The following is a 223,480-nucleotide window of genomic DNA, read 5'->3' on the forward strand; positions in this document are numbered from 1 at the left end:
TTTGTTGTGGAAAGCCACAACGGAAGGTTCGTTCAGAATGATGCCCTTGCCCTTGACGTAAACCAGCGTGTTTGCTGTCCCAAGGTCAATGGCCATATCCGCCGAAAACAAACCGCCAAAAACTGCCATGTTGCCCCTAAGCCTTATATGCTTTGTTGTGTGGAGAATCCCGATTTCCGGAAAGTTATATGCGCGGGAACCGGCACATGAAAGAGGGGAAGGGAGATCAAGGCCGGTTATTGCCGGTTTTGGCCCCATAGCCGCTTTATAGGAAGCGTTGCGCGATCACACGTTTCAACCGGCGCTCCAATTTTCTAGGGTGCCTAGCTTCCAGTTCCGCGCGCAAAGATGTCGCTTCTTCATAGGAATTGAAATGGCTTCGAACGTTTCTTGGCAGTTCTTCTCGCGCGACGAGTTGGTATGATTTCGGTGTCTGTCGGTTAATCACCAAACCGTCAAAGGCCGCTGAATGGAATTCAGGTTCGGCATGGGTCCCAGTTGCGCCCAAGTGCGATGCGCGCGCCGACACCGGTTGCACCACCCGCAAATCGGGGGCATCGAAAATTGCACCTGAAATGGCCCAATCCCAACCAATGGCGTTTAGGTGTCGCGGCTTTAGCCAGCGGTGCTTCCAACACTGGCTCCACACTGGATGAAAGACCTTGTGCCAGCTTTCGCGATCGACGGCAAAGCCCAGAGAGTTGAAAGAGCGGGTCTCTGTCAGTAGCTCCGGGTGATCCGGGTAGGACATGTACGCGGTGGTTCCGCAGCATCCTGCCAACAAGTTTAGCGCCACCCAATTTGGCTTTCGGTTCTGTTGATACCAGTCAACCATTTGCAAGCTGTCAGGTGCCAGGCAAAGGTCTTCTTCGAGGTGCAGGTTGAGCTCTGATCCCGCTTCAAATGCCCGTTCTTGGACTTGCAGCGGATTCTGGGCAACTCCCAAACACGTTTGGTTCACCCAAAGCGTGAAGGAGCCCTCGGGAAGATGGGCGGCGCAGATTTCTTCAAATTGCGCCGCCGATGGGCTTGGTTCGATCCCGGCAAATAGGTGCCAGCCGTCCGGGTTACACTTTGCAAGATCCTGAACGACTTGGTTGAAAAGCTTCGGTCTTTCGAAGCCAGTGATCGTTATGGATCGTTGCACAGCAGGACCTTAGACGCTGTCCGTGTATTTTACGGTTTTGACATCAGAATCCGGGGCGGTTTTCTGGCGGCGCACGATCAGGCGGTTCAACGCGTTCACATAGGCCTTCGCCGAGGCGACTACAGTGTCGGTATCTGCCGATTGGCCGGTGACGATCTTGCCGTCTTCCTCCATTCGGACGCTGACCGTGGCCTGTGCGTCGGTGCCTTCGGTTACGGCGTGCACCTGATACAGTTGCAGACGCGCCTGATGCGGGAACAAGGCCTTAACGGCGTTGAAGGTCGCATCCACAGGACCGTCACCGGTTGCGGTCACTTGATGATCCACACCGTCAATGGTCAGGGTCAGGTCAGCGGACTGAGGTGCTTCTGTCCCGCAGATCACGCGCAGGAACTTCACTTTCAGATGATCGTTTTGGGCCGCGCTTTCGCTGTCGCGCATCAGGGCAAGAATATCGTCGTCGTGAACCTCTTTCTTGCGGTCGGCCAGATCCTTGAACCGCACGAAGACGTCTTTCAGCTGGTTGTCGCCCAGCTCAAATCCCAGATCTTCCAGTTTGGCACGCAACGCGGCGCGGCCAGAGTGTTTGCCCAAGGGCAGCGAGGTACCAGACAGGCCCACATCCTGCGGGCGCATGATCTCGAAGTTCTCGGCGTTTTTCAGCATGCCATCCTGGTGGATGCCGCTTTCGTGGGCGAAGGCGTTCTTGCCGACGATGGCCTTGTTGTACTGGACAGCAAAGCCAGACACAGCCGCGACACGGCGCGAAATCGACATGATCTTCGTGGTGTCGATCCCGGTTTGATAGGGCATCAGGTCGTTGCGAACCTTCATCGCCATCACGACTTCTTCCAAAGCGGTGTTGCCCGCACGTTCGCCCAAGCCATTGATCGTACACTCAATTTGGCGGGCGCCTGCGTCGACGGCGGCCAGAGCGTTGGCAGTGGCCATGCCGAGGTCGTTGTGGCAGTGGGTCGCAAAGATCACCTCGTCCGCGCCGGGGACGGTCTCGATCAGGCGACGGATCAGGTCGGCGCTTTCGCGCGGTGCGGTGTAGCCCACGGTGTCGGGAATGTTGATCGTCGTGGCACCGGCCTTGATGGCGATCTCGATCACGCGGCAGAGGTAATCGAACTCTGTCCGGGTGGCATCCATCGGCGACCATTGCACGTTCTCGACAAGGTTACGGGCATGGGTGACCGTTTCGTGGATCAGGTCGGCCATCTCGTCCTTGGTCAGGTTCGGAATCTCGCGGTGCAGGGGTGAGGTGCCGATGAAGGTGTGGATGCGCGACTGGCCCGCGTGGCGGACGGCTTCGGCGCAACGATCAATGTCTTTGAAATTCGCGCGCGCCAGCCCGCAAATCCTTGAATTCTTTGACCGTTTCGCAATCTCGCTAACGGCGGCAAAGTCGCCCTCGGACGCGATTGGGAAGCCCGCTTCGATAATGTCGACACCCATGTCGTCCAACATCTCGGCGATCTCAAGCTTCTCGTTATGCGTCATGGTGGCGCCGGGCGACTGTTCGCCGTCGCGCAGTGTTGTGTCGAAAATCAGGACCCGGTCCTGTTTGGATGCATTTGTCATCTGAATATCTCGTTCTTCTTAGCCATGTATTTGGGCGCGATAGGCATATCCTCTGAGCGGACGCGCCGGACCGGCACGCTCAGAGGCGGCTAAGCAGTAGTAGGGCAAGACCGGACAGCGACGCCAAGTGGCGCGCAGCAGCAGGGGCGATATGTCCGGGTCTGATCATGGGGTGGACTATACGCCTTGGGACAGAAATGAAAACCCATATTTTTCAGGGTGTAAAACGGGCCAAATCGGGGATGCAGAACCCCTACAGAAGGCGTGCAGAACCTGTACATACGATTTTGCGCCAGAGGCGTGGTTGACGTGCATGGGCAGGCGGCTAATTCCGGAGAATGGAACGCGCATTAATCATCGGGGAAAGTGGCGGCATCGGCCGCGCGGTTGCAGCAGAGTTACGGGCGAGGGGCGTCGAGGTCACCGGCCTGTCCCGATCCCATAACGGGCTTGAGATGACGCAAGAGGCCAGCATCGCCGCCCATCTGGGCGCGCTGGAGGGGACCTTTGATTTGATCCTTGTCGCCATCGGCGCGCTGGAGGTTCATGAGGCGACCCCAGAGAAATCCATGCGCGAGCTGACGCCCGAGGCGATGGTGGACCAGTTCCTTTTGAATACGGTTGGCCCGGCGATGGTGCTGAAACATGGAGCGCGCCTTCTGCCCAAGGATCGCCCGTCGGTGATTGCCGTTCTGTCGGCGCGGGTGGGGTCGATCGGGGATAACCGGTTGGGCGGTTGGTACAGCTATCGGGTGGCGAAGGCGGCGGTGAACCAAGTGGTGCGCTCTGCCTCGATCGAGCTGGCGCGGACCCACAAGCAGGCCGCCTGCATTGCGCTGCACCCCGGAACGGTGGCCACGGAATTCACCCGGAAATATGTCGGACGCCATCCCGCCGTGCCCCCGGAAGAGGCCGCAAAGAACCTGTTGTCAGTGATCGAAGGCTTGGGGCCCGACCAGACAGGGCAGTTCTTTGACTGGGCGGGCAAGCGGGTCGAGTGGTAAGGCCAACGGTTAGTGGCTCAATGGTAGCTGAGCCGTCATGTTAAAATAGATTTTGTCACAGGAAGCCGGAGTGTCCGCCACTAGCAGCCGGACTTTTGCCTGTCGTTCCGGGTCATGCGTGAAAGAAAGCTCGGCGACGCAGGTCTGGTCGATGTAGGCGCGCCAAAAGGTGCGAGAGGCGTGAACGCAAGGCAGGTAGCCAAGAAGCGGCCCTTGGGCGTTCAGCACAGTGGATAAAAGCGCGGCATCCGGGAAGTCAAAAGTCGCGTTATTGGGCGCGTCCATATCATCGCCCGCACAAACGCTGTCACGCTCAAATATGATCTGCATCTAGGCCACCATTGCCAAACGAAGGAACCGGCTTACTCGGCCGCTGTTTTCAGCTGATCCGCTTCCCATTCGCCAGTTTCTTCCTGACCGGTAGCATAGCGCATGGTGCCTTCGCCCTGACGCTCGCCGCGCTGGAAGTGGCCGACATAGACGTCGCCGTTGGGATAGGTGGCTTCGCCTTTGCCCTGAATCTCTCCGTCGACCCAGCCTCCGACATAGCGAAAGTTGATCGGGGTTACGATTTCGCCCTGACCGTGGCGCTGCCCTTCTAGGAAGTCGCCAGTATAGACGGTGCCGTCGGGATAGGTGGCGGTGCCTTTGCCGTGCCGCTGGCCATCGCTCCACTCGCCATCATAGGAATAGCCGTCGGCATAGCGCATCTTGCCGCGCCCGTTGTACTGGCCTTTGGAATAGCCGCCTTCATAGACCAGCCCGCTTGGGTGGGTTTCCACCCCTTCGCCGTCCTGAATGCCGTTGACCCAAGCGCCTTCGTAGGTCGAGCCATCGGTGTGGGTGATCTTGCCCTGACCATTGGCTAGGTCGTTTTCGAACCAGCCCACATAGACAGAGCCATTGGGGTAGGTCACGATCGCCTGACCTTCCGAGCGGCCCTCGACCCAGTCGCCCTCATAGATATAGCCGTCCTGACTGCGATAGATGCCGCGCCCGTGGCGTTGGCCCATGGCAAATTCGCCCTCGTAGACATCGCCGGTCTCATAGACCTGAATGCCCTCGCCATTTTGCAGGCCCTGTTTCATCTGGCCTTCATAGCGGCCGCCATTGGGTTGGGTCAGCACACCTTCGCCGTCGAACAGGTCATCGACCCATCCGCCAATATAGTTCAGCCCGTCCTGCGTGGTCCAAGAGCCTTGACCATTGCGGCGGTCATACAGGAACTCGCCCTCATAGACGGCACCGTCGGCATAGGTGGCCTTGCCGATCCCTTCTTTCTGGCCCGCGACCCAGCTGCCTTCATAGACAAAGCCCGAGGGGTCCTCGAGCCGACCTTGCCCCTGCTGAAGGGCGTTTTCGAACTGACCTGCGTAGGTCGAGCCATTGGCGTAGATAGCCACGCCATTGCCGGTGATCTTGCCGTTCACCCAGTCGCCTTCGTAGGTGCCGCCATCGGCAAAGGTGATCTTGCCCTGACCATGGGGGCCGCCAGCCTCGAAGTTGCCTTCGTAAACAGAACCGTCGGGGAAACGCGCGATGCCTTGCCCGCGAATCTCTCCCATCACCCAGTCGCCAGTGTATTCGTAGCCATTGGGTTGGCGATAGGTGCCGCGCCCATGTTGGACGCCGTCCTTGAAGCTACCTTCGTAGATGCCCCCGTCGTCATACTGTTTTGTAACGCTCTCTTGGGCCTGCAAAGGAAGGGCAGTGGCCATAAGTGCCGCGGCCAACAGGGATATGGACGTCCGCATCAAGTTCTCCTCGTCGCCCAAAGGCGGGTATTTCCGGTTGCACAGACGTTAAAACGTTGCCTTATCAGTGACAACGCTTTTCCTTGCCGGTCTTTCCCTTCTTGGCGGGTCTGGTATGACGGCGATGAACAAAGAGGAACGAAGTATGCGCGATCGCTTTCGCCTGACGCTTGCACAATTGAACCCCACTGTTGGGGATCTGGCCGGAAATGCCGCAAAAGCGCGTTCTGCGTGGGAGGCCGCGCGCGAGGCCAAGGCCGATATGCTGGCGCTGACTGAGATGTTCATCACCGGCTACAACACACAGGATCTGGTGATGAAACCGGCCTTTGTGTTGGATGCGATGGCCCGGATCGAGGCATTGGCTGCCGATTGTGCCGATGGCCCGGCGATTGCCATTGGTGGTCCATGGATCGAAGGCGCTGACCTCTACAATGCCTATTACATCCTGAAAGACGGCAAGGTCGCGGCCCGCGTGCTGAAACACCACCTTCCGAACGAGACCGTCTTTGACGAGGTCCGCCTGTTTCAACAAGGTCCTGTCACCGGGCCTTACAGCATTGATGGTGTTCGGATCGGCTCCCCCATCTGTGAGGACAGTTGGCATCCGGACGTGGCCGAGACGCTGGAAGAGACCGGGGCAGAGTTCCTGCTGGTGCCCAATGGCTCTCCTTACTATCGCAACAAGATGGACCTGCGGATGAACCACATGGTTTCCCGCGTGGTCGAAACCGGCCTGCCGCTGATCTATCTGAACATGGTCGGCGGGCAGGATGATCAGGTCTTTGACGGGGGCACATTCGTGCTGAACCCTGGTGGGGAACTTGCCGTGCAGATGCCTGTGTTTGATGAGGCGATCACCCATCTTGATCTGGTGCGGACCGAAGACGGCTGGCGTGCTGAAAAGGGCGAACTGGCCCCGCTTCCCAGTGAATGGGAGCAGGATTACCGCTGCATGGTCGAGGCTTTGCGCGACTATCTGGGCAAGTCGGGCTTCAAGAAGGTGCTTCTGGGCCTGTCGGGCGGGATCGACAGTGCGATCGTTGCGGCTATTGCCGCTGATGCCATCGGCCCGGAGAACGTGCGCTGCGTGATGCTGCCGTCGGAATACACCAGCCAGCACTCGCTGGAAGATGCCGAGGCCGTGGCCAAGGCGCTTGGCTGCCACTACGACTATGTGCCGATCGGCCCATCGCGTCAGGCGGTGACCGAGACGCTGGCACCCTTGTTCGGCGACCGCCCGTTTGATGTGACCGAGGAAAACGTACAGTCCCGTCTGCGGGGCCTTCTGCTGATGGCGATGTCCAACAAATTTGGCGAAATGCTGCTGACCACCGGCAACAAGTCCGAGGTCGCGGTGGGCTATGCCACGATTTATGGTGACATGAACGGCGGCTATAACCCGATCAAGGATCTGTACAAAACCCGCGTGTTCGAGACCTGCCGCTGGCGCAACGCCAATCACCGCGATTGGATGATGGGCCCAGAGGGCGAGGTCATTCCAAACCGCGTGATCGACAAGCCGCCGTCGGCCGAGCTGCGCGAGGATCAGAAAGACGAAGACAGCCTGCCACCCTATGAGGTGCTGGACCGGATCCTGGAACTGCTGGTCGACGAAGAGGCCAGCGTCGAGGACGCCGTGCAAGAGGGGTTTGATCGCGAGACAGTGAAACGGGTCGAGCACCTGCTATACATTTCCGAATACAAACGCTTTCAGTCCGCGCCGGGCACCCGCCTGACCAAACGCGCTTTCTGGCTGGATCGCCGTTATCCCATCGTGAACCGTTGGAGGGACGGCTCCGGCACCTGAGAAAGGGGGCCGTATGAGCGAGAACAAGACAAAACCATCGGAAACCCCTGCCGCAGAGCTGATCGCGGCGGTGGAACATCCGATGCGGCGCGCCGATGGGCAGACCCTGCTAGAGATGTTTCAACGGGCAACAGGCTATGCGCCCGTCGTTTGGGCCCCCGCGATCATTGGATTTGGTCGTTATCACTATCGGTACAAAAGTGGACGTGAGGGGGATTTTCTTGCCACGGGTTTTGCAGTTCGCAAACGAAACCTCGTTGTCTATATCATGCCGGGCTATGCCGATTACGGGGCCATCCTTGACCGGCTTGGGAAGTACAAGAAAAGCAAATCCTGCCTTTATATCAACAAGCTGGCGGATATTGATCTGACTGTGCTGGAAGAGTTGATCTTGGCAGGCCTGCGCGACCTGAACAAAATCTGGCCGGTCCAGCCAGCCTGATTATTCGGCCTGGGCAACGGTCACCTTTCGGGCAATAGGCTGGTCGCCACACGTGCGGCCGCGTGGACATGGGCAGGGTCTGCCTTGGCGCGGACCAGCACAGAGATCCCTACGACCGACATGGTGAATAGGTCCGCCAGCCCATCGACGTCAGCATCCGGGCCAAGGTGCTGAGCCTCTTTCGCATTTTCGAGAGCCTTGCGAAACGCGCTGCGCACCCGCTGGAGATAGGCATCGACATATTTGGCGCTGCCTGGGTCAAGTGCGGCGCGCTCGGCGGCGGTATTGGCCATCAGGCAGCCAAGGCCAGCAAACGCGCCCTCGCTTGATTTGGCGTAGCTTTGGAAAGCGGCGCGGATCTCTGCCAGACCGGCACCGGGGGCCTCGATCGGTGCTAGAACGCGGCTGAGGTTGACCGCGCTGTAGCGTTCAAGCGCGGCTTCGAACAGGTCCTGTTTCGACCCGAATTCCGAGTACATGCTTTTGCGATTCACCGCCAACGTATCCACCAATTCGGCGGTGCTGGTCGCGGCATAGCCTTGTCTTCGAAACAGCTCGATTGCGCGATCCAACAATTCTTCGCGTTTGTATCCTTTGGGTCCGGCCATTGGGTCCTCAAAAATAGTGTTTGACTCAGGGTAACCATTCAGTTACCCAATGTAAAGGTAATCGATCAGTTACCATTGAGAATTAGAACCTTGAAGGAGAACAGAGATGACCATGCAGAACATTACCGTTGTCTACAAATGGACGGCCAAACCCGGAAAGCTGGATGCCCTGACCGAGATCTACAAAGGCGTCACCCAAGCCATGAAAGACAATGAACCCGGCGCGACGGCGGTCCACGTGTTCGTGTCCAAAGCCGAGAATTCCCTGTATGTGCGGGACGAATTTGCGGATGCCAATGCGTTGGGGTTCCACCTGAGCCAGACCGCAGCCGCACATTTCCCGGACCTTCTGGAAGTCGCGACGCCCGGGCAGTTCCTGTTCTTCGGGGATGTCCCTGAACCGCTTCAGCAAGCGACGACCCAAATGGGGTTGGCAGCGGAATTCGCGGGTCATGCTGCGGGATATGACCGCTAAGATTACGAAGCTTTTTAACGGAATGCGCTCGTCATTTTGTCGGGCGCATTCGTTTTTAGGTTGGTCAGTCGATCTGCTCGACGATGCAGTCGGGAAGAACCTTCAGATAATCCGTCTTGCGGCACAGGTGGGTCTCGTCGCTCATGACGGCGGCCGCGGCGGCCGCGGCGCCTTTTTGCATCGCTTGGTGCGGGGTGTCACCGTTGGCAAGCGCCATGGACATAGCCCCCACAAAACTGTCGCCTGCACCGATCTTGGATCGAACGGTAACCTTGGGCGGCACAACCAGAAGCGCTTCGTCCTCTGAGACCATCACTGATCCTTCGGCCCCGCGTGCCAGAACAACGATTTCTGCAACACCATCCTGTACCAGTTTTCGGCCCAAATCCACGCTGTCCCGAACTGTTGACAGCGGCGTTCCGGCCAGCATTTCGGTCTCTACCTGATCCATGCGCAGGACATAGAGCGGGGCACGTTCGGCCCGCGCCAGATAATGCAGTGCTGCGCCGGAGGTATCCACCAAAAGGCGGGCGCCACTTTCACTAAGCCGGTCGTTGAGATCAGAGATGAAACTGTCGGGTGCCCCAGGCGGGTTGCTGCCAGAGATGACGGCAAGGGTCCCCGGTTTCACATGCTCGGCTATGGCTTCGATCAGGGGTTGGGTGTCGGCCCAATGCGGCCCGGGCAGCACAAAGCGGTATTGTTCGCCCGTTGATCTGTCCATTACGGCGATGCTTTCGCGGGTTTCCGATGGGGCCTCGAAAACAATGGCCTTGATGCCTTCTTCGGCCAAAAGCGTGCGCACCCAATGACCTGTTTCACCAGCCAGAGCGACAAAGGTGGCAGAGCTTCCCCCAAGAATGTGGATGGAGCGCGAGACATTGATACCACCACCACCGGGCGACATCGCCGGTGCCTCACAACGCAGCTTTGGGCCAGGCCGGACATTGTCGACGGCGGTCGAGATATCCAGCGCAGGGTTCAGCGTGATGGTAAGGATGTCGCTCATCGGGGCGGGTCCTTCTTCGTGTCCGTCATAGACTGGCATTGTCTGTGCCCACGGCCAAGAGGCGATTGTGAATTGGGGCAGGGGGTCAGTTCAACCCGACGTAAAATATCAGCGGTACCGGCAAGACCGCAATCAGGACCGTCAGGACGAAGGGTAGAGGGTGGAACATCCTGCTAAGACCCGCGATCATGGATATGCCGCCACCCCCGCCCAGAACCATGTTGCCGGGAAGGTTGATGATTAGTGCTAGCGCGACATAGCGGTGACGCAACAGGTTGCGCGCCCAAGGCGAAGTGACACCGGCGATCAGCTTTTCATGCAGTTCGGCTTCGGACAGTGCGGCGGCCTCTGCCACTAGGGACGCCGCGCGATGCAGTCCAAGCGCGTTCAGCCCTTTGTGCAACACACCCGGCGGCAACAGGCGCCCAACCAGAAAGGCGAAGGTCAGGCTGGTCGCCGTCGCCAGATAGATCAGCGGGGCCAGAGTGCCGCCGACGACGGTTAAAAGCGTCAGGCCAATCTCTGCCCCCGGCACGAAGGGGATCGCCATCAGGATCATGAAGAGGCCAATGGCCACGACAATGGCGCGGTGCATCAGCTCTTCGGTTTCGGGCAGCAAGGTCATGTCGAACCACGGGACGACGATCTCGATGACCGTGTGCCCGGCGTAGATCAGTGCGACCAATGCGGCTGCGCGCAGCAGCCAACGTGTCAGCTTTGCCAAATTGCGGCCTCTTCCTTGGTGGCTTGTTGTCCAGTGAACGCTGGCATGTATGGCCAAAGGCCTATGGTTAAGGACATTCCCTCCAGAACGCCTGCGCCCTGTTTTTGTGCAGTCTTGGTCGGACCCGACAGGGGTGCCGCAAGAAGTTGAAGGTATGATTTTGTAAGGCGCATGAAGGATTTATACCAACTTCTGCACCTTGTGTCGCTGCCGAACTAAAAAGGCCCGCCGGTTTCGGGCGGGCCTTCGGGGCAAACGCTAGGTTCGCGAATGGATCACAGCAACATCTGATAGCTGGCCGGGACATAGCGGTAGCCGTCACCGTCTGTCTGCGCATACCCGATGCCCGGGAAGGGCATGTGATAGCCGATGAACGGGATGCCGTCAGCTGACATCATATCCAGCATTTTGCGGCGTGTTGCAGCAGCAGCACCCTTGTCCATGTCAAAGCGGACCTCCCAGTCGGGCTTGGCCAGCGACCAGACATAGTGGTTGGCGAAGTCGGCCATGATCATCAGCTGCTTGCCACCGCTTTCCAGACGATAGGCCATGTGGCCCGGCGTATGGCCAAAGGCTTCTTGCGCGGTCACGCCAGAGGCAACGCTGTCGCCGCCTTTCAGGAAGCTCATCTTTTCTGCCAGAGGTTTGACTTTGCCGTCGAACCGCTCATTCGCGGCGCCGGCCCAATGGTCGTATTCGACCTGACCGGTGATGTAGCGCGCGTTGGTGAAGGTTTCGCCCGCATCGCCGGACAGCCCGCCGATATGGTCGCCGTGCATGTGGGTCAGCACAACCGCGTCGACCTGATCGGCGCTATAGCCCGCAGCCGCAATGGCCGCCGTGATGCCGCCCGCGTTCAGGCCGGTGTCGAACAGGATCAGCTCTGATCCGGTGTTGACCAGTGTCGGGGTGAAGTAGAATTGCACCTTGTCGGTAGGAATAAAGTTCTCGGCGCTGACGCTGGCGAATTCCTCGGCGCTGACATTCTGGCCAAAGATGCTTTGTGGCTCGTCCCGGGTGGCGCTTCCGGCCAGCAGGGTGTTGACCTCGAAACCCCCCAGTTTGAAACGGTGGAATTTGGGCATGGTGACCTCTTGCATGGGCGCGGCGGCGCGCGCGGCAGAGGTCAGCGAAAGAAGGGCGGGCGCGGCCAAGGTGCTGGCAAGCGCCTGACGGCGGGTAAAGGTGGTCATAATATGCTCCCTGATTGTAATCCTTGCATGCTACTACGCTGCCAGGGCCCGGTCAGATCACATCCGCGCGACCTTGAACTGGACAAAGCCGCCATCCTGTGAAAAGAGCCGCCCCAACAGGAGACCGCAATGACCGTTACCCGTTTCGCCCCATCCCCCACCGGCTATATCCATGTCGGTAACCTGCGCACCGCGCTGATGAACTATCTGATCGCCCGCAAAGCCGGCGGCACGTTTATCCTGCGTCTGGATGACACCGACCCAGAGCGGTCGAAGCAGGAATACGTGGATGCGATCAAGGAAGACCTTGAATGGCTGGGCCTGACTTGGGACCGGGTCGAAACCCAGTCGTCGCGTCTGGATCGCTATAACGCGGCGGCGGACGAGCTGCGCGAGGCGGGCCGGTTCTATGAGTGTTTTGAGACCCCGACCGAGCTGGACCTGAAGCGTAAGAAACAGCTGAACATGGGCAAGCCCCCGGTCTATGACCGCGCCGCGCTGGACCTGTCGGATGCCGAGAAAGAGGCGCTGCGCGCCGAGCGTGGCAACGGCCACTGGCGCTTCAAGCTGGACCACGAGCGGATTGAATGGACCGACGGTATCCTTGGCGATCTGTCGATTGATGCGGCCTCTGTGTCCGACCCGGTTCTGATCCGTGGTGACGGGCAGTTCCTGTACACGCTGGCGTCCGTCTGTGATGACGTCGACTTTGGCGTGACCCATGTTGTGCGTGGCTCTGACCACGTGACCAACACGGCGACGCAGATCCAGATTATCAACGCCTTGGGTGGTTCGGTGCCGTCGTTCGCCCACCATTCGTTGCTGACCGGCCCTCAGGGCGAGGCCCTGTCAAAGCGTCTTGGCACGCTGGCCCTGCGCGATCTGCGCGACCAAGGGGTCGAGCCGATGGCGCTGTTGTCGCTGATGGCGCGTCTGGGGTCGAACCAGCCGATCGAACTGTGCAGCAGCATTGACGAGCTGGTTGAAGGCTTCGACATCACCACCTTCGGGGCGGCACCGACCAAGTTCGATGCCAATGACCTGTTCCCGCTGACCGCGCGCATTCTGGGCGGCCTGCCGCTGGCCGATGTGGCCGAGGATGTGGCGGCGCTTGGCGTCCCCGCCGACAAGGCAGAGGCGTTCTGGAACGTCGTGCGCGAGAACATCACCGTGAAGGCCGATATGGCCGAATGGTGGACCCTGTTCCAAAACGGCGCGACGCCACTGGTTGCTGACGAAGACGCCGAGTTCATCGCGCAGGCCTTCGACATGCTGCCAGAGCCGCCCTATGCCGACACCGCGTGGAAAGACTGGACCTCTGCTGTGAAAGAGGCCACTGGCCGCAAGGGCAAGGGCCTGTTCATGCCGCTGCGCAAGGCCGTCACCGGTCGCGAGCGTGGTCCGGATATGTCGGATGTGCTGCCTTTGTTGCAGGTCAAGCCGTCGCTTTAACCCTTGATCCACACAGCGCCTGTGCGCAAACGGCGTGGAAAAATTGCACTTTTAGGTCATGATAGGTCCCAACGATCCCGAGGGACCTCATGGCCGACAAGCAAGCGAAATTTCTGACCGGAAACCTGTTCCGGCACGTGTCCGTCATGTCGTTGACGGCCTCGATCGGATTGATCGCGATTTTCGTGGTCGATTTCGTCGACATGATCTTCATCTCGATGCTGGGTAAGGCAGAACTGGCCGCCGCCGTTGGTTATGCCGGGGCGATCCTGTTTTTCACCACGTCTTTCGGGATTGGCGTTGCGATTGCGGCCGGCGCATTGGTGGCAAAAGCCTTGGGAGAGGGCGACCGGCAGATGGCCGGACGGCGGGCCGCGACCTCGTTGATTTACGGGGTTCTGTTTGCGGCCGTGTTTGCCCTGATCGTCTGGCTGAACCTGACACCACTGGCGCGTCTGGTTGGGGCCTCTGGCGAGACGCTGGATCTAGCTGTGCATTACCTTCAGATCATTATCCCAAGCCTGCCCCTGCTGCTGGTTGGCATGGTCGGTGGGGCCATCCTGCGCGCCCACGGGGCCGCGCGGCAGGCGATGATGGCGACGGTGGCCGGGGGTGTAGTGAATGCGGTGCTGGACCCGATCCTGATTTTCGGTCTTGATCTTGAACTTACCGGGGCGGCGATGGCCTCGGTCGCGGCGCGGATCACGATGGCGGTGGTTGCGATCTTGCCGATCCTGCGCGCGAAGGGGTTGGCCAAACCCACGCCAGAACAATTCCGTGTCGACTTTCGTGCTATTGCCGTCATCGCAATACCTGCAATTCTGACCCAGTTGGCAACGCCGGTGGGTCAGGCCTATGTCACGCGCTCGATGGCGGAGTTTGGCGAAGAGGCCGTTGCAGCCATGGCCATCATCGGCCGCCTGACACCCGTGGCGTTCGGAGTGATCTTTGCCCTTTCGGGGGCCATCGGACCGATCATCGGGCAGAACTTTGGGGCCAAGAATTTCAGCCGTGTATCGCAGGCCTATTGGGACGGTTTGATCTTCTGCCTGATCTACGTTCTGGGCATGTCCTTGATCCTGTTTCTTGCGCGGGATCCGATTGCCTTGCTGTTTGATCTGGACGGGGTCGCCAAGTCGCTGGTCTTCCTGTTCTGCGGGCCGCTGGCCTTGGTGTTCTTCTTCAATGGTGCAATTTTTGTCTCGAACGCGGCTTTCAACAACCTGGGCCACCCGTTCTATTCAACGATGGTCAACTGGGGCCGCCATACGCTTGGCACGATCCCATTCGTCATCGCCGGGGCCGCTTGGCTGGGTGCGCCCGGGGTGCTGATCGGTCAGGGCGCCGGGGGCGTCGTGTTTGGCCTTGTGTCGATCTGGATGGGCTGGCGTGTCAGCCGTCAAGGTGCCAGTGAACAGGTCGAGACGAAGGCAGAGCCCTTTGCCCGTCAGGGCCGCCTGATGTCCCTGTCACAGTTCCGCCGATAGGTTGCGCAGGTTCGCGTCGACAAAGTCCGTCTCTGTCGGCGTCAGGGGTTGATGGCGGGGATAGATTGGGTCTGACCGGTCGTTCATGACAGGCGCGTCCCACCCGACCGTTGTTTCAAAGAACCGTTCGGCCCCGGCTTGCCCAAACTCGCGCAGATACCCTTGGATCACGACATCCAGATAGCTAAGCCGGATCGGATGCAGCGCGTCGCTGTCGCGATGAAGATCGGGGATCGAATATAGGTGAACCTCGGCAGCTTCAGGGCCGCTATGGTCCGTCTGGTGCGTCGCCCCAAGCCGGTCATAGGCCCCTTCCCGTTCGTCCAGTGCCGTCCAGTCGGCGCCGGGCACGGCCGCAACCAACCCGTCGATCTGAACACCTTCGGCGGGCTCTACCGTCAGCATGGCCACCTCGCGCAACCGGGTTTGTCGCCACACCCGACGCCAGCCACGCAAGCGGCCGGGAAAGGCGGTGGTGAAGCCGTGTGTCGCGCGGTTTACCAGCGATCCGTAGCCGAAAAAGAAGGGTTCATTCATAATTTAAATGATGCCATCGTGTAAGTCGATTGCAAGGACTTGCCTGAGCCCCGGACATGCTCTAGCTTGCGCGCAGACGTTGGGAGAATCTGTTCTCAGATGCCGAAGGAGCAACCGCCCCGGTAAACTCTCAGGCCCCCGGACCAACGTCGGCACAAACTCTGGAGAGAGGCGCATCAAGCGTCCGCCGAAGGGATAGCGATCTCAGGCGAAAGGGACAGAGGGGGCATCGAAGGCGGGGGTCCGCCAAAACGATGCCGGAAGTGCGCGATGCGCCCGGCGAGACAGGGGGAACGCCAATGGCGGATTTGAAACGAACGGGGCTTTACGACCTACACGTGGAACTGGGTGCCAAGATGGTGCCGTTTGCGGGCTATGAGATGCCCGTTCAGTACCCCCTGGGCGTGATGAAAGAGCATCTGCATTGCCGCGCGCAGGCCGGTTTGTTCGATGTCAGCCACATGGGGCAGGTGATCTTGCGGGCCAAGTCGGGCGACCTGAACGACGCGGTGCTTGCACTGGAAGCTTTGGTGCCCGTTGCCTTGGTTGAGCTGAAAGAAAACCACCAGCGCTATGCGTTCTTCACCAATGACCAGGGTGGTATTCTGGACGACCTGATGGTCGCCAAACGTGAGGACCACCTGTGTCTTGTCGTGAATGCGGCCTGTAAGGACGAAGATATTGCCCATCTGCGGGCGAACCTGTCCGATACCTGTGATATCGACGTGATCGAGGACCGCGCGCTTCTGGCGCTGCAGGGTCCCGCCGCAGAAAAGGTCATGGCGCGCTTCGTCCCCTTGACCCAAGGGATGCGGTTCATGGAGGTTTCAACCTTCGAAAGCCCCTTCGGAGAGCTTTGGATTTCCCGTTCCGGCTATACCGGAGAAGACGGGTTCGAAATTTCGGTCCCGAACAAAACCGTTGTCGATTTCGCCCATTCCCTGATGTCGGAAGAAGAGGTGGAATTCATCGGCCTTGGCGCGCGTGACAGCCTGCGCCTTGAGGCTGGGCTTTGCCTGTATGGCCACGACATCGACACCACGACGTCACCGATCGAGGCCGACCTGCTTTGGGCGATCCAAAAGGCCCGCCGTCCGGGTGGCGCACGTCAGGGCGGCTTCCCCGGCGAAGATCGCATCTTTGGTGATCTCGCCGAAGGCATCGCCCGCAAACGTATCGGTCTGCGCCCCGAAGGCCGCGCGCCGATGCGCGAAGGCACCGTGCTTTACGCCTCGGTCGATGCAGATACGCCGATCGGCACCGTCACATCGGGCGGTTTTGGCCCAACGGTCGAAGGACCGGTGGCTATGGGCTATGTCAGCATTGCGCATGCCAACACAGGCAATACGATTTACGGCGAGGTGCGCGGCAAGCGTCTGCCCGCCACCGTGACGGCAATGCCGTTCCGTCCCTCTACCTACAAACGCTAACGGGAGACCCCAATGAAATTCACCGAAGAACACGAATGGCTGCGTATCGAAGACGATGTCGTCGTCGTCGGCATTACCGAACACGCTTCGACCCAGTTGGGTGACGTTGTTTTCGTAGAACTGCCCGAGGCAGGCTCGACCGTAAGCAAGGATGACGAGATCTGTGTGATCGAGTCCGTCAAAGCTGCGTCCGACATTCTGGCCCCTCTGGACGGCGAGATCGTCGAGGTGAACGAAGCGCTGGAAGATAACCCGAGCCTGGTCAACGACGACCCGCTGGGTGAGGCGTGGTTCTTCAAGATGAAGGTCGAAGACCTGTCGTCCATGGACGATATGATGGACGAAGCCGCCTATAAAGATTTCATCGGCTAAGCCACTGACCTAAAAACGAACTTCTCTCGTGGCGCCGCAATGCGCCACGGGATCTGGCCCTATTGATATGACCGGAGGCACCATGCCCTTCACGCCCACAACCTATCGCCCTTATGACTTTGCGAACCGTCGTCACATCGGGCCCTCGCCCGAAGAAATGGCCGAGATGTTCAAGGTGGTCGGTGTCGACAGCCTTGACCAGCTGATCGACGAAACGGTGCCCAAAAGCATTCGACAGGCCGACCCGCTGGAGTTCGGCAAACCCCTCTCCGAACGCGAGCTGATCTGGCACATGCGGCAGGTGGCCAAGAAGAACGACGTCTTCTCGACCATGATCGGGCAGGGCTATTACGGCACCACCACGCCCCCCGCGATCCAGCGCAATATTCTTGAAAACCCGGCATGGTACACGGCCTATACGCCCTATCAGCCCGAGATTTCGCAGGGCCGGCTTGAGGCGCTTTTGAACTATCAGACGATGGTGTCGGACCTGACCGGACTGCCGGTTGCCAACGCGTCCCTGCTGGACGAAGCGACCGCCGCGGCCGAGGCGATGGCCATGGCGCAGCGGATGTCCAAGTCCAAGTCGATGAGCTTCTTCGTCGATGAAAACTGCCACCCGCAGAACATCGAAGTGATGAAAACCCGCGCGGAACCTCTGGGGATAGAGGTGATTGTCGGCGCGCCTGACGATCTGGATGCCACCGCCGTTTTCGGTGCGATCTTCCAGTACCCGGGTACTTACGGCCACGTCCGCGATTTCACCGCCGAGATGGATGCACTGCATGAAAACAAGGCGCTGGGCATCGTGATTGCTGATCCGATGGCGTTGCTTTTGCTGAAAGAGCCGGGCGCCATGGGTGCCGATATTGCTGTGGGCAACACGCAGCGTTTCGGTGTGCCAATGGGGGCAGGTGGTCCGCACGCGGCCTATATGGCCTGCCGCGACCAACTGAAACGCTCGATGCCCGGACGGATTGTCGGTGTGTCGATCGATTCACACGGGGACAAGGCCTATCGCCTGTCCCTGCAAACGCGCGAGCAGCACATCCGCCGCGAAAAGGCGACCTCGAACGTTTGTACAGCGCAGGCGCTGTTGGCGGTGATGGCGAGCTTCTACGCGGTCTTCCACGGGCCTGAGGGGCTGAAGGCGATTGCGCAGCGGATCCACCGTAAGACAGTGCGTCTGGCGAAGGGTCTGGAAGCGGCAGGCTTCTCTGTACAGCCCGATGTCTACTTTGACACGATCACAGTGGACGTTGGCCCGATGCAGGGCCTGATTATCGAGGCCGCCGCGGCCCGCAAGATCAACGTACGCAAGGTTGGCGACACCAAGATCGGCCTGTCCGTCGATGAAACCACCCGCAGTGCCGTGATCGAAAAAGTCTGGGCTGCCTTTGGGATCACGCGTCAGGACGACCCTGATGATATCGAATACCGCATCCCCGAGGCCAACGCGCGCGAGTCGGACTATCTGACACACCCGATCTTCCACCTGAACCGCGCAGAGACCGAGATGATGCGCTACATGCGCCGTCTGGCCGACCGCGACCTTGCGCTGGATCGGGCGATGATCCCTCTGGGGTCCTGCACCATGAAGCTGAACGCCGCGGTCGAGATGATGCCAATCACATGGCACGAGTTCTCGAACATCCACCCCTATGCACCGGCGGAACAGCTGGCGGGTTACGCGCAAGTGGTTGAAGAGCTGTCGGAAATTCTGTGTCAGGCCACCGGCTATGACGCGATGTCGATGCAGCCGAACTCTGGCGCGCAGGGCGAATATGCGGGCCTTCTGACCATTGCGGCCTACCACAAGGCCAACGGCGACGCGCACCGCAATATCTGCCTGATCCCAGTGTCGGCGCACGGCACCAATCCGGCCTCGGCCCAGATGTGCGGGATGAAGGTTGTTGTGGTGAAATCGGCCGAGAACGGCGACGTGGATGTCGAAGACTTCCGTGCCAAGGCCGAAGCAGCAGGCGACAATCTGGCTGCCTGTATGATCACGTATCCCTCGACCCACGGCGTGTTCGAGGAGACCGTACGCGAGGTCTGCGAGATCACGCACCAGTACGGCGGTCAGGTGTACCTTGACGGTGCCAACCTGAACGCGATGGTCGGTCTGTCGAAACCGGGTGAGATCGGCAGCGACGTCAGCCACCTGAACCTGCACAAGACCTTTGCCATCCCTCATGGTGGTGGTGGCCCCGGCATGGGTCCGATCGGCGTTAAGGCGCATCTGGAACCCTATCTTCCGGGCAACCCTTTGGGTGGCGATATCGCAGGTCCGGTGTCGGCGGCACCCAATGGATCGGCTTCTATCCTGTTGATTTCCTATGCCTATTGCCTTGCCATGGGCGGCGCGGGCCTGACGCAGGCGACCAAGGTCGCGATCCTGAACGCCAACTACATCGCCAAGCGGCTGGAAGGTGCGTATGACGTGCTGTTCAAGGGCGGCAAGGGCCGTGTGGCGCATGAATGTATCCTTGACACGCGCCCCTATGCCGACAGCGCCCACGTCAGCGTTGACGATATCGCCAAGCGCCTCATGGACAGCGGCTTCCACGCCCCAACCATGAGCTGGCCTGTCGCCGGAACCCTGATGATCGAACCGACCGAGTCGGAAACCAAGGCCGAACTGGACCGGTTCATCACCGCCATGCTGTCGATCCGCGACGAGATCGCAGCGATCGAAAAGGGCGACATGGACCCGGTTAACAACCCGCTGAAAAACGCGCCTCATACGGTGAACGACCTCGTGGCCGAATGGGATCGCCCCTATAGCCGCGAACAGGCATGTTTCCCTCCGGGCAGCTTCCGCGTCGACAAATACTGGCCCCCGATCGGCCGCGTCGACAACGTGCACGGCGACCGCAACCTGATCTGCACCTGTCCTCCGCTAGAGGACTATGCCGAGGCGGCAGAATAGCGATACAGAACCCGTACAGACAGCGTACAGAACCTGTGCGCACGGATCTACGGGAAGGCGTTAACGCCTTTACGACAGGCTGGGGCCTCTTTTTCGAACGATAAGAGGCCCCATGCCCCGCACCCAAGTGACCCCAAACAAGATGACCAAGGCTGAGCGCCTGCACTGGTCCTCTGGCACCGATGCCTTGGCGATGATCGAGCATGATCTGCACTCGCGCCTGATGACATTTGGTCAGATCCCCACCGAATGGCACAGTATCTGGCAAGACGAAGACCGCCTCGACGACCGGCGAACACGGGTGACGGCTCGGTTTGACGCAGATGTGGTGAAGTTCTTCAAGGCGCTGGGGCCGGGGTATCAGCACCGGATGAACCGCGTGCTGCGAGCCTATACGCACATGCGGCTGGCCAAGCTGGTCGAGGGGCCTGATACGACCGACTACATCCTAGGTCTCGACCAAGCGAAGCGAGAGGGGCTGCGACCGAAGAGGCGGCACTGGGCGTGTTATCTACCGTTTCACCGAGGAGACAATGCCGGGGCATCGCCTGGTCGGCCCAAGGGTAGGCGCCCTTTGCCAACTCTCGGGGTGGGGGCTGCCTCATCCTTGATTGGTAGGAACTGAAAATAGGTCGTAGCCAGTCAAAGTTTCCAAAAACACCGCCCCGGTTTCTGTCACGAATACACCAGTCCCTTCGTACCCGACAGGGCAGGCGACGAGGTCGGCGGTGTGGTCTAGGTATTGGTTGGTGAAGGCGTTTTCTCCGACAAGCTGGCACTGGTCGGCCGGGGCGCGGTAGCCGCGGATCAGGGGCAGCTCGGTCGGGGCCGGGGCTGTGCAGGCGGCGAGCGGGATGGCAAGGATCATGAAACGCAAAAGGTCATCTCCAATTCAATGGAGATGACCTTAGCATGGTTTTCGTACTGGGGTTTAGCCTTGCAGGCTGCGCACCTCGACATCGCCTTCTTCCCGCGATTTCATCGCTAGGGCAGCTGCGTGGCTGGCTGCGGCAGTCGTGAAGTAGGGGATCTTGTCATAGAGTGCGACCGAGCGGATTTCGCGGCTGTCTTCAACAGCTTGCGCGCCTTCGGTGGTGTTCATGACAAGGTCGATCTCGCCGTTTTTCAAGATGTCAACCACGTTGGGGCGGCCTTCATAGACCTTGTTGACGACCTCACATGCGATGCCGTGGCCTTCAAGGAAGGCGGCCGTGCCGCGGGTGGCGACGATGGCGAAGCCCAGATCGACAAGGATTCGTGCGGTTTCGACCAGTTGCGGGGTCTTGTCGTCATCCTTGATCGAGAAGAACACCTTGCCGCCTTCGGGCAGGACCATGCCTGCGCCAAGCTGTGCTTTCAGGAAGGCGCGGGCGAAGGAGCGGTCCCAGCCCATGACCTCGCCGGTCGAGCGCATTTCCGGGCCAAGGATCGTGTCGACACCGGGGAAGCGGGCGAAGGGCAGGACGGCCTCTTTCACGCTGAACCACGGCATGTTCGGGTCGACCAGTGTCATCGGGTCGGCCATCGGCTGCGGCTCTGTGCTGTCGATTTCCTTGTACGCGGGGCGCTCGGGGAAGTTTGACAGGGGCTCACCCGCCATCAGGCGCGCGGCGATTGATGCGATGGCGCTATCGGTTGCCTTGGCGACGAAGGGCACGGTGCGCGAAGCACGCGGGTTGACCTCGATCAGGTAGATCTCGTCGTTTTTGATGGCGAACTGCACGTTCATCAGGCCGACCACGTGCAGGGCCTTGGCCAGCGCGTGGGTCTGCTCTTTGATACGGTCCAGAACGTCTTGGCCAAGCGAATACGGTGGCAGCGAGCAGGCACTATCGCCCGAGTGGACGCCGGCCTCTTCGATGTGCTGCATGATGCCCGCGACGTGAACGTTTTCACCGTCGCACAGCGCGTCGACATCCAGCTCGACCGCACCGGACAGGTAGCTGTCCAGAAGGACCGGGCTGTCGCCCGAGACCACGACGGCCTCTTTGATATAGCGTTCCAACTGGCCCATATCGCGGACGATTTCCATCGCGCGGCCACCCAGAACATAGGACGGGCGGATCACCAGTGGGAAGCCGATGTCTTTTGCGATCTCAAGGGCTTCGGCGTCGGTGGAGGCGATGCCATTCTTCGGCTGTTTCAGACCCAGTTCATTGACCAGCGCCTGGAAGCGTTCACGGTCTTCGGCAAGGTCGATCGCGTCGGGCGTGGTGCCCAGGATCGGGATGCCGGCGTCTTCCAGCGCATTCGCCAGTTTCAGCGGGGTCTGGCCGCCAAACTGCACGATCACACCGTGCAAGGTGCCGTTTTCCTGTTCAACGCGCAGGATTTCCATGACGTGTTCGAAGGTCAGCGGCTCGAAATACAGACGGTCCGAAGTGTCATAGTCGGTCGACACGGTCTCGGGGTTGCAGTTGATCATGATGGTTTCATAGCCCTGATCGGTCAGGGCGAAACAGGCATGACAGCAGCAATAGTCGAATTCGATGCCTTGCCCGATCCGGTTCGGACCGCCACCAAGGATGACGACTTTCTTCTTGTCGGACGGGCGCGCTTCGCATTCGACCTCGTCCATCGCGGGCGCTTCGTAGGTCGAGTACATATAGGGCGTCTGCGCTTCGAACTCTGCCGCGCAGGTGTCGATGCGTTTGAAGACGGCCTTCACGCCAAGGTTCAGGCGGGCGCGGCGGACGTTGTCTTCGTCGCGGCCGGTCAGCTTGGCAAGGCGGGCGTCGGTGAAGCCCAGCATTTTCAGGTCACGCAGGCCACGCTCTGTCAGGGGCAGGCCGTTTTTCTTGACCTCGGCCTCGGCTTCGATGATCTCGCGGATGCGATCCAGGAACCAAGGGTCGAAAGAGGTCGCGGCTTGGATCTCGTCGTTGGTCAGGCCTTCGCGCATGGCTTGCGCGATGGTGCGCAGGCGGTCAGGGGTCTGGACCGAGATCGCTTTGATGACAGCAGTCTTTTCAGGTGCACCTTCGATTTCGACCTCGTCAAACCCGGTTAGGCCGGATTCCATCGAGGCCAGAGCTTTTTGCATCGACTCGTGGATGGTGCGGCCGATGGACATGGCCTCGCCCACCGACTTCATCGCGGTGGTCAGGTAAGGTTCAGAACCCGGGAATTTCTCAAACGCGAATTTCGGGATCTTGGTGACGACATAGTCGATGGTCGGCTCGAACGAGGCCGGGGTGACTTTGGTGATGTCGTTGTCCAGCTCGTCCAGTGTATAACCAACGGCCAGTTTCGCGGCGATCTTCGCGATCGGGAAACCGGTGGCCTTCGAGGCCAGAGCCGACGAACGCGACACGCGCGGGTTCATTTCGATCACGACCATACGGCCATCTACCGGGTTGATCGCCCACTGGACGTTCGAACCGCCGGTTTCCACGCCGATCTCACGCAGAACGTTGATCGAGTGGTTCCGCATGATCTGGTATTCTTTGTCGGTCAGCGTCAGGGCCGGGGCCACGGTGATCGAGTCACCGGTGTGCACACCCATCGGATCGACGTTTTCGATCGAGCAGACGATGATGGCGTTGTCGGCTTTGTCGCGCACAACCTCCATCTCGTATTCTTTCCAGCCCAGCAGCGATTCATCGACCAGGATCTGACCAACGGGTGAGGCGTCCATGCCCGAACGGCAGATCGCTTCGTAATCGTCGCGGTTATAGGCCACGCCGCCACCAGTGCCGCCAAGGGTAAAAGCAGGGCGGATGATCGCGGGCAGGCCGATCTCGTCCAGGCTTTCCATCGCCAGCGCGACGCCTGCGGAGAGGTCTTTCTTGCCATCTGCATCTTTCGGCGCGGTTACGATTGTCGCGCGCGGGTTTTCGATGCCCAGACGGTCCATCGCGTCGCGGAACAGGGCGCGGTCTTCTGCCATTTCGATCGCGTCACGCTTGGCGCCGATCATCTCGACGCCGAACTTGTCCAGCACGCCCATTTCTTCCAAGCTAAGCGAGGTGTTCAGGCCGGTCTGGCCGCCCATGGTCGGCAGCAGCGCGTCGGGGCGCTCTTTCTCGATGATCTTGGCGACAACTTCTGGGGTGATCGGCTCGATATAGGTGGCATCGGCCAGTTCCGGGTCGGTCATGATCGTCGCCGGGTTCGAGTTCACCAGAATGACGCGGTAGCCTTCTTCTCGAAGGGCCTTGCAAGCCTGGGCGCCGGAGTAGTCAAACTCGCAGGCCTGTCCAATGACGATGGGACCTGCACCGATGATCATGATGGACTTGATATCAGTTCTTTTTGGCATGAGAGACCCCTTAGGCAGCAGCAGTCGAGGCACACCCGAAACAGGTGCACGCAAATTGTTGGGGGTTATAGCTCTGGCGCGGCGATACGCAAGGGGGCGTGGGCCTAAGAAATGAAGATTTTAGGCGTCGCTTTAGCGCGCAGAGGTCGAAGACGACCCCAACATGGGGAAAGTCCACAATAATAGGGCCAGCATCACCAGGGCAGGTCCGATAACGGTAGCCTGTGCCAAGGCGTTCAGCGGTAACAGTGTCTGAAACATCACCATGCTGATGACGGCGCCGATTCCCAGAAAGATTGCCCAGAACCGTCCGGTTGGGGACGGCGGGATGAGGCAGGGTAGCAATAGCAGCGGCAGGGTGAAGTAGTGGCTCCACCCCAGTGGGCCCATCAAGGCCAGAAGCAAGGACAGGGCCAATACTTGTAGGCCAAGCTTTGATTTGGCGGGGGCGGACCAGGACAGTGCGGCGGTCAGGGCGATGCCAAGGATCAACAACATGCGCGGCGTGGTCTGTACCCATGCGGGCGCGTTGAGAACAGGCATCACCTCGTTCGAGGTGTCGGGCATCGGGGTGCTGGTCAGCCAGCGGTGGACCTCATACAACAGCGATTCCAGTGCCCAGTTTGAATGGCCGATCGGTGTCATTGCGCTGATCTTTTGGAATTGCGCCAGCATGTGTTGGTGCAGGTCAACGCCCATCATGGCGATGCTGGCCAATAGCAGGGCAATTCCGGTCAGGGCGGTCACCGCAGCGGCGCGCCAGTTCCGGTCGAGAAGAAAGATCAGACCAAAAAGCGCTGGGACGATTTTGATGGACGCGGCGAGCCCGATTAGAACACCTGCCATAACGGCTCGGTCCCCTCGGTAGGCAAGCAGCCCTGCGACGATCAGAAAGCTGGAGGTGATCTGAAGCTGGTTGAAAAACAGCGCGCTTTGAAACGGTGTCGTCCCGACCATGAAGCCGAATGCGATGATCAGCCAGAGCGCCGCCCAAGGAGCATCTGTTGCGCCCACAAGCTTCAGCGCCATCCAAGGCAGTGCCGCAAGCATCAGGATATGTGCGATCAGGACCGCTGTGCCAAAGCTGTGCATCGACACGATGTCTGTCAGCGGTGCGACCACTCCGACCCAAAGCGGTGGATAGAGATAGGGGAAGGCAAAGCTTTCCGGCATCCCTCGGCTGATCATCAACTGACCCCAACCGCCGGGCATATCCCCCGAGAAGAAGTTTTCAGGAGAGGCATAAACCAGTTCAGGCAGCCCGGCCTGATAGGCAACCCCGGCCATATAGAGGGCATAAAGGTCGCCGCCCTTGCTGTAGCCATCTGAAATCGGATTGTTGTCGACGAAGCCAATCCAGCCAAACACCAGCCAGATCGGCACAAGGATCATCATGATCCGGGTCGGGCTGAGTTTTCTCATCTGCTCGGGCCTTTTCGCCTCTGGAACGTCTTGCACGTTTGTAGGCAGGGAAGGCGGGTCAGGGCAATGGTTGCGTGTGCTGCGTCGGTAACCTAGTTCCTGTGGGACCGCGACCCGCGGATGGAGAATCCCTTGATGGCCGACGCGCCTTTTGTTCTGTTCGATCACGGCCCATTGGGCGATCCGGCGCTGTTTGCTGTGCCCGGTTCGGTGATCCGTGCGGACACCGCGTCAGAGGTGCCCGCGGCCTTTGAGGCCATGCAAGCCGCGCAGGCGCAGGGCAAGTGGCTGGCGGGGATGGCCAGCTATGAACTGGGCTATGTGTTTTCCTCGAAGCTGGAAGAGTTGATGCCAGAGGGTCGCGATGTGCCCCTGCTGGAATTCGGTGTCTTTGAGGCGCCTGAACCGGGCGGGGCGGTTTTTGCCAAGGCCGCTGGGTTGGTGGCGCAGGCAAAGCTGTCAAAGCCTGTCCCTGCATGGGATGCCGCGCGATACGCGCAGGCCTTTGATCCGGTGAAAGAGTATATCGCGGCGGGCGACATCTATCAGGCGAACCTGACTATGCCGATGGAGGCCCGTTTCGAAGGGCCATTGCTGGGCCTTTACGGGGCGCTGGCGCTGGCGCAGCCGGTGCCGCATGGGGTGATGCTGGACTTGGGCGGCAAGCCGATCCTGTCACGCTCGCCCGAACTGTTTTTCGAAGTGGCGAACGGTGTGATCGAGACACGCCCGATGAAGGGGACCTTGCCGCGCGGCGATACGATCGAAGACGACAACCGGGCGCGGAAGTGGTTGGCCAGCGACGAGAAAAATCAGGCCGAGAACCTTATGATCGTGGATCTTCTGCGTAATGATATCAGCCGGGTCGCGAAGGTTGGCTCGGTCAAGGTGCCAGAGCTGTTCAAGGTCGAAACCTTTGCGACGGTACATCAGATGGTCTCGACCGTGCGGGCAGAGCTGCGCGAGGGCGCGACGCTGTTTGATATCTTCGAGGCGCTGTTTCCCTGCGGCTCTATCACCGGGGCGCCAAAAATCCGGGCGATGCAGATTATTCGAGAGTTGGAACCCGACCCGCGTGGTGCCTATTGTGGGGCCATCGGCTGGATTGCGCCCTCTGGCGATATGAATTTCAACGTGGCGATCCGGTCGCTGACGGTAACTGGTCCCGACCGGGTTCGTCTGAATGTGGGGGGCGGCGTGGTTTATGACAGCACCGCCGCGTCAGAGTATGAGGAGGCCCTGTGGAAAGCGCGCTTTACCAACCTCTCCCCGATGGGCTGACGCTGATCGAGACCCTGCGGTATGACCCGGCCCATGGGCCGGTACGGGGGCTTCGGCATTTGCAACGGATGGAGCGGACCGCGTCCCTGCTGGGCCTGTCCTTCGATAAGATGGAGGCTGCGGCCCATTTGGACGGCGTGATCGGCGACGGCCCGATACGGTTGCGGCTGACCTTTGCCCCGGGGCAAGGGGTGCGGCTGGAAACCTTTCCGTTGCCTCAGGCGGCGAAAGAATGGCGCGTGGCGATCTCGCCCGAGACCTTGCAGTCCGACGATCCTTGGTTGCAGATCAAAACCAGCCAGCGCGCGCTTTATGATCGCGCCCGCGCCACTTTGCCCGACGGGGTCGACGAGTGGCTGTTCCTGAACGAACGATCAGAGCTGGCCGAGGGTACGATCACCAATCTGTTCCTAGAACGGGACGGGGTTTTGCTGACCCCGCCACTGGCCAGCGGGTGCCTGCCTGGCGTGCTGCGGGAAGAGTTGCTGGAGACGGGGCGGGCCAAAGAACATGTCCTGACCTCGCGGGACATTCAGGAAGGACCGCTGTTTGTTGGCAACTCTTTGCGCGGCTTAATCCCGGCACGACTGGTTCAGGCCTAATCGCAAGCCTATATCGGATGTCAGCAACCCAAGGCGCCCGATGACAACAGTTGAACAGACAAACCGAATTATGCCCCGCCGTGTCCAACTGTGGGCCGAGTTCTTGGGGCTGTTCATCGTGGCCCCCATTATCATGGCGGTCTTCCTGCCACCCGAACGGATGTTCACCGTACTTGGGCTGGTGATGGTGCTGGGCGTGATCCTGTTGCACCGAACGCCCGGGTTTGAGTGGGGGCAGCTGAAGACCGGTGCGCGCAATATCGACTGGCGCATGACACGAACCCTGACCGCCGCGGTGGTCGCGTTCAGCCTTGTGGTGATGTACCTGACTGCGCCGGGAGATCTGTTCCAGATCCTGCGCTGGCGGCCGGAGCTTTTGGTGATGATCTGGATCTTCTACCCGATCATGTCTGCGCTGCCGCAGGAACTGATCTATCGCCCACTGTTCTTCCGTCGGTACGGAGAGTTGCTGCCGTCGCCGAAACTGGCGCTTGTTCTGAATGCAGCGATCTTCTCTTTCGCGCATCTGATGTACTGGAACTGGATCGTCGCTTTCATGACGTTCTGCGGCGGGTTGGTGTTTGCCTGGTCCTATGAAAAGCAGCGCAACTTCCCTCAGGCGGTGCTTCAGCACGCGATTGCGGGCAATTTGCTGTTCCTGATCGGGATGGGCGTTTATTTCTATTCGGGCAACGTCACGCGGCCTTTCTGACCCGGTCACGCCGCCAAATATCCTTCGCACCCGTATTCGCACCCAAATCGGGCCACTCTGACTTGACTTCCCGAGCGCTTCCATGTGTATCGGCGCAGATGTTTTAACCACCGCGCCCAAGGGGACCACGATGCACGCATATCGCAGCCATACCTGCGCCGAGCTGACAAAAGACAACGTAGGCGAGAAGGTCCGCCTGTCGGGCTGGGTTCACCGTGTCCGTGACCACGGCGGTATCCTGTTTATCGACCTGCGCGACCATTACGGTGTGACCCAGGTTCTGTGTGACCCGGATTCGGCAGCCTTTGCCGATGTCGAGAAGGTCCGCAGCGAATGGTGTATCCGCATCGACGGCGAAGTGAAGGCCCGTGATCCCGAGCTGATCAACCCGAAACTGCCGACCGGCGAGGTCGAGGTTTTCGTGCGCGAGATCGAAGTGCTTGGCGCGTCCGAAGAGCTGCCGCTGATCGTCTTCGGTGATCAGGAGTATCCGGAAGAAACCCGCCTGCGCTATCGCTATCTGGACCTGCGCCGCGAGGTGATGCAGAAGAACATGACGATGCGCTCGGACGTGGTCGCCTCGATCCGTCGTCGCATGTGGGATCAGGGCTTCCGTGAATACCAGACGCCGATCATCACCGCGTCCTCGCCCGAAGGCGCGCGCGACTTCCTAGTGCCGTCGCGTCTGCACCCGGGCAAGTTCTATGCCCTGCCGCAGGCCCCGCAGCAGTTCAAACAGCTGATCATGGCCTCGGGCTTTGACAAGTATTTCCAGGTTGCGCCGTGCTTCCGCGATGAAGACCCGCGCGCTGACCGTTCGCCGACCGACTTCTACCAGCTGGACCTTGAGATGTCCTTTGTTGAACAGCAGGACGTGTTCGACACGATCCAGCCGGTTCTGGAAGGCATCTTTGAAGAGTTCGGCGGGGGTCATAAGGTCGACAAGCACTGGCCGCAGATTTCCTATAAGGACGCGGCGCTGTGGTATGGCACCGACAAGCCCGACCTGCGCAACCCGATCAAGATGCAGGTTGTCTCTGATCACTTCCGCGGCTCTGGCTTTGCGATCTTCGCGAAACTGCTGGAACAGGACGGCACCGAGATCCGCGCGATCCCCGCGCCGGGTGGCGGCAGCCGCAAGTTCTGTGACCGCATGAACTCTTTCGCGCAGAAAGAGGGCCTGCCGGGCATGGGGTACATCTTCTGGCGCAAGCAGTCGCCGGACTCGATCGCGCAAGAGCGTGGCATCACCGTCAAAGAGGTGAACGCGCTGGTCAAATCGGGCGAGATCACACTTGGCAACGAAGCGGCCGGTCCGCTGGCCAAGAACATCGGCCCCGAGCGTACCGAAGCGATCCGCCAGCAGCTGGGTCTGGGTGTCGGCGATGCGGCCTTCTTCCTTGGCGGCAAGCCGAAAGTGTTCGAGGCCGTCGCAGGCCGCGCCCGTACCGTCATTGGTGACGAACTGGGCCTGACCGAACAGAACCGTTTCGCCTTTGCATGGATCGTGGACTTCCCGATCTACGAAAAGGACGAAGAAACCGGCGAGGTCGATTTCGAACACAACCCGTTCTCGATGCCGCAGGGTGGCATGGATGCGCTGAACGGCGATCCGCTGGACGTTCTGGGCTATCAGTACGACTTGGCCTGTAACGGCTACGAGCTGGTTTCCGGCGCGATCCGGAACCACAAGCCCGAGATCATGCTGAAGGCCTTCGAACTGGCCGGTTACGGCGAAGACGAAGTGAAAGAGCGTTTCGGCGCCCTGTACCAAGCCTTCCATTATGGCGCCCCGCCGCACGGTGGCTGTGCTGCCGGGATCGACCGGATCGTGATGTTGCTGGCCGACCAGCAGAACATCCGCGAGGTCATCATGTTCCCGATGAACCAGCGCGCCGAAGATCTGATGATGAACGCGCCGTCGGATCCCACAAACGAGCAACTGCGAGAGCTCAGCCTTCGGGTGGTAGAGCAGCAGGACTAAGATCAAAGCCCCGCCAAGCGCGGGGCTTTTTCTTGTCTGACCTCTCGAAATATATTTTTAAAACTCAGGTTTATTGGCTGGACAGTCCCGACTACGCTAGAAATGCGCGATAGCTTCGGAGGGTCCTGTGAAAATACTTGGTATTGGTTTGATAGTTGTGGCCCTGCTGGCGCCGCTGATCTGGTTGCCTGCGCATGGTCAGGGCAAAGACGTGATTGCCTTGGGCAGCCAGTATCTGGGTCTGGTGTCACTGATCGCGATGGCCTTCGCCCATCTGATTGCCACCCGCTGGCGCGGGGTCGAGGCCGTGTTCGGCCCAATGGACCAGTCCTACCGCGTGCACAAATGGCTGGGGATCGGCGCGATGGTCGCGTTGCTGCTGCACGACACGATCGATGCCGAGATGAAGGGATTGGGGCCTGAAACCTTGTTGGTCGAGGCGGCGGAAACGGCGGGCGAGATCAGCCTTTATGGTTTGCTGATCCTCGTGACCATAACCATCGCGGTCTTCATTCCCTATCACCTGTGGAAATGGACCCATCGCTTTATCGGCATCTTCTTCGTGGCGGGGTTCCTGCATTACCTGTTCATTCTGAAGCCCTTCAAAAACTCTGATCCGCTTGGGCTGTACATGACCGCGATCTGCTTGGTGGGAATTGTCGCCTATGCCTATACCGCCGCCCCGCGCGGCGTGCGGCCAAGCCGGCCCTACCGCATAACCGGCGTGTCGTCCGAAGGTAATGCCGTCGCGGTCCAAATGATGCCCGAGGGCAAACCGGTGCGCTATCGCGCGGGCCAATTCGCCTTCTTCGGCTTTACCGGGTCTGGCATGGCAGAGCCGCACCCGTTCACCATCAGCAAAGCCCCGGATGACACCGGTGCGCTGCGGGTCACCATTGCGCCCTTGGGTGATCTGACCGCGCGCCTGTCCCGTGCTTTGGCAGAGGGGCAACCAGTCACGGTGGAAGGTCCTTATGGGCATTTCGGGCGACCGGGCAAGACGCCTCAGGTCTGGATCGCGGCAGGTGTCGGCATCACGCCATTCACCGCGCTGGCCCAGTCCTTGGCGCCAGATGCCGCCCCCGTCACAATGATCTATGCCTTCCGAAGTGCTGATGAGGCCGCGCACTTGGCCGAATTGGAGGCCATTGCAGCGGACAAACCCAACTTAACGCTGGTTCCATGGGCTAGTGAAGAGAAGGGGCGTCTGGATGGTGAGGGCGTGGCTTCAATCACCGGTAAGGACCTGAGTGGCCATCGTGTGTTGTTCTGCGGTCCGGTCGCGATGCGCCGCGCCTTGGGTCTGGCATTGGCACCCTTTGGCCTGACGGCCCGGAACTATCACTATGAAGCGTTTGAAATTCGGACGGGTCTAGGGCTGCGCAGGTTGGCCATAAAGTTGATCGACCGGATTTAGCGCTTATTCCCCTGTGGCTTTGGTCTGTACCGCTGAACGGTCGGCAAGGTCCCAGTATTCGGCATCCAAAGACCCCGTCGACAAAGAGACGAACAACCCAAGCACCAGAATGGTGACCAGCGCCAGCCGCACTGTCCAATCAGACAGTTGCCACTTGTCCCGGTCTTCCGGGGGCTGGAACGATGGGTCGTGCACTTGGGGGCCTCGATCAATAATCCTAAGGATTAGGGTCACAGGGTTTTTTGTCATGGATCGGGCTGTGATGCGGCGAATAGGGTGATATCGCCATATTTGGCCGGTTTTTCGCTGATTTCTTTGGATGATCGGCGAAAACTAGCGCGTTTGTATGGGAAATGACCCTTATAATAGGTCCCGTCCCATGGCGATGCGCGTTTTCCTGAATTGGTTGCAGGATTGCTACAGCCGGGTTGGCGCGTCGATTCGTGTGTCCAGCAGCCCCTCGAGATGGGCCAGAACCTGCGCCGCCGGAGCTTGGCTGGCAAAATCCTTGGCGGCGCGTTCCAACCGGGGGTCGCTGGCAGATCGCGCAAGGCTGCCCAGAAACCGCGCGACATAATCGCGAGAGGGCGGCTGCCCGGCCTTGGTCAAGGCCCGCACCACATGGCGCAGGTCGTCGCTCAGGCCCACAGGGTCTGGCCGAATGGTCTGGTCATCGCTGTCACAACGGCGCGGGGTCGGGTCGGGTGGCAGTGCCGAAAGGATGCTGCGCTGGAACGCCAACATGGACGAGATCGGTTTGGCCATGAACCCGTCGGCCCCGGCCGCCATGGCGCGAGGCGCGGCATCGTCCTGTCCCGACAGCGCAAGAATGGCGGGGATCCTTGGCGAGGCGGTCCGCAGCCGTCTGATCAGGTCCTCTCCTCGGCCATCCGGCAGGCCAAGGTCGATCAGGATCGCATCGGGGCAATAGACCTTCAGGTGCCTGTCTGCCGAGGCAAGGCAATCGGCCCGTCGCAATCGTGCCCCGGATCGCATTGCCAACAGGCGCACCGCATCAGAGGCATAGCGACTGTCTTCGACCACAAGCAGGGTCAGCCCGACCAGCGGGCGGTTGGAAAGAACGGTGGTGTTCGGAACGGGGTGTAAAGTGTCAGGCATGGGGGCAGCTTTCGGCAGTTGAGGCCCCAGTAGATTGGAGTCTTGCCTAATCTTTCGTAAAAGATGCGCAAAAGCCGCAGGGGCACCCCTTGCCGGGGACGGTCCTGCGCCCCATAACCCCTGATAACTAGGGATAAGAGGAGAAGACGTCATGATCGGTCGCTTGAACCACGTCGCAATCGCCGTGCCGGATCTGGAAGCCGCGTCGGCGCAATATGCCAACACATTGGGTGCAAAGGTCGGCGCACCGCAGGACGAGCCCGATCACGGTGTGACCGTTGTCTTCGTCGAACTGCCGAACACCAAGATCGAGTTCCTGTACCCTCTGGGCGACAACTCTCCGATCGCGGGTTTCCTTGAGAAGAACCCCTCGGGCGGTATTCACCACATCTGCTACGAGGTCGAAGACATTCTGGCCGCGCGCGACAAGCTGAAAGCCGAAGGTGCCCGCGTTCTGGGTACGGGTGAGCCGAAAATCGGTGCCCACGGCAAGCCGGTTCTGTTCCTGCACCCGAAAGACTTCAACGGCACCCTCGTCGAGCTGGAGCAGGTCTGATGGCCATTACCTCTGCCCTCGTACTGCTGGCGGTTTGCTGGTTCATGACGCTGTTCATCGTGCTGCCCTTCATGGCGCGCACGCAGGGGGAAGAGGGCGACGTCGTGCCGGGAACACATGCCAGTGCCCCGGCCGATTTCAAACCGCGCAAAGTCGCGATCCGGGTGACCCTGATCGCCGTGCCGATTTGGGTGGTACTGACGGCGATCATCCTGTCAGGTGTGATCAACCCGCGCGATTTCGACTGGACGGAACGTCTGCCCCGTCCGACGGCTCCGGAATAAAAGCTACGCTTGGCCGCGCGCGGCCAGGCGGTGAAACTGGTGCGTGAAAGTTGCCACGCCTAAGACCGGCACCAGCAGGTTCAAGATTGGCACCGACAGCGGCACCGCCATTAGGCACCCCGCAAACCAGATCCGCAGAGTAAATCTTTTCCGCAGCTCCGAGGCGGCTTGGCGCCCGATGCGGCGCATGGCGACCATCTGGAAATATTCCCGCCCCAGAAGGAACCCGTTCACAGCCCAGAAGACAAACGGGGCAAGCGGGCCTGAAAGCAGGTAAACGATCAGGCCGACAAGGTTCACCAGGATCATCAGGCCGAAAAAGCCGACCGAATCCCGAATGACATCGGCAATCGGCATCGGCTCTACATCCGGCAGATGGGGATAGTGTTTGTCCTCGACCGCCTGCGCTACGCTTTCCAGAAAGAACCCGGTCACGGCAGAGGCGACCGGCACCATCAGAAAGATCGAAGCTACCAGCATCACGCCAATTCCGGCGAAGGTGGCGGCGTCGTCGAGCCATGTGATCTCTCCGATTACGGGCAGGGCGAAATTGTCGGGGGCCAGCCAGCCAGCGAACCAGCCAAACACGGTGGTAATGACAAACAGCGCGGCAATGGTGATGCCGATGCCCAGCCAAAAGACACCCTGAAAGCGGCGCTCGGGCAGTTGCGCCAGCGCTTTGAGGAAATCGTTGAAGATCATTCGCTTACCCAGCTTACCTTATCTTCCATATCAGGGCGGGGGCGTTCCGGCGGAGTGAATTTTTCTGTGCCGATGTGGATCAGGCCAGCAACCTTTTCGCCTTCGTTCAGGCCCAGACCGGTTTGAACGAAAGCCGCATCATGAGACGCCCAGCCAGACAGCCAGTTCGCGCCCCAGCCAGAGGCCAGCGCCGCGTTCAGCAGGGCAAGGCAAACCGCGCCTGCGGAATAGACCTGTTCGATCGCGGGGATTTTCTCGGACACCACGGGGGAAGAGACCACGGCGACGGCCAGATGCGCATTCCCGAACTGCGCTTTGGCCTTTTCGATCTTTTCGGGGTCTTCGCCAAGCTCGGCACCACGTGTGCCCACAAGGTCGGCCAGCCGCAACATGGCCGCGCGCTCTAGCACGATCAGCCGCCAAGGCTCTAGCTTTCCGTGATCCGGGGTGCGCAGGGCGGCGGTCAGGATCGGTTCCAACTCTTCGCGGGTCGGAACCGGGGTCGTCAGCGTTTTGGCCGGGCGCGAGCGGCGGGTCTGCAGAAATTCGAGGGCGGCTTCGTTCGGGTTGGGCATCGGCGTCTCCGTTGTGTCCCATCCCATGTCGGGTTTTGGGCCCGAAGGGTCAAGGGGAGAACGCCGATCGAATGTGACCTAGCCCCGGCCGCGGTAGGTCGGCACGCCCTGATCCGGCAGGAAGACACCGGGGATCGGCTCTCCGGTCTGGTAGAAGACGTCGATAGGGATGCCGCCGCGTGGGTACCAGTAGCCACCGATGCGCAGCCATTTCGGGTCCAGAACCTCGATCAGGCGCTTTGCGATGGTGACGGTGCAATCTTCGTGGAAGGCACCGTGGTTGCGGAACGAGAACAGGAACAGCTTCAGCGACTTGCTTTCGACCAGCCAGTCACCCGGCACATAGTCCAGCACCAGATGCGCAAAGTCGGGCTGCCCGGTCAGCGGGCAAAGCGAGGTGAACTCGGGCGCGGTAAAGCGCACCGCATAGTCGGTTCCAGCCTGCGGGTTGGGGACGCGTTCCAGCACGGCCTCTTCGGGGGATTGCGGGGCCTTGGTCTCGGACCCCAGCATGGTCAGGTTCTGGTAGATGTCATCATTGGCCATTGTGTTGTCCTTTCGTTCATACGCCGCGTTTGTTGCCCCAGATCAGCACGTGTAGCTGAGGCAGGATACGGGGGCGGTACCAGTTGTCGGCAAGAGCGCGGTCAACCAGCCATTCCATCCGGTCGTTGATGCCATCCATGTCGATGGCGGCATCTTCGGCCTCGGGCGGAGGAGGCGTGTGGTTGCCCGGTTGCAGATACAGGGGCAGGGCGGGGTAGCGGTCAGCGACCTCGCGGGCCCAAAGATAGTCGTCCTCGTCGAAGATCACGATCTTCAGGACGGTCGGGGCGTCCTTGGCGGCAGTCAGGCAATCGTCAAACTTTGCCCAGTCCACGACCTCGCCCGAAGACGGCGGTTTTGGGCTTAGAACCAGCGTGTCGAGCTTCGCGAACCATGGCTGCGCGACCGACCCTTGGGTTTCCAGCGCGAAAGTATACCCCTCGTCATGGCCCATTTCGATCAGCGGGCCGAAGTCCTGAATGGCGGGATTGCCGCCAGAGATCGACACGGTCAGCGGTGCCTTGGCCAGTTCCGTGACCTTCGCCCAGACCTCGGCCGTGTCCATCTTCGCCCAGGTGTGGCGGTAAGCGCTGTCGACCGCATGCAGGCTGTCGCACCAGCTGCAACGGTAGTCACAGCCGCCCGCCCGCACAAAGACGGTGGGCGCGCCAATCACGGCGCCTTCGCCCTGAATGGTGGGGCCAAAGATTTCGGCGATGCGCAGGGTCACGGGCGGTACTCGGCCCATGTTTTCGGGGTCTCGCTGACGCGGACGGCAGTGACCTGACCCCAACGGGATTTCGCCCAGTCATAGATGGTCTTGGCCAGCACCTCCGAGGTCACGGCATCATGGCCGAAGACATCGTTCAGGTGACGGTGGTCCAGCTCGTCATCAATGTATCGCTTCAGCGGCGACAGTTCGCGATAGTCCAGAACGAAGCCATTCGCGTCCAGTTCTGTGGCGCTAAGTTCGACCTCGACAATGTAATTGTGCCCATGCAGCCGGGCGCAGGGGTGATCGTCGGGCAGGCCACACAGCTGGTGCGAGGCAGAAAAGTGGAATTCCTTGGTGATGCGGTACATTACTGCGCTCCTTCCACGGCGGATTTCCAGAAATCGGGGTCTTCATAGACCGTCGGGTCTTCGACACCCGCAATATGAAAGGCCTCGCGCCGTTCAACGCAGGTGCCGCAGCGGCCGCAGTGGACCTCGCCGCCCTTGTAGCAGGACCATGTCTGGTCAAACGGTGTGTTGTGGGCGGCTCCTGCCTTTACGATGTCGGACTTCGGAACATGCACGAAAGGCGTGTAGAGGCTGATATCGGCATAGCCGTCCAGCGCTGCCTTTTGCATGGCTTCAAACGCTTCGGTGAAGGCCGGGCGACAGTCCGGGTAAATGAAGTGGTCGCCACCGTGAACGGCGGTCGCCACGGCATCAGCGCCCTTGGCTGCCGCAATCCCGAAGGCAATCGTCAGCATGATGGCATTGCGGTTGGGCACGACAGTGATCTTCATCGTGTCCTCGGCGTAATGCCCATCGGGCACGTCCAGATCATCGGTCAGGGCCGATCCGGTCAGATGCGCCCCGATGCCGGACATGTCGATCAGGTGAAAGGGAACGCCCAGACGGTCTGCGCATAGCCGCGCATAGTCCAGCTCTTTGGAGTGGCGTTGGCCATAGTTGAACGAGACCAGCCCGACCAGTTCGTGCTCGTCTGCGACCTTGTGGGCCAAAGATACGCTGTCCAGTCCGCCGGAGCAGATGACAATGGTTTTCATCAATGTAGTCCTTGTTTTAGCGAACCGGGTAGGCTGCGACCGGTTGCCGGGATCATCCCGAACAGGCGGCGATATAGACCTTGTGATGCCAAAAGGGAAGGGGTGAGCCTTGCGCTGACCCGACGTCGCCGCCAATCTGCCGGATATGAGCGATGACCTGTCCCCCTTTGCCACGCCGGGCCGCACCATAGAGGTGCGGGTAACCCCCAAGGCGTCTCGTAACATGGTCAGTGTGGATGGAGAGCGCCTGAAGGTCAGCGTGACCACCGTGCCGGAAGGGGGCAAAGCCAATGTGGCGGTGGTCAAGCTCTTGTCCAAGGCGCTTGGCGTCCCGAAGTCCCGGCTGGAACTGGTGCGCGGTTCGACCTCTCGCGACAAGCTGTTTCGGGTGTTGGGGCCCTAGCTGAACGTGTCACGATACCCCGTCGCAGGGTCGGACGGGTCTCAGACGTTTTTGGGCACAGCCTTTTCCTTGGCGATCCGATAGGCGCCTTCGGGCAGGTCCAGTGCCATGGCCAGTTCTTTCAACTGTTGCATCGACAGGGTCACGACGTGAACGCGGTCGGTCATCGGGTCCAGCTGTTCGATGGTGATGCACTCTTCAAAAGCGTTGATGGTCACATCTTCCTGAAGATGGGTTTCGCCTTCGTCCACAAGGGTGATGACGGTGGCGTCGAATTCGTGCTCGATGGTAAACATACGCTCAGGCTAGCTTGCGGATTTCGGCTTGTGAACTGGAATATGGATTTTCTGGCTGGTTCCGCGATCCCGCTTTGCTAGAGTGACCCCCAAGGAAACGAGAACAGGCAATTTCATGCGATTTACTATCCCACTTCTGTGCCTTGCGCTTGCTGCGTGCACGGAAACCACCACGACCGGTGGGCAGGTTTCAAAGGCGCCGTCTATCAATTCGACCCAGATGCAGCGGTTCAGCGCGGTTCAATCCCGTGTGGAACCCGTGGCAGAGCGTGAATGCCGCGCCCGTGCCCGGTCTGGCGTGAATTGCGACTTCAAGATCGTGATCCACCCCAACGCGGACCTGCCGCCCAACGCCTATCAGTCGCTGGAAGGGCGTCGGCCGGTGGTCACCTTTACCCAGGCCCTGTTGAACGACCTGCAGAACAGCCACGAGATCGCCTTTGTCATGGGACATGAGGCCGCGCATCATATCGAGAACCACATCGCTAAGACGCAAGTGAATGCAACGGCTGGCTCTATTTTCGGGGCGCTTGTCGGTGCGGCTATTGGTTCTCAGGTCGCGGTGGACGTCGGTCAGCAGCTGGGTGGTTCGGTTGGCGCGCGCGCCTATTCCAAGGATATGGAGCTTGAAGCCGACGCGCTTGGCGCGGTGATCACCCATAAGGCCGGGTATGACCCACGGGCTGGTGCTGCCTATTTCTTCCGGTCTCCTGATCCGGGCGACAGGTTCCTTGGCTCGCACCCACCCAACGCAGAGCGCCGTGCAACCATCAACCGGGTTGCGGCCAGCCTTTAAGGGCCGGTGATCTAAACAACAAAGCCGACCTTCCAGTTCTTGGCAGGTCGGCTTTTTACTTTTATCGGTACTTCCTCTGGGCAGATCCCGCAGAAGGCGCAGGTTACCGCAAGTGTTCGATCAGGGCCTCAAGCACTTCGGTAGGGCGTTCTTCGACCAGAAAATGACCCGCGTCTACGGCATGGCCCACCGCATTGGGGAACCAGACCTTCCAAGCCTCAAGCGGGTCGATATGATGCGCCACGGCGCCTTTGCTGCCCCAAAGCACGAGGCAAGGAATGTCGCTGGTCTGGCCAAGGTTCTCGCGGTCATGGTCCAGATCTGTCGACGCGCCCGCCGAATAATCCCCGCACCATGCCGCAACCACATCCGGGTTACGCGCCGCGCGTTCGTATTCGGCCAGCGCCTCTTTGGCAAAAAGATCAGTTGAGCCAGACAAGCCAAGCAGCGCAGAGTGTAGAAACAGGATCGGGTCCCCGTTGATCAGACGACGTGGCATGTCACCGGGCTGGGCCAGAAAGCTCCAGTGATAGTATTTCTTTGCCAGCCAATCATCCATCACCCGCCACACATCAAGCGTTGGTAGGATGTCCAGGATCGCAACAGAGCGCACCGCATCCGGATGATCCAACACCATGCGATGCGCCACCCGAGAGCCCCGATCATGGGAAACCACCTGAAACTGCGAATGCCCCAGGTGTTCCATCAACAAGATGAAATCTTGCGCCATGGCGCGGAAGGTGAAGTCATCGCTCTTGGCAACAGAGTCGCCATACCCGCGCAGGTCGGGGATGATCACGCGATGTGTTTCGGCAAGCTGCTCTGCAACTGGGTGCCACATGAAATGGGTCTGCGGATACCCGTGCAATAGCAGAAGAGGGTCGCCCTTTCCGCCCACTCTTGCGTGAATGGTTGCCTCGGGAAGGGCGACGTCGATCTCTTCGAAACCTGCGAACATGGGGCTGCGCGGGGCTAGTTCCAGCAGCTGACCAGAACCGCCATATCCGCGGCCTGAACCGTCAGGTCTTCGGGTGCGATCGGGTCGGTCCTGTCGCTGATCCGGGCCGAGACACCATTGGCCTGCAGGAAGCTGGCCATGGGCGAGACAGACGCAGCAAAGCTGACGTCTTCGGGCAATTGCCGCGCGCCGTCCGCGCGAGGCAGCAGCATGCCGATCACTGCACCAGCCGCGTCAAACACCGGCCCCCCAGCATCACCGGGCAGGGCGGAAAGCGCCAGACGGGCACGGTCGGTTTCGCCTTGCAGGCCCTTCACATCCGCCAAGGTGCCATAGGTCAGCGCAGGCAGCGCCAGAAGCCCACCATAGGAATATCCCGCCACGGCAATTTCCGACTGCAGACGCGGCGCGGTTTCACGGAAACCAGCGATCTCGATCGGCGACAGGTCGGTGGTCGGGCGCAGAAGGCTTAGACCAAGCGCCGTGTCCTGCGCGACGATTTCCGCCTCTTGCTCGTCCCCTATGGTGACGCGGGTGCATTGGTCCAAAGCGCTGGTCAGCACCGCGCCTTTGCCATCGACGAAGAAACCGGTGAACGAGGCCTCGGGGCGGCGAATTTCAAGTCCGGCAAACAGGTCGATAGACTGGTCTTCACGACCCGCTGTATCGGGCAGGACAGAGCCTTTGATCGGCGCAAAGCTGGCCTGCATCATCTGGGCCGCACGTTCCATCAGGCGACGATCTTCGGGGCGCCATGTCAGGGTGAAGCCTTTGACCTCGTCATCAGAGGTCTGAACATAGGTGTAGCTTTCGATCTGGTCGTTGCGGCCAGTGATGGTGAAGTTGCGACGATTGCGTTCGCGGGGACCTTCCAGCGGGATGATCTCTAGCGTCTGCATCAGGTCGTACAGGCCGGACATGGTGACCTCGTCCCCGGTCTGGCTGATCAACATGGCGGTCACACCACTGTCGTTCTTGGCCTTATAGCGGCTGAACGGGCTTAGCGGGGTGTCGCCCTCGATCAATCCCATCGGCATGTCCAAGGCGATCCCGGCGGCGATGTCCTGCACGTTGACCATGCCAAGTTTGCCGATGGCCGCGCGATAGTCGCCGATCAGCTTGGTGCGCTGGGCAGTGGTCAGGATACCCGTCGGCTCGGCGTTGATCCGTGCTTGGTATTCCCCCATCGCGCGGCGGGTGCCCGGCCCAAAGGCCGCATCCAGCGCACCGGAATAGACGCCTTCCCATTTCATCGCTTCCTGAATGGCGATCTTCTCTTCGCGGGTCAAAAGCGCCTCGGACCGGCGCGCCTCACGCGGGGTTTCGTCGATCAGGGTGGCGACCGGGGCCTGCGGGGTGGGGGCGGGCTGTGCCACGGGGCGGGATTGTTGGCCTTGGGGCCAGTACTGCTCACCCAATCCGGCATCTTCAGCGATATAGCTGTCCTCTGGGATGCGGCCCTGCGAACGCAACTGATCCAAACGCGCCTCGGCGCCGGGGCGCGTGTAGGGACCAAGCACGATGGCATACCACCCCGTTCCCAATCGGAACCCGGCGATATCGGGCAGGGAAGAGCCATAGACCCGCGCGCGCGCCTGCGCCTCTTGCAGGGTCGGATGCGCCTCTATCTGGACCCAGTTAGAGGTCTGTGCAGCGGAAATCGTGGTGGAAAGGCCCAAAATCAAAGTGGCGAGCGCGAGAAGTTTTTTCATTGTCAGCCCGAATAAGCAGAATAAATCAGATTCTTATTAGATGTATCTATAGTGGGCTGGATTTGCACGTTTCTATTCGGCAAAAGCACCATGTCCGGCGCAGTGCGCCCACAATGCCACAATCTTCATGCGGGGGCTTTCATGGCGAACGGAAAACTCGATCCCAAGGACTGGCCGTCCTTCCGCGATGCCGCGCATAAAATGCTGGATGATGCGCTGGACAAGATGGAAACGGCCGAGACCGCCCGTGTCTGGACCGCCCCTACGCCAGAGCTGATCGACGCGATGAGCCAGCCCCTACCAGAGGCAGGCCAAGAGATTGCGGCGATAGGGGAGCAGCTGACCGATCTCTTGCCGTTCGGGCCGGGCAATACCCACCCGCGGTTCTGGGGGTGGGTGCATGGCAGCGGCACGCCTGCCGGGCTTTTGCCTGCCATCGCCATGGCAGCAATGAACGCCAACTTGGGTGGCCGCGATACCGGCGCGATCCATGTCGAGAAACAGGTTTTGGACTGGTCCAAGGCCATGATGGGCTTTCCGCAGGACGCGAGCGGTCTGCTGGTGTCAGGCACGTCGATGGCGACGGTGATTGCCATGAAGACTGCGCGCGACGCCATGCTGGGGGTCAAGACGCGCAAGACAGGTCTGGGGTCGCATTCATTGGTGGCCTATACCTCGGCCCAGACCCACAGCTGCGTGGCGCGGGCTTTTGATATCATCGGGCTGGGCGCAGACACATTGCGGCTGGTGCCCTGTACTGACGATTACACAATCGACCTTGGCGCCCTGCGCAAGATGATCGCCGATGATCTGGCCGCCGGCCGCTCCCCCTTTGCGCTGATCGGGACCGCTGGTGCCGTGAACGTCGGGGCGATCGATGATCTGGATGCGCTTGCTGACATCGCTCGCGCGCATGACATGTGGTACCACGTCGACGCCGCTATAGGTGGCGCCGCTATGCTAAGTGACGGTCTGCGCCCACGCTTCAAAGGGTTGGAACGCGCGGATTCCGTCGCCTTTGATTTCCACAAGTGGCTGCAGGTTAATTACGACGCTGGTTGCGTTCTGATCCGCGATGCCGATGCCCATTACGCCAGCTTCAACGAACGTCCCGCCTATTTGGCACAATCCGCCCGAGGCTTATCCGGCGGTGACTTCTGGCCCGTCGACTATGGCCCCGAACTGTCCCGCGACTTCCGCGCCTTGAAGGTCTGGGCGCATCTTTCACATTTCGGCACCAAGGCATTGGGCGCGGCGGTCGACGACAACCACCGCCAAGCAAAGCTTCTGGGGCAACTGGTGGATGAAGCGCCGGGACTTCAACTTATGGCCCCTGTCGCCCTAAACATCGTCTGCTTCCGTGCGACGGGGCAGGGCGATCTGGATAAGCTGAACAACGAAATCGTCTGGGAAATGCAGGAAAGCGGCTTTGCCGTACCCTCGACCACGGTCCTGAACGGCCAGACTGCGATCCGCATCAACCTGACCAACCACCGCACCCGCGACCGGGACCTGCGGGCGCTGGTGGTGATGGTGCAGGAACTGGCTGAAAAGCTGACGGCGGCATAGGATTTCCCGCCAAATTTCCTAAGATTTCAGGCCCGTATTTCGGGGGCTTGGGCGGAAGCGACCGCACCGACGCCCCTTCAGCATACTTGAAACCGGTTGACGAGTGCGGCGGTCACGACTGTTTTGGATGATCTCACAACTCTGTCAGATCCGCCAAAAACGATGCAAATCGTCCCTAAAACATGCTTCAATCAAGCAAGGTAAGACCTCTCGACGCGCGCTTAAGAAGTCTTCGCGCGTTGCGAATGCAGTTCCTTAAGCGCAAAGCCGTTCCGATGCCCAAGACATTCAAAATGAGAACGCACATACTGGCCGTGACACTGGCCACTGCGGGTACTGCGCCGCTTGCCGACACGGTCCCGGAGCCACGGTTCCCGCCAGACAGGACAGATCTGCGGTTTTACTTCGCATGTAACGCCTTGGCCGAAACCCGTCTTCCCAGTTTCGGCGAAGCCTCGACCTGCGGAATGATCTTCGAGCGCCTCAAACTGTCCCTTGTGTCCCAGATGTCATTTGAGGATTTCAATCAGCTGCCATTGCGCGAAAGAAACAAGCTCAGCCTTCGGGGATACCGGGCTTTACACCTCTGGATGGACGAGCACCAAAAAGTCGTTGAGCTTCTGAAGGACGAGGTGACCGCCGATCAGATACCGACGGTCGAGTAAAATCAGGGGTCCAAAGTCAATTCACCTGCGTAGCAGGCCCCGCAATTGATTGACCCTTCCGTCCCGCTTGCCTATTCAGTCGCAGACGAAACCAGCAGGTGGAACCATGGCCGCGCCGCAAGACAAACCCCGCTCTTTTCAAGAGATCATCCTGAGGCTTCAAAACTATTGGGCTTCCAAGGGCTGCGCCGTGTTGCAACCCTACGATATGGAGGTGGGCGCAGGGACCTTCCACCCGGCAACCACGTTGCGCGCGCTGGGCTCGAAATCCTGGGCCGCCGCCTATGTGCAGCCCTCGCGTCGCCCGACCGACGGGCGCTATGGCGAGAACCCGAACCGCCTGCAGCACTATTACCAATATCAGGTTCTGATCAAACCCAGCCCGCCCGATCTTCAGGCGCTCTATCTGGGCTCGCTCGAAGCCATCGGCATCGACATGGACCTGCACGATATCCGTTTTGTCGAGGACGACTGGGAAAGCCCAACCCTTGGCGCTTGGGGCCTTGGCTGGGAAGTCTGGTGCGACGGCATGGAAGTGTCGCAGTTCACCTATTTCCAACAGGTCGGTGGCCACGACTGCAAACCCGTTTCGGGCGAGCTGACCTACGGCTTGGAACGTCTGGCAATGTACGTTCTTGGCGTCGATCACGTGATGGACATGCCGTACAATTCTCCGGAAGCGCCGATCCAGCTAAGCTATGGCGATGTGTTCCGCCAGACAGAGGCAGAGTACTCGCGCCATAACTTCGATGCCGCCAGCACCGAGATGCTGTTTCGCCACTTCGAAGATGCGGAAGCCGAGTGCGAAGAGATCCTGTCCCATCCGGCAGAGGACCCCAAGACCGGCAAGACCATCATCATGGCGCACCCTGCCTATGACCAGTGCATCAAAGCCTCGCACCTGTTCAACCTGCTGGACGCGCGCGGCGTGATTTCTGTCACCGAACGCCAGGCCTACATCGGCCGCGTCCGCGCGCTTGCCAAGAAATGCGCCGACGCCTTCGTTCAGACGGAGGCTGGCGGATGGCAGGCCTAACTTGGGGCAAATTCATGGTTGGATCTGTCGTCGTTGCAGCCATCGCCGCTGGTGTCGGGGTCTGGTACACGCAGGAAAGAGCTTTCTATGCGCCGGTAGCGGTTGAAGACGCTAAGGTCGAGATCACCTCGATCACTTCGGGTAAGCCCGAGGTGATCCTGACCGAGAACCTGACCGCCATCGATTCCGAAAGCTCGCCAATCCGCTATCGTGCCTGTTTCACCACGCCGACGTCCTTGGCGCTGTTGACCGAAACCTACGAGGTCTTCGATCGCGCTGTGCCGCTGGTCGCGCCCGACACGTTCGACTGTTTCAACGCCGCCGCTATTGGCGAGGCGCTGGAAAGCGAAGAGGCCATCGCCTTCATGGGTGAAAAACACATCGAATATGGCATTGACCGCATTGTCGCCGTCTACCCAGACGGCCGCGGCTTTGTCTGGAACCAAGTCAATTCCTGCGGCAAGTCGGCATTCTCCGGCAACCCGCTGCCCCTTGGCTGCCCGCTACCGCCGGAGAAAAACTGATGCCCGATCTGCTGATTGAACTGTTTTCCGAGGAAATCCCCGCCCGTATGCAGGCGAAGGCTGCCGAGGATCTGAAGAAACGCGTGACCGACGGTCTGGTCGACGCGGGTCTGACCTATGCCCATGCCGGGGCCTATTCGACCCCGCGCCGTCTGGCGTTGCAGGTCGAAGGTCTGCTGGCCGAAAGCCCGAACACCCGTGAAGAACGCAAAGGCCCCAAGGTTGGCGCGCCTGAAAAGGCGATTGAGGGCTTCCTGCGGTCGACCGGCTTGACCATGGACGATCTGGAAATCCGTGATGACAAGAAGGGCCAGGTCTATTTCGCCGTGATCGAAAAAACCGGTCGCCCCGCGGCCGAGATCGTGGCCCATGTCCTGTCGGACGTGATCCGCAACTTCCCGTGGCCGAAATCCATGCGTTGGGGCTCTGGTTCCTTGCGTTGGGTGCGCCCGCTGCACTCGATCCTGTGCATCCTGTCGGATGAAGAGGGCTCGCAGGTCGTTCCGATGGAAATCGACGGGATTGCTGCCGGCAACACGACCGAGGGGCACCGTTTCATGTCCACGGGCAGCATCGCTGTCACCGGGTTTGACGACTATGCCGCCAAGCTGAAGCGCGCCAATGTCATCTTGGATGCCGAGGAACGCGCCGAGGCGATCTGGCACGACGCCACCAACATGGCTTTTGCGGCCGGTTTGGAAGTGGTCGACGACAAAGGGCTGCTGGCCGAAGTTGCCGGTTTGGTCGAATGGCCCGTCGTCCTGATGGGAGAGATCGCAGAGGACTTTCTTGGTCTACCGCCCGAGGTTCTGCAGACCTCAATGAAAGAACACCAAAAGTTCTTCTCGGTCCGCGACCCGAAGTCGGGCAAGATCGTGCGCTTCATCACCGTGGCGAACCGCGAAACCGCCGATAATGGCGCCACCATTCTGGCGGGGAACCAGAAAGTTCTGTTCGCCCGCCTGTCGGACGCCAAGTTCTTCTGGGAAAACGATCTGCGTGTTGCCAAGTCTGACCTGTCGCGGTGGACTGACAAGCTGTCGAACGTGACTTTCCACAACAAACTGGGCAGCCAGAAAGCACGGATCGAACGGATTGCGGCGCTGGCGGTCAAGCTGGCTTCGGTCGTGGGTGCGGATGCTGATCTGGTCGCAAAAGCCGCCGAAGTGGCCAAAGCAGACCTGTCGTCCGAAATGATCTATGAATTCCCGGAACTGCAGGGCCTGATGGGCCGCTACTATGCTGAGGCTGCGGGCCTGCCGCGCGAAGTTGCGGCAGCGTGCGAAGAGCATTACTCGCCGCTTGGCCCGTCTGACGATGTACCGACCGCCCCAGTCTCTGTTGCGGTGGCGCTGGCGGACAAGCTGGACACGCTGACGGGGTTCTGGGCGATTGATGAAAAGCCGACCGGCTCGAAAGACCCGTTCGCGCTGCGTCGTGCAGCCTTGGGTGTGATCCGTCTGGTCCTGACCAATGATCTGCGCCTGAATCTGGACCACTTCTTTGACGCGCAGCTTCTGCGCCACGAGATCGAAGTGACCGATTCAGAAGAAACAGAGTTGCTGAACGAAATGCTGACAGAAGTGGCCCAGCACGGTGTCTTTGGGTCGGCTGTTCGCGCCATCATCGAACGACTGGACGGCGATGCCCCGGAATGGATCGCGAAGCTGAAAGATCACGAACCGGATGTCGCCGAAAACCTGCTGAGCTTCTTCCACGACCGTCTGAAGGTCTATCTGCGGGATCAAGGCGTGCGCCATGATGTGATCGACGCCTGCCTCGCGATGCCGGGCAGTGACGATCTGACTTTGCTGGTGAAGCGCGCGACCGCCTTGTCGGACTTCCTGAAGACAGACGATGGCGAGAACCTGTTGCAGGGCTTCAAACGCGCGAACAACATCCTAAGCCAGGCCGAAGAAAAAGACGGTGTGTCCTATGAATTCGGCGCGGATCCGAAATTTGCCGAAGACGCCACAGAGAAGGCCCTTTTCGAGGCTCTTGAAACCGCCAAGGGTGCGATCTCTTCGGCCATCGAGGCCGAAGATTTCGCCGCCGCCATGGGCGGCATGGCCGCGTTGCGGGGGCCGATCGATGCGTTTTTCGAGTCTGTGCAGGTGAACACCGACAACGAGATTGTGCGTCGCAATCGTCTGAATATGCTGCATACGATCCGCGAAACCTGTTCTCAGGTGGCAGATTTGTCGCGCGTTGAAGGTTAAAATCACCCTGTTTTGGCGCAGGTTCCCGAATTGCCCGCAGGGCAGGGGGACCTGCCCGAAGTGACGCCTTGTGCAACTGCAGAAACTGGTTATCTTTGACCCCCGGAATAATGGGGGCAATCTATGCTTCGCGAAATGGCCGAGTTTCATGAGATAACGCAAACTGCACCGATCACGGTGGCAGAGCACGGGGGGCGCGCAAAGTGCCTGCAGCGCCTTGTGCGGTTGGATTTGCCGGTTCCGCAGACCGTTGCGATCTCTTTTGACACGGTGCATCAGATTGCGGCCGGACACCGTTTGGATACCGATGCCCTTTTGGCGGTATTTGGCGAGGCGCCCTTGGTGTCTGTGCGGCCAAGCTCGGAAGACCCGGATTGGGGTGGACCCGGTGCGATCCTGAATATCGGGATGAATGACGACCGCCACGCCGAACTGGTCAAGACGCAGGGGCAGGATGTTGCGGATCGACTGTATCGCCGCTTTGTCCAAACCTTTGCCATCCACGTCGCCCGGCTGGACCCGGATATGTTCGACGGCCAAAAGCCATTGGCCGAGGTTCTTGACGCCTACGAAGATGAAACGGACGAGGCTTTTCCGCAGGACCCGGGTTATCAGCTGCACATGGTGCTGCGTTCCATGGCGCGCGCTTGGGAAGGCACGACCGCCCGCCTGCTGCGGCAGGCCAAAGGCGCGCCAGCAGATGCCGGGCTTGGCCTGATCGTGCAGCGCATGGCCTTTGGTATCGGGGCAGAGGAAAGCGGATCGGGCGTGATCCAGTTTGTGGACCCCACCACCGGGCTGCCGCAGATCACCGGCCGATATATGAGCCAGAGCCAAGGCCGCGATGCGCTGGCCGGGGACGGGGGCGTGTTGTACCTGACCCGCGATCCGCGAGGGCCCTCGCTGGAAGAGCAATGCGATACGGCATTCAAGGAACTGATCGAGGCCGGAAAAGTCTGCCGCACCAAGCTGCGGGAAGAGATGCAGATCGAATTCACGATCGAAGCCGGTCACCTGCACATTCTGGACGCGGTCCGCGTTCAACGCTCGTCCCGGGCCAGTGTCCGGATCGCAGTGGAACTGGCGCGTGAGGGCGTGATCTCGAAAGAAGAAGCGCTGCTTCGGATCGAACCGCGCGCTTTGTCCGAGTTGATGCACAGTCAGGTTGATCCGCGCGGCAAGCGCGATCGCTTTGCCCGGGGCATCGCGGCCAGCCCGGGTGCTGCCAGCGGCAAGCTTGTGTTCAGTTCGGCCGCCGCACAGGCCAGTGCTGCCCGCGATGAGGCCTGCGTTCTGGTACGTCAGGAAACCCAGCCCGAAGACATTCGTGGCATGCATGCCGCCAACGCCGTTCTGACGGTTCGTGGCGGGGTTACCAGCCACGCCGCCGTTATCGCACGTGGTCTTGGCCTGCCGTGCGTGGTGGGGGCCTCGGACATCACCCTACGCTCGCGCGATGGCGTTCTGGTCACTGCGGATGGGCGAACCCTGAACGAAGGTGATCTGGTGACCATCGACGGCGGTACCGGCGAAGCGCTGATGGGCGAGGTCGAGATGCTTCCGCCCGCCGTGGATGACTGCTTTTCGGCTTTGCTAAGCTGGGCCGAAGAACTGGGCGGCATGAAAGTGCGCGCCAATGCCGATACGCCGGATGACGCGCGTACAGCCCGCCGGTTTGGTGCCGACGGGATCGGCCTTTGCCGGACCGAGCATATGTTCTTCGAGGGCGACCGCCTGACCGTGATGCGTGAAACCATCTTTGCCGATGAAGAAACCGACCGCCGGGCCGCGCTGGATCAGCTGCTGCCGATGCAGCGCGAGGACTTCGTGCGCCTGTTCCAGATCATGGAAGGCCTGCCGGTCTGTATTCGCCTGTTTGACCCGCCGCTTCACGAATTCATGCCCCGCGACCGCAGCGGCATCCGTGCCATGGCCGAGGCGTTGGACCTGCCGATCTCGCAGGTGACCCGCCGGATCGAGGCGCTATCCGAATTCAACCCTATGCTGGGGATGCGCGGCGTGCGCCTTGGCGTGCTGTTCCCTGAAATCTACGAGATGCAGGCCCGCGCGATTTTTGAAGCCACGATCGAGGCTGGCGAGCGCGGTCGTCTGGTCGAGCCGGAAATCATGATCCCCCTGGTCTCGGCAATGCGCGAGGTCGAGCTGGTCAAGAACAGCGTCGACGCCATCGCCGTGGCGGTTCACAACCAGACCGGGGCAGAGTTCAAATACAAGCTGGGCGTCATGGTGGAAACGCCGCGCGCTGCGCTGCGGGCAGGCGATATTGCCAGCCATGCGGCTTTCCTAAGCTTCGGGACCAACGACCTGACGCAGATGACCTATGGGCTTAGTCGGGATGACGCCGGGCGCTTTATGGGGGCCTATGTCCAGCAGGGCGTTTACCCAGAGGATCCGTTCCACACGCTGGATTTGGATGGAGTTGGCGAACTATTGCTGATTGGTGTTCAGCGCGCTCGAGAGGCGCAAAAAGACGTTGTGATTTCCATCTGCGGAGAGCACGGCGGCAACCCCGAATCAATCGCGTTTTGCCAAGACGCTGGCGTTGATTACGTGTCCTGTTCGCCATTTCGTGTGCCCATAGCGCGTCTTGCGATCGCTCATGCGGTGTTGCGCAAGGCGCATGGCGCCGCCGCCTGAAAATCCGCTTCCGGAAAATAGGGCTTTGAAAAATATAGGAAAAATTTACCTTCCGGGTCCGAAAAGTCCTAAATCTTTAGCAAGCGTCCCGTTTTTTGCATAGCTGCGTTGCATCAGACGACCTACCCGAACCCGTCATAGGGGGCTATGTCGCCTGACGGTTTGCTGAGAATTAAGGCAATTTGGGGGCTAACCAATGATGAAACGCACTCTTAAAGGGGCAGCGATCGCTGCGCTTGCGCTTACTTTGGGGTCGACGACGTCGGCGGATGTGACTGTATCGCAGTCCAACGATCCGGCTGTGTCTGTTTCCTCTCACATGACAGCTCTGCTTGGAGCCGAACGGATGGGGCTTGATAAGGTCAACACCCGTCGCCTGAACAAGCTGGTTTCGCTGCCCAAAGTCGAATTCGACGAAAACCGTGTCACCTATACCCGTGATTGGATTGACGCCCGTCCCAAGGTCAAAGGCGGCGAACAGTGGGCCTGCCTTGCAGAGGCGCTGTATTTCGAAGCCCGCGGTGAAAGCGTCAAAGGCCAGTTCGCCGTGGCAGAGGTTATCCTGAACCGCGTCGATTCCAACCGCTACCCTGACACTGTCTGTGGTGTGGTTAATCAAGGCACGGGTCGCAAGCACCAGTGCCAGTTCAGCTATACCTGTGACGGCATCGCCGAAAACATCGCTGAACCAGCGGCCTACGCCCGCGTTGGCAAAGTCGCCAAGCTGATGATCGACGGGGTAGAGCGTAAACTGACCGGTGGCGCGACTCACTATCACACCAAAGCAGTGAACCCGCGTTGGGCACGCGTCTTCCCGCGCACTGCTACGATTGGTGTCCACCACTTCTACCGCGAGAAGACCCGCACAGCGCAACGCTGATAGCGGCGGTATACTCTGTTGGCTGTTGTAGAATGGCGCAATTTCCCTATGGTGCCCCTCTACTTTGGTTGATGGACGCAAACTATGACTGACGAAATCCGCCTGGCCTTTGCCCATCCCGACGCCCGTGCTCAGGCGTCGACGGACAGCGTGACGCCCCCCGATCGGATTTCCCTGCGTGATTACGAGGTCGAAGTCGAAATCGGCGCCTTTCAGTCGGAACGCGGCGCCACCCAACGTGTGCGGTTCAACATCGTGGTCGAAGTTCGCCCGGCCCCCGAGCCCCTGAACGACGATGTTGACCGGATCCTGTCCTATGACACGATCACGGATGCCATTCACTCTGAACTGTCTTCCGAACGCCTGAACCTTCTGGAAACGCTGTCAGAGCGGATCGCGGATTACATCCTGACCGAACCGCTGGCATTGCGTGTGTTCGTGCGGATCGAAAAGCTTGATCGTGGCCCCGGTGCCCTTGGCGTGGAAATCGTCCGCCAGCGCGAGGCCGAAAAGCCGCGTCTGGTCGATGAAGACCCGCATCACTGGGTTGCCCCCGCCGTAGTCTTTCTGACCAACGAAGGGATTGCCCATCCCGACCTGCCCAAATGGCTGGACCGGCTTGAGGCGCGCGAAGTCCCAGTGATCCTTGCGGTTGGACCGGCTGATCAGCCTGCGCCGCAGGCGGGGCACATGATGGCACAGCGCCGGATCGACCTGCTTGCCATCGAACAGAATGCTTGGGTTCTGGCGGGCCAGGACGACCGCTGTGTGGTGACGCAGACCCGAACCGAACTCGACTGGGCCACGAAACATGGTCAGATGGTCGTCTGGGCCCCGTCCAAGATGGTGCTGGACGCCGTTGATGGCCCCTCGGCCCAACCCCGCGATACGCAAGACTTGATGGAGTGGTTTGCAGGGCAGGTCCATGCCGAGGAATTGGTGGTCATCGGGGCAGAGGCCCCGGCGACATCTGCACTACCAGTGCGCGCGGTCTCGCTTAAGGACGCCGCGCAAACGCTCTGATCTCTTGGCAAATCCCGCCAGATCGCCAATAACAACCGCATGAGCGTCTACTACCGCCCCCTTGTTCAATCCGACCCGTTCCGCCCGGACAACGCCTTGCCCTTGGCTGGCGGTCGTTCGTGGTTCACGCATGTCGAAATTCTGGAACGTGGCCGCCCGTCTGAACGGATAGAGGCCGTAGAGCTGCCCGACGATGCCCACGCCGCCCTGACCGAACCGCGAGAGCCTATCGCCGGGCTGTCCATGGATCGGGCCCGGATCATGGCGGTGATGAATGTCACGCCCGACAGTTTCTCGGACGGTGGTATGCTGTCGGCCCCCGGTGCCGCCAAGGACCGTGCCAACCAGCTGATAGAGGCGGGCGCCGATATTCTGGACATCGGTGGGGAATCCACCCGTCCCGGTGCTGACACCGTTCCTGTCCCGCTTGAAATTACCCGCGTTGTCCCGCTGATCACCACCTTGCGCCTGACGGGCGTGACGGTGCCGATCTCGGTCGATACCCGCAAAAGCCTTGTCGCTCAGCCCGCGCTGGCGGCGGGGGCCAATATCATCAATGACGTGGCCGGGCTGACCTATGACCCGCTGCTTGCAGGGGTGGTCGCGCTGAACAACGCGCCCGTCTGCCTGATGCATGCGCAGGGCGACCCCAAGACGATGCAGGACGCGCCCAGCTATGACAATGTGCTGCTGGACGTCTATGACTTCCTTGCGGACCGGATCCAAGCTGCGGAAACCGCCGGGATCCCACGATCCCGCATCATGATCGACCCCGGCATCGGTTTCGGCAAAACGCTAAAGCATAATCTGACGCTGCTACAGGGTATCAGCCTGTTCCACGGGCTTGGCTGCCCGATCCTTCTGGGCGTGTCGCGCAAACGTATGATCGGCGAGATCGGAAAAGAGCCAGACGCGCTGAAACGCGCTCCCGGCTCGATCGCCATCGCGCTCGAGGCCGCGCGGCAGGGCGTTCAAATCCTTCGAGTACACGACGTAAAAGAGACCCGGCAGGCGCTAAGCCTGTCCGAGGCGGTATGGGGCTAATCACATGACACAGAAACTATTCGGCACCGACGGCGTGCGCGGTCGCGCCAATACCGCCCCGATGACCGCTGAAATGGCCCTGCGCATTGGTGCGGCGGCGGGTCGCTACTTTCGCCGGGACGGCTCTACCGCGCACCGCGTGGTCATTGGCAAGGACACACGCCTGTCGGGCTATATGTTCGAGAACGCGCTGACCGCCGGATTTACCTCTACGGGCATGAACGTGCTGCTGCTTGGCCCCGTGCCAACACCGGCCGTAGGCATGCTGACGACTTCTATGCGCGCCGATGTCGGTGTGATGATTTCAGCCAGCCACAACCCGCACCACGACAATGGGATCAAGTTCTTCGGCCCCGACGGGTTCAAACTGTCCGATGAGGCCCAGACCGAGATCGAGCGCCTGATCTTCGAGGGTGTCGAGCCCGCGAATGCCGTTAACATCGGTCGCGCCACGCGGATCGACGATGGTCGCTTCCGCTATAACGAGCGGGTCAAGGCCACGCTACCGGCTGGCATGAAGCTGGACGGGCTGAAGGTGGTCATCGACTGCGCCAATGGCGCGGCCTATCGCACAGCGCCCGAGGTCCTGTGGGAACTGGGGGCAGAGGTTATCCCTGTCGGCATCTCTCCGAACGGGCTTAACATCAATGACAAATGCGGTTCGACCCAACCGCAGATCGCCTCGGAAACCGTTATCGCGCATGGGGCCGATGTTGGCATCTGCCTCGACGGCGACGCCGACCGCCTGATCATCATTGATGAAAAGGGCCAAGTCGCGGACGGGGACCAGATCATGGCGCTATTCGCCACCCGTTGGGCCGAGCAGGGCTTGCTGAAGAACGATACTTTGGTCGCGACGGTCATGTCCAACCTTGGGTTGGAGCGGTTTCTGCACGCAAAAGGCCTGAAGCTAGAGCGCACCCCCGTAGGCGACCGTTACGTCGTCGAGGCGATGCGCAAGGGCGGCTTCAATCTGGGCGGTGAACAGTCCGGCCATCTTGTCATGACCGACTACGCCACCACCGGCGACGGGTTGCTGGCCGGGTTGCAGTTCCTTGCGGCCCTGGTCGACACGGGCAAACCAGCCAGCGAACTGGCCAACAGCTTTGAAACCGTGCCCCAGCTTCTGAAGAACGTGCGCTATCAGGCGGGGCAGGCCCCCTTGGACAACGCAGAGGTTCAGGCCACCATCGCACAGGCAGAGACGCAACTGTCCGGCAAGGGTCGCCTGCTGATACGCAAATCCGGAACAGAACCCCTGATCCGGGTCATGGCGGAATGCGAAGACGATGTGCTGCTGAACGACGTGGTGGATGGGATCGTCGCCAAGGTCGAATCTGTGGTCTCTTGACCGTAAACCGTCAGTTCTATGCTTAATTTGATACGTTGATTGCAAATCGGTCTAATTGTTTCTGTTTTGCGGCGTAATCTGACACTTTTCCGCCGTAAATTGGACGCATTTCATCCTGTCGGGTACCCTTCCTCCTTTGGGCGGTCCTAGGTCTGCCAGAAAGGGGTGAGCCATGTGTATTAGCATTGAAGCCTTGGTTTTGTTTTTAAGTTTTCTGCCACAAGACCGCATTTTGATCGCGGAAGATCGCGTCATCGTAAACGCCGATATCGGTCGCGTTGTTTATGAGCCCACAGGCGACCTGTGGTGCGCCGAACGCCCGCGTTCCGAAGAAATGCTGGAGGTGGTGTTCGAATAATCCGCTTCGGAATTAAGCCCCGAAGAACAGGCGTTTCAACGCGCCCCACTGGCTAAGTGCGACCCCCGCCAGAATCAGGACCAGCGCGTAAAGCAGGCTGGGCGGAAGGGGCTCGCTTAGGATAAGCGCGCCAAACAGCACGGACCACAAAGGGACCTGATAATTGGTCAGGCTCATGAAAACGGGCCCTGCGGATCTGATCACCAGCACCCGAAGGATATTCGCGCCCGCCGTCGGGACAAGGCCCAGAAAAATAAGCGCGATCAACGACTTGGACGGTGGTATCGTGGGCGGCCCTTCGACGATGAACGCCGCGGGCAGGACGATGACAGCGCCAATCAGGAAGAACACAGTTGCCAGCCCAATAGAGTCCACAGGCGGCAACCGGCGCATCATGACAGAGCTGATCGCATAGCCCGTTGCCGCGCACAGACAGGCGATCCGGCCCGGGGTCTCTAACGACGCACCAGAGCTTTCGAAGGCCTGCGCGCCAATCAGGATCACAACGCCAACAAACCCCGTCAGAAAGCCAAGAGCGCGGCGCAGTGTCATCCGCTCACCGGGAACAAAGAAATGCGCCAGCGGTAGGACAAGCAAAGCCACCGCCGCCATCGACACGCCTGCAAAGCCCGAGGTGACGAATTGCTGCCCCCAGCTTAGCAACATGAAGGGTATGGCAGAGCTCAGCGCACCGATCACCACGACCGAAGGCCAGTCCCGCACCTCTGTCTTGAACAGCTTGAACCCCTGAGCGCCCCAGATCGCGGTCATCAAAAGCGCCGCGAAACTGATCCGCCCGGCGGCCAGCCAAAACGGTGTCATGCCTTCAAGGGCAATTTCGATCACCATAAAGGTGGCCCCCCAGGTGATGCCAAGGGTGGCGACCATCAGCCAGCTTTTTCCGGTGATTTGGGGTTGAGTCATTGGGGCCTCCAGCCCCCGCAAAAGACCCCGGCTTAACACCGGGGTCAATCACGATTTAACCGCGCAACTTGTGGTGCAGGATGATCGGGACAACAAGGTCCTCTTCATCCGCCAAGTGCCGGGCCAGAAACCGTTCAATCTCGGTCGCGGTTTCGTGCAGCGTCCCGGCTTCGTCGCGGGCCTGTGCCTCGTCCAGATGGATCAACTGGATCACGCGGTTGGACTGTCGCGTGAAACGATCCAGCACCTCATCCAAGGTGTCGTGATCGGTTTCCAGCAGGTCCAGCCCGTCCACAAATCGCGCATCCGCGCCTGCCAATTCCGGAAAGAACTTGCGGTCTTCCCAGGTGTGGTGCCCATGTAGGTTGCGTACCAGAAGGTTGCCGAACTCCGACAGCCGCACGGCATAGTCCTCGGGCGCGCGGCCCTTGGTCAGGTACAGCTCTGTCTCTCCGGTTGCGATCTCGCCAAGTTGGCGAAACATGTGGTGGGCGCCCATCCAGTTGCGGATAGAGCGGGCGAAGTTCGGGTGATCCGGCCAGGCATCGCGCGGATAATCCCGAAGCAGAACCTGCATCTCGGGCGGCAGGCCCTGTCTGACATCAATTGTGTGGGTCATGCCCGGCAAATAAGGATGCGTTATAGTGTAACAAGTACGCCTGCGCGCACCATTGCCCTGCGCCGCCGCAGATCAGCCCATCTTGGCGACCAGATCCGCAATCTGCCCCGCCGTATCGCGCAGGGTCGCGTCAGATAGGTCGGACAGGTCCAAACGGGTCTCGGGCGCCGGGTTTCGCCGGCTGGTCCGCGCATAGCGGGGGTCATAGTGGTGCAGCATTAACTCTTGCGACAGTTCTTGCCACTCAGTCTTTTGCGCCAGCTCCACCCAACCCGCGATCCGGTCTTTGGGGTGCAGGTCTGAGAGGCTCTGGATCAGCGCAACAACACCGTCGGTATTGGGCAATGTGTCGGTATAGGTGCGGGTCAGATAGGTCGCGCGAGCCTCGACCGGCGCGGCAACCTCGATCCGAGGGGCCTTCATCATGGCGTGCCAAATCGCGGGGGGCAGGCGGATGTCGCCCACCTTGTTGGATTCCGCTTCGACCACCACGGGACGAACGGGGTCCATCGCCGCCATCTGCGCCGCAAGCGCGCTTTCAAATCCTTTCTGCGCGGGCTGACCCTCTGGCATCGCGCCAAAGATCGACCCGCGATGGTTCGCCAGCCCCTCAAGGTCCAGCACCTGCGTGCCTTGGCGTTTCAACTCGGCCAAGATCGCGGTCTTCGCGGTGCCGGTATCACCCGCCAGAACCACAACCGGAAAAGGGCAGGGCGCGTCATACATTGCCTGCTGCACCAAGCGCCGATAGGCGCGGTACCCGTCCTCGACCACCTCGGCCTGCCAGCCGATCTGCCGCAGGATTACCGCGAACGACCCCGACCGCTGACCACCCCGCCAGCAATAGACCAGCGGGCGATAGCCCTTGGGCTTGTCGGCCAGCAGCGTCTCTAGGTGCCGCGCCGCGTTCCGCGCCACGACCGCCGCGCCTTTCTTGCGCGCCGTGAAGGGGCTGTCCTGCACGTAAATCGTGCCAATCTCGGCCCGTTCTTCATTGCTCATCACTGGCATCGACACTGCGCCGGGCAGGTGATCCTCGGCAAATTCCGCCGGGGAACGGACGTCGATGATCTCATCAAACGGAAGGTCGGGCAGGTCTGCAAGCGGGGGTAATGGGAAGCTCATACCCATCTTGATAGAGGCTTTCCGGGCGCGCGAAAAGCACGCAAATTCAACAGATTCGGACTGCTTTGCCGCCCTGCAGCGACAGGAAGGATTTTCTGCCGTTTCGGTTTGTCCCACCTGTTTGGACGGTTGTTTTTCCCTAAACTGCCGGTTTGGGGAAAATTTCTCCTAATCCCGCGGGGAGGGGTGGATCGTTCTTATCTATCACCCCCTCCTGCCCAAAACCGGGAAAATATCCTATCTCTAGCGGGTAACCCGGAACCCCAGAAAGGTGATCCCATGCCCCGCAAATTTACTCCGAAGGTCGTGACTGCAAATGCCCTGATCGAGGGTGATGTCATCTGGCTGACCGCCAATGACCAGTGGACGCGCTGCATGGACGACGCCGAGTTGATCGAAGACGAAGCCCACGCACAACTGCGCCTGCTGGTCGCTGAAGGTCAGCTGGACAAGGTCGTTGGCCCCTATCTGGCGGACGCCGTGTCAGGCGACGCAGGTCCGGCCCCCACCCACTTCCGGGAAGAGTTCCGCACCCGCGGTCCGTCCAACTATTTCCACGGCAAACAGGCAGAGGCAGTCTGATGTACAAGTACAATGATTTCGACGAAGCCTTCATCCGCGAACGCACCCGCCAATTCCGCGCGCAGGTCGAACGTCGCATCAGCGGCGCCCTGACCGAGGACGAATTCCGCCCGCTGCGCCTGATGAACGGGCTTTACCTGCAGCTGCACGCCTACATGCTGCGCGTCGCCATTCCCTATGGCACGCTGGACAGCACCAAGATGAACCAGTTGGCCTTCATCGCGGACAAGTTCGACAAGGGCTATGGCCACTTCACGACCCGTCAGAACATCCAGTACAACTGGCCGAAACTGACCGATGTGCCGGATATGCTGGACGCGTTGGCCGATGTGGAAATGCACGCCAACCAGACCTCGGGCAACACGATCCGCAACGTGACCTCGGACCATTTCGCCGGGGCCACCCCGGATGAAATCGAAGACCCGCGCCCGGTGGCCGAACTGCTGCGCCAGTGGTCGACCGACCACCCCGAATTCCAGTTCCTTGGCCGCAAGTTCAAGATCGCCGTCGGCGCATCAGAGCACGACCGCGCGGTTCTGAAATCGCACGACGTGGCGGTTCAGATCGTTAAGAACGACGCGGGCGAGGTCGGATACAAGATCTTCGTTGGTGGCGGCCTTGGCCGGACCCCGATCGTGGGTCAGGTTCTGTATGACTTCATCCCGCGCCAAGACCTGCTGCCGCGTGTTGAATCGATCCTCAGCGTCTACAACCTGCTGGGTCGCCGCGACAACAAATACAAAGCCCGGATCAAGATCACCGTTCTGGAAAACGGTCTGGATGAATTCCGCGAGCTGGCCGAGAAGGAATATGCCCGCATCCGCCCGACGTTCCATGGCGCGGATCTGGAATTGCTAGAGGACATCCGCCAGTACTTCCAGCAGCCCGACTATCTGGACGCCTCGACCAACGCGTTTGATGTCGCCTATGACGCCGACCCTGTGTTCCGGTCCTGGGCCGACACCAATCTGGCGCCGCACAAGAACCCCGATTACGCCATCGCCACGATCTCGATCAAGGCGCACGGCCAGACGCCGGGTGACGCGACCTCTGACCAGATGCGCGTGATGGCCGATATCGCGAAAGAGTTCGGCCATGACGAACTTCGCATCAGCCACGAGCAGAACGTCATTCTTCCGCATGTTCACAAGTCGCATCTGCCCGCCGTCTTTGCCCGCCTGCAGCAGGCTGGTCTGGCCACGGCAAACGTTGGCCTGATCTCGGACATCATCGCTTGCCCGGGCATGGACTATTGCGCGCTGGCCACGGCCCGCTCAATCCCTGTTGCCCAACAGATCGCGACCCGTTTCGACGAGCTGAAGCTCGAGCATGAAATCGGTCAGCTGAAGATCAAGATCTCGGGCTGCATCAACGCCTGTGGCCACCACCACGTGGGTCACATCGGTATCCTTGGCCTCGACCGGGCAGGGGTGGAAAACTACCAGATCACCCTTGGCGGTGACGGGTCGGAAACCACCACCATCGGCGAACGCGCAGGCCCCGGCTTTGCCTATGACGAGATCGTCCCGGCAATCGAACGTCTGATCTATGCCTACCTTGATCTGCGTGAGGACGAGGAAGAGACCTTCCTGCAGGCCTACCGCCGTGTTGGATTGAGCCCGTTCAAAGCGGCGCTCTACCCGGAGGCTAAAGAGAAACATGCCGCTTGAGGCCCCTCTTGAACCCGTCGCAGAGCGGGTCGCGCACCTGAACCAACGATACAAGCACCACGCCGCGAAGGACGTGCTTAGCCGCGCGCTGACCGATCCGCAGGTCGGCCGTATCGCGATGGTGTCGTCTTTCGGGGCAGAATCGGTTGTGCTGCTGCACCTGTTGTCGTTGTTCGACAAGACCGCGCCGGTTCTGTTCATCGACACCCAGATGCTCTTTCAGGAAACCTTGGATTATCAGGTCTCGGTCTCTGAGAAGCTGGGCCTGACCAACGTAAAGGTCGTTCGCGCCTCTCAGGCAGAAGTGTCTCAGGGCGACCCTGACGGCACCCTGCACAAGGCGTCGACCGACGCCTGCTGTGATCTGCGCAAGGTCCAGCCGATGGAAAACGCGCTGAAAGACTATGATGCCTGGATCACCGGTCGCAAACGGTTCCAGTCGGGCACCCGCGCCGCGCTTGATTTCTTTGAAAACGAAGGCGATACCCGCATCAAGGTCAACCCGCTGGCCCATTGGACGCCGGACGACGTTCAGGACTACATCATCAACAACCGTCTTCCCCGTCACCCGCTGGTGGCGCAAGGATACCCCTCTATCGGCTGCGCGCCGTGCACCAGCAAGGTCAAACCGGGTGAAGATCCCCGTGCAGGCCGTTGGCGCAACGAGGAAAAAGAGGAATGCGGAATTCACTTCATCAACGGCAAAATGGTCCGCGGACCGCTGCCGAAAGGAGACGCGGCATGAGCGTGATCGTAACCGATACCGGCTTTGAAGCCGACGACTGGATCCATGATTTCGTGACCTTCGATCATCTGGCAGCCAACCGCGATAGCGCGGTTGTGTCGGTCGATCTGGCCTCGGACACCAACCCCGCCGAGCTGCCCCAGCTGGTCGATGGCGTGGACATGGTCCGCATCGACTTCCCGTCCTTCGCCGATGGCCGGGGCTTCACACTGGCCCGCCGCCTGCGCCTGCTTGGTTTTCAGGGCCGCCTGCGCGCCAAGGGCCACGTGATTTCAGAGCAATACACAATGGCCCGCCGCTCTGGTTTCGACGAGGTCGAAATCTCGGACGACTTGGCCCAACGCCAACCGTGGGAGCTGTGGCAAACTCGCGCGAATTGGCAGGAAAACGACTATCAGGCTCGCGTTCGCGGAAACGCCTGATAAAAGAAGGTTCATGACGATGAAAGATTCCAACGCAGCCAAGCCCACTGCGGCGCAACCTGTCCTGCCTGACGCTCAGACCGTCACGGCCGTGAAACACTGGACCGACAGCCTGTTCTCGTTCCGTGTGACGCGCCCGCAGACCCTGCGCTTCCGCTCGGGTGAATTCGTGATGATCGGCCTGATGGGCGATCCCGATCCGAAAACCGGCCGCCAGAAACCGCTTCTGCGCGCCTATTCCATCGCCTCGCCGTCATGGGACGACGAGCTCGAGTTCTACTCGATCAAGGTGCAGGACGGTCCGCTGACCTCGAAACTGCAGCACATCCAGCCCGGCGAACAGATCATCCTGCGGCCCAAGCCCGTTGGCACGCTGGTCCTTGACGCGCTGCTGCCCGGCAAGCGCCTGTGGATGCTGGCCACCGGCACCGGCATCGCGCCCTTCGCCTCGCTGATGCGCGACCCCGAGACCTATGAAAGCTATGATGAGATCATCATGATGCACACCTGCCGTGACGCGGCAGAGCTGGACTATGGCCGCGAGCTGATCGAAGGCCTGCGCGAAGACGAGCTGATGAAGGAATTGCTGGGCGAGGGCGCGCTGGACAAGCTGCGCTATTACCCCACCACCACGCGGGAAGAAACCGCGAACATGGGCCGCATCACCGACAACCTGTCCTCAGGCAAAGTGTTCGAAGACCTCGGCCTGCCCAAGATGGACCCAGAGCACGACCGCGCCATGGTCTGCGGCTCGCTGGCGTTCAACAAGGACATCATGGCGATCCTCGACGGTTTTGGCCTCAAAGAGGGCGCCAACTCGGACCCAGCCCAATACGTGGTCGAAAAAGCCTTCGTCGGCTAATCGACCAATCTCTGGGAGGAGACCCACACCCCCGCCCAGGCGGGGGTGTTTTTGTTTGCACCCAAAACACGAACCACCCGTAGGATGGGTGTTCACACCCATCAATCCACCCAATGATGGGTGAAATCACCCATCCTACACCTCCCCACGGAACGGGCGACCAGACCCAGGCGCTTTTGCGACCTTGCGGCCCTCTTTCTTGACACCAAAACCTCTAGTTGGCGTTGAATCTGCGATAACTTAGGGGTTGAAAAGTAGCCTTCGTAAGGCTTTATCCTATGAAATTCCGCTAATAATTCTGCTGATAGTCCGTTGGGACACCCCGAACTTATTCGCAATTTCGGTTTGGGTGTTTCCACTTTTGTAAAGCTTTGCGATTTGTGACTTTTCCCCGTCAGAGAGCGCGGGCTGTCCCTTATTCTGAAGGCTGTCCTTGCTGTTTTGCCGACGAGAACCCCATTCGAGATTTTCGACTCGATTGTCTTCTGGATCGTCGTTTAAGTGTCTCGCCACGTACTCAAAGTTGGGTCTGTTCCCCTTGAATGTCCTCAATACTAGGTCATGTACAAAGGGCTTTTCTCGCCTCTCCGGATTGTCTCGAAGCTCAACTCTCTGGTACCCGTTATTCTTTTCCGTCCACGGTTTTAAGAAGCCATTCTTCTTTTTCTTGCTGTAGATTCGTCCACCTTTGTCGATTGCATAGTTTTCATATCCAGGAATTCGAAAGAACCCTTCCGGAGCAAAGTTCGCTTGTTGCGGTGTTTCTAATTCTTTCTCCACCACCGCCCGCGTCGCCTTGATCGTGGCCAGCGCCGTGGCAACCAGAACCTCTCCGCCTTCGGCCTGTGCGAAGACGTCGGCGCGGGAATGGGCGACGCTGCGCCCGGACCGCAGCACGGTACCGATGGCGCGCAGTTGAGGCCCCTCGGCGGGGGCAAGGAAGTTGATCTTGAACTCGACGGTCAGCGGCTGGCGGCCGTCCTCCATCATCGTATAGGCGGCAAAGGCGGCGGCATCATCGGCCAGCGTGGCAATCGCGCCCCCGTGGAAAAACCCGTGCTGCTGCGTCACCGCGTCAGAGTTCGGCAGGAAGATTTCGACCGTGCCTTCGTCCACGTTCCCAATTTCTTGCCCAAGGCACGGATCATTCCCTGACCCGCAAAACTCTTGGCGACGGCTGCCTGAATGGTGGTGTCCACGGTGCTCTCCCTTCACGTTTCGGCAAGTGTTGCCCGCTGGCGTTGGGATTTGCAATCGGCGCTGCTAGCGCTGTTTAGTCTTTTGCACCGAATGTCTTCAGCTTCTCATCCAATCCACCCTTGGTGTTGCGGTGCGGATAGGGCACGTCCGGCACGGGGACCCCAAGGTGCTTGCACAGGGGCGCCCAGCCATCACCGAGCTTGTGCACCAGTAGTCTCTCGGGCGGGATGGTTGCCTGCACAGCCGCATAATAATCCTTCAACACCCCAATCGCGTTTTCCTTGGTATGGGCAAGACCCCGCATAACCTTGGGCACAATCAGCGTGTTCAACAAAGAGTCCGGGTCATGGGGCAACTTGTCCGCCGCTGCCCGTAGCGCCTCGTAGCTCGGCCACCAGCTTTCAGGGTCGCGCCAGTTCATGATAACGGGGGCGTCCGGGTAGGCCTTTGACAGTTCCTGCCAGTAGTGCGCCGAGGGCAAATCGGTGCAAGAGGCATAGCCCTCGAACAACTCTTCCCAACTATGATCGGCCCCCTTCACGAAGGCGCGCCAGCGATCCATCTGAACAGGATTGCTCATAACCTCGAACATGTGGTGGCAGGGGCCAAAGCCCAGAATCTCCAGCGCTTCACGCATGGAATCTGTGCCTGTGCGGGCGAAGCCAGCGCCGATGACTTTCAGGGGCATTTCGCGTCTCTCCGGATGGGTTCCGCAAGTATGCACAGGCCCCGCCGAAGCCCAACGGATTTCTTTCTGACGGGTCGCATTTCGTCAGAGAAACCGCGACAGACCCTTAAACTTCGCGATTCCCGGCACGTAAAGACTTCCATGAAGTCTTTAAACTTTGACGATTACGTTAACTTTCCCCAAAGGTCGTATTCGCTGGCCTCGTCCACCTTGGTCGCCAGTTCAATTTGAATTCCAATCCAACAGCGAGGCACAGTTCTCGCAGTGCAATCTAGGGTAAGAAGTCGTCCGCCGATCCAAAAGTGCCTGTCATTCAGCCGCGCTCTTGAGGGTTGCCATTAGGCTGTGGAATTTTTCCCCTTGGATCGCAACATGGCCACGAAGGGCGTTTGCGGCCTCTTCTGAGGCCCCATTTTCAAGCGCGTTCAGGATTGCTTCGTGTTCGGCCATCGACTGTTTCATGCGGCCCCGAAGTCTTAGCTGTTGGCGCCGGAACGGCTTCAGCCGCCGGTGCAACGAGCTGGCCTCTGACGCGAGGAAACTGTTTCCGGATTGCTGATAGATGATTCTGTGGAAACGCTCGTTCTCAATGTAATAGGTGTCCGGATCCAAGGCATTGATGGCGGCCTGACATTTGACGTTCGCATCGTGCAGGTCCTTCAGTGCCTCGTCTGAAATTCGCATTGCCGCAAGCCGCCCGCAAACGGCTTCGACCTCGGCCATCACCTCGAACATCTCCATGAGTTCCACTGGCCCTGGCTGTCTGACAAAGGCGCCTCTGCGTGGGATCAGTTCAACCAGTCCGGAGCGGGCAAGCCTTTGTAAGGCTTCTCTTAAAGGGGTTCTTGAAACACCGAATTTCTCGGCAAGGCGCACCTCGTCCAAGCGCGCGCCATCAGGAAATGTTCCGTCAAAAATGCGCTCTTCGAGCTCTTCGGCAATAATATCTGCGCGTCGTCGTTCCATTCTTTTGTATTAATATTCTCCAATTAAAAATTCAAGAATTCGATTTTTGTATACAAGAATATTGACTTAAAAAAACAAAATATGCCTATTCTAAGGGCGCCCCCGGATGTGCCGGGTTGGATTCGTTGGGAGGAAAAAATGAAATCCATGCTTAAAACAGCAGTTGCCGCTTTGGCTCTTGCCTCTGCAGGTTCTGTCGCTACTGCCACGGAACTGCGTCTTTCGCACCAGTGGTCGAACAAAGATATCCGCCATCAGGTTGCCCAGATTGTGGCCGATGAGGTCGCGGCCGCCGATGTCGATCTGGACATCAAGATCTTTGGTTCGAAATCTCTGTTCAAACCGCGCGAGCAGTATAAGCCGCTGAGCCGCGGTCAGCTGGATATGACTGTTCTGCCGCTGTCCTATGCCGGTGGTCAGCAGCCTGCCTATAACCTGACCCTGATGCCCGGTCTGGTGAAAAACCACGACCACGCGGCACGTCTGTCGAACTCTCCCTTCATGGAGGCGCTTGAGGCCAAGATGGCCGAAGACGACGTGATGGTTCTGGTTCACGGCTATCTGGCCGGTGGTTTTGTCGGCAAGGACAAGTGCATCACCAAGCCGGAAGATGTGAAAGGTCTGCAAACTCGCGCCGCGGGTAAGTCGTTTGAGCAGATGCTTGCAGGTGCAGGCGCCTCGATCGCGTCGATGGCATCGTCCGAGATCTATAACGCCATTCAGACCGGTGTTCTGCAGGCCGCAAATACCTCGTCGTCGTCTTTCGTCAGCTACCGCATCTATGAGCAGGTCAGCTGCTATACCCCTGCGGGCGATGTTGCTTTGTGGTTCATGTATCAGCCGCTGCTGATGAACAAGAGTGCCTTCGAAGGTCTGAACGAAGCGCAGCAGACCGCGCTGCTTGAAGCCTCGGCCAAAGCAGAGGCCTACTATCTGGAAGAGGCCAAGAAGCAAGACGCGGCCTCTGCCAAAGTCTTTGCCGAAGCTGGTGTAGAACTCGCCGAGATGTCCGCCGAGGACTTCGAAGCCTGGCGTACGCTGGCGATGGACACATCCTACAAGGCATTCGTTGAAGAAGTGAAAGACGGGCAGGAACTGCTTGATCTGGCGCTGGCCGTCGAATGATCTCTGCGTGGGCGGTTTACAAAACCGCCCACCACCCCCCTCTGCTCTAACACTACAGGAGGCGCAATTGGCCGGTCATAGCTCTGCCGTTGCTTCCCACACAGGGAACAATCCCTTTCTTCGCGCGGTAGCCGCAATATCGACATTGGCGGGCTGGTGCTCTGCCGGGATGATCGTCGCCGCAGTCGCCATCACTTGCCAGATGATTGTTGTACGCTTTGTCCTGAACGGTTCGACCGTTTGGCAGACAGAGGCCGTTATCTATCTGGTCATCGCAGCCACTCTGGTGGGGCTGCCATATGTTCAGCGCCTTCGCGGGCACGTCAACGTTGACCTGATCCCGCTTTCGCTGCCCGCAAAACCCCGTTTCTTCATGGCGATCCTGACCTCTGTCCTGTCGATCGCCATCGTCGCGGTCATGCTTTTCTACGGATACGAATACTGGCACTTCGCCTGGGATCGCGGCTGGCGTTCCGACACAGTCTGGGGTGTTCGCCTTTGGATTCCCTATCTGGCGCTGCCCATAGGCTTTGGCCTTTTGCTTTTGCAGCTGATCGCTGACCTCGTGGCCGTTTTGATCGGCGTCGATAAACCCTTTGGATTGGAATAACGACGATGGATCCACTCGTTCTTGGTGGGATCGTGGCGATTGCCACCATCCTTGTGCTTTTCTCTGGCGTATCGGTCGCCATCGGCCTGCTGATCGTGTCGGCCGGTTTCCTGATCATCTTTGATGGCCCCCGCTCGCTAGAGCTGATGCCAGAGATCCTGTTCGGCAAGCTCGATAACTTTGCGCTGCTGTCGATCCCGATGTTCATCATCATGGGGGCCTCTATCGCCTCTACCCGCGCCGGGGCCGACCTTTACGAGGCCTTGGAGCGCTGGCTGACCCGCGTTCCCGGTGGTCTGGTTGTGTCAAACCTTGGTGCCTGTGCGCTGTTCGCCGCGATGTCTGGCTCTTCGCCGGCAACCTGTGCGGCCATCGGCAAAATGGGCATCCCAGAGATGCGCAAGCGTGGCTATCCTGATGGCGTGGCCGCAGGGTCAATCGCTGCCGGTGGGACACTTGGCATTCTGATCCCGCCCTCGGTCACGATGATCGTCTATGGCATCGCCACAGAAACCTCTATCGGCCGCCTGTTTCTGGCCGGGGTCATCCCGGGCCTGCTGCTGGTTGGCCTGTTCATGGCGTGGTCGCTGTATTCCACATGGAAATCCGGTGATGCTGCCCGCTTGGGTTCGGGCAGCTACACTTGGGCCGAACGGTTCGAGATCCTGCCGCGCGTTCTGCCGTTCCTCGCCATCATTCTGGGTGTTCTCTATGCCATGTATGGCGGCATTGCCACGCCATCGGAAACCGCTGCTGTCGGTGCCCTGATGTGCCTGCTGATCGCCATGATCATCTACAAGCTGTGGCACCCAAGCGCGATCTGGAACGTGCTTCGCGACAGCACCAAGGAATCGGTGATGATCCTGTTCATCATCGCGGCCGCCGGTGTGTTCTCTTACATGCTGTCGTCGCTGTTCATCACCCAGTCGATTGCCGAATGGATCGGCACGCTGGATGTGAACCGTTGGGTGCTGATGGGGGCGATCAATGTCTTCCTGCTGATTGCCGGCTTCTTCCTGCCGCCGGTTGCAGTGATCCTGATGGCGGCTCCGATCTTGTTGCCGATCATCACGACTGCTGGCTTTGACCCGATCTGGTTTGCAGTCGTGCTGACGATCAACATGGAAATCGGCCTGATCTCACCGCCCGTTGGATTGAACCTTTACGTGATCAACGGCATCGCGCCCGATATCTCGTTGAAGACAATCCTGACCGGTTCGCTGCCCTTCGTGGCCTGCATGGTGCTGGCAATCATCCTGCTGTGCCTGTTCCCGGGGCTTGCTACATGGCTGCCCAACGTGATCATGGGCGTGGCGGTATGACCCTGCTTGCCGATCTTCTCAACACGGTGTTCGAGCGGCGTCATCGCCGCGAGACACCGGCGGCGGCCGAGGACGGCCGCCCGCTGACCGAGCTTGCCAGAGCCTTGGTGGGGTCGGCAGGTGAAACCTCGGGGCTGGCATTGGCGCGGGAAATTCTGACCCGGTTTGCCGCGCTGGACGATGACGCGAAGCTTACCTTCTTTCACGACATCGCCGCCACGATGAATATCGACCCCGAGGCCGTGCGTACCACGCTGGACGAATACGAACGCAATCCGTCCAAAGAGAGCTATCGCGCCTTCACAGTCGCGGCCGAACCCGCCCGGCAAGAGCTGATCCGCCGCTTGAACCGGGTTCCGGGCGCGACAGAGATCTTGGTGAATATGCGGGCCGACCTGCTGAGGCTGGGCCGTAACGAACCGGAACTTCAGGCGCTGGATCTGGATCTTCGCCACCTCTTTGCCAGCTGGTTCAATCGCGGCTTTCTGGTGCTGCGCCCCATCAGCTGGGAAAGCCCCGCGCATATTCTGGAAAAGATAATCGCCTACGAGGCCGTCCACGCCATCGACAGCTGGGACGATCTGCGCCGAAGACTTGAACCCGCAGATCGCCGTTGTTTTGCGTTCTTCCACCCGTCGATGCCGGATGAGCCTTTGATCTTTGTCGAGGTGGCTTTGACAAAGGGCATTCCCGGCTCTGTTCAGACCTTGCTGGCTGAAGACCGGGCAGCAATGCCTGCGGAAGAGGCCGATACAGCCGTGTTCTATTCGATTTCCAACTGTCAGGCCGGGCTGGCCAGCATTTCCTTCGGGAACTCGTTGATCAAACAGGTCGCAGCGGATCTGTCGTCCGAACTGTCGGGGCTAAACACCTTCGTCACCCTGTCACCCATTCCCGGTTTGACCACTTGGTTGCAAAAGGAAGGCATAGATTGGGACGTTGATGCACCCGACGCGATGCGGGCACAGGCAGCCCACTACCTGCTGAACGCCAAATCGCGGGGCGGGCTTCCCTTTGATCCTGTCGCCCGGTTCCACTTGGGCAACGGAGCCATCGTCCATGCGGTTCACGCCGATGCCGACATCTCTGACAAGGGGCGCGCCCAGTCAGGCGGCACGATGGTGAACTATCTCTACGACCTCTCGAAGGTCGCCCAAAACCACGAAAATTTCGCGAATACGCGCCAGATTGTCGCCTCTACCGAGGTCGAAGCATTGGCCAACTCATTCGACAAGACTCCGAAGCAAGAAAGGTAACTCCATGGCAAACCCGCTCTACGATGGTCTGTTCGGTGTTCATACCGGAAAAACTACCCCGTTTATGCACCTCCTCAACGGAGAGGTGATTACCCATCAGGATTTCCTGTCTACGGCTTCGCAGATCGCCAATGTCACGGTTCAGCTTGGGCTGAAGCCCGGGGACCGCGTGGCCGCGCAGGTCGAAAAGTCTCCCGAAGCGCTTGCGCTTTACGCTGCCTGCGCTCAGGCAGGTCTTGTCTTCCTGCCGCTGAACACAGCCTACACAGTCGATGAGCTAAGCTATTTCATCGAAAACAGCGGTGCGTCCCTGATCGTATGTGATGGGAAGAACGAAGAAAAACTTAGCCAGCTTGGCAGTGAACTTGGAGCGCGCGTTGAAACATTGAACGCAGACGGAAGTGGCTCTTTGATGGATCAGGCGCGCGACATGCCTTCCACCTTTGCCACCGTTGACCGGGAGAAGGACGATCTGGCCGCCTTCCTGTACACTTCGGGCACCACGGGACGCTCCAAGGGGGCCATGCTGACCCAGGACAACCTTTTGTCGAATGCCAACACCCTTGTGGACGAGTGGCGCTTTACGGCAGACGATGTCCTGATCCATGCCCTGCCGATCTTCCATACCCACGGTCTGTTTGTGGCGACGAACGTCATTTTGACATCGGGCAGCAGCATGATCTTCATGCCGAAATTCGATGTCGATGCAATCATCGCCCGGATGCCGGAAGCAACCGCCTTGATGGGGGTTCCAACCTTCTACACCCGTCTGCTTGGAGACGCGCGTTTCACGAAGGACCTGACCGCCCACATGCGCCTGTTCGTATCCGGTTCGGCCCCGCTTTTGGCCGAAACCCACGTGCAGTTCGAAGAGCGCACCGGCCATCGCATCCTAGAGCGTTACGGCATGACCGAAACCAACATGAACACGTCGAACCCCTATGAAGGGGAACGCCGTGCGGGCACCGTCGGTTTCCCCCTGCCGGGCGTAGAGCTGAAGATCACGAACCCCGAAACCGGAGAGACCCTTCCAGACGGTGACGTGGGCCAGATTGAAGTGCGTGGTCCGAATGTTTTCAAAGGCTACTGGAAGATGCCTGAAAAAACCGCCGCCGAACTGCGCGAGGATGGGTTCTTCATTACCGGGGATCTGGGGCGCATCGACGAAGACGGCTATGTCCACATCGTTGGTCGCAACAAGGACCTGATCATTTCGGGGGGCTACAACATTTACCCCAAAGAGATCGAGTTGGTGCTGGATGACCAACCCGGCGTTCTGGAAAGCGCCGTGATCGGTGTCCCGCACCCGGACTTTGGCGAGACCGTCTTGGGGGTGGTTGTTCCGGAAAACGGTGCCTCACCGAATCTAAGCGCGATGATGGACGCTGTGTGCAAGTCTCTTGCCCGGTTCAAACACCCGCGCGAACTGGTCGTTCTGGACGAGCTGCCCCGGAACACCATGGGCAAAGTTCAGAAAAACATTCTGCGCGACCAATACCAAGGGATGTTCACCTCTTGAACACCGCTACTGACCGATGGGCGTGTTCTACTTTCATGCCCATCGCCAAATCTTCTGGTAGTTCGGGAGCTTATGAAAATGCTCTTGTGCCTGTTCCTTTCGAAGCAGGGTGAGATACTCAAGGGGCTCTTGAAATCGCCAACGCCATCCGAGCGCCGGGTGAGAAAACTACCTCCCCGCAAATACCTAAATTAGATTTCACAATACGCCCGTGAAATTCTACCAAGGGACCCTCTGGAAATAGCGTGAAACCCCGTATCGGAAAAGCTCTGATCGCTTACTGACGTAGTCGTTAATTTCAAAAGCGGTCGTTGTCGAAGGCCATTCTTCCCGCACAATCCTTGACCCTGCGAACTCAAGCCAAAAAGGCTGCATTGTTATCGCAAGTTACCTACCCGGGATGCGGGAATTCTTCCTTGGCTGAACCTGTCAAATGTGTTTCGGCATGCGCAATGCGCGGTTCACGTAGCCCGTTTAACCCCCAACTGTCGAAAACTGGCCTTTGGGTCTACCGTAGAAAAGCTCTGCCTATCGTTTCTTCGGAAATGCCAAGTTTTGTTCGATACATCTTGGGTATTTGTATAATTTCAGAAGCGGCCGATTGAAGTTCTCCGCATCTTTCCTGCGGGAAGGCGTTTTCGCCTTTCTTTAATCCAGCCTTCCTTCGCTCCCTCTGCCCACGCAAAGATCTATAAGTGTCGTCGCCGAGATTCTAGACAGCACTAGAATCAGACTTGAGAGATTAAATAGCCTTCAATCTAGGGGCGCGTACAAGGTCTCCATTTTTTCAATACAATATCGAGCGATCATGCCAACCACGTCGACAGGCTTACCGAAGTCGGGGTATTGGTGAATCATCAAGCCGGGACCGGTGTTGATTTCAAGAATGACATAGTCATCTACATTCGTCGGATCAGAGTGATCGGGTGCAAAAATGTCCAGTCCGACGATATCTGCGCCCGGGATCAAGGTCGCAGCGCGCTCTGCAATTTTTTTTAACTCTGGAGCTGTACTTTCAGTAATGTTCTCGACATCTCCACCTGCAGCCACGCCGCCCTTAGAGTGAATCTGTATAGCTACGCCAGAGGGCAGTACACTGTCGAGAGAGTAGCCTTTGTCCGACAAGGAGGCGATCACATGGGAATTTAGTACAACCGGATACTTCTCTCGAGTCGAGTTGCATTCCGATCGGAAGGCATTCCTTTCTTCGACCAACCGAGAAATTGTTTTTACGCCATCACCGATCACTACTGGAGGTCGTTTCTTAACTACCGCAATACACTTCGCGTCCAGCACGAAGTATCGGGCTTCAATTCCAGAGATATGCTTTTCTACAATTATTTTTCTTCCCGAGACAGACTTAGCGGCTGACCAGGCTTCATCAAAGGTTTCCTCGCGAACATTTGTGGAAACTCCCCTTGCCTTATTTCCGTTCGAAGGCTTCACAACTGCCGGGCTATTTTCTTTTACCCACTCTAGTGCCTCTTTTTTTTGTTTTCGGGTAAATAACTTTCCCATCGGCACGCGGAGCCCAGCATCTCCGAGAAGTCGCTTAGTTAGTTCTTTGGAGCCGAACACGGGGCGAGCAACATAAGAGGTGAAGCTTGTCTTGAAGCCGCTCAAAAAGCAGAATTTTCCATTGTATTTCACATAAAGTATGGTTCCGTGGCGAGATACTTCGCACCCCAATTTCTCAAATTCTTTTTGAATTAATGTGGTGCCTGTGGACAGGCTGTCTGGATGGTAGCGATTTCTTTGGTCTTCTTTCATTTCGGTTTCTTTGGTTCGAGCAGACAGGGGATATTGCCGTTCTGGCTTATTTGCATTCTCGAGCAATGGGCTGGCATAGCAACCCTATTTCTTAAATAGGATTGTTTGGGTAAGTTGTCAGTGATGGCCAGCATAGCTTCGCGGTAGGCTGCTCTCCGTAGTGATGAATGCCGCGATAGAAAAATTGTTAACGAGCTTGGGGACTTACTGTTCGTTAATCACCGCCTGCGTTGCCTTGATGGTGGCCAGCGCCGTGGCGACCAGAACCTCTCCGCCCGTCGCTTGCGCGAAGACGTCGGCGCGGGAATGGGCCACGCTGCGCCCGGCCCGCAGCACGGTGCCAATGGCGCGCAGTTGCGGCCCTTCGGCGGGGGCAAGGAAGTTGATCTTGAACTCGATGGTCAGCGGCTGGCGGCCGTCCTCCATCATCGTATAGGCGGCAAAGGCGGCGGCATCATCGGCCAGCGTGGCAATCGCGCCCCCGTGGAAAAACCCGTGCTGCTGCGTCACCGCGTCAGAGTTCGGCAGGAAGATTTCGACCGTGCCTTCGTCCACGTTCCCAATTTCTTGCCCAAGGCACGGATCATTCCCTGACCCGCAAAACTCTTGGCGACGGCTGCCTGAATGGTGGTGTCCACGGTGCTCTCCCTTCACGTTTTGGCAAGTGTTGCCTGCCGCCTTCGGGAATCGCAATGCGGGGCGTGGTCCGCCGCGCACCATATCTTTAAACTTCGGGTGTGGGACCCCATCAAAGACTTCCATGAAGTCTTTAAACTTTGGCGATTACGTTAACTTTCCCCAAAGGTCGTATTCGCTGGCCTCGTCGACCTCGACCGTCACCAGATCGCCGGGGGACAGGGTTTCGAACCCTTCATCAATGAACAGGTTCCCATCGATTTCCGGCGCATCCGCCATGGTCCGGCAGGTCGCGGCATCCTCGTCGATCTCGTCCACCAGAACCTGCATGGTCTGGCCGACCTTGGCAGCCAGTTTGGCCTCGGAAATTGCTTGCGCCTTTTCCATGAAGCGGTCCCAACGCTCTTGTTTGACCTCGGCGGGCACGTGGTCGGGCAGGTCGTTCGACCGGGCTCCATCGACATTTTCGTATTGAAAACAACCCACTCGGTCCAATTGCGCTTCGTCCATCCAGTCCAGAAGCGTCTGGAATTCTTCTTCGGTCTCGCCGGGGTAGCCGACAATGAAGGTCGAGCGCAAAGTGATATCCGGGCAGTCCGCGCGCCACGCCGCGATTTCGTCCAGCGTCTTGGCGGCGGCGGCAGGGCGGGCCATGCGTTTCAGCGTATCGGGGTGCGCGTGCTGAAAGGGGATGTCCAGATAGGGCAGGATCAGCCCCTCGGCCATCAGCGGGATCAGCTGGCGCACATGCGGGTAGGGATAGACATAGTGCAACCGCACCCAAGCCCCTAGCGACCCCAAGTCGCGCGCCAGATCGGAGATGTGCGCACGGTGGCCTTTGGTGGTTTCGTGTTTGATATCAACACCATAGGCGCTGGTGTCCTGACTGATGACCAGCAATTCCTTGACGCCGTTTTCCACCAGTTTCTCGGCCTCGCGCACCACGGCGTGGGCTGGGCGGCTGGCCAGACGGCCGCGCATTTCAGGGATGATGCAGAACTTGCACTTGTGGTTGCAGCCCTCGGAAATCTTCAGATAGCTGTAGTGGCGCGGGGTCAGTTTTACCCCGCTCGCAGGCATCAAATCGACAAACGGATCGGGCGAGGGCGGTACCGCCCCATGCACGGCATCCAGCACCTGTTCGTACTGATGCGGCCCTGTTACGGCCAGCACAGACGGGTGAGTGCCGCGAATGTAATCCTCTTCCGCGCCCAGACAGCCGGTCACGATGACCTTGCCGTTTTCGTTCAACGCCTCACCAATCGCCTCAAGGCTTTCGGCCTTGGCGCTGTCCAGAAACCCGCAGGTATTGACGATGACTGCATCAGCGCCGGAATAGTCAGGCGAGATCGAATAGCCCTCGGCCCGCAGGCGGGTCAGGATACGCTCGCTATCGACCAGCGCCTTGGGGCAGCCAAGCGAGACCATGCCGACAGTCGGTTGGCCCTCTCGCGGTTTCTGATCAAAACGCGGGGTCGGGGCGAGGTCGGGGCGAAGATTGGGCGGGTTCGTTGTCATGCGCGGGATATAAGCCATCAAGGGCTGCGGGGGAAGTCGAGTTCTGACTTGTTGTGGATCGAACGGCCCACTACATTTTATGCAGGATTAAGATCATCACGAGGGTCCCATGCGACGCCTGCTTCGTTTCATTTTCACCATATTTATCATTATCTTGCTAGCGATCGGCGCCTTGTTCATGCTGCCAGCAGACAGGATCGCCGGGCTTGCATCGGACCAAATCCGGGCAGCGACAGGGCGTGATGTGACCTTTGATGGGCGGTTCAAGCCCTCGCTTTGGCCGCAAATCGGGCTGTCGACCGATGGTATTCGGATTTCCAATGCCGAGTGGTCAGATAAAGAAACGATGATTTCTGCCAAGGCGCTTTCGGTCGGGCTGGATATGGCCTCGTTGCTGAAGGGCAGCATTCGGGTCAGCAAACTGGAGTTGATCGAGCCGATTATCCTGTTGGAAAAAGCCGCAGACGGTCGGGTGAACTGGGAGTTCAGCGGCAGCGGTGAGGACAAAGCGATTGACGCCCCAAGTGAAAGCGACGGGTCGGATGTTGCGGTTGCGATTGATCAGGCGCTGATCTCTGCGGGCACGGTACGGTTTATCGATCACTCTGCGGGGACCGAAACACTGGTCGCCGGGGTGAATGCAGACCTGACACTTCCCGATTTCGCCGGGCCCGCCAACCTAGGTGTAGAGGCCTTGGTCAATGGCCAGTCTGTACGGGCTGACCTGTCTATTGCTGCGTTCGAAGAGTTCATGACCGGCAGCGTTGCCCCGATGAAGACCTCGGTCCGCGTGGGCAAAGCCAGAATTGATTTTGACGGGCGGGCCGGGATTTCCCCCGTCGCGGCAGAGGGTCAGCTGGATGCCGACCTGTCCGACCTGCGCGCCCTGACCGCAGTTGCAGGACAGCCTGCCCCGTCCTTGCCCGCAGGTGTGGGGCAAACCGTTTTGGCCAAAGGTCAGGTGACCTTGGCACCGCAAGGGTCCCTGCACCTGCGCAATGCGGCGCTGACACTGGACAGCAACAAGATCAACGGCTCGGCCGATCTGACCTTCGGCGACAAACCGTTCCTGAGCGGAGCATTTGAAGCCGGCGCGCTTGATTTCAGCGCGTTCACCGGTGGTTCTGATGGCGGTGGCGGCGAGGGGTGGTCAACCGATCCTATCGACGTCAGCGCTCTTGGGGCTATGGACGCTGATGTGTCGATTGTGGCCAGCAGCGTTGATCTGGGCGACACAAAGCTGGGCCGGACCAATGTTCTGGCAAAACTGACAGATCGTCGGCTGGTGCTGACCCTGCGCGAGGTACGTGCCTATGACGGGACGATCACCGGCGAGGTGGTGATCAACGGTCGTGGGGGCCTGTCGGTAGGGGGCGACCTGAACGTTGCCAGTCTGTCGACCCAAAGCCTTCTGAAGGACCTTGCCGATTACGACCGGCTTCTGGGCACTGGCGATTTCTCTTTCAAGTTCCTCGGTTCGGGCAATTCGATGAAAGCCATCATGAACTCTTTGTCGGGCTCTGGCAGTCTTGCGCTTGGGCAGGGGGAAATCCGTGGGTTTGACCTTGCCGGGATGCTGCGGAACTTTGACACTTCGTTCGTTGGGGCCAACAACCGCACCATTTATGAAAGCATCGGGGCGAGTTTCTCGATCAAGGATGGGGTCCTGCAAAACAGCGATCTCAGCTTCCTTGCGCCACTGTTGAAAGCAGCGGGGCTTGGCCAGATCGGGATCGGGTCGCAGACCCTGAACTATCAGGTCGCGCCTACGGCGTTTGGCGGTTCGGGCGATGGGGACGGAATCAAGGTTCCGCTGAAGATTACCGGCACATGGGCGAACCCCAAGTTCAACATTGATCTGGAAGAACTGGCGCGACAGCGTCTTGATCTGGATGCCAAGAAACAGGCGCTGGAAGACAAGGCGAAAGACGAGCTGAAAAAGCTAGAGGATAAGGCCAAGGCTGATCTGGCTAAGAAACTGGGCCTTCCAGTTCCCCAGCCGGAGACACCTGCAGAGCCGGTTGTCACTAATGAGGCACCTGCCGTTTCGCCTGAGCAGCCTGCCGCAACGACTGAAGAACCTGCGATCACTCCAGAGCAGCCCGCAGTGGTTGAGGAAGAGCCCAAATCGCCTGAGGATTTGCTGAAGGACAAGCTGGAAGATGAGGCCAAGAAGAGCATCCTCAAGTTGCTTGGAAACAGATGAGCGGCGAAACTATCTGGACAGCGCGGCTTGCCCGCGCTATCCGGCATCCATGATGAAACGTACCCATATCGCCCGTTCGCGACGTCGCGCCCTGCGCGCCTGACGTTTCATCGGCGTGTCTGCACGCCAAATACTCATCCAATCGTTGACAGTCTGATGCTCCTGAGTCACCACTCAGGGCTCCAATCAAAGGAATACCGCGATGATCCCTTCGCTTCTGCCGACTTATAACCGTGCGCCCCTGAGCTTTGTCAGCGGGCAGGGCTCTTGGCTAGAGACGACGGACGGGCGACGCTTTCTGGATCTGGCGGCAGGTATTGCTGTGAACTCGCTTGGCCATGCCAACCCCGATCTCATTGCGGCACTAACCGAACAGGCGGGCAAGGTTTGGCACCTTTCGAACCTGTACCAAATTCCTGAGCAGCAGGCTTTGGCCGATGCGTTGGTCGAACTGACCTTCGCTGACACTGCGTTTTTCACCAACTCGGGCACCGAGGCCTGTGAACTGGCCGTGAAAATGGTGCGGAAGTACTGGTATAACAAAGGCCAGCCAGAGCGGGTGAAGATCATCACCTTTGAAGGCTCTTTCCATGGTCGGTCCTCGGCGGGTATCGCCGCAGCGGGCTCTGCCAAGATGGTCGAGGGCTTTGGTCCCCTGCTGCCAGGGTTTATCCATTTGCCGTTTGGCGATCACGAAGCGCTGGAAAAGGCGATCCGTGACCCCGAATTGGCCGCTGTACTGGTCGAACCGGTACAGGGCGAAGGTGGTATTCGGCCGTTGCCCGATGCCTGCCTGAAAGGTCTGCGCGATCTGTGCGATGAAACCGGCGCTTTGATGGTTCTGGACGAGGTGCAATGTGGCGTTGCCCGGACCGGTAAGCTGTTCGCCCATGAATGGGCCGGGGTCACCCCTGACGTTATGATGGTTGCCAAGGGTATTGGCGGGGGCTTCCCTTTGGGCGCCGTTCTGGCCACCGAAGAGGCCGCCAGCGGCATGACCGCAGGCACTCACGGATCGACCTATGGCGGCAACCCACTGGGCTGTGCTGTCGGGTTGAAAGTATTGCAGACAGTTTCAGAGCCGGCGTTTCTGGAAGAGGTCAACCGCAAGGCTGGCTTACTGCGTCAAAAGCTTGAAGGTCTGGTCGACGCGCATCCAGAGGTGTTTGACCACGTGCGGGGCGCGGGGCTGATGCTTGGGCTGAAATGCAAAGTGCCGGCCGCAGATGTGGTTGGTGCCGGTTATGACGCGGAAATGCTGATCGTTCCTGCGGGCGACAACGTCGTTCGCCTTCTGCCTGCCCTCAACATTACCGATGAAGATATCGCCGAGGCCCTTGTCCGGCTGGAAACAGCGGCAAAGGCACTGGAAAATGGCTGACTATAGCTTTCGGCCCCTTGCTCGGTCCGATCGTCCCTTGTTTGACGATTGGCTTGCTCAGCCGCATATCGGCGGCTGGTGGCGCGATGCGCAGACAGAGTGGGCCTTGGTTGAGGAAGACATGGAGACCGGCGCGACTGATCAGCGGATAGTCGAGCATAACGGCGTCCCCTTCGCCTATGTACAGGACTATGACGCGCATCACTGGCCGATGCCGCAATACGCGGATTTGCCGAAGGGCAGCCGGGCGCTTGATACCTTTCTGGGCGCGCCTGCCTTTGTCGGGAAAAGTCATGCCAGCGTGTATCTTAGAGAAAGGTCTGATGATTTGCTCAAGACTTTTCCTGTCGTCGCCGTCGATCCGGATCCGGACAATGTGCGGGCTGTACGCTGCTATGAAAAGGCCGGGTTCGTCCGACGAAAAACTTGTTCTTCAGAAGACGGGGATTTGGTCGTAGTTATGACCCGGATCCATTAGGAATTTATTATGGGCGCTGTTCATACCGCGGACGTCCAAGCCGAAAGACCACAGTGATGAAACACTTCCTTGATATCCATAAGACCGACCCTGCAGAACTTCGGGGCATTATCGAAAGCGCCAAGGCGATCAAAAGTGCTCGCATAGGGCGTTCCAAGGCCGCGCTCGACGACGATCTGCCACTAGACGGCAAGATGGTTGCGTTGATCTTCGAGAAACCGTCTACCCGGACACGCGTATCCTTTGATGTGGGCGTGCGGCAAATGGGCGGCCAGACCTTGGTCTTGTCCGGCAATGACATGCAGCTTGGTCATGGCGAAACCATTGCAGACACAGCCCGGGTGATGTCGCGCTATGTCGATCTGATCATGATCCGGACCTTTGAAGAGGCGACCCTGCTAGAGATGGCAGAATACGCCACCGTACCCGTCATAAACGGTCTGACCAATCGCACGCACCCGTGTCAGATCATGGCTGACATCCTGACCTACGAAGAGCATCGCGGCTCGATCACAGGCAAGAAAGTGGTCTGGTCCGGCGACGGCAACAATGTCTTTGCAAGCTTCGCCCATGCGGCGGGTCAGTTCGGCTTTGATCTGACCTTCACCGGCCCCGAGATTTACGATCCGGAAATGGGCTTTATCGAAGAAGCCCGTGCCAAGGGTGTCTCGGTCGATATCGTTCGCGATCCTGTCAAAGCCGTTCAGGGGGCCGATCTGGTAGTCACCGACACTTGGGTCAGCATGCATGATGCGCAATCCGCCAGAGAGCGCCGCCATAACGCCCTGCGTCCTTATCAGGTGAATGAACAACTGATGTCACATGCCAAGGATGACGCGCTGTTTATGCACTGTCTGCCTGCTCATCGTGATGAAGAGGCGACAAGCGCGGTCATGGATGGCCCAAACTCTGTCATCTTCGACGAAGCCGAAAACCGCCTGCATGCGCAAAAAGCGGTCATGAAGTGGTGTGTGACTTAAGTTCGAACTTTATCCGAACAAAAACGAATAGGCCTGCGGATTTCCGCAGGCCTTTTTCTTGGGTTCCTGCGGATTGCTTCATGTGGCGCCCAAACCAAGCCCAGTAAGACCTGACCCACCATTTGGAATCAGGAGGTACCAAAGGTGAAACGAACTTTGGTGCTTGCGATTGCTATGGTCGTGGCCGCGTTTCCGGCATTGTCGGTGACGTGGGACGTGTCCCTTTGGGGTGAACGCCGAGCCTTTACGGAGCATGTGGAAAAACTGGCCGAGCTTGTTTCAGACAAGACGGATGGCGAGTTCACGTTGAACATCAACTACGGTGGTTTGGCCAAAAACGTCGAGAACTTGGACGGGATTGCCGAAGGCAAGTTCCAGATGGCGCAGTTCTGTGCGGGCTATCACGGGGACAAGACCCCAACGCTTACGGCGTTGGAACTGCCGTTTCTTGGGGTTAGCGGCATTGAACAGGCTCGGTTCGTCTCGACGCAGTTTTACAAGCACCCCGTCGTGCAAGAAGATATGGCCCGATGGAATGCGTTCCTTCTGATGCCGTCGCCCTTGCCCCAGTACAACCTGATCGGCAAGGGAGAGCCGCCCCGCAGTATCGCTGAATTCCGCAGGATGCGCGTTCGGGCAACCGGCAGCGTCGGCGAGGCGATACGCTCCATAGGGGCGATCCCCGTGGCAATGCCCGCCACGCAGGTCCAGCAAGCTTTACAGTTCGGAGAGGTCGACGCCGTGTCCTTTGCGCCGCACGCGCATATGGCTTTCGGTACGCTGGACAAGGCGCGCTGGTGGACGACAAACCTTGACCCCGGGACGCTGGATTGCCCTGTGATCGTCAATCTGGACGCTCTGCACTCGCTCAGCGAAGAGCACTATAACGCGCTGTTCGAAGCGGTGCCCGAGGCGATGGATCACTACATCGAAAACTACAAGGCCAAGACCACGGTGAAGTGGCAGCAAGAGCTGTCAGACCGCGGTATTGATCGGGTTGTGTTCAGCGACCTCGGACGTGAGCGGTTGAAATATATGGCTGCCGAACCCGCAACTGTTAACTGGATTACCCAGATGAACGGGCTGGGCTGGCCCGGCAAAGAATTGCGCGACTTTATAGAGTTTCTGGTCGCGCAGAAAACCTACTGATCTTGAGGCTTGGTGCAGAGCCTTAACAATCGGTAGATCTGGATAGCGTCGTCAGGCTTGGCCTGGCCCACTCAGCGCTTATCCTCACTGGCGGCCTGGGCCCCCCGGGCCGCCAACACAGCGCGCGCACGTTCGGCAGAGCGTAGCAAGCGCAGGGCTGTCATATAGGCCTCTTCCAGGGTGGTCGACGTGCGGCCGATGTCCATTCCCAGTTCTTCGGGAAACTCGTCATCCCCGGTCTTTTTCGAAAGTGCGATTGCGTCGCGGGCCAGTTCTTCGGCCAGGTCGTTGATCAGCGCCATGCTCTGCCTCGTCTCTGTCTTTGGTCTGGTTTGGCGCAATGCGATGCAAATTGCCAGTCGGGATTTGGAATTCCTTACGACTTGCGCGGTTTTGCCCGAAGGGTGGGTTCGGCCTGCGTGGGGTCCTCGGGCCAAGGGTGCTTGGGGTAACGTCCGCGCATGTCCTTGCGCACATCGGCATAGCTGGTTGCCCAGAAACCGGGAAGGTCCAGCGTGGTTTGCACCGGCTTTTGTCCCGGTGACAGCAGTGTAATCCGCAAAGGCTGGCGTTTTGGGCCAACCGTGGGGTGGCTTGTCACGCCGAACAATTCCTGCAGGCGCAGCGTGATCTGCGGATGATCGCCGTCATAGTCGATGGGCACGCGCCGCCCCATGGGGCTTTCGAAATGGGCGGGGGCTTGTTGGTCCAGCATCTGTTGCTGGTTCCAGTCCAGCATGGCGCGAAGCGCGTTCAGGATGTCGAACTTCTTCAGGGCTTCGGCGGTTTTGACGCCGTTCAGGTGGGGTAAAAGCCAGTCATGCAGCGTGTCCATCAGGCTGTCGACGGACATGTCCGGCAGATCGGCGCCTTGTGCGCGCAGCAACTCCACCCGGGCCAGATATCGGCGCGCGGGTTCGCTGATTGGTAGGCCAAGGTCACGGACACCGTCCAACATGGCTTCGGCGATGGCCTCATTCGGAGCGTCTTTCCAGATGCGGTCATCAAGGACGAGGGCACCGAAACATTCCTGTTGGCGCGCGACCACGCGCCGTTCGCGCTTGGACCACTCGCATTGGTTCTTCCAGTGGATCTGATCAGAGAAAAGCCCACGCAATTCGGCTTCGGTCAGATCGGCAGCCAGACGAATCCGCGCCTCTCGCGCGTTGCCATCCAGATCAAGGGCGACAAGCAGGCGCTGGTTCACGAAAGGATCAGCCTCATCGAGAATGGCGCCTTTGCCGCCCGACAGAACCCATCGAGGTGTATCGCCCTTACGGCGCAGGCCGATCCGGTCGGGATAGGCAAGGGCCGCCATTTCTGCCGCGCTTAGGTCTGTCGCGGGACTTGTTTTGGTTTGGGCCGCCAGACGTTTGGCCTCGGATTTTATCCGTTCCAGTGTCGGGCGGTTCGGCTGATATGGCCGGCGGTCCAAAAATCTGCGCAGGTCGGTCAGGGCTTCCAATCGTAGCGACAGATCCACCGGGGCGCCTCGCAGTGGGTCCCGCTCTGCCAGAAGCGCTGCGATGATGGCGGCGTTTGGTCCCGCAACGGCCATCATGTGACCTAGGCGCGGGTGAAGGGGCAGGGCGGCAAGTTGGCGGCCATGATCGGTGATGCGCCCCTCTTTCAGTGCGCCCAGTTGGGTCAAAAGCGCCTGCGCTTCGGCCAAAGAGCCGTCGGGCGGAGGTGTGAGGAACGCCAGATCCGACACCCCTGCGCCCCAAAGCGCCAGTTCCAGCGCAAGACCCGTAAGGTCCGCCGCTTCGATTTCGGCTGGAGGGAAGGGCAGCAGGCCGCCTTCCTCTCCCTTGGTCCAAAGGCGATAGCAGGTCCCTTCGGTCACCCGGCCAGCCCGGCCCCGGCGTTGTTCGGCCTCGGCCTTGGTGACGCGTTCGGTGACAAGGCGGGACATGCCAGAGGATGGGTCGAACCGTGCACGGCGGGCGCGTCCGCCATCGACGACCACGCGGACGTCTTGGATGGTTAATGAGGTTTCGGCGATCGACGTGGCCAGAACGACTTTGCGCCCTGATTTCGCGGGCTCGATGGCGGCGCGTTGCTCTTTGAAAGGCATCGCGCCGTAAAGGGGGCGGATCGCGCAGTCGTCAGGCAGGCGCAGTTGGGCAGCAACCCGTCGGATCTCGCCTTCCCCGGGCAGGAAGACGAGGATGCTGCCCTCGGTTTCTTTCACGGCCTGTTCGACCAGATCGGTCACCGCCTGTTCATAACGACGATCTTTGGGTGCGGGCCGGTCAAGCCAGCGCGTTTCGACCGGGAAGGCGCGGCCTTCTGATGTGATGACAGGCGCATCGTCCAGCATCTTGGCGACAGGCTCTGCGTCCAGCGTCGCGGACATGACCAGCAGGATCAGGTCATCGCGAAGGGCCTCGCGGACCTCCCATGCCAAGGCCAGACCCAGATCAGCGTTCAGCGAGCGTTCGTGGAATTCGTCGAAGATCACGGCGCCGACGCCCGGCAATTCCGGATCGGATTGCAACATGCGGGTCAGGATGCCTTCGGTGACGACTTCGATGCGCGTGTCGCGGCTGACCTTGGCCTCGCCCCGAATGCGATAGCCCACGGTCTGGCCGACCTTTTCGCCCAATGTCTGGGCCATACGTTCGGCGGCGGCCCGGGCGGCAAGGCGACGGGGCTCCAGCATCAGGATGCGGCCGTCGCAAAGCCCGGCCTCAAGCATCGCCAAAGGAACGCGCGTGGTTTTACCGGCACCCGGGGGCGCTTGTAGAACGGCCCGACCCTTGGCGCGCAGGGCGGTCAGAAGGTCGGGCAGGGCGTTGTCTATGGGCAGTTTCATCACCATCCCCGACCTTATGGGCGAAATCGTCGCAAGGGGCTAGTGGGCCATTGGCTCTGGACTTGGGGGCTGCGGCAAGGCATCAAAGCGCCCGACTTACAAGGGGCCGCCAATGGACATCACCGATCTTGCCAAGCGACTGAAAACCGGGGAACGCCGGGCCTTGGCCCGTGCGATTACGCTGGTTGAAAGCGGACGTGAGGATCATCGGCAGAAAGCGACCGAGCTTTTGGATACCTTGGGGCAAGAGAAGCAAGCCCTAAGAATTGGCCTGTCCGGGACCCCCGGCGTGGGCAAGTCGACGTTTATCGAAAGCTTTGGCTGTTTGCTGACCGGCTTGGGCTTGAAGGTGGCGGTTCTAGCTGTGGACCCGTCGTCGGCGCGCTCTGGTGGCTCGATCCTTGGGGACAAGACCCGGATGGAACGCCTGTCGCGCGACCCGAACGCCTTTATCCGCCCGTCTCCCAGCCAGTCGGCGCTTGGCGGCGTGGCGCGTCGGACGCGTGATGCCGTAGCTTTGTGTGAGGCCGCGGGTTTTGACGTCATCCTGATCGAAACCGTGGGTGTCGGCCAATCGGAAACCATGGTTGCTGACATGACCGACCTGTTCATCCTTCTGTTGGCGCCTGCGGGCGGGGATGAATTGCAGGGTGTCAAACGCGGCATCATGGAAATGGCGGATGTGATTCTTGTGAACAAAGCTGATGGCGATCTGAAAGCCACCGCGACGCGCACCTGTGCGGATTATGCCGGGGCCTTGCGCCTATTGCGCAAACGTCCGCAAGACCCCGAAGACTTCCCCAAAGCGATGACCGTGTCTGCTTTGGAAGAAGAGGGGCTTCAGAAAGCATGGGAAGAGATGCAGGCCTTGGCCGATTGGCGTCGTGAGAACGGGCATTTTGATACCCGCCGTGCGGATCAGTCCCGTAAGTGGTTCGAAGAAGAGGTGCGCCTTGGCCTACTGGCACGCCTGGAACGCGATCCTGAGATGCGTGCCCGTTTGGCTGCCTTGGGGGACCGCGTGGCTGACGGTGAAGCTTCGGTGGCAGGAGCGGCAGCAGATATGCTGGCCGCTCTCAAGGGCTAGTTGGATTAGTTTTTCGGGCCGTGGTGGCGTCGTTCCACCTGCACTTGGCCGTCTGCTCCCGCAGTTACGAAAAACAGATCACCATAGTTTAGTGGGGGCTCTCCGGGTGCCGCGATATCTTCCCAGATTCCACGAAGGTTTCCCTTGTTGCCGACCCAAACAATAGTTTTCCCCGCGCTTTCGCTGAACATGATCTCAGCAGCTTTGGTGGGACTGATCCGAGTCACCTCCATTCCCCTCGCTTCAAGAAGCGGCACTGCAGTATCGAGGTTGCGTTGAATGCCGGGCGAATAGACGACATCTATGGCAATGCCATCAAGCGCATCCACCAGTGCAGCGGCACGTTGCTCTCCGATTTTATTTAACAATTCACCATCGCGATCCGCATGGCGCAAAATAATCAAGGTCGTGTCGGCCGGGACTTTTACCTTTGCTGAGTTCGCATCAGCTGGAATTGTCAGGAAAAGCAGCGCAAACACTGCAGTAAGCAGGCGAGTGAACATAAATTGGATCTCCAGAGTGATGAGTCATGCTACCATAGGTGCGGATGGTTATATTCTCAAACCAATGAAATGAATCACTTGACGCCCTGCTTCATTCACCGTAATCACGCCGGACAGAATTTGGGGCGCTGCAATTGCGGCGCCTGATCTATTATCGAGACAAGGAAGAGACCCATGTCGCGCGTTTGCGAACTGACCGGAAAAGGCCCGATGTCTGGCAACAATGTCAGCCACGCCCAGAACAAAACCAAGCGCCGGTTTCTGCCGAACCTGAACGACGTGACCCTGATCTCTGATGCTCTGGGTCGTTCGTTCAAACTGCGTGTGTCCGCTGCGGCACTGCGCACGGTGGATCACCGGGGTGGACTGGACGCATTCCTGGCGAAAGCCAAGGATGCTGAACTGTCTGCAAAAGCTCTGAAAATCAAAAAAGACATCGCGAAGGCACAGGCAGCCGCCTAATCCTTTATGCGATTGAATGAATGCGGCCCCGCCAATTGGTGGGGCCGCTTCTTTTTGTCTCGGTTCACATTCCCGCTTTGACAGATTAAGTGCGGAGTATGACGCGCTTCCGCTCTTATATCGCCTATGTGCTTTCGCTATGCCTTGTGCTGGCTTCAGTTGCATTGGCCACAGCACGCGGGCAGGCCGAGCCTACCACTGCGGCCGTAATCTGTTCGGGCTTCGGTACGCATGTCGTCTATCTGGACGAAGACGGTAACCCGGTTACAGGGCCGACGTTGTGCCCGGATGGGGTCGCAGCCTTTGTCATCGGCGCCTCGGCCAGTGTGGTCGTGGCAGAGCCTTCTACCGCATGGGCAACGCTGACACGGGTCGAGCCTGCGTATGCCGTGCCAAGCCGCCAATTCGGCACACCACCTGCAAGGGGACCTCCGTCGCTGATCTGATCCCACAGCCACTCAGATCAATAACGGAGACCATAATGTTTAATTCCAAAACTCTGCTGACAGCAGGCGCTGTCACCCTGTTCGCTCTTCCAGCCTTTGCCGAAGGCATCATGATCAACGACGCTTACGCGCGTTCGTCTTCCCCCAAAGCAGGTGCCGCCTTTATGGTGATCGAGAACACCGGGCCCGAAGGCGATCGCTTGATTGCGGCAGCCTCGGACGTGGCGATGCGAGTCGAACTGCATACCCATAAGATCGACGCCAATGGTGTTGCCAAGATGATGGAAGTCGAAGAGGGCTTCCCGATTGCGGCTGGCGAGAGCCACGCACTGGCGCGTGGTGGCGACCACGTGATGTTTATGGGGCTGAAAGAGCCGTTCAAAAACGGGGAGGTTCTGACCGTTACCCTGACCTTCGAGAAGGCGGGTGATATGACCATCGAGATCCCCGTCGATTTGGATCGCAAGCCAATGGGCGGTCCTTTGGGTCACAATGCCCAAAGTATGAAGAACTAGGACAACTGCACTTCACGCTTCACCCGGCGGCAGGGAATGCCTTGCCCCCGGGGCTATGTTTTCAGGACTTCGTCGACCCACTGCGGGACGAGTTCCGATGCAGGCCCGAACCTTGCCATGTCGAAGTCCCGAGAGACGTCTGAAGGTTCCAAGTTCATCTCTAATGTTTCGGCCCCGGCTTGTGCTGCATCTTGTGCAAATGTTGCCGCAGGGTAGACCGTGCCAGAGGTGCCGATGGAAACGAATAAGGCTGCTTCGCTTAGCGCGACCCAGATATCCTCCATGTGATAGGGCATCTCGCCGAACCAGACGATGTCAGGTCGTGTGGACGGGGCCCCGCACGAAGGGCAGGGGTCGGTGTGCGACATAACCAGCGGTGCGGTCCAGCGGTGGTCGCAGGCCGCGCATAGGGCGCCTGCCAATTGGCCGTGCATGTGCCAGACGGCCTTTGACCCAGCACGTTCATGCAGGTCGTCCACATTCTGAGTGATGATCAAGGTCTCTCCCGGCATTTCCCGTTCCAGCCGGGCCAAGGCTTCATGTGCTGCGTTTGGGCTGGCTTCGACCGCGTTTTTGCGGCGCGCATTGTAGAACTCGTGAACCAGTCTGGGATTGCGGGCAAAGCCTTCGGGCGTGGCGACCTTTTTCAATTCATACTTCGTCCACAGACCATCCTTGTCGCGAAAGGTCCCAAGCCCGCTTTCCGCAGAGATCCCCGCTCCGGTCAGGATCACGATGCTTGCCATGGCTTTTTCCTTTGGTAACGTCTGTGCGCAGGAGGCCTCTATGAATACGCGTATTCTATTCGTTTGTCTTGGCAATATCTGCCGGTCGCCCATGGCGCATGCGGTGTTTGAGACCAAGGCGCAGGCCGCAGGACTGGATGTCTATGTGGAAAGCGCAGGGACCGGGGGCTGGCATGTCGGTGACCCGCCAGATGGGCGCGCGCAGGCCGAAGCGATGCGGCGTGGCTATGATCTGTCGCTGCTTCGGGCGCAGCAGGCTGTTGTTCGGGACTTTGATCGTTTTGACCTGATTGTGGCTATGGACCGGTCCAACTGGACCGCGCTCGAACGGATGCGACCCTCGACCAGCGAAATACCGGTCGAGCTGTTTCTGTCGTTTGCTGAAGTTACGGAAATGGAAGTGCCGGACCCTTACTATTCAGGCGGGTTCGAACTGGCGCTGGACTTGATAGAGGCCGCCAGTGACGGCCTCATATCGCGTCTTCGGGCGGGTTATCCGCAGAAGCTTTCCGCAGCTTCCCCGAATTCTTTGTAGCGCTGCCAGAAGGATTCGTGGCTAGAGCGGTCCGACTGACGGATATCTTGCGCACGCTGTGGATTCTTGAAGAAGCTGGCGGCCAACTGCTGGTCGCCCTTAGTCAGGGTCAGGTTCGCTGCATCCTGCACGCAACCGCAAACGGCGCGATTGGCAGAGGGGCGGTCCGAGCGCAGGCAGGCCTGCTCGATCGGACCGGCAAAGCTGGCGACAGGCGCAGAAGCTGCGACGGTCAACACCAGTGCAAATCGGGTTGGAAATTTCATGCTATGCCTCGTTTGGTGCCGAATTACTCGATCATTGATGAAGAGTATTCGCCAAACCGGGCAAATTTTCAACGAGAACGTGTCGCCGACCCACCAAGTGGCGGTGGATCGGCGGAAAGTTGATTATTCCAGTTCGACCAACAGGTCCTTGGCGTCGATCTGGGCACCCGGCGTGACGTGGACTGCCTTGACCTTGGCGTCACGCTCGGCATGGATGCCGGTTTCCATCTTCATCGCTTCGATGGTCAGCAGCAGATCGCCTTGTTTGACCTCTTGGCCTGCTTGCGCGGCAACGGTCGCCACGACGCCCGGCATGGGGGCGCCGATGTGGTTGGCGTTGCCAAGCTCTGCCTTCGGACGCACGCTGCTAGAGGCTTTGACCTTGCGGTTCGCAATGCGGACATCGCGGGGCTGGCCGTTGAGTTCGAAGAAGACCTTGGCCTCGCCGTTCTCGTCGGTCTCGCCGATGGCCTGCATGCGGATTTCCAGCGTTTTGCCGGGGTCGATCTCGACGCTGATCTCTTCGCCCGGCTCCATGCCGTAGAAGAAGACCGGGGTCGGCAGGGTACGGACTGGACCATAGGTGCGGTGGCGGCCCATGTAATCAAGGAAGACCTTGGGGTACATCAGGTAACCGTTCAGGTCCTCATCATCGATCGTCAGACCGTCCAGTTGTTTCGACAAGTCGGCGCGGATCTCTTCCAGATCGACCGGTGCCAGATGCTTGCCCGGGCGTTCCGTGTTGGGCTTTTCGCCCTTCAGCGCCTTCTTGATGATCGCTTTCGGGAAACCACCCGGAGGCTGACCAAGGTTGCCGCGCATCATGTCGATCACCGAGTCCGGGAAGGCCACTTCGGTCTTGGGGTTCTCGACGTCGGCGCGGGTCAGGCCTTGGCTGACCATCATCAGTGCCATATCGCCAACCACTTTGGACGAGGGGGTCACCTTCACGATGTCGCCAAACATCTGGTTCACGTCGGCATACATGGCTGCGACCTCGTGCCAGCGCTCTTCAAGACCCAGGCTGCGGGCCTGCGCCTTCAAGTTGGTGAACTGACCCCCGGGCATTTCATGCAGATAGACCTCGGACGCGGGGGCTTGCAAGCCGGACTCGAAGGCGGTGTATTGCTCGCGTACGGCTTCCCAATAGTCCGAGATGCGACGCACCATGGCAGGATCGATACCGGTGTCCCGGTCGGTGTTGGTCAACGCTTCGATGATCGAGCCCATGGTCGGCTGCGAGGTGTTGCCCGAGAAAGCGTCCATGGCCACGTCGGCAATATCCACGCCAGCTTCGGATGCTGCCAGAATGGTCGCACCCGCGATGCCCGAGGTGTCATGCGTGTGGAAGTGGATCGGAATACCGACCTCTTGTTTCAGCGCCTCGATCAGCACACCAGCCGCAGTCGGCTTCAGCAGACCCGCCATGTCTTTCAGGCCAAGGAAATGGGCGCCAGCGGCTTCCAGCTCTTTCGCCATGTTGACGTAGTACTTCAGGTCGTACTTCGCGCGATCAGGGTTCAGGATGTCGCCGGTGTAGCAGATGGTGCCTTCGCACACCTTGCCACTTTCGATGACAGCGTCCATCGCGACGCGCATGTTCTCGACCCAGTTCAGGCTGTCAAAGACGCGGAACACGTCGATCCCGGTCTCGGCCGCCTGTTTGACGAAGGCCTGAACGACGTTGTCGGGATAGTTGGTGTAGCCCACGCCGTTCGAAGCACGCAGCAGCATTTGGGTCAGCAGGTTCGGCATGGCCTTGCGCAGGTCACGCAGGCGCTGCCACGGGCATTCCTGAAGGAAGCGATAGGCGACATCAAAGGTCGCACCGCCCCAGCATTCCATCGAAAAGAGCTGCGGTAGGTTCGCCGCATAGGTCGGCGCCACGCGGATCATGTCGATCGAGCGCATGCGGGTCGCCAGCAGAGATTGGTGGCCATCACGCATGGTGGTGTCGGTCAGCAGCAGTTGCTTCTGCTCGGTCACCCACTTGGCCAGACCTTCTGCGCCATCCTTTTCAAGGATTTGCTTGGTGCCAGACGGCGGGGTCTCGACCAGCAGTTTCGGTGGCTTTGGTGGTTTGGCAGTGGCGGGTTTGGCGCGGCCCTCGGTCTCGGGGTGGCCGTTGACGGTGATATCACCGATGTAGGTCAGGATCTTCGTCGCGCGGTCACGGCGCGGTTTGAAATCGAACAGCTCGGGCGTCTCGTCGATGAACTTGGTGTGGTACTCATAGTTCAGGAACTGCGGGTGTTTCAGCAGGTTCTCGACGAAGGCGATGTTGGTGGCCACGCCACGGATACGGAATTCGCGCAGGGCGCGGTCCATACGGGCAATCGCGGCCTCGGGCGTTGGCGCCCAGGCGGTGACCTTTTCCAGCAGCGAGTCATAATAGCGGGTGATGACCGCGCCCGAATAAGCGGTGCCGCCGTCCAGACGGATGCCCATCCCGGTCGCGCCGCGATAGGCGGTGATGCGGCCATAGTCGGGGATAAAGTTGTTGCGTGGATCTTCGGTGGTGACCCGGCACTGCAGGGCGTGGCCACGCAGCTGAACGTCATACTGGCTGGCGACCCCGGTGGCCTCGGTCAGCGACTTGCCTTCGGCGATCTTGATCTGGGCCTGCACAATGTCGATGCCGGTCACTTCTTCGGTGACGGTGTGTTCTACCTGAACGCGGGGGTTCACCTCGATGAAGTAGAACTCGCCCGAGTCCATATCCATCAGGAACTCAACGGTCCCTGCGCATTCATAGTTCACATGTTCGCAGATCTTCTTGCCCAAGCCGCACAGCATCTCGCGCTGAGCCGACGACAGGTACGGGGCAGGGGCGCGTTCGACGACCTTCTGGTTCCGGCGCTGGACCGAGCAGTCACGTTCCCACAGGTGATAGGTGTTGCCGTGCTTGTCGCCAAGGATCTGAACCTCGACGTGGCGCGCGCGCATGATCATCTTTTCCAGATAACCTTCGCCGTTGCCAAAGGCGGCCTCGGCTTCGCGGCGACCTTCGCGCACTTTCTCTTCCAGCTCGCCTTCGTTCATGATTGGGCGCATGCCGCGACCGCCGCCACCCCACGAGGCTTTCAGCATCAGCGGGTAGCCGATTTCAGCCGCCTGCTTGCGGATCTCGTCCATGTCGTCGCCCAGAACCTCGGTCGCGGGGATGACTGGCACGTCAGCGGCGATGGCGACCTTGCGGGCGCTGGCCTTGTCGCCCAGGGCGCGCATGGTTTCGGCCTTGGGGCCGATGAAGGCGATGCCGTTGGCTTCACAGGCGTCTACAAAGTCGGGGTTCTCGGACAGCAGACCGTAGCCGGGATGGATCGCGTCGGCGCCGCATTCCTTCGCAACGCGGATGATCTCGTCAATCGCCAGATAGGCCTGAACGGGACCCAGCCCCTCGCCAATATGATAGGCCTCGTCCGCCTTGAACCGGTGTAAGCCCAGCTTGTCTTCCTCGGCATAGACCGCGACGGTTCGTTTCCCCAATTCGTTCGCCGCCCGCATGACGCGAATGGCGATCTCCCCTCGGTTGGCGACCAGAATCTTGGCGAAGTCAGGCATGGTAGGCTCCCAGGTATGTCGAGTTGAAAGTGTTATGAAGGATTTATGAACTCAAACAAGGTTTCTGCGGGTGCAAAATGCGGATTTCGGTATAAAAATGTTACCAAAATGAGATGGACCGCTTGGTCGAGAAATTTTCCGCTGACCGATCTGGCTGTTGGGTAATTTTATTTCAAACTTTTTTCAGGCGCTTGTTGGGCACGAGTTCTTATCGCATCGCCGAGGCTATAGATTCGGTTCGAAAAAGTAAGACACATTCTTCCAAGAGGTGTGATTTGGGAAAAACTTGCCGGAAGTGCCTTTGCTGTGGTGGCGGAACAATCTAAGAACATAGCTTCCCATTTTTTCCCGAACCCGCTAGGTTCCCCGCCATGAGCAGTTTTGACGAAAACGATGCATTTGAAGCCGCCGTGCCGCTAAGCCAGCGGGCGATGGCGGCGCGTTCCGCGCCCTATCTGGACGAGTTGAACCCCGCGCAGCGCGAGGCCGTTGAAACTTTGCAAGGGCCGGTTCTGATGCTCGCCGGGGCGGGGACTGGCAAGACCAAGGCGCTGACCGCGCGGATCGCGCATCTGATGAACCAAGGTGTGCGCCCGAACGAAATACTGGCAGTAACTTTCACCAACAAAGCCGCGCGCGAGATGAAGGGCCGTGTCGGCCGCCATCTGGGCGAGGCGGTCGAGGGGATGCCGTGGCTGGGCACCTTCCACGCGATTTGTGTGAAACTACTGCGCCGGCACGGGGAGCTTGTCGGGCTGAAATCGAATTTCACCATTTTGGATACGGACGACCAGATACGTCTTCTCAAGCAGTTGATCGTTGCTGCCAATATAGATGACAAACGCTGGCCTGCGCGGGCCCTAGCCTCGTTGATCGACGGTTGGAAGAACCGGGCTTTGACGCCCGAGAAGGTGCCAAACGCCGATGCTTCGGCCTTCGATCACAAAGGGACCGAACTGTACGCAGCCTATCAGGAGCGGCTGAAGACCCTGAACGCCGTGGATTTCGGTGACCTGCTGCTGCACATGGTCACGATCTTTCAAACTCATGGGGATGTGCTGGAGCAATATCAGCGTTGGTTCCGCTATATTCTTGTCGACGAGTATCAGGATACCAACGTTGCCCAATACCTGTGGCTGAGGCTGCTGGCACAAAAGCATCAGAACATTTGCTGCGTGGGCGATGACGACCAGTCGATCTATGGCTGGCGCGGGGCCGAGGTGGGCAACATCCTGCGGTTCGAGAAAGATTTCCCCGGCGCGAAAGTCGTGCGGCTGGAGCAGAACTATCGCTCGACCCCGCATATTTTGGCGGCAGCTTCCGGCGTCATCGCCGGGAACAAGGGACGGCTTGGCAAGACGTTGTGGACCGACCGGGATGACGGTGAAAAGGTTCGTCTGATCGGCCATTGGGATGGCGAGGAAGAAGCGCGCTGGATCGGTGAAGAAATCGAGGCACTACAGCGTGGCACGCGTGGGTTGCGCTCGCATGAGCTGGACCAACAGGCGATCCTTGTTCGCGCCTCGCACCAGATGCGCGCGTTTGAAGATCGGTTCCTGACCATCGGTCTGCCTTACAAGGTTATCGGCGGACCACGCTTCTATGAGCGGATGGAGATCCGGGACGCGATGGCCTATTTCCGTGTGGCCTGTTCGCCGGACGATGATCTGGCGTTCGAGCGGATCGTAAACACCCCAAAACGCGGGGTGGGGGATAAGGCCCTTCAGAATATCCAGCGGGCGGCGCGCGCCAATGAGACCTCTTTGCTGGAGGCTGCCCGGCTGCTGGTGTCTGCCGGAGAGCTTAAGGGCAAAGCCCGCGGGGCGGTTGGTCAGCTGATCGAAGGGTTCGATCGCTGGCGGGCTGCAGTCCAGAACAATGAAAACCACATCGAACTGGCCGAGATCATCCTAGAGGAATCCGGCTATACCGAGATGTGGCAGAACGACAAAACGCCCGAGGCGCCGGGCCGGCTGGAAAACCTGAAGGAACTGATCAAGGCGCTTGAGAGCTTTGAGAATCTTCAGGGGTTCCTTGAGCACGTTGCGCTGATCATGGACAACGAGGCGGATGATGGTGGCCCCAAGGTCAGCATCATGACCCTGCATGCCGCCAAAGGTCTGGAATTCCCTGTTGTCTTTCTGCCCGGATGGGAAGACGGCCTGTTTCCCAGCCAGCGCAGCATGGATGAAAGCGGGCTGAAGGGGGTCGAGGAAGAGCGCCGTCTTGCCTATGTTGGCATTACGCGGGCGGAAGAGCTGTGTACGATCTCATTTGCGGGCAACCGCCGGATCTTTGGTCAATGGCAATCGGCCCTGCCTTCGCGCTTTATTGATGAACTGCCCGAAGAGAATGTCGACGTTCTGACCGCGCCGGGCCTTTATGGCGGCGGCTACGGCGCCGCGGCGCCCTCAAGCGGAATGCAAGAGCGGATGGATCGGGCGGATGCATATAACTCGCCGGGTTGGAAGCGGATGCAAGCTCGCAGCCAATCGCGACAGACCGCGCAACCGACCGAGACCAAGGGGCTGGTCATCGATGCCACTGCGGTGTCCAGCCACGCCAAGGGTGATCGCGTGTTCCACCAGAAGTTCGGCTATGGCACGGTCATGGGCATTGAAGGTGACAAGCTGGATATCGAATTCGATAAGGCGGGGGCGAAAAAAGTTGTCGCGCGCTTCATTGTCGATGCTGCAAAAGCCGACGAGATCCCTTTCTAGGTCCTACTTCTTTGCACCAGCGACGGGGTTGTCGATCTGATCCAGATCGACAAGGTCCCACGGCATGCCAGCATTCCGGTAAATGCGCTTACCCTTGTTGGGATAGTCCGCGACGTCCTGCGCCAGACGTTCCCCGACAACCAGACAGCGCAGAACCTCTGTCCCGGTGTTCTTCATTGTATGAGCCGGGCCGCCCTTGGGGTAACCGATGAAATCGCCGGGGCCAATCACCACGGTTTGGCCATCTAGAATGACTTCACCCGTGCCTGACAGAACATAGGTGCATTCATCTTCATGATAGTGGCGGTGGTACTCGGTGCTTTCGCAGCCCGGCGGCACTTCGATGATGTGAACGCCAATTCCGGTCAAGCCAACCATGTCGCCAAGTGACTTGTTGATCCGTCTGGCGTTGCTGTTCAGGAAGTGTGTTTTGCTTAGTCCTTCAGCAGCGTCGATTTCTGTACGCTTCAGTACGAATTTCTCGGTCATTTGGGTCTCCGTTCGATGGCTTGAATCGGACGCGAGCTATGCACCTAGGTCAAGGCAAATAAAAACGGCGGTGCCAGGGAGGAGGAGGCACCGCCGTTCTTTTTAACGATGACCAAGGGAGGAGGACGGTCATCGTATACGAACCCGACGTCTTGGCCGGTATTTTGCGGTCGACAGCCAAAGGGAGGAGAAGGCTGCCGACCGGGGTATTAGGCATCATAGGGAGGAGAGATGCCTAAACTGTGGTGAAGCGGTGTCCCGCTTCGGGAAAAGTGGCGACGATACCAAGGGAGGAGGAAGGTATCGCCGCCTAATTCAGAAGACCCAGGGAGGAGGAAGGGCCGTCTGATTCTGTTGTTTACGCTGCTTTTGCAGCCTCAAGCGCCAGCGAGCGGATCATGCTGCGGCTAATTCCTAGATCAGCCAGCTCGCGATTGGTCAGCTCGCTCAGCTCGTTATATGTGTCGCGATACAGCTTGCGCTTCGCGAGGTAATCTTTGGCATGGCCGATAACGGTCGTCAGTGTTCCTACGACCCAGTTCGACGCGCCGAATGTGCTTTGCGCGATTGCCATCTTCTGCCTCTTTCGTTTTTGTTCGCTCTCGTTGATCCTCAATTTAGGGGTTTGCTGCAGGTGCACAATGAATTTCGAGGCAATGCTGCTATGCAGAATTTGCATGGTTTGCAGCTTTTAGTTTAGTCGCTGAAAAATTACGCAAGTGACGCCACGTAAAAACTGAATTTGTGATGCATTTTTAGGCAAATCACGTTTCGGCTTGCAAAATTCTTCGCAAAAACAATCTTTGCCTAAACCGTTGAAGAGGGCGAAATGAGCGTTATCAAAGACCAAATTGCTGCTGTGCTGGGTGAAATTACTGGTCCGGGTGATTCTAATCTGATGGAATCGGGACGTGTGAAAGCTCTCACTATAGAAGGTGACGTTGTTCGGTTCGTGCTAGAGGCGGCGAGCGCAGAAGAGGCGCGTAGTTTGGGCCCGCTGCGCGATCTTGCCCAATCCAAGGTCGAAGCGATCCCCGGTGTTGCGCAGGCGGTCGTCGTTATAACGGCGCATAGCGGTCAGCCGGCCCCAAAGCCTGCACCCTCGCTAAAGATCGGTCAGCATCCAACCAAAGATGGCGGTGGCAAGCCGGCGGGGGTCGACCGTATTCTGGCCGTCGCTTCGGGGAAGGGTGGGGTCGGTAAGTCGACAGTCTCCTCCAATTTGGCGGTGGCGCTTGCGCGGCAGGGGCGTCGGGTCGGCCTGCTTGATGCAGATATATATGGTCCCTCGCAGCCGCGGATGATGGGTGTCAGTAAGCGCCCAGCTTCGCCTGACGGTAAAACCATCATTCCACTTAAGGCGCATGGGGTCACTATGATGTCTATTGGTCTGATGGTGGATCCTGATCAGGCGGTTGTCTGGCGCGGTCCGATGTTGATGGGGGCCCTTCAGCAGATGCTGGGGCAGGTCGAATGGGGCGAGTTGGATGTGCTTATCGTAGACTTGCCGCCGGGCACGGGTGATGTGCAGCTAACCTTGTGTCAGAAGTCCCAAATGACCGGAGCTCTGGTGGTTTCTACGCCTCAGGACGTTGCACTTTTGGATGCGCGCAAGGCTATAGACATGTTCGGCAAGCTAAAGACGCCGGTTCTGGGGTTGATAGAGAACATGTCGTCTTTCTGTTGTCCCCATTGCGGTGGGGAAAGCCATATCTTTGGACACGGCGGTGTGCGGGCCGAGGCAGATCGGATCGGTGTGCCCTTCCTGGGTGAGCTTCCTCTGGCGCTTGAGGTCCGTCAGGCCGGCGATGCGGGTACTCCGATCGCGCTTCAGGATGGACCGGTGGCGGATGCTTATGCGCAACTCGCGCACCGGTTGGTTGCGGGCGGGATGGCCTGACCGCGGGAATTCATGGTCATTGCGGGGGATTTTGCAGCTTTAGCGGTGTAAATCGCTGAGGCTGCAACTGATTTGGGGCTGGTTATCCTGCCAAATTAAATCGCGTCGGCAAAAATTCTACTTATTAGTGGGATTTTCTGGTACTTATTTTCAAACCCGGTCTGGCACTAAATGTAGAGGGTGCGGGCAATTTTTCCGCTACAATTTGGTTGCAGTGGCGTAATTTAGCTGCGGAATAACTGCTTTTTAAGAAGTTTCTTTGCGTTTTGGGGAGTCAGCTCCCGTAAAAAACAGTTGATTTCCATGAAGTACCATGTCATCCATTAGTTACTCGATGAAGACGGGCAAATCAGGGGCAGATTAAGAACCCCGAACAAGGCACCAAGTCAGGTTTCATACAGGCACCCGCCATCATCAAATCAGATCCGGCGCGCAAGCGAGCAGACATCCCCCCAGGTGGCTTGCACAGTTGGACACCCCTTCACGGGACGAGGGCGGCGGATTGGGCAGTGGCAGCAGCTCAATCCGCCGTTTCCGTTTCGGGCGACAGTAACAAGGAGCGTCAGCGTGGCGCGTAGGTTCAGAGGCGAATACACCTTCAAGGTGGACGCGAAGGGCAGGATGTCGATCCCGGCCCTTTTTCGCCGTGTGCTGGAAGCTGGCGACCCGAACTGGACCGAAGGGCTGCGCCCGGAGCTTGTGATCGTCTATGGCGACGACAGCCGGGACTTTCTTGAAGTTTATACGATGACCGCCATCGACGCGCTGGATGACAAGATCGCGCGTCTTCCCCGTTCGCCCCTGAAACGGCGGCTAGAGCGGATGATCAGCGGTCAATCCCACCAGACCGAGGTCGACGGCGATGGCCGTCTGGTGTTGCCGCAAAAGCTGCGCCAGAAGATCGGGCTGGAAAAAGAGGCTTTCTTCATTGCCTCGGGTGATACGTTCCAAATCTGGAAGCCCGAGACATTCGAAGCTGAAGACGCCGCCTTTGCTGAAGAGCTGGGCGAGGATATCCCCGAGGGCACTGATCCGCTGGATGCACTGGACCTGATGCTCGACCAACGCGAGGATTTCTGAGCGATGCCGGCCGCTGCAAACGACAGCCGCCCGCATATCCCGGTCCTGTTGCGGCCCATTCTGAAGGCGATCGCACCGGTAGAGGGCCGCTGGTTGGATGGAACCTTCGGGGCAGGGGGCTATACACGGGCATTACTGGATGCAGGTGCGGAACACGTGATTGGCGTGGATCGCGACCCGATGGTGTTCGAGATGGCGCAAGCCTGGGCTGGCGACTATGGAGACCGACTTTCGATGGTCGAAGGCACCTTTTCGAAGCTGGACACTTATAGTGACGTGCCGCTGGACGGCGTTGTGCTGGACCTTGGGGTCAGCTCGATGCAGCTGGATCAAGCTGAGCGCGGCTTTTCGTTCATGCAGGACGGGCCGCTGGATATGCGGATGAGCCAGTCGGGCATGTCTGCTGCCGATTTCGTCAATGAAAGCAGCGACACCCAGATTGCGGATGTGCTGTACCACTTTGGTGAAGAACGTGCCTCGCGCCGGATTGCCCGCGCGATTGTCGAGGCGCGCAAGACCACGCCGTTCGAGACCACCTTTCAGTTGGTTGAAGTGATCGAAAAATGCCTGCCGCGTCCGAAACCCGGGCAAAGCCACCCGGCGACCCGCAGTTTTCAGGCGATCCGTATTGCCGTGAACAACGAGCTTGGTGAATTGGTCGAAGGCCTTGCCGCCGCCGAACGTGCGTTGAAGCCGGGTGGGCAATTGGCAGTTGTGACCTTTCACTCGATCGAAGACCGTATCGTGAAGCGCTTTTTCCAAGCACGTTCCGGTGGCGGCGGGCGGGCCAACCGCTATGCGCCAGAGGTCGAAGAGGTCGCCGCGCAGTTCAAATTGAAAAGCCGCAAGGCGATTGGTCCCGATGAACAGGAGTTGGAAGAAAACCCCCGTTCCCGGTCCTCGAAATTACGGGTGGGCATCCGCACGGACGCCCCCACAACACCGATTGATTTAAAAACTTTGGGCCTTCCCGCCCTGATGACAAAGGAAACCCGCTGATGCGCAGTCTGTTCTTTGTTTTATCTGCCCTGTCTGTGATGGCTCTGGCCTTTTGGGTCTATCAAGAGAACCACCGCACGCGTGAGGCTTTGGCGCAGACCAAGGATCTTCAGGGCGAAATCGGCCAGATGCGCGAAACGCTTGGTGTTTTGCGGGCCGAATGGGCCTATCTGAACCGCCCTGACCGGCTGCGGGAGCTGGCTGCGATCAACTACGACCGGCTTGGCCTTGTGCCGCTGCGTCCAGAGCAATTCCAGCGCGTCAGCAATGTCTCTTACCCGGCCCCTGATCTGCCACCGATCATGGTGCCGATCGACGTGATGAGCACGCAGGAGGGCGCGCAATGATCCGCACGCCTCTGCGTCCGCTTGCCCGCGTACTGGAGGCGCGGGAAAAAGGGGAGAACCCCGACAAGATCGAGCGCGAAAACCTGCGTGAACGCCACGAACAGATGCGAGACAAATCCCGCATCCGCGCCGAGGGGCGCCTTTTGGTTCTGGGGTTGATCTTCCTCGCGGGTTTCGGCGCGATTGGCGGGCGGATGGCAACCATCTCGTCTGCCGAACCGCAAGAACCAGTGGCCAGCGCTTCGCAGGCGGCGATTATCGCGCAACGGGCGGATATCACTGACCGCAATGGCAATGTGCTGGCGACCAACCTGGCGACCCACGCGCTTTATGCCCAACCGCACCATATGATCGACAAAGCCCGCGTTGCGCGCGAGCTGGTGCAAATCTTCCCCGATCTGGAGGAAGAGGCGTTGACGCGTCGGTTCTCGGATGGGCGTAAGTTCCTGTGGATCAAAAAGAAAATCAGCCCCGAGCAGCAGCAGATGGTCCATGATATCGGTGACCCCGGCTTGCAGTTCGGCCCGCGCGAGATGCGCCTGTATCCCAACGGCGCACTGGCCGCTCATATCCTTGGTGGGGCCAGCTTTGGCCGTGAGGGTGTTCAGTCGGCCGAGGTGATCGGAACGGCGGGCGTGGAAAAGGCGTTTGATGACTATCTGCGCGACGCGGCCAACGGCGGCCAGCCGCTGCGACTGTCCATCGACCTGACCATTCAAGCAGCATTGGAGCGCGTTCTTCACGGTGGCATGGTCATGATGAATGCCAAGGGCGCAACCGCCGTGATGATGGAGGCCAAGACCGGCAAGATCGTCGCCATGGCCTCGCTTCCGGATTTCGACCCAAACGAACGCCCCACGCCGCTGACCGAAGGCGATGCCTCGGACAGTCCGCTGTTCAACCGGGCGGTTCAGGGCGTGTACGAGCTTGGCTCGACGTTTAAGATCTTTACCGCCGCGCAAGCGATGGAGCTTGGGTTGGTCAATGCGAACTCTTTGGTCGATGCCGACGCCCCGATGAAGTGGGGCAAGCACAAGATCAAGGAATTCAAGAACAAGAACTATGGCCCGTACCTGTCTGTGACGGATGTCATGGTTAAGTCCTCGAACGTCGGCACAGCGAACCTTGCGCTTCAGATCGGCAAAGAGCGCCAACGCGCCTTTTTGAAAGAGCTTGGGTTCATGTCTCCGACTTCGGTCGAACTGGTCGAGGCACCCGGGGCCAAGCCGCTGACACCCAAGCATTGGGGCGATATTCACACGATCACCGTTTCCTACGGGCACGGGCTGTCGGCCAGCCCGCTGCATCTGGCCAGCGCCTACGCGACCATCGCCAATGGCGGCATTCTGGTGAAACCCACGCTGCTTGCTGATGCGCAACCAACTCAGGCCAAGCGCGTCCTCAGCCAGGAAAGCGCGGCTGATGCGCGCTCTATGTTGCGGCAGGTCGTGACGCGCGGCACGGCCAGTTTCGGCGACGTGGAAGGTTATGCCGTGGGTGGCAAGACCGGCACCGCCGATAAGCCCAAGGAACGCGGGGGCGGGTACTACGATGACAAGGTAATTGCGACCTTCGCATCGATGTTCCCGGCTCATAGCCCCGAATATGTGCTGATCGTCACGTTGGACGAGCCCGAAGACCGGACCGGCAGCGAACCCCGTCGTACTGCGGGCTGGACCGCCGTGCCCGTCGCAGCAGAGATTATCCGCCGAACCGCCCCCCTGATGGGCTTGCGGCCCGACTTTGAAACTGACACACCGGTGGCATTGATCCGAACTTCGAACTGATGCGAAAGGGGCCTCGATGCGACCGGTGAAATCTCTGGCAGAGCTTGGTCTGACCGCCCAGGGTGGCGCCGAGGCGCAGATCACCGGACTGTCGGTCGACAGCCGCCAAGTAAAACCCGGCCACCTGTTTGCAGCGCTTCCCGGCACCAAAGTTCACGGTGGTGAGTTCATCCAATATGCCCTGCGCATGGATGCAGGCGCCATTCTGACCGATGCCGAAGGCGCAAGGATTGCTGCCGAAGAACTGGCTGGCCACCCCGCAGCTTTGATCGTCGCGGAAGATCCGCGCCAGACGCTGGCCTATACCGCAGCTCTTTGGTTTGGCGCGCAGCCGCAGACCATGGTCGCTGTGACCGGGACCAACGGGAAGACCTCTGTCGCCACGTTTACGCGCCAGATTTGGGAGTTGCTGGACCTTAACGCCTGCAACTTTGGCACCGCCGGGGTTGAAGGGGCGATGACCGCGCCGATGACCCATACGACGCCCGAGCCGATCACCTTGCACAAGCTTCTGGCCGAGATGGCAGAGGCAGGCGTGACACACGCCGCGATGGAGGCCTCGTCCCATGGGTTGGCGCAATGCCGGCTGGACGGGGTGCAACTTACCGCGGCAGGATTTACGAACTTTACGCAAGACCATCTCGATTATCACGAAACCTTTGAAGAGTATTTTGCCGCCAAGGCCGGGCTTTTTGACCGGGTGCTGCCGGAAGATGGGACCGCGGTGATCAATATCGATGACCCGCGCGGTGCAGATATTGAAGCCATCGCCGACGAGCGTGGGCAGGACCTTTTGACCGTTGGCGAGAGCGAGGTCGCGGACCTTCAAATCCTGAACCAGAGGTTCGATGCCACCGGGCAAGAGTTGTTGTTTTCCTTTGAAAGCAAGACCTATCAAACTCGGCTCAACCTGATCGGCGGGTTTCAGGCACAGAACGTTCTGCTGGCAGCAGGTCTGGTGATCGCGGCCGGGGAAGAACCCAATCACGTCTTTGACACGCTGTCTGACCTGACCACCGTGCGTGGGCGGATGCAACTTGCGGCGACGCGCGACAGTGGGGCGGCGGTGTTTGTGGATTATGCCCACACGCCCGATGCGCTGGAGACAGCGCTAAAGGCGCTGCGTCCCCATGTGATGGGTCGACTAGTTGTTGTTTTCGGGGCGGGTGGCGACCGGGATACGGGCAAGCGCCCCCTGATGGGCAAGGCCGCGGCAGAATACGCCGATGTGGCCTTTGTGACCGATGATAATCCGCGCAGCGAGGACCCAGCTTCTATCCGTGCGGCGATCCTTGCGGCTTGCCCGGACGCGACCGAGGTCGGCGACCGGGCCGAGGCGATCTTGCGGGGTGTCGATGCCCTTGGGCCGGGCGACGCGCTGCTGATTGCGGGCAAGGGGCATGAGACAGGGCAGATTGTCGGCGACGACGTCTATCCTTTTGACGATGTAGAACAGGCAAGCGTTGCTGTGGCGGCGTTGGACGGGCGGGTCTCTTGATCGGCAATGTTGACCTGAAGGGCGAATTGGGCCAATCGGTCCGGAACAAATTAGAACGGCGGACAGGATAGATGCTTTTTTGGCTTACGGAATTTTCGGATGGCGGCGACTTTTTCAACCTGTTCCGCTACATCACCTTCCGGGCTGGCGGAGCGTTTTTCACCGCGCTGATCTTTGGGTTTATTTTCGGAAAGCCGCTGATTAACCTGTTGCGTCGTAAGCAGAAAAAGGGCCAGCCCATTCGTGACGACGGCCCCGAGGGGCATTTCGTCAAGGCAGGCACTCCAACCATGGGCGGGCTGCTGATCCTGTCGGCGCTGATCTTTTCCACGCTGCTATGGGCCAAGACGACGAATCCCTATGTGTGGATCGTGCTTTTGGTGACGGTGGCGTTTGGTTTGATCGGGTTTGCGGATGATTATGCCAAGGTTTCCAAGAACAATACCAAGGGTGTTTCCGGTAAGGTGCGGATGGGCTTGGGCCTCGTGGTGGCCGCGGCGGCCGGGTTCGCGGCGACCATCTTCCATCCCGAGGCCCTGTCCAACCAACTGGCCTTGCCGGTTTTCAAGGATACGCTGATCAATCTGGGTCTGCTGTTTGTGCCGTTCGCAATGATCGTGATTGTGGGGTCGGCCAATGCGGTGAACCTGACCGATGGTCTGGACGGGCTGGCGATCATGCCTGTGATGATCGCGGCAGGCACGCTGGGCGTGATTGCCTATGCCGTCGGCCGGGTCGACTTTACCGAGTATCTGGACGTGCACTACGTGCCCGGCACAGGCGAAATTCTTGTTTTCTGTTCGGCACTTATCGGCGGCGGGCTGGGGTTCCTTTGGTACAACGCGCCGCCTGCGGCTGTCTTCATGGGCGACACCGGTTCGCTGGCATTGGGCGGTGCATTGGGGGCCATCGCAGTCTGCACCAAACACGAGATCGTGCTGGCCATTGTTGGCGGTCTGTTCGTGGTTGAAGCTCTGAGCGTGATCATTCAGGTTCTGTACTTCAAACGCACCGGTAAGCGCGTGTTCCTGATGGCGCCGATCCATCACCACTTTGAAAAACGGGGCTGGGCTGAGCCGCAGATCGTGATCCGCTTCTGGATCATTTCCCTGATCCTTGCGCTGATCGGGCTGGCGACGCTGAAGCTGCGTTAAGACCGAAATCGGTCGTATGACCTGCATATGACCGACATATGACCTGCATATGAGTTTTTTGAACGTCGCCCGTGCGGGTGCGAGGGGCCGACCCCTCGCCATCTTCACAGCTTTCGACCGCTAAATCTCCGCCCGGAACCCCGGCGTAGGATTAGGGCCGTCTACCCCGTCGCCGTCGCAAGTGCCTGAGCCAGTTTATCTGTAATCTCGGTAACCTGTTCGTCCTCCATGATGAACGGAGGGGCCAGCAGGACGTGATCGCCATACTTGCCGTCTCTGGTGCCAGCCATGGGATAGCAGACCAGTCCGGCCTCGAATGCCGCGGTTTTGAACCGGGCGGACACCTTCCGATCGGGGTCGAAGGGTGTTTTGGTCTCTCGGTCAGCGACGATCTCAAGCCCCTGAAACATGCCACGTCCGCGAATATCGCCAATGAACGGGTGTTGGCCGAACCGTTCGACAAGTGCGGTATGGAGTTTCTCTCCCATCATCGCTGCGCGGGATACGAGGTTCTGACTGTCCAGCTTTTTGAACACGGCGGCGGCGGCTGCCGCGGCGACCGGGTGGCCCAGATAGGTGTGGCCGTGCTGGAAGAAACCGCTGCCGTTTTCGAGCGCTTCATAGATTTGCCGCGTGCAAAGCATCGCGCCTATGGGCTGGTAACCTGCGCCCAGCCCTTTGGCGATGCACAGGATGTCCGGTGCGATCTCATCGGCTTCACAGGCGAACAGGTGGCCGGTGCGTCCCATGCCGCACATGACCTCATCAAGGATCAGAAGAACGCCGTAGGTGTCGCAGATCTCTCGGATCCGGCGGTAGTATCCTTCGACCGCGGGCACCGCGCCCATTGTGGCGCCGACGACCGGCTCTGCCATGAAGGCCATGACCGTGTCTGGCCCAAGGCGCAGGATTTCATCTTCCAGTTCCTGCGCGGCCCGTTGACCATAGTCATAGGCGCTTTCGCCGTCGTGCCGGTCAACATATTCATAGCAGGGCGCGATGTGGCTGACGTCGATCAGCAGGGGCGCGAACTGGGCGCGCCGCCATGCGTTGCCGCCCGCAGCAAGCGCACCAAGCGTGTTGCCGTGATAACTTTGCCGCCGTGCGATGACATGCCTGCGCTGGGGCTGGCCGATTTCGATATAGTATTGGCGGGCCAGTTTGATGGCGGCCTCTGTCGCCTCGGACCCGCCTGAGACAAGATAGACCCGATCCAGATCACCGGGCGCTTTCGAGATAAGCAGATCAGCCAGCTCTTCCGCGGGTTCTGATGTGAAGAACCCGGTATGGGCAAAGGCAAGGGACTGGACCTGTTTCTGAACGGCCGCGATCACATCCGGATCGCCGTGCCCCAGACAAGAGACAGCCGCCCCGCCTGATCCGTCAAAGTAGGCTTTGCCGGTGTCGTCATAAAGGTAGCAGCCTTCTCCGCGCACAGCGCGCGGCGGCGAGGATTTCATGCTTCGTGGAAAAACATGTGACATTACTGGTCTCCTTTCGGACAGGCGCGCAGTGAATTGGCGGCTGTGCGGAACCATTTCATTTGAGGTCCAGAAGGCCACAGCGGCCTGTCTGGTTTTGGGTAATTCAGGGTGTGACGGGTCAACATGGCCGAGCCTCTATGCGGGCGCGCAACGCGCGGACCGAGGCGGCGCAATCGGCCCAGGGAGTGCCGTGAGAATCCGTCAGGCTGTTTTCAAAACCAACGCGCAGGTCGCCGCCCCGTTTCGCCGCTTCGGCGAGGACCAGATGTTCGGTCGCGCCAAAGGCGCAGACCATCCATGACCCAACGGGGGGCAGGGCTTGAAGAAGTGGGTCGAGGTTTGTGATGTCGGCTGTCTGGTTCGTGTCGTATCGGCCCAGAACCAGAATGACGCTTTCTTGTTCCGACAACACACCGCGGTCCTGCCAGCGCCGCAACATCTGAGCATCAGAGGGGTCATAGACGATGTGTTGGACCGTAATCCCCTGTGCCTTGCAGAATTCGTACATGGCTTGGGCGTTGGTTTCTGAACGGGCGGCCTCTCGCAGCGAGATAGAGACCCAAGCGGGCTTTAGGTCTTTCAGCAGCGCCAGTTGCGTGTCGGTGTCGAAGGTTCCGCCGGCCTCGGTCGTGATCTGGATGGGAAAGCCGGGCAGGACGCGATCCAGTTCGGCGATGGCCTCGGAATAGAGACCCGCATCAAGGCTGTGCTGCCCATCCCGGGTGCGCACATGCAGGTGCAGGGCGTCGGCCCCCGCAGCCGCGCAATCCACGGTCGCGGCGACGATTTCTGGTATCGTGATTGGCAGGGAAGGGTGGTCAGCCTTGCCAAGGCGTGATCCGGTGGGGGAGACCATGATTGTCATGACCGCATCCTTTCCCCGGTGGGGTCGTATAGTGGGCCCAGAGTGACCGTGGCGTCGAACATCTGCCGCGCGATGTCGACTTGAACCTGTTGTCCGTCGCGCAGCCCCTTGGCGTTGCCCAAGGCGACCGGGGCATCGACGCGGAAGCCATATCCGGCAGAGCTGGTTTGGCCGACGATTTTGTCACCTGCATAGATCGGTTCGTGGCCCAATGGCATGGCGGCCTTATTGCTGAAGGTCAGCGAGATGATCTTTGACGGCGTGCCGGCTGCGCGTTGATCTTGCAGGGCGTCAAATCCAATGAAGCCGCCTGATTTGCGCGTCGCGAATTCCAGCCCCGCGTCGATGGGCGTGACATCGCCGTCCAGTTCGTGGCCCATCGCGCAGAAGCCCTTTTCGATCCGCATGGAGGTTTGGGCGTATAGGCCTGCCGGGGTCGCTCCGGCTGCGGTCAGCGCGTCATAGACGGCCTGCGAATCTTCGGATCGCATGGTGATTTCCCACCCGGCTTCGCCCACATAGGACATGCGTGCTGCGCGGATGGGTTTGTCGGCGATCTTGGCGGTGCCGATCTTGAAATAGCCAAGATCGTTCAGCTCTGCGGCGCCGATTTCGGTGGCGATCCGCGCGGCTTGAGGTCCCATAAGGCCCAGAACGGCGCAGGTCTCTGTCGTGTCGTTGATCGAGACATCAAAGCCGTTGGCATGGGCGTGAAGCCACGCGAGGTCGCGCTTGATTGCGGTTGTGCCCACGAACAGCCGGTAATGATCCACGGCGATCCGCTGTGCGGTCAGGTCGCTTTCAAATGTGGCGCGTTCGTTGAGCATGGCGGTGTAGATCACCGACCCTGGCTTCCGGCCTACATGACCAGAGCAGACCTTCAGCAAAAAGGCTTCGGCATCCGGGCCGGTCACGTCGATCTTGCCGAAGGATGAGGCATCAAAGATCGCGGCAAGTGTATGCGCGGCCTTGACCTCTGCCTGTACCGCGTCGTGCCAGTCGGGGCGGCCAAAGCGCAGTTCGGGCTCTGTGCCACCGAAATACAGCGGACGTTCCCACCCATAGAATTGACCGAACTTTGCCCCTGCCTGCGCATAGGTGTCGTGCAGCGGCAGTTTGCGCAGGTTACGCGCTGTGCGCAGTTGCTTGCCGGGGAACGGTATCTCGTAATGCGTACCCAGAATTTCAGGGGCGCGGGCCATCAGGTGCTGAACCGAGTTGAACACCGGGGCAAAGCGTTTGGCGTCAGCCTCGGACAGGTCATAGGCCGTGCGCCCGTGAACGATCTGATGGGCAAGGTTCATCCCGGCACCGCCGCCCGCTGCAACCCCCATTGAGTTCATGCCGCAGCCCAGAAACAAGCCGCGTGTTTCGGCGGTTTCCCCCAACATGAAGGATCCGTCCGGGGTAAAGCTTTCAGGCCCGTTCAGAAGCATCTTCACCTCGGCCGTTTCCAGCGCGGGCAGGCGATGCAGCGCGTTGATCATCATCGGCTCGAAATGATCCCAGTCCTCGGGCAGCAATCCGAAAGCGAAATTTTCGTCCAGAACACCCGGCGCAATCGCTTTGCCCATCGGTTCGAAGCAGCCGACAAGCAGGCCGCCGGAATCGTCGCGGATGTAAAGATAGTTGTCGTGGTCCGACAGGGTGGGCATGTTGCCGGTGATGCCGTCGATTGGCTTTGTCAGCAGGTAAAAATGCTCGCACGGCCAAAGCGGAACTTCGGCACCGGCAAGGGCGCCAACTTCGCGGGACCATAGCCCAGAGCAGATTGCAACGGCGTCACAACGGATGGTGCCCTGCGTGGTCTCGACCCCGCGGACCTTTCCGTTTTCGGTCAGAATGCCTGTAACGCCGGTATCTTCGAAAATCTTGGCGCCGTGGGATTTTGCGCCTTTCACCAAGGCGGCGCAGACATCGGACGGCGAAACGCGCCCGTCTTCTGGCGACCAGACCGCGCCGATCACGTCTTCGCTGTTCATTAGCGGCCAGCGCTCTGCCGCTTCGCCCGGAGAGATGGATGTTGCCCGGATCCCATAGGCGTGGGCGAGGGCCTCTTGTCTGCGGATCAGTGTCAGCCGGTCTTGGTTCGTGGCGATGGACAGCGACCCCTTTTGGATCCAGCCCACCGACTGCCCGGTTTCCTTTTCCAACTGGCTGTAGAGGTCGACAGAATACTGGATCATCCGCGTCAGGTTCCGGGAAGAGCGCAAGGCGCGCACCTGCGCGGCCGAATGCCATGTTGTCCCAGAGGTCAGCTTGTTCCGTTCCAGCAGCACCGTGTCCGCGCCGAACTTGGCAAGGTGGTACAGCGTCGAGCATCCCATGACGCCCCCGCCGATAACGACAACTGATGTGTGATCCGGAAAAGCGTTCACCCCGGCGATTCCCCTATGAATTCCCAAGTGAAACATCTGTTTCAAAGGTTGACAAGATGCAAAACAATTGAAACGCTCTGTTTCAGAACGAATCCGGGGGGAACCGCGTGCCGCAGTCGACAACAATCGAAGAGCGGATCAGTAAAAGTTATGCCGGGCTCAGCGATAAGCTGCAGCTTGCGGCCGACTACGTGGCTGAAAATCCCATCGATGTTGCGACCCGTTCTCTGCGCTCGGTCGCGTCGACAAGCGGCGTTTCTCCGGCGACTTTCTCGCGTTTGGCGCGGGCGCTGGGGTACAGCGATTACGAGCAATTGCGCGAAGACGGCCGTGCCGCGATGGGCCGGAAGATGGAATCTTTTTCCGAGCGCGCACATGCCTTGAGGTCCAGTTCCCAGCCGCCAGAAGGGCGCATCTACCTGCATCGTCAGGCTGCGGCCTGTATCGCGAATATCGAATTTCTGGACCGGGATATCTCTAACGATCAGTTAGAGGCGGCAGTGGATGCCCTTCACAACGCTCGGTCAGTCTTGTTGGTGGGCTCTTTGGGGTCGTCGGGATTTGTCGATTACTTCTCTTACCTGACGCACTGGTTTTCCGGTAATTGGACAGTGGCCGGGCGCAACGGCACGACGCTGGCAGCGACCATGGCGCAGCTGGGGACAGATGACGCGGTGATTGCCCTGTCCAAAGCACCTTATGCGCGGCGGACGATCTCGGCGCTGAAGGCCGCCAAGGAAAAAGGTGTGACGACTGTGGTCATCACCGACAACCATGGTTCACCCGCACTGGAATTTGCCGATCATGCCTTTGTCGTTCCGACAGAGAGCCCACAGTTTTTTTCGTCGTATGCAGCGACGCTCGTTCTTATCGAAACAATAGTCACAATGCTTTTGACCAAATCAGGACCCGAGGCCGAGGACATGATCCGCGCCGCCGAGGACCAGATACGCAGTCTTGGAGAAACCTGGACTGGGTAACCCGCGAACGACCAAACATATAACACGGGAGTAAAACATGTTTGCGAAACTGAAACTGACGGCAGCAGCCGTCGCGCTGACAGTGGCAGGTGGTGCCGCTTATTCTCAGCAGACTTTCATCACGATCGGTACTGGTGGTGTGACCGGTGTGTATTATCCGACGGGCGGCGCGATCTGCCGTCTGGTGAACAAGGACCGTAAAGAGCACGGCGTTCGTTGCTCGGTCGAATCCACCGGTGGTTCGGTTTACAACACCCGCACCATTCGCGAAGGCGAGCTGGACTTCGGCGTGGTTCAATCGGACGTGCAGTCCGCAGCCATCGACGGTGTGCGTGCCTTTGAAAACGACGAGCCCTATGGCGACCTGCGGGCCGTATTCTCAGTCCACCCAGAGCCGATGCATGTGATGGTGCGTGCGGATTCTGGCATCAACTCTGTCATGGATATGAAGGGCAAGCGCGTAAACATCGGTAACCCCGGTTCCGGTACGCGCGTACTGGCTGATGTTCTGATGGGTGCCGCTGGCGTATCCCCGGATGATTTCGCGCTGGCAGCCGAGCTGAAGTCGTCCGAGCAATCCGCAGCGCTGTGCGACGGTAAGCTGGATGCCGCGATCTGGGCAGCCGGTCTGCCGAACGGATCGTCGATGGAAGCAACCTCGACCTGTGACATCAAGATCCTGGATCTGACCTCGTCGGGTATGGACAAAGTGCTTGCTGAAAACCCGGCCTATGCTGCGGCGGGTATTCCGGGTGGCATGTATCCGGGCAACCCGGATGACATCCAGTCCTGGGGTCCGAAAGCCACCTTTGTCACTGACGCGTCGACCTCTGACGACGTTGTCTATGTTCTGGTGAAGGCGATCTTCGAGAACTTCGATGACTTCAAGAAACTGCACCCTGCCTTTGGTCGTCTGACAGAACAGCAGATGATCAAGGATGGTCTGAGCGCGCCTCTGCATCCGGGTGCTGCGAAGTACTATAAAGAACGCGGCTGGATGTAACCGGCCCGGCGCCGACTGAAGCGCCCCTAATATGACAGCGGTTGGCGGCGAAGATCGCCAACCGCCCAACCAACAGAGGGACTTCCATGACAGACGCACGTAATGACACCGGCATAGACCCGGCGCTGGAAGACATCGTTGCTGACGCCGATACAGGCGGACGCGCTCCTGCGGACAAATTTGGCCGTCGTGCCCTGTGGGTGTTGCCTCTTTGCTGGGCGATCTATCAACTTTGGATCGCGTCCCCGTTGCCGTTCATTGTCGGGTTTGTCTGGAACGACACCCAAACACGGTCGATCCACCTTGGGTTTGCCGTGCTTCTGGCCTTTCTGGCTTTCCCGGGGTTGAAGTCCTCTCCCCGTCACAAAATTCCTGCACTGACCTGGGTCGTCGCATTGGTCGCAGCTGCTGCGGCCTCTTACCTTTGGTGGGACTATCGCGGCGTTGCGGACCGGACCGGGTCCCCGAATACGACCGACCTGATCTTTGCCGGGATCGGGATCGTCCTGCTTCTGGAAGCGGCGCGCCGGTCGCTGGGTTTCCCGCTGATGGGCGTGGCCCTGTTCTTCCTTTCTTATGTCTTCTTCGGATCGTGGTCCGGCCTGCCGGAAGTGGTCCAGTGGAAAGGCGCGTCTTTTGAAAAGGCGATGAGCCATATGTGGCTGACCACCGAAGGTGTCTTTGGTGTGGCCCTTGGCGTTTCGTCTGGTTTCGTCTTCCTGTTCGTCCTGTTCGGCGCCTTGCTGAACCAAGCGGGGGCGGGCAACTATTTCCTTCAATTGGCCTTTGCTGCGCTGGGTCATTTGCGGGGCGGACCGGCCAAGGCCGCCGTGATCGCCTCGGCCGCGACGGGGCTGATCTCGGGTTCGTCCATCGCCAATGTTGTGACAACGGGGACCTTCACGATCCCCCTGATGAAGAAGGTGGGTTTCCCTGCCACCAAGGCGGGTGCGGTTGAGGTGTCGTCCTCGATCAACGGGGTGCTGACGCCGCCGGTAATGGGCGCGGTCGCGTTCCTGATGACGGAATATGTGGGCATCTCTTACGTCGAGGTGGTCAAAACCGCGATTGTCCCTGCGGCGATTTCTTATGTCGCGCTGGTCTATATCGTGCACCTCGAAGCGCTGAAGTCCGGCATGACCGGTACCTCGCGCATGCATCCTGTGAAATTCATTCTGGGTGCGATCTTTATCATCGCGATTTCCATCGTCATCGCGGGTGGTTTGCTGTTCCTGACCGGCGTCGTTGTCGACACCATCACCAGCACATTTGGCGGCGCTGCGATGTATGTCATCCTGCTGCTGATGCTGGTGGCCTATGTCGCCGCAGTTCGGTTCGCAGCCAAGGGCCCGGATCTGGAGGCCAGCCTGGATTCGATGCAGCACCTGCCGCCGGTCCGGGAAATCTTCAAGACCGGTATCCACTATATCATGCCGATCCTTCTGCTGATGTATCTGCTGATGATCGAGCGGAAATCCCCCGGTCTTTCGGCCTTCTGGTCGACGATCGCGATGCTGTTCATTCTGCTGACCCAGAACCCGCTCAAGGCGTTCTTCCGCGGCCAAAGCGAGGTCGGCACGAAGATCAAGGAAGGCATCAGCGATATTGCGGAAGGCATGATTGCCGGGGCCCGCAATATGATCGGTCTTGCCGCGGCAATGGGTGTTGCCGGTATCATCGTTGGCGCCGTCACACTGACCGGCATCGGTCAGGTCATGGCAGAGTTCGTCGAGTTCCTGTCAGGTGGCAACCTGCTGGCGATGCTGTTCTTCGTGGCAGTCATCTCGATCATTCTGGGCATGGGCCTGCCGACGACGGCGAACTATATCGTTGTGTCCTCGCTTATGGCGGGCGTGGTTGTTGAGCTGGGCGCGCAGTCCGGGCTGATCGTCCCGCTGGTCGCGGTTCACATGTTCGTCTTCTACTTCGGGATCATGGCGGATGTGACGCCCCCTGTGGGGCTGGCCTCTTTCGCGGCGGCCGCCATTTCCAAAGGTGATCCGCTGAAAACAGGCTTTCAGGCGTTCTTCTATTCGATCCGGACCGCGCTGTTGCCGTTCCTGTTCATCTTCAACACCGATCTGCTGTTGATTGATGTCGGACCGGTTCAGGCGGTGTTCGTGTTCATCTTCGCGCTGATCGCCATGTTGCTGTTTGCGGCGGGAACGATGAACTACTTCATTGTGCCGTCGCGCCTTTATGAAAGTGCGGGTTTGCTGTTGGCGGCCTTTATCTTGTTCCAGCCGGGGTATTTCCTGAACCAGTTGTCGCCAGAGTTCGAAACAAGGCCAGGGACCGATCTGTTCTCTATGGCCGAAGCTGCGCCAGACGATGCCTCGCTTAGGGTGCGCCTTGTTGGTGAAAACCTGAAGGGTGATCTGATCGATGCGCGATACCTGCTTCCGCTTGGGGCCGCGGGAGGGGACGGTGAAAGCCGTCTGCTCGACGGTGCCGGGATCGAGTTCCGGGACGAGGAGGGCAAGATCTTCGTCGATAACCTGAACTTTGGCGGGCCAGCTGAACAGCTTGGCATCGATTGGGATTGGGAGTTGGTCGAGCTGGAGGTTCCTGCGGATCGTCTTCCGAAGGAAATCTTCTACCTGCCGGCGCTGCTGATCGTCGGGCTGGTCTTCTTCCTGCAACGCCGCCGCCAACCAAAGGAGGCCTTGGCATGAGCAAACACATCCTTTGCGCAATTGATTTGACCCATATGGACAACGCGCGTGCGCTTGTGACCGAAGCGGGGCGGATCGCCAACATGGAGCAGGCGCTGCTAAGCGTCGTGACGGTCTTGCCCGACTATGGGTCCTCTTTTGTCGGCTCGTTCTTCAAGGACGGAACCTTGAAAGGGGCCGCCGAAGCGGCGCGGCAGTCGTTGCACGCTTTGGTCGACGAGGTGCTGCCAGATGCGGGTACGGTGCAATGTATCGTCGAGATCGGCTCTGCCTATGAGGAAATTCTGGACGCGGCCAAGAAATGCGACGCGGACATGATCATCGTAGGCGCCCATAAGCCTGATCTGGCGGACCGCATCATTGGCCCAAACGCAGCCCGGATTGTGCGTCATGCCGATGTGTCGGTGCTGGTCTTGCGTATCTGAGTGCAGGTCGGATTGGATTGCCCGAGGGCCGAGTAAGCAAAGGCTCTTGTGCAATTCGCACCTAGGGCCGCAAGGAAGAGGGGCCTCTGTCCTTGCGTTCCCCACAGTCTCCGGTGCATCTTCGCGCCCAACAGGAGACGACTGAATGATACCCGTTCGTGGATTTGAAGGCGCGCGTGTCGCCGTGTTGGGGCTGGGCCGGTCTGGTCTGACGGCGGCCAAGGCCTTGCAGGCTGGCGGCGCCGAGGCTTTGTGCTGGGATGACAATGCCGATGCACGTGCCCGGGCCGAGGCTGAAGGGCTGGAGATTCACGATCTGGGCAAGGCAGGGGCTTTTGATGGGGTGGCGGTTCTGATCACCTCTCCGGGCATTCCGCACCTGTACCCCGAGCCCAATAAGTACATCGCACGCGCATGGGAGGCGGGCGTTCCTGTCGACAATGATATCAGCCTGTTCTTCCGCTCTGCCGCGACCAGCGAATGGGACGAGTTCGATGTGACCCCGAAGGTGATCGCGGTCACCGGGTCGAACGGGAAATCGACGACCTCGGCCCTGATCCACCATGTGCTGACAGAGGTTGGCCGTGACAGCCAGTTGGCCGGCAATATCGGGCGCGGGGTGCTGGATATTGATCCACCCGGCGATGGCGGTGTCGTGGTGCTGGAACTGTCGAGCTATCAAACCGAACTTGCCCGCGCGATGACGCCGGATGTTGCGGTCTTTACCAACCTGTCGCCCGACCATCTGGATCGGCACGGCGGTATGGGCGGCTATTTCGCGGCCAAGCGGCGGTTGTTCGCAGAAGGCGGGCCGGATCGCGCCGTGATCGGTGTGGATGAGGCCGAGGGGCAGTTTCTGTCCAACCAGATGTCTGAAGGCAACGGCGACGATCGGCTGATCCGCGTGTCTTCGGGGCAGAAGCTTGCGGGGCCGGGTTGGAATGTGTTCGCGCGCAAAGGGTTCCTGAGCGAGTACCGCAAGGGCCGGCAAGTGGGCTCTATCGACCTGCGAGAGGTCAAAGGCCTGCCCGGTGCGCACAATCACCAGAACGCCTGTGCAGCCTATGCTGCTGTGCGGACCTTGGGGATTGCCCCGCGCGTCATCGAAAAGGCGTTCCACAGTTTCGGTGGGTTGCCCCACCGCAGCCAGTTGGTGACCGAAAGCGACGGGGTCCGGTTCATCAATGACAGCAAGGCCACCAATGCTGACGCCGCTGCCAAGGCGCTGGCCGCGTTCAAGAACATCCGCTGGATTTGCGGCGGGCTTGAAAAAGAAGGCGGCATCGGTGCGGTGAACGCCCATCTGGGCAACGTCACCAAGGCCTATGTGATCGGGCGCGAGGCGGCCCAGTTCGCATTGCAACTGGGCGACACACCGCTAGAGGTCTGCACGACCATGGCCGAGGCGGTCGCCAAGGCCGCAGAAGAGGCAGAGCAGGGCGATACCGTGCTGCTGGCCCCCGCAGCGGCGAGTTTCGACCAGTATGACAGTTTCGAAAAGCGCGGCGAGGATTTCATCGCCTGTGTTCAGGCGACGCTGGGCTAGGACCTTTAGCGCCCAGAATCTTCTTGGAATTGGCGACGCTGGTGACCTCTCAGCGTCTTAAAAGGCCTGCGCCAAAGGGTGATGGCAAAAGCCCTGACGGAAGCGATGTCAATCGCACAGGCGCCATAGCTAAAAATGATTTCTCTACAGGTAAATATTTGTCTTGCATCGACTCATTCGCGGCCCTAAATGCCCGGTTCAAGACGCCAACGCACGCGCCTCTGGCCTGTGGGGAAAGCCCACACGTGTTTATGTAGCGACGGTAACGTCTCCCTTGGAAGTGAGCGGTCATATATGGCCGGGTCTATTGGAGATGACCATGAATGCTACTGTAACCGGCTTTGTCGGACTCCCTGTAATTTCGTCTGCCGAACGGCTGGAACAGTTTATCCGCATGTCGGATTTCGATCACCCGACTCTGGTGGTCGACAGCAGTGCAATTGTTGGTCAATACCATGCGCTGAAATCCGGTCTGGGCCGGGCCAAGATCCACTATGCGGTGAAGGCGAACCCCGAGCGGGAAATCGTGCGGAAACTTGCGGCCGAGGGCTGCGGGTTTGACGCTGCCTCGCGCGCCGAGATTGAACTGTGCCTGTCGCAGGGTGCCGCGCCCGAGGATATCTCTTTCGGGAACACCATCAAACGTCCGCGAGACATCGCATTTGCGTATCAGGCAGGGATTGCTCTGTTTGCTGCGGATGCCGAGGAAGAGCTGCACAAGCTTGCCGAGCATGCTCCGGGTGCGAAGGTCTATATCCGCGTAGTTGTTGAAAACACCGAGGCCGACTGGCCGCTGTCGCGCAAGTTCGGCTGTGCGCCCGAGAAGGTTCTGTCGCTTCTGGGCATGGTCCGTGATCTGGGTCTGGTCCCGCACGGTCTGTCCTTCCACGTGGGCAGCCAAACGCGCGAGCCAGTCATGTGGACCGGCGTTCTGGATCAGGTGGCTGCTGTCTGGCGCGACGCGCAAGCGGCTGGGTTCGACCTGCAACTGCTGAACATTGGCGGTGGCTTCCCGGCCGATTACGGTCAGGGCGAGGTTCCGCATTCGACCTATGCAGCCGAGGTTATGCGCATGGTCGAAGCGCGCTTCGACAACGTGCCGGTGATCATGGCAGAGCCGGGTCGCGGGCTGGTGGCCGAGGCCGGTATGATTGCCGCTGAAGTACTGTTGGTGTCCAAGAAATCCGACACTGACACCTATCGCTGGGTCTATCTGGATATCGGCAAGTTCTCTGGTCTGGCCGAAACCATGGATGAAGCCATCCGCTATCAGTTCATCACCGACCGTGACCACGAGATGACCGGCCCTTGTGTGCTAGCTGGTCCGTCCTGTGACAGCGCCGACGTTCTGTACGAAAAGCGCCCGGTTCAGCTGCCCGTTGGCCTGTGCGCGGGCGACCGTCTGATCATCCGGGCCTGTGGTGCCTATACCTCGACCTATTCCTCGGTCGGGTTCAATGGCTTCCCGCCGCTGGACGTCGTGGTGATCTAAGCCTTCGGGCGGGGCGCCTTTTACTCAAGATTTTAGCAAAACCTGCATCGGGGTCTGTAATCTGACGGCCCCGAGATTATCTTGGGGTCATGGTTTGGTTTTTGATTGCTCTTGCCGCTGTGGCAGGTCTGTTCGTCTATCGTGTCTGGTCCAAGCGCCAGCGCCGAGCGGCATTGTTGGCGGCCCCATTATCCGCAGAAGAGCGAGAGATCGTGTTTCAGCAGGTCCCCCTGCTAGAGCGCTTGCCGCAAGAGTTTCATTCAAAGCTGGAAGGCAAGATCAACCTGTTCCTTGATCAGGTCGAGTTTTACGGTTGCGACGGGCTGGACCTGACCGAAGAGATGCAGCTGTCGATTGCGGCGCAGGCCTGTCTGATCGTCGTGAACTCTGACCAGTGGTACAAGCACCTGCGGACGATCCTTGTTTATCCCGGCGCGTTCAAATCGAAGCAGACCTATCAGGATGGCTTTGTGGTTTCCGAAAAAGAGACCTATCGCTTGGGCGAAAGCTGGCAGCACGGCCCGATCGTCCTGTCCTGGCCGCACTCTGAGCAGGGTGCGCTGAACGATCTGGATGGGCATAATCTGGTGTTCCACGAGTTTGCCCATCAACTGGACGGCTTGTCTGGCTACACCGATGGCGCGCCGCTGCTGGACCGAGGGCATCGGTTCGAGGAATGGGCCAAGGTGTTTTCGAACCGCTTCAAGGCGCATGTCGAGGATGTGAAACACGGCCATAAAACCTTTCTGGACCCCTATGGGGCCGAAGGTCCGGAAGAGTTCTTTGCCGTGGCGATGGAAGTCTTCTTTGAGAAGCCGCAGAAATTGCAGCGAGAAGAGCCACAGGTCTATGAACAGCTGACCAAGTTGTTGAACCTGAAACCGGCAGAGTGGCCAGCGGATTGATCGGCGCTTTCATGCGCGTGTCTTCGTATAAAGCTGGCCAGATTCAATGCGATTCGCTAGAATTCCTTCCAGACCCGGAAAACCGGGCATTCGAGAGGCAGTAAAGGGCGGTTTCCGATGACGGAAATGGTGTATGGGTCCATCCCGCAGCGGGGTGGCGATCCGGTTCTTCCGCGATGGTGGCGGACAATCGACAAATGGACGATGTCTTGCATCCTGATGCTGTTCGGCATCGGGCTGTTGCTGGGTTTGGCCGCGTCCCCGCCTTTGGCGGCGAAGAACGGGTTTGAGCCGTTCCACTATGTCTCTCGACAGGCGTTTTTTGGCGGTGTTGCCCTGTTTGTCATGCTGGTGACCTCGATGATGTCGCCCACTTTGGTGCGGCGACTTGGGGTGTTGGGCTTTTTGGCGGCCTTCGTCGCCTTGGCGCTATTGCCCGTGCTGGGCACGGATTTCGGCAAGGGTGCGGTGCGCTGGTATTCGCTTGGATTTGCCTCGGTCCAGCCGTCTGAGTTTCTGAAGCCCGGTTTCGTGGTTCTGGCCGCGTGGCTGATGGCGGCGTCTCAAGAGATCAACGGACCGCCCGGCAAGGCGATGTCCTTTGGCGTGGCGATTGCGATTGTCGCGATGTTGGCGTTGCAGCCCGACTTTGGGCAGGCCGCACTGGTTCTGTTCGCTTGGGGTGTGATGTATTTCGTGGCGGGTGCGCCCATGGTCCTGCTGGTGATGATCGCGGGCGCGGTCGTTCTGGTCGGGATGTTTGCCTATGACAACTCGGAACACTTCGCGCGGCGGATTGACGGGTTCCTGTCACCAGAGCTCGATCCACGGACGCAGTTGGGCTATGCTCAGAATGCGATTTCCGAGGGCGGGTTCTTTGGTGTTGGCGTGGGCGAGGGGCAGGTCAAATGGTCGCTGCCTGACGCGCATACGGATTTCATTATCGCCGTCGCAGCAGAGGAATACGGGCTGATGCTCGTCCTGCTGATCATCCTTCTTTACATGACGATCGTGATGCGTTCGCTCTACCGCCTGATGCGCGAGCGCGACCCGTTCATCCGGCTGGCGGGCACCGGACTGGCTTGCATGTTCGGCGTTCAAGCCATGATCAACATGGGTGTTGCAGTACGGCTGTTGCCGGCTAAAGGCATGACCCTGCCGTTTGTCAGCTATGGTGGGTCTTCTTTGATCGCAGGGGGCATTGCAGTCGGCATGCTTTTGGCGTTTACCCGCCGCAGACCGCAAGGCGAGATCGCGGATATCCTGCGCCGCCGGTAAGCGGCGCATTTGGGGGCGAATATGAACGAACAGGCACCATTGTTGGTGATCGCGGCAGGTGGCACCGGGGGGCATATGTTCCCGGCGCAGGCCCTGGCCGAAGAAATGCTGGCGCGCGGCTGGCGGGTCAAGCTGTCGACCGACGCACGCGGCGCGCGCTATGCGGGCGGCTTCCCCGATGAGGTTTCTGTAGAACAGATCGCCTCGGCCACCTTTGCCCGGGGTGGGGTGCTGGCCAAGCTGGCGGTGCCGTTCCGGATTTTGGGGGGCGTTACGTCTGCACTGATGGCGATGCGCAAGGACCGCCCGACCGTGGTGGCAGGCTTTGGCGGGTACCCGTCGATCCCGGCGCTTGGGGCGGCGACGCTTCTGGGGCTGCCGCGCATGATCCATGAACAAAACGGTGTGCTGGGCCGGGTGAACGGCTTGTTCGCCAAACGTGTTTCTACCGTTGCCTGCGGAACCGATCCAACGCCGCTGCCCGAAGGTGTCACCGGCACCTACACCGGGAACCCGGTGCGCGCCGCTGTGTTGGGCCGGGCCGGGGCACCCTATATCCCGCCGGGGGACTATCCGATGAGCCTGCTGGTCATCGGTGGTTCGCAAGGGGCACGCATCCTGTCTCAGGTCGTGCCCGCAGCGATCGTGGGTTTACCTGACGCGCTAAAAGTCAATCTTCGGGTCGCGCATCAGGCGCGGGAAGAGGGCTTGGCCGAGGTCGAGCAAACCTATGCCGAAGCGGGCATCAAGGCCGAGGTCAAAACCTTCTTCAACGACATCCCCGGTCGCCTGTCAGAGGCGCAGCTGGTGATCTCTCGCTCTGGTGCTTCGTCGGTGGCGGATATCAGTGTTGTGGGTCGGCCTTCGATCCTTGTGCCCTTTGCTGCGGCCACCGCTGACCATCAAACGGCCAATGCCCGTGGGCTGGTCGATGCCGAGGCCGCGATCCTGATCCCCGAAAAGGCTCTTGCGCCAGAAGCGCTGACAGAGCAGATAGACATGATCCTGTCGAACCCCGATGCTGCGGTGAAAATGGCCCATAATGCCTTGGCCCATGGTCGCCCCGACGCAACCGAGCGTTTGGCAGCAATCGTCGAAGACCTGGCCGCCAAAGGATAGCAAGATGAACGCAGCCGCCACAAAGCTTCCCACCGATGTGGGGCCGATCCATTTCGTAGGGATCGGCGGGATCGGGATGTCGGGCATTGCAGAGGTGCTGCTGAACCTTGGCTACACCGTTCAGGGGTCTGACCTGAAATCCAGCAAGATTACCGAGCGGCTGGAACGGCTTGGCGCCACCATCTTCATCGGCCAGAAGGCCGAGAACCTTGAGAATGCCGAGGTCGTCGTGATCTCTTCCGCGATCAAACCGGGCAACCCCGAGTTGGACGCCGCGCGTGTCCAAGGCATGCCTGTGGTGCGCCGCGCCGAGATGCTGGCCGAGCTGATGCGCCTGAAGTCGAACGTCGCTGTGGGCGGGACGCATGGCAAGACAACAACCACCACCATGGTTGCGACCCTGCTGGACGCGGGCAAGATTGACCCGACGGTTATCAACGGCGGGATCATCCACGCCTATGGCTCGAACGCGCGAATGGGCGCGGGGGAATGGATGGTTGTCGAGGCTGACGAATCCGACGGGACTTTCAACCGTCTGCCAGCCACGATCGCCATCGTCACCAATATCGACCCCGAGCATATGGAACACTGGGGCACGATCGAGAACCTGCGTCAGGGGTTCTATGACTTCGTGTCGAATATCCCTTTCTACGGTCTGGCCGTGTGCTGCACCGACCACCCCGAGGTCCAGTCGCTGGTGGGCCGTGTCACTGACCGCCGTGTCGTGACCTTTGGCTTCAACGCGCAGGCTGACGTGCGTGCCGTGAACCTGACCTATAAGGCTGGTATCGCGCATTTTGACGTGGCGCTTCAGGCCGAGGATCAGGTGATCGAAGGCTGCACCTTGCCGATGCCCGGCGATCACAACGTGTCCAATGCTTTGGCAGCTGTCGCAGTTGCGCGCCATCTGGGCATGAAGAAAGACGAAATCCGCGAGGCGCTGGCCAATTTCGCAGGCGTGAACCGCCGCTTCACCAAGGTTGGCGAAGTGAATGGCGTGACCATCATCGACGATTATGGCCACCACCCGGTCGAGATTTCTGCCGTTCTGAAGGCCGCTCGTCAAGCGACCGAGGGCCGCGTGATCGCCGTGCACCAGCCGCATCGCTATACGCGCCTTGCGTCGCTGTTCGAAGATTTCTGCACCTGTTTCAACGAGGCCGACGTGGTCGGTATCGCCGAGATTTTCGCCGCTGGGGAAGACCCGATCGAAGGAGCGGGTCGTGACGATCTGGTCAACGGGCTGATTGCCCACGGTCACCGTCATGCGCGCGCCATCGTGTCCGAGGACGATCTGGAACGTCTGGTGCGTGAACAGACCCAACCGGGCGACATGGTTGTTTGCCTTGGAGCGGGGACGATCTCTACCTGGGCGAACAGGCTGCCCGAAAGACTGAAGGACTGACACCATGACTGAGGCCCTGAAACGAAGGATCGGTTTGGGGCTGCTGACGGCTTATGGCGTCGGAGTCATGGTTGGGGCCGGGATTTACGTCCTAGTGGGGGCCGTCGCGGCCGAGGCTGGGATCTATGCCCCGCTTGCTTTCCTGATTGCAGGTCTCATCGCGGCCCCTTCGGCGCTTAGCTATGCTGAACTTTCCACGCGCATCCCCGAAGCAGCGGGCGAGGCCGCCTATGTCGAAAAAGGGTTGAATTCTCATATTTTGTCGGTTCTGGTCGGGCTGGGCATCGTTGTTGCGGGCACTGTCTCTGCCGCCGCTGTCTTGCGGGGTGGGGCAGGGTACCTTTTGGCGGTCGTGGACCTGCCATTTGTTGGCGTTGTCATCGGGCTTGGGCTGATCCTGACAGCCGTTGCGGTTCTGGGCGTGTTGGAAAGCCTTGCCGTGGCCGCCGTTTTCACAGTGATCGAAATCATCGGGCTTGGGCTGGTCTTCTGGGCGGGTACACAGGCAACGCCCACATTCGACTGGGTCGCCCCGACCGCCATGCCGGTCGCCGGGATCGGGATAGCCGCCGTTTTGGCCTTCTTTGCGTTCATCGGGTTCGAAGACATCGTGAACATGGCGGAAGAGGTCCGCGACCCGAACCGAAACCTGCCACGCTCGATCCTGATTGCCTTGGTGGTGACCTCGGTCATCTATGCCTTGATCAGCTATGCCGCCGTGCGTGCCGTCCCTTTGATTGACCTAGCCGAAAGCACGCGCCCCTTGGCGCTGGTGTGGGAGGTGGGAACAGGCCGCAGCGCCGGTTTCCTGTCCCTGATCGCCGTTGCCGCCGCGTTGAACGGCGTGCTGGCGCAGATCGTCATGGCCGCGCGGGTGCTGTATGGGCTGGGGCGGCGAGAGCCGCGCCTTTCCATATTCTTCGAGACACATCCAAGGTTCCGGACCCCGTTGCGCGCGACCGTAATGTTGGGTGTGTTGGTCATTGGGGCAGCCCTGTTGCTGCCGGTGTCTTCCTTGGCGGAATTGACTTCCATCGTTCTGCTGAGCGTGTTCGCCGTTGTGAACCTTGCGCTGATCCGCCTGAAACGTCGCGAACCAGAGGCCCCGTTCCGCGTGCCCGTCGCAGTGCCGTGGTTTGGCCTGTTGGCCGCCCTTGCGGCGCTGGTGGTTGCCCTGTTCGGCGGCGCGGGATGAGCGCGTCACTTCTGATCGGCTGCATCTGGGTCGTTGTCGCCGCGATCACGGCCTTGCTGCCGATGCGCCATCAATATCCGCCGGGAATAACCTTGCTGGTGGCAGCGCCATTTGTCATCGGATTTATCGGTTATGAACACGGCTGGATCTGGGTAGTCCTAGCGCTGTTTGCCTTTGTTTCCATGTTTCGTCGCCCCTGTTTGCGCTGGTCAGGTGGGGGCGGCGCAAGGTGACTGGGGATGCGGAATGACCCTTTCCCTTGTACTTGCCTGTATCTGGCTGGTCGTGGCCAATGTGATCGCCATCCTGCCGACGAAGGATAAGCACTGGACGTCGGCCTATGTGCTGATGTCGCTGGGGGTTCCGCTTTTGGGCTTTGTGGTTTACGAGAACGGACCTGTTTGGGGGATTGGGTTGTTGATCACAGGTGGGTGGATCCTGCGCTGGCCGGTTTATTACCTGTTCCGCTGGATCACGCGAAAACTGGGGCTGAGGAAAGATGCAGGCTGAGATGAACTTGCCAGAGGTGCGCGGGCGGATCACGAAAGACGCCGACCTTTCGGCGCTGACGTGGCTGCGCGTGGGTGGCCCGGCGGATGCCTTGTTCCAGCCCGCAGATGTGCAGGATTTGCAGGACTTTCTGGCCGCACTTGACCCTTCGGTGCCGGTCTTTCCGATGGGGGTTGGCAGCAACCTGATCGTGCGCGATGGCGGTCTGAGGGCCGTGGTGATCCGTATGGGGCGCGGCTTCAACGGGATCGAGATCAATGGCACCCGCGTCACCGCAGGTGCAGCGGCGTTGGATGCGCATGTCGCGCGCAAGGCCGCAGCCGAGGGTGTGGATCTGACCTTTCTGCGTACCATTCCCGGCGCGATTGGCGGGGCGTTGCGGATGAATGCGGGCTGCTATGGCTCTTATGTCGCGGATGTGTTGGTCGAGGTTCAGGCGGTGACCCGCGAGGGTAAGCTGGTGACCCTGACCAAAGACGATCTGAATCCGCGCTATCGTCAGACAGACTTGCCAGAAGGCTGGGTCCTGATCGGTGCGACGTTCGAAGGGCCTGCTGGCGACCCCGACGAACTGGCTGCGCGGATGGAGGACCAGCTTGCCAAGCGGGATGCCACCCAGCCCACCAAGGATCGCAGCGCGGGGTCGACCTTTCGCAACCCCGCCGGGTTCAGCTCGACGGGCCGTGCCGATGATGTGCATGACCTGAAGGCGTGGAAAGTGATTGACGATGCCGGGATGCGGGGCGCACGGATCGGTGGGGCGCAAATGTCCGAGAAGCACTCGAACTTTTTGATCAACGCTGGTGGGGCCACCGCCGCCGATCTTGAAAATTTAGGTGAAGAGGTCCGTAAAAAGGTCTTCCAAAACAGCGGAATAGAGCTACAATGGGAGATCATGCGCGTCGGCGAACCGGCGGCAGAAGAATAAAGAACTCCTAAGGGGAAAACCCCGGGAACGAGGCGAAATTGACAGGCATGTCGAGCAGGGCAGCCGTCAAAGTGGTGGTACGAGAGGGCAGATCACTGTCCCGGCGCGGATATCCCGTGCATGCGGAACGTGTATTTGTGGCCGCTTTGTCAGAGGCTGATTGCGGGGTGACCGCAGCGGGCGCAGTGGGTGCCCATTCGTGTGTTGGGGGTAACCCATGCCACATCTGAACCGCCGCGATCCTGCGCCAAGCCGTCTTTCCTATCGACTTCACCGCCTTTGGTTGACGCCGCTTTTCCGCTTTTTCATGCGGTCCGGTATGCCGGTCATCGTCGTGGCGCTGGCCGCCTGGGCCTATCTTGCCAATGAAGAACGGCGCGATGCGCTGATGCTCTCGCTGTCGGAAATCCGCCAGTCGATCGAGGATCGGCCCGAGTTCATGGTCAAGCTGATGGCCATCGACGGGGCCTCGACCGAGTTGGGGCAGGACATCCGCGAGGTCTTGCCGGTGGACTTCCCTGTCAGCTCTTTCGATCTGGATCTCGACGAGATGCACAGGACGATCTCGGGGCTGGATGCCGTGGCCAAGGCCGATCTGCGCGTGCGTCCGGGCGGCATCCTGCAAATCACCGTGACTGAGCGTGAGCCGGCCATCGTCTGGCGTGTCCATGACCAGCTGGAACTTCTTGATGCGACCGGTCATCGTGTTGCCCCGTTAGAAACGCGCGGCGACCGTCCCGACCTGCCGTTGATCGCAGGCATCGGCGCGGACCGTTACGTGGGTGAGGCGCTAGAGCTTTATGCCGCCGCTGGTCCCCTTCAGCCCCGTATTCGCGGATTGATGCGCGTCGGAGAGCGGCGCTGGACCGTAGTGCTGGATCAGAACCAGATGATCCTGCTGCCGGAAAAAGGTGCCGTAACGGCCCTGCTGCGGGTCGAAGCCCTGCACACTGCCGAAGACATGTTGGCGCGCGATGTGCGTGCCGTGGATATGCGTCAGCCGGGTCGCCCGACGTTGCGCCTGTCCCAACCAGCAGCGCAAGACCTGCTGTACTCAAGAACACCAGATGGGGATACGCAAGGATGACGGACCTGTATCAGTCTCAACGAGCGATGCGTCGGATGCGCAAGGCCGCGATGGATCGGGGTGTCGTTGCGATTCTGGATCTTGGGACGTCTAAGATTTCCTGCCTTGTGCTTCGGTTTAACGGTCCGGCCCAGTTCTCTGAGGCTGATGGAATTGGCTCGATGGCGGGTCAGTCCAGTTTCCGCGTGATCGGGGCAGGGACCACGCAGTCGCGTGGTGTGTGTTTCGGTGAAATCAACGCGATGGGTGAAACCGAACGTGCCATTCGGACCGCAGTTCAGCAGGCTCAGAAGATGGCCGGGGTTCGTGTTGATCATGCGATCGTCTGTTTCTCGGGCGCGCGGCCGCGGTCCTATGGGCTGGACGGTCATGTAGAATTGCAGGGGCAGGTGGTGTCCGAGCAGGACATCGCGCAGGCGCTGGCCAATTGCGATGTGCCGGACATTGGCGAAGGGCGCGAGGTGATCCACGCGCATCCGGTGAATTTTGCGCTGGACCACAGAACCGGCCTGACAGACCCGCGCGACCAGATTGGCAACCGTCTGTCGGTGGATATGCACCTGTTGTCGATTGGCAGCGACGAGGTTCAGAACCTTCTGTACTGCATCAAACGCTGTGACCTTGAGCTCGCCGGGCTGGCCTCGTCTGCCTATGTCTCGGGTCGGGCGGCGCTGGTCGAAGACGAGCAAGAACTTGGCGCGGCCTGTATCGACCTTGGCGGCGGATCGACCGGATTGTCGATCTTTATCAAGAAACACATGATCTATGCCGATGCGGTGCGTATGGGTGGGGACCACGTGACCAGCGATATCTCGAAGGGTCTGGGTGTGCCGATGTCCGTGGCCGAGCGGATCAAGACCTTCCACGGCGGCGTTGTCGCCACCGGGATGGATGATCGCGAAATGATCGAGATCGGCGGCGACACGGGCGACTATGAGCACGACCGCCGCACCGTCAGCCGGGCCGAGTTGATCGGCATCATGCGTCCGCGCGTCGAAGAGATGCTGGAAGAGGTACGCCTGCGATTGGATGCGGCCGGGTTCGAACACCTTCCCAGCCAGAAGATCGTCCTGACAGGGGGCGGCAGCCAGATCCCCGGGCTGGACGGCCTTGCGTCTCGTATTCTTGGACAGCAGGTCCGACTGGGCCGCCCGCTGCGTATTCAGGGCCTGCCGCAGGCGACAACGGGTCCAGCATTCGCTGGCAGTGTCGGCCTTAGCCTTTTCGCGGCCCATCCGCAGGATGAGTGGTGGGACTTTGACATGCCAAACGAAGTTTATGGGGCACGAACCCTGCGTCGCACCATGCGCTGGTTCAAGGACTCTTGGTAACCGCTACATAATGTAGCTTCGGCGAAATGCCGCTGGTTTTGTTCACATTAGTGCCATATTTGGTAGCGTTTTCTGCGTTTTTTGCGTGACCAGACCCTTTCAACGCGGTAAATTGGAAGAAAATCACAAACGCGGCCACTCGAATCCGGCCCGGCAGAGCACACAGGCGGATATTTAAATGACATTGAATCTTTCGATGAATGACCAAACGGAATTAAAACCCCGGATTACGGTTTTTGGCGTAGGCGGGGCCGGCGGTAACGCCGTCAACAACATGATTGAAAAACAGCTGGAAGGGGTCGAGTTCGTAGCTGCTAACACCGACGCCCAGGCGCTGCAGCAGAGCAACGCCGCCGCCCGTATCCAGCTTGGCGAAAAAGTCACCGAAGGTTTGGGCGCAGGCGCGCGACCTTCGGTTGGTGCAGCTGCTGCGGAAGAAACCATCGAAGGCATCGTTGACCATCTGGCGGGCGCACACATGTGCTTCATCACTGCCGGGATGGGCGGCGGCACCGGCACCGGCGCAGCCCCGATCATCGCGCAGGCCGCGCGCGAGTTGGGGGTTCTGACCGTGGGTGTCGTCACCAAGCCGTTCCAGTTCGAAGGCTCTAAGCGTATGCGTCAGGCTGAAGAGGGTGTTGAAGCCCTGCAGAAGGTCGTCGACACGCTGATCATCATTCCGAACCAGAACCTGTTCCGTCTGGCCAATGAAAAGACCACCTTCACCGAGGCGTTTTCGATGGCCGACGACGTGCTCTATCAGGGTGTCAAAGGTGTGACAGACCTGATGGTTCGTCCGGGCCTGATCAACCTCGACTTCGCGGACGTTCGCGCCGTGATGGACGAGATGGGCAAAGCCATGATGGGCACCGGTGAAGCCACCGGGGAAGAGCGCGCCATTCAGGCTGCTGAAAAGGCTATCGCCAACCCGCTGCTGGACGAAATCAGCCTGCGCGGTGCGAAGGGCGTTTTGATCAACATCACCGGCGGTTACGACCTGACCCTGTTCGAACTGGACGAAGCGGCCAACCGCATCCGCGAAGAGGTGGATGGCGAGGCCAACATCATCGTTGGTTCGACGCTGGACACAGAAATGGAAGGCGCGATGCGCGTTTCGGTCGTTGCGACCGGTATCGACGCTGAAGTAGGAGCTGCCGAGCATCACCCGCCGCGCCGTTCGCTGGCAGAACCGCTGCCGCCGAAAGCAGAACCTGAAGTAGCCCCGGTAGCACAGGTCCCTGTGGCCGCTCCGGTTGAGGCAGCGCCTGTCGCCGCCGCACCGGTTGCCGCCGCACCGGTTGCTGCAGCGCCTGTCGAAACTCAGCCGGAACCGTCGCTTTTTGGTGACATGGAAACGGTTGCCGAAGCGCAGGACGACCTGCCGCCGCCCGCCTATCAGCCGCGTGTAGAAACACCAGCGCCGGCACAGGCAGCAGCGCCCCGCGCGCCCGGCACACCGTCGCCCGAAGCTCTGGCGCGGCTCCAGGCCGCCGTGGCCAAGGTGCCGAACAGTAGCCAGGAAGCTCAGGCTGAGCCGGCCCCGCGTCCAGCCACAGAGGCCCCCGCAGACCGGGCACGCTTTGGCATTGGATCGCTGATCAACCGCATGTCGGGCCACCATCACGAAGAGCAGGCGGCACAGCCCGCAGCCTTCCGTCGTCCTCCGCCGATGCAGTCCTTCGAAGAGGAAGAGATGGACGCAGAACAGGAAAAAATTGAAATTCCTGCCTTCCTGCGCCGTCAGGCAAACTAAAATCTTTCAAAGATATAAGTGGAAAAGGGCCGAACCGTCGGCCCTTTTTCTGTTTTGAAGCAATGACTTGTCAGTCAGGTAAACTTCAGTGGCGGGATTTCGCCTACCGATCACGGGCGATGTTTCACTTGGTTACAAACTTTGAGTTGAGCGCGTTAGGTCCTCTGAATACCTATGACCGCGATCGGAGCTGAGTCCGTCTGAAACCATAGGAAGCCATACGTGCAAAAGACGCTTAAAACTGCAGTAGAGTTCACCGGTATCGGTTTGCACTCTGGCAAGAACGTGCGTCTTGTGGTGCGTCCGGCCTCTGCTGAATACGGTGTTTGGTTTCGCCGCACGGATCTGACCGAAGGTGACACGTTGATTCCGGCTCGCTGGAACGCGGTGTCTTCGACGCAGCTTTGCACCAAGATCGAAAATGTGGACGGCGCCAGCGTTTCCACCATTGAACATATCATGGCTGCACTGGCGGGTTGTGGTGTACATAACGCGTTGATCGACATTGATGGTCCAGAGGTTCCGGTTATGGACGGAAGCTCTGCCCAGTTCGTACAGGCCTTTATGACCGCCGGTTTTCAGGAACTCTCTGCGCCCGCCCGCATGATTGAGATTCTTGAGCCTGTGACCTATTCAGAAGGGCTGGCCAGCGCGACGCTGGAGCCTTCGGAAATCTTCGAGATTGATTTCCAGATCGAATTCCCCGACGCCGCGATCGGTCGTCAGGAAAAGTCGCTGAACATGGCCAACGGGTCCTTTGTACGCGAGCTGTGCGACAGCCGCACTTTCTGCCGTAAAGCTGATATCGTCGCGATGCAGGAACAAGGACTGGCCTTGGGTGGTGACATTGCCGACATGGCCAACGCCGTTGTCTTTGACGGGTCTCAAGTGCTAACCCGCGGTGGCCTGCGCCACGCGGATGAGCCCGTGCGCCACAAAATGTTGGACGCGCTAGGCGATCTGGCGCTCGCCGGAGCCCCGATTCAGGGTCGCTATACGGGTGTTCGTGCGGGTCACGGCATCACCAACAAGTTACTGCGCAAGCTTTTCGCGACGCCTTCGGCGTTCCGGATGGTGACCTGCTCGACAGAGGTTGCGGGCCGTCTTCCCGGTGTTGGCGTTAAGCAAGCCGATCTTGCAGACGTTGCCTGAACGCGAAAACCCCCTCAAAGTCATTTTGCACCGGATTTTTCTGTGCTAGGACAACTCTGACCCCTTGGTTCGGGGCGATGTAAAAAAACAGGGTTGAGTGGTTCATGACCAAATTTGGTGGGCGTGCAGTCATCTTCGGAGCAATGGTATCGGTGCTGGCGGTTTCCGCCTGCGGTCAGCGCGAGGCTGAAGTCGATCCACTGGAATCAATGCCGCCGCAGCAAATTTTCACGCAAGCGGAAGAAACGCTGAAAAACCCGCGCGATGCGGATGAGGCTGCGCGACTGTTCGGCGAAGTAGAACGCCTATACCCCTATTCCGAATGGGCCAAGCGGGCGCTGATCATGCAGGCCTACTCTTTCTACATCGACAAGGACTATGAAAACAGCCGCGCAACGGCGCAGCGCTATATCGATTTTTACCCCGCTGACGACGATGCGGCCTACGCAGCCTATCTGGTGGCCCTTAGTTATTACGACCAGATCGAACTTGTTGGCCGGGACCAAGGCCTGACTTTCCAGGCGCTGCAAGCGTTGCGGACCGTCATTGAACGCTATCCAGACAGCGAATACTCGCAGAGTTCCGTTCTGAAATTCGATCTGGCATTCGATCACCTGGCCGCAAAAGAAATGGAAGTGGGGCGCTATTATCTGAAGCGTGGCCACTATACCGCGTCGATCAACCGTTTCCGCGTTGTGGTTGAGGATTTCCAGACCACCACCCAGACGCCCGAAGCGCTGTATCGCCTGATCGAGGGCTATCTGTCGCTTGGCCTGACGGACGAGGCACAGACCGCTGGTGCGATCCTTGGGTACAACTTCCAATCGTCTGATTGGTACGAGGATGGTTATAACCTGCTGCAAGGTCGTGGGCTTGAGCCCGCGCCGCGCGGACGTGGTTGGCTGCAGGACATCTATCGCCAGATGGTCAAAGGCCAGTGGCTGTAAACTGAAGAGGGCGGCGTGCTTCGGTCCCTCGATATCCGAGACATCCTGATCATTGACCGGTTGGAGCTTGCGTTTCAACCGGGTCTGAACGTGCTGACCGGAGAAACCGGGGCCGGTAAGTCGATCTTGTTGGATTCCCTTGGGTTCGTACTTGGGTGGCGTGGTCGGGCCGAATTGGTTCGTGCCGGTGCCGCGCAAGGCGAGGTCACGGCGATTTTCGATCTGCCAGAAGGCCATCCTGCCCATGCCGTGTTGGAAGACGCCGGACTTCCGACCGATGACGAACTGATCCTGCGCCGGGTGAACACGACCGAAGGGCGCAAGACCGCTTGGGTTAATGACCGGCGGGTTTCGGGTGATGTACTTCGGGCGCTTTCGGATACTTTGGTCGAGCTGCACGGTCAGCACGATGACAAGGGGCTGCTCAACCCGCGTGGGCATCGGCAAATGCTGGATGATTTCGCCGGGCTGGGGGCGCAGGTACAGGCCGTTCGCAGCGCATGGCGGGGTGTGGCAGAGGCGCGGGCAGCTCTGGAAACCGCCGAAGCCGCGCTAAACGACATTCGCACCGAAGAGGATTTCCTGCGCCACGCGGTGTCGGAATTGGACGCGCTGAACCCGCAACTCGGGGAAGAGGCCGAACTTGATACGCGCCGCCGCATGATGCAGGCGGCGGACCGCATTCGCGAGGACATCAGCCGCGCCTTCGCCGCACTTGGCTATGACGGGGCAGAGGGCCAGATGGGCAACGCTCTGCGCTGGCTTGAAGACGCAGCCGATCATGCCGAGGGGCAGTTGGACGGGGCGATAGATGCCATCGGGCGCGCGCAGGTCGAATTGGGGGAAGCGCAGCAAGGGGTGGAAACTTTCTTGCAAGCCTTGGCCTTCAACCCGGCCGAGCTTGAAGATGTTGAAGAGCGTCTGTTTGCAATCCGGGGTCTGTGCCGCAAGCACGGGGTTCAGCCCGACGATCTGCCAGAGTTCGCAACCGGCCTACGCACACGGCTTGAGGCGCTGGATGCAGGTGAAGAAGGGCTGGATACCCTGCGCCGCGCTCTGAAGGATGCGAAAGCTCGGTACGATCACGACGCTGCGACCCTTACCGCTAGTCGGGAAGAGGCCGCGCAGGATCTGGATGCGGCCATGGGGGCCGAATTGGCACCGCTGAAAATGGAGCGCGCCGTTTTTCGCACCGTTCTGGCCTCGGCAGAGCCCGGCCCCGAGGGCGTCGAAGGCGTCACCTTCACCGTGGCCACCAACCCCGGTGCACCTGCCGGGCCGCTGAACAAGATCGCCTCGGGCGGCGAGCTTAGCCGCTTTTTGCTGGCGCTCAAGGTCTGCCTGACCGCAGGGGAAAGTGGCCTGACCATGATCTTTGACGAGATCGACCGGGGTGTCGGTGGGGCCACCGCGGACGCGGTTGGTCGCCGTCTGGCCAGTATCGCCGATGGGGGGCAGGTGCTTGTCGTGACCCACTCGCCGCAGGTCGCAGCCCTTGGTGGTCATCACTGGCGCGTCGCGAAACAGATCACCGATGGCACCACGCTGTCGCAGGTCACGGCCTTGGATGCAGACGCGCGCGTGGATGAACTCGCCCGGATGCTGGCGGGTGACACGGTCACCGACGCCGCCCGAGACGCCGCCCGCGCGCTGCTGGCGAGATAGGCTAGAACGCTTCGAACTGCGGCGTGCCCTTTTCGATGTCGTAGTACTGCCCCTTATCCTTGACGAAGATATGTTTGGTCAGCGACAGCCCGCTTGTGTCGTCCAGACTGCCTGCTGCAATCGAAATTTCATCATTGTCGTTCAGCTGCCAGAAAAGGTTTGCCCCGCAAGTGTTGCAGAACCCGCGCTTTGCCTTGCTTGATGAGCGGTACCATTTCAGGGTCTTGTCTGAAAGGAACCGCAGATCGCCCAACTGCGCGACAGTGGTGGCCCAGATGTGCCCGCTCAACCGTCGGCACTGGCTGCAATGACAGGCGGTGACAGCGTTGCGGACCTTTGACACCTCAAATTTCACCGTCCCGCATTCGCAACGTCCAGTCAGCATGAAAACCTCCTTCGAAAGGGGATGATTATGAAAATCAGTTCCCCGGCACCATCTTTCCGGGATTCATGATGTTTTGCGGGTCCAGCGTGCGCTTGATCTGACCCATCACGTCCCAGGCATCCCCGTGTTCCTGTCGCATGAACTTCAGCTTACCAAAGCCGATCCCGTGTTCGCCGGACACCGTGCCCCCCAGTTTCAGGGCGCGTTCTGCCATGCCTTCGGCTTGGGCCTTGGCCTGCTCTTTTTGAACCGGGTCAGAGACATCGACGAACATGTTGACGTGATAGTTGCCATCACCCACGTGCCCGATGATCGAGGCGATGAAATCGGCCTCTTCAAGCGCTTTGTTGGTATCCGCGATGGCCTGCCCCAGCTTGGAAATCGGAACGCAGATATCGGTCGAAAATCCGGTGGTCGACGGCTTATACGCCTGCAGCGCCCAATAGGCGTTGTGGCGCGCAGCCCAAAGTCGGGTGCGATCCTCTTGCCGGGTGGCCCAGTCAAAGCTTTTGGCCTCGAACTCTTCCGCGATCTCGCCGAAGCGTTCGGCGTCTTCCTTGACCGAGGTTTCGCTGCCGTGGAACTCGACCAGCAGGTGCGCGCATTCCGGAAGCGAGGTCTTGGAATAGGCGTTCACAGCGGCGACCCCCGTTCCGTCCAACAGTTCAATCCGCGCCATCGGAATGGCCATCTGGATCGTGGTCATCGCGGTGGCAATCGCCTGATCGATGGTCTCGAAGGCGCAGACCGCGGCAGAGGTCGCCTCGGGTTGGGCTTGGAGGCGCAGGGTCAGTTCGGTCATCAGGCCAAGCGTCCCCTCAGAGCCCACCATCAGCCCGGTCAGATCGTACCCGGTCGAGGATTTTCGCGCCTTGGTCCCGGTGCGGATCACACGGCCGTCGGCCAGCACGACCTCTAGCGCTTTGACGTTGTCGCGCATGGTGCCATAGCGCACGGCGGTGGTCCCAGAGGCCCGCGTGGCGGCCATGCCGCCCAAGGTGGCGTTTGCACCGGGGTCGACCGGAAAGAACAGGCCGGTGGCGCGCAGTTCGTGGTTTAGCTCTTCACGGGTGACGCCGGGCTGAACGATGGCGTTCATGTCCTCGACGTCGATCGCCAAGATTTTGTTCATGCGTGAAAAATCTACGGTCACGCCGCCGCGCAGGGCCAAAGCATGGCCCTCGAGCGAGGTTCCAGCGCCCCATCCGATCACCGGGCAATCATGTTCGGCGCAGATCCGGACTATCTCGGTCACTTCTTCGGTGGTTTCTGGAAATGCGACGCCTTCAGGTGGTGGGGCGGTCACAAATGTCTCACTTTGAGCATGCGCTTCCAGAACGCCCTTGGAGGTGCTGAAACGATCGCCTAGAAAAGAGGAAAGGGCGTCTAACGCCTTGTCATTGGGCATGGTTTTTCTTTCTTGTCCCGTGTTCAGCGCATCCTAGGTCAATCGGGCTGGCCGGGAAAGCCAATCTATACCAAGCCCGGCAAGGCTGACCCTCTTGGCAATCGCCCCGTTACGCAAATTGTACCTAAGACTCCGCGTTGATCTGCGACAAGGGTGGAGGCACGGGTTGACGGTGATCCGCAAAAAGGGGCCGTCGCAGATCCAGTTCTGGTTCATCGCACTGATTATCGGAATCGTTGCCGGGTTTGCCGCACTTGGGTTCCGTCTGGCCATCTCGGCCCTGCAAGAGGCCGTCTATGGTGTGCCGGACCCCCGTATGCTGCACAGTTTTGTCGAAAGCCTACCGTGGCAAATGATCCTTGTGATCCCGATTGTGGGGGGACTAGTCGTGGGGATCATCCTGAATCGGTTCACTCCCGACGGTCGTGTCCGATCCGTGGCCGACGTGATCGAAGGCTCTGCCCTGAACGAGGGTCGTGTCGAGGTGAAGGCCGGTCTGGCCTCGGCGTTGGCGTCTTTGATCACCTTGTCCTCGGGCGGGTCCACGGGCCGGGAAGGGCCGGTGGTGCATCTGGCGGGGGTGGTTTCGACATGGGTGTCGGATCGTATCCACGCAAACGGTGTCACCGGCAGAGACCTTTTGGGCTGCGCGGTGGCAGCGGCGGTATCAGCGTCGTTCAACGCGCCGATTGCCGGCGCCTTGTTCGCGCTAGAGGTCGTGTTGCGCCACTTTGCCGTTCACGCCTTTGCGCCTATTGTGATCGCCAGCGTCGCGGGCACCGTGATCAACCGGCTCAGCTTTGGCGACGTGACAGAGTTCGCCCGCCCCGGACAGGCCGATCTTATCCTATATATCGAACTGCCCGCCTTCCTGCTGTTGGGCCTTGTGTCGGGGTTGGTCGCGGTGCTGCTGATGCGCTCGATCTTTTTGGCAGAAGATTTCGGCAACGCGTTTCAAGAGGCGACAGGTCTGCCCAATTGGCTCCGCCCCGCGATGGCGGGGGCCATGCTGGGCGGGCTGGCCATCTGGTTCCCGCATATCATCGGCGTCGGCTATGAAACCACGCTGGCAGCCCTGAACGGGTCACTGTTGTTCCGGGAATTGGTGATCTTTGCGATCATCAAATGTATCGCCGTGGCCATCACCATGGGTGGGCGCATGGGTGGCGGTGTGTTCTCACCATCGCTGATGGTCGGTGCGTTAACGGGGCTGGCTTTTGGCATCGTGGCAACGGGCATCTTCCCGCAGGCCGCGCCTTCGGTCACGCTGTATGCACTGGCCGGGATGGGGGCAGTGGCTGCCGCCGTGCTGGGGGCGCCGATCTCGACCACCTTGATTGTGTTCGAACTGACGGGCGACTGGCAGACAGGTCTGGCGGTTATGGTGGCCGTGTCGATGTCCACCGCACTGTCCAGTAGGATCGTGGACCGGTCCTTCTTCCTGACGCAGTTGGAGCGGCGCAACAAACACGTCGCGGCGGGTCCGCAGTCCTATCTTCTTTCACTCTATTCGGCGGCGGTCCTGATGCGCGGGATCGACAGCCCCAAGGCGGCCTCTCGCGATGCTTGTGAGGCGATGATCGAGCAGGGGATATTCCTGCATCCGGAAACGACGCTGGAAGATGCCATGCCCATGTTCAACGAATGGGGGCATCGTTTTATTCCGGTCGTGACCAAGGCCGAGCCGGGCAAACCGTCGGAATTATTGGGGGCTTTGCATCACGTGGATGCCCTGACAGCATTCAGCCGCGCCCTCAGTGAGACCGCGGCTGAAGAACATTCGTAACGGGTCAGACCCGTTCGACGGCCAGCTTGTCACTGATGTAAAAGGCCAGATGGCCCTTGATCGCTTCCAGACCCGGCTTCGGGTCTTCGTAGGACCATGCAACATCCTGTAAAGTCTGGCTTTTGGTCTGGATCGAGTAATAGGTCGCCTCACCCTTGTGCGGGCAGTTCGACCGAAGATCAGAGGCGTCAAAGAACGACATCGCGATATCTTCGCGGGGGAAATAGATCACCGGGGCCATCTCGCCCTCGTTCAGTTCGACAGCATTGCGGGTTTCGGCCAATACGGCCCCGCCTGCGCGAACAGTCCAGGTGCCCTCTGCCTTATGAATCTTGATATAGCCTGTCATCGTCATCTCCACTTCCTGTCCGCGCGTATCCATGAAGGCGCTTCATGACAGAGATATGTCAACAAAGCTACCCTAGAGAGGGGCGCAAGCACTCTTCAGCCATGCACAGATGTCTGCGGGCACCGTCTTGGACAGCTTCTTTTCAACGGTCGCGTGGTAGTCGTTGATCCATGCCAGTTCCGCAGGGCTTAACATTTCTGCGACAATCAGCCGCCTGTCGATGGGAACATAGGTCAGTGTTTCAAAGGTCAGCATCTCGCGCGCATCGGCCCCGGGCAGGTCGGCGGCCTTTGTCACCGTGACGAGGTTCTCGATTCGAATGCCGAAAGCCCCTTCGCGATAGTATCCGGGCTCGTTCGACACGATCATGCCCGGGCGCAGGGGTTCGTGGCTGATCCGTGACAGCCTTTGCGGCCCTTCATGGACACTCAGATAGCTGCCCACGCCGTGGCCCGTCCCATGGTCATAGTCCTGACCTGCCTGCCACAAAGGCATCCGCGCCAGTGCGTCCAGATCGCGCCCGGCCAGCCCTTTGGGAAACCGCGCCATCGAGATCGCGATCATGCCGCGCAGAACACGGGTGAAACAGGTTTTCTCTTCCTCGCCAACTTCGCCCACCGCGACGGTGCGGGTGATATCGGTGGTCCCGTCCAGATATTGCCCGCCGCTGTCAATCAACAAGAGTTCCCCAGTTTTGACGGGGCGGTTGGTCTTTTCGTTCACACGGTAATGCACGATGGCGCCGTTGGGACCAGCACCTGCGATGGTTTCGAAGCTGATGTCCTTCAACGCGCCCGTGGCCACGCGGGCCTGTTCCAACCGGGTGGCAACGTCGATTTCGGTCAGGCCACCCTTTGGGGCCTCAGTGTCCAACCAGCACAGGAATTCGCACACGGCAGCGGCGTCTCGCAGATGTGCGGCGCGCGCCCCTGCGATTTCGGCCTCTGTCTTGCAAGCCTTCGGCAGCTGGCAGGGGTCTTTGCCTTCAACCGGGGCAACCGCGCCATTATCCAGCGCCGCTCGGCCACCAAGAAAGGCCCAAAGCTTGATTGGTGCCGATTGCGGATCAAGTCGAACCTGACCTTCCAGCGTCTCAAAAACGTTCAGTAGCGCGTCATAGGGATGAAGGCGCACGCGGTCCGTCAGGGCAGCTTGGACCTCTGGCCCTGCGGGTGCATCGGTGCACAGGTCAACTGTCCCGTCCGCATGAATGACTGCGAAGGCGTGCATGATCGGAATACGCGGGATATCCGCGCCCCGAATATTCAGCAGCCAGCAGATGGAATCCGGCAGGGTCAGAACTGCCGCACTATGGCCCGCGTCACGCAGGTCTTTTGCGACCGCATCGCATTTGTCCGACAGGCTGCGCCCAGCCAGATTTTCAGGATAAACCGTCAGCGGCTCTGCGGGGCGGGCAGGGCGGTCGTCCCAGATCTGTGCGATCAGGTCTTCCCAACCTGTCTCAATCCCCAACGGATCAAACCTTTCGGCCAGCTTTTGCACCTGTTCCACAGTATGGAGCCACGGATCGAAGGCCACGATCGCGCCTTCTGACAGTCGCTCTGCGATCCAGTCGGTCAACTGGACTTCGGGCCAAGGAACCGGCGTGAAGTGATCAAGGTCGACCTCAACCCGCACCTGCGCGCGATAGCGGCCATCCACGAAGACACCCGCCTCGTCCATTGTCACAACCGCAAACCCGGCGGACCCGGTAAAGCCTGTCAGCCATGCCAGCCGCTGATCGCAACTGGCGACATATTCGCCCTGATGCGCATCGGCACGGGGAATGATGACGGCGTCGATTTCTGCTTCGGCCATCGCCGCACGCAAAGCGGCCAGCCGTTTTGGGCCAAACTCGGGGCTCGCAGTCGCGGTGAAACTTTGAAACATGCGAACCCCTTCTTTTGGTTCCGAAATTTACTGAAAATAAAGCCTGACAGGGTGTTACGAGGCTTTCTTGATCCCGATCATCCGCGCTCTGGCTCGTGGGTCGCTGTCGAACAACCCGGCCAGCTGTTCGGTCATCGCACCGGCCAGCTGTTCCACATCCGTGATCGTCACGGCGTGCTGGTAATAGCGAGTCACGTCATGGCCGATGCCGATGGCGATCAGCTCGACCGCTTTGCGTTTCTCGACCAAGGCAATCACGTCGCGCAGGTGCTTTTCCAGATAGTTCGCGGGGTTCACAGACAGGGTAGAGTCATCCACCGGCGCACCGTCCGAAATCACCATAAGGATCTTCCGCGCTTCGGGCCGCATCAGCATCCGGCGGTGCGCCCATTCCAGCGCCTCACCGTCGATGTTTTCTTTCAGCAGGCCCTCTTTCATCATCAGACCAAGGTTCACCCGCGTGCGCCGCATCGGTGCATCGGCAGACTTATAGATGATGTGACGCAGGTCGTTCAGGCGGCCGGGCTGCTGATCGCGTCCCTCTGCCAGCCACTTTTCGCGGGCCTGTCCGCCCTTCCACGCGCGCGTGGTAAAGCCCAGAACCTCAACCTTCACGTCGCACCGTTCCAGCGTACGCGCCAGAACGTCGGCACAGATCGCCGCAATCGAGATCGGTCGCCCGCGCATCGAGCCAGAGTTATCCAGCAACAGCGTGACCACCGTGTCGCGGAACTCTGTGTCTTTCTCGATCTTGAAGGACAGGGGCGTTGTCGGGTTGGCCACGACACGGGCCAGCCGCCCTGCGTCCAGAATGCCCTCTTCCAGATCGAACTCCCACGACCGGTTCTGTTGCGCCTGCAATCGGCGCTGCAGCTTGTTGGCCAAACGCGACACGGCGCCTTTCAGCGGCTCAAGCTGCTGATCCAGATAGGCGCGCAGGCGCTCCAGCTCTGCGGGCTCGGCCAGTTCTTCGGCGCGGATCTCTTCGTCGTTCGAGGTGTCGAAGACGCGATACTCCGGGTCCGCCTCGGAATGTGGGGGCGGGGGAGGCGGTTCCAGCGGTGCATCGCCTTCGGGCAATTCGGCTTCTTCGGACATGTCGTCCTCGGCGAAATCGTCCATGTTCAGCTGCGCTTCGGACATGTCCTGCTGCTGATCCTGATCGCGTTCTGCCTCGGCGTCGGGATCGTCCTGCTGGTCTTCTTCGTCCTCGTCGCCGGTGCTTTCGGGTTCCTGCTCGTCCTGTTCGGGCTGGCTTTCTTCCTCGGCGTCTTCGTCCTGCGCATCGGGGTCTTCGCCCAACTGGTCGCCATAGCCCAGATCGCTGATGACCTTGCGGGTAAACTTGGCGAAGGCCGCCTGATCATCCAGCGCGTCTTCAAGCCCTTCCAGCGTGCCGGCAGCTTGTTCTTCGATAAACCCGCGCCACAGCTCCATCACGTTTTCTGCGGCAGGCGGCAGTTTCCGGCCCGTCGCAAGGTGGCGCATCAGGTAGCCTGCCGCGATGGCCAAGGGCGCGTCGCTGGCCGAGGTGATCTGATCGAAGCCTTTGCGCATCGCGCTTTCCTCGATCGTGGCGTCGATATTGCTGGCGGTGCCGGGCATGACGCGGGCTCCGATCGCGTCACAGCGCGCGGCCTCCATCGCCTCATAGATTTCGCGGGCCATCTGCCCTTCTGGCACATAGCGCGCGTGGGTTTCCGCATCGTGATACTTCAGCCGCATCGCATAGGCGTCTGCCGTACCGCGGGCGCGCAGGACCTCTTCGCGGGTCATCCGGCGGCTGACCTGAGGTAGGCGTACGGTGTCATCGGTCATGCCCGGTGGGTCCACCGAGTAGCTGACCGTGATATCGGGTTCGTCCGCCATGACCTTGGTTGCTTCGGCCAGAGCTTTCTTGAACGGATCGGCTGGATTGTCAGAGGGTTTCATTCGGTCAGCTTGTCCTATGCGGGTCTTCCCCGCAATCTAGACCTAGTCGGGGGTGTTGACCATAGCAGGCAGCGGAATTCACGCCCCTAGCAGCAGTTGTTCGCACGTGGCGATGTGCTGGTCGGCTGCCGTTTGTGCCTGCGCCGACCGAAGCGGGTCCGTCCCGAACATGGCTTGCTGCAAAAGAACCGCCTGCGCCATCTTCGCTTCAACCCGCCAATGCAGTGCCGTGCGCCCATTCAGGCCTTCGTCTTTGGCATCGGGAAGGGTTGCATCAACCAGCAAGCTGAACATGTCGCGGCGGGTTGCGGTTTTCTCAGACAACGGGCCTTCGAACAGTCTTTGGCTTTCTTCCAGTGCCGACAAACGCCCCGCGCAGGTTGCGAAAACCTGTACGCGATCGGTCGCCTTTTCGGGCAGGGCCGCGGCGAGCGTGGGCAGGATCAGACTGGAAATGCCTGCAATCGCAAAAGTTTTTAAACTGCTCATTAATTGTAATATAGCGCGGAAACTGCGCCCTACAAATAAGCAAAATGAAAACTTTTTCAGATGGCGAGTCCTTAAGTGTATCGAAGGCTTTGAAAAAGAAAAGGCGGCCTGAAGGCCGCCTTGTTCAAAACAGGGTCAGATTGACTTAGCCAAGGCTCATGCTGGCAGCGCTTTCGGGAAGCTCTTCGTCAAAGCAGCGCTGGTAGAATTCAGCCACGGTCTGGCGCTCTAGCTCGTCACATTTGTTCAGGAAAGACAGGCGGAACGCATAGCCCACATCGCGGAAGATCGCCGCGTTCTGGGCCCAGGTGATGACGGTCCGCGGCGACATGACGGTCGACAGGTCGCCATTCATGAAGGCGGTCCGGGTCAGATCGGCCACGGTCACCATCTGGCTGACGGTCTTGCGGCCGGGCTCGGTGTTATAGTGCGGCGCCTTCGACAGGACGATCATGGTTTCGGCGTCGTGCGACAGATAGTTCAGCGTCGCGACCAGCGACCAGCGGTCCATCTGCGCTTGGTTGATCTGTTGTGTGCCGTGGTACAGGCCTGTGGTGTCGCCCAGACCAACGGTGTTGGCGGTCGCAAAAAGGCGGAAATACGGGTTCGGCGTGATGACTTCGTTCTGGTCCAGAAGGGTCAGCTTGCCGTCATGCTCCAGAACACGCTGGATCACGAACATAACGTCTGCACGGCCCGCATCATATTCGTCGAAAACGATCGCGGTCGGGTTGCGCAGCGCCCAGGGCAGGATGCCCTCGTGGAATTCGGTGACCTGCTTGCCGTCGCGCAGCTTGATCGCATCCTTACCGATCAGGTCGATCCGGCTGATGTGGCTATCGAGGTTCACGCGCACACAGGGCCAGTTCAGTCGGGCGGCAACCTGTTCGATGTGGGTCGATTTACCCGTGCCGTGGTAACCCTGTACCATGACGCGGCGGTTGTGGCTGAAACCGGCAAGGATCGCCAGCGTCGTGTCAGGGTCGAATTTGTAAGTGCTGTCAACTTCAGGCACGCGGTCAGTGCGCTCTGCAAAGCCTTTCACGGCCATATCCGAGTCAATCCCAAACGCCTCGCGTACCGAGACTTCTTCCGTGGGTTTTACCGCACTATCCATATTACCATCCGCTCCGCTAATCTCTGCGATCCAGGCAAGCGCCTGAACTGTTGTAGTGGAACATATTCCCCAAGGGTGCAAGGGCAACCGGAAGCTGGACTCATAATCAGCGCAAGCGAATGTGAGATGACGGTGATCGGGCGCATCTCTTATCTTCAGAGCATCAAGTAAGAGAGGTGTACAATGAACCGCCGAGACTTTCTGATCACCACCGCAGGGGCTGGACTTTTTTCTGCGACAGGCGGGATAGCCCTGGCCGAAGAGTTCGAGGTCACCCGTACCGATGCAGAATGGCGCGCGATGCTGACCAAGCTGGAATACAAGGTCATGCGGCGTGAAGGGACCGAGCGCGCCTTTACAAGCCCGTTGAATGACGAAAAGCGCGCGGGCAACTTTCTGTGCAAGGGCTGCGACCTGCCGCTGTACCCCTCTAGCACCAAATACGACAGCGGGACCGGTTGGCCGTCCTTCTGGAAACCGCTACCGAATGCGGTTCAAACCAAACCTGACCGCAAACTGCTGGTTACCCGGACAGAGGTCCACTGCCGCCGCTGTGGCAGCCACCTTGGTCATGTGTTCGATGATGGGCCCGCGCCGACGGGCAAGCGGCATTGCATCAATGGGGTCAGCCTAAAGTTCCAACCCGCTGAGGCATAAAAAAGCGGGCCGCGATGGCCCGCCTTGTGTCAGGTTTGGAAGCTGCGGCTGTCCTTGATCTGATCCCAGGCCCAGACAACCTCTTGCAGCCGGTCTTCGTCCGACCGGTTGCCGCCGTTCATGTCGGGGTGCAGGTCCTTGATCAAAGACTTGTACTGCTTGCGGATCTCTTTCTTAGTCCAGTGATCCTTGGCATCCAGAATTTCCAGCGCCTTGCGTTCGGTCGGGGGCAGGCGGCGGGTGCCGGTGATCGACTTGCCCGGGTTGCGGGTCGCGTTGTCGCCCAGAACCTGATGCGCATCGTCAATGCCAAGACGCGCCCAAGCCTGCTGTTCGGCAGTTTTCTTGAACGGCTTGGTCTCGCGCTCCCAGACGCGATCCTTGTCGGCCTGTGCGTTCATTTCCTCTTCAGTGGCACCGTTGAAGAAGTTCCATTTCAAATTGTATTCGCGCACGTGGTCTTTGCAGAACCACAGGTATTCATCCAGATGGTCGGGCGAACGTGGCGCGCGATACTGGCCCGCCTCGGTGCAGCCTTCATGCTCACATTTCCGCTTCGAAGTCTCGAACGCACCGGACATCCCGCGCCGTCCGCGCGGGTTCTTCTTTTTAGAAGCGGATACGGAAATATCGAAACCAAACGGGTCGCTTTTGCTCATCTGTCGTCACCTCTTCGACTCGGACGTGAGAGTTTATCGTTTTGAGCGCCGGAATGAAGGGGGCAACGCAAATTTTTTTGCGGTGCCGGCCACATTTTATCAGTTGTCGCCCGTATCGCTTTCAGTAGAGGCCGACAGGGTCACTGGCCGATCACCCGAGACGATCCGCGGTTCTGGCCGCAGGCCGTGTTGGGACGCCCCAGAGCTGAGTGCGCGCCGGAAAACCAGCACGTTCTGGGTGGTGACAGACTTTCCTGTCAGACCAGAGCGTTCCTCGCAGGGTAGGCTTTCGCTGCGCTGATATTCCCAGCCCTCTGCGGCCTGTTCATTCAGCAGGTCCGTCATCGCCTTGGCAAAACGATCTTCTGTCGTTTTCACGCCTTTGGCCTTCTTGCCCCGGTTCGGGGCGGGAACGATTTTGTACTCAAAGCTTTGCATTTTGCTGCCTCAGGATTTGGAAGACCGCACTTTACCTCAAGGATTGAGGGACGGAAAGAATTGCCCGACGTAAATCTACATTTTTGTCTCAGCTTTGCCGACTTGAGTGAGGTCAAAGACAAAGAACCGTTCGAAACCCAGATTGGCCCTGAACCAAGAATGGAGTCGGACGATGAATATCCTGATCCTGCAAGGGCATCCCGATACCTCGGGCCCGCACTTCTGTCATGCCGTGGCAGAGGCCTATGCCGAGGGCGCGACCGAGGCTGGTCACCAAGTGCGCGAAATTCGGATTGCAGAGACCCCCGTTACCCCGCTGCGGTCCAAGGAAGAATTCGAAAGCGGCGATACCCCCGACTATGTGGACGACGCGCAAAGTGCGATCCAGTGGGCCGACCACATCGTCGTGGTGTTTCCACTGTGGCTGGGTGGCATGCCCGCCGTCGTGAAGGCGTGGTTCGAACAGGTCTTCCGTTATGGTTTTGCCATGGATGTGACCGACAAGGGCTGGGTCCGAAAGCTGAAAGGGAAGTCCGCGCGTCTGGTGGTGACCATGGGGATGCCCGCGATGTTCTACCGATGGTACTTTGGCCAGCACGGCACCAAGGTGCTGCAGCGCTCTGTCATGGGGTTTTCAGGGGTGAAGCCAATCCGGCAGTCCCTGATCGGTCGTGTGGACCCGATGTCAGAGGCCCGCGCCAAAAAGATTTTTGCCGAGATGGCAGAGCTAGGCCGGCAAGGCCTGTAGCCCAAAAAAACAGACAGCGTATGGACGCAATCCAAACGCTGTCTGCACGTGCTCTGTATGGCTGTTTTTACAGGCCTAGCTTCGCCGAGACGATCTCGTTCACAGCTTTCGGGTTGGCCTTGCCGCCAGTGGCTTTCATGACCTGACCCACGAACCAGCCCGCCAGTTTCGGGTTCACCTTGGCCTTTTCGACCTGTGCCGGGTTGTCGGCGATGATCTGGTCGACAGCGGCCTCGATCGCGCCGGTGTCGGTGACCTGTTTCATGCCACGTTTCTCAACGATTTCAGCAGGATCGCCACCTTCGGTGTAAACGATCTCGAACAGCTCTTTCGCGATCTTGCCGCTGATGTCGCCCTTGGTGATCAGCTTGATGATGCCAGCCAGTTGATCAGGATTCACAGGGCTGTCTTCGATACCCTTGTCGTCGTCCTTTTTCAGACGGCCGAAGAGTTCGTTGATCACCCAGTTCGCGGCCAGTTTGCCGTCGTTGCCTTCGGCGACCTTTTCGAAATAATCCGCGTTTTCGACCTCGGCGGTCAACACGCCCGCGTCATATTCGGACAGACCGAAGTCATTGACAAAACGCGCTTTTTTCTCGTCTGGCAGTTCCGGCAAGGTGCTTGCGATGTCGTCGACCCAAGCCTGCTCGATCTCAAGCGGCAGCAGGTCGGGGCAGGGGAAGTAGCGATAGTCATGCGCTTCTTCTTTCGAACGCATGGTACGGGTTTCACCCTTGGCCACGTCGAACAGGCGGGTTTCTTGATCCACCTCGCCACCGTCTTCCAGAATGGCAATCTGACGCTTGGCTTCAAAGTCGATGGCCTGCTGGATGAAGCGCATCGAGTTCATGTTCTTGATCTCGCAGCGGGTGCCAAGGTGCGAGAAGTCCTGCGTTTCCTGATACTTCTCATAGTCGCCCGGACGGCAGACCGACACGTTCACGTCAGCCCGCAGGTTGCCGTTCTGCATGTTGCCATCACAGGTGCCCAGATAGCGCAGGATCTGGCGCAGCTTGCCGACATAGGCAGCGGCCTCTTCCGGGCCACGGATGTCGGGGCGCGATACGATTTCCATCAGGGCGACGCCGGTCCGGTTCAGGTCGACGAAAGACATATGGGGGTCCATATCGTGGATCGATTTACCCGCGTCTTGCTCTAGGTGGATACGCTCGATCCGTACCTTACGCGCCACGCCGGGACCCATATCGACGATCACTTCGCCTTCGCCCACGATCGGGTGGTACAGTTGCGAAATCTGATAGCCCTGCGGCAGGTCAGGATAGAAATAGTTCTTGCGGTCAAAGGCCGAGAACAGGTTGATCTCTGCCTTCAGGCCCAGACCGGTTTTGACGGCCAGTGCGACGCAACCCTCGTTGATGACGGGCAGCATGCCGGGCATGGCGCTGTCCACGAATGCCACGTTCGAGTTCGGCTCTGCCCCGAATTCCGTCGACGCGCCCGAGAACAGCTTTGCCTTCGAGGACACCTGCGCATGGACCTCAAGTCCGATGACCAGTTCCCAGTCGCCGGTGGCGCCTGCGATGGTTTTGGGTTTGGGGGCATCATAAGCGAGATGGTCAAGCATGAGTCTGTCCTGTTACGAGGTCGTTCAGCGTTCTAGGGCAGGGGCGCGCAGGGGGCAAGGCCCCCTGTGCCAACTGTCGCGCCTCCACCGGGCAGGATCCCCCAAATAACGCGGTTTTCTGAATAGATAGGGTGAAACTAGGCAATCTGACAGAGAGTTTGACGTGCAACCCCTTTGGGTGGCGCATAAGCCAGATCCCGCCGTCTGAAAATAAGCGGTATGGACGAAGTCATTTGCCGAATGCAATCTGCGTCAAACTTAATCAGAGGCGTGTTTCATGTTTCGTTATTTTGCTCCAATTGCGCTGGTGATCACCAGCACGCTTAGTGCCTGCGCGTCCAGCGATGCGGATTTAGACGCGGCCACAAGGTCTGAAGTGCCCGCGATGCGCTGGGATCATCTGCCAGACGGGGATGACTGGACAGGGGCCGCTTTCACAGCGCTTGAAACTCATGGGGCGGTGCTGCCGTCCTTGGTCCCAGATGATATCCAAGACTACTGCCCTGCTTATCCGGACAATGACATGGAAGACCGTCGCGCCTTCTGGTCCGGACTGGCCTCTGCGCTTGCCAAACATGAAAGCACTTGGCAGCCCGACGCTGTCGGTGGAGAGGGGCGCTGGCATGGATTGCTGCAAATCTCGCCCGGAACTGCACGCGCCTATGGCTGCGTGGCGCGCTCTGGTCAGGCGTTGCAGGATGGCCCCGCGAACCTGTCCTGCGCCGTGCGTATCTGGGCTTCGACGGTTCCTCGGGACGGGGTGGTTTCCTCGGGGATGCGGGGCGTGGCTGCGGATTGGGGGCCCTTCCATTCGCGCAGAAAACGGCAAGACATCATGGAATGGACCCGCGCGCAGGACTACTGCAACTAAGGTTACACGCTGGTTGGTCAGCACCTTCGGCATCCAAAAGCGCCGAAGCGCGTCGATACTGTCTTGGATGAGCCCAAGCATCACTCTGTTGTAATGCTTGGGTGATGATTTTCCCGCTTAGGCGCCCAGCATTCGCGTCACCATCTCGGCCATATCGCGCGAGACATTCGGACGGTCGCCAATTCGGGTCAATGCGTCGCGGATCATGCCCTGACGGTCCGCGTCATAGCGGCGCCAGCTGTCAAAAGCGGTAGACATGCGGGCAGCGGTCTGCGGGTTGGCTTCGTCCATGCGGATCAGCCAGTCTGCTACGAAAGCGTATCCCGCACCCGAAGCCTGATGGAATCCGGCAGAGTTCATCGCCAGTGCGCCAATAACCGAGCGGAACCGGTTGGGGTTCTTCCAGTCGAAGTCGTCGCGCTGGGTCAGGGCCTCTGCGGTCGAAACGGCCTCTTCCGGCTGGGCATGGCTGATCTGCAGGCCGAACCATTTGTCCATGACCAGACGATCGTGTCCCCATTGGTTGGCGAAACTTTGCACCTCGGACTGGCCGTGACCATTGGCGATCAGGCTGGCTAGCGCGCCAAGTTGTTCAGTCATATTGTCTGCAGCGGCGTACAGGGCAGTTGCGCGCTCTCCGCCGTCAAGGCGGGTCAGATAGGACAACGCGCTTTGGCGCAAACTGCGACGGCCCGCGTCCTTGGCATCGGGCGAGAACGGCCCGTCGATTGCCATTTGATCGTAGAGAGACGCAAGCGGCTCTGACAGATGCGCTGCGATTGCATCGCGCAGGGATCGACAGGCTCGGAAGATCGCGTCCGGGTCAGGGCAGTGACCAAGCGCAAAAATCGACTGGGCCATGTCCTCGCCGCCGGGCAGGGCAAGCGCCAGAGAACGGAAGGCAGGGTCCAGCGTGTCGTCCCGTGCCACGGCCCTTAGCGCGTCCAGATACGACGTCGGCGCCGTTTCTCCGTTCAGGACCATGCGTGAAAGAACCGATTTTGCCAGAGTGCGCCCGGCCTCCCATTTGTTGAACGGGTCGGTGTCATGGGCCAGCAAGAAGGTTCGTTCTGCGTCGTCGCTGTCTTTCTGGATGGTCACTGGGGCCGAGAACCCACGCAGGATCGACGGCACCGGGCGGCTGGACAGGCCCTCGAAGGTAAAGCTTTGCTTGGCCTCGGTCAGTTCCAGAACGGTGGTTGGCTGGACCTCGTCACCATTGGGGTTCAGCAGACCGACCGCCACCGGGATGACCAGCGGGTCCTTGTTGGACTGGCCCGGTGTGGGCTGCGTTTCTTGTTCCAGCGTCAAGGTATAGCGCCCATCGGCATAATCGTCCGTCACGCGGACCTGTGGAGTTCCGGCCTGCGAATACCAGCGTTTGAACTGGGTCAAATCGCGGCCGGTGGCATCTTCGAAGACCTTCAGCCAGTCCTCGATCGTCGAGGCGTCGCCATCATGGCGCTCAAAGTACAGGTCCAAGGCCTTGGCATAGCCTTCGTCCCCCACCAGTTGCTTGAGCATCCCGATCACCTCGGCACCCTTTTCATAAACGGTGGCGGTGTAGAAATTGTTGATCTCGACAAAGCTTTCGGGCCGCACCGGATGGGCCAATGGCCCCGCATCTTCGCGGAACTGGCGCGCACGCAGGGCCAGAACCTCTTCGATCCGGTGGACGGCCTCGCCCCGCATATCACGCGAGAACTGTTGGTCGCGATAGACGGTCAGGCCTTCTTTGAGGCAAAGCTGGAACCAGTCGCGACAGGTGATGCGGTTGCCGGTCCAGTTGTGGAAATACTCATGCGCGATGATCGCTTCGATGCGGGCGAAGTTCGCATCGGTGCTGGTTTCTGGCGAACAAAGGACGGCGGAAGAGTTGAAAATGTTCAGCCCCTTGTTCTCCATCGCGCCCATGTTGAAGTCGTCGACAGCGACAATGTTGAAGATGTCCAGATCGTATTCGCGGCCATAGACCTCTTCGTCCCATGTCATCGAGCGCTTTAGCGCGTCCATGCCATAGGCGCATTTGCCCTCATCCCCGGGGCGGACCCAGATGTTCAGTTCAACATCCTTGCCGGATTTTGTGGTGAACCGGTCGGGGTGGTTAACCAGCTCTCCGGCGACCAGTGCGAAGAGATAAGCAGGTTTGGGCCACGGGTCGTGCCATTCTGCCCATCCGTCGCCGCTGGCGGACGGGTTCCCGTTCGACAGAAGCACCGGCAGGTCGCTTTCAATCCGTACGGTGAACGGTGCCATCACATCGGGGCGGTCAGGGTAGTAGGTGATCTTGCGGAACCCCTCGGCCTCGCACTGGGTGCAATACATGCCGTTCGACATGTACAGGCCTTCGAGGGCGGTGTTGGTCTCGGGCGAGATTTCGACCTCGGCCTCCCAGACAAATGGTGCGTCTGGGGCGGGGCAGGTCAGGCCGTCCTCGGTGACGTCTGGAGTGACCTCTTTCCCGTCAATCTTCGCCGAAAGAAGGTTCAACTGTTCGCCATGCAGGAAAAAGCTGCGATCAGCCGTCTCGGGGTTCGGGCGGAACGCGATCTTTGACACCACCCTAGTTGCGCGGGGGGCAAGGGCGAAGGTCAAGCTGACACTCTCGACCAGATAGGCCGGGGGGGTATAGTCCTTAAGCCAGATCGTTTGCTGTGCGGGGTTTGTCATTCGGCGCTCCTGTGTGTCGGCACAAAGTGAACCTGTTTGACGTGGACGGCAAGCACTCAAGTGGACGGCAAGCACTCAAAAGGACAGCGCACAGATGTTGTGCGGCTCTTGCGCTGGGGCGCAGGCCATGTATCGCTATATTCGGTGAATAAGCGTGTGTTCTTGGGGGAAATCATGTCCAGGCCAATCGTTGGCATTATCGGCAACCACTATCTGCTGAATGATGAATACCCGGCCCATGCTGGTGGTACGATGAACTCTCTGGCCGTGTCAGAGGTTGCGGGCTGCATGCCGCTGCTGATCCCTGCCGACCCACGCTTTGTGACGGTGGGGGAACTGCTGGAAACTTGTGACGGGTTCCTGTTTACGGGCGGTCGCCCCAACGTTCACCCCGAAGAATATGGAGAGGCCGAGACCGCGGCGCATGGCGCGTTTGACCGGGCCCGCGATGCGATCACTCTGCCTTTGATCCGGGCGCTGGTTGACCGTGGTCAGCCGTTTCTTGGCATCTGTCGTGGCTTTCAGGAAGTCAACGTGGCCATGGGCGGAACGCTTTACCCCGAAATCCGCGAATTGCCGGGGCGTATGAACCACCGGATGCCGCCTGATGGAACTCTGGAAGAGAAGTTTGCCCTGCGCCACACGGTGACCGTCTCGGAGGGTGGCCCGTTCCACAACCTGTTTGGGGCAACCAAGGTGATGACGAACACGCTGCACGGGCAGGGGATCAAAACCGCCGGATCACGGGTTGTTATTGATGGCCATGCAGAGGACGGAACGCCCGAGGCAACTTATATCCGTGATGCAAAAGGGTTCAGCCTGTCGGTGCAATGGCACCCGGAATATTGCGCTGCGACCGACCCTGTTTCGCGCCCGCTGTTCGAGGCCTTTGGCGACGCCGTCCGAACCTGGGCGAAGGCTTGATCGCAGAGGCCAAGCCGCGATCGCACAGTCAGGCGCAAGGGGTGGTACGTGGGCCAATACCTTCGCGGTATTCTTGGCTGGTTCTGAAGAAATTCGCACAATTGTGGCGTTCGAAATGCACAGTCAGTTAAATTTATCAATTGAAATAAAGGGATACTGATTCTCGACCCTGTGCGGTTTCAGGGTCTAAATGCGTAGGGAGCAGACCGACTCTGGCGATAAATTGCCTGCGGTATATTGTCATTGCGCCAAGCGGACCCCGAATAGTCCAATTTGCGCAAGAAAAATAAAGCTATGCTGCGGTTGCATAAATTCTGTGCGCAATAAAATTTCCCCAGAAAATAACCGCACGTAATTAACGTCCGTCTCCATTCGGGCTTGCATGTATGAAGCATCTTAACAATGGTACGGCGCATCATGGCACGTGGCCTCCTCCGCTGTGCCATTACAAGCGAAGAGGGATAGAAGAGTGAAAATCGGAGCACCCAAAGAGGTATTCGAGGGCGAAAATCGCGTTGCGATGACGCCTGACTCTGCCCGTCAGCTTCAGAAGCTGGGGTATGACTGTGCAATTGAAAGCGGGGCAGGTGTAGCCGCCGGCTTTACAGATGCTGCCTATAAGGAAGCCGGTGTAGAGGTCATCAAGACCGCCGCCGCGCTTTGGAAACAGGTCGACATCATCGCCAAGGTTCGCCAGCCGAACGCGACCGAATTGAAACGCCTGACGGCCGATAAGACGCTGATCAGCTTCTTCAACCCGGCGGGCAACGAAGAGGGCATGGAAGCGGCCAAGAAATCCGGTGCAAGCGTCATCGCGATGGAAATGGTGCCGCGGATCAGCCGCGCTCAGAAGATGGACGCGCTGTCGTCCATGGCCAACATCGCGGGCTACCGTGCCGTTATCGAGGCGGGCAACAACTTTGGTCGTTTCTTCACCGGTCAGATCACCGCTGCAGGCAAAGTTCCTCCGGCGCGCGTTCTGGTCGTTGGTGCTGGTGTGGCCGGTCTGGCCGCGATCGGGACCTCGACCTCTCTGGGTGCCGTGACCTACGCGTTTGACGTACGCCCCGAAGTGGCCGAGCAGGTTGAATCCATGGGCGCCGAGTTCGTCTATCTGGACTTCGAGGAAGAACAGCAGGATGGCGCGGCCACCGGCGGTTACGCTTCGGTGCAGTCGGAAGAGTTCCGCAACGCGCAGTTGGCGAAGTTCCGCGAGATCGCCCCTGATATCGACATCGTCATCACCACCGCCCTGATCCCCAACCGCCCGGCACCGAAGCTGTGGCTGGAGGACATGGTCGCAGCGATGAAACCGGGTTCGGTCATCGTTGACCTTGCCGCCGAACGTGGTGGCAACGTCGAAGGCACCGTGCCGGACGAGAAGGTCGTGACCGACAACGGTGTGACCATCATCGGCTACACCGACTTCCCGTCGCGCATGGCGACCCAATCGTCGACTTTGTACGCGACCAACATCCGTCACATGATGGCTGACCTGACCCCGGAAAAAGACGGTCAGGTGAACCACGACATGGAAGACGATGTCATTCGTGGCGCGACGGTTACCCATCAGGGTGAAATCACCTTCCCGCCGCCCCCGCCAAAAGTGCAGGCGATTGCCGCGAAGTCTCAGGAGAAGCCCAAAGAGCTGACCCCTGAAGAAAAACGCGCGCAGGAAATTGCGGCCTTCAAGGCACAGACCAAGCAGCAGGTTGGCCTGCTGGCCATTGGTGGTGCGATCATGCTGGCGATGGGCACCGTGGCGCCTGCCAGCTTCATGCAGCACTTCATCGTGTTCGTTCTGGCCGTGTTTGTTGGCTTCCAGGTGATCTGGAACGTCAGCCACTCGCTGCACACACCGCTGATGGCGGTGACCAACGCGATCTCGTCGATCATCATTCTGGGGGCGCTTTTGCAGATTGGCTCTGGCAGCTTCCTCGTGATCCTTCTTGCCGCGATCTCGGTCTTCTTTGCCGGGATCAACATCTTCGGCGGCTTCCTCGTAACACGGCGCATGCTCGCCATGTTCCAGAAATCTTAAGGAGGCCGGGATTATGGAATTGGGCTTCACTACCGCCGTTTACGTTGTTGCGGCTGTTCTGTTCATCCTCTCGCTTGGTGGCCTGTCGGGTCAGGAAAGCGCGAAACGCGCCGTGTGGTACGGCATCGTCGGCATGGCGCTGGCGGTTGTTGCAACCCTGATCGGCCCCGGTGCCGGTCTGTGGTGGCTGTCGGTCATCCTGATCGCAGCGGGCGGCGTCATCGGCTACATGCTGGCATCAAAAGTCGAAATGACCCAGATGCCAGAACTGGTTGCCGGTATGCACGCGCTGGTCGGTCTTGCGGCTGTCTTCGTGGGCTTCAACGCGCATATCGAACTGGGCCGCGTCATCGCGATGAGCCCGGACGGCACGCTGCCTTTGCCGAAAGACCTGGCAGCAGGTCTTGATGGCTTTGCTGCACTTCTGGCCAAGAAGATCCCGGTTGAGGCCAGCATCCTGCGCGTCGAGCTGGTGCTTGGCGTCTGGATCGGTGCGGTAACCTTCACCGGTTCTGTCATCGCCTATGGCAAGCTGTCTGGCAAAGTGACCTCTGCGGCAACCAAGCTGCCGGGTGGCCACCTGCTGAACGCAGCGGCTGCTGCGATCTCGGTTCTGTGCCTGATCTGGTACCTGAACTCTGGCGGCGTCTTCCCGCTGCTGATCCTGACCATTGCCGCGCTGTTCATCGGCTATCACCTGATCATGGGTATCGGTGGCGCGGACATGCCTGTTGTTGTCTCGATGCTGAACTCGTACTCGGGTTGGGCCGCGGCGGCGATTGGCTTCTCGCTTGGCAACGATCTGCTGATCGTGGTCGGTGCGCTGGTCGGTTCTTCGGGTGCGATCCTGTCCTACATCATGTGTAAGGCGATGAACCGCTCGTTCGTCAGCGTTATCCTTGGTGGCTTTGGCGGTACCTCTGGTCCTGCAATGGAAGTCGAGGGTGAGCAGATCGCGATCGAGGCGGACGGCGTTGCACAGGCTCTGGAAGATGCCGACAGCATCATCATCATCCCTGGCTACGGTATGGCCGTTGCTCAGGCACAGCAGAACGTCGCGGAACTGACCCGACGCCTGCGTGCCAAAGGCAAGAACGTGCGCTTTGCGATCCACCCGGTTGCGGGTCGTCTGCCGGGCCACATGAACGTTCTGCTGGCAGAAGCCAAAGTGCCGTACGACATCGTGATGGAAATGGACGAGATCAACGACGACTTCCCGGAAACCGATGTTTCCATCGTCATCGGCTCGAACGACATCGTGAACCCGGCCGCACAAGAGGACCCGAACTCGCCGATCGCCGGCATGCCGGTTCTGGAGTGCTGGAAGTCGAAGCAGGTCTTCGTCTCCAAGCGGGGTCAGGGCACCGGCTATTCGGGCATCGAGAACCCGCTGTTCTACAAAGAGAACACGCGCATGTTCTACGGTGACGCGAAAGCATCGCTGGACAAGCTCCTCACCATGATCGAGTGAGCCAGTCACACATAACACACGAAAGCCCCGCCAAATTGGCGGGGCTTTTTGTTTCATGACCCGATTTAACCGTCTCTTGCAGTGCTGCCGGTCCGGTATGCAAATGTATTCCGCTAACCCAATGTTTTTACGTGGTAATTTTTCAAATCTTTGCTAAAAGGGGCGAATTCAACGAGCGGACCGACCATGGATAAACTGATCGACCACCCAAGCCGTTTCTCGACGCGGAACGAACTGCATGCCCGGCCATTTCCGGTGCAGGATTCCCCAGGGCGGGCGATCTGTCTTGCCTTGAAGCCTGCCGAGGAAACGCCCGAGGATGAACCGCTGAAGGCTCTGATCCGCCTGCTTGACCGCTATGGCGCGGTGCATCCGGTGCCCGACGCAAAACACTACAGCGGTGAGATTGGCCAGCACCGCCTGAAGTGGGAACGGCACACAGAGTTTGTCACCTATACCGTCTTCTTCGACGGGGCCGGTGCCCGGCCGTTTGACCCGGCCGATTTCGAGGTTTTCCCGGATGATTGGGTGGCAGGGCTTTATGCGACCCGGATCACATCGATGCAGATCCACATCGCGCCATATGACCTGTCGGGTGACGAAACGCCGCCAGAGCTTGATGAATGGTTCCAGTCTGAAAGCCTTGCCGTCTCGACCGTGCTGGACCAAAGCGCGCTGATCGCCAGCGATTTCCGGCTGAACGGAATTGGCAATGCCCGGTTTGCGGTTTTCACCAACCCGGATACAGGGGCACAGCGGGTAGGGCGCATCCTTCAGCGGATTTGCGAGATCGAGATCTATACGTCGATGGCAATGCTGGGCCTGTCCAAGGTCCGCCATCTTGCGCCACGCATGGCAGAACTTGAGGAACGGTTGACGGCGCTCGTCGCAGAACTGCCGCTGAAGGAGAACGACCCTGAGCGGTCGTTGGACAAGTTGCTTGTTATTTCCGCCGAGCTAGAGGCGATGCAGGCCGCCGCAGCATTTCGGTTCAGTGGCACGCGTGCCTATGAGGCGATCGTAAACCAGCGTGTCGAGGTCCTGCGCGAGGCGCGTATTGGCGGACGCCAAACCTTCACCGAATTCATGATGCGCCGCTTCGATCCGGCGATGCGCACCGTTGAATCGACCAGCAAGCGCTTGGCGAAAATGACAGCACGGGCAGGGCGCGCCGGTCAGTTGCTTAGCACACAGGTCGATGTGGCCCGGTCCAAGCAGAACCAGAAACTGCTGGAAAGCATGGACCGCCGGGCCGATCTTGCCCTGCGTCTGCAGCAAACCGTCGAAGGGCTGTCGGTCGTCGCGATCAGCTATTACGCAGTCTCGTTGGCGACCTACCTGCTGTATCCACTGGCAGAGGCTTTGGAAATTTCGAAGGGCATGCTGACGGCAGCGGTCACCTTGCCGGTGATCGGTCTGGTCTGGTGGTTGGTGCGACGGATCAAACATTCGATGCATTAGGGTTTCGCGCTTGACCTCTACTCGTGCTGTGCTCAGTTTAAGCCGGTACGAATTAGGACAGGCAATATGGCCCGCACGCTCAGCCCTCGCGAACTTCTTGAGAAACTGGTCTCTTTCCCGACCGTCAGTCGTGACAGCAATTTGCCGCTGGTGGATTGGTTGGAAGAGTACTTGCGGTCTCAGGGGGTCGCACCGGTTCGCATGGACAGTCCGTGCGGCAAGAAAGCAGCGCTTTATGCCCATGTAGGCCCCGAGATCGAAGGCGCGATTGTCCTATCGGGTCACACGGATGTTGTGCCTGTTGATGGTCAGCCTTGGAACACCGACCCGTTTGAAGTGGTCGAGAAAGACGGCAAGCTTTACGGGCGTGGAACCTGTGACATGAAGGGGTATGACGCGCTTGCGATCTGGGCGCTGGTCGAGGCGCATAAGATGGACCTAGAACGCCCTTTGCAATTGGCCCTATCTTATGACGAGGAACTGGGCTGCATCGGTGCCCCGGCTTTAATCGAGCATATGCTTAGCCATGGAATGCCGCGCGGCGCGACGGTTTTGGTGGGCGAGCCCTCGATGATGAAAGTGGTCACCGGCCACAAGGGGATGGGTGGTTTCTCTGTCCATATCCGCGGGCATGAGGTGCATTCCTCGCTGCTGCCCTATGGCGTATCCGCGACGATGGAGGCCGGTCGGCTGATCCAATGGGCGAACGAGCAGAACGAAGCGAACGCGGGCAAAGTGTCCGATCTGGCTGCGCCGTTTGACCCTCCATTCACGACGCTGCACATGGGGGTTGTGAACGGCGGCACCGCAAGCAATATCACCGCACTGGATTGCCGCTTTACCTTTGACTATCGCATCGTGCCCGGAGAGACGACCGCCCAGTGGGCAGACGCTTTCGTGGCAGAGGTCGATAAGATCCATGCACGTATCAGCGCGATCCAACCGGATGCCGGCGTGAATCTGGTGCCCAAGTTCGACATCCCCGCGCTGGTCCCGGAACAGAATGGCGAGGCCGAAGCCATCGCCCGCGCGCTTACGGGCGACAATGCCAACCATGTCGTCAGCTACGCAACCGAGGCGGGGCAGTTTCAAGAGGCCGGTTATTCGGCTGTTGTCTGCGGGCCTGGAAATATTGAACAGGCCCATCAGCCGAACGAGTATATCTCGATTGCGCAATTCGAGGCCGGACAGGCCTATATGCAGGCACTTCTCGCTACGTTACAGCGCCAAGGCTAACTGCTTTTACTGGCCATTTCCCGCCTCGCGCGGTAACTGGTTTTGAAACTTGAAAGACCGGCCATGACTGAAAACTCTGAATTCGCGCACGCATTGTCCTCGACCGAGGAGATCATCGAAGAAGCCCGTCAGGGCCGAATGGTGATCCTTGTCGACCATGAGGACCGCGAGAACGAGGGCGATCTGGTGATCCCCGCCGAGTTTGCAGATGCCGCTGCGATCAACTTCATGGCCACCCATGGGCGCGGGCTGATCTGTCTGCCGATGACCCGCCAACGCTGTGAGGCGCTGAAACTGCCGATGATGGCGGTCAGCAATTCCTCGCGCCATGAAACGCCTTTCACCGTGTCGATCGAAGCACGCGAAGGGGTCGATACTGGCATCTCTGCCGCTGACCGGGCGCTGACCATCTCGGTCGCGATTGACGAGACGATGACCAACGCCGATCTGGCGACGCCGGGCCACATCTTCCCGCTGAAAGCGCGGGACGGGGGCGTTCTGGTGCGCGCAGGCCATACCGAAGCGGCCGTTGACCTGTCGCGTCTGGCGGGCCTGAAACCTGCCGGGGTGATCTGTGAGATCATGAACGAAGACGGCACCATGGCGCGCTTACCGCAGCTGGTCGAATACGCGCAGAAACATGGGCTGAAGATCGGCACGATCTCGGACATGATCGCATATCGAAGCCGCCACGACCATCTGGTGAAAGAAACGCGCACGCAAACCGTCCAGTCCGCCCATGGCGGCGAATGGCAGATGCGCCTCTTCACAGAGGAGACCAGCGGGGTCGAGCATATCGTTCTGACCAAGGGCGATATCACCACGCCCGAGCCGGTTTTGATCCGCACCCATGCCCTGCGCGTGCTGGAAGACATTCTGGGCATCAATACCGAACACACGGGCGAACTTGGAGCGGCGATGGAAATCATCGCGGAAGAGGGGCGCGGCGCCGTCTGCCTGTTCCGCGAACCCCATGCCAAGATCGAGCCGCCCGAGGAAGAGGGCCCCAAGACCATCAAGCACACCGGACTGGGTGCTCAGATCCTGTCGGCCATGGGGCTGCATGATCTGGTTTTGTTGACCAACTCGCCCCAAACGAAATATCTGGGTCTGGATGCGTATGACTTGCGCATCGTCGGCACCCGCCCGATCGCAAAGGATTAACCCATGGCCGGAGCATCCCATTACACCCCGCCACGTCCTGAGTTCGACAAGCCCGTAAAGGTGCTGATCGTCGTGTCGCCCTATTACAAAGATATTGCCGACAACATGGTCGAAGGCGCCATCGCCGAGCTGGAAGCCGCAGGTGCTTGGCATGAGATCGTCGAAGTGCCCGGCGCGCTCGAGATCCCGGCAGCCATTGCAACCGCGCATCGCATGTCGAATTTCGACGGCTACGTGGCGCTTGGCTGCGTGATCCGGGGCGAAACGACTCACTATGACACGGTTTGCAATGACAGCTCCCGTGGCCTGACTTTGCTTGGTCTGCAGGGCGCGTGTCTGGGCAATGGCATCCTGACAGTTGAAAATCAGGAGCAAGCAGAGGTGCGTGCAGACCCTAAAGGGCAAAATAAAGGGGGCGGAGCGGCTGCTGCGGCCTTGCACCTGATCGCACTTTCGCGCAAATGGGGCGCCCAGACCAAAGGCGTTGGCTTCAAGCCCGCCGCGGAAGAGATCAAACTGGCCGGAGAGGCCGAAGGAACGCCCACCGCATGACCCGCGAAGACAAGCGCCAAAAGAAATCTGCCTCCCGGCTTTATGCCGTCCAGGCCCTGTTCCAGATGGAACATTCCGACCAGTCCTTCGAAACCGTTCGCAAGGAATTTGAGAACCATCGTTTTGGTGCGGAATATGACGGTGTGGAAATGGCCGAGGGCAACGTGGACCTGTTCCGTTCGATCCTTGAGAACGCCGTGAACTGGCAGGCAAAGATCGACCAGATGACCGACCGCGCACTGGTGGCCAAATGGCCCATCGACCGGATCGATCCCACCATTCGTGCGCTGTTCCGGGCGGCGGGTGCCGAACTGGTGGCGGCGGACACCCCGCCCAAAGTCGTCATCACTGAATTCGTTGATGTGGCCAAAGCCTTCTTCCCCGAAGGCCGCGAGCCCAAATTCGTGAACGCGGTTCTGGACCACATGGCGCGCGAAGCGCAGCCCGACGCGTTTTAATTCAGAGTCAGATCAGCCCAGACCGGAAGGTGATCCGAAGCGCGGCGCGCCTCGGGTGTTTCGCTGACCCCGGCGTCATACAGGCTAAAGGATCCGCAATGGCCGATCCGGTCCAATCCGGCAATCGGGCGCGAGGCGTGAAAACTGCGGCCGGGTGAATGCAGCGTAAAGCCTGTGCCCAAAGCCTCGAAACCGGCATTGGGGGACCATTCGTTCATGTCACCAGCAATGACAGTCGGCAGATCAGGTAGGGCCTCCAGTTCCTGCCGCAGATAATGCAGCTGTTGCGCACGATGCTTGCGCATCAACCCGAGATGGGTTGCGACGATGCGAATTGTTTGACCTCCAATCTCAACTTCAGCGATGCCGGCCCCCCGAGGCTCGAACCCCGGCAAATGCAGGCGATCAACCTTTTTAACGACTACGTCCGGGCTCGCCAGTACCGCGTTGCCGTGCCAGCCAACCGAGACATCGTTGGCGGCCAAGGGCAGCGGGCGCAGACCCGTACGATCTTCGATATGCTGAACCGGAATCGAAGAGGGGCGTGGCCCAAGCCGCTTGTCGGCCTCTTGCAGCACCACGATGTCGGACTGCAATCCGGCGATGACATTCAGTGTACGATCCGGCTTGCGTCGCAGGTCTAACCCGACGCATTTACGAATGTTGTAGCTGGCGACACGCAGTTTCATGTACCCCATATGGGGATCGTGAATGGCCAGCGTAAGTACCGCACATTGATACGAACTGCCGCAGGCGCTAGCCTTTTCCCATGAAAACCATGTCTCGGTACACAATACTGATCAAAGCCATCCGCCTGTTTCTGGTCGGAGAGCTGATCTTTTCGGGCATAAGTGGGCAATGGTCCGTGGCCTTTGTGTCGATCTGGACATTGCTGATTTCTTATGTCCCGACTGTCATCAGTCGCCGTTTGGGCGTGCAATTGCCCGTGCAATTGCTGGCGCTGATCACCTTGTTCATCTTCGCCACCTTGTTCTTAGGAGAGGTCTGGGACTTCTACGGGCGTTATTGGTGGTGGGATGTGGTTTTGCACGGCGGGTCAGCCATGGCCTTCGGCTTGATGGGCGTGGTCTTTGTCTTGCTGCTTTTCGAGGGCGACCGCTATGCCGCGCCGCCCTTTGCGATGTCCGTTCTGGCGTTCTGCGTGGCGATCAGCATCGGGGCGTCGTGGGAGGTGTTCGAGTTCCTCATGGATCAGATCTTTGGCCTGAACATGCAGAAGTCCGGGCTGATGGACACGATGTGGGACATGATCGTGGATATGATCGGGGCGTTCATCGGGGCGACGATCGGGTTCTTTTACCTCAAGGGACGCGAGCTTGGTGGCTCTGCGGGCATGATCAGAGAGTTTATCCGGCTGAACCGACAATTTTTCAGGCGACACCGCTAAGCTGCGACGGCAAGCCACCTTGGCGAAGCCTTTGACCGAGCTAAGATCGTTGTAGTTCCTGCTGAAAAGGAGACCGCAATGCCCAAGCTTATCCGCCTCTATATCCAACAAGTTCTGATCGGTTTCGGCCTGTCCGCCTTGTTCCTTGGAATGTTGCTGTTGCTAGATATTGGGGGCTTGCAGGGCCTCGTTCTGGGCTCATCTGCGGGGTATCTGGCCGGTGTGATGCTATTCATGGGCAACGGGATCATCTTCGCGGGTGCCCAGTTCGCCTTTAAAATCCTGATGATGGCCGAGCGTAGGGGCGGCCCCAAAGGTGGCAAACGCATTCCGCTGCGCTCTTATGCAACTGCACCGGTGTCTGTTGAGAAGTAAAAGTTGGCGGGCCCGCACGCAGCCGTCGAGGTAACTCATTCCCGAGGACCTGCTTACACAGGTGGGCGCCAGGTAACTGAACCAGGGTCCAGACAGAGCCAGCTCCCTCGGAATTTCTTAAGGCCACCGGAATCTGACCTCGGCACGAGAAGGGCAGCACCCGCCAGCGCCTTAGGTAGGGCGCAATGGCGGATGGTGCAAGGGTTATCGCGTCTCGGGGCTGGGCGCGTCGCCTGAAAGATGCGCTTTCAGGCTGGTCTCGAAGAAGTGCTGCCAGCCGCGGGTGCAGACCTCCAGGCATTCTAGGCTTTGGTTCAGGCCCGCGTGGGTCAGGGTAATGCTGCTGCCGTCTCCGGCGGGTTTGATTGTCCAGCGCAGCGATGTCCCCGTCCATTCGGTGGTGTCAGGGATACCTTCGATAATCATGTTGGCATCAAGACAGGGCCATCGCATCGTGTCCCCTACAGGTTCACCGCGATCAAACGTGGCATGCGAGTTGTTGAACCGCACCGTCGCGATGGGGCCATCCAGCTCGACGCGTTTGGTCCACCAGATATGCATTTCGTCGCAAATTGCGCGTTTGGCCGTTGCCGGACCGGCAGGCACGGTAATGGTCGCGGAATAGTCCACCTATCACTCCTCCGTGCAATTGCGCAGGCCGCCCAGAAACCCATGCCAGCCTTTGTCTAGCGCAAGGACAAGGCCGAAGCCTTCGGCATCTGTGGGCAGGCCGCTGTGGACCAAAGACAGACGGGTGCCGCCCGGGGCGTCGCTTAGGGTCCACTCTACGGTCGACATCACACCGTTGGCCGGACCGACGGTGAAAGACCAGCGCATGTAATCGTGCGGTACCATTTCCTCGACAGTGCCCCAGCACATGCGGTCGCCGTCTTTCTGGCTGCGCAGAGTGTAATCCTGACCCGGGGCCATATCGGCGTCCGCAGGGTGAAACCATTTGTTCAGCAAATCAGCTTTGGTGAGATAATCCCAAGCGTGCTGTTTAGAGACAGGCAGGAAAACGGATTTTCGAATGGTCGTGTCGGTCATTGGAGGTCCTTTTCAATAGCGTCTTTCAATGCGGACAGGCGGTCATCCCAGAACTGGTCAAAATGGCTGAGCCAGTCGAAGACAGGGGCAAATCCATCAGGGTTCAGGTGATTGATCCGCTCGCGCCCCCGGGCCTCGACCCGGATCAGATCGCCTGTTTCAAGGATGGTCAGGTGTTTCTTCACCGCCGCGCGTGTCATGTCGAAATGGGTCGAGACCTCTGCGATGGTCATATCGTCTTGGCTGAGCAGCTTCAGGATCTCGCGCCGGGTTGGGTCGGCGAGGGCTTTGAAGCTGTCTTGAACTTGTGGGGTCATATGGCCACCTTTCGCGATACCAATCAGTATCATTTAAATATGAAACCTTATGGTATTATGTCAACAGGTTTTGCCGCTTGCGTTTTGTTCACGTATTGTTCATGTTTGGGGGATGGATGACCTTCTTCAACCTGGACAACTTCTGGCCCGTGGAGTCTGCCGCCACCTACGCTCGCATGACTTTGTCTGTGTTGAGGAACTGGTGCCGACCTCTGGCCTGCGCGTGGACGTGATGGCGCTTGGCCCGAAGGGGGAGGTCTGGGTGATCGAATGCAAATCCAGTCGTGCTGACTACATGTCCGATAGTAAGTGGCAGGGCTATCTGGAGTGGTGTGATCGGTTCTTCTGGGCCGTGGATTCAGAGTTCCCGGTAGAGCTTTTGCCAGATGACACCGGTCTGATCCTGGCCGACCCCTATGACGCCGAAATCCAGCGCATGGGGCCAGAGGGTAAGCTTGCGCCAGCGCGTCGCAAGGTCATGACGATGAAATTCGCCCGGCATGCGGCAACACGCCTGCAGTCGCTGCGTGACCCGAAGCTAACCGGCCTGATCTGAACCTTCGAACACCCGCCGCGCCAGCAAAACGCGGGACGCAGCCGTGACAAAGCACAGGCTTCCGAAAATCCAGCTGAGCAGGGGGAAGAGGTCTGGCCAGACACATAGCGCGACGAAAAACGCTATGGTTTCCGTGCCTTCCAGAAGACCCCCGGTGAAGTACAGCGATTTGATCCCGCGCGCCTGGGTGACCATCTTGGCCTTTTCAGCAAGGATTGCGTAGCCAAGGAAGCTTGCTCCGTTGGTGTAGAAGCTGGCCAATAGAAAGGCCCCTGCGGCCCCGTTCACGGACGGATCCATCCAAACGAACCCCATCGGAATCGCGCCGTAAAAGATGAAATCGCAGGTGATATCCAGATAGCCGCCAAAGTCGGTCTTCTGCGTGGCACGGGCGACAGCGCCATCTAGCCCATCGGCTATTCGGCTTAGGGCGAGGGGCAGCAAGGCAAGCAAAGGCGCGCCCAACGCGATAATTCCGGCAGCCAGCAATCCAAAGGCCAAGCCGATCAGCGTGACTGTATCAGCGGTGATTCCCCGCCGCGCCGCGATTTGACCCAACCGGTTTAGCGGTGGGTCGATCAGTTTGCGCATGGCAGCGTCTAGCATGGTGGGCTCCTATCGGTCCGCTCATCTTTGCGAAAAGATGGGCGCACGCAAGCGGGCTCACGCAAATGTTTGAAACTGCAAAGAAAGAGATGGTACCACCTCCCCGGCTCGAACGGGGGACCTCCTGATCCACAATCAGGCGCTCTAACCAACTGAGCTAAGGCGGCACTGGGGGGTGATTTACGCCCGCCGCGCGGGGAATGCAAGTCCTTGTCGGGGAAATTTGGTCATCAGTTTATTGCATTTCCAGAAGCCCGAATGACGCCATGGACTTGCGCCAAGCGCCTGAAAACGTTAGCCGGGGTGAAGATCAAAAGGAATGACGTGATGAGCATCAACAAGGAAAGCGAAATCGCCGCCAACCTGCAAATCGGCCCGACCGACATGGGCATGGTGCGAATCTATATCGAAGCCGAGGGTATCGACCTGCCGATGGATTTTGATCCGGAAGAGGCAGAAGAGATTGCCGAGGAAATCCGGGCCGCTGCCAACCGTGCACGGTCGATGAAAAAGTAGGGCCTATTCAGTCGTAACCTGAATTTCCTGCCGCAGGGTTTCGCCGGTTTCATCATAGATGAAAATGCGGTTGTCGTCGGTGACAACTGCGATCCAATCGGTGCTGCGTGTAAAGGCCGTGGCGGTCGTGCCTTGGGGCAGGGTGATCGTATCGGGCAGGGACATCGTTACGGGCCGTTGCAAGCGCATCACAAGCAGGGCGATAATCAGCGCAACGCCCGCAATCATTATGACGGTCAGAACCGTCACCAGAATACGCAAAAACCTGAGGTTCGCCGGTTCCTCGACCTCGATCGGAGCATTGTCCATGTCAGCCATCCGCAGCCTCTCTGTCGTAATCGCGGAAAACCCGCCACCCCGTCTTGATAAGGCTTTGGCGCGGGACGTGCCAGAGGAAGAAGGCCTGTCGCGGTCGCGTTTGGCGAAACTGATTGCCGAAGGCGGTGTTGCGCGGGCAGGGGAGGTGCTGGACAACCCACGGACCAAAGTCGCCGAAGGGGATGTGCTGGAGCTGACCTTTACCGAAGCCCAAGACGTTGAAACACGTCCTGAGGACATTCCGCTGGACGTGGTTTTCGAAGACGACGCCCTGATCGTCATTAACAAACCGGTGGGCATGGTGGTTCACCCCGCGCCGGGGAGCCCGGGCGGCACACTCGTAAACGCATTGCTGCACCATTGCGGCGACAGCTTGTCCGGCATTGGCGGCGAAAAGCGCCCTGGCATCGTGCACCGGATCGACAAGGACACCAGCGGCCTACTGGTCGTGGCCAAAAGCGACAAGGCGCATGTTGGTCTGGCTGCGCAGTTTGAAAAGCACACGGTGGAACGGCACTATAGAGCGGCGGTTTATGGCGCCCCAGACGCGGGTGACCCGCGCCTTCGGGGCCTGCGAGGCGTCAGTTTCGACGGCAGCAATATTCTTAAAATCACCACGCAGCTGGCCCGGCACAAACATGACCGCCAGAAACAGGCTGTTCTGTTTCAGGGTGGGCGCCACGCAGTCACCCGCGCACGGATCGAAGAGGCTTTTGGGACACCCCCGGTTGCCTCGTTGGTCGATTGCTGGCTGGAAACTGGCCGGACCCATCAAATTCGTGTGCACATGGCTTATGCTGGGTTTGGCTTGATCGGGGACCAGACCTATGGCGGGAAGCGAAAAGTTTCAGAAAAGGCGCTTTCGCCGGATGCGCTGAATGCCATCCGAAACTTCCCAAGGCAGGCTTTGCATGCTGCAACTTTGGGCTTTATCCACCCTATAACAAAAGAAAAAATGTCTTTTGAGGCGCCTTTGCCTGACGATATGTCACAGCTTATTTCGACTTTGCGACACTGAAACATTCCGCACATCGGTGTGACGTCATCTTCTCGTGATTGGTGAGAAAGCATAGATGCGTTCATAGTGTTGACAGGTTCGCGACGGAAATCTTGAACAGATACGTTAAGTACCTAGATGCAATTGGTATCGCAAACAGAGGGACCCATATGAGTAACTATGCAAATCTTCCTGCCCCCAGCCCCGAACAGGGTCTGAACCGCTATATGCAGGAGATCCGCAAGTTCCCCCTGCTGGAGCCTGAAGAGGAATACATGCTGGCAAAAGCCTGGGTGGAACGTGAGGATTCGGAAGCGGCGCACAAGATGGTAACATCTCACCTGCGTCTGGCGGCCAAGATCGCCATGGGCTATCGCGGTTATGGATTGCCCCAAGCCGAAGTGATCTCCGAAGCGAACGTGGGCCTGATGCAGGCCGTGAAGCGGTTTGACCCTGAAAAGGGCTTCCGTCTGGCGACCTATGCCATGTGGTGGATCCGCGCCTCGATTCAGGAATATATCCTGCGCTCGTGGTCGCTGGTGAAGCTGGGTACGACCTCGGCTCAGAAAAAACTGTTCTTCAACCTGCGCAAGGCCAAGGCGCGTATCGGCGCGTTGGAAGATGGTGATCTGCGTCCGGAGCACGTTGAAAAGATCGCGAATGATCTGAACGTGTCCGAGCAAGAAGTCATCAATATGAACCGCCGTCTGTCGGGTGGTGATGCCTCGTTGAACGCGACCATCGGGTCGGACGAGGACGGCGCCAGCCAGTGGCAGGATTGGCTTGAAGATGAAGACGCCAACCAGGCCGAGGCCTATGCCGAGAAGGACGAGTTGGAAACCCGTCGTGAATTACTGGCCGACGCTATGGAAGTGCTGAACGACCGCGAGAAGGATATCCTTCTGAAGCGACGTCTGCAGGACCAGCCTCTGACGCTGGAAGAACTGTCGGGTGAATACGGCGTCAGCCGCGAGCGGATTCGCCAGATCGAGGTTCGGGCGTTCGAGAAGCTACAGAAACGCATGCAGAACCTTGCCCGCGAAAAAGGCATGCTTGCAACGGTTTGATCCGATACGATTAATGGAAACGCCCGCCAGACGCGGGCGTTTTTTGTTTTAGGCGACAGGCGGGGGGACAGACACTTGCGACAACGCGACCTGCTACTGACGGTGTCGTTAAGCTTGCTTGCGGTTCTGGTTTTGCCCTTTGTGCTGCGCGCGTTTTTCTTTGGCTATAGTGGATTAAGCCAAGATCTGAGCACAGAGACATACCTGTTTACCGCCGGTGCGCCGTTTTCTAATGGGGCGATATTTATCCATATGGTTTCAGGCGCTTTGCTGACAGTGCTGGCGCCACTTCAGTTGTTGCTCGGGCTGCGTCGCTTATGGCCAAAGGTTCACCGTGTGGCAGGCTATCTGATCTTCGGTCTCGCGATTTTGACTGGCTTCGCGGGCCTTACGTTTATCTTTCTACGAGGAACGATTGGCGGAACGATAATGGACGTTGGCTTCGCCCTCTACGGCGTTTGCCTGCTGGTTTGTGCCTTTCAAACTGTGCGCTATGCTCGGAAAGGTTCATTCGAAATTCATCGCCAATGGGCGCTGCGTACCTTCGTGCTTGCTGTCGGATCGTGGCTCTACCGGGTGCATTACACGGTTTGGTATATTTTGACTGGTGGAGTTTGGAGCCTGCCGGACTTTTCGGGCACCTTTGACAGGGTTCAGGTGTTCGCTTTCTACCTTCCTTACCTTCTTCTTCTTGAGGTGTGGTTCAGGACGCAAAGACGCAGATCTGCGCTTGAATGTTGACGCTAACAGTCGATGCGTTAACCTAAGGGCAACTCAGGAGGATACCGATGACTGATCCGGTCCGTTGGGGCGTTTTGGGCGCTTCGAAATTTGCACTTCAACAGATGGCTCCAGCGATCCACGCCGCGCGCGGGGCAGAGTTTGCAGCGATTGCGACCTCTTCCGCTGACAAGGCAAAGCCGTTTCAGGACTTTTGTCCGGCTTTGCAGGTCTACGAAAGTTACGACGCGTTGTTGTCTGACCCGACCATCGACGCGGTCTACATTCCATTGCCCAACCATCTCCATGTCGAATGGACCAAGCGCGCCGCCGAGGCGGGCAAGCACGTCTTGTGTGAGAAACCGATTGCGATGGCCGCCGACGACATCGACGAGTTGATCGCCCTGCGCGACCGGACAGGTCTGCTGCTGACCGAGGCCTATATGATCGTCCACCACCCCCAATGGCAGCGCGCCCGTCAAATGGTAGCGGACGGTGCGATTGGCAAGTTGCTGCATGTGGATGCGGTGTTCTCTTATGACAACAGCGCCGACACAGCCAACATCCGCAATCACCCCGAAACCGGCGGTGGCGCTTTGCCGGATATCGGCGTCTACACCATCGGCTCGACGCGCTACGTGACCGGGCAAGAACCGAAAGTCGTCAGTGCCAACATCACATGGGAAAATGAGGTTGATGTGATATCTCGTGTCGCGGCCCAGTTTCAGGGCTTCAGCTACACCTGTGTGGTGTCCATGCGTATGTTCCCGCGGCAAGAGATCACGTTCCACGGCGACGGGGGCGTGCTGAAGGTGACCGCGCCTTTCAATCCCAATGTTTATAGTCAGGCAGAATTGCACCTGCACCAGCCCGAACTATCGGAGCGGGTAGAGCGGTTCCCGGGCGTGAACCACTATGTCCTGCAGGTCGAGAACTTCTGTAACACCGTGCGCACCGGGGCCGAATACCCGTGGTCTTTGGAAGATGCCAAGGGGACACAAGCGGTCATTGACCGGGCTTTTGCCTCTGCTCGGCCCTGACCACGGCGCTTGCGCTGCATCAAAGTGTGACAAGGTTCTTTGTGGCACTCTTCCTGCATATTTTGCAGGAGGGCACCATGAAAGTTGTTCAGACACTTGTTGTTGTCGCAAATGAGAAAGAAGCTCGTTTCCTAGTGAACAGCGGGGTTGGTAAGGGGTTGGTTCAGACCGACCATCTGACCGGGGCGGAACAGCCGGGCTATGCTGACACTCCGGGGCGTTCTCAGGCGACAGGCGGCGGCGCGCGGCACGGTTTCGATCGCAGCACCGACGAACGCACCCAACGGCGGGATCATTTTGTCGATGAAATCTTGGACAAAACCAAGGAAATCTGGGCCAAAAACGGATATGATCGTTTGATCCTATCAGCTCCGTCAAAGACATTAGGGGCGTTGCGTGGCAAGCTTGATGGGCCATTGGCAGAAGCGTTGACCGCTGAACTAAGCAAAGATCTTGTTCCGATTCCTTTATCTGAACTTTCAGATCACTTTGCGACAGTCGCTGCGTTTTAATTACAAAAAAGGAATTGGATTATGACCGAGACAGAAGAACAGCCAAACCCGGATTCCCCTGAAGAGATCCTTTCAGAAGATACGCTGGAAGAGGAAGCGAAAAAGCCTTGGATACGTGGGCTGTGGATGTTGATCCTTGCCGCCTTGTTCGCCTTGGCAGAGGCGGTCTTGTTTGTCTGCGCCATTCTTCAGTTCGGTTGGTATGTCTTTGGAAAAGGACCGAACAAAAACATCGCGGATCTTGGCGAAAGAATTGGGCAGTGGCTGCGCGCCACCGCCCGTTATCAAACCGGGGCCACCGAAGATCGTCCATGGCCTTGGTCAGAGGCGGAATAGAGGTTAGTCCTCCATCGCTTCCAATTCATCGATGAGGCCAGAGATCATGCTGAGGCCCTTATCCCAGAATGCGGGATCGCTGGCGTCCAGACCAAAGGGCGCCAGCAGTTCCTTGTGGTGCTTCGATCCACCGGCTTTCAGCATGTCGAAATACTTCTTCTGGAACTCGGGATCACCCTCTTCATACACAGCATACAGCGCGTTCACGAGCCCATCGCCGAAGGCATAGGCATAGACATAGAACGGCGAATGCACGAAGTGCGGGATGTAGGACCAGAAGGTCTCGTACCCTTCCATGAAGGTGAAGACCGGGCCTAAGCTTTCGGCCTGAACCGACATCCACAGGGCGTTGATGTCTTCCGGCGTCAACTCGCCCTCGGCGCGGGCGGCGTGCAGTTTGCATTCAAAGTCATAGAACGCGATCTGGCGGACGACCGTGTTGATCATGTCCTCGACCTTCTGGGCCAGAAGGGCCTTTTTCTGGTCCTTGGTTTCGGCTGCGGCCAGCATCTTGCGGAAGGTCAGCATCTCACCAAAGACAGAGGCGGTTTCAGCCAGTGTCAGCGGAGTCGAAGCCAGCAATTCACCTTGTTCGGCGGCGAGAACCTGATGCACACCGTGGCCCAGCTCATGTGCCAGGGTCATCACGTCGCGCGGTTTGCCGAGGTAGTTCAGCATGACATAGGGGTGCACTGTGGTGACGGTCGGGTGTGCGAAAGCGCCGGGGGCTTTACCCGGTTTCACGCCCGCGTCGATCCAGCCTTTGGTGAAGAAAGGCTCAGCGATATTGGCCATTTCGGGGTCGAAATCGGCATAGGCTTCCATCACCAGTTTCTGGGCGGCGTCCCAGTCGACGGTGCGATCATCGGTTTCGGGCAGGGGGGCGTTGCGGTCCCAGACCTCCATCTGGTCCAGCCCCAGCCACTTGGCCTTCAGCGCATAGTAGCGGTGCGAAAGCTTGGGGTAGGCGTTGACCACCGCGTTGCGCAGGGCCTCGACGACCTCTGGTTCGACGTGGTTGGCCAGATGGCGGCCGGTCTGCGGGGTGGGCATGGATCGCCACTTGTCCTCGACCTGCTTTTCCTTGGCCAGCGTGTTGTGAACACGCGAGAAGAGTTTGACGTTCTCACCAAAAACCCGGGCCAGTTCGCGCGCGCCTTTTTCGCGGGTGGCGCGGTCGCTGTCGGTCAGCAGGTTGAGAGTGGCCTCGATGCCCTGTTTCTCACCGTCGATGGTGAACTCCAGTCCGGCGATGGTTTCGTCGAACAGTTTGTTCCACGCGGCAGAGCCGACAACGGATTGGTCGTGCAGGAACTGTTCCAGCTCGTCTGACAGCTGGTGCGGGCGCATGGCGCGCAGGCGGTCAAAGATGGGCTTATAGCGGTTCAGCTCGGCGTTTTCTGCGAACAGCCCGTCCAGTTGTTCGTCCGGGATGCGGTTGATTTCCAGCGTGTAGAAGACCAGCGGCGTTGTGAAGGTCGTAATCTGGTCCTGACAGTCGGACAGGAATTTGGCCCGCTCACCGTCAGTGGTGTTCTGATAATAACGCAGCCCTGCAAAGGACATGATGCGTCCGCCGACCACGTCGATCTGTTCGTACCGCTGCACACATTCCAGCAGGCCCGCAGCGTCGAGATCGGCCAGTTTGCCCTGATAATCCGCTGCGAAGTCCGCGCAGGCCTTTTCCAGCCATTCCATATCTGACGCCAATTCGGGGGCGTCTTGGTCTGCGTAAAGATCGGTCAGGTCCCAATCTGGCAGGTTGCCAAGCGCGTCGCCTCCGGCGATGGCGGTGTCAAAGACGGGTTTTGGGGCGGAAAATGTCATGCGGACCTCTTGTTCTAGCTTGGGAAACAGATAGGCATCCGCCCCCGTCGGGCGCAAGGGGTCTAGGCCGCGTTTCGGCCCTTGGCGTGGTCTTTAAAGAATTGCGCAGTCCGGTCATAGAACTCCGTACGCAGATCCGATGTTTCCATCATGACCTCATGGCGACACTTGGGAAGCAGGTAAAGATCGCCGTTCCGCCATTTGCGCATCTGGATCGCGATCGCCTGTTTCGAGACGATAGTCTCAGCCTCGCCAACAAAAGTAATCGCCGGCACTTTGGGGGCTGGTTTCGCTGCCAGTACGCTGCATTCCAGCAGCGCCGTCGAGAGCCACCGAAGACTTGGGCCACCAAGGGTCAACTCTGGCCGCGCCGTCGCCTGAGCCGTCATGTATTCCCACATTTGCAGGTCATGGGTCAGGTTATTGTCCTCGAACGGATCGTTCAGCACATAGGTCACGTCGCCGGAAGTGGTTGGCGCGTACATGTGCCCCTTACCGAAGTTCGTCGCCATGGACGAAAAGACTTGGGCGAAAGGCCGTGCAAAGGGTCCGAACTGGATATCCCACATGGGGCCGCTGAAACTGGCCGCCGCAACCGGCAGGCCCTCGTGCAGCGCGCGCAGACCGATGCATCCGCCCATAGAGTGACCCAAAAGATAGTACGGCTTTGGCAGGGCCAAATTGTCCGCCGCACGTAGCACAACCTCGACGTCTTTCTGGTAATCCGTCAGGTGGTCAACATGACCAACCATCGGGTCATCCAAAAGCCGGTCCGCCAGCCCCTGACCGCGCCAGTCAACCGACAGAACGGCAAAGCCGCGCGCGTTAAAATCTTGTGCCGCGCGACCATATTTCTCAACATATTCGGTGCGGCCCGGGAACAGAAAGATGGTGCCTTCTGTTCCTTCAGGCCACACGCCGATCCGCAGCCGCACACCGTCAGGAGCGGTTAACCAATAGCCGGCGCCACCATTGGGGCCTTCGGCAAGCTCGTTATACAGCGGCGCAGAATCCATACTTTAGCTCAGAACGCTGCCCAGCTTCATTGCCATGCCCATGTCACCGTCAACAGACAGTTTTCCACCCATGAACGCAGCGGTTGGGTTCAAGTCACCCTCAAGGATCGACTGGAAGGTCTCGGCATCGGCGGTCAGGGTCACGTCAGTCTCGTCATCAGAGGCGCGAACACCATCTGCATCCACAACGATGGCGCCTTCGCCTTCAATGACAAATTTCGCGCTTCCGTCGAAGCCGCCTTCGATCTTGCCGCTTAGCGCTTCGACCGCTGCCGTAATCACATCGCTCATGTCTTTCCTCCGAAATGTGAAGACAGGAAACTCGCTTTTCCCTGCCAATGAGTTACACTTTGTACTGATATGATCTGTCAACGCCCGTTTCTCAAATATGCCGTTGCGGCACTTCTGTTTCTTTCGCCCTGCCACCTTTCTGCGCAGGAAGAAAAAACGCGTCTTGATGAACTGTTTGAGCAGCTTTTGATTGACGATCTGCCCAATTGGGAAATTGTCCAGGAAGAGATTATGCTGGAATGGTCTCGGTCGGGGTCGCCGACAATGGATTTGCTTCTGAGCCGGGGGCGCGATGCGTTAGAAGCCGGGAATACCGAACTGGCCATTGAGCATCTGACGGCCCTCACCGATCATGCCCCCGATTTTGCAGAGGGTTTTAACGCGCGCGCTATAGCCTATTTCCACGCGGGGCTTTACGGGCCGGCCATCGCCGATATCCGCCAAGTCCTGATACTGAACCCGCGTCATTTTGGGGCGCTGATGGGGCTTGGGACTATCTATGAGCAGTCGGGTTATGAAAAGCTTGCCTATGACGCCTATGTCGCAGCGCGGGCTATACATCCCCACGACCCGGACCTAAAACAAGCCGTGGAACGGCTAGAGCCCTTCGTCACGGGCACGCAGCTTTAATACAGGCATCGGGAATTCACGAACATGGCAACGCCATCCCGCATAACAGCGGTGCTGGGCCCGACTAATACGGGCAAAACGCATTATGCGATCGAGCGGATGCTGGCCTATCGCACCGGCGTGATTGGTCTGCCTCTGCGCCTGCTTGCGCGAGAGGTCTATGACAAGATCGTCGCCATCCGGGGCCCGTCTGTCGTAGCGCTCGTAACCGGGGAAGAGCGGATCATCCCCGACCGCACCCAGTACTGGGTCTGCACGGTCGAGGCGATGCCGACCGATATTGGCGCAGATTTCCTTGCCATCGATGAAATCCAGCTGTGTGCTGACCCCGAGCGCGGTCATGTCTTCACCGACCGCCTGCTGCGGGCCCGCGGGTTGCACGAGACGCTGTTTCTGGGGTCCGACACGATGCGTGGGGCGATTGCCGCACTGGAACCCCAAGCGCAATTCATGCGCCGCGAAAGGTTTTCGGAACTGATCCACGCAGGATCAAAGAAGATCAGCCGTATGCCCGCGCGGTCGGCGATCGTCGGGTTCTCGGTCGATAATGTCTATGCGATTGCCGAGTTGATCCGCCGCCAAAAGGGCGGTTGTGCCGTGGTGATGGGCGCGCTAAGCCCGCGAACCCGCAACGCACAGGTGGCCATGTACCAGAACGGCGAGGTCGACTATCTGGTCGCCACCGACGCCATCGGTATGGGGTTGAACCTTGATATCAAGCACGTCGCGTTCTCGGGCCTTCGCAAATTCGACGGGCGCAAGATGCGACAGCTGGCGCCCAATGAATTGGCCCAGATTGCAGGCCGGGCAGGGCGGCACACCTCGAATGGTTCTTTTGGCGTCACGGGTGAGGCCCCTCCGATTGATGAAGACGTAGCCGATGCGATCATCAATCACCGCTTCACGCCTTTGAAAAAGCTGCAATGGCGTAATGCTGATCTGGAATTCGGCACGGCTGAGCGGCTGATTGCTTCGCTGGAGGCCAGCACTCAGAACGAGTGGCTGACAAAGGGCCGCCCGGCGGATGATCTGAACGCGCTTAAAACTTTGACCAGTCAGCCAGAGGTCCGGGATCGGTTGCGCAGCGCTCCCGATGTACGCCTGCTGTGGGAAGCGTGCCGAATCCCCGATTTCCAAGGAGTCAGTGCGGCGGAACACGCCAGCCTTGTCGGGCGAATCTTTGAATTTTTGCAGGAATACCGGCGGGTTCCTGACGATTGGTTGGCCCGTCAAGTTAAGCGGCTGGACAAGACCCAAGGCGATATCGACGCACTGTCTAAACGGTTGGCGTTTATCCGCACCTGGACATATGTCGCGCAGCGTAAAGGGTGGGTTGATGATGAAAAGCATTGGCGCGAGGCGACTCGCGCTGTAGAAGACCGCCTGTCGGATGCATTGCATAATGCGCTGACCCAAAGATTTGTTGATCGGCGCACATCAGTTTTGCTGCGCCGATTGAAGCAGAAGGAGGGCCTTGTGGCCGAGGTGAACGATAAAGGTGAAGTGACGGTTGAGGGCGAATTCGTCGGCCGTCTGGAAGGGTTCCGCTTTCAGCAGGACGCAAGCGCAACCCCCGAAGAAGCCAAAACGCTGCGTCAGGCAAGCCTTGCTGCGCTGGCGCCAGAGTTCCACCTGCGTGCGGACCGCTTCTATAACGCCCCCGACACAGAATTGGATTTCACCGAACAGGGTGGCCTGATGTGGGGCGAGCACGCCGTTGGCAAATTGATCGCCGGCGACGATGTGCTTAAGCCACAGGTTCAGGCCTTCGTGGATGACGAAGCCGGAACCGATGTGGCCGAAAAGGTTACACGCCGCCTGCAGCACTTCATCGACCGCAAGGTTGCGACCCTTTTCGAACCTCTGCTGAACGTACAGCGCGACGAGACCTTGACCGGTCTGGCCCGTGGCTTTGGCTTCCGCATCGTCGAAGCGCTGGGTGTAATCCCGCGCGATCAGGTTGCTTCTGAAGTGAAAGAGCTGGATCAGGACGCGCGCGGCATGCTCCGCAAGCACGGTATCCGCTTTGGCCAGTTCACCATCTTCATGCCTTTGCTGCTGAAGCCCGCCCCGACGCGTCTGCGTTTGGTGCTTTGGTCGCTGGCGCAGAAGCTGGACGAATTCCCTGAAAGCCCGCCCCCGGGCCTGGTCACCATTCCTACAATCGACGGTGTTTCGCGTCAGGTCTTCACGCTGGCTGGCTACCGCAGCGCGGGCGAGCGTGCGATCCGTATCGACATGCTGGAACGTCTGGCCGATCTGCTGCGCGCCCAAGACAGCCGCGGTGGTTTTGAGGCCAACCCGGACATGTTGTCGATCACCGGTATGACGCTGGAACAGTTCGCCAACCTGATGGAAGGTCTGGGTTATAGGGCCGAGAAGGGCGAACGCGAGAAAGTTAAAGCTGCGCCGACCGAAGCCCCGGCTGAAGAGACTGATGCACCTGCTGAAGAAGCCGCTGCTGAAGAAGCTTCGACCACCGAAGCGTCTGCTGAACCTGCCGAAGACACCGGCCCAGAGATGGAGGTCTTCTATACCTTCACATGGGCGCCGCGTCGTCAGGGCGGGGGACGTCCGCGTCAGGATCGTGGCGATCGCCCGCAGGGCAAAGGCAAGGGCAAGCCCAAGGGCAAAGGTCCGCGCGGTCAGAAGGGCGGCGCAAAATCCTTCCAGGCGCGCCCTCCGAAAAAGGACAAGCCGATCGATCCGGACAACCCCTTTGCCGCGGCTCTGATGGGGCTGAAGGACAAGGGCTGATTTGGCCGAAACGCCAGATTACATCCGGCTGGACAAGTGGCTGTGGCAGGCGCGGTTCTTCAAGACTCGCAGCCTGTCCGCCGAACGTGTGACCAAAGGCAAGGTTCGCCTGAATGGCACCAAGACCCTGAAACCCGGACAACGGGTGCGTGTCACTGATGTCCTGACTTTTCCACAAGGTAATGAAATTCGGGTCGTCCGCGTACTGTCGTTGGGCGACCGTCGCGGCCCGGCTTCCGAGGCGCAACAGCTTTACGTGGACGTTGATCCTGCGAGCGGGGATTGAGTAGAACAGCGTCACCGACATCGTTGGTGCCTTACATTCTGTGATCTTTTTTGGACTGGTGTGTCTTGAATGATCCGCAGGGCTGGTCTAGCTAGTCGGGCATCTTCCGAAATGGGGTTGGAAACATGACCTATATCGTCAACGACAACTGTATCGCCTGCAAATACACCGACTGCGTCGAAGTCTGTCCGGTGGATTGCTTCTATGAAGGCGAGAACATGCTGGTCATCCATCCCGATGAATGCATCGACTGCGGCGTCTGCGAACCAGAGTGTCCCGCGGATGCGATCCGCCCGGATACCGAGCCGGACATGGAAAAATGGGTCGAATTCAATCGCAAGTATTCGGAAATGTGGCCGGTTATCATCACCAAGAAAGACCCGCTTCCCGAAGCTGAAGAGCGTGATGGCGAAAGCGGCAAGCTAGAGAAATACTTCTCTGAAACACCAGGTGAGGGCGGCTGAACCTGATTCGATGTATCGCGGCATAAACCCCGCGATGAACACCGGTTCGAGCCAGATTCTTCCAATAAAAATAAGGGTTACGCTAGGGTTCCGCAGTGCGGCGCTTTGAAAACCTGCATTTTTTTGTTATATTGGCTGAACCAATATGAAAATTACCCTGTCACCGCCTGCGGGATCGCGCCCGAGCGGCGGTTTTTTTTGGCTTTGATGGGACCTACAGCTGAATGTCACGCATTCGGCCCGGTCTTTTCGTCGCCAACAGGGTGGGCTGCAAGGAAGTGCTGAATGAGCAAAAAGAAACTGGAATTCCGCCCGAACGATTACGTCGTTTATCCCGCACATGGTGTGGGCCAGATCGTATCGATCGAAGAGCAGGAAATCGCCGGCATCGAGCTGGAGTTGTTTGTCATCTCATTTGAGAAAGACAAGATGACCCTGCGCGTGCCGACCAACAAGGCAACCGACGTGGGCATGCGCTCTTTGTCGTCGCCGGACGTTGTGGATCAGGCGATGACCACTCTGAAAGGCAAAGCCAAAGTAAAGCGGGCCATGTGGTCGCGCCGTGCTCAGGAATATGAGCAGAAAATCAATTCGGGTGACCTGATCGCCATCGCCGAGGTCGTTCGCGACCTGCACCGTGCCGATGACCAGCGCGAACAGTCTTATTCCGAACGTCAGCTGTACGAAGCAGCCTTGGAACGCCTGACCCGTGAAGTCGCGGCTGTCGGCGGTCTGGACGAAGGTGGCGCTCAGAAGAAGGTGGACGACGTCCTGCTGTCGCGCGCAGCCTGATCCATCTTAGAAGTTTAACTGGTAAAAGCCGCGAGGGGATCCTTCGCGGCTTTTGCTATTCCGCCGGCTTCTTTTGCGGTTCCAACACCAGCGGTTCGTCATCTTGGGATGTTGTCTCGGCGCTGTCGCTAGGCTCGACCTCGTCATCGTCCTGTGGTGGCAACAATGGATGGAATTTGTCATCGTCGGCCGCGACTACGGTTTCCATTTCTTTGTTCAGCTCTTGCGCGCGTTTCAGGTACTCGGGATTGTCGGTCAAAGACACGCCGGGCTTCCAAAGCGCTGCCAATTCTCGAAGGCTGTAGCGGTCGTATTTGTAGAAGGCGACTTCGCGTTCATGGGCTTCGAATTGTGACAGGCCCATGTTCTCTAGAACGTAACGACCTGCGCGAAGGCTGCTGTCGAACATTTCGCGCACGATGTCGTTGGCGCCAGCGCGGTACAATTCGTACACATGCACGCGGTCGGCCGCGCGGGCCACGATATGCAAATCGGGACGTTCCCGGCGTGCCAGTTTAACCAGTCGGATTGCGGCCTCTTTGTCATCCAAAGCGACGACCAGAACGCGGGCATTGGACAGTCCCGCGGCGTGCAGAAGCTCTGGCCGGGTGGGATCGCCGAAGAAACCTTTGAACCCAAAACGCCGGATGGTTTCGATCATTTGCAGGTCGTGGTCCAGAACGGTCGCGCGAATCCCCGACATCTGAAGCATCCGGTTGACCACCTGTCCGAACCGCCCGATCCCGGCGATGATGACCGGACCAGTCTCGTCAATCGGGTCGTCTTCGACGGTGGTTTCGGTGTCCTTAAACCGGCGCGACAGGAAATCGTTGATAATGAAAGCCAGCGGGGTCAGCAGCATCGACAGCGCGATGATCAACAGCAGGCGCTGGCCCAGGGCCACCGTCAGAACATTCGTCTGCAGGGAAAAGCTGATCAGAACAAAGCCGAATTCCCCAGCCTGCGCCAAGGAGAGGGTGAACAACCAGCGACTTCGCCGTTTCAGCCCGAAGACGAAGGTCAGGGCCAACAGGATCAGCCCTTTCACGGCCATAAGCCCCAAGGCCAAGGCGATTAGGGTCACCGGGTCCGCAAACAGCAGTTTGAAATTGATGCCCGCACCCACCGTCATGAAAAAGAGGCCAAGCAGCAGGCCTTTGAAGGGCTCGATACTGCTTTCCAATTCGTGCCGGAATTCCGAGTTCGCAAGAACCACACCGGCAAGGAACGTGCCAAGCGCGGGTGAGACGCCAACGGCGATCATCAGCATCGCGATCCCCGTTACAAGGAACAGGGCGAAGGCGGTGAACATCTCGCGCAGGTGGGTGGCGTGAACCAGTCGGAAGAGCGGGCGGGTCAGGAAATGACCGCCCAGGATGGTGACTGCGACAGCCGCGATTGTTGCGGCGGTGACACCCCAGGCGGGAAGGCCTTCGACCAATGACAGGCCGTGGGCCGCGCCATGCGCCTTGTCATGGACCTGAACGGACCCGTCAGGGCCAAGTCGGGCGGTCTTGGGCAGGGCCAAAAGCGGGATCAGCGCCAGCATCGGGATAACCGCGATATCCTGCGTTAGCAGAACGGCAAAGCTGTTGCGCCCACCTTTTGTGGTCATCAATCCCTTTTCGTTGAGCGTCTGCAACACGATCGCGGTTGATGACAGGGCAAGGATCATTCCAACCGCCAGCGCGGTCTGCCAAACCAGACCAAAGGCCATGGCAGCCCCCATAACGGCTCCCATGGTCAGGACGATTTGCAGGCCACCAAGGCCAAGCAACCGGTGGCGCATCTCCCACAAAGTTTTCGGATCCAGTTCCAGACCAATCAGGAACAGCATCATGACCACGCCGAACTCGGCGAAATGCTGTAAATCCAGCGTTTCAGAACCGACAAACCCAAGGATTGGGCCAATCAGGATGCCTGCTGCGATATACCCAAGCACAGATCCAAGCCGCAGGCGTACGGCCAGCGGAACCGCAATTACGGCGGCTGTAAGGTAAATCATGGCCTGCAGAAGAATTCCGTCCATCAATCCAATTCCGACGCGAAGGGCCAGTGTGACCTTCGCGAAAAGTCACCAAGTTTCCAATTTATGAAACCAGTCTAAGAGGTTTTCTGCAGGCGCACAAATGCCGATGCTACAAAGTGGCAGATCAGCTGTTGGGCATCTTGAGAACGACGTTTTTACCGCGTTTCACATAGGTTAGCGCATTGTCTGTAATCGCTGAAACCTTCCCGCCGTCCAGTCGATCACCGACTTGCAGGCGCAGGATGCGGCCTGACGACAGGCGCACCAAAGCGCGCCGATTTGACCGAGAGCCGAACACGCCGATCAGGTTCACTTGGCGCAGGCGCAGCTCGTTTTCATCCGTGGCGCGGTCAGCAATCGAGGCCGAGGTTGGTATGCCCGGTTTCGACGATGGCGCAGGAGAGGACGCCTGCGGAGTCGTTGCGGCCCGAACTGCGTCGTTGATGCTTGCTGACTGGTTGCGGGGACGGGCTGTCGGCCGGATTGGCGGATTGCTGGCGATGATCACGGTCGGTCGAGGTACAGACAGTGCCGCGGGGCGTTCGATGGGGCGAAAGCCGGGTGATTCCTCTGTCGCGATCACGACCCGAAGCTCGGGGCGCGGCAGTATAGTCTCTGGGCGCGTGGCAGGGCGATACGAGGCCAAATCATCCGTGGTCGCCTCTGGGACGGGCCGGATCGCTGGAGCGTCTTCTGGGGCGCCTTCAATGACTGCAATATCGAAATCTTCGGTCGGCTCGACCGGGGTTTCGGTCGTTTCTTCCGACGGATCTCCAGATGTGGGATCGGCTGTCGCAGTTTCAGTGGAAGAGGACAGCGGCTCTTCTTCCTCCAGACCGGTAAGCTCCTCTGGCGCGGGCTCGACTTGCTCCGAAGCTACAGGATCTAAAGTGGCAAGCTCGGTATCGGCCGCGTCGGTTTCCGCTTCGACCGCGTCTGAAGGTACTGATTCCTCAGCAATTGGGGCCTCGACGGTTTGCTCTGGCTCTGCGGAATCCGAAGCGGTTTCCAGTTGGGGCGCTTCTATCTCAATTGGAGTGGTGGCGGCCTCGGCTACATCTGTCGGTGCTTCCTCAGTCGAGGGCGCTACCTCAGCGCTTTCAACGACTTCTGGCTCGGCGGGTTGTTCTACATCCGCAGGCTCAGTTGGGGCTTCGGCCACTTCTTCGGCTGGCGGAGTGGGGACAGGCGGTGTCGTGTTCAACACGCTTGGCAAAGCGTGGGCCTCTGCGGGTTCGGGCAGGGCCGGGGTGGCGCGCAGCACCGGTGTCTCTATCTGTGGGCCCGCGTCAAAGAGCGTTTCGGAAGGCTCTGATTGGGGGGGCAGGGGAAGCTCTGCAATTTCAGCCTGCGTCGAGGGGACCGGAAGGTCGGGTGCCTCTACGGGTGTCGTCTCTTCCGCTTCGACCGGTTCTGGCGCGGTGACCGCTGGCTCGATCTCGGCAAGTTCGACCGGGGCTTTTGGCCGGTCGCTATAAGACAGATATGCCCAGAATCCGATGGACAGAACCAAAAGCGCGGCACATGCCATCAGAATCTGGCGTAGGTCATGCTTTACGGGTTTGGCGGGCGCATGCTGCTCAGGCGTATCGTCTTCAGCGGCAGCGGGCAGAGCCACGGCCTCTTCTGGCTCTTCGATCTCTGGTGTGTCGAGTTTGTCCGGCAGCGCGGTGGCTGTCACTGGCTCTTCCGACACCGGATCGTTTGCGGGCTCATCGTCTGAACCCTCTTCGTCAACGACTTCAGGCGTATCTGAAGCCGGGGCTACTTCGACCGGGACGACGGCTTCGGGTTCCTCGACGACCTCAGGTTCTCCTTGCTCGGCGTCTGTGGCACCCTCTTCAGACGTCTCCAGCTCCGCTTCATCGGGGTCGGTTGAAGGCTTAAGATCGTCAGGCACCTCAGTGGCCGAGGCTTCAGGCTTTTCCACGGTCTCTGGCTCTTCTTCCACAACCGGATCAACGGGAACGGGGTCTGATTCCAAGGGCTGATCAGTTTCGGCTGCGGGTTCGGGCACGGGGTTGGAAAGCGCGAACTGCGTCGGGCCGTACCAGGGTTCGCGCGGGAACCGGGTCTCGGGCGGGGTCGAGGTAAAGCCAACCGGGTTCAAGTCGAAAGCGGTCGCAAATTCTTCCGCTTCGGTCAGTGTATCTTGCGCGACGGCAGCCACCTGAACTGTGAACTCGTCCTCACGCTCCCAATCGAACAGCAGATCATTCACGTCATAGGGCGTCAGCCCGTCCAGCCGCTCTCGGATATCGCTCTGCAGGTCCTGCCCATCGGGCATGGTCAGGCGGGTGTAAAGAATCTGGTCGTCTGGCAGGACAAGCACCGATTCCCATCCTTCGGGCGCGTCCTTATCTGCGGCGGCGCGAAGCGCCTCCATCTGCTCGGGCAACTGTTCCGGATCAAGTTGGAAGCGGTGCAAAACCTCTTCCTCTGATCCGCTGCGCGCCAGGGCGATCCCATCGGGAGAAAGAAGGATATTGAACCGCGTCTTCATAAGGCCCCATCATATCAGCCACAGCCGCAGGTACGAGAGCCCGACTGCATGTCACAGCAGTTTTTTGCCCATAGCGGTGTGATTTGCCAAGGAATTCCTTGGCAGCTGCGTCAAAGCGTAAGAGCCTTAGGTCAGTGACAGGAGTTTCCGATGACCAAATTGAAGATTTTCGCCTTTCTATTGATGGGCTTGGCCACACCCTTGGCCGCGCAGGAAGGGGCGGCAACGCTAACAGTTCAGGGCCGCGGAGAGATCGCCGCGCCGCCAGACATGGCCACGATCACGGTCGGGGCCGAGGCACGGTCCAAGACAGCAGCGCAGGCTTTGGATGAAATGACCAAGGCCACCAATGATGTGCTGGGTGTTCTGCGCAGCTCGGGAATTGCTCCGCAGGATATGCAGACCAGCGGCTTGTCCTTGGGCGAGGTCTGGGACCATCAGATTCGTAACGAGGACGGCCAGCCGCGTTTGGTGGGGTATAGCGCGTCGAACCGGATCAGCATTCGGGTCAAGGAGATCGACCAGCTAGGGCAGGTCTTGGATGCCGTGGTGCGTGTCGGAGCAACGACATTCCATGGTCTGTCTTTTGGCCTACAAGAGCCAGAGCCGTTGTTTGATCTTGCGCGGGTGGATGCGGTCGCAGATGCGCGCCGGAAAGCAGAGCTGTATGCGCAGGCTGCCGGTGTCCAGCTTGGCCCGATCGTCTCGATCACCGAGCCCGGGTTCTCTGCGCCGGTCGTTGCTCAGATGAGAATGGCAGATGCCGTGATGGAAGCCGTGCCAATCGCTGCCGGAGAGGTCTCAACCGCTGCGCAGGTCACGATTGTCTATTCGCTGGTGCAACCCAACGAATAAGGCCACCCGCGGGGCGGATGGCCTTTGAGTTAGAAGAACCGGAAAGATCAGGCGGTGGCAGCGGCCAGTGCCTGATCCAGATCGGCGATCAGGTCGTTCGCATCTTCGATCCCGATGGACAGGCGCACAACGTTGGGCGAGGCGCCCGCCGCTTCTTGTTGTTCCGGTGTCAACTGACGGTGCGTGGTCGAGGCCGAATGGATGATCAGCGATCGCGCATCTCCAAGGTTGGCCACGTGGCTGAACAGGTTGACGTTATCCACCAGCTTCACACAGGAATCATAGCCGCCTTTCAGCGCTACGGTGAACAGCGCCCCCGCACCTTTCGGGCAGTACTGCGCCATCCGCCCGTGATAGGGGGAAGAGGGCAGTCCGGCGTAGGTCACGTAGTCGACCCGGTCGTCGTTCTCTAGCCACTCGGCAACTTTTACCGCGTTCTCGACGTGGCGCGCCATGCGCAGGCTTAGGGTCTCGATGCCCATCAGCGTGTAATGGGCGCCCTGCGGGTTCATCGTCATGCCAAGGTCCCGAAGGCCCACGGCGATCGAATGGAAGGTAAAGGCCATCGGGCCAAGTGCCTCGTGGAAGGTCAGGCCGTGATAGGCCGGTTCCGGCGCGCTGAGCGACGGGAACTTGTCGCTTGCCGACCAATCGAACTTGCCCGAATCCACAACGCAGCCACCAGTGACCGTACCGTTGCCTGTCAGATACTTGGTGGTCGAATGAACAACCAAGGTCGCCCCATGCTCGATCGGGCGGCAGAGGTAAGGCGACGCCGATGTGTTGTCGACGATCAGCGGAACACCCGCCGCATCCGAGATATCGGCAATGGCCCGCATGTCGGTGATATAGCCGCCCGGGTTGGCGATGGATTCACAGAAGACCGCGCGGGTGTCATCGTCGATCGCCGCTTTCACAGCGTCCAGATCGTCGAAGTCCACGAACTTGGCCGACCAGCCAAAGCGTTTGATGGTCTGGCTGAACTGGGTGACCGTGCCGCCATACAAACGGGTCGAGGCGATGATATTCTTGCCCGGACCCATCAGCGGGAACAGCGCCATAATTTGCGCCGCGTGGCCCGAAGAACAGCAAATGCCGCCTGCGCCACCTTCCAATGCGGTGATCCGGTCGGCCAGTGCCGCAACTGTCGGGTTGGTCAGGCGGGAATAGATAAAGCCCACTTCCTGAAGGTTAAACAAAGCGGCCGCGTGATCGGCGTCACGAAAGACGAAGGCCGTGCTTTGATAGATCGGCGTCTGACGCGCGCCGGTGGCTGGATCGGGCGAGGCGCCCGCGTGAATTTGCAAAGTGTCAAAACCCAATGCCGGTGTATCAGACATATTGTCCTCCCTTGATGTCAGGTGAAACGGTAAGTCAATCCGGCCATTGCGACAATCCATCAGAGAGTCGGGGGGCAAAGAAACTCTGCAACTGTATGATTCTGTTGGCTAGTTTCTCACCCGTTCTGTTCCAATCGATTCCTAACCGAGTCGATAACTGGACTATACGAATGACACAATTTTGCCCTCAATTGTTGCGGGAGGCTTTGAAAATGGCCCAAAATCGAGGGTTGGTCGACGGGATTGAACCCGAAATGGATATAGTTTTGCCACAGTCTGAAAGTAGCTTTTGACCAACGATCCCCGGATTTGTCGGGCGTTTGCCGTATGCCAAGTGTCCGGAAAAGAGGGTTCGATAAATAAAGGTATTAGGGGAAACCCGTGTGAATGAACGGTCGGCCGGGTGGTGGTTCGATCTATTAAGAGTAAGAGTGCAGACCGAAGTTTTACGGTCCAGGCCTAACGCCGAATTAAACGGTTCAGGGTCGGACAAATAAGCAGCGAAAGCTTCGGTGTTGGAGATGCGAGATGGATAGCGTGGAAGCACAGTTAGATCCAATGGATGAACTTCCAGGCAGCGAGGATGCCTTGGCGCCGGGAACGAAACTCCTGGGCGGTGTTTATACTATCGACCGATTTCTAAAAAGCGGCGGCTTCGGCATCACCTATATCGCCCATGACTCTTTGGGCCGTCACGTCGTGATCAAGGAATGTTTCCCGGGTGCTATCTGTGCGCGTCATAATCATTCTGTAGTCGTACGTTCGCGCCACTCGCTTGGGGAACTGGCTAAGGTGGTCAACTGCTTCAAGCTGGAAGTGCGCGCGCTGTCGCGCATTGCCCATAAGAATATCGTTAAGGTGCATGACGTCTTTGACGAGAATGACACTGCCTACATGGCGATGGATCTGATCAGTGGTCCCGACCTTCTGGATGTGATCGACGACAGGGTTGAGGTTCTGACCCCCGAGCGTGTCATGGATATGCTTGAACAGCTGCTCGGCGCTTTGACCCACATTCACGGCATGGGCATGCTGCACCGTGACATCTCGCCGGATAATATTCTGCTGGATGATCAGGGTGATCCGGTGCTGATCGACTTTGGCGCTGCCCGAGAGGAAAGCGCGCGAAAAAGCCGTGCCTTGTCGGGTCTGCAAATCGTCAAGGACGGGTATTCGCCGCAAGAGCTGTATATCAAGGGTGCTGAGAACGCGCCCACCATCGATATCTATGCGCTAGGGGCCACGTTCTATCACGTGATCACTGGCGACGTGCCGCCTGATGGCAACTCGCGCCTTCTGAAGATCGCCGAGGGCCAGGCCGACCCCTACGAATCTTTGATTGGTCGCGCGCCGGGATATCCGGATGAGTTTCTGCGCGCTGTTGATAAAGCGCTGCGCGTACTGCCCCGAGATCGTTTCCAATCTGCCGAAGAGTGGCGCCTTTTCCTTGATGGGAAGATCAGTAACCAAGGTGCAGAAGCAGCGATTTCGACGCTTATGACTTGGCTGGACGAAAACCCGAACACGCGGGTGAAGACCGAACCGCTGCCCAAACGAGAGATTTCAAAGCGGCCCGAGTTTGAGAAACCAAAAAAGATCACGCGCCAAAGCTATGATGAGAGCCTTCTGGTCGATGAAGAGACTGAGAGACGGATCACATCAAAAACGCTTCGCATCATCCGGTCAGTGATCTCCAGACCTCTAGGTTTGGAAGAAACGAGGGAATCGGATTGGCTGGAAGACACCGTGGTAGAGGATGGGCCGCAGGGTCTTTCGGTCGAGTATCGCATTCGCCGGGCTGCGTTCTGGGTGATCGGCCTAAGTCTGGCCGTCGGTGCTTTTCACTGGCCTTTCTAAGAGCCAAGAAGCTTGCGATGACATTTTCAAAGAAGGCCCGGGTTGATCTGGGCCTTTTTCTTTTGGGGTGGGGCGTAAATTATAGAGAAAAGAAATCTGGGCTCGGGGCATCCCGGTAGCGTGCAAAAGAAAACTTGCAGCAGCGCACTGCGCTGAAGCTTCGTTTGTTGCTATCAAGTAGAAATAAAATGGTGGGCGACCCTGGAATCGAACCAGGCGTGGGTCGCCCCGAGGGAGTTACAGTCCCCTGCCACACCTTGCGGCCTGTCGCCCACCGTGAGGCGCTGAAAGGACAAATCCCAATTCTCTAAGCTTCCGAGAAGGCTTACTCTCAGCTACTACGATTACGGTTGGTAGTGTAAGGATGAATCCCCTGTCAACCCTTACAGCGTTCCACTTAGGATTTTGGATTCTTTGAATTCACTGGCCGAAGCTGCGTTCCTTTGCAATGTTGGCGTGACGATCCAACTGAGAGGTTCAAATGCGAAAGCTGACCAAATTGGCCGCACTAATTGTCTGCTCATTTGTGCAGTCACAATTAGTAGGAGCCGCCGAGTTTTTTTACTTAGGTGAAAGCAAAACGCTCTTAGTTATGGGCGAAACTGTGCCAGAAGATGTTGGTGAATTTCGGCACTTCGTTTCGGAAAAGAATGTAGAGACCGTTATTTTGCGTGGCCCCGGAGGGGCATTGCTAGCAGCATTTGCGATAGCCAACGAAATTCAGGCTAAGGGTCTTAGAACAGTTGTCCCTGAGAAGGGTGAGTGCGCAAGTGCTTGTTCCCTAATGTTCATTGCTGGAAAAGACAGGAAACTCGAGGAAGGATCACGGCTCGGTTTTCATCTGCCGTTCTTAGCTTTGGAACCTGAATCTGTGAAGAGCTATTGCCAGACCGTCGCGCCCAAACCAACGGGTAGACGAAATTTCGAATACCTTCTGAATGAACAATCGGACCCTAAGTGCCTGACGGAAACATATCGGATGGGCTTTTTGCATCTTTCGCTTTTCTCGAAGGTAATCCGTGAAAGTGATATTTCAAACGAGGTCATCGACATAATGATAGAGACGCCGCCCGAAAGCATGTCTTGGTTTGATGCGGATGAAGCCAAGGGCCTGAATCTCGTCAACTAGATTTGGGAGGAGCTCTCCTCTTACTCTTCCCCGGAGTACGAACCTCGGGGAGGATGTTGGTGGTCAGACTTTCACCGGGTAGTCCATAGCGTCGAACTTCCAAGCCTCGGTCTGTGCTTCCACATCGGGATCTACAGGCACAACCTTGTGCGATCTCACCAAATTCATGGCGGTCGCCAAGTCTGTAGACGTTGCAGACCCATCCTTGATCTTCTCGACAAGACGACGAACAAGAAGACCGTTCAGTTCTTCGAGTTCAACCGTAGTGGCATTGAGAGTGTCAGTCATGCTCAGGCCTCGTAGGGGCTAACGATCTGATCAAATCGACGTTGAAGATCGACCTTATTGAGTTTGCCTAAAGCGGCCCCAGCCCATAGCTGGCGAACCTGCTTCTGTTCGGCCAAGGTGCCGTTCTCGTAAAGATCGACGAGGAAGGCGACACGATCACTTCCGAGACCGTCGCCAGTTTCAAGAGCCGACAAGACATTCTGACCACCGATATCGACCAAATCGTTATACTGCTCGATGACGTGTTTCTCATTCATCCCGAGTTTCTCAGCGGCGAACGCCATGTTCTCTTCGCTGATATCATCCAGTTCAACTACGTCATTTGTGAAGGACTCTAGGACGCTCTCTGACTGCCCGTCAGTTGCCAAGTCGATCTGGGCGCTAAGTAGCGCGGGGCCTTCTAAAGGGCCTTCTACAGGCACCTCCGCGGCCTCAGCGTTGGGCTGGAAGGATACCTGCAGTGGGACGAAATCATTCTGTTGGGCGCTGGTCGAACCGCCTTGGACCATCCCGAGCGACTGGGCGATTTCGTACTGTATTTCCATTCCGTCGATCATGATCAGATCAGTAGGTCGATATCCCCCAGTCACATGCTGTCGGGAACCATCACGACGAACCACGTTTGGGTTGTTGTTGGCTACACCGTCCTCAATGAACGTGGATGCCGTATTGAAGTGTCCCTTGGCACGAGCCTCAGCGGTAAGGTCACGGGCGGTTGCTCGAAGTTCATTGGTTTCGCTTAGGTTGGATTTTGGGGCGACGACATTGCCGCTTGCGTCGATAGCTTGTGTACTCTTCATGTTTACTTTCTTTGATTTCTAGTTGCCTGAGCCATCGGCTTTAGGAGCCGCTAGTGCACTCAGGGCATCGCTGGCGTTTGCCAGAAGTGTGTGGTTGGAAACCCATTTGGTTCCCATTGCATGTTCGACAGCAGACCGTACCTCAGCACCGATAGCGCGGTTGATACCTGCCCTCGAATTGTGGCTGAGACGGACCTTCTTGGTCACCGTATCGGTGATAGGTCGTGCTGCGTTCTCACTCTCAATTGATGAGATGATGTAAGGACGCTCCCATCCGATGATCTGTTGTTCTGTGGTGGTCTTCGAGAAACCCGAATTGGCCGAGACGAACTTCCCCGTGTGGGTGTTGACGAAGTAGGTCAGTTCCTTGGCTCGGTTGGGTTTGCCGGGGGGCTGTTGGAACCTGAGACCGGCCCAAAGACGCACAGCCATGTATCGGAGCATTGCTGCTCCCAATGGCTTGCCTTGTCTGTGATGGTACCAAGACAACAAGACATACGCCTTGGACTTGGCCGTGTACCCCATCGCCCCTTCGAGCATGAAGAAGGGAACAGCGAACTTGGGGTGCTTCCTGAGTTGGATTAGGGCGGTTCCCCATGATTTCTTGAAGGCGTTCCTTTCAAAGGAAGACAACAAATAGTCATTATCCATCCAATCCCTGATCACGTTTTCCAAGGCCCTAAGTTCAGCCCCAGTAGGACTTGCTAGGGTAGGGTGGCCGTGTCGTCGGTATCGGTCCCGATGGTAGAGACAATAAATTGAGAGGTCGTTTCGGTGTCGATCACACCCCGGACAAGAGCAAGGAAGTTCGCGGTTCCGCTTGGCTCTTTGCTTAATCCGGTTTGTGTCGTCGGTTTTGGACCTCTTAGTTCTCTCAAGGAGACCCTCAGTCATCCACGGCCTTAACGAAGATGGAAGCGATGATAGGACGACCGAGTTGGGAGACACCATGCTGATCACTGCAGATAGTGACACCGACTGACGCTAAGGCTCGACGACCTAGGCAGTTGTCTGGGTAGATGTAATCTTTAGCGGCCCTTCGCCAGAACTGAGAGTCTAGCTTGAGGTCCTCCATGATTTGTTTGGGGTGATAGGGTCCTGCTTGAGCAAAAGCGAAGTAGTCCATGAGTATTGGGACTATGGATGCGTAATTGTTGATGGTATCCATTCTGTTTCTGGTTTGTCGTTTCTGGTTTGCCATAGGCGAAACCTAGGTTTGCGCTGTCGCGCATTTGATTATTGATCATTTTTGAAAATGACTGATGGGTAGGAGCAGGACACATTTGGTTCTTCTCCTATTAAGGGTGTCGACGCTTTTGAGTTGCTTGAAATCGACCCTAGGAACCTTAGGCTGCTAGGGGTATCTGATCTTCTCTCTTAATAAGGGTGTCGACGCTTTTTGCTTTTGGGGTGCTATTTTCATAGCCCCAATCGCTTGGAGGGCGATCCGGCAAATTCATTGTTTGCCCGGCCTCCGTTGCCTTTGCTGTAGCGACTTCGACAATCTTATTGATTTCATCGAAAACCGTCTCAGTACACTTCTCAGTGATGATCCCGAGATCAGGCTGAGGTCTTAGTTTGTAAGGATATTCATTCCCCAAACCATACCATGGGTGAACTTTGCGGTTCTCCTTAATTAGGGTGTCGACGCCTTGCGTTTGGCTAGTACGGAAGCCATTGGAGCGGTGGCCTCTGGGTTCAGGATCATCGACACCTCCGTCCGAAAAGACCTCGCCAGTTGGTGGCTCAGGCGCATCCCCACGTACAACAGCCAAGAGCTGGTTCGCCCAAGGTGACCAAATGCAATAGCGATTAGCCGCTTGCGATATCGTGCAGTACGACAATGGTTGTCGCCTGTGGAACAGATGCTTGTCTTCTGGGTTCGGTAATAGAAGCTGAGGTGTAAGAAGGATATCTCGGACGAGTGGGGAGTGACCGTCTCTCGCTAATCGAATGATGGTTTCGATATATCCAAGCCGTTCGAATGGTGGGAGGGAATAGAGCCGCTCTGCCATACGTAAGGCGAGATCGAATTTCTCAGCTTGTTCCCGAGCCTTGGTCAGACTGTTTGCAGCATTGGCCGGGGTATTGATTCGCTCACGTTTTTTCGAGGCGTTCTTTCGGCACTTGGGTGAGCAATAAGTTTTGTTGCTTCGGTATTTGAACAGGGTGCCGCAGTTGGGGCAGACAGATTGCTTTGGGGCTGTCTTGGGTTTCTCGCGTGAAACCTCATCGACAACAGAGGGACCTGATAGGTCCGTTTTGAAAACGTCCACTACAGTCCGATTAATCAGAAAGCGTAGACAACGAGTTCGGCGTTTCTGCCGTTCGCCAGACCAAGAGATTGGACGCGGCGTTCGACTTGTCGGCTAGATCGCGCTTCCATCTGGACAAGGCGCTTCATTGTGATGTTACCCGTGGCTGGGTCTTTGGTCTTCAAGCTGGCTTCGTAGATTTTCATTCAGGGCCTCCAAAGGGGTGGTGTTGAAACGGAGAATGGAACAAAAAAGGCGACCCCAGATTGAATCTGAGGCCGCTTCAAGTTCCCGCTAACCGGTCTCAGCGACCGTAAGAAGCCCACTGGTGGGGGGCTTGTTGCGAGCGTCGATGGTTTGGGTGGACTACCTCCGTCTCCAAAATGGGAGAGCGCAAAGGCAAGGGCTGGGTTAAATCCAGTCTGATCTCAGGGTAACCAAGGGTCGAACCCGTACAGAAAACTTACACTGTTGATTGTAAGTTATTGAAATTTATAGGGTTGGTGTGATTGTCGAGGATCGTAGTAGGGAAAGTTTGTTCACGTAGTATGTGCCGTATGGCACGTTTATTATTTGACGCAGCGAGGCAATGCGATCTCAAACCGTACTATGTGCTATATGACACTTTTATTATTCGGTTGCGCTAGCTGGGTCGATGTGGAGGTGCAGTGTACTCCGTATGAGCACTATATCCTGACCACTCCCAACCTAGGGCTTCACCGCCAGTTTTAGCCGGGTTCACCTAGGGGGTACGGGGGGAAGGTGGGCGAGTAGTCCTCGTAAGTACACAGACAAATTTTTTGAGTTTTGATCTCCCTTGGGTTGTCAATCCACGGCTGATGGGTATCAGTTGATATCTAAAACGTTTCAAAGTGGCGGAGTTCGAATGCAGAAAACCTATACAACTGACCAACTGTTTATCAAACACGATGACCTTATTGATCTGCGTGGCGATGGGAGGCTAAATCTTGGAATTAACAATGATGTAGCCATGAAACTTCATGCATCTGGATTAGGGCCGAAGAAAGGAACGTCTGATATTGCGGCGGCATTCTTTGGCTGGGTAGCTGTTGGTGCGTTTCTGGTATCAATCTACTTTAGTTTCACGGATAAGTGGTGGTGGTTCATTCCCGGTTTCATCGGGATGCGAGTTGTTTGGAGCGCAGTTAAAAGCGCAACGCCAAGCAATTATTTGGACGCAGCAATGTACGACGCAGACTTTTATGAACGCTGTCGGCAAGCGGGTCTTTGGTTCTATCAGATGGACGAAGATGTTGCGGAAAACTATTCTGTCCGGGGTTGATAGCTTTACCCAAAAGATAGCCGGAAAACGGAGAAGGTGAGCATGAAGTACGTTTCCCCCTCAGTCAAAGAGACGGCATTCAACTGTCCATATTGCGGCGCACTTGCGAAGCAATTCTGGTACTGTCTTTTGGCCCAGCCCATCCGTGAAGATCATCCACTACCGCACATCTATACTCTCAAAGAAAATGAAAACTGGAATGCAGATCAAATTGGCGACCCAGAGGTTAAAAAATCTGTGCAGGAGTGGATCGAAAAAATGGCGGACGGACTTCCATTCTTCGAGAAACTGAATGAAAGCCGCTCTTCGCGAATTTATTTGAATAACGTCAATATTTCTAAGTGCTACAACTGTAGCCAATTGTCTTTGTGGCTGCACGACAGGTTGGTGTTCCCGGAAATGGGAGAAGCGCCTCCGGCAAATCCTGATATGCCCAAGTGTGTCCTTCGGGACTACAACGAGGCGAGTAGAATACTGAACCTGTCTCCGCGTGGCGCAGCAGCATTGATCCGTCTCGCGATTGATAAGCTATGCGGCGAGTTGGCTAATCCGAAAAAACCTATCAATGAGAACATTAAGACACTTGTTGCCAACGGCTTGGATAGCCGAGTTCAAAAGGCATTGGATGCGGTCAGGGTCATTGGAAACAACGCAGTACATCCGGGACAAATCAATCTCGATGATGATAGAACGACAGCAGAGAGCCTATTCAGGTTACTCAATGTGATTGTCGAGAAGATGATCTCAGAGCCCAAGCACATAGACGAAGTGTACGCGATGCTTCCTGAGGGTGCGCTCAACGCTATTGAGAAAAGGGACAAGAAGCCGGAGGACAGTTAGTTCAAGTGCTTGGACAGTTCGAACTGAGATCGACTTAGTTGGGGGGGGTTCGCCCCGACGCTCTCGGTGTAGTTCCTGTTGCTTCGCCGCAAGGGTGCGGTGGTGTTACGAATACTGATCATCGTGTCTTTTCTCCTGTAGCGATGATGGTGGATTACTGGTTGTAGGTACTGGGGAAGGAGACGCTCAGGCTCCCCCCGAGTTCTTGGTAGAGGGCCTCAAAGGTGGACCTTACGATCTCGCTGAGGTCGCCTCGTTTGGCGTAGACAGACATGCCAATGTCGTCGCTGTTGGAATGGCCTACGGCTAGGTTTCGGGCTTCCTTGGCGACACCTGCGTTCACCAGAGCCGAAACCGCAGAACGACGGAATGAGTGCATGTCCCATTGGTTGTTGTCTGGGAGCGTCTTACGTGCGCTCTCAAGAGCCTTACCTAGGTAGTGGACAAGGGTTCGGTCATAGCCGCCACGCTTTAGGCGAGGGAAGAGGATGCCAACATTGTCGGGGCATGAAGGTTCGGTGATCCTTGCGCGTCTTACAGCGGCTCTCAGCAACTCACAGTCGCTATCTCCGCCAACAACAACCAAACGGTTTCCAGCTTCGGTCTTGGCTTCGCGTATCGCCAAGCGGATGTGGTCGTCTCGGTCGTCAATGTCATGAAGGTGCAGTCCTGCGATTTCCCCAAGTCTGCATCCGGTTACCCAAAGCAACCTCACTGTGACGAACATTTCGAACTGGTATTTGAGGCGGGTGTTGCCAGCGATGTATTCGAGAAGTGCTTCCGCTTCATCTCGGGTGACAGGTCTCAGGTTCTTCTGTCGAGGGTCCACCTTCTTCCGTTGCCCGGCCAATCGGCGCATTAGGGAAGAGAAGGGGTTCTTCATGTCCTGATCGACAAGCCCCCAATGCTCCAAGACACGCCAATACGAGGCGAGACAGATTTGGTGGGTGGACAAGCTACGGTGTGACAGGGGCTTGCCTGTCCGTTCTGAGGGAGTGGTCTTTAGGTGGTCGATGTACTGCAACGCCATCGCCCGGTTGATCTTGGTGACCTCAATGTTGCCCGAGAACTCTTCGAACCTCTCAAGGATACGCTGGTACCGATGACGGGTCGCATTCTTGATTCCATCGCTCTCAGACAGCCAGCGCTGGGTTGTCTCTCGGACAGTGGTGCCTACCTGTTGGCTCTTGGACGGTGTTGGGCGTTCTTCGTATTCCTCAAAGAGGCTGGCTTTGATTTCTGAAAGCACCGCAGCGCGGTTCGCCAAGGCTTCCGCTAGGTCGGATGTTCCGAGTGACCGGATGATTTCTTTCTTGCCAACAACAGGTTGGATTTCGGTGGGTACGGAATACCGCAACGAGTAAACGCTTCCGCGCTTAAAGATGCCCTTGGGAAGTGTACGGGTCATCGCTCAATCTCCCTTACATTGGAGAGAGCAACCCCTTGAAACTTAAGAAAATGGTGGGCGACCCTGGAATCGAACCAGGCGTGGGTCGCCCCGAGGGAGTTACAGTCCCCTGCCACACCTTGCGGCCTGTCGCCCACCGTGAGGCGCTGAATATCCAGAGCGGACATTCGCGTCAACCGGAAAATACCTTGCACAAGACATTCTCTCGGGCCATGGTCCGCGCTCAATCATCAAGGGGCCGAAAGCCATGAAAAAACCCACCTGGGTCATCGAAAAAGAGCGCGCGAAAAGAGCGGCCGCTGCGGAAACCGTGTGGTTGTTCGGCTTGCATGCTGTGCGCGATGCGTTGATGAACCCGAACCGGGAAAAGCTGCGGCTTGTGCTGACCAAGAATGCCTCGGATAAGCTGGCCGAGGCTGTAGCTGCATCGGGGATCGAGCCAGAGATTACCGATCCGCGGAAGTTTTCTGTCCCGATCGACAAGGGGTCCGTGCATCAGGGCGCAGCGCTAGAGGTTAAACCGCTGAACTGGGGTAGCCTGCGCGACGTCTGCGAACCGGGGCAGGGTGCACCCCGTCTGGTTTTGCTGGATCGCGTAACCGACCCGCATAACGTTGGGGCCATCCTGCGTTCGGCCGAAGTCTTTGGCGCCAAGGCCGTGATCGCCCCCCATCGCCATTCCGCACCGGAAACCGGGGCGCTGGCCAAAACCGCTTCGGGCGCGCTTGAACGCCAGCCATATTTGCGGATCAAGAACCTTGGCGATGCGATGCTTGAGCTACGCAAGATGGGATACACCATTCTTGGCCTAGCTGGCGAAGCCACCACCGAGATTGAAACCGCCGTAGCCGAGGCCTCTGACCGCCCGCTGGCGCTGGTTCTTGGGGCAGAGGGCCCCGGTTTGCGCGAACGAACCCGGGATTTGTGCGATGATTTGGTCAAAATCCCGTTTGCACAGGATTTTGGGTCACTGAACGTCTCCAACGCGGCGGCAGTCGCCCTATATGCTTCTCAGGCCCCCAAGGACTGAGGAGCTTATGGCTACAAAAATCGCCACCTGCTGTTACTGCGGTACTCGTGCTGCGCTGAAACTTGTTGGACATGTCCAGCACGAGCTGGCCTGCTCTGCCTGTGGTGCGCCGCTGCACGAGATCAAGCAGATGCCGTTGGAGCGGCCGGTAAAGGTGAAGCCGCAACACTCTTATCCGGCGGCATCTGTAGCCCGCTGTAAGAAGTCAGAGAAGAAGCGCCGCAAGAAAAAGTGCAAAAGCTTCTTTGAAAGGGACTTCTTTGACTTTGATACGCTAGAGGATCTTGTGGATGCGGTGGTCGATATCATCGATTAGCCCCGCGTTCACATTAACTTGAGCGTCCATGGTATTTTTCAAAATCGTACCTAGATGGAGAGGGTAGAAGCGGAGCACTGGAACTGCCTGCTTCATTTACTGTCCCTCGTTCCGACACCTCGCCCGGGCTTCTAGTCCGGGCGTTCTTTTTGTGCCATGACGGTCGGCGGAGCGCGCACTCCATAAAGGAATCGATCTTGATGACCACCTATAGTGACGAGTACCTGAAAGGGATTTTGACCCAGACCAAGGTCATTGCCCTTGTTGGCGCGTCTAAGAACGAAGAACGGCCAAGCAATCGTGTCGGTAAGTACCTTAAATCTCAGGGATACAAAGTGATTCCCGTCAATCCGGGGCTGGCGGGCCAGACCCTGTTTGGAGAGACGGTGTATGCCTCATTGGCCGATATTCCCGCCGAGATGAACGTTGATATGATTGACGTGTTCCGCCGGGCCGAGCAGGTCTGTCCGGTGTTGATGGAGGGGATTGCCCACCTGCCCACAGTCAAAACCATCTGGATGCAGTTGAACGTCATCAATCACAACGCCGAGGCCGAGGCGACCAAACGCGGTTTGAATGTCGTAATGGACCGTTGCCCGAAGATCGAGCATTCGCGTCTGATCACGGACGCGGCTGCCTGATCAGTCCTTGCGCGAGGCTTTCTCGGTAATGCCAGAGGTTCCCTCGCGCCGTTCCAACTCTGCCAGAACATCGTCCAGTGACACGTCACGCGTGGCAAGCATCACCAGCAGGTGATACAGTACGTCGGCGGCTTCGCTGGTCAGCTTGTCGCGATCGTTTTTAACGGCCTCGATAATGGCCTCGACCGCTTCTTCTCCGAATTTCTCGGCGCATTTCTCGGGGCCTTTGGCAAACAGCTTGGCGGTCCAGGAGCTTTCCGGGTCCGCGCCCTTGCGGGACGCGATGGTGGCGGCAAGACGGTCTAGGGCGTTCATGACAACCTCATCGGAATGCCGGCGTCGGCCATGTACTGCTTGGCCTCGCCGATTGTGTAATCGCCGAAGTGGAAGATAGAGGCCGCCAGCACGGCGCTGGCCCCGCCTTTGGTGACACCTTCCACAAGGTGATCCAAGTTGCCCACGCCGCCCGAAGCGATCACGGGCACGTCGACGGCATCAGAGATTGCCTTGGTCAGCGGCAGGTTGAAGCCCGCGCGTGTCCCGTCGCGGTCCATGCTGGTCAGCAGGATTTCCCCGGCACCTTTTTCGGTGACGAGTTTCGCGAATTCCACCGCGTCGATGCCCGTGGGTTTGCGCCCGCCATGGGTAAAGATCTCCCACCGGCCGGGTTCAACGGTCTTTGCGTCGATGGCGCAGACGATGCACTGGCTGCCGAACTGGTCGGCGGCCTCGGCGATCACGTCTGGCCGCGCCACAGCGGCAGAGTTGAAGCTGACCTTGTCGGCACCCGCCAGCAGCAGGGCGCGCACGTCTTCCACGGTGCGCACACCGCCGCCGACAGTCAGCGGGATATAGCACTGTTCCGCGGTCCGCTGGACCAGATCGAACATCGTTCCCCGGTTTTCATGGGTCGCGTGAATGTCCAGAAAGCACAGTTCGTCCGCGCCAGCGGCGTCATAGGCCTTGGCGGCCTCGACCGGATCGCCTGCGTCACGCAGGCCCACGAAGTTCACGCCTTTGACCACGCGGCCGTCGGCCACGTCGAGGCAGGGGATGATGCGAGTTTTCAACATGGGTGTCTGTTACCCTTGTTGAGGGGCAGGGGGCAAGGGGACTCTGCCCCCGTCGCAATTCAGCAAGTCCCGCAAGCTATTTTGATAAAAGGAAGATCAGGCCTTCAGCAGGTCCAGCGCCTCTTTCAAATCAATTGCACCATCATACAGCGCCCGGCCAGAGATCGCGCCGTTCAAGGGTGCGCCGCAGGACTTCAGGTTGCGCAGGTCGTCCAGCGAAGACACGCCGCCAGAGGCGATCACAGGGATCGACACGGCGTTGGCAAGGTCTGCCGTCGCCTCAACATTCGGGCCCTGCATCGCGCCATCGCGGTTGATGTCGGTATAGATGATAGCGGCGACGCCTGCGTCCTCGAACGACTTGGCAAGGTCGGTGACCATAACGTCGGTTTCCTCGGCCCAGCCTTTGGTGGCGACTTTGCCGTTGCGGGCGTCGATGCCCACGGCGACATGACCGGGGAAAGCTTTGGCCGCTTCGCGCACCAGATCGGGGTTTTCGACTGCCACGGTGCCAAGGATGACGCGTTGAAGGCCCTTGTCCAGCCAGCGCTCGATCGTGGCCATGTCGCGGATGCCGCCGCCAAGCTGGGCGGGGACCTTGGTGCGTTTCAGGATTTCCTCGACCGGGGCTGCATTAACGGGCTCACCCGCGAAAGCACCGTTCAGATCCACAAGGTGAAGCCATTCGCAGCCTGCGTTCACAAACTCCATCGCTTGGGCGGCGGGGTCTTCGTTGAACACGGTGGTCTGGTCCATGTCGCCCTTGTACAGGCGCACGGCGTTGCCGTCTTTCAGGTCGATGGCGGGATAGAGGATCATTGGGCTCTCCAAACTGGTCTTGGGCGGTGTTTTGCACCTATGGGCGCAGAATGCAACGGGACGTTCCGACCCAACGTCACAGTTGCCAGTTGACCGAAACGTAAGGCAGAGTTTTCGCGACTAGGGAGGAATCTATGAAGAAACTAGCAATCATCGCAGCAATTCTGGCCGCTGGGCCCGCATTTGCCGACCCGGTTCACGGTGTTTGGAAGACCCAAGTGGACGACGGCAACTACGCCCACATCACCATTGGCAACTGTGGCGAAGAAATCTGTGGCGTCATCAGCCGGACTTTCAACTCTGATGGCGAATGGAAAAGCGACAATATCGGCAAGCCGCTTGTCTGGGGCATGAATGCCAACGGCAGCAACTACAAGGGCGGCACCATCTGGCAGCCTTCGACCGGTAAGAAGTATCGTTCGAAAATGGCGCTGAACGGGGACGTTCTGAAAGTGTCGGGTTGCGTTGGTCCGATCTGCAAAAAGCAGACCTGGACCCGCGTAAAGTAAGACGGGCAGAGCGCCCGTCTTTGGAATTAGACGGCGCCGGCGTATTCACCGCGCGCCGTCTTACTTTTTAGGGGTCATGATCGTGGCCACGCCACGTTCCGCAAAATCCTCAACACCGTTTCCGGCGGCACTATGGCGAAACACCGTTGAAGGTGCGCGTAGGGGCCTAGCGCATTGTCGCGAGGGGCCAGAAACCCTGCAGACTTGCCCGAAACACCCTGTATCGCTCAGAATGGGGCATGGCGCTGCAATCAAAGACATTGGCCTTAGCCACTTTGCTGACATTGGTCTGTCACCAAGCCGTCTCTGCCGCGACGGTCTGCATTTATGACAGTACTTTGGGCCGGACGACCTATTCGGTCGACGGCGACAAAGGGGCGTACACATGGGAAGATCACGGGATCGCGCGTACTTGGGCGCTTAACTGCACCACGCAGCCAGATGACACCAGCGTCTGTCACAGATGGGTGGAACATGCGGAGCGTGGCCGCAGCGTGATGATATTTCAAATGCTGCCAGAGGGTGTCCTGATAGAGGCCTCATCCTGGGCGTTGCTGGATCACAGCACCGTCACGCTTACGCCCGGGTTTACCTGCTCGGCCGAAGGCAAATAGCCTTCTGGCGCCCCAAATAGATCAGGGAGCCCAGTTCAGGAAATTTCCAATGATGCGCAGGCCGTTGTCTTGGCTCTTTTCCGGGTGGAACTGAGTGCCAACGATATTGTCGCGACCAACGATGGCCGTGATCTTTCCGGCATAGTCGCAGTGGGCGATCAGATGCGCAGGGTCGGCCACTTTGAAGTGGTAGCTGTGCACGAAATAGGCGTGGTCGCCCGTTTCGATCCCTTCCAGCACAGCATGCGGATTGTCGATCACCAGATCGTTCCAGCCCATGTGCGGCACCTTTAGCGATGCATCAGAGGGCGCGATCTTTTCGACCTGACCGCCGATCCAATCAAAGCCGGGGGTTTCTTCATATTCCAGCCCGCGCGTGGCCAGCATCTGCATGCCGATGCAAATGCCCATGAAAGGTTTACCGCCGGTTATGACAGCGTCCTCGATGGCCTCGAACAGCCCGCGGTGGTCAAACAGCTCTTTCCGGCAAGCGGGGAAGGCGCCGTCTCCCGGCAGCACAACACGATCCGCGCGGCGTACCGCGTCAGGGTCCGAGGTCACGATGACCTCGCCCGCGCCGGTTTCCCGCGCCATGCGTTGAAAGGCCTTCTCGGCCGAGTGCAGGTTGCCGGATTCGTAATCGACGATGGCTGTAACCATGGCGCAGTCTCCTTTGCTGTGCTTCAGGTCGCGCGAATTGTCGGCGGGGTCAACCCCGATCCTATGGTTGTCGCGTCGCTGAGGCGTATGCCGAACCTGCGAAGTGCAGAGAAGTGGTTGCGCCGCCCAGTGGCGACGCAAGCAGCTTAAAGCGCGCCCTTGGTGGACGGGATCGCATCAGCCTTGCGCGGATCGGTTTCAACCGCCTCGCGCAGCGCGCGGGCCACGGCCTTGAATGCGGCTTCGGCGATGTGGTGGCTGTTGAACCCGTGCAACTGGTCCACGTGCAGCGTGATCCCACCGTGGGTCGCAAGCGCCTGAAAGAATTCGCGCACCAGTTCGGTATCAAACGTGCCGATCTTCGGGGTCGGCAGTTCGACATTCCAGATCAGGTAGGGACGGGCAGACAGGTCCAGCGCAGCCCGCACCTGTGCGTCATCCATCGGCAGGTGGCACGCGCCATAGCGGCGGATACCCTTCTTGTCGCCAAGCGCTTTGACCAGCGCCTGACCCAGGGCAATGCCTGTGTCCTCGACCGTGTGGTGATCATCGATGTGGTAATCGCCCTTGGCTCGGATCGTCATGTCGATCAGCGAGTGGCGCGCCAGCTGGTCCAGCATGTGGTCAAAGAACCCCACACCGGTCTGGTTGTCGTAAACACCCTGACCATCAAGATTGATCTCGACGGTGATATCGGTCTCCGCGGTTGCGCGGCTGACGGTTGCTGTGCGCATGGTCTGCTCCTTCACTCGTGCGGGCGGTATAGGAAGAATTCTCCCTAACGCCAAGAGCTTCGGCGCGGATCCTTGAGTAACGTTGCAGAAAGGCTATTGCCCGATCTGAGCAGTGGCCAAGCGTTTGAAGTCGTCAAACAAGGCCAGATCGTCCATCGGACGCGCGTTGAACAGCCCGACGACCACCGCGCCATCAGAAAACCGCAGGGCCACGCTGAAGGCCCCGGGCATGGTTCCGTAGTGGCTGATCTCCCCGTCCGGCCAATGACGCCAACCATCCCCATAGCATGAAGGTTCGGTCGCGGGACAATCCGCGGCGCGTCCGGCTGGCGCATCCCGCAAGAAGGCTGCGTAAGAGGCCGCATCAGAAATCCATCCCCCCGCAGCCCCGATGATCCGTGGGTCTAGGTTGGGATAAACAGGTTCTTCTGATCTTAGGTTCGGGTGTGCCGTGATCGTGGATGGCTCAAGGCTGAAGCCCTGTAGCTCTGGCAGAAGTGACTTTACCGCGGTCTCATAGTCCTGCCCGGTTACGCCTTCGATGACCTGTTCCAACCAGCAATATCCGACGTTGGAATAGGCGTATACGGTCCCGGGCGCGAAATCCAAACCCTGTTCCAGCGCGTCAGCAAGGATCGGCGCGCAATTCGTCAGCGGGCCGCTGTCCTGCGGGCGGGGCTCCAGAAACGGGTGGCCCGAGGCATCGCGGTCAAATCCCGCCCGATGGCGCAGCAACTGACCAATTGTCACCGCCTCGGCCCGTGGATCGGCAATATCCCCGTCAGGGCGGGCTATTGTCATCGCTGACGTTTCATGGGTCAGCTCACCCCGCTGGATCAAAACATGGATCGCGGCTGCAGTCACAGGCTTAGAGAGCGAGGCAAGGCGCAGCCGGTCGTCTGCCAGCATCGGCTCCGTCCGCGCCCAATCCCTATGCCCGAACGCCTGAACCTCTATCGGCGCACCGGGCTGGCCCACTGCCAAAACGGCACCGGGAATGTCGTATGTTTCCAGTAGTTCAGTGACAGTATCGGTCGTTTTCTCGAAGCGCATGTACCACAGCGACAGGCCCCCGGCTGCGATCAAAATCGCGGCGGCAAGGACCAAGCGTGTGTGGCGAGCCTTTGACATCTCGACTCAATTACCCTTCGGGCTTTAGGGGCAAATCGGGGGCGACGGGGCGCGGGCGCCCATCGGCGTCCAGCGCGACAAAGGTGAAGTTGGCCGAGGTCACACGTTCGCTGAACTCGCCAAATCTCTGCCTGCGCCACGCGATCACCTCGATCTTCATCGAGCTGCGCCCGACCTCTAGCAGTTTGCCATAAAGCGTGACCTCATCCCCAACCTTCACCGGCTTGTGGAACTTGATCTCATCGACCGCAATCGTCGCAGAGCGCCCCCGCGCCACCCGTGCGGCGACGTTTCCGGCGGCAAGGTCCATCTGCGCCATCAGCCAACCGCCAAAGATATCGCCTGACGGGTTGGTGTCGGCGGGCATGGCGATCGTGCGGATTACGGGTTCGACCCCTGCGGGCGGTTGTTCGGACATTGTCTTCCCCTGCTTTCAAAACGATCAGTATGACCAAGGGCAAGTTAAGGTCAGGCCAGTCCGGAAGGAAAGGAGTTTTGCAGGGCAGGGCGCTGTCTAGGGGTCGAGATGCCCGTAGTTGTTGTCCTTCATATCGCGAAGGCATAGACAAATTACACAACCAATGGGGGATCAGACCTTGGGCCGAAAAACGCTTCTGAACAAAATGTTACGCCCGATGGGCTTTGGAGTTCATCGATTAGGGTCTTCAGAGAAGACAGGCGAATTCGAAACGGCTTTGGTCGAGTTCAAGACCATGATCATCCCAAAACTCGCGCGGCAATTGGACTATCAGGTTCAGCGCGGCCCCTTTGCCGGACTGCAATTGCCCCCCAAAGGATCGTGGAGTGATTTGGACCTGTTCGCCAAGCTGATCGGGTCCTACGAGCAAGAAGTCTTTGACTTCCTCGAAGCCGAAATTCGGCAAGACCCGGACCTTGTGATCAACATCGGCGCCTCCGAGGGGTTTTATGCGGTGGGATTGAAACGCAGGCTTGCCTCATCCGAAGTCTACACCTTCGACATTGATATACCTTCCAGAGGAAGTCTTCAGGAATGCGCCGCGACAAATTCTGTTTCGGTTCATGTCCTGACCGAATTCGCGTTTTCTGACCCGCTTACCAGCATCGCTGGAATCGCTCGCCGCCCGTTTTTCGTTGTTGATTGCGAAGGTTGTGAAGCCGGGGTCGTCGATATGCCAGCGTCGGTTCGGGACCGGTCAAGTTTTCTGATAGAACTGCATGACCTGTTCCACCCCGGTTTGTCCGAAATGCTAGTCGAGACTCTGAAAGACAGCCACGATCTGCAAATTGCGTCTCAGCAATCCCGACAGGTAGAGGACTTTGCCGAGGTTTCTCAGTTTAGCCCGGTGATCGGAGCAGTATTGTTGAATGAGTTTCGCGCTGGCCAAATGCAATGGCTCTATGCGACCCCCAAGGGCGGTTGACCAATTCTGTCTGGAAGAAATTGGAGCGGGCGATGAGATTCGAACTCACGACATTCACCTTGGCAAGGTGACGCTCTACCCCTGAGCTACGCCCGCGTCCTTGGGTAGGGCGTGATTTAGCGACTGGTCGGGGGCACCGCAAGGGCTAATCCCCAGATTTTGTAAAAATTCTTCTGCGGGGGATCACCCCTCCCAAAGGGCGGTGCCGGGGTGGAATTGCGACCACGCAAACCAAAAGGCCTGATGGCTGCCAAGGTCTGACCCATCAACATCCACAGCCCGAATGCCCCCCGCGTCCAACTTAAGGCGGACGTTTTCAAAAGCGATCTCTTGCCCGTTTTGCAGGGCGATCAGCGCCTTTCCACGGGGGAAGGCGACCGGGGTGCCTGAGGCTGCGATCACTCCGATGATGTCCTCCTGAACCGGCAGGCGCGGGTCAACGTCGCCAATCGGGAAGATGGGTCCATCAGCATCCCGGTTGTTGCGGAAATCAAAGTCGCGCCCCAAGGCAAGGTCCTCGATCAGCACGGTCGTTTCTGGATGTTCCGTTTTCCAAGTGCCCCAGTCGGTTGTGATGACGGTGGCCTGATCCAGCTCGATACCCTTCTTTGCAAGCGGCCCCGTGACGGCCTTGCCGAGGAATGTGTCGAACACCGACCACGACGTGATGTCATACATCACCTTGTTCGACCTGCTCAGCAGACCCGAGGTCCGCAATACGGGCCGCTCCACCCCATCGGGCAGATTGTCCGTGAAATATGCCTGAGCCGCGCCGCATAGCGTGCAATAGGGGATGCCCAGATCGCGCCCGCCAAGCGTGTCATTGACCATCTCGCGGACCTCCATGATCCGACGCGGGTAGGCGCGGTATTCGCCGTTTACCTCGATCCCGAAGACGATATCGCTGTCCTTCAGCCATGTGGCGTCCTTGGCAGAGCTGACTTCGGGGTTGTCCGCCGCAGGGATGCAATTGCAGGGATCATCCGTGGTGCCATAAGGTCGATCGTCGACCATCACACCGCCCCAAGACACCAGACGCCAGTCGATGTCCCCCTCGACGAAGATCCTCTCCCATCCCGGAATGATGTTGGTGAAGATAGTGCGTTTGACCTCTAGGTAGTCAGGCGGGGCAGGGATGTCCCACGCAATCAGGTGGTCAGTGACGATCCCCCAATGCATCGTGCCCTTGTCCGTGATGCCCAGAAGGGCCGATGCAGCCCCGCCCAGTTCGGCGTTTAGCTGCGGATGGGTGGCGAAACGCATCAGGTCACTGATGATCCACGCCAGACGCGGGTCGCCAGACTCGGCCACCTCTGCCAGCGCCAGCGATTGGTCGCGTCCCCATCCTTGGCTGATGCTGTCGACAAAGGCCATTTTCACGGCCGTTTTGACCGTGGGCGATAGTGCGCCCGACGGCACCGGGGGTGGCGACCCGAACTGCTCGGTCACATAGGCGGGAAGCGCTGAGGTTTGTTGTGCACTGCTCGCCTGAACAAAAACTGTCAGTCCAGCCTGCGCCAAAGCTGCTGCGCGGGAAAAAGAGCCAGTGAACCAAGTCATCGCATCACCTTTCGCAGGGATCACCAGACCACCTTGGTTGGCGGCCCGTATCCTGCTTTATGCGGGTTTGATGCGATAACCAGCCAATCACGTTTGCTTCAGACACGGGTGAGCAAACATGCCCGAACAGAAAGACAGGCCCGTTCAAGACGGCGATTGTCCAATTTTTAAAGGAAAGAAATTGGAGCGGGCGATGAGATTCGAACTCACGACATTCACCTTGGCAAGGTGACGCTCTACCCCTGAGCTACGCCCGCGTCCTTGAGTAAGCGGGGATTTACTAACTCCGCCAGAGGGCTGCAAGAGGAAAATGCGCGTCTTCCACGTTTTTCAGTCTCGCACCAAATTCTTTGACCAAAATGGGCGAAAATTGGCTCTGCCTTCTGACGCGACCCGATTCAACCCAACCGCGCCCGGAAATCGTCAATCGTGTGTAAAAGCCCCTCTTGCAGGGACACCTTGGGCGACCAATTCAACAAGCGCTGTGCCTTGCCGATATCCGGTCTTCGGCGGCGCGGGTCATCCAGAGGCAGTGGTTCATGGCAAATCTCTACCCCGTCTTCCAACAGCGTACCCAATAGGGCCGCCAGTTCGGCAACGGTAATCTCGTTGGGGTTGCCAAGGTTGATGACTTCACCGTCGATATTGTCGGCGCTTGCCAGTGCTTTCAACCCCGCGACCATATCGGACACATAGCAAAAGCTGCGGGTCTGAGAGCCGTCGCCAAACAGGGTCAGGGGCGCGCCCGTCAGGGCCTGAACGACAAAGTTCGAAACCACCCGTCCGTCATTCTTTGCCATACCCGGTCCGTAGGTGTTGAAAATCCGCGCGATACGAACTTGCGTCCCATGCACGCGATGAAAGTCCATCAACAGGCTTTCAGCCGCCCGTTTGCCTTCGTCATAACAGGCCCTTGGTCCGATCGTGGATGTATTGCCGCGATAGCTTTCTCTTTGCGGTGTCTCCAGCGGGTCGCCATAGACTTCTGACGTCGAGGCCTGCACCAGCCTTGCGCCCTTGTCAGTTGCGAACTGGGCAAGGTGGTCTGCACCGTAAACAGAGGTGCGCCACGTCGAAATCGGGTCGGCTTGATAATGGGCCGGAGAGGCGGGGCAGGCCAGATTGAACACATGGCTGACGGGTCCGGGCAGATCCAGCGGGGTCGCCACATCGTGATCAATCACCTGAAGCCGGTTCTGTGCGGACAGGCTGGCCCGTGTCCCGGTGTGGAAGTTGTCAATCACTGTCACCCTTGCGCCGTCTTTTAGCAAAGACCGCACGAGATGCGCGCCGACAAACCCTGCGCCGCCGGCGACAACAATTTCACCGTCTTTGAAGTGGGTTACCTGTTCCGGCATCGTTTCCTAACCTCTTCCGCCGCATAGGCCATCTCGCTTTCAAATGTCATTGAGTGGGCCAGTTCACTTCCCTGATGCGCAATCGCTTCAGCCTCGGCGGGGTGCGAGCGGGCCCAGTCGACCTGCTGGTGTAAGTCGCTCAGATCGGCCTTGATCGGCACATAGTGTTCATAGGGTTTCAGCTTGTCGTAATACCATTGGCGGAATCCGGGCTGGCTTTCGACTTTCAGCACGCAGCAGCCGAACAGCAAGCGGTGATACAGGTTGTCCCATGCATTCGAATGACCATCGATATCCAGCGCGTATTTGCGGTCCAGCCAAGTTTCAGCCGCAACCCTGTCGCCCATCAGGCCCTCTGCCTGTAAAATCGGGGTCGCATCAAATCCCGCGACGAACTTCACGTCGATATCGGTTCCGCGGCAGGCATAGGCCAGACGAAGGCGCTGGGCGATGATGCCGTTCTCAGTCATATCGGGGCGCCCGAACGCAAATCCGGTATTGTTCAACCCGCCGCGCCATACGATCTGGTCGTCACGTTCCGACCAAGGGACAGAGTGTTCAGCCACCTGCCGTCGCTGCTCGGCATAGCCGCCAGATTGGAAGAAATATAGGTCCGGAACCAAACCTCTGTCCGGTAGAAAGCTTGAAAAGCCGATATCCGCGCAGCTAGGCAAATTCCCATCCGAGATGTCGCAGACAATGCGCACAGCCTTGGGCCCGGCCTTGGCGAAATAGTACATGTAGGGGCTTGATCTGTTCGACGCCGCTTCGAATGCTTTTCCACCCTCCAAAGCTTCAGCGCGCCAAGAAATGACGATTGCACCCTCACGCCGCTCGATCTGCAAATCCCAAGGTGTGATCGGATCGTCAGTGATTTCAAACCGGACAGAACGGAAAGCAGGATCAATGTCTTTTAGACCATATTTTCGGATACGCTTTCGGATGCGCCGTTCCAGACGGATGCGCCAAATGCCCGGCGGAATTGTTTTGATCATTCAACCTCTCCGCCAGCGGCAGCGTGTCGTGTTGAGCGGATCATAGAAAGGCGGCCGCGGCAGCGAAAGCGTTTTCGCCAAACGAACTTAAGCCGAGTAGCCCGATGTTACGGCCGGCGCAGCTTGCGAGGTTTTTTGCCGAACCCTAAGCCTTCTGCGCGAATCCGGTGGGGTTGCACACTCGTCGGGGTGGGCTGCGCTGCGGCCATCACCGCTTCGGGGTCTTCACCCTCCATGATCAGCCAGATGCGGTTTTGTTCCTGAATGATATCGACGATCTCGACGTCTTTCGTGTCTTCCAGGTCGAACAGCTTGCGCGCCAGCGGGTTGACCAGATGGCTCTCCACCCGGTTTGCAATTCCGCGGCCACCTTCCATCGGGTCATGGGTGCAGGCCTCGCGCAGTTTGTTCTTTGCCAGGGGCGAAAGCGTGACTGTAATACCGTGTTCCTGTTCGATTGCCTTAAGCACCCGCTTCACCGACCCTTCGAAGATCAAGCGGATCGTATTAGGGGACAGGAACCCGAAGGCGACGACATTCTGACCGATCCGGTTGATCAGTTCGGGCCGCTTCAGGTCAATCCGAAAGTGGTCCTGCACTGCGCGGGTGAATTTTTGCTCCAGCACCTCATGGCTGTCCGAGGGCAGCACGTTCATCCCGGCGTTTTCGACCCGAGAGCCAGTGGAAAGACCGATGTTTGAGGTGAAGATCAGCAGGGCTTCAGAGAAATACCCGGTCACCCCACGGGTATCGGTCAACCGGCCTTCGTCCAGAATTTGAAGGAATAGGTCCAGCACTCTTGGATGCGCTTTTTCGATCTCATCAAACAGGAACACCGAGAAGGGTTTCGACTGCAACGCGTTGGTCAGTTCTCCGCCACGTTCGTGGCCGTTTTGCCCGGCCGGTGCGCCAATCAGGCGCGCAATCGCGCGTTCGTCCATGAATTCGGACATATCAAACCGATGAAGGGCGGTGTCGTCGGCAAACAGCAACTCGGTCACGGCCTTGGCCATTTCGGTTTTACCAACGCCGGTTGGGCCGACAAAGAACAGCGTCCCCCGAGGCCGCGAAGACCGAGAGGATGATTGCAGCGCCGACATCCCCATGACCGACCGCGTCAGCACGTCGACGGTCTTTTCCACCGCATTCGGTTGCCCCTTGATGCGGGCTTCGATCAGGCTGCGGGCATTGGACACGCGCTCTTTCAGCAGGGAAGAGGCCCAAGGATCGCGCCGCTGGCCGGTTCGATAGATGCGAATGGCCTGTTGCAGCTTTTCCGCGCCAAGGTTCTCGACCCTAGCAATGGCCGACATCGCCCCCATCGCCTGCAGGGTGCTGCCTTCGCACTCTAGCGCGAATTGCTGAAGGTACTTCTGCTGCTCGGGCTCGGCCCCGGTGGCCTTCGAGGCTTCGGGGAAAAGGGTTTCGGCGAATAAGAAGCGGTCTTCCAGGTTCGGGGGTTCGACGTGAATTTCGCGGATAGAGGCATTCCCCACCACAAACCAATCGGGCAGGGTGGCGGGATGGTCGCAAATCCACAGTGTTGGGTTGTCGGGAGCGGTCTGGTCGTGCCCATGGGTGGGCCGGTCAATTGCCACGAAAAAATCGCTTAGCGGCTTCTCGGCTGTGCCATGCAACTGCGATGCATGGTCGATCATCAGCGCCACGCGAAACTCTGCAAATCCAGTGATCGCGCGTTGGGCAGCCGCAAGGTCTTCCAAAGATTTTGCCGTTGCCGGAATGGCCCTTTGCAACTGTTCGTGTTCGTCTTGGGATCCTTTGAAACGCGCAAGCCGAACCTCTTGGCGCAGACTGTCATATTGGAACAGTGCCTTGGTCTGATGGCGTTGAAGGATGTGCCAAAGCGTATCGGTCAGCTCTGCGAATCCAAGGCCCGCCTCGGTTTCAACCGGATACAGATCGCGGGTGTTGCCCCAGATTACCAAATGCTCGGCATAGGCTAGCGCCGAGCCGCATTCCTCGATCCAGACGGGCGGGTCATATGTCCCGCTGCCCACTGCGCCATGCCCTTTCAGAACAGGGGCGGCAGCGCCGGGTTTTGGCTGCGTGGGCAGATGCTGTCGGTCGGTCCGCGGCTTTCGGCTGTCCATGTCTTTAGCTTCTACTTCTTCACAGGCCCTGCTGTCACCGTGGGGCTGGCAGCCGACCTCTCCCTAAGTTTGAGATTTAAGATAAGGTAAAAATGGGGCGCGCCATAGGTCCTGCGGCATTATGCAGCGCGGCAGGTCAGACTTTGCGCCCGTTTGGTTTGAAGGCGCGGTTTTTGTGCGATGACTTTCTGGCGGATTGCATCTTTGCCGCCCACTGCGTTCTCTTTGTAGCAGTTATCAGCAATGCGTCGATTTTCACGCTCAATCGCTGCCAGCTTTAAGGGTGCTCCGAACCCGGCTCCAACGGAAAATGAACATCAAAGCGACCATACACACAATCAGACCGATCAGGTCGCCGATCGCATAAACTGCCCAAACTCCGATGACCTTATCCAGATCGATAATCCCCGAATAAACTAGAGTTTGACCAACAGAGTTAACAACGGAAGACAGGGCGCCTACCGCGATCAATCCCTTCCACTTGAGCTTTCTCGCGCCCCCGAAATAGACATTGAAGCCAACAAGCCGCGCTATCTCGAACGCAACAAAAGCGGAAGCGGATCCAACTAGGATGCCTTCTAGCAGGGCTGGTTCCAGAAAATTCACATCTTCGGACGGGCTGAATATCCAGACAGATAAGATCGCGCCAACTACTAAAGCGGGCACTGCTTTCCAGCCAATTGCCCAAGTGGCAAGTACCCTGACACCGTGAGGCAAATAGATCAGGCTCGCGAAAACTGTGATATCAGGCAGAATAATGCTTTGAACAGGCGTCACGACCAAAGCTATCAATCCATGACAAAAAACGTAGGCGGCGATGATGATGAAATAGATCATGAAAAGCGCTCACTCGTTAAATGTGAAAAGTGGCCAAGGTCAAATCTGTTGGTGCTCTGAAGATTGTCCCGCGTATTGATCACACTATCCGGCAATGGCGATTAGCTACCTGTAAGATCCTGACGCACCAAGTAAAGCTTGGCCTTATAGCCTTCCGCTTTCTTCAGCAGGCCCATGGAAACCAAGGAACGCAGCGCCCGGTGGTAAGACGCTTGGGCAATCCCAGCCGTCAGGTGGTGGTTTCGGATTGCGTCAGAGGAAACAACATTACCCTTCGCCCCTGACAGGGCGTGCGCCGCAAGGAACACATCCTTTTCGATGTGTGTGAGGCTATCCAGCCCGACCTCTTGCTCCATCTCGCGCAGCATGCTTCGCAGCTCAAAGAGGGCTGAGAGCGTTCCTTTTGATTTCTTTGTCAATTTCGTCTCCATCCCAAGGGTTCAAAAATGTCGCAGCAATTTTTCAATATTCTAATATTGTCATATTGACAATGATGCGGCGTTCAAAGAGTTTATTATTACTTCCTGAGAGTCCGTGAGTGGCAGGCTCTGGAGAGTTTCATTACGTTCTACCCCGGTTGCTGAATTGCGATCGGGGTAATTTTATGAACGTTGGTCCCTAAGATTTAGAGAGGTTTGTCCGCTGAATGCCGGTTTGGTTCGGCGTGTGGTCAACCGAGAAAATTCGGCTCTCTGTCGAGAGTTTCGGTTGTCAGCCGCCAGTGTGGCTCATGTGACGACTGACCTGACCGTCCGCGCGCTGGCGGGAATAGTCAAAATCGTGGCCCTTGGGTTTCAGACCGATCGCCTTGTGGATCGCCTCGACCAGCGGTTGGTTGTCGTCTGGATGGTCGCGCAGGGCTGGGCGCAGGTCGGCCATGTCTTCCTGACCCAGACACATGTACAGTTCTCCGGTGCATGTCATCCGCACGCGGTTACAGCTTTCACAGAAGTTATGCGACAGCGGGGTGATAAACCCGATCTTCTGCCCCGTTTCCTGCAATTGAACATAGCGGGCGGGTCCGCCGCTGCGTTCGGCCAGATCAATCAGCGAATACTGTTCGGACAACTGTCCGCGCAGGTCTTTCAGTGACCAATACTGGCCCACACGGTCTTCGTTGCCCAGATCGCCCATCGGCATGACCTCGATAAAGGTCAGGTCCATGTCACGGCTGTTGCACCACTCAACCAGTTGGAACAGCTCTTCCTCGTTGAAGCCCTTCAGGGCGACGACGTTGATCTTCACTCGCATCCCCGCAGCCTGCGCAGCATCGATCCCGCGCATAACCTGCGGCAGGCGGCCCCATCGGGTCACCCGCGCGAATTTCTCTTCGTCCAGCGTATCCAGCGAGACATTCACCCGGCGCACGCCCGCAGCGTACAGATCCTTGGCGAAACGCTCTAGCTGCGACCCGTTGGTGGTCAGCGTCAACTCTTTCAACGCGCCCGAATCCAGATGTCGGGTCATCGATTGAAAGAAGGTCATGATTCCCTTGCGCACCAAAGGCTCACCCCCGGTGATACGCAGTTTTTCGACCCCCAGATCGACAAAGGTCGAACACATCCGGTCCAGTTCCTCGAGCGTTAAAAGCTCTTTCTTCGGCAGGAACGTCATGTTTTCCGCCATGCAATAGACGCAGCGGAAGTCGCAGCGGTCCGTTACCGAAACCCGCAGGTAAGTGATGGCGCGGGCGAATGGATCGATCAGCTTAGGTGTCATGCCAGAAAACTAGGGCGGGAATCGACGCACGACAAGGATGATTTTGATCGGGTCTACAAGGCTTTGGTCGGAAGGTGACGCGCGGCCTCTTTCCGGGCAAAAGGCTTCATCCGGTCACCAAATGCGTCCAGAAATGCCTGCGCGCGTTCGGCATCGTGTTTTGACAGGTCGCGGACCCACCAGGCGATGGCTTTCTGGATGAACCACTGCCGGTCCTCGACATAAGATGCCGCCCAGTCCAAAACCCGCTCTCGGATTTCCAAATCCTGCGGTTTGGGAAAGTTTTTCTTCGCCCAGGGCAGGGTGATCACCAGCGCGGCACGCCGCGTCCACATGTGCTCGGACTTGGTCCATTCCTCGACCTCATCCACGCGGGACGGGTCCATGACCAGACGCTTTTGCCCAGCCATACAGGCGTGATCCACAATGGCCCAACTGTCGAAATCCGGTACCCACGACGCAATCAGGTCCCAAACCTCCTGATCCGGACGATAGCGCGCCTTGGTCAACAGCTTGGCCGCAGCCAGCCGCGCTTCGAAGATATTGGTGCCCCAAAGGGCGCGGGCCAATTCTACCTGTTCGTCGATGGTCAGCTCGTTTCGCCAACCTTTGGTCAGGTCATTTATGGCCGGGTTCGGAATGCCAAGATAGGGGCGGTCCACCTTGTGATAGGCGGCCATACCTCCGGCCCGTCCGGGTTCAACAAGCGCTTCCAGCGCGGCGAGAGCATCATCCAGTGTCATTTGAAATCCGTGGGGGCACCGTCGATGGTGCGTGTGTTGCGTTCTGTCCAATAGTCTCGCACGGCGTCACGTCCTTGGCGATCGGCCCATTTCTTCAGCGTGTCGCGTTCGCGCGGGGCCTCCATGTAAGGAACGGCATAGCCGCAAGAGGTCTGCACTAGGTCCACGGTCACATCATAGATCTGACGCGCGCCGGGGGCGGGATCAAAAAGGCCAAGCAGGTCATCCCAGTCCGCGTCGCCCTCGTGCACCGTGCGCGCCGTGCCATAGGTCCGCAGGATCAGGGGCCGCTTGCCAAAGCTGCACCACATCAGCGTGATCCGGTTCGCCTGCATCAGATGCGCGGCGGTCTCATTGCCAGAGCCCGTCCAGTTCAGCCACACAATCCGGTTCGGCCCCAAAACCCGCAAGCTGTCCATCCCTTTCGGAGAGACATTCACGCGCCCCTCTGGGCCGGCCGTGCCGGTGAAAAAGATCGCCTGTTCTTCAATGAAGCTGAGGTGATCGTCTTCGATCTGATCAAACTGCTTGGCCATAATGCTCTCCGCTACGGCCCGAAAGACCCGCGCCCCAAGGTCATATGCAACTCATATGTAAGTCATATGCAGGTCATATAGCCGATTCCAGCCCAAGCAAGCGGCTGGACGCGGCTATTCCACCGTCACGGACTTTGCCAGATTGCGCGGCTGATCCACGTCTGTGCCCTTGGCAACAGCCGTGTGATAGGCCAGCAATTGCGCGGGCAGGGCGTATAGGATCGGGGCCAGAAGGTCGGGAACTTCGGGCAGGACAATGCTGTTCCAGATTCCCTCACCAGCAATCTCGACTCCCTTTGCATCCGACACCAGCAGCACCTTGCCACCACGGGCCATGACCTCTTGCATGTTGGAAACCGTCTTGTCGAACAGCGCGTCACGCGGGGCCATGACAATGATCGGAACATGCTTGTCGACCAGCGCGATGGGGCCGTGTTTCAACTCTCCCGACGCATAACCTTCAGCGTGTATATAGCTGATTTCCTTAAGTTTTAGCGCGCCTTCAAGGGCCAGCGGGTACATGTCTCCGCGTCCAAGGAACAGGATGTCCCGCGCCTCTGCCAGCTTGGCCGAGATCGCGCGGATCTGGCTTTCCTGACCAAGGGCTGCGTTCATCAGGCCCGGCAGGTTGCGCAGGTCGGTAAGGTGTTTTTTGACCTCGTCCTCGGTCAGCGTTCCCCGGGCCAGACCCGCCTTCAGCGCCATCAGCGCCAGCACGGTCAACTGGCAGGTAAACGCCTTGGTCGAAGCGACCCCGATCTCGACTCCGGCCCGAATGGGCAGGGCCACATCGCTTTCCCGCGCGATCGAGCTTTCGGCGACGTTCACCACGGATACGATTTTTTCAGCTTTCCCGACGCAGTATCTCAGCGCGGCCAATGTGTCAGCAGTCTCGCCCGACTGGCTGACAAACAGGGCGACTGTCTTGCTGGGGATCGGGGGCTCGCGGTACCGGAACTCCGAGGCGACATCGACGTCGACTGGCAAGCGCGCCAGCTTTTCGAACCAGTACTTCGCGGTGAAACATGCCAGATAGGCGGTCCCGCAGGCGACCATCGAAATGCGCTCTAACGCATTGAAATCAATGTCGAGTTCCGGCAGCAGCGTCTCGCTTTCGACGTGGTGGCGCAGGGCGTCCCCCAGCACCACGGGCTGCTCTGCGATTTCTTTGGCCATGAAGTGCTTGTGGCCAGCCTTGTCGATCTGTGCCTGATCCATGCGGATGATCTTGATTTCGCGGTCCGTCTGGTTGCCCGCCTCATCGAAAATCTGCGCGCCGGCACGTGTGATGATCGCCCGGTCGCCTTCTTCCAGATAGGTGATCTTATCGGTCATCGGGGCCAGCGCAATCGCGTCTGATCCGACGAACATTTCGCCCTCGCCGTTCCCAATCGCCAAGGGTGATCCCTTGCGCGCCACGACCATCAGGTCTTCTTCAGCCTCGAAGATGAAACACAGCGCAAAGGCACCTTCCAGACGGTCGATTGTCTTGAAAGCCGCTTGAGCCGGGGCCAGTCCTTCGCGCATGTAGAAGTCTGCCAGTTTGGCGATGGTTTCGGTGTCAGTCTCGGATTCGAACTCTGCGCCTTTGTCTTCAAGTTCGGCGCGTAAGTCCTTGAAATTTTCAATAATTCCGTTGTGAACAACGGCTACGGGTCCAGCCTGGTGTGGGTGCGCGTTATGCGTCGTCGGTGCGCCGTGGGTCGCCCACCGAGTGTGGCCGATACCAATCTTTCCGCGCAGCGGGTTGTGCACCAAATGGTCCGACAGGTTGATCAGCTTGCCCACCGCGCGACGACGATCAAGCACGCCGCCATTCACGGTCGCAATCCCCGCACTGTCATAGCCGCGGTATTCAAGCCGCTTCAGCGCCTCAAGAATAATGGGCGAGGCTTCGTGGTTTCCAAGAACGCCGACAATACCACACATTATTTCGTCTCCTGTTTGCGGGCCTTCTGGGCGCGCAAGCGATCAAAAAACCGCCGGGCAAAGCCCAGCTTGTTGTCCTGCCTTGTACGGGCCACAGCCATGGCGCCGTCGGGAACATCTCTGGTGACAATGGTTCCGGTCGCGGTCATCGCCTCGTCGCCAACTTTGACCGGGGCAACCAGCATCGTGTTCGAGCCAATAAAGGAACGCGCGCCGATTTCAGTGTGGTGTTTAAACACGCCATCATAGTTGCAGGTGATGGTGCCTGCACCGACATTGGTGGCCTCACCGATCGACGCGTCCCCGACATACGACAGATGGTTTACCTTTGCGCCCTCGGCGATGGTGGCGTTTTTCACCTCGACAAAGTTGCCGATGCGCACATCTTCGGCCAGTTCGGCGCCGGGCCGCAGGCGGGCATAGGGACCAACGATCGCACCGCGCGACACGTGGCACCCTTCCAGATGGCTGAATGCACGCAGGGTTGCGCCGGATTCAACGGTGACCTCGGGGCCGAACACCACGTTGGGCTCAATTACTGTGTCGCGGCCAATATAGGTGTCGTAGGCGAAGAAGACGGTCTCGGGTGCGGCCATCGTCACCCCGTTTTCCAAGGATTCAGCACGTTTTCGGGCCTGAAAGGCGGCTTCGGCAGCCGCTAGTTCGGTACGAGAATTGACGCCGAGCGTTTCAGCTTCGTCACAGGCAATGGCGGTCGCGGTCAGACCTCGGTCACGCGCGATCGCGGGGACGTCGGTCAGATAGTATTCGCCAGCCGCATTGTCGTTGCCAACCGCGTCAAGCAGGTCGAACAGGGTCTTGGCATCTGCGGCCAGTACACCGCTATTACAGAAGGTGATCTTACGCTCTGCATCGGTGGCGTCTTTAAACTCTACGATGCGTGCCAGATCGTCGCCATCCATGACCAAGCGGCCATAACGGGCGGGATCTGCGGCGTTGAAGCCTAGGATAACCACGTCATGCGACGCGCGCGCTGCGACCAGCGCCTCTAGCGTTTCTGGCGAAATGAAGGGGGTATCGCCGTACAGGACGATTACATCCCCATCGAAATCCGCGAGTGTCTCTTTGGCCTGCGCGACCGCGTGGCCGGTGCCAAGCTGTTCCTCTTGCAGAACGATCTCTGCGGATTCATCAAAGGCCAGCGCGGCCTTGCGCACCTGTTCAGAGCCGTGACCTGCGATGACGACGACTTTCTCGGGCTCCAGCACAGCACCAGCGCGCATTGCATGCGCCAGCATCGGTGCGCCCGCGATCGGGTGCAGCACCTTTGGAAGTTCGGAATTCATCCGGGTTCCTTGACCTGCGGCCAGGATGATCAGCGCTGTGGGCATGGGATTTCCCTTTTCTTCTGCTCGCACTCCTTTTATCGGGGCAGGGACGCTTCGCAAGTCCAATGGGCATCAAAAGGCGTTTCGTTTCGTTTCAGGGATCGGCGGTTTGTCGCCGGAGAGGGGCTGGATGCGCACCGTTATTTTCGACTTGGACGGCACTTTGGCTGATACCAGCGGCGACCTGATCGCTTCGGCAAACGCTTGTTTTACAGGGCTTGGGTTGGGCGAACCGCTTGATCCGGTGGCTGATCAGCTGACCGCTTTCCAAGGGGGGCGCGCGATGTTGCGGCTTGGATTCTCTCGTGTGAGGCCAGAAGCGGATGAGAGCGACGTTGATGCCCAATTTCCGCTGCTGCTGAAGCACTATGAGGCGGCAATCGACGTTCATACGGTTCTCTATCCCGGGGCCGTCGAGGCGGTGGAAGGCCTGTTGTCGAACGGCTTCAAGGTCGGAATCTGCACGAACAAACCCGAAGGTCTGGCAGAAACACTTATGTCCCGGCTTGGTGTGCGGGACCTGTTCGGATCGCTGATTGGGGCCGATACGCTTCCGGTGCGCAAGCCTGACCCGGCACCCTTTGTTGCCTCTGTTGAACAGGCAGGGGGGCGTGTTGATCGCTCCTTGCTGGTCGGCGATACGGTGACGGACAGGGATACGGCCAAGGCAGCGGGCGTGCCGTCGGTTCTGGTCACTTTCGGTCCAGAGGGGCAGGGGATTTCACGATTGGAACCAGAGGCCCTGCTGCACGACTATGGTCAGATGTGCGATGTCGCGGAACGATTGCTTGGCCGTTGACGGCCCCGAATGATCTGCTCATTCTCGCGCTATGACTGACGAGATTTTCACTGGGTCTTTTACCCAACAGGAACCCATCCCCGAAGAGGGGATCGAGGCAGCTGTCGCGGTTCTGCGTAGCGGACGTCTGCACCGTTATAATACGGTCGGAGACGAGGCGGGTGAGACCGCTTTGCTGGAACAAGAGTTTGCGGCGCTCACGGGTGCCAAATACTGTCTGGCTGTCGCGTCGGGCGGGTATGCGATCGGATGTGCCTTGCGCGCGGTGGGCGTTCAGCCCGGTGATTCCGTGCTGACCAATGCTTTCACGCTGGCGCCCGTTCCCGGGGCGATCGCGGCGCTTGGGGCCAAACCCGTCTTCGTCGAGGTTACCGAGGACCTTCTGATCGATCTGGAGCACCTGGCCCGTCAAATCGCTGAGACAGACGCCAAGGTTTTGTTGCTGTCACACATGCGTGGGCATATCTGCGATATGGACGCCTTGATGGCGATTTGTGACACGGCGAGTGTCAAAGTGATCGAGGATTGCGCCCATACGATGGGGGCCAATTGGAATCGCGTCCCCTCTGGCCGGCATGGGGTCGCAGCGTGTTACTCCACCCAAACCTATAAACATGTGAATTCGGGGGAGGGCGGGTTCCTGACGTCGGACGACGAAGTTCTGATGGCGCGCGCGGTGATGCTGTCGGGCTCTTATATGTTGTACGAACGCCATTTGGCTGCGCCCTCTGCCGACGCTTTTGAAAAGATCCGTTTGGAAACGCCCAACGTGTCAGGGCGGATGGATAATCTGCGGGCGGCAATCTTGCGGCCACAGCTGAAGGGCCTTGCGGAGAATGCGCGCCGCTGGAACGCGCTGTATAAAGAGATGGAGGTCGGGCTGTCTGGTGTGAACGGTCTCGTGATTCCGCATCGTCCGGCGAAAGAAGGCTATGTCGCGTCCTCTTTCCAGTTCCTGCTGCCCGATTGGTCACCACAGGAGATTATCGACTTTGTAAAACGCTGCGCGAAACGCGGTGTCGAGTTGAAATGGTTTGGCGGGGCAGAGCCTCAGGGGTTTACCTCGCGATACGACAGTTGGCGTTATGCGGATGCGCAGAACCTGCCTCAGACTGATCGTGTCTTGGGCGGGCTGTTGGACATGCGTCTGCCCTTGACCTTCAGCACAGACGATGTCGCTTTGATTGCGCGCATCGTCCGGTCGGAAGTTGCGAGAATTATCGGGCATTAAGCAGAGCGCCTGCGGCGCAAGCCAATAAGCAGCCCATGCGGGCTGCGGTGGGCGCCTTTGAAGTGCGTCGAGACAGGGGGAAGTTCATGAAGATTCGGTTGCACCATTGCCATCAGACCCGTTCGATGAGGGTCTTGTGGCTTTTGAATGAGATGGGGGTTGATTTCGAACTGGCTGTGTACCCGTTTGATGGCTCTCTTCGCGAGCCTGATTTTCTTGCAATGAGCCCTGCCGGGCGTGTTCCTGCGCTGGAAATTGACGGGCAATCGATGTTCGAAAGCGGTGCCATGCTGGAGTATCTTTGTGATCTCTTTCCAGAGACTGGCATGGGGCGTGCCGCGGGGTCCGAAGAGCGGGCCGAGTGGTTGGTCTGGCTCCATTTTGCCGAAACCATTGGGCAGCATGTTGCGAATTTGAATCAGCAGATTTTGTTCATCTATCCCCCCGAGGCCCGTAGTCCAGTTGTCGTGAAGCTTGAAGGCAAACGTGCTGAAAAATGTCTGGCAGCCTTGGAAGACAAATTGGCCGATGGGCGTGACCATTTGCTGAGATCCGGGTTCTCGGCGGCTGATATCGCCGTTGGGCAATCAGTTTATATGCTGCGCCACTTTGTGCGGACCTCTGACTTCCCACATGTTGAAGTCTGGTATCACCGGATTACCGCGCGTCCGGCCTTTCAGAAGTCGTTGCCGCAAGACGGTGACCCGGTCTTGTGGGCACAGCAATTCTATTCGCTTGAGGCAGAGTGATCGGAAAAATGTATGCCTTGGTATACTAAATGGCCATTTGAAGCGAATTTAGCGCCAACACAGGGGGGTGGATTGGTTGACCCGGCACTTTCGTAGGAGTAAAGCTGCTGCAGCAATCAGGCGCGGTAGTCCGCGCGTTAAGAGGAGAGCCGCCCAGTGGAAGAACTTCTTAGAGAGTACCTCCCGATCCTCATTTTCCTTGGAACCGCCATCGCACTTGGGATTGTATTGATCCTTGCTGCAGTAATTGTTGCGGTCCGGAACCCAGATCCAGAGAAATTGTCCGCCTACGAATGTGGCTTCAACGCCTTCGACGACGCGCGGATGAAGTTCGACGTCCGATTCTATCTGGTCGCGATTCTCTTCATCATCTTTGACCTTGAAATCGCCTTCCTGTTCCCGTGGGCCGTCTCTTTCGGCACGATCGGCATGGTTGGCTTCTGGTCGATGATGGTGTTCCTGGCGGTGCTGACCATTGGCTTTGCCTATGAGTGGAAGAAAGGGGCCCTGGAATGGGAGTGATGACCGGCGCGAATACGGCTGGTGGTGACCGCGAGGTCGCAACCCAGGCGCTGAATGCAGAGCTGCAGGACAAAGGTTTCCTGCTGACCTCGACCGAAGACCTGATCAACTGGGCGCGGACCGGCTCGCTGCACTGGATGACCTTTGGTCTGGCGTGCTGCGCTGTCGAGATGATGCACACCGCGATGCCGCGTTACGACGTCGAGCGTTACGGGTTCGCCCCGCGCGCGTCCCCGCGTCAGTCTGACGTGATGATCGTTGCGGGTACCCTGACCAACAAGATGGCCCCGGCGCTTCGCAAGGTTTACGACCAGATGCCAGAGCCGCGCTACGTGATCTCGATGGGGTCCTGTGCGAACGGTGGTGGCTACTATCACTATAGCTATTCGGTGGTGCGTGGCTGTGACCGCGTTGTTCCGGTCGACATCTATGTCCCGGGCTGCCCTCCGACCGCAGAGGCGCTGGTTTACGGCATCCTGCAACTGCAACGCAAAATCCGCCGTACCGGCACGATTGTGAGGTAAGCGATGAGTGAAGCCCTGAAAGAGCTTGGCGCTCATATCGAATTGAAGCGCCCCGATTGCGTGTTGTCCTACGAGATCGTGCGCGATGAGCTGACCATGGTCGTCACCCCGGCCAATTTTGTAAGCTTTGTCGAGTTCCTGAAAACCGACGGGACCTGCAAGTTTTCGACGCTGGTCGACATCACCGCGGTTGACTACCCGTCGCGCGAAGCGCGGTTCGACGTGGTCTATCACTTCCTGTCGATGTACCAGAACCACCGTATCCGCGTGAAGTTCTCGGTACGCGAGGACGATATGGTGCCGTCAATCGTCGACGTGCATCCTTCGGCCAACTGGTTCGAGCGTGAAGTTTTCGACATGTTCGGCATCCTTTTCTCGGGCCATCCGGACCTGCGTCGTATTCTGACCGACTACGGTTTCCGCGGTTACCCGCTTCGCAAAGACTTCCCGACCACCGGCTACACCGAAGTGCGTTACGACGAAGAGCAGAAGCGCGTTGTGTACGAGCCGGTTTCGCTGGTTCAAGACTATCGCCAGTTCGACTTCATGTCGCCGTGGGAAGGGGCTGAATACATCCTTCCGGGTGATGAGAAGACCGAGGCGAAGGGCTAAGGAATGGGGCAGGCGACGCTCATGTATGGGATTGGTGCGACAAAAGCGGGGACCAGTTGGCTCTACCGTTATCTCGCGTCGCATCCTGAATGCGCGATGCCGCCGGTAAAAGAATTGCACTATTTCAACACCGATACTCCCGAAGCGCTAGAGCTTCAGATGGATCGTCTGGCTCGTCACGCTGTGACGACGGACGAAGGCGGGATCGTTGGCGGTCGTCGCTATCGCGTGTTGGAAGAGGCCAGCGAGATGTTGACCGCGCCGCGGGACGGCGATGCAGCCTATCTGGAATACCTTATGGGGCAGGCGGCTCAGGCACGGCTGGTTGGGGACATCACCCCGGCCTATAGCATGCTGCCCGCCAAAACCTTCGAGCGTATGTCCAAGCTGGCGCAGACCACGCGGTTCATCTATCTGATCCGCGATCCGGTTGCGCGTCTTTGGTCGAACGTGCGCATGGTGGCCCTGCGCAAGGAAAAGGCCAAAACCGATTATGCCGGTGTGTCTAATCGCATCATGGATCGTACTTTGCGAAAGTCCGATCATCGGGCGCTGAAACGTTCAAATTATAAAGCGACGCTTGAAGCGCTAGAGGCCGCCGTGCCCGCCGCTTCGCGTCTGGTTCTGTTTTTCGAAGAGCTGTTCACCGAGAAAACGGTGCGACGGATCTGCGATTTTCTGGGTCTTTCCTACGTTCCGGGCGATTTTTCGTTCCGGGTGAACGAAGGACCCGCGCTGGCGTTGGATGACGACCGGCGGGCATCCGCGCAGCAGCTTCTGCGCGACCAATACGAAGCCGTGGCGCAACGTTTCGGGCATCTGCCCGAGGCGTGGCAGCGCAACATGGTAGGGGTTTAAGACATGGACGGAAATTTCAACGACGCCCAAACCGGCGAACAGAAAATCCGCAACTTTAACATCAACTTCGGCCCGCAGCACCCTGCGGCCCACGGCGTGCTGCGCATGGTTCTGGAGTTGGACGGCGAGATCGTCGAACGCGCGGACCCACATATCGGCCTGCTGCACCGTGGCACCGAAAAGCTGATGGAAAGCCGCACCTATCTGCAGAACCTGCCGTATCTGGACCGTCTGGACTATGTGGCCCCGATGAACCAGGAACACGCATGGTGTCTGGCGATTGAAAAGCTGACCAGCACCGAAGTGCCGCGTCGTGCATCGCTGATCCGCGTTCTGTACTCGGAAATCGGCCGTATCCTGAACCACCTGCTGAACGTGACCACTCAGGCGATGGACGTTGGTGCGCTGACCCCGCCGCTGTGGGGTTTTGAAGCACGCGAAGAGCTGATGGAATTCTACGAGCGTGCCTGTGGCGCCCGTCTGCACGCGGCCTACTTCCGCCCGGGTGGCGTTCATCAGGACCTGCCCGAGAAGCTGATCGACGATATCGAGGCATGGTGCGACACGTTCCCTAACCTGCTGGACGATATCGACAACCTGCTGACCGAGAACCGCATCTTCAAGCAGCGGAACTGTGATATCGGCGTCATCACCGAAGAAGACATCCTGAACTGGGGGTATTCGGGCGTGATGGTTCGCGGGTCGGGTCTTGCATGGGACCTGCGTCGTGCGCAGCCCTATGAATGCTATGACGAGTTCGATTTCCAGATTCCGGTTGGTAAAAATGGCGACTGCTATGACCGCTACCTGTGCCGTATGCAGGAAATGCGCGAAAGCCTGTCGATCATGAAACAATGCGTGCAGAAGTTGCGCGTCGAAAAAGGGGATGTGCTGGCGCGCGGGAAACTGACGCCGCCGAAGCGGGGCGACATGAAGACCTCGATGGAAGCACTGATCCACCACTTCAAACTGTACACCGAGGGCTTCCACGTTCCGGCGGGCGAAGTTTACGCCGCTGTCGAAGCGCCCAAGGGTGAGTTTGGCGTTTACATGGTGTCCGATGGCACCAACAAACCCTATCGCGCCAAACTGCGCGCGCCGGGGTTCTTGCACCTACAATCGATGGATTACGTGGCCGGTGGCCACCAGCTGGCCGACGTGGCCGCGATCATCGGCACTATGGATATCGTGTTTGGGGAGATTGACCGCTAATGCTTCGCCGTCTGCACCACGAGCAACCCGAAAGCTTTGCCTTCACGCCCCCGAACCAACAGTGGGCGGAACTGCAAATGACCAAGTTCCCCGAAGGCCGTCAGGCCTCGGCCATTATTCCGCTGCTGTGGCGTGCGCAAGAACAGGAAGGCTGGCTCAGCCGTCCTGCGATCGAGCACATCGCTGACATGCTGGGAATGCCCTATATCCGGGCGCTTGAGGTTGCTACGTTCTACTTCATGTTCCAGCTGCAACCGGTTGGTTCTGTTGCGCATATTCAGGTTTGCGGCACCACGTCCTGCATGATCTGCGGCGCCGAAGACCTGATAGCGGTTTGCAAGGAAAAGATTGCTGCCAATGCGCACGAGCTGTCGGAAGACGGCAAGCTCAGCTGGGAAGAAGTCGAATGCCTTGGCGCCTGTGCCAACGCTCCGATGGCCCAGATCGGCAAGGACTATTACGAAGACCTGACCGCCAAACGCTTTGGCGAGATCATCGACGAACTGCGTGCCGGTAAGGTTCCGGTTCCGGGTCCGCAAAACGGTCGCTACGCGGCAGAGCCTCTGTCGGGTCTGACCTCGTTGACCGAGCATGAGAGCGGCAAGAAACAGTATAATGCGTCGGCGCAGCTGGCTGTGGATCTGGGTGAAACCGTCAAACGCATCGACGGCACCGAAGTTCCGATCCTGACCCCGTGGCTGAAAGGCCGCGACAAGTCGGCCACGAAGGCAGAAGCGCCTGCACCGAAAGCAGAACCGAAGAAAGCCGAGCCCAAGAAAGCTGCGCCGAAGAAAGCAAAGGCCGCCGAGGCGGCTCCTGCGACGGAGGGCACGAAACCTTCAGGGTTGGAAACTGCACGTGGCGGACAAGCTGATGATCTCAAGCAGATCAAAGGAGTTGGTCCGAAGCTCGAGGCGCTGCTGAACTCGATGGGTTACTACCACTTTGACCAGATCGCCGAATGGACCGCTGAAGAGGTCGCTTGGGTTGATCAGAACCTTGTTGGGTTCAAGGGTCGGGTCAGCCGCGATGCCTGGGTAGATCAGGCTAAAGTACTAGCCGCTGGTGGAGAGACTGAATTCAGCTCCCGTGTTAAAGATGGAGGCGTTTACGAGAAGTAAATGCCACATCTTAGGGAGAGAATATGTCTGAAACTGGAGGAATCGATAAGGCCAAGCTGACGGGCGGTATCGTCGGCGCGATCGTTGCGATTGTCTTGATCGTGATGGGAATGGTCATCTTTGGGATTATAGCTGGCGTTGTTGTCGGTTTTGTCCTTGCCGGGTATCTCGGCACTCAAGACGTAGGTGCGGCCCCCGCGCAGGAGGAGGCCAGTGCTGCAGTGCCTGCAAAGGCAGCGGCGCCGGTTGCGCAGGAAGAGGCTGCACCTGCTTCAAAACCCGCCCCGGTGGCGGATAAGCCCGCTGCCAAGTGGAAACCGTCGGCGGTTTTGGCGGGCGAACAGGAACTGGCGTCCCGAAAGGGGGCCTGGCGCTACAACGGCGCATGAACTTAGGCCCGGTCCCGGCTTGGGACCGGGCGGAACAAACGGCAGCGCGGTGGCGCTTGGCCCTGATGGAGAGATCACATGGCCCGGAAAACGGACCAAGAGATTGCACGACAGGGACGCATCGTCGCGTTGGTGATCGCAGGAGCCATGCTTCTGTGGATGGGAGCGCAGGTTTTAGGAGCGCAGTTGGGGCTTCCTCCCCGGTTTGCGTTTCTGATCGACCTGTTGGCTTTGGCGGCGTTCGTTTGGGCGTTCGTGAACATTTTTTGGATCTGGCGGAAACGCCGGGACAGTGAAGGACAGTAAGATGCTGAAAGATCAGGACCGGATCTTTACCAATATCTACGGCATGCACGACCGTACCCTTGCCGGTGCGAAGGCGCGTGGTCACTGGGATGGCACGGCTGGTATCATCCAGAAGGGCCGTGATTGGATTGTCGACCAGATGAAGGCCTCGGGCCTGCGGGGTCGTGGTGGGGCTGGCTTCCCAACGGGTTTGAAATGGTCCTTCATGCCCAAGGAAAGTGATGGCCGCCCGTCCTATCTGGTTATCAACGCCGACGAGTCGGAGCCGGGTACCTGTAAAGACCGCGAGATTATGCGCCACGATCCGCATACGCTGATCGAAGGTGCGCTGATTGCCTCTTTCGCGATGGGTGCGAACATCTCGTATATCTACATCCGCGGCGAGTTCATCCGCGAGCGCGAAGCGCTGCAGGCGGCGATTGACGAAGCCTATGACGCGGGTCTGCTTGGCAAGAATGCTGCTGGTTCTGGCTGGGACTTTGATCTGTTCCTGCACCACGGTGCGGGCGCTTACATCTGCGGTGAAGAAACCGCATTGATCGAAAGCCTTGAGGGCAAAAAGGGCATGCCCCGCATGAAGCCGCCATTCCCGGCGGGTGCGGGTCTGTATGGCTGCCCGACCACTGTGAACAACGTTGAATCGATCGCCGTCGTTCCGACCATCCTGCGTCGCGGCCCCGAGTGGTTCACCGGCTTTGGCCGCCCCAACAACGCGGGCACCAAGCTGTTTGGTATCTCTGGCCACGTGAACAACCCCTGTGTTGTGGAAGAGGCCATGTCGATCTCGTTTGAAGAGCTGATCGAAAAGCACTGTGGCGGTATCCGCGG

Annotated in this window: 219 protein-coding genes, 5 tRNA genes and 1 riboswitch (2 of these 225 running past the window's edge); of the genes, 128 read left to right on the top strand and 96 right to left on the bottom strand. The window is 58.9% G+C overall.

The annotated features are described in order from the left end of the window. From CLM58_RS09490 to CLM58_RS09500, 3 genes are all read right to left on the bottom strand, one after another. On the bottom strand, positions 1–129 hold the start of the coding sequence (locus CLM58_RS09490) for a rod shape-determining protein (protein ID WP_095595711.1). 909 nt of this gene lie to the left of the window's left edge; the window shows 129 of its 1,038 coding nt (coding positions 1–129); it begins with the start codon at positions 127–129; its stop codon lies beyond the left edge, outside the window. A 136-nt stretch (positions 130–265) separates the two neighbouring features. After that, positions 266–751 carry a hypothetical protein gene (locus tag CLM58_RS17135; protein ID WP_158221889.1) on the bottom strand — a complete coding sequence of 162 codons (486 nt, stop codon included), beginning with the start codon at positions 749–751 and terminating at the stop codon, positions 266–268. A 405-nt stretch (positions 752–1,156) separates the two neighbouring features. After that, complete coding sequence (locus CLM58_RS09500) at positions 1,157–2,734, bottom strand: 2-isopropylmalate synthase (RefSeq protein WP_095595713.1); 1,578 nt, start codon at positions 2,732–2,734, stop codon at positions 1,157–1,159. A 338-nt stretch (positions 2,735–3,072) separates the two neighbouring features. Here CLM58_RS09500 and CLM58_RS09505 point away from each other — a divergent pair, with 338 nt between their 5' ends. Continuing rightward, the gene (locus tag CLM58_RS09505; RefSeq protein WP_095595714.1) at positions 3,073–3,738 is read left to right on the top strand and encodes an SDR family NAD(P)-dependent oxidoreductase; all 666 of its coding nucleotides are present in this window, start codon (positions 3,073–3,075) and stop codon (positions 3,736–3,738) included. Between the two features lie 9 nt (positions 3,739–3,747). Here the strand turns inward: CLM58_RS09505 and CLM58_RS09510 are convergent, their stop codons facing one another. Further along, positions 3,748–4,068: a hypothetical protein gene (locus tag CLM58_RS09510; protein WP_095595715.1), complete on the bottom strand. Its 321-nt coding sequence runs from the start codon at positions 4,066–4,068 to the stop codon at positions 3,748–3,750. Positions 4,069–4,100: 32 nt separating this feature from the next. Further along, on the bottom strand, positions 4,101–5,492 hold the full coding sequence (locus CLM58_RS09515) for an MORN repeat-containing protein (RefSeq protein ID WP_373286791.1): 1,392 nt from the start codon (positions 5,490–5,492) through the stop codon (positions 4,101–4,103). Between the two features lie 145 nt (positions 5,493–5,637). Here CLM58_RS09515 and CLM58_RS09520 point away from each other — a divergent pair, with 145 nt between their 5' ends. Further along, on the top strand, positions 5,638–7,302 hold the full coding sequence (locus CLM58_RS09520) for an NAD+ synthase (RefSeq protein WP_095597037.1): 1,665 nt from the start codon (positions 5,638–5,640) through the stop codon (positions 7,300–7,302). A 13-nt stretch (positions 7,303–7,315) separates the two neighbouring features. After that, on the top strand, positions 7,316–7,744 hold the full coding sequence (locus tag CLM58_RS09525) for a DUF1801 domain-containing protein (protein ID WP_095595716.1): 429 nt from the start codon (positions 7,316–7,318) through the stop codon (positions 7,742–7,744). Positions 7,745–7,764: 20 nt separating this feature from the next. Here CLM58_RS09525 and CLM58_RS09530 read toward each other — a convergent pair whose 3' ends face one another. Then, a complete protein-coding gene (locus CLM58_RS09530) occupies positions 7,765–8,352 on the bottom strand; it encodes a TetR/AcrR family transcriptional regulator (protein WP_095595717.1) in 588 nt (195 codons plus the stop codon). A 106-nt stretch (positions 8,353–8,458) separates the two neighbouring features. Between CLM58_RS09530 and CLM58_RS09535 the strand changes: the two genes are divergently transcribed. After that, positions 8,459–8,827: a putative quinol monooxygenase gene (locus CLM58_RS09535; protein WP_095595718.1), complete on the top strand. Its 369-nt coding sequence runs from the start codon at positions 8,459–8,461 to the stop codon at positions 8,825–8,827. 64 nt (positions 8,828–8,891) lie between these two features. On the opposite strand, the gene CLM58_RS09540 is transcribed toward CLM58_RS09535, so the two are convergent. The 3 genes from CLM58_RS09540 to CLM58_RS09550 form a co-directional block, all read right to left on the bottom strand. Next, positions 8,892–9,836 (bottom strand): 1-phosphofructokinase family hexose kinase, encoded by a 945-nt coding sequence (locus tag CLM58_RS09540; RefSeq protein WP_095597038.1) that lies wholly within the window; start codon positions 9,834–9,836, stop codon positions 8,892–8,894. 85 nt (positions 9,837–9,921) lie between these two features. Further along, positions 9,922–10,560, bottom strand: a complete 639-nt coding sequence (locus tag CLM58_RS09545) for a hypothetical protein (protein WP_095595719.1) — start codon at positions 10,558–10,560, stop codon at positions 9,922–9,924. 275 nt (positions 10,561–10,835) lie between these two features. Continuing rightward, positions 10,836–11,753 (bottom strand): MBL fold metallo-hydrolase, encoded by a 918-nt coding sequence (locus CLM58_RS09550; protein ID WP_095595720.1) that lies wholly within the window; start codon positions 11,751–11,753, stop codon positions 10,836–10,838. A gap of 129 nt (positions 11,754–11,882) precedes the next feature. Between CLM58_RS09550 and gltX the strand changes: the two genes are divergently transcribed. Both gltX and CLM58_RS09560 read left to right on the top strand, forming a co-directional pair. Next, complete coding sequence (gltX, locus tag CLM58_RS09555; protein ID WP_095595721.1) at positions 11,883–13,205, top strand: glutamate--tRNA ligase; 1,323 nt, start codon at positions 11,883–11,885, stop codon at positions 13,203–13,205. Between the two features lie 89 nt (positions 13,206–13,294). Beyond that, positions 13,295–14,692: an MATE family efflux transporter gene (locus CLM58_RS09560; RefSeq protein ID WP_095595722.1), complete on the top strand. Its 1,398-nt coding sequence runs from the start codon at positions 13,295–13,297 to the stop codon at positions 14,690–14,692. Here the strand turns inward: CLM58_RS09560 and CLM58_RS09565 are convergent. Continuing rightward, positions 14,675–15,229: a gamma-glutamylcyclotransferase family protein gene (locus tag CLM58_RS09565; RefSeq protein WP_095595723.1), complete on the bottom strand. Its 555-nt coding sequence runs from the start codon at positions 15,227–15,229 to the stop codon at positions 14,675–14,677. The two genes, CLM58_RS09560 and CLM58_RS09565, sit on opposite strands and share 18 nt — an antisense overlap. A gap of 70 nt (positions 15,230–15,299) precedes the next feature. Then, positions 15,300–15,385: riboswitch (glycine riboswitch) on the top strand. A gap of 143 nt (positions 15,386–15,528) precedes the next feature. Here CLM58_RS09565 and gcvT point away from each other — a divergent pair. The 4 genes from gcvT (at position 15,529) to CLM58_RS09585 (ending at position 20,588) form a co-directional block, all read left to right on the top strand. Continuing rightward, a complete protein-coding gene (gene gcvT, locus CLM58_RS09570; protein WP_095597039.1) occupies positions 15,529–16,659 on the top strand; it encodes a glycine cleavage system aminomethyltransferase GcvT in 1,131 nt (376 codons plus the stop codon). A gap of 12 nt (positions 16,660–16,671) precedes the next feature. Then, a complete protein-coding gene (gcvH, locus tag CLM58_RS09575) occupies positions 16,672–17,031 on the top strand; it encodes a glycine cleavage system protein GcvH (protein ID WP_095595724.1) in 360 nt (119 codons plus the stop codon). An 82-nt stretch (positions 17,032–17,113) separates the two neighbouring features. Then, positions 17,114–19,963: an aminomethyl-transferring glycine dehydrogenase gene (gcvP, locus tag CLM58_RS09580; RefSeq protein ID WP_095597040.1), complete on the top strand. Its 2,850-nt coding sequence runs from the start codon at positions 17,114–17,116 to the stop codon at positions 19,961–19,963. A 112-nt stretch (positions 19,964–20,075) separates the two neighbouring features. Further along, on the top strand, positions 20,076–20,588 hold the full coding sequence (locus tag CLM58_RS09585) for a BrnA antitoxin family protein (protein WP_095595725.1): 513 nt from the start codon (positions 20,076–20,078) through the stop codon (positions 20,586–20,588). Here CLM58_RS09585 and CLM58_RS09590 read toward each other — a convergent pair. The 3 genes from CLM58_RS09590 to CLM58_RS09600 form a co-directional block, all read right to left on the bottom strand. Then, a complete protein-coding gene (locus CLM58_RS09590) occupies positions 20,565–20,831 on the bottom strand; it encodes a hypothetical protein (protein ID WP_095595726.1) in 267 nt (88 codons plus the stop codon). The genes CLM58_RS09585 and CLM58_RS09590 overlap by 24 nt on opposite strands. Before the next feature lie 63 nt (positions 20,832–20,894). After that, positions 20,895–24,224, bottom strand: a complete 3,330-nt coding sequence (gene carB / locus CLM58_RS09595; RefSeq protein WP_095595727.1) for a carbamoyl-phosphate synthase large subunit — start codon at positions 24,222–24,224, stop codon at positions 20,895–20,897. A gap of 132 nt (positions 24,225–24,356) precedes the next feature. Then, positions 24,357–25,646: a glycosyltransferase family 87 protein gene (locus CLM58_RS09600; protein ID WP_095595728.1), complete on the bottom strand. Its 1,290-nt coding sequence runs from the start codon at positions 25,644–25,646 to the stop codon at positions 24,357–24,359. A gap of 135 nt (positions 25,647–25,781) precedes the next feature. On the opposite strand from CLM58_RS09600, the gene CLM58_RS09605 reads away from it, so the two are divergent. The 5 genes from CLM58_RS09605 to CLM58_RS09625 all read left to right on the top strand — a co-directional run bounded on the left by CLM58_RS09605 (position 25,782) and on the right by CLM58_RS09625 (position 31,642). Beyond that, on the top strand, positions 25,782–26,927 hold the full coding sequence (locus CLM58_RS09605; RefSeq protein WP_095597041.1) for an aminodeoxychorismate synthase component I: 1,146 nt from the start codon (positions 25,782–25,784) through the stop codon (positions 26,925–26,927). Continuing rightward, complete coding sequence (locus tag CLM58_RS09610) at positions 26,888–27,529, top strand: aminotransferase class IV family protein (RefSeq protein WP_095595729.1); 642 nt, start codon at positions 26,888–26,890, stop codon at positions 27,527–27,529. The genes CLM58_RS09605 and CLM58_RS09610 overlap by 40 nt, the downstream gene beginning before the upstream one ends. 70 nt (positions 27,530–27,599) lie before the next feature. Further along, positions 27,600–28,241, top strand: coding sequence for a CPBP family intramembrane glutamic endopeptidase (locus tag CLM58_RS09615; RefSeq protein ID WP_095597042.1), 642 nt, complete (start codon positions 27,600–27,602; stop codon positions 28,239–28,241). Between the two features lie 130 nt (positions 28,242–28,371). Further along, a complete protein-coding gene (gene aspS, locus CLM58_RS09620) occupies positions 28,372–30,225 on the top strand; it encodes an aspartate--tRNA ligase (protein ID WP_095597043.1) in 1,854 nt (617 codons plus the stop codon). Between the two features lie 127 nt (positions 30,226–30,352). Further along, positions 30,353–31,642, top strand: a complete 1,290-nt coding sequence (locus tag CLM58_RS09625; protein WP_143226551.1) for a ferredoxin reductase family protein — start codon at positions 30,353–30,355, stop codon at positions 31,640–31,642. Positions 31,643–31,645: 3 nt separating this feature from the next. On the opposite strand, the gene CLM58_RS09630 is transcribed toward CLM58_RS09625, so the two are convergent. After that, entirely contained in the window at positions 31,646–31,891 is a 246-nt protein-coding gene (locus CLM58_RS09630) for a hypothetical protein (protein WP_143226552.1), read from the bottom strand. 168 nt (positions 31,892–32,059) lie between these two features. Next, positions 32,060–32,761: a response regulator gene (locus CLM58_RS09635; protein WP_095595732.1), complete on the bottom strand. Its 702-nt coding sequence runs from the start codon at positions 32,759–32,761 to the stop codon at positions 32,060–32,062. A gap of 151 nt (positions 32,762–32,912) precedes the next feature. Here CLM58_RS09635 and mce point away from each other — a divergent pair, with 151 nt between their 5' ends. Continuing rightward, the gene (gene mce / locus CLM58_RS09640) at positions 32,913–33,317 is read left to right on the top strand and encodes a methylmalonyl-CoA epimerase (RefSeq protein WP_095595733.1); all 405 of its coding nucleotides are present in this window, start codon (positions 32,913–32,915) and stop codon (positions 33,315–33,317) included. Beyond that, a complete protein-coding gene (locus CLM58_RS09645; RefSeq protein WP_095595734.1) occupies positions 33,317–33,601 on the top strand; it encodes a DUF1467 family protein in 285 nt (94 codons plus the stop codon). Before mce ends, CLM58_RS09645 begins: the two co-directional genes overlap by 1 nt. 3 nt (positions 33,602–33,604) lie before the next feature. On the opposite strand, the gene CLM58_RS09650 is transcribed toward CLM58_RS09645, so the two are convergent. The 6 genes from CLM58_RS09650 to queC form a co-directional block, all read right to left on the bottom strand. Beyond that, positions 33,605–34,303 (bottom strand): EI24 domain-containing protein, encoded by a 699-nt coding sequence (locus CLM58_RS09650; RefSeq protein WP_095595735.1) that lies wholly within the window; start codon positions 34,301–34,303, stop codon positions 33,605–33,607. Then, positions 34,300–34,878, bottom strand: a complete 579-nt coding sequence (locus CLM58_RS09655) for a nitroreductase family protein (protein ID WP_095597044.1) — start codon at positions 34,876–34,878, stop codon at positions 34,300–34,302. Before CLM58_RS09655 ends, CLM58_RS09650 begins: the two co-directional genes overlap by 4 nt. A 78-nt stretch (positions 34,879–34,956) precedes the next feature. Then, a complete protein-coding gene (gene queF, locus CLM58_RS09660; RefSeq protein WP_095595736.1) occupies positions 34,957–35,424 on the bottom strand; it encodes a preQ(1) synthase in 468 nt (155 codons plus the stop codon). Between the two features lie 16 nt (positions 35,425–35,440). Then, entirely contained in the window at positions 35,441–36,154 is a 714-nt protein-coding gene (queE, locus tag CLM58_RS09665) for a 7-carboxy-7-deazaguanine synthase QueE (protein ID WP_408608215.1), read from the bottom strand. Further along, complete coding sequence (gene queD / locus CLM58_RS09670) at positions 36,151–36,507, bottom strand: 6-carboxytetrahydropterin synthase QueD (RefSeq protein ID WP_095595738.1); 357 nt, start codon at positions 36,505–36,507, stop codon at positions 36,151–36,153. The genes queE and queD overlap by 4 nt, the downstream gene beginning before the upstream one ends. Next, on the bottom strand, positions 36,507–37,202 hold the full coding sequence (gene queC / locus CLM58_RS09675; RefSeq protein WP_095595739.1) for a 7-cyano-7-deazaguanine synthase QueC: 696 nt from the start codon (positions 37,200–37,202) through the stop codon (positions 36,507–36,509). The genes queD and queC overlap by 1 nt, the downstream gene beginning before the upstream one ends. Before the next feature lie 145 nt (positions 37,203–37,347). Between queC and CLM58_RS09680 the strand changes: the two genes are divergently transcribed. Further along, positions 37,348–37,605, top strand: a complete 258-nt coding sequence (locus CLM58_RS09680; protein ID WP_095595740.1) for a DUF167 domain-containing protein — start codon at positions 37,348–37,350, stop codon at positions 37,603–37,605. A gap of 41 nt (positions 37,606–37,646) precedes the next feature. Here the strand turns inward: CLM58_RS09680 and CLM58_RS09685 are convergent, their stop codons facing one another. Next, positions 37,647–37,901 (bottom strand): hypothetical protein, encoded by a 255-nt coding sequence (locus CLM58_RS09685; protein ID WP_095595741.1) that lies wholly within the window; start codon positions 37,899–37,901, stop codon positions 37,647–37,649. A 115-nt stretch (positions 37,902–38,016) separates the two neighbouring features. On the opposite strand from CLM58_RS09685, the gene CLM58_RS09690 reads away from it, so the two are divergent. Next, the gene (locus tag CLM58_RS09690) at positions 38,017–38,697 is read left to right on the top strand and encodes a M48 family metalloprotease (protein WP_095595742.1); all 681 of its coding nucleotides are present in this window, start codon (positions 38,017–38,019) and stop codon (positions 38,695–38,697) included. A gap of 103 nt (positions 38,698–38,800) precedes the next feature. Here CLM58_RS09690 and CLM58_RS09695 read toward each other — a convergent pair whose 3' ends face one another. Continuing rightward, positions 38,801–39,655 carry an alpha/beta fold hydrolase gene (locus tag CLM58_RS09695; RefSeq protein ID WP_095595743.1) on the bottom strand — a complete coding sequence of 285 codons (855 nt, stop codon included), beginning with the start codon at positions 39,653–39,655 and terminating at the stop codon, positions 38,801–38,803. Positions 39,656–39,669: 14 nt separating this feature from the next. Beyond that, entirely contained in the window at positions 39,670–41,367 is a 1,698-nt protein-coding gene (locus tag CLM58_RS09700) for a serine protease (RefSeq protein ID WP_095595744.1), read from the bottom strand. Positions 41,368–41,508: 141 nt separating this feature from the next. Here CLM58_RS09700 and CLM58_RS09705 point away from each other — a divergent pair, with 141 nt between their 5' ends. From CLM58_RS09705 to CLM58_RS09755, 11 genes are all read left to right on the top strand, one after another. After that, entirely contained in the window at positions 41,509–42,936 is a 1,428-nt protein-coding gene (locus CLM58_RS09705; RefSeq protein ID WP_095597045.1) for a pyridoxal phosphate-dependent decarboxylase family protein, read from the top strand. Positions 42,937–43,229: 293 nt separating this feature from the next. Next, positions 43,230–43,601, top strand: coding sequence for a hypothetical protein (locus tag CLM58_RS09710; protein ID WP_143226553.1), 372 nt, complete (start codon positions 43,230–43,232; stop codon positions 43,599–43,601). 106 nt (positions 43,602–43,707) lie between these two features. After that, a complete protein-coding gene (locus tag CLM58_RS09715) occupies positions 43,708–44,637 on the top strand; it encodes a glycine--tRNA ligase subunit alpha (protein ID WP_095595746.1) in 930 nt (309 codons plus the stop codon). Next, on the top strand, positions 44,625–45,161 hold the full coding sequence (locus CLM58_RS09720) for a DUF6446 family protein (protein WP_095595747.1): 537 nt from the start codon (positions 44,625–44,627) through the stop codon (positions 45,159–45,161). The genes CLM58_RS09715 and CLM58_RS09720 overlap by 13 nt, the downstream gene beginning before the upstream one ends. Then, a complete protein-coding gene (gene glyS / locus CLM58_RS09725; protein WP_095595748.1) occupies positions 45,161–47,380 on the top strand; it encodes a glycine--tRNA ligase subunit beta in 2,220 nt (739 codons plus the stop codon). Before CLM58_RS09720 ends, glyS begins: the two co-directional genes overlap by 1 nt. Before the next feature lie 123 nt (positions 47,381–47,503). Beyond that, entirely contained in the window at positions 47,504–50,038 is a 2,535-nt protein-coding gene (locus tag CLM58_RS09730) for a putative PEP-binding protein (protein WP_095595749.1), read from the top strand. Between the two features lie 199 nt (positions 50,039–50,237). Continuing rightward, positions 50,238–50,918, top strand: a complete 681-nt coding sequence (locus CLM58_RS09735; protein WP_095597046.1) for a cell wall hydrolase — start codon at positions 50,238–50,240, stop codon at positions 50,916–50,918. Between the two features lie 84 nt (positions 50,919–51,002). Next, positions 51,003–51,941, top strand: coding sequence for a dihydroneopterin aldolase (locus CLM58_RS09740; protein ID WP_095595750.1), 939 nt, complete (start codon positions 51,003–51,005; stop codon positions 51,939–51,941). 39 nt (positions 51,942–51,980) lie between these two features. Next, complete coding sequence (folP, locus tag CLM58_RS09745) at positions 51,981–52,985, top strand: dihydropteroate synthase (protein WP_095595751.1); 1,005 nt, start codon at positions 51,981–51,983, stop codon at positions 52,983–52,985. A 4-nt stretch (positions 52,986–52,989) separates the two neighbouring features. Beyond that, complete coding sequence (gene glmM, locus CLM58_RS09750; RefSeq protein ID WP_095595752.1) at positions 52,990–54,336, top strand: phosphoglucosamine mutase; 1,347 nt, start codon at positions 52,990–52,992, stop codon at positions 54,334–54,336. Positions 54,337–54,508: 172 nt separating this feature from the next. Continuing rightward, complete coding sequence (locus tag CLM58_RS09755; RefSeq protein ID WP_095595753.1) at positions 54,509–54,694, top strand: hypothetical protein; 186 nt, start codon at positions 54,509–54,511, stop codon at positions 54,692–54,694. A gap of 12 nt (positions 54,695–54,706) precedes the next feature. Here CLM58_RS09755 and CLM58_RS09760 read toward each other — a convergent pair whose 3' ends face one another. The 3 genes from CLM58_RS09760 to mnmH form a co-directional block, all read right to left on the bottom strand. After that, a complete protein-coding gene (locus CLM58_RS09760) occupies positions 54,707–55,618 on the bottom strand; it encodes a DMT family transporter (RefSeq protein ID WP_095595754.1) in 912 nt (303 codons plus the stop codon). A 55-nt stretch (positions 55,619–55,673) separates the two neighbouring features. Beyond that, complete coding sequence (locus CLM58_RS09765; protein ID WP_095595755.1) at positions 55,674–56,237, bottom strand: hemerythrin domain-containing protein; 564 nt, start codon at positions 56,235–56,237, stop codon at positions 55,674–55,676. A 72-nt stretch (positions 56,238–56,309) separates the two neighbouring features. Next, positions 56,310–57,362 (bottom strand): tRNA 2-selenouridine(34) synthase MnmH, encoded by a 1,053-nt coding sequence (gene mnmH / locus CLM58_RS09770; protein WP_095595756.1) that lies wholly within the window; start codon positions 57,360–57,362, stop codon positions 56,310–56,312. A gap of 279 nt (positions 57,363–57,641) precedes the next feature. Between mnmH and CLM58_RS09775 the strand changes: the two genes are divergently transcribed. The 5 genes from CLM58_RS09775 to CLM58_RS09795 are packed head-to-tail and all read left to right on the top strand — an operon-like array spanning position 57,642 to position 61,643. After that, positions 57,642–57,944: a DUF2849 domain-containing protein gene (locus CLM58_RS09775; RefSeq protein WP_095595757.1), complete on the top strand. Its 303-nt coding sequence runs from the start codon at positions 57,642–57,644 to the stop codon at positions 57,942–57,944. Beyond that, positions 57,944–59,614 (top strand): nitrite/sulfite reductase, encoded by a 1,671-nt coding sequence (locus CLM58_RS09780; RefSeq protein ID WP_095595758.1) that lies wholly within the window; start codon positions 57,944–57,946, stop codon positions 59,612–59,614. Before CLM58_RS09775 ends, CLM58_RS09780 begins: the two co-directional genes overlap by 1 nt. Beyond that, on the top strand, positions 59,604–60,359 hold the full coding sequence (locus CLM58_RS09785) for a phosphoadenylyl-sulfate reductase (protein WP_095595759.1): 756 nt from the start codon (positions 59,604–59,606) through the stop codon (positions 60,357–60,359). The genes CLM58_RS09780 and CLM58_RS09785 overlap by 11 nt, the downstream gene beginning before the upstream one ends. Continuing rightward, on the top strand, positions 60,356–60,781 hold the full coding sequence (locus tag CLM58_RS09790) for a DUF934 domain-containing protein (RefSeq protein WP_095595760.1): 426 nt from the start codon (positions 60,356–60,358) through the stop codon (positions 60,779–60,781). The genes CLM58_RS09785 and CLM58_RS09790 overlap by 4 nt, the downstream gene beginning before the upstream one ends. 13 nt (positions 60,782–60,794) lie before the next feature. Next, the gene (locus CLM58_RS09795; RefSeq protein WP_229666124.1) at positions 60,795–61,643 is read left to right on the top strand and encodes a ferredoxin--NADP reductase; all 849 of its coding nucleotides are present in this window, start codon (positions 60,795–60,797) and stop codon (positions 61,641–61,643) included. Between the two features lie 276 nt (positions 61,644–61,919). Here CLM58_RS09795 and CLM58_RS09800 read toward each other — a convergent pair whose 3' ends face one another. The 3 genes from CLM58_RS09800 to CLM58_RS09810 all read right to left on the bottom strand — a co-directional run bounded on the left by CLM58_RS09800 (position 61,920) and on the right by CLM58_RS09810 (position 64,497). After that, positions 61,920–62,858, bottom strand: coding sequence for a hotdog fold thioesterase (locus CLM58_RS09800; RefSeq protein ID WP_269843643.1), 939 nt, complete (start codon positions 62,856–62,858; stop codon positions 61,920–61,922). A gap of 58 nt (positions 62,859–62,916) precedes the next feature. After that, positions 62,917–63,531: a sulfotransferase family protein gene (locus CLM58_RS09805; protein WP_095595762.1), complete on the bottom strand. Its 615-nt coding sequence runs from the start codon at positions 63,529–63,531 to the stop codon at positions 62,917–62,919. 309 nt (positions 63,532–63,840) lie between these two features. Beyond that, positions 63,841–64,497 (bottom strand): GntR family transcriptional regulator, encoded by a 657-nt coding sequence (locus tag CLM58_RS09810; protein ID WP_095595763.1) that lies wholly within the window; start codon positions 64,495–64,497, stop codon positions 63,841–63,843. A gap of 138 nt (positions 64,498–64,635) precedes the next feature. Here CLM58_RS09810 and dctP (CLM58_RS09815) point away from each other — a divergent pair, with 138 nt between their 5' ends. The 5 genes from dctP (CLM58_RS09815) (at position 64,636) to CLM58_RS09835 (ending at position 70,329) form a co-directional block, all read left to right on the top strand. After that, positions 64,636–65,622 (top strand): TRAP transporter substrate-binding protein DctP, encoded by a 987-nt coding sequence (dctP, locus tag CLM58_RS09815; RefSeq protein ID WP_095595764.1) that lies wholly within the window; start codon positions 64,636–64,638, stop codon positions 65,620–65,622. Between the two features lie 67 nt (positions 65,623–65,689). Next, on the top strand, positions 65,690–66,232 hold the full coding sequence (locus CLM58_RS09820; protein WP_095595765.1) for a TRAP transporter small permease: 543 nt from the start codon (positions 65,690–65,692) through the stop codon (positions 66,230–66,232). Positions 66,233–66,237: 5 nt separating this feature from the next. Beyond that, positions 66,238–67,554 (top strand): TRAP transporter large permease, encoded by a 1,317-nt coding sequence (locus CLM58_RS09825; RefSeq protein ID WP_095595766.1) that lies wholly within the window; start codon positions 66,238–66,240, stop codon positions 67,552–67,554. Continuing rightward, positions 67,551–68,810: a malonyl-CoA decarboxylase gene (locus CLM58_RS09830; RefSeq protein WP_095597048.1), complete on the top strand. Its 1,260-nt coding sequence runs from the start codon at positions 67,551–67,553 to the stop codon at positions 68,808–68,810. The genes CLM58_RS09825 and CLM58_RS09830 overlap by 4 nt, the downstream gene beginning before the upstream one ends. A gap of 4 nt (positions 68,811–68,814) precedes the next feature. Further along, positions 68,815–70,329: a malonate--CoA ligase gene (locus CLM58_RS09835; protein ID WP_095595767.1), complete on the top strand. Its 1,515-nt coding sequence runs from the start codon at positions 68,815–68,817 to the stop codon at positions 70,327–70,329. A gap of 753 nt (positions 70,330–71,082) precedes the next feature. Here CLM58_RS09835 and CLM58_RS09840 read toward each other — a convergent pair. From CLM58_RS09840 to rimO, 3 genes are all read right to left on the bottom strand, one after another. Then, positions 71,083–72,099 (bottom strand): hypothetical protein, encoded by a 1,017-nt coding sequence (locus tag CLM58_RS09840; RefSeq protein WP_095595768.1) that lies wholly within the window; start codon positions 72,097–72,099, stop codon positions 71,083–71,085. Between the two features lie 204 nt (positions 72,100–72,303). Beyond that, entirely contained in the window at positions 72,304–72,861 is a 558-nt protein-coding gene (locus CLM58_RS17140) for a PaaI family thioesterase (protein ID WP_095595769.1), read from the bottom strand. Between the two features lie 21 nt (positions 72,862–72,882). After that, complete coding sequence (rimO, locus tag CLM58_RS09850) at positions 72,883–74,253, bottom strand: 30S ribosomal protein S12 methylthiotransferase RimO (RefSeq protein ID WP_188720468.1); 1,371 nt, start codon at positions 74,251–74,253, stop codon at positions 72,883–72,885. Between the two features lie 109 nt (positions 74,254–74,362). On the opposite strand from rimO, the gene CLM58_RS09855 reads away from it, so the two are divergent. The 5 genes from CLM58_RS09855 to dctP (CLM58_RS09875) all read left to right on the top strand — a co-directional run bounded on the left by CLM58_RS09855 (position 74,363) and on the right by dctP (CLM58_RS09875) (position 80,447). Continuing rightward, positions 74,363–76,459: an AsmA family protein gene (locus CLM58_RS09855; protein WP_095595770.1), complete on the top strand. Its 2,097-nt coding sequence runs from the start codon at positions 74,363–74,365 to the stop codon at positions 76,457–76,459. Between the two features lie 202 nt (positions 76,460–76,661). After that, positions 76,662–77,840 (top strand): aspartate aminotransferase family protein, encoded by a 1,179-nt coding sequence (locus CLM58_RS09860; RefSeq protein WP_095595771.1) that lies wholly within the window; start codon positions 76,662–76,664, stop codon positions 77,838–77,840. Beyond that, on the top strand, positions 77,833–78,318 hold the full coding sequence (locus CLM58_RS09865) for a GNAT family N-acetyltransferase (protein ID WP_158221892.1): 486 nt from the start codon (positions 77,833–77,835) through the stop codon (positions 78,316–78,318). Before CLM58_RS09860 ends, CLM58_RS09865 begins: the two co-directional genes overlap by 8 nt. Before the next feature lie 56 nt (positions 78,319–78,374). After that, entirely contained in the window at positions 78,375–79,298 is a 924-nt protein-coding gene (gene argF / locus CLM58_RS09870) for an ornithine carbamoyltransferase (protein ID WP_095595773.1), read from the top strand. Positions 79,299–79,442: 144 nt separating this feature from the next. Further along, a complete protein-coding gene (gene dctP, locus CLM58_RS09875; RefSeq protein ID WP_229666123.1) occupies positions 79,443–80,447 on the top strand; it encodes a TRAP transporter substrate-binding protein DctP in 1,005 nt (334 codons plus the stop codon). 71 nt (positions 80,448–80,518) lie between these two features. On the opposite strand, the gene CLM58_RS09880 is transcribed toward dctP (CLM58_RS09875), so the two are convergent. Both CLM58_RS09880 and hrpB read right to left on the bottom strand, forming a co-directional pair. After that, complete coding sequence (locus tag CLM58_RS09880) at positions 80,519–80,749, bottom strand: hypothetical protein (RefSeq protein WP_095595775.1); 231 nt, start codon at positions 80,747–80,749, stop codon at positions 80,519–80,521. 74 nt (positions 80,750–80,823) lie between these two features. After that, positions 80,824–83,271: an ATP-dependent helicase HrpB gene (hrpB, locus tag CLM58_RS09885; protein ID WP_095595776.1), complete on the bottom strand. Its 2,448-nt coding sequence runs from the start codon at positions 83,269–83,271 to the stop codon at positions 80,824–80,826. A gap of 106 nt (positions 83,272–83,377) precedes the next feature. Between hrpB and meaB the strand changes: the two genes are divergently transcribed. Continuing rightward, entirely contained in the window at positions 83,378–84,352 is a 975-nt protein-coding gene (meaB, locus tag CLM58_RS09890) for a methylmalonyl Co-A mutase-associated GTPase MeaB (RefSeq protein WP_095595777.1), read from the top strand. 5 nt (positions 84,353–84,357) lie between these two features. Here meaB and CLM58_RS09895 read toward each other — a convergent pair whose 3' ends face one another. Then, entirely contained in the window at positions 84,358–84,855 is a 498-nt protein-coding gene (locus CLM58_RS09895) for a histidine phosphatase family protein (protein ID WP_095595778.1), read from the bottom strand. 174 nt (positions 84,856–85,029) lie between these two features. On the opposite strand from CLM58_RS09895, the gene rpmB reads away from it, so the two are divergent. The 3 genes from rpmB to CLM58_RS09910 all read left to right on the top strand — a co-directional run bounded on the left by rpmB (position 85,030) and on the right by CLM58_RS09910 (position 86,278). Then, positions 85,030–85,317, top strand: a complete 288-nt coding sequence (rpmB, locus tag CLM58_RS09900) for a 50S ribosomal protein L28 (protein WP_095595779.1) — start codon at positions 85,030–85,032, stop codon at positions 85,315–85,317. Positions 85,318–85,415: 98 nt separating this feature from the next. Continuing rightward, entirely contained in the window at positions 85,416–85,763 is a 348-nt protein-coding gene (locus tag CLM58_RS09905; protein ID WP_095595780.1) for a hypothetical protein, read from the top strand. A 35-nt stretch (positions 85,764–85,798) separates the two neighbouring features. After that, on the top strand, positions 85,799–86,278 hold the full coding sequence (locus CLM58_RS09910; protein ID WP_095595781.1) for a copper chaperone PCu(A)C: 480 nt from the start codon (positions 85,799–85,801) through the stop codon (positions 86,276–86,278). A gap of 53 nt (positions 86,279–86,331) precedes the next feature. Here the strand turns inward: CLM58_RS09910 and CLM58_RS09915 are convergent, their stop codons facing one another. Then, complete coding sequence (locus CLM58_RS09915; RefSeq protein ID WP_095595782.1) at positions 86,332–87,024, bottom strand: NAD-dependent deacylase; 693 nt, start codon at positions 87,022–87,024, stop codon at positions 86,332–86,334. A 40-nt stretch (positions 87,025–87,064) separates the two neighbouring features. Here CLM58_RS09915 and CLM58_RS09920 point away from each other — a divergent pair, with 40 nt between their 5' ends. Then, the gene (locus CLM58_RS09920) at positions 87,065–87,559 is read left to right on the top strand and encodes a low molecular weight protein-tyrosine-phosphatase (RefSeq protein ID WP_095597050.1); all 495 of its coding nucleotides are present in this window, start codon (positions 87,065–87,067) and stop codon (positions 87,557–87,559) included. On the opposite strand, the gene CLM58_RS09925 is transcribed toward CLM58_RS09920, so the two are convergent. Together CLM58_RS09925 and pyc are read right to left on the bottom strand one after the other, a co-directional pair. Beyond that, the gene (locus CLM58_RS09925) at positions 87,517–87,825 is read right to left on the bottom strand and encodes a hypothetical protein (protein ID WP_095595783.1); all 309 of its coding nucleotides are present in this window, start codon (positions 87,823–87,825) and stop codon (positions 87,517–87,519) included. The genes CLM58_RS09920 and CLM58_RS09925 overlap by 43 nt on opposite strands. Before the next feature lie 123 nt (positions 87,826–87,948). After that, a complete protein-coding gene (gene pyc / locus CLM58_RS09930; protein WP_095595784.1) occupies positions 87,949–91,389 on the bottom strand; it encodes a pyruvate carboxylase in 3,441 nt (1,146 codons plus the stop codon). A gap of 371 nt (positions 91,390–91,760) precedes the next feature. Here pyc and CLM58_RS09935 point away from each other — a divergent pair, with 371 nt between their 5' ends. Beyond that, positions 91,761–94,109, top strand: coding sequence for an ATP-dependent helicase (locus tag CLM58_RS09935; RefSeq protein ID WP_095595785.1), 2,349 nt, complete (start codon positions 91,761–91,763; stop codon positions 94,107–94,109). A 3-nt stretch (positions 94,110–94,112) separates the two neighbouring features. On the opposite strand, the gene CLM58_RS09940 is transcribed toward CLM58_RS09935, so the two are convergent. Together CLM58_RS09940 and CLM58_RS09945 are read right to left on the bottom strand one after the other, a co-directional pair. After that, positions 94,113–94,598 carry a cupin domain-containing protein gene (locus CLM58_RS09940; protein ID WP_095595786.1) on the bottom strand — a complete coding sequence of 162 codons (486 nt, stop codon included), beginning with the start codon at positions 94,596–94,598 and terminating at the stop codon, positions 94,113–94,115. Positions 94,599–94,956: 358 nt separating this feature from the next. Further along, on the bottom strand, positions 94,957–95,172 hold the full coding sequence (locus tag CLM58_RS09945; protein WP_095597051.1) for a DUF1127 domain-containing protein: 216 nt from the start codon (positions 95,170–95,172) through the stop codon (positions 94,957–94,959). Positions 95,173–95,427: 255 nt separating this feature from the next. On the opposite strand from CLM58_RS09945, the gene CLM58_RS09950 reads away from it, so the two are divergent. From CLM58_RS09950 to mraY, 7 genes are all read left to right on the top strand, one after another. Then, positions 95,428–96,498: an Mrp/NBP35 family ATP-binding protein gene (locus CLM58_RS09950; protein ID WP_095595787.1), complete on the top strand. Its 1,071-nt coding sequence runs from the start codon at positions 95,428–95,430 to the stop codon at positions 96,496–96,498. A gap of 567 nt (positions 96,499–97,065) precedes the next feature. Then, complete coding sequence (gene mraZ / locus CLM58_RS09955; protein WP_095595788.1) at positions 97,066–97,578, top strand: division/cell wall cluster transcriptional repressor MraZ; 513 nt, start codon at positions 97,066–97,068, stop codon at positions 97,576–97,578. Positions 97,579–97,581: 3 nt separating this feature from the next. Then, a complete protein-coding gene (rsmH, locus tag CLM58_RS09960; protein WP_095595789.1) occupies positions 97,582–98,577 on the top strand; it encodes a 16S rRNA (cytosine(1402)-N(4))-methyltransferase RsmH in 996 nt (331 codons plus the stop codon). After that, positions 98,577–98,924, top strand: a complete 348-nt coding sequence (gene ftsL, locus CLM58_RS09965; RefSeq protein ID WP_188720446.1) for a cell division protein FtsL — start codon at positions 98,577–98,579, stop codon at positions 98,922–98,924. Before rsmH ends, ftsL begins: the two co-directional genes overlap by 1 nt. Continuing rightward, positions 98,921–100,711 (top strand): peptidoglycan D,D-transpeptidase FtsI family protein, encoded by a 1,791-nt coding sequence (locus CLM58_RS09970; protein ID WP_095595791.1) that lies wholly within the window; start codon positions 98,921–98,923, stop codon positions 100,709–100,711. Before ftsL ends, CLM58_RS09970 begins: the two co-directional genes overlap by 4 nt. Positions 100,712–100,727: 16 nt before the next feature. After that, positions 100,728–102,209, top strand: coding sequence for a UDP-N-acetylmuramoyl-L-alanyl-D-glutamate--2,6-diaminopimelate ligase (locus tag CLM58_RS09975; protein ID WP_095595792.1), 1,482 nt, complete (start codon positions 100,728–100,730; stop codon positions 102,207–102,209). A 71-nt stretch (positions 102,210–102,280) separates the two neighbouring features. Further along, positions 102,281–103,363 (top strand): phospho-N-acetylmuramoyl-pentapeptide-transferase, encoded by a 1,083-nt coding sequence (gene mraY / locus CLM58_RS09980; RefSeq protein WP_095595793.1) that lies wholly within the window; start codon positions 102,281–102,283, stop codon positions 103,361–103,363. A 161-nt stretch (positions 103,364–103,524) separates the two neighbouring features. On the opposite strand, the gene CLM58_RS09985 is transcribed toward mraY, so the two are convergent. The 3 genes from CLM58_RS09985 to CLM58_RS09995 all read right to left on the bottom strand — a co-directional run bounded on the left by CLM58_RS09985 (position 103,525) and on the right by CLM58_RS09995 (position 108,039). Then, a complete protein-coding gene (locus tag CLM58_RS09985; RefSeq protein WP_095595794.1) occupies positions 103,525–104,847 on the bottom strand; it encodes an aspartate aminotransferase family protein in 1,323 nt (440 codons plus the stop codon). Positions 104,848–104,965: 118 nt separating this feature from the next. Continuing rightward, positions 104,966–105,712, bottom strand: coding sequence for a BKACE family enzyme (locus tag CLM58_RS09990; protein WP_095595795.1), 747 nt, complete (start codon positions 105,710–105,712; stop codon positions 104,966–104,968). After that, positions 105,709–108,039, bottom strand: coding sequence for a GcvT family protein (locus tag CLM58_RS09995; protein ID WP_229666146.1), 2,331 nt, complete (start codon positions 108,037–108,039; stop codon positions 105,709–105,711). Before CLM58_RS09995 ends, CLM58_RS09990 begins: the two co-directional genes overlap by 4 nt. Before the next feature lie 158 nt (positions 108,040–108,197). Between CLM58_RS09995 and CLM58_RS10000 the strand changes: the two genes are divergently transcribed. The 20 genes from CLM58_RS10000 (at position 108,198) to recN (ending at position 131,486) form a co-directional block, all read left to right on the top strand. Continuing rightward, positions 108,198–109,070, top strand: coding sequence for a MurR/RpiR family transcriptional regulator (locus CLM58_RS10000; protein WP_095595797.1), 873 nt, complete (start codon positions 108,198–108,200; stop codon positions 109,068–109,070). Positions 109,071–109,107: 37 nt separating this feature from the next. Then, entirely contained in the window at positions 109,108–110,073 is a 966-nt protein-coding gene (locus CLM58_RS10005) for a TAXI family TRAP transporter solute-binding subunit (protein WP_095595798.1), read from the top strand. An 86-nt stretch (positions 110,074–110,159) separates the two neighbouring features. Next, positions 110,160–112,748 (top strand): TRAP transporter permease, encoded by a 2,589-nt coding sequence (locus tag CLM58_RS10010; protein WP_095595799.1) that lies wholly within the window; start codon positions 110,160–110,162, stop codon positions 112,746–112,748. Then, positions 112,745–113,173, top strand: coding sequence for a universal stress protein (locus CLM58_RS10015; RefSeq protein WP_095595800.1), 429 nt, complete (start codon positions 112,745–112,747; stop codon positions 113,171–113,173). The genes CLM58_RS10010 and CLM58_RS10015 overlap by 4 nt, the downstream gene beginning before the upstream one ends. A 145-nt stretch (positions 113,174–113,318) precedes the next feature. Then, positions 113,319–114,719: a UDP-N-acetylmuramoyl-L-alanine--D-glutamate ligase gene (gene murD / locus CLM58_RS10020; protein ID WP_095595801.1), complete on the top strand. Its 1,401-nt coding sequence runs from the start codon at positions 113,319–113,321 to the stop codon at positions 114,717–114,719. A 319-nt stretch (positions 114,720–115,038) separates the two neighbouring features. Beyond that, entirely contained in the window at positions 115,039–116,211 is a 1,173-nt protein-coding gene (locus tag CLM58_RS10025) for a type III PLP-dependent enzyme (RefSeq protein WP_373286785.1), read from the top strand. 89 nt (positions 116,212–116,300) lie between these two features. Continuing rightward, the gene (locus CLM58_RS10030; protein WP_095595803.1) at positions 116,301–117,116 is read left to right on the top strand and encodes a M90 family metallopeptidase; all 816 of its coding nucleotides are present in this window, start codon (positions 116,301–116,303) and stop codon (positions 117,114–117,116) included. A 117-nt stretch (positions 117,117–117,233) separates the two neighbouring features. Continuing rightward, entirely contained in the window at positions 117,234–118,394 is a 1,161-nt protein-coding gene (gene ftsW, locus CLM58_RS10035) for a putative lipid II flippase FtsW (RefSeq protein ID WP_095595804.1), read from the top strand. Between the two features lie 21 nt (positions 118,395–118,415). After that, a complete protein-coding gene (locus CLM58_RS10040) occupies positions 118,416–119,513 on the top strand; it encodes a UDP-N-acetylglucosamine--N-acetylmuramyl-(pentapeptide) pyrophosphoryl-undecaprenol N-acetylglucosamine transferase (protein WP_095595805.1) in 1,098 nt (365 codons plus the stop codon). A gap of 4 nt (positions 119,514–119,517) precedes the next feature. After that, entirely contained in the window at positions 119,518–120,918 is a 1,401-nt protein-coding gene (murC, locus tag CLM58_RS10045; protein WP_095595806.1) for a UDP-N-acetylmuramate--L-alanine ligase, read from the top strand. 4 nt (positions 120,919–120,922) lie between these two features. Then, positions 120,923–122,113 (top strand): APC family permease, encoded by a 1,191-nt coding sequence (locus CLM58_RS10050; protein WP_095595807.1) that lies wholly within the window; start codon positions 120,923–120,925, stop codon positions 122,111–122,113. Beyond that, entirely contained in the window at positions 122,110–122,346 is a 237-nt protein-coding gene (locus CLM58_RS10055) for a DUF2484 family protein (RefSeq protein ID WP_095595808.1), read from the top strand. Before CLM58_RS10050 ends, CLM58_RS10055 begins: the two co-directional genes overlap by 4 nt. A 13-nt stretch (positions 122,347–122,359) precedes the next feature. Continuing rightward, positions 122,360–122,623: a DUF2484 family protein gene (locus tag CLM58_RS10060; protein WP_095595809.1), complete on the top strand. Its 264-nt coding sequence runs from the start codon at positions 122,360–122,362 to the stop codon at positions 122,621–122,623. Then, on the top strand, positions 122,613–123,551 hold the full coding sequence (gene murB, locus CLM58_RS10065; RefSeq protein ID WP_229666122.1) for a UDP-N-acetylmuramate dehydrogenase: 939 nt from the start codon (positions 122,613–122,615) through the stop codon (positions 123,549–123,551). Before CLM58_RS10060 ends, murB begins: the two co-directional genes overlap by 11 nt. A 217-nt stretch (positions 123,552–123,768) precedes the next feature. Then, positions 123,769–124,638, top strand: coding sequence for a cell division protein FtsQ/DivIB (locus CLM58_RS10070; RefSeq protein ID WP_095595810.1), 870 nt, complete (start codon positions 123,769–123,771; stop codon positions 124,636–124,638). Further along, positions 124,635–125,969 (top strand): cell division protein FtsA, encoded by a 1,335-nt coding sequence (ftsA, locus tag CLM58_RS10075; RefSeq protein ID WP_095595811.1) that lies wholly within the window; start codon positions 124,635–124,637, stop codon positions 125,967–125,969. Before CLM58_RS10070 ends, ftsA begins: the two co-directional genes overlap by 4 nt. A 178-nt stretch (positions 125,970–126,147) precedes the next feature. Further along, the gene (ftsZ, locus tag CLM58_RS10080; RefSeq protein WP_095595812.1) at positions 126,148–127,722 is read left to right on the top strand and encodes a cell division protein FtsZ; all 1,575 of its coding nucleotides are present in this window, start codon (positions 126,148–126,150) and stop codon (positions 127,720–127,722) included. A gap of 222 nt (positions 127,723–127,944) precedes the next feature. After that, positions 127,945–128,874: a UDP-3-O-acyl-N-acetylglucosamine deacetylase gene (lpxC, locus tag CLM58_RS10085; RefSeq protein ID WP_095595813.1), complete on the top strand. Its 930-nt coding sequence runs from the start codon at positions 127,945–127,947 to the stop codon at positions 128,872–128,874. 104 nt (positions 128,875–128,978) lie between these two features. Further along, the gene (locus tag CLM58_RS10090; RefSeq protein WP_095595814.1) at positions 128,979–129,821 is read left to right on the top strand and encodes an outer membrane protein assembly factor BamD; all 843 of its coding nucleotides are present in this window, start codon (positions 128,979–128,981) and stop codon (positions 129,819–129,821) included. Between the two features lie 15 nt (positions 129,822–129,836). Beyond that, positions 129,837–131,486 carry a DNA repair protein RecN gene (gene recN, locus CLM58_RS10095; protein WP_095595815.1) on the top strand — a complete coding sequence of 550 codons (1,650 nt, stop codon included), beginning with the start codon at positions 129,837–129,839 and terminating at the stop codon, positions 131,484–131,486. A 1-nt stretch (position 131,487) separates the two neighbouring features. Here the strand turns inward: recN and CLM58_RS10100 are convergent, their stop codons facing one another. Continuing rightward, positions 131,488–131,871 (bottom strand): GFA family protein, encoded by a 384-nt coding sequence (locus tag CLM58_RS10100; protein WP_095595816.1) that lies wholly within the window; start codon positions 131,869–131,871, stop codon positions 131,488–131,490. Between the two features lie 34 nt (positions 131,872–131,905). Beyond that, positions 131,906–133,279 (bottom strand): FAD-binding oxidoreductase, encoded by a 1,374-nt coding sequence (locus CLM58_RS10105; RefSeq protein WP_095595817.1) that lies wholly within the window; start codon positions 133,277–133,279, stop codon positions 131,906–131,908. Between the two features lie 166 nt (positions 133,280–133,445). On the opposite strand from CLM58_RS10105, the gene CLM58_RS10110 reads away from it, so the two are divergent. After that, a complete protein-coding gene (locus CLM58_RS10110; protein WP_373286784.1) occupies positions 133,446–135,065 on the top strand; it encodes a chloride channel protein in 1,620 nt (539 codons plus the stop codon). Positions 135,066–135,069: 4 nt separating this feature from the next. Here CLM58_RS10110 and CLM58_RS10115 read toward each other — a convergent pair whose 3' ends face one another. The 5 genes from CLM58_RS10115 to cobS form a co-directional block, all read right to left on the bottom strand. Next, on the bottom strand, positions 135,070–135,414 hold the full coding sequence (locus tag CLM58_RS10115) for a DUF427 domain-containing protein (RefSeq protein ID WP_095597054.1): 345 nt from the start codon (positions 135,412–135,414) through the stop codon (positions 135,070–135,072). A gap of 72 nt (positions 135,415–135,486) precedes the next feature. Next, on the bottom strand, positions 135,487–137,304 hold the full coding sequence (locus CLM58_RS10120; protein ID WP_095595818.1) for an aminopeptidase P family protein: 1,818 nt from the start codon (positions 137,302–137,304) through the stop codon (positions 135,487–135,489). Positions 137,305–137,358: 54 nt separating this feature from the next. Beyond that, positions 137,359–139,236, bottom strand: coding sequence for a cobaltochelatase subunit CobT (gene cobT / locus CLM58_RS10125; protein ID WP_095595819.1), 1,878 nt, complete (start codon positions 139,234–139,236; stop codon positions 137,359–137,361). Positions 139,237–139,314: 78 nt separating this feature from the next. After that, complete coding sequence (locus CLM58_RS10130; protein ID WP_095595820.1) at positions 139,315–139,725, bottom strand: hypothetical protein; 411 nt, start codon at positions 139,723–139,725, stop codon at positions 139,315–139,317. A 145-nt stretch (positions 139,726–139,870) separates the two neighbouring features. Next, positions 139,871–140,842, bottom strand: coding sequence for a cobaltochelatase subunit CobS (gene cobS, locus CLM58_RS10135; protein ID WP_095595821.1), 972 nt, complete (start codon positions 140,840–140,842; stop codon positions 139,871–139,873). A 183-nt stretch (positions 140,843–141,025) separates the two neighbouring features. Here cobS and msrB point away from each other — a divergent pair, with 183 nt between their 5' ends. Then, positions 141,026–141,499: a peptide-methionine (R)-S-oxide reductase MsrB gene (msrB, locus tag CLM58_RS10140; protein ID WP_095595822.1), complete on the top strand. Its 474-nt coding sequence runs from the start codon at positions 141,026–141,028 to the stop codon at positions 141,497–141,499. 29 nt (positions 141,500–141,528) lie between these two features. On the opposite strand, the gene CLM58_RS10145 is transcribed toward msrB, so the two are convergent. Beyond that, the gene (locus CLM58_RS10145) at positions 141,529–142,158 is read right to left on the bottom strand and encodes a J domain-containing protein (protein ID WP_095595823.1); all 630 of its coding nucleotides are present in this window, start codon (positions 142,156–142,158) and stop codon (positions 141,529–141,531) included. Positions 142,159–142,257: 99 nt separating this feature from the next. Next, positions 142,258–142,596 (bottom strand): DUF4177 domain-containing protein, encoded by a 339-nt coding sequence (locus CLM58_RS10150; RefSeq protein ID WP_143226554.1) that lies wholly within the window; start codon positions 142,594–142,596, stop codon positions 142,258–142,260. Between the two features lie 172 nt (positions 142,597–142,768). Here CLM58_RS10150 and CLM58_RS10155 point away from each other — a divergent pair, with 172 nt between their 5' ends. Continuing rightward, on the top strand, positions 142,769–143,344 hold the full coding sequence (locus CLM58_RS10155) for an NAD(P)H-dependent oxidoreductase (RefSeq protein ID WP_095595824.1): 576 nt from the start codon (positions 142,769–142,771) through the stop codon (positions 143,342–143,344). Positions 143,345–143,411: 67 nt separating this feature from the next. Here the strand turns inward: CLM58_RS10155 and gatB are convergent, their stop codons facing one another. Next, the gene (gene gatB, locus CLM58_RS10160; protein WP_095595825.1) at positions 143,412–144,929 is read right to left on the bottom strand and encodes an Asp-tRNA(Asn)/Glu-tRNA(Gln) amidotransferase subunit GatB; all 1,518 of its coding nucleotides are present in this window, start codon (positions 144,927–144,929) and stop codon (positions 143,412–143,414) included. A 277-nt stretch (positions 144,930–145,206) separates the two neighbouring features. Here gatB and CLM58_RS10165 point away from each other — a divergent pair, with 277 nt between their 5' ends. Beyond that, on the top strand, positions 145,207–145,800 hold the full coding sequence (locus CLM58_RS10165) for a transglycosylase SLT domain-containing protein (protein ID WP_095595826.1): 594 nt from the start codon (positions 145,207–145,209) through the stop codon (positions 145,798–145,800). A gap of 117 nt (positions 145,801–145,917) precedes the next feature. Here CLM58_RS10165 and pepN read toward each other — a convergent pair whose 3' ends face one another. Continuing rightward, positions 145,918–148,470 (bottom strand): aminopeptidase N, encoded by a 2,553-nt coding sequence (gene pepN / locus CLM58_RS10170; RefSeq protein WP_095595827.1) that lies wholly within the window; start codon positions 148,468–148,470, stop codon positions 145,918–145,920. A 174-nt stretch (positions 148,471–148,644) separates the two neighbouring features. On the opposite strand from pepN, the gene CLM58_RS10175 reads away from it, so the two are divergent. The 8 genes from CLM58_RS10175 to nusB all read left to right on the top strand — a co-directional run bounded on the left by CLM58_RS10175 (position 148,645) and on the right by nusB (position 157,777). Then, positions 148,645–149,394: a gamma-glutamyl-gamma-aminobutyrate hydrolase family protein gene (locus tag CLM58_RS10175; protein ID WP_095597055.1), complete on the top strand. Its 750-nt coding sequence runs from the start codon at positions 148,645–148,647 to the stop codon at positions 149,392–149,394. Positions 149,395–149,863: 469 nt separating this feature from the next. After that, positions 149,864–151,435 carry a Re/Si-specific NAD(P)(+) transhydrogenase subunit alpha gene (locus CLM58_RS10180; RefSeq protein ID WP_095595828.1) on the top strand — a complete coding sequence of 524 codons (1,572 nt, stop codon included), beginning with the start codon at positions 149,864–149,866 and terminating at the stop codon, positions 151,433–151,435. 13 nt (positions 151,436–151,448) lie between these two features. After that, positions 151,449–152,906 carry an NAD(P)(+) transhydrogenase (Re/Si-specific) subunit beta gene (locus CLM58_RS10185; RefSeq protein WP_095595829.1) on the top strand — a complete coding sequence of 486 codons (1,458 nt, stop codon included), beginning with the start codon at positions 151,449–151,451 and terminating at the stop codon, positions 152,904–152,906. A 186-nt stretch (positions 152,907–153,092) separates the two neighbouring features. Continuing rightward, positions 153,093–154,367 carry a DUF3422 family protein gene (locus tag CLM58_RS10190; protein ID WP_095595830.1) on the top strand — a complete coding sequence of 425 codons (1,275 nt, stop codon included), beginning with the start codon at positions 153,093–153,095 and terminating at the stop codon, positions 154,365–154,367. Between the two features lie 66 nt (positions 154,368–154,433). Then, positions 154,434–155,603 carry an acetylornithine deacetylase gene (argE, locus tag CLM58_RS10195; protein WP_095595831.1) on the top strand — a complete coding sequence of 390 codons (1,170 nt, stop codon included), beginning with the start codon at positions 154,434–154,436 and terminating at the stop codon, positions 155,601–155,603. A gap of 63 nt (positions 155,604–155,666) precedes the next feature. Then, entirely contained in the window at positions 155,667–156,767 is a 1,101-nt protein-coding gene (ribB, locus tag CLM58_RS10200; protein ID WP_095595832.1) for a 3,4-dihydroxy-2-butanone-4-phosphate synthase, read from the top strand. A gap of 3 nt (positions 156,768–156,770) precedes the next feature. Then, a complete protein-coding gene (locus tag CLM58_RS10205; protein WP_095595833.1) occupies positions 156,771–157,319 on the top strand; it encodes a 6,7-dimethyl-8-ribityllumazine synthase in 549 nt (182 codons plus the stop codon). Continuing rightward, entirely contained in the window at positions 157,316–157,777 is a 462-nt protein-coding gene (gene nusB, locus CLM58_RS10210) for a transcription antitermination factor NusB (RefSeq protein ID WP_095595834.1), read from the top strand. The genes CLM58_RS10205 and nusB overlap by 4 nt, the downstream gene beginning before the upstream one ends. On the opposite strand, the gene CLM58_RS10215 is transcribed toward nusB, so the two are convergent. Beyond that, a complete protein-coding gene (locus CLM58_RS10215) occupies positions 157,774–158,466 on the bottom strand; it encodes an endonuclease/exonuclease/phosphatase family protein (protein WP_233133073.1) in 693 nt (230 codons plus the stop codon). The two genes, nusB and CLM58_RS10215, sit on opposite strands and share 4 nt — an antisense overlap. An 80-nt stretch (positions 158,467–158,546) precedes the next feature. Between CLM58_RS10215 and CLM58_RS10220 the strand changes: the two genes are divergently transcribed. Together CLM58_RS10220 and CLM58_RS10225 are read left to right on the top strand one after the other, a co-directional pair. Then, on the top strand, positions 158,547–159,185 hold the full coding sequence (locus CLM58_RS10220) for a hypothetical protein (protein WP_229666121.1): 639 nt from the start codon (positions 158,547–158,549) through the stop codon (positions 159,183–159,185). A 78-nt stretch (positions 159,186–159,263) separates the two neighbouring features. Further along, the gene (locus tag CLM58_RS10225) at positions 159,264–159,560 is read left to right on the top strand and encodes a hypothetical protein (protein ID WP_095595836.1); all 297 of its coding nucleotides are present in this window, start codon (positions 159,264–159,266) and stop codon (positions 159,558–159,560) included. A 204-nt stretch (positions 159,561–159,764) separates the two neighbouring features. Here the strand turns inward: CLM58_RS10225 and CLM58_RS10230 are convergent, their stop codons facing one another. The 3 genes from CLM58_RS10230 to CLM58_RS10240 are packed head-to-tail and all read right to left on the bottom strand — an operon-like array spanning position 159,765 to position 160,924. Continuing rightward, the gene (locus CLM58_RS10230) at positions 159,765–160,190 is read right to left on the bottom strand and encodes an SRPBCC family protein (RefSeq protein WP_095595837.1); all 426 of its coding nucleotides are present in this window, start codon (positions 160,188–160,190) and stop codon (positions 159,765–159,767) included. 3 nt (positions 160,191–160,193) lie between these two features. Then, positions 160,194–160,607, bottom strand: a complete 414-nt coding sequence (locus tag CLM58_RS10235) for an SRPBCC family protein (RefSeq protein WP_095595838.1) — start codon at positions 160,605–160,607, stop codon at positions 160,194–160,196. After that, on the bottom strand, positions 160,604–160,924 hold the full coding sequence (locus tag CLM58_RS10240; protein WP_095597057.1) for an ArsR/SmtB family transcription factor: 321 nt from the start codon (positions 160,922–160,924) through the stop codon (positions 160,604–160,606). The genes CLM58_RS10235 and CLM58_RS10240 overlap by 4 nt, the downstream gene beginning before the upstream one ends. Positions 160,925–161,036: 112 nt before the next feature. Between CLM58_RS10240 and CLM58_RS10245 the strand changes: the two genes are divergently transcribed. Continuing rightward, on the top strand, positions 161,037–161,480 hold the full coding sequence (locus CLM58_RS10245) for an MmcB family DNA repair protein (protein ID WP_095595839.1): 444 nt from the start codon (positions 161,037–161,039) through the stop codon (positions 161,478–161,480). On the opposite strand, the gene CLM58_RS10250 is transcribed toward CLM58_RS10245, so the two are convergent. Continuing rightward, entirely contained in the window at positions 161,463–162,086 is a 624-nt protein-coding gene (locus CLM58_RS10250; RefSeq protein WP_095595840.1) for a CDP-alcohol phosphatidyltransferase family protein, read from the bottom strand. The two genes, CLM58_RS10245 and CLM58_RS10250, sit on opposite strands and share 18 nt — an antisense overlap. Before the next feature lie 90 nt (positions 162,087–162,176). Next, a tRNA-His gene (locus CLM58_RS10255) sits at positions 162,177–162,253 on the bottom strand. Positions 162,254–162,413: 160 nt separating this feature from the next. Here CLM58_RS10255 and CLM58_RS10260 point away from each other — a divergent pair. Then, positions 162,414–162,602, top strand: a complete 189-nt coding sequence (locus tag CLM58_RS10260) for a DUF6324 family protein (RefSeq protein WP_095597058.1) — start codon at positions 162,414–162,416, stop codon at positions 162,600–162,602. 3 nt (positions 162,603–162,605) lie between these two features. Here the strand turns inward: CLM58_RS10260 and CLM58_RS10265 are convergent, their stop codons facing one another. Further along, the gene (locus CLM58_RS10265) at positions 162,606–162,920 is read right to left on the bottom strand and encodes a DUF6476 family protein (protein ID WP_308422204.1); all 315 of its coding nucleotides are present in this window, start codon (positions 162,918–162,920) and stop codon (positions 162,606–162,608) included. On the opposite strand from CLM58_RS10265, the gene CLM58_RS10270 reads away from it, so the two are divergent. The 6 genes from CLM58_RS10270 to CLM58_RS10295 all read left to right on the top strand — a co-directional run bounded on the left by CLM58_RS10270 (position 162,910) and on the right by CLM58_RS10295 (position 167,592). Next, positions 162,910–163,938, top strand: coding sequence for an RluA family pseudouridine synthase (locus CLM58_RS10270; RefSeq protein ID WP_095595842.1), 1,029 nt, complete (start codon positions 162,910–162,912; stop codon positions 163,936–163,938). The two genes, CLM58_RS10265 and CLM58_RS10270, sit on opposite strands and share 11 nt — an antisense overlap. A 149-nt stretch (positions 163,939–164,087) precedes the next feature. Next, positions 164,088–164,984: an RNA polymerase sigma factor RpoH gene (gene rpoH, locus CLM58_RS10275; RefSeq protein WP_095595843.1), complete on the top strand. Its 897-nt coding sequence runs from the start codon at positions 164,088–164,090 to the stop codon at positions 164,982–164,984. A 75-nt stretch (positions 164,985–165,059) separates the two neighbouring features. Further along, the gene (locus CLM58_RS10280; RefSeq protein ID WP_095595844.1) at positions 165,060–165,725 is read left to right on the top strand and encodes a DUF2306 domain-containing protein; all 666 of its coding nucleotides are present in this window, start codon (positions 165,060–165,062) and stop codon (positions 165,723–165,725) included. A gap of 47 nt (positions 165,726–165,772) precedes the next feature. Continuing rightward, the gene (locus CLM58_RS10285) at positions 165,773–166,744 is read left to right on the top strand and encodes a Gfo/Idh/MocA family protein (protein ID WP_095595845.1); all 972 of its coding nucleotides are present in this window, start codon (positions 165,773–165,775) and stop codon (positions 166,742–166,744) included. A 77-nt stretch (positions 166,745–166,821) separates the two neighbouring features. Beyond that, on the top strand, positions 166,822–167,256 hold the full coding sequence (locus CLM58_RS10290; protein ID WP_095595846.1) for a baeRF12 domain-containing protein: 435 nt from the start codon (positions 166,822–166,824) through the stop codon (positions 167,254–167,256). 21 nt (positions 167,257–167,277) lie between these two features. After that, on the top strand, positions 167,278–167,592 hold the full coding sequence (locus tag CLM58_RS10295) for a DUF4389 domain-containing protein (RefSeq protein ID WP_095595847.1): 315 nt from the start codon (positions 167,278–167,280) through the stop codon (positions 167,590–167,592). Between the two features lie 3 nt (positions 167,593–167,595). Here CLM58_RS10295 and CLM58_RS10300 read toward each other — a convergent pair whose 3' ends face one another. The 3 genes from CLM58_RS10300 to CLM58_RS10310 form a co-directional block, all read right to left on the bottom strand. Then, positions 167,596–169,419, bottom strand: coding sequence for a M3 family oligoendopeptidase (locus CLM58_RS10300; RefSeq protein ID WP_095595848.1), 1,824 nt, complete (start codon positions 169,417–169,419; stop codon positions 167,596–167,598). A gap of 62 nt (positions 169,420–169,481) precedes the next feature. Then, entirely contained in the window at positions 169,482–170,435 is a 954-nt protein-coding gene (locus tag CLM58_RS10305) for an alpha/beta hydrolase (protein ID WP_095595849.1), read from the bottom strand. Between the two features lie 3 nt (positions 170,436–170,438). Then, complete coding sequence (locus tag CLM58_RS10310) at positions 170,439–170,726, bottom strand: SCP2 sterol-binding domain-containing protein (RefSeq protein ID WP_095595850.1); 288 nt, start codon at positions 170,724–170,726, stop codon at positions 170,439–170,441. Positions 170,727–170,795: 69 nt separating this feature from the next. On the opposite strand from CLM58_RS10310, the gene CLM58_RS10315 reads away from it, so the two are divergent. From CLM58_RS10315 to CLM58_RS10335, 5 genes are all read left to right on the top strand, one after another. Continuing rightward, positions 170,796–171,356: a tetratricopeptide repeat protein gene (locus CLM58_RS10315; protein WP_143226555.1), complete on the top strand. Its 561-nt coding sequence runs from the start codon at positions 170,796–170,798 to the stop codon at positions 171,354–171,356. A gap of 24 nt (positions 171,357–171,380) precedes the next feature. Next, positions 171,381–174,113, top strand: coding sequence for a helicase-related protein (locus tag CLM58_RS10320; RefSeq protein WP_095595851.1), 2,733 nt, complete (start codon positions 171,381–171,383; stop codon positions 174,111–174,113). Position 174,114: 1 nt separating this feature from the next. After that, entirely contained in the window at positions 174,115–174,399 is a 285-nt protein-coding gene (locus tag CLM58_RS10325) for an RNA-binding S4 domain-containing protein (RefSeq protein WP_095595852.1), read from the top strand. A gap of 125 nt (positions 174,400–174,524) precedes the next feature. Then, positions 174,525–174,863, top strand: a complete 339-nt coding sequence (gene fdxA / locus CLM58_RS10330) for a ferredoxin FdxA (protein WP_095595853.1) — start codon at positions 174,525–174,527, stop codon at positions 174,861–174,863. Between the two features lie 285 nt (positions 174,864–175,148). Further along, positions 175,149–175,655, top strand: a complete 507-nt coding sequence (locus tag CLM58_RS10335; protein ID WP_095595854.1) for a CarD family transcriptional regulator — start codon at positions 175,149–175,151, stop codon at positions 175,653–175,655. A gap of 55 nt (positions 175,656–175,710) precedes the next feature. On the opposite strand, the gene CLM58_RS10340 is transcribed toward CLM58_RS10335, so the two are convergent. After that, positions 175,711–177,684 (bottom strand): monovalent cation:proton antiporter-2 (CPA2) family protein, encoded by a 1,974-nt coding sequence (locus tag CLM58_RS10340; protein WP_095595855.1) that lies wholly within the window; start codon positions 177,682–177,684, stop codon positions 175,711–175,713. A 124-nt stretch (positions 177,685–177,808) separates the two neighbouring features. After that, positions 177,809–180,187, bottom strand: a complete 2,379-nt coding sequence (locus tag CLM58_RS10345) for a ribonuclease E domain-containing protein (protein WP_095595856.1) — start codon at positions 180,185–180,187, stop codon at positions 177,809–177,811. A gap of 150 nt (positions 180,188–180,337) precedes the next feature. Between CLM58_RS10345 and CLM58_RS10350 the strand changes: the two genes are divergently transcribed. After that, positions 180,338–181,042, top strand: a complete 705-nt coding sequence (locus CLM58_RS10350; RefSeq protein ID WP_095595857.1) for an SIMPL domain-containing protein — start codon at positions 180,338–180,340, stop codon at positions 181,040–181,042. 47 nt (positions 181,043–181,089) lie between these two features. On the opposite strand, the gene CLM58_RS10355 is transcribed toward CLM58_RS10350, so the two are convergent. Continuing rightward, on the bottom strand, positions 181,090–182,382 hold the full coding sequence (locus tag CLM58_RS10355; protein WP_095595858.1) for an O-acetylhomoserine aminocarboxypropyltransferase/cysteine synthase family protein: 1,293 nt from the start codon (positions 182,380–182,382) through the stop codon (positions 181,090–181,092). 558 nt (positions 182,383–182,940) lie between these two features. On the opposite strand from CLM58_RS10355, the gene CLM58_RS10360 reads away from it, so the two are divergent. Next, entirely contained in the window at positions 182,941–184,239 is a 1,299-nt protein-coding gene (locus tag CLM58_RS10360; RefSeq protein WP_158221893.1) for a serine/threonine protein kinase, read from the top strand. A 189-nt stretch (positions 184,240–184,428) separates the two neighbouring features. Here CLM58_RS10360 and CLM58_RS17145 read toward each other — a convergent pair. Next, positions 184,429–184,512: transfer RNA gene (locus CLM58_RS17145), tRNA-Tyr, on the bottom strand. 208 nt (positions 184,513–184,720) lie between these two features. On the opposite strand from CLM58_RS17145, the gene CLM58_RS10365 reads away from it, so the two are divergent. Further along, a complete protein-coding gene (locus tag CLM58_RS10365; RefSeq protein WP_095595860.1) occupies positions 184,721–185,368 on the top strand; it encodes a COG3904 family protein in 648 nt (215 codons plus the stop codon). A gap of 63 nt (positions 185,369–185,431) precedes the next feature. On the opposite strand, the gene CLM58_RS10370 is transcribed toward CLM58_RS10365, so the two are convergent. From CLM58_RS10370 to CLM58_RS17150, 5 genes are all read right to left on the bottom strand, one after another. Then, positions 185,432–185,656, bottom strand: a complete 225-nt coding sequence (locus tag CLM58_RS10370) for a hypothetical protein (RefSeq protein ID WP_095595861.1) — start codon at positions 185,654–185,656, stop codon at positions 185,432–185,434. A 2-nt stretch (positions 185,657–185,658) separates the two neighbouring features. Next, complete coding sequence (locus CLM58_RS10375; protein WP_095595862.1) at positions 185,659–186,456, bottom strand: hypothetical protein; 798 nt, start codon at positions 186,454–186,456, stop codon at positions 185,659–185,661. Positions 186,457–186,474: 18 nt separating this feature from the next. Next, positions 186,475–187,107: a hypothetical protein gene (locus tag CLM58_RS10380; protein WP_095595863.1), complete on the bottom strand. Its 633-nt coding sequence runs from the start codon at positions 187,105–187,107 to the stop codon at positions 186,475–186,477. Positions 187,108–187,802: 695 nt separating this feature from the next. Continuing rightward, on the bottom strand, positions 187,803–188,732 hold the full coding sequence (locus CLM58_RS10390; protein WP_143226556.1) for a recombination protein NinG: 930 nt from the start codon (positions 188,730–188,732) through the stop codon (positions 187,803–187,805). A 14-nt stretch (positions 188,733–188,746) separates the two neighbouring features. Next, a complete protein-coding gene (locus CLM58_RS17150; RefSeq protein ID WP_158221894.1) occupies positions 188,747–188,917 on the bottom strand; it encodes a hypothetical protein in 171 nt (56 codons plus the stop codon). A 680-nt stretch (positions 188,918–189,597) separates the two neighbouring features. Between CLM58_RS17150 and CLM58_RS10395 the strand changes: the two genes are divergently transcribed. Both CLM58_RS10395 and CLM58_RS17255 read left to right on the top strand, forming a co-directional pair. Continuing rightward, a complete protein-coding gene (locus CLM58_RS10395; protein WP_095595866.1) occupies positions 189,598–190,014 on the top strand; it encodes a hypothetical protein in 417 nt (138 codons plus the stop codon). Between the two features lie 42 nt (positions 190,015–190,056). Beyond that, entirely contained in the window at positions 190,057–190,854 is a 798-nt protein-coding gene (locus CLM58_RS17255; RefSeq protein ID WP_198950963.1) for a DUF4145 domain-containing protein, read from the top strand. Between the two features lie 154 nt (positions 190,855–191,008). On the opposite strand, the gene CLM58_RS10405 is transcribed toward CLM58_RS17255, so the two are convergent. Next, the gene (locus CLM58_RS10405; protein WP_095595867.1) at positions 191,009–192,262 is read right to left on the bottom strand and encodes a DUF6538 domain-containing protein; all 1,254 of its coding nucleotides are present in this window, start codon (positions 192,260–192,262) and stop codon (positions 191,009–191,011) included. Positions 192,263–192,313: 51 nt separating this feature from the next. Then, a tRNA-Tyr gene (locus tag CLM58_RS17155) sits at positions 192,314–192,397 on the bottom strand. A 112-nt stretch (positions 192,398–192,509) separates the two neighbouring features. On the opposite strand from CLM58_RS17155, the gene rlmB reads away from it, so the two are divergent. The 3 genes from rlmB to CLM58_RS10420 all read left to right on the top strand — a co-directional run bounded on the left by rlmB (position 192,510) and on the right by CLM58_RS10420 (position 194,249). Beyond that, positions 192,510–193,292: a 23S rRNA (guanosine(2251)-2'-O)-methyltransferase RlmB gene (gene rlmB / locus CLM58_RS10410; RefSeq protein WP_095595868.1), complete on the top strand. Its 783-nt coding sequence runs from the start codon at positions 192,510–192,512 to the stop codon at positions 193,290–193,292. A 7-nt stretch (positions 193,293–193,299) separates the two neighbouring features. After that, positions 193,300–193,608 (top strand): hypothetical protein, encoded by a 309-nt coding sequence (locus CLM58_RS10415; protein WP_095595869.1) that lies wholly within the window; start codon positions 193,300–193,302, stop codon positions 193,606–193,608. A gap of 200 nt (positions 193,609–193,808) precedes the next feature. Next, positions 193,809–194,249 carry a CoA-binding protein gene (locus CLM58_RS10420; protein ID WP_095595870.1) on the top strand — a complete coding sequence of 147 codons (441 nt, stop codon included), beginning with the start codon at positions 193,809–193,811 and terminating at the stop codon, positions 194,247–194,249. On the opposite strand, the gene CLM58_RS10425 is transcribed toward CLM58_RS10420, so the two are convergent. The 3 genes from CLM58_RS10425 to hisA all read right to left on the bottom strand — a co-directional run bounded on the left by CLM58_RS10425 (position 194,250) and on the right by hisA (position 196,141). Next, the gene (locus tag CLM58_RS10425; protein WP_095595871.1) at positions 194,250–194,564 is read right to left on the bottom strand and encodes a phosphoribosyl-ATP diphosphatase; all 315 of its coding nucleotides are present in this window, start codon (positions 194,562–194,564) and stop codon (positions 194,250–194,252) included. It lies immediately after the preceding gene. Continuing rightward, entirely contained in the window at positions 194,561–195,322 is a 762-nt protein-coding gene (gene hisF / locus CLM58_RS10430; protein ID WP_095595872.1) for an imidazole glycerol phosphate synthase subunit HisF, read from the bottom strand. The genes CLM58_RS10425 and hisF overlap by 4 nt, the downstream gene beginning before the upstream one ends. A 96-nt stretch (positions 195,323–195,418) precedes the next feature. Beyond that, entirely contained in the window at positions 195,419–196,141 is a 723-nt protein-coding gene (gene hisA, locus CLM58_RS10435) for a 1-(5-phosphoribosyl)-5-[(5-phosphoribosylamino)methylideneamino]imidazole-4-carboxamide isomerase (protein ID WP_095595873.1), read from the bottom strand. A 134-nt stretch (positions 196,142–196,275) separates the two neighbouring features. On the opposite strand from hisA, the gene CLM58_RS10440 reads away from it, so the two are divergent. Further along, a complete protein-coding gene (locus CLM58_RS10440; RefSeq protein ID WP_095595874.1) occupies positions 196,276–196,650 on the top strand; it encodes a DUF2147 domain-containing protein in 375 nt (124 codons plus the stop codon). A gap of 239 nt (positions 196,651–196,889) precedes the next feature. Further along, a complete protein-coding gene (locus CLM58_RS10445) occupies positions 196,890–197,264 on the top strand; it encodes a hypothetical protein (RefSeq protein WP_095595875.1) in 375 nt (124 codons plus the stop codon). A gap of 21 nt (positions 197,265–197,285) precedes the next feature. Here the strand turns inward: CLM58_RS10445 and hisH are convergent, their stop codons facing one another. From hisH to CLM58_RS10465, 4 genes are all read right to left on the bottom strand, one after another. Continuing rightward, positions 197,286–197,924 (bottom strand): imidazole glycerol phosphate synthase subunit HisH, encoded by a 639-nt coding sequence (hisH, locus tag CLM58_RS10450; protein ID WP_095595876.1) that lies wholly within the window; start codon positions 197,922–197,924, stop codon positions 197,286–197,288. A 146-nt stretch (positions 197,925–198,070) separates the two neighbouring features. After that, positions 198,071–198,658, bottom strand: coding sequence for an imidazoleglycerol-phosphate dehydratase HisB (hisB, locus tag CLM58_RS10455; RefSeq protein WP_095597061.1), 588 nt, complete (start codon positions 198,656–198,658; stop codon positions 198,071–198,073). Between the two features lie 93 nt (positions 198,659–198,751). After that, positions 198,752–199,789 (bottom strand): serine hydrolase domain-containing protein, encoded by a 1,038-nt coding sequence (locus CLM58_RS10460; RefSeq protein ID WP_095595877.1) that lies wholly within the window; start codon positions 199,787–199,789, stop codon positions 198,752–198,754. A gap of 10 nt (positions 199,790–199,799) precedes the next feature. Continuing rightward, the gene (locus CLM58_RS10465; RefSeq protein WP_095595878.1) at positions 199,800–200,207 is read right to left on the bottom strand and encodes an acyl-CoA thioesterase; all 408 of its coding nucleotides are present in this window, start codon (positions 200,205–200,207) and stop codon (positions 199,800–199,802) included. Between the two features lie 163 nt (positions 200,208–200,370). On the opposite strand from CLM58_RS10465, the gene CLM58_RS10470 reads away from it, so the two are divergent. Beyond that, positions 200,371–201,192, top strand: a complete 822-nt coding sequence (locus CLM58_RS10470; RefSeq protein WP_095595879.1) for a hypothetical protein — start codon at positions 200,371–200,373, stop codon at positions 201,190–201,192. 21 nt (positions 201,193–201,213) lie between these two features. On the opposite strand, the gene CLM58_RS10475 is transcribed toward CLM58_RS10470, so the two are convergent. From CLM58_RS10475 to glmU, 13 genes are all read right to left on the bottom strand, one after another. Beyond that, a tRNA-Gly gene (locus CLM58_RS10475) sits at positions 201,214–201,288 on the bottom strand. Positions 201,289–201,375: 87 nt separating this feature from the next. After that, positions 201,376–202,776, bottom strand: coding sequence for a DUF3179 domain-containing (seleno)protein (locus tag CLM58_RS10480; RefSeq protein ID WP_233133079.1), 1,401 nt, complete (start codon positions 202,774–202,776; stop codon positions 201,376–201,378). A 158-nt stretch (positions 202,777–202,934) separates the two neighbouring features. After that, a tRNA-Gly gene (locus CLM58_RS10485) sits at positions 202,935–203,009 on the bottom strand. Positions 203,010–203,150: 141 nt separating this feature from the next. After that, positions 203,151–204,110, bottom strand: a complete 960-nt coding sequence (locus CLM58_RS10490; RefSeq protein WP_095595881.1) for an NAD-dependent epimerase/dehydratase family protein — start codon at positions 204,108–204,110, stop codon at positions 203,151–203,153. After that, positions 204,095–205,105, bottom strand: coding sequence for a glycosyl transferase family 90 (locus tag CLM58_RS10495; RefSeq protein ID WP_095595882.1), 1,011 nt, complete (start codon positions 205,103–205,105; stop codon positions 204,095–204,097). The genes CLM58_RS10490 and CLM58_RS10495 overlap by 16 nt, the downstream gene beginning before the upstream one ends. 107 nt (positions 205,106–205,212) lie before the next feature. Further along, the gene (locus CLM58_RS10500; protein WP_095595883.1) at positions 205,213–207,216 is read right to left on the bottom strand and encodes an AAA family ATPase; all 2,004 of its coding nucleotides are present in this window, start codon (positions 207,214–207,216) and stop codon (positions 205,213–205,215) included. 261 nt (positions 207,217–207,477) lie between these two features. Further along, positions 207,478–208,053, bottom strand: coding sequence for a hypothetical protein (locus tag CLM58_RS10505; RefSeq protein WP_095595884.1), 576 nt, complete (start codon positions 208,051–208,053; stop codon positions 207,478–207,480). Between the two features lie 101 nt (positions 208,054–208,154). Beyond that, on the bottom strand, positions 208,155–208,472 hold the full coding sequence (locus CLM58_RS10510) for a hypothetical protein (RefSeq protein WP_229666120.1): 318 nt from the start codon (positions 208,470–208,472) through the stop codon (positions 208,155–208,157). A 292-nt stretch (positions 208,473–208,764) separates the two neighbouring features. Next, entirely contained in the window at positions 208,765–209,772 is a 1,008-nt protein-coding gene (gene moaA / locus CLM58_RS10515) for a GTP 3',8-cyclase MoaA (protein ID WP_095595885.1), read from the bottom strand. Positions 209,773–209,825: 53 nt separating this feature from the next. Further along, a complete protein-coding gene (locus tag CLM58_RS10520) occupies positions 209,826–210,515 on the bottom strand; it encodes a DNA alkylation repair protein (RefSeq protein ID WP_095595886.1) in 690 nt (229 codons plus the stop codon). Further along, complete coding sequence (locus CLM58_RS10525; protein WP_095595887.1) at positions 210,512–211,051, bottom strand: pyridoxamine 5'-phosphate oxidase family protein; 540 nt, start codon at positions 211,049–211,051, stop codon at positions 210,512–210,514. The genes CLM58_RS10520 and CLM58_RS10525 overlap by 4 nt, the downstream gene beginning before the upstream one ends. Before the next feature lie 114 nt (positions 211,052–211,165). Further along, entirely contained in the window at positions 211,166–212,980 is a 1,815-nt protein-coding gene (gene glmS, locus CLM58_RS10530) for a glutamine--fructose-6-phosphate transaminase (isomerizing) (RefSeq protein ID WP_095595888.1), read from the bottom strand. Continuing rightward, positions 212,980–214,332 carry a bifunctional UDP-N-acetylglucosamine diphosphorylase/glucosamine-1-phosphate N-acetyltransferase GlmU gene (glmU, locus tag CLM58_RS10535; RefSeq protein WP_095595889.1) on the bottom strand — a complete coding sequence of 451 codons (1,353 nt, stop codon included), beginning with the start codon at positions 214,330–214,332 and terminating at the stop codon, positions 212,980–212,982. Before glmU ends, glmS begins: the two co-directional genes overlap by 1 nt. Positions 214,333–214,459: 127 nt before the next feature. Between glmU and CLM58_RS10540 the strand changes: the two genes are divergently transcribed. From CLM58_RS10540 to nuoF, 12 genes are all read left to right on the top strand, one after another. Then, entirely contained in the window at positions 214,460–215,128 is a 669-nt protein-coding gene (locus CLM58_RS10540; protein WP_095595890.1) for an HAD-IA family hydrolase, read from the top strand. A 31-nt stretch (positions 215,129–215,159) separates the two neighbouring features. Continuing rightward, positions 215,160–216,359: a DegT/DnrJ/EryC1/StrS family aminotransferase gene (locus tag CLM58_RS10545; protein WP_095595891.1), complete on the top strand. Its 1,200-nt coding sequence runs from the start codon at positions 215,160–215,162 to the stop codon at positions 216,357–216,359. Between the two features lie 86 nt (positions 216,360–216,445). Then, positions 216,446–217,108, top strand: coding sequence for a glutathione S-transferase family protein (locus tag CLM58_RS10550; RefSeq protein WP_095595892.1), 663 nt, complete (start codon positions 216,446–216,448; stop codon positions 217,106–217,108). A gap of 156 nt (positions 217,109–217,264) precedes the next feature. Next, positions 217,265–217,630: an NADH-quinone oxidoreductase subunit A gene (locus CLM58_RS10555; protein ID WP_095595893.1), complete on the top strand. Its 366-nt coding sequence runs from the start codon at positions 217,265–217,267 to the stop codon at positions 217,628–217,630. After that, positions 217,621–218,154, top strand: coding sequence for a NuoB/complex I 20 kDa subunit family protein (locus CLM58_RS10560; RefSeq protein WP_095595894.1), 534 nt, complete (start codon positions 217,621–217,623; stop codon positions 218,152–218,154). Before CLM58_RS10555 ends, CLM58_RS10560 begins: the two co-directional genes overlap by 10 nt. Before the next feature lie 3 nt (positions 218,155–218,157). Then, positions 218,158–218,766 carry an NADH-quinone oxidoreductase subunit C gene (locus CLM58_RS10565; RefSeq protein WP_095595895.1) on the top strand — a complete coding sequence of 203 codons (609 nt, stop codon included), beginning with the start codon at positions 218,158–218,160 and terminating at the stop codon, positions 218,764–218,766. 3 nt (positions 218,767–218,769) lie between these two features. Continuing rightward, positions 218,770–219,624, top strand: a complete 855-nt coding sequence (locus CLM58_RS10570) for a sulfotransferase family protein (RefSeq protein WP_095595896.1) — start codon at positions 218,770–218,772, stop codon at positions 219,622–219,624. A gap of 3 nt (positions 219,625–219,627) precedes the next feature. After that, positions 219,628–220,836: an NADH-quinone oxidoreductase subunit D gene (locus CLM58_RS10575; RefSeq protein ID WP_095595897.1), complete on the top strand. Its 1,209-nt coding sequence runs from the start codon at positions 219,628–219,630 to the stop codon at positions 220,834–220,836. Continuing rightward, entirely contained in the window at positions 220,836–221,957 is a 1,122-nt protein-coding gene (nuoE, locus tag CLM58_RS10580; protein WP_095595898.1) for an NADH-quinone oxidoreductase subunit NuoE, read from the top strand. Before CLM58_RS10575 ends, nuoE begins: the two co-directional genes overlap by 1 nt. A 23-nt stretch (positions 221,958–221,980) precedes the next feature. Next, a complete protein-coding gene (locus CLM58_RS10585; protein WP_095595899.1) occupies positions 221,981–222,346 on the top strand; it encodes a hypothetical protein in 366 nt (121 codons plus the stop codon). A gap of 78 nt (positions 222,347–222,424) precedes the next feature. Further along, positions 222,425–222,652 carry a DUF5337 domain-containing protein gene (locus tag CLM58_RS10590; protein WP_095595900.1) on the top strand — a complete coding sequence of 76 codons (228 nt, stop codon included), beginning with the start codon at positions 222,425–222,427 and terminating at the stop codon, positions 222,650–222,652. A 1-nt stretch (position 222,653) separates the two neighbouring features. Further along, positions 222,654–223,480: the 5' portion of an NADH-quinone oxidoreductase subunit NuoF gene (nuoF, locus tag CLM58_RS10595; RefSeq protein ID WP_095595901.1), read on the top strand. Its footprint extends 472 nt past the window's final position; only the first 827 of its 1,299 coding nucleotides appear in the window; the start codon lies at positions 222,654–222,656; the stop codon falls past the right edge of the window.

Source organism: Actibacterium pelagium, from assembly GCF_002285415.1.
Lineage (GTDB): Bacteria > Pseudomonadota > Alphaproteobacteria > Rhodobacterales > Rhodobacteraceae > Actibacterium_B > Actibacterium_B pelagium.

Excerpts from the sequence above, each read along its gene's own strand:
- CLM58_RS10590 (WP_095595900.1), top strand. The coding sequence starts at position 222,425 with ATGGCCCGGAAAACGGACCAAGAGATTGCACGACAGGGACGCATCGTC.
- CLM58_RS10220 (WP_229666121.1), top strand. The coding sequence starts at position 158,547 with ATGAAAACCATGTCTCGGTACACAATACTGATCAAAGCCATCCGCCTG.
- hisH (WP_095595876.1), bottom strand. The coding sequence starts at position 197,924 with ATGGTTACAGCCATCGTCGATTACGAATCCGGCAACCTGCACTCGGCC.
- CLM58_RS09560 (WP_095595722.1), top strand. The coding sequence starts at position 13,295 with ATGGCCGACAAGCAAGCGAAATTTCTGACCGGAAACCTGTTCCGGCAC.
- CLM58_RS10050 (WP_095595807.1), top strand. The coding sequence starts at position 120,923 with ATGACTGAGGCCCTGAAACGAAGGATCGGTTTGGGGCTGCTGACGGCT.
- CLM58_RS10540 (WP_095595890.1), top strand. The coding sequence starts at position 214,460 with ATGCGCACCGTTATTTTCGACTTGGACGGCACTTTGGCTGATACCAGC.
- CLM58_RS10025 (WP_373286785.1), top strand. The coding sequence starts at position 115,039 with ATGAATGCTACTGTAACCGGCTTTGTCGGACTCCCTGTAATTTCGTCT.
- CLM58_RS10395 (WP_095595866.1), top strand. The coding sequence starts at position 189,598 with ATGCAGAAAACCTATACAACTGACCAACTGTTTATCAAACACGATGAC.
- gcvP (WP_095597040.1), top strand. The coding sequence starts at position 17,114 with ATGCCCTTCACGCCCACAACCTATCGCCCTTATGACTTTGCGAACCGT.
- ftsL (WP_188720446.1), top strand. The coding sequence starts at position 98,577 with ATGCGCAGTCTGTTCTTTGTTTTATCTGCCCTGTCTGTGATGGCTCTG.
- msrB (WP_095595822.1), top strand. The coding sequence starts at position 141,026 with ATGAACCGCCGAGACTTTCTGATCACCACCGCAGGGGCTGGACTTTTT.
- CLM58_RS10005 (WP_095595798.1), top strand. The coding sequence starts at position 109,108 with ATGTTTGCGAAACTGAAACTGACGGCAGCAGCCGTCGCGCTGACAGTG.
- CLM58_RS10130 (WP_095595820.1), bottom strand. The coding sequence starts at position 139,725 with ATGAGCAGTTTAAAAACTTTTGCGATTGCAGGCATTTCCAGTCTGATC.
- CLM58_RS10175 (WP_095597055.1), top strand. The coding sequence starts at position 148,645 with ATGTCCAGGCCAATCGTTGGCATTATCGGCAACCACTATCTGCTGAAT.
- CLM58_RS10290 (WP_095595846.1), top strand. The coding sequence starts at position 166,822 with ATGAAAGTTGTTCAGACACTTGTTGTTGTCGCAAATGAGAAAGAAGCT.
- CLM58_RS09585 (WP_095595725.1), top strand. The coding sequence starts at position 20,076 with ATGCCCCGCACCCAAGTGACCCCAAACAAGATGACCAAGGCTGAGCGC.
- CLM58_RS09985 (WP_095595794.1), bottom strand. The coding sequence starts at position 104,847 with ATGTCACATGTTTTTCCACGAAGCATGAAATCCTCGCCGCCGCGCGCT.
- pepN (WP_095595827.1), bottom strand. The coding sequence starts at position 148,470 with ATGACAAACCCCGCACAGCAAACGATCTGGCTTAAGGACTATACCCCC.
- CLM58_RS10245 (WP_095595839.1), top strand. The coding sequence starts at position 161,037 with ATGGATGACCTTCTTCAACCTGGACAACTTCTGGCCCGTGGAGTCTGC.
- CLM58_RS10350 (WP_095595857.1), top strand. The coding sequence starts at position 180,338 with ATGACCAAATTGAAGATTTTCGCCTTTCTATTGATGGGCTTGGCCACA.
- glmU (WP_095595889.1), bottom strand. The coding sequence starts at position 214,332 with ATGCCCACAGCGCTGATCATCCTGGCCGCAGGTCAAGGAACCCGGATG.
- CLM58_RS09950 (WP_095595787.1), top strand. The coding sequence starts at position 95,428 with ATGAGCGTTATCAAAGACCAAATTGCTGCTGTGCTGGGTGAAATTACT.
- CLM58_RS10055 (WP_095595808.1), top strand. The coding sequence starts at position 122,110 with ATGAGCGCGTCACTTCTGATCGGCTGCATCTGGGTCGTTGTCGCCGCG.
- CLM58_RS09810 (WP_095595763.1), bottom strand. The coding sequence starts at position 64,497 with ATGGAACGACGACGCGCAGATATTATTGCCGAAGAGCTCGAAGAGCGC.
- CLM58_RS10355 (WP_095595858.1), bottom strand. The coding sequence starts at position 182,382 with ATGTCTGATACACCGGCATTGGGTTTTGACACTTTGCAAATTCACGCG.
- CLM58_RS09505 (WP_095595714.1), top strand. The coding sequence starts at position 3,073 with ATGGAACGCGCATTAATCATCGGGGAAAGTGGCGGCATCGGCCGCGCG.
- folP (WP_095595751.1), top strand. The coding sequence starts at position 51,981 with ATGAGCGTCTACTACCGCCCCCTTGTTCAATCCGACCCGTTCCGCCCG.
- nusB (WP_095595834.1), top strand. The coding sequence starts at position 157,316 with ATGACCCGCGAAGACAAGCGCCAAAAGAAATCTGCCTCCCGGCTTTAT.
- CLM58_RS10495 (WP_095595882.1), bottom strand. The coding sequence starts at position 205,105 with ATGATCAAAACAATTCCGCCGGGCATTTGGCGCATCCGTCTGGAACGG.
- CLM58_RS09860 (WP_095595771.1), top strand. The coding sequence starts at position 76,662 with ATGATCCCTTCGCTTCTGCCGACTTATAACCGTGCGCCCCTGAGCTTT.
- CLM58_RS10070 (WP_095595810.1), top strand. The coding sequence starts at position 123,769 with ATGCCACATCTGAACCGCCGCGATCCTGCGCCAAGCCGTCTTTCCTAT.
- hisA (WP_095595873.1), bottom strand. The coding sequence starts at position 196,141 with ATGATCCTCTATCCCGCCATCGACCTGAAAGACGGCAACGCCGTGCGC.
- CLM58_RS10030 (WP_095595803.1), top strand. The coding sequence starts at position 116,301 with ATGGTTTGGTTTTTGATTGCTCTTGCCGCTGTGGCAGGTCTGTTCGTC.
- CLM58_RS10015 (WP_095595800.1), top strand. The coding sequence starts at position 112,745 with ATGAGCAAACACATCCTTTGCGCAATTGATTTGACCCATATGGACAAC.
- CLM58_RS10415 (WP_095595869.1), top strand. The coding sequence starts at position 193,300 with ATGGCTACAAAAATCGCCACCTGCTGTTACTGCGGTACTCGTGCTGCG.
- CLM58_RS10040 (WP_095595805.1), top strand. The coding sequence starts at position 118,416 with ATGAACGAACAGGCACCATTGTTGGTGATCGCGGCAGGTGGCACCGGG.
- CLM58_RS09990 (WP_095595795.1), bottom strand. The coding sequence starts at position 105,712 with ATGACAATCATGGTCTCCCCCACCGGATCACGCCTTGGCAAGGCTGAC.
- CLM58_RS09920 (WP_095597050.1), top strand. The coding sequence starts at position 87,065 with ATGAATACGCGTATTCTATTCGTTTGTCTTGGCAATATCTGCCGGTCG.
- meaB (WP_095595777.1), top strand. The coding sequence starts at position 83,378 with ATGGACATCACCGATCTTGCCAAGCGACTGAAAACCGGGGAACGCCGG.
- rpoH (WP_095595843.1), top strand. The coding sequence starts at position 164,088 with ATGAGTAACTATGCAAATCTTCCTGCCCCCAGCCCCGAACAGGGTCTG.
- CLM58_RS09650 (WP_095595735.1), bottom strand. The coding sequence starts at position 34,303 with ATGATCTTCAACGATTTCCTCAAAGCGCTGGCGCAACTGCCCGAGCGC.
- CLM58_RS10575 (WP_095595897.1), top strand. The coding sequence starts at position 219,628 with ATGGACGGAAATTTCAACGACGCCCAAACCGGCGAACAGAAAATCCGC.
- CLM58_RS09530 (WP_095595717.1), bottom strand. The coding sequence starts at position 8,352 with ATGGCCGGACCCAAAGGATACAAACGCGAAGAATTGTTGGATCGCGCA.
- CLM58_RS09775 (WP_095595757.1), top strand. The coding sequence starts at position 57,642 with ATGCCCCGCAAATTTACTCCGAAGGTCGTGACTGCAAATGCCCTGATC.
- CLM58_RS10425 (WP_095595871.1), bottom strand. The coding sequence starts at position 194,564 with ATGAACGCCCTAGACCGTCTTGCCGCCACCATCGCGTCCCGCAAGGGC.
- hisF (WP_095595872.1), bottom strand. The coding sequence starts at position 195,322 with ATGTTGAAAACTCGCATCATCCCCTGCCTCGACGTGGCCGACGGCCGC.
- hrpB (WP_095595776.1), bottom strand. The coding sequence starts at position 83,271 with ATGGTGATGAAACTGCCCATAGACAACGCCCTGCCCGACCTTCTGACC.
- CLM58_RS09690 (WP_095595742.1), top strand. The coding sequence starts at position 38,017 with ATGCGATTTACTATCCCACTTCTGTGCCTTGCGCTTGCTGCGTGCACG.
- CLM58_RS17135 (WP_158221889.1), bottom strand. The coding sequence starts at position 751 with ATGTCCTACCCGGATCACCCGGAGCTACTGACAGAGACCCGCTCTTTC.
- CLM58_RS10225 (WP_095595836.1), top strand. The coding sequence starts at position 159,264 with ATGCCCAAGCTTATCCGCCTCTATATCCAACAAGTTCTGATCGGTTTC.
- CLM58_RS10060 (WP_095595809.1), top strand. The coding sequence starts at position 122,360 with ATGACCCTTTCCCTTGTACTTGCCTGTATCTGGCTGGTCGTGGCCAAT.
- mce (WP_095595733.1), top strand. The coding sequence starts at position 32,913 with ATGATCGGTCGCTTGAACCACGTCGCAATCGCCGTGCCGGATCTGGAA.
- CLM58_RS09630 (WP_143226552.1), bottom strand. The coding sequence starts at position 31,891 with ATGACAAAAAACCCTGTGACCCTAATCCTTAGGATTATTGATCGAGGC.
- CLM58_RS10405 (WP_095595867.1), bottom strand. The coding sequence starts at position 192,262 with ATGACCCGTACACTTCCCAAGGGCATCTTTAAGCGCGGAAGCGTTTAC.
- rlmB (WP_095595868.1), top strand. The coding sequence starts at position 192,510 with ATGAAAAAACCCACCTGGGTCATCGAAAAAGAGCGCGCGAAAAGAGCG.
- CLM58_RS10265 (WP_308422204.1), bottom strand. The coding sequence starts at position 162,920 with ATGGCTGACATGGACAATGCTCCGATCGAGGTCGAGGAACCGGCGAAC.
- CLM58_RS10335 (WP_095595854.1), top strand. The coding sequence starts at position 175,149 with ATGAGCAAAAAGAAACTGGAATTCCGCCCGAACGATTACGTCGTTTAT.
- ftsZ (WP_095595812.1), top strand. The coding sequence starts at position 126,148 with ATGACATTGAATCTTTCGATGAATGACCAAACGGAATTAAAACCCCGG.
- pyc (WP_095595784.1), bottom strand. The coding sequence starts at position 91,389 with ATGCCTGACTTCGCCAAGATTCTGGTCGCCAACCGAGGGGAGATCGCC.
- CLM58_RS10150 (WP_143226554.1), bottom strand. The coding sequence starts at position 142,596 with ATGCAAAGCTTTGAGTACAAAATCGTTCCCGCCCCGAACCGGGGCAAG.
- glmM (WP_095595752.1), top strand. The coding sequence starts at position 52,990 with ATGACACAGAAACTATTCGGCACCGACGGCGTGCGCGGTCGCGCCAAT.
- CLM58_RS09565 (WP_095595723.1), bottom strand. The coding sequence starts at position 15,229 with ATGAATGAACCCTTCTTTTTCGGCTACGGATCGCTGGTAAACCGCGCG.
- CLM58_RS09865 (WP_158221892.1), top strand. The coding sequence starts at position 77,833 with ATGGCTGACTATAGCTTTCGGCCCCTTGCTCGGTCCGATCGTCCCTTG.
- murC (WP_095595806.1), top strand. The coding sequence starts at position 119,518 with ATGAACGCAGCCGCCACAAAGCTTCCCACCGATGTGGGGCCGATCCAT.
- rpmB (WP_095595779.1), top strand. The coding sequence starts at position 85,030 with ATGTCGCGCGTTTGCGAACTGACCGGAAAAGGCCCGATGTCTGGCAAC.
- CLM58_RS09765 (WP_095595755.1), bottom strand. The coding sequence starts at position 56,237 with ATGACCCACACAATTGATGTCAGACAGGGCCTGCCGCCCGAGATGCAG.
- CLM58_RS10565 (WP_095595895.1), top strand. The coding sequence starts at position 218,158 with ATGAGTGAAGCCCTGAAAGAGCTTGGCGCTCATATCGAATTGAAGCGC.
- CLM58_RS09705 (WP_095597045.1), top strand. The coding sequence starts at position 41,509 with ATGGCGAACGGAAAACTCGATCCCAAGGACTGGCCGTCCTTCCGCGAT.
- CLM58_RS09935 (WP_095595785.1), top strand. The coding sequence starts at position 91,761 with ATGAGCAGTTTTGACGAAAACGATGCATTTGAAGCCGCCGTGCCGCTA.
- CLM58_RS10285 (WP_095595845.1), top strand. The coding sequence starts at position 165,773 with ATGACTGATCCGGTCCGTTGGGGCGTTTTGGGCGCTTCGAAATTTGCA.
- CLM58_RS10260 (WP_095597058.1), top strand. The coding sequence starts at position 162,414 with ATGAGCATCAACAAGGAAAGCGAAATCGCCGCCAACCTGCAAATCGGC.
- CLM58_RS09905 (WP_095595780.1), top strand. The coding sequence starts at position 85,416 with ATGACGCGCTTCCGCTCTTATATCGCCTATGTGCTTTCGCTATGCCTT.
- gatB (WP_095595825.1), bottom strand. The coding sequence starts at position 144,929 with ATGCTTGACCATCTCGCTTATGATGCCCCCAAACCCAAAACCATCGCA.
- CLM58_RS10165 (WP_095595826.1), top strand. The coding sequence starts at position 145,207 with ATGTTTCGTTATTTTGCTCCAATTGCGCTGGTGATCACCAGCACGCTT.
- CLM58_RS09515 (WP_373286791.1), bottom strand. The coding sequence starts at position 5,492 with ATGCGGACGTCCATATCCCTGTTGGCCGCGGCACTTATGGCCACTGCC.
- mraY (WP_095595793.1), top strand. The coding sequence starts at position 102,281 with ATGCTTTTTTGGCTTACGGAATTTTCGGATGGCGGCGACTTTTTCAAC.
- CLM58_RS09645 (WP_095595734.1), top strand. The coding sequence starts at position 33,317 with ATGGCCATTACCTCTGCCCTCGTACTGCTGGCGGTTTGCTGGTTCATG.
- CLM58_RS10560 (WP_095595894.1), top strand. The coding sequence starts at position 217,621 with ATGGGAGTGATGACCGGCGCGAATACGGCTGGTGGTGACCGCGAGGTC.
- CLM58_RS09525 (WP_095595716.1), top strand. The coding sequence starts at position 7,316 with ATGAGCGAGAACAAGACAAAACCATCGGAAACCCCTGCCGCAGAGCTG.
- CLM58_RS09790 (WP_095595760.1), top strand. The coding sequence starts at position 60,356 with ATGAGCGTGATCGTAACCGATACCGGCTTTGAAGCCGACGACTGGATC.
- CLM58_RS09910 (WP_095595781.1), top strand. The coding sequence starts at position 85,799 with ATGTTTAATTCCAAAACTCTGCTGACAGCAGGCGCTGTCACCCTGTTC.
- CLM58_RS09855 (WP_095595770.1), top strand. The coding sequence starts at position 74,363 with ATGCGACGCCTGCTTCGTTTCATTTTCACCATATTTATCATTATCTTG.
- CLM58_RS10445 (WP_095595875.1), top strand. The coding sequence starts at position 196,890 with ATGGCGCTGCAATCAAAGACATTGGCCTTAGCCACTTTGCTGACATTG.
- CLM58_RS09895 (WP_095595778.1), bottom strand. The coding sequence starts at position 84,855 with ATGTTCACTCGCCTGCTTACTGCAGTGTTTGCGCTGCTTTTCCTGACA.
- CLM58_RS10105 (WP_095595817.1), bottom strand. The coding sequence starts at position 133,279 with ATGCCCAATGACAAGGCGTTAGACGCCCTTTCCTCTTTTCTAGGCGAT.
- CLM58_RS09715 (WP_095595746.1), top strand. The coding sequence starts at position 43,708 with ATGGCCGCGCCGCAAGACAAACCCCGCTCTTTTCAAGAGATCATCCTG.
- CLM58_RS10185 (WP_095595829.1), top strand. The coding sequence starts at position 151,449 with ATGGAATTGGGCTTCACTACCGCCGTTTACGTTGTTGCGGCTGTTCTG.
- murD (WP_095595801.1), top strand. The coding sequence starts at position 113,319 with ATGATACCCGTTCGTGGATTTGAAGGCGCGCGTGTCGCCGTGTTGGGG.
- CLM58_RS09500 (WP_095595713.1), bottom strand. The coding sequence starts at position 2,734 with ATGACAAATGCATCCAAACAGGACCGGGTCCTGATTTTCGACACAACA.
- CLM58_RS09780 (WP_095595758.1), top strand. The coding sequence starts at position 57,944 with ATGTACAAGTACAATGATTTCGACGAAGCCTTCATCCGCGAACGCACC.
- CLM58_RS10100 (WP_095595816.1), bottom strand. The coding sequence starts at position 131,871 with ATGCTGACTGGACGTTGCGAATGCGGGACGGTGAAATTTGAGGTGTCA.
- queD (WP_095595738.1), bottom strand. The coding sequence starts at position 36,507 with ATGTACCGCATCACCAAGGAATTCCACTTTTCTGCCTCGCACCAGCTG.
- gcvT (WP_095597039.1), top strand. The coding sequence starts at position 15,529 with ATGGCGGATTTGAAACGAACGGGGCTTTACGACCTACACGTGGAACTG.
- CLM58_RS10545 (WP_095595891.1), top strand. The coding sequence starts at position 215,160 with ATGACTGACGAGATTTTCACTGGGTCTTTTACCCAACAGGAACCCATC.
- CLM58_RS10310 (WP_095595850.1), bottom strand. The coding sequence starts at position 170,726 with ATGAGCGATGTGATTACGGCAGCGGTCGAAGCGCTAAGCGGCAAGATC.
- CLM58_RS10240 (WP_095597057.1), bottom strand. The coding sequence starts at position 160,924 with ATGACCCCACAAGTTCAAGACAGCTTCAAAGCCCTCGCCGACCCAACC.
- CLM58_RS10380 (WP_095595863.1), bottom strand. The coding sequence starts at position 187,107 with ATGGATAATGACTATTTGTTGTCTTCCTTTGAAAGGAACGCCTTCAAG.
- CLM58_RS09970 (WP_095595791.1), top strand. The coding sequence starts at position 98,921 with ATGATCCGCACGCCTCTGCGTCCGCTTGCCCGCGTACTGGAGGCGCGG.
- CLM58_RS10470 (WP_095595879.1), top strand. The coding sequence starts at position 200,371 with ATGGGGGATCAGACCTTGGGCCGAAAAACGCTTCTGAACAAAATGTTA.
- CLM58_RS09805 (WP_095595762.1), bottom strand. The coding sequence starts at position 63,531 with ATGCCCCTGAAAGTCATCGGCGCTGGCTTCGCCCGCACAGGCACAGAT.
- CLM58_RS10205 (WP_095595833.1), top strand. The coding sequence starts at position 156,771 with ATGGCCGGAGCATCCCATTACACCCCGCCACGTCCTGAGTTCGACAAG.
- CLM58_RS10500 (WP_095595883.1), bottom strand. The coding sequence starts at position 207,216 with ATGGACAGCCGAAAGCCGCGGACCGACCGACAGCATCTGCCCACGCAG.
- CLM58_RS09550 (WP_095595720.1), bottom strand. The coding sequence starts at position 11,753 with ATGACCACCTTTACCCGCCGTCAGGCGCTTGCCAGCACCTTGGCCGCG.
- fdxA (WP_095595853.1), top strand. The coding sequence starts at position 174,525 with ATGACCTATATCGTCAACGACAACTGTATCGCCTGCAAATACACCGAC.
- CLM58_RS09835 (WP_095595767.1), top strand. The coding sequence starts at position 68,815 with ATGGCAAACCCGCTCTACGATGGTCTGTTCGGTGTTCATACCGGAAAA.
- gltX (WP_095595721.1), top strand. The coding sequence starts at position 11,883 with ATGACCGTTACCCGTTTCGCCCCATCCCCCACCGGCTATATCCATGTC.
- CLM58_RS10340 (WP_095595855.1), bottom strand. The coding sequence starts at position 177,684 with ATGGACGGAATTCTTCTGCAGGCCATGATTTACCTTACAGCCGCCGTA.
- CLM58_RS09510 (WP_095595715.1), bottom strand. The coding sequence starts at position 4,068 with ATGCAGATCATATTTGAGCGTGACAGCGTTTGTGCGGGCGATGATATG.
- CLM58_RS10460 (WP_095595877.1), bottom strand. The coding sequence starts at position 199,789 with ATGTCAAAGGCTCGCCACACACGCTTGGTCCTTGCCGCCGCGATTTTG.
- nuoE (WP_095595898.1), top strand. The coding sequence starts at position 220,836 with ATGCTTCGCCGTCTGCACCACGAGCAACCCGAAAGCTTTGCCTTCACG.
- CLM58_RS09720 (WP_095595747.1), top strand. The coding sequence starts at position 44,625 with ATGGCAGGCCTAACTTGGGGCAAATTCATGGTTGGATCTGTCGTCGTT.
- CLM58_RS10490 (WP_095595881.1), bottom strand. The coding sequence starts at position 204,110 with ATGCCGGAACAGGTAACCCACTTCAAAGACGGTGAAATTGTTGTCGCC.
- CLM58_RS10420 (WP_095595870.1), top strand. The coding sequence starts at position 193,809 with ATGACCACCTATAGTGACGAGTACCTGAAAGGGATTTTGACCCAGACC.
- CLM58_RS10315 (WP_143226555.1), top strand. The coding sequence starts at position 170,796 with ATGATCTGTCAACGCCCGTTTCTCAAATATGCCGTTGCGGCACTTCTG.
- CLM58_RS10235 (WP_095595838.1), bottom strand. The coding sequence starts at position 160,607 with ATGACCGACACGACCATTCGAAAATCCGTTTTCCTGCCTGTCTCTAAA.
- CLM58_RS09615 (WP_095597042.1), top strand. The coding sequence starts at position 27,600 with ATGCCCCGCCGTGTCCAACTGTGGGCCGAGTTCTTGGGGCTGTTCATC.
- dctP (WP_095595764.1), top strand. The coding sequence starts at position 64,636 with ATGAAATCCATGCTTAAAACAGCAGTTGCCGCTTTGGCTCTTGCCTCT.
- CLM58_RS10295 (WP_095595847.1), top strand. The coding sequence starts at position 167,278 with ATGACCGAGACAGAAGAACAGCCAAACCCGGATTCCCCTGAAGAGATC.
- CLM58_RS10250 (WP_095595840.1), bottom strand. The coding sequence starts at position 162,086 with ATGCTAGACGCTGCCATGCGCAAACTGATCGACCCACCGCTAAACCGG.
- ftsW (WP_095595804.1), top strand. The coding sequence starts at position 117,234 with ATGACGGAAATGGTGTATGGGTCCATCCCGCAGCGGGGTGGCGATCCG.
- CLM58_RS09785 (WP_095595759.1), top strand. The coding sequence starts at position 59,604 with ATGCCGCTTGAGGCCCCTCTTGAACCCGTCGCAGAGCGGGTCGCGCAC.
- ribB (WP_095595832.1), top strand. The coding sequence starts at position 155,667 with ATGACTGAAAACTCTGAATTCGCGCACGCATTGTCCTCGACCGAGGAG.
- moaA (WP_095595885.1), bottom strand. The coding sequence starts at position 209,772 with ATGACACCTAAGCTGATCGATCCATTCGCCCGCGCCATCACTTACCTG.
- CLM58_RS10525 (WP_095595887.1), bottom strand. The coding sequence starts at position 211,051 with ATGGCCAAGCAGTTTGATCAGATCGAAGACGATCACCTCAGCTTCATT.
- CLM58_RS09520 (WP_095597037.1), top strand. The coding sequence starts at position 5,638 with ATGCGCGATCGCTTTCGCCTGACGCTTGCACAATTGAACCCCACTGTT.
- CLM58_RS10370 (WP_095595861.1), bottom strand. The coding sequence starts at position 185,656 with ATGACTGACACTCTCAATGCCACTACGGTTGAACTCGAAGAACTGAAC.
- CLM58_RS09605 (WP_095597041.1), top strand. The coding sequence starts at position 25,782 with ATGGCCGACGCGCCTTTTGTTCTGTTCGATCACGGCCCATTGGGCGAT.
- CLM58_RS10550 (WP_095595892.1), top strand. The coding sequence starts at position 216,446 with ATGAAGATTCGGTTGCACCATTGCCATCAGACCCGTTCGATGAGGGTC.
- queC (WP_095595739.1), bottom strand. The coding sequence starts at position 37,202 with ATGAAAACCATTGTCATCTGCTCCGGCGGACTGGACAGCGTATCTTTG.
- CLM58_RS10190 (WP_095595830.1), top strand. The coding sequence starts at position 153,093 with ATGGATAAACTGATCGACCACCCAAGCCGTTTCTCGACGCGGAACGAA.
- CLM58_RS09925 (WP_095595783.1), bottom strand. The coding sequence starts at position 87,825 with ATGAAATTTCCAACCCGATTTGCACTGGTGTTGACCGTCGCAGCTTCT.
- CLM58_RS09755 (WP_095595753.1), top strand. The coding sequence starts at position 54,509 with ATGTGTATTAGCATTGAAGCCTTGGTTTTGTTTTTAAGTTTTCTGCCA.
- CLM58_RS10270 (WP_095595842.1), top strand. The coding sequence starts at position 162,910 with ATGTCAGCCATCCGCAGCCTCTCTGTCGTAATCGCGGAAAACCCGCCA.
- cobT (WP_095595819.1), bottom strand. The coding sequence starts at position 139,236 with ATGAAACCCTCTGACAATCCAGCCGATCCGTTCAAGAAAGCTCTGGCC.
- CLM58_RS17150 (WP_158221894.1), bottom strand. The coding sequence starts at position 188,917 with ATGAAAATCTACGAAGCCAGCTTGAAGACCAAAGACCCAGCCACGGGT.
- CLM58_RS10305 (WP_095595849.1), bottom strand. The coding sequence starts at position 170,435 with ATGGATTCTGCGCCGCTGTATAACGAGCTTGCCGAAGGCCCCAATGGT.
- CLM58_RS09795 (WP_229666124.1), top strand. The coding sequence starts at position 60,795 with ATGACGATGAAAGATTCCAACGCAGCCAAGCCCACTGCGGCGCAACCT.
- rsmH (WP_095595789.1), top strand. The coding sequence starts at position 97,582 with ATGCCGGCCGCTGCAAACGACAGCCGCCCGCATATCCCGGTCCTGTTG.
- CLM58_RS09945 (WP_095597051.1), bottom strand. The coding sequence starts at position 95,172 with ATGGCAATCGCGCAAAGCACATTCGGCGCGTCGAACTGGGTCGTAGGA.
- CLM58_RS09655 (WP_095597044.1), bottom strand. The coding sequence starts at position 34,878 with ATGCCCAACCCGAACGAAGCCGCCCTCGAATTTCTGCAGACCCGCCGC.
- CLM58_RS09760 (WP_095595754.1), bottom strand. The coding sequence starts at position 55,618 with ATGACTCAACCCCAAATCACCGGAAAAAGCTGGCTGATGGTCGCCACC.
- CLM58_RS09730 (WP_095595749.1), top strand. The coding sequence starts at position 47,504 with ATGCTTCGCGAAATGGCCGAGTTTCATGAGATAACGCAAACTGCACCG.
- CLM58_RS10115 (WP_095597054.1), bottom strand. The coding sequence starts at position 135,414 with ATGACAGGCTATATCAAGATTCATAAGGCAGAGGGCACCTGGACTGTT.
- argE (WP_095595831.1), top strand. The coding sequence starts at position 154,434 with ATGGCCCGCACGCTCAGCCCTCGCGAACTTCTTGAGAAACTGGTCTCT.
- CLM58_RS09695 (WP_095595743.1), bottom strand. The coding sequence starts at position 39,655 with ATGTTCGCAGGTTTCGAAGAGATCGACGTCGCCCTTCCCGAGGCAACC.
- CLM58_RS09735 (WP_095597046.1), top strand. The coding sequence starts at position 50,238 with ATGAAACGCACTCTTAAAGGGGCAGCGATCGCTGCGCTTGCGCTTACT.
- murB (WP_229666122.1), top strand. The coding sequence starts at position 122,613 with ATGCAGGCTGAGATGAACTTGCCAGAGGTGCGCGGGCGGATCACGAAA.
- CLM58_RS10345 (WP_095595856.1), bottom strand. The coding sequence starts at position 180,187 with ATGAAGACGCGGTTCAATATCCTTCTTTCTCCCGATGGGATCGCCCTG.
- mnmH (WP_095595756.1), bottom strand. The coding sequence starts at position 57,362 with ATGAGCTTCCCATTACCCCCGCTTGCAGACCTGCCCGACCTTCCGTTT.
- CLM58_RS09825 (WP_095595766.1), top strand. The coding sequence starts at position 66,238 with ATGGATCCACTCGTTCTTGGTGGGATCGTGGCGATTGCCACCATCCTT.
- CLM58_RS10465 (WP_095595878.1), bottom strand. The coding sequence starts at position 200,207 with ATGTCCGAACAACCGCCCGCAGGGGTCGAACCCGTAATCCGCACGATC.
- CLM58_RS09975 (WP_095595792.1), top strand. The coding sequence starts at position 100,728 with ATGCGACCGGTGAAATCTCTGGCAGAGCTTGGTCTGACCGCCCAGGGT.
- CLM58_RS10360 (WP_158221893.1), top strand. The coding sequence starts at position 182,941 with ATGGATGAACTTCCAGGCAGCGAGGATGCCTTGGCGCCGGGAACGAAA.
- CLM58_RS10585 (WP_095595899.1), top strand. The coding sequence starts at position 221,981 with ATGTCTGAAACTGGAGGAATCGATAAGGCCAAGCTGACGGGCGGTATC.
- glyS (WP_095595748.1), top strand. The coding sequence starts at position 45,161 with ATGCCCGATCTGCTGATTGAACTGTTTTCCGAGGAAATCCCCGCCCGT.
- CLM58_RS09710 (WP_143226553.1), top strand. The coding sequence starts at position 43,230 with ATGAGAACGCACATACTGGCCGTGACACTGGCCACTGCGGGTACTGCG.
- CLM58_RS10505 (WP_095595884.1), bottom strand. The coding sequence starts at position 208,053 with ATGATCTATTTCATCATCATCGCCGCCTACGTTTTTTGTCATGGATTG.
- CLM58_RS17140 (WP_095595769.1), bottom strand. The coding sequence starts at position 72,861 with ATGGAAGTCTTTGATGGGGTCCCACACCCGAAGTTTAAAGATATGGTG.
- CLM58_RS10440 (WP_095595874.1), top strand. The coding sequence starts at position 196,276 with ATGAAGAAACTAGCAATCATCGCAGCAATTCTGGCCGCTGGGCCCGCA.
- CLM58_RS10520 (WP_095595886.1), bottom strand. The coding sequence starts at position 210,515 with ATGACACTGGATGATGCTCTCGCCGCGCTGGAAGCGCTTGTTGAACCC.
- CLM58_RS10155 (WP_095595824.1), top strand. The coding sequence starts at position 142,769 with ATGAATATCCTGATCCTGCAAGGGCATCCCGATACCTCGGGCCCGCAC.
- CLM58_RS09830 (WP_095597048.1), top strand. The coding sequence starts at position 67,551 with ATGACCCTGCTTGCCGATCTTCTCAACACGGTGTTCGAGCGGCGTCAT.
- carB (WP_095595727.1), bottom strand. The coding sequence starts at position 24,224 with ATGCCAAAAAGAACTGATATCAAGTCCATCATGATCATCGGTGCAGGT.
- aspS (WP_095597043.1), top strand. The coding sequence starts at position 28,372 with ATGCACGCATATCGCAGCCATACCTGCGCCGAGCTGACAAAAGACAAC.
- CLM58_RS09590 (WP_095595726.1), bottom strand. The coding sequence starts at position 20,831 with ATGATCCTTGCCATCCCGCTCGCCGCCTGCACAGCCCCGGCCCCGACC.
- CLM58_RS09600 (WP_095595728.1), bottom strand. The coding sequence starts at position 25,646 with ATGAGAAAACTCAGCCCGACCCGGATCATGATGATCCTTGTGCCGATC.
- CLM58_RS09540 (WP_095597038.1), bottom strand. The coding sequence starts at position 9,836 with ATGAGCGACATCCTTACCATCACGCTGAACCCTGCGCTGGATATCTCG.
- CLM58_RS10010 (WP_095595799.1), top strand. The coding sequence starts at position 110,160 with ATGACAGACGCACGTAATGACACCGGCATAGACCCGGCGCTGGAAGAC.
- CLM58_RS17255 (WP_198950963.1), top strand. The coding sequence starts at position 190,057 with ATGAAGTACGTTTCCCCCTCAGTCAAAGAGACGGCATTCAACTGTCCA.
- CLM58_RS10365 (WP_095595860.1), top strand. The coding sequence starts at position 184,721 with ATGCGAAAGCTGACCAAATTGGCCGCACTAATTGTCTGCTCATTTGTG.
- CLM58_RS10215 (WP_233133073.1), bottom strand. The coding sequence starts at position 158,466 with ATGAAACTGCGTGTCGCCAGCTACAACATTCGTAAATGCGTCGGGTTA.
- gcvH (WP_095595724.1), top strand. The coding sequence starts at position 16,672 with ATGAAATTCACCGAAGAACACGAATGGCTGCGTATCGAAGACGATGTC.
- cobS (WP_095595821.1), bottom strand. The coding sequence starts at position 140,842 with ATGGATAGTGCGGTAAAACCCACGGAAGAAGTCTCGGTACGCGAGGCG.
- CLM58_RS10120 (WP_095595818.1), bottom strand. The coding sequence starts at position 137,304 with ATGTTTCAAAGTTTCACCGCGACTGCGAGCCCCGAGTTTGGCCCAAAA.
- ftsA (WP_095595811.1), top strand. The coding sequence starts at position 124,635 with ATGACGGACCTGTATCAGTCTCAACGAGCGATGCGTCGGATGCGCAAG.
- CLM58_RS09535 (WP_095595718.1), top strand. The coding sequence starts at position 8,459 with ATGACCATGCAGAACATTACCGTTGTCTACAAATGGACGGCCAAACCC.
- CLM58_RS09740 (WP_095595750.1), top strand. The coding sequence starts at position 51,003 with ATGACTGACGAAATCCGCCTGGCCTTTGCCCATCCCGACGCCCGTGCT.
- CLM58_RS09940 (WP_095595786.1), bottom strand. The coding sequence starts at position 94,598 with ATGACCGAGAAATTCGTACTGAAGCGTACAGAAATCGACGCTGCTGAA.
- argF (WP_095595773.1), top strand. The coding sequence starts at position 78,375 with ATGAAACACTTCCTTGATATCCATAAGACCGACCCTGCAGAACTTCGG.
- CLM58_RS10145 (WP_095595823.1), bottom strand. The coding sequence starts at position 142,158 with ATGAGCAAAAGCGACCCGTTTGGTTTCGATATTTCCGTATCCGCTTCT.
- CLM58_RS09680 (WP_095595740.1), top strand. The coding sequence starts at position 37,348 with ATGAGCGATGACCTGTCCCCCTTTGCCACGCCGGGCCGCACCATAGAG.
- CLM58_RS10300 (WP_095595848.1), bottom strand. The coding sequence starts at position 169,419 with ATGACATTTTCCGCCCCAAAACCCGTCTTTGACACCGCCATCGCCGGA.
- CLM58_RS09685 (WP_095595741.1), bottom strand. The coding sequence starts at position 37,901 with ATGTTTACCATCGAGCACGAATTCGACGCCACCGTCATCACCCTTGTG.
- CLM58_RS09880 (WP_095595775.1), bottom strand. The coding sequence starts at position 80,749 with ATGGCGCTGATCAACGACCTGGCCGAAGAACTGGCCCGCGACGCAATC.
- CLM58_RS09635 (WP_095595732.1), bottom strand. The coding sequence starts at position 32,761 with ATGCCTGACACTTTACACCCCGTTCCGAACACCACCGTTCTTTCCAAC.
- CLM58_RS09995 (WP_229666146.1), bottom strand. The coding sequence starts at position 108,039 with ATGGGATGCTCGACGCTGTACCACCTTGCCAAGTTCGGCGCGGACACG.
- queF (WP_095595736.1), bottom strand. The coding sequence starts at position 35,424 with ATGGCCAATGATGACATCTACCAGAACCTGACCATGCTGGGGTCCGAG.
- rimO (WP_188720468.1), bottom strand. The coding sequence starts at position 74,253 with ATGACAACGAACCCGCCCAATCTTCGCCCCGACCTCGCCCCGACCCCG.
- CLM58_RS09915 (WP_095595782.1), bottom strand. The coding sequence starts at position 87,024 with ATGGCAAGCATCGTGATCCTGACCGGAGCGGGGATCTCTGCGGAAAGC.
- CLM58_RS09700 (WP_095595744.1), bottom strand. The coding sequence starts at position 41,367 with ATGAAAAAACTTCTCGCGCTCGCCACTTTGATTTTGGGCCTTTCCACC.
- CLM58_RS10320 (WP_095595851.1), top strand. The coding sequence starts at position 171,381 with ATGGCAACGCCATCCCGCATAACAGCGGTGCTGGGCCCGACTAATACG.
- CLM58_RS10570 (WP_095595896.1), top strand. The coding sequence starts at position 218,770 with ATGGGGCAGGCGACGCTCATGTATGGGATTGGTGCGACAAAAGCGGGG.
- CLM58_RS10375 (WP_095595862.1), bottom strand. The coding sequence starts at position 186,456 with ATGAAGAGTACACAAGCTATCGACGCAAGCGGCAATGTCGTCGCCCCA.
- glmS (WP_095595888.1), bottom strand. The coding sequence starts at position 212,980 with ATGTGTGGTATTGTCGGCGTTCTTGGAAACCACGAAGCCTCGCCCATT.
- CLM58_RS10090 (WP_095595814.1), top strand. The coding sequence starts at position 128,979 with ATGACCAAATTTGGTGGGCGTGCAGTCATCTTCGGAGCAATGGTATCG.
- hisB (WP_095597061.1), bottom strand. The coding sequence starts at position 198,658 with ATGCGCACAGCAACCGTCAGCCGCGCAACCGCGGAGACCGATATCACC.
- CLM58_RS09840 (WP_095595768.1), bottom strand. The coding sequence starts at position 72,099 with ATGAAAGAAGACCAAAGAAATCGCTACCATCCAGACAGCCTGTCCACA.